Here is a 230,686-nt window from a genome sequence, read left to right on the forward strand (position 1 = left end):
ATCCAGACCAAAGCCAGCTCGGATATCGACCAGCAGCAGCGCGACTATTTCCTGCGCCAGCAAATCAAGGTTTTGCATGATGAACTGGGAATGGACAGCCCCGAACGCGACCTCGATGAAATTCGCCTGAAAGCCAGCCAGAAAAAATGGGCGGAGCCAGTGAAGGTACATTTTGAAAAAGAACTGACGAAGTTGCAGCGCATTAACCCGATGGCACCCGAATACCCGGTAACGATGAATTACCTGGAAACACTCGTGGATTTGCCGTGGGGACAATATACCAAAGACAATTTTGACCTGGTAAGGGCGCAAAAAATCCTCGATGCCGACCATTTCGGTCTCGAAAAGGTGAAAGAGCGCATTATCGAATATCTGGCGGTGCTGAAACTGAAAGGTAACCTGAAAGCGCCGATCCTTTGCCTCTACGGCCCTCCGGGGGTAGGTAAAACCTCGTTGGGTAAATCCATTGCAAAAGCATTGAACCGGGAATACATCCGTATGGCGCTCGGCGGCGTGCACGACGAAGCCGAAATCCGCGGACACCGCAAGACTTACATCGGAGCGATGCCGGGTAAGATCATCCAGAACATCAAAAAAGCAGGCTCTGCCAACCCGGTATTCATCCTCGACGAAATCGATAAGGTGAGCTCCGATTACCGCGGCGATCCTTCTTCCGCATTGCTGGAAGTCCTCGACCCGGAGCAGAACTCTTCATTTACAGATAATTACCTCGAAGTAGAATACGATCTTTCCAAGGTTCTCTTCGTAGCGACAGCCAACTCACTCGACACCATTCACCCCGCCTTACGCGACCGGATGGAAATCATCGAAATGACCGGTTATACGATCGAAGAGAAATTGCAGATCGCCAAACGTTACCTCGTTCCGAAACAACGCAAGGACCACGGTTTGAAAGCAACCGACGTAAAAGTCGACGATGCAGCTTTGCTCAAACTGATAGAAGGCTATACCCGCGAATCGGGCGTGCGTAACCTCGAACAGAAGGTGGGCACGGTAGTCCGCAAGATCGCGAAATCGGTGGCGATGGAGCAGGATTATCCCAAAACCGTCAAAGCCGAGCAGATCGAGAAATACCTTGGCGCAGAGATTTTTGATAAGGATTTGTATCAGGGCAACGACTTTGCAGGCGTTGTTACCGGTCTTGCTTGGACGTCGGTAGGTGGCGAAATCCTGTTTATCGAAACGAGCCTGAGCCGTGGAAAAGGCGGATTAACATTATCCGGCCAGCTGGGCGATGTGATGAAAGAATCAGCCGTGGCTGCATTATCCTACCTCAAAGCCAATGCGGAAAGGGTAGGCATCGATTACCGCATTTTCAATCACTACGACCTTCACGTACACGTACCAGCGGGCGCGGTGCCCAAGGACGGGCCTAGCGCGGGTGTGACGATGGCAACGTCGATGGCGTCGATATTTACGCAGCGCCGTGTGAAACCGTTTATCGCGATGACCGGCGAGATCACATTGCGCGGAAAAGTGCTTCCGGTGGGTGGTGTAAAGGAAAAAATCCTTGCTGCACGCCGTGCGGGCGTGAAAGAGATTATCCTCTGTGTAAAAAACCGCAAGGACGTGGAAGAAGTACCGGCCAACTACATTAAGGACCTTACATTCCATTATGTGGACCAGGTCGACGAGGTGCTGAATATCGCGCTCCTTCCCGAGAAAGTAAATAACCCGATGAACTTCGTTTTTCCCGATGAAAAGAAAGAAAAAGAAGAAAGCGGCTTTGCAACGATGACTGTTTAGGTTTAACCTAAAAAAATATACGAAAGAGGTGCCCCAAAAGGTACCTCTTTTTGTTTAGGGGTTATACTTTCCAAACGGCGTCATACTGTCAAACCTTTTATCTACTGAAAAATGTCGTTACCGCAGCTTTCCCCCCAACTGCTCGACCAGCAGCCCGGACTTCTTCCCGATCACGGGAAACTTCTTGCATTGCCTGAAAAAATCATCCAGTTCGGCACGGGTGTGCTGTTGCGCGGCCTGCCCGACTATTTTGTGAACAAAGCCAATACGCAGGGTATTTTCAATGGCCGGATCGTCGTTGTAAAATCGACCAGTACCGGGGGCACGGACGCATTTTCGGAGCAGAAAAACATTTTCTCGCACAGCATCCGGGGGATCGAAAACGGCAAGCAGATCGACGAAACGGTGATTAACACCAGCATCAGCCGCACATTGGCCGCCGCCAGCGACTGGGCCGATATCCTCGAATGCGCTCACAATTCGGAGCTTAACATTGTTATTTCAAATACGACTGAGGTGGGTATCCAGCTGGTCGACGACGATATTTTTGCCAACCCGCCTGTATCCTTTCCCGGCAAACTGACCGCCTATCTTTTCGAACGCTACAAGGCGTTCAACGGCGCGCCGGAAGCAGGTATGGTGATCGTTCCTACGGAGCTGATCGTCGGTAATGGCCCCAAACTGAAAGCCATCGTACTGGAACAGGCACAACGGCACGACCTGGACAGGGCATTTATATATTGGCTTGAAAAATATAATCACTTTTGCAGCTCGCTCGTAGACCGCATTGTTCCCGGCAAGCCGGATGCCGAAACGATCGAAGCACTTTCCGCAAAACAGGGTTTCCGCGACGATTTGCTCATTGTTTCCGAAGTATACAGCCTGTGGGCTATCGAAGGCGACCAGCAGGTGCGTGATGTACTGAGCTTTGCCCAGGCCGACAAAGGTGTGGTGATCGAACCTGATATCGACTTGTTCCGCGAGTTGAAATTGAGACTGCTGAACGGCACACATACGCTGGCGTCAGGACTTTCATACCTCCATGGCCTTGACACCGTTCGCGAGGCGATGGAAAATGCCGAAACAGCACAATTTATTGCCGATGTAATGCTGAAAGAACTCGCACCTGCAATTCCTTACAACGTCGATCCCGCACAAGCGCAGGAGTTTGGCAACCAGGTACTCGACCGTTTCCGCAACCCGTTCATCCGCCATCAGCTGATCGACATTACCGTGCAGTATACGGCCAAGATGAAAATGCGCAACATCCCGACGCTTCTGAACCATTACCAGAAATCCGACGAAGTACCCGCATTGTTTGCCAAAGGTTTTGCCGCGTTCCTGCGGTTTATGAAGCCTGTAATGCACAAGGACAATGCTTATTACGGCGAACGCGACGGCCAGCCCTATTCGATCCGTTGCGATTCCGCGGCATACTTTGATGAAAAATGGAAGAATGCCGCCTCTCCCATCGATCTGGCGCAGCAGGTTTTGAGCGACGTATCGCTTTGGGATACCGACCTTACATTGTTGCCGGGTTTTGCCGATGCTGTGAAAGGTTACATGACCGAGCTCGTCGTTACAGGGACTTCCACGCTTTGAGCTGATTGTAAAGCTCGGTAGCCGAGATTTCGTCGGAACTGAAATAGATCTCATCCCCCACTGTTTTGATCAGCAGGTAAGGATGAGATTTTTTATTGATATACAACCTGACAATGCGGCCATCATCGGTTTTGAAAGCACCTTTTTTATACTCGCCGCCTGCAAAGCCATCCGCCTTGCTCGAAATGTCAGGCAGGCTGTCGGTGACAGTGAAACCGGTCACATCATCACGCGCAATTTTTATCCCGGAAAGACCTTTGATCTCCAATGCGCGGGTAGTCAGGAATATCTCACTGTTTTTCATACCCGCAAACATCAGGAAGCCTACACCTATCACCACCACAATGATAATGGCCATAACGATGTAAGTACCTACCCGCTGGCCGCTAGTACCCGTGTAATACCGGTTTCCCACAGCGATCATATACACATAGGCCAAAAGCGGGTACATCACCATGAATACCGTGGCCCAGTTCGCATTGAAAGTATTCAGCAACAGCACGCCACCCAGCTCGCTGATACCAAGGAATATGTGAAAGCGATTGAAGAACTTCACGTAGGAAACAATATCCATCTTGGCGCGGTCGGCCTCGGACATCGTATTGTACCCCGACAAGAGGTACTTTGCATTACCCGGCGTTACAATAAACCCGAGCGAAAACAGGACCAGCGAAATGATAATGGCAACGGTAATCATAATTTTGTCACGGCTAACTGCCTTATAAGTTACAAAATTATGCGGGAGAAAGCCAATTAGCATTCATTCAGAAATGCTATATTTAGCAAAGAGCACACTATGTTTATTCAATTGAAAATACCTGCACATCCGTATTTCACCGACGAGGAGTTAGTAGCATTCTGCATGGCGAACCCCGACCTTAATGTAGAGCGCGATAAGCAAGGTCGACCCGACCTACATTTACGAACCGGGCAAGCCTCAGCTTGCAGTGCACTTTGATGAAACGCTGTCAGGCGGCGAAGTAATGATCGATTTCTCCACGCGCCTGAGCGATATTCTCGAATATTAATCAGCTATTCGCACGGAACTCCTTCACGAGCGCGATACTTTCCGCGACTTTCTGCTCGATCCAGGGATAATTTCCTTCTGCTACCACATCTTTCGGAAAGAGGTTTGAACCTAAACCAACCGCGTAAGCACCAGCCCCGAACCATTCGTTAATGCTTTCTTTGGTGGGCTGAACGCCGCCGGTTACCATGATTTTCACCTTCGGCATAGGCCCGCGGATCGCACGCACGAATGCGGAACCCACCACCTCGCCCGGGAATAGTTTTACTACTTCCGCGCCTGCTTGCTGCGCATTATATATTTCTGTCAATGTGGAAATGCCTGGAATCCAGGGAATACCGGCCTTCAAACATGCTGCGCCTACCGCCGGATTAAGGCAGGGCGTTACAATGAAATCGGTACCTGCATCGATGAATTTTTGCGCGGTTTCCGCGTCGTAAATGGTACCGATACCCAGCGAAAGGCCGGGCAGGCTTTCCTTTACATAAGCCAGAAGCTCCGTAAATACATTGTAAGCATTATCACCACGGTTGGTGAACTCGAATGCGCGCGCGCCGCCGCGGTATGCCGCATTGATCACCTCTTTGGCGATTTCAATATCTGCATGATAGAACAGCGGCAGTACGCCGACTTCGTTCAATAGTATCAGTGTTGTTTCTTTATCCATGATTGTTGGCCAGGTTGTTAACGTTTGATTCTTCCTGAGGTCTCTCCCTGACGGATGGCTTCCACTTCGGCGATCGTCGAGATCAATGCATCGCCTTCGATGGTGTGCTTCAATGCAGAAGCGGCCACCCCGAATTCGAGCGCCTTTTGCTGGTCATCGAAGGTAATGAGGCCGTGGATAAGGCCCGCGATGAATGCGTCGCCGCCGCCAACGCGGTCGATAATCGGGTTGATTTCGATGTCTTCCGTTTCGAGCAGCTCCTTGCCGTTCCACAAAAACGCCCTCAACAAGTTATGCGAAGCGCTGATCGACGTCCTTTTCGTATCCACCACCGTTTTCACTTGCGGGAAAGCCTTCTGTAAGTTGACGCAGGATTCGACAAAATCGTTTCCGTCGATGTCAAAAATCTCCTTGATATTGATGCTGTTGGCGATTACGACGTCTGTTCCGGCAGTCAGTTCTGGAAGAATGTCGGATGGCTTTTTGCCATATTTCCACAAATTGGCGCGATAAAAAATGTCTCCGGAGACGGTAATGCCCCGTTTACGGGCCGCTTTAATGCCGTCGAGCAACGCGTCCGCCGCTTCTTGCGACAATGCCGGGGTAATACCCGCCCAGTGAAACCATTTCGCATCTTTCAGGATATTGTCCCAATCCAACTCCTTCGGATCGATCGTCGCGAGCGATGAGTTCGCGCGGTCGTACACGATCTGGCTACCGCGCATGGCAGCACCGGTTTCGAGGAAATAAACGGCCATTCGCGGGCCTCCGAAAAGAATGTGCGATGTATCGACGCCATGAAAATGCAGGTACTGAGCCGCCGCACGTCCGATGGGCGAGTCAGGGAAACGGGTAACGTGCGCCGTGCTGTGTCCCCAATATGCCAATGCGGTCGAAACGTTCGCTTCGCCACCAGCATATGTTACATTCAATTGACGGGCTTGTTCAAAACGGGAAAAACCAGGAGTGGAAAGTCGCATAAGGACTTCCCCGAAGGATACTATCTGAGCCATATTTTAAACTATTGCCCGTTGGCCAAAGAATGAAGCTCCCTGACGGGCCATTGAAAAATGATTACGCGCCAAAATTACGTATTAACATTAAAATAGCCCACAACAAATGTCTGGGCTATTCCTTTTATTAGCGTATTTAAATTCGGATTTTACTCAAAAGCCAAAATATTTGTTGGCGTTGTTATACGAAATACCTTGCACCATCTTACCCAACCACTGGATATCGTTCGGCAATTCGCCATTTTCGACATCCTGGCCGATCAGGTTACACAGAATGCGACGGAAATACTCGTGACGCGGGTAAGAAAGGAAGCTACGCGAATCGGTAAGCATTCCCACGAAACGGCTTAACAAGCCCATATTCGAAAGCGCATTCATCTGCCGTTCCATACCATCCTTCTGATCGAGGAACCACCAACCGGAACCGAACTGCATTTTGCCGGCGACGGTACCGTCGTTGTAGTTGCCCGTCATCGTGGCCAATACTTCGTTATCGGCCGGATTGAGGTTATACAAAATCGTTTTCGCCAGTTGGTCCGTCGAATCAAGTTTGTTCAAAAATTTCGAAAGCGCCTGTGCCTGGCTGTAATCACCAATGGAATCCCAGCCGGTATCCGGGCCTAGCTCGCGGAGCATCCGCTCATTATTGTTACGTAATGCACCGAGGTGGAACTGCTGCGTCCAGCCTTTGGCATGATCCATTTTAGCCATTTCATACAATAGCACCGATTTGAATGCAAGTGTCTGGCTTGCAGAAGGTTTCTCGCCCCTCCATGCAGCTGCAAATGCCTCACGTGCCGCAGCCTCATCGAATTCCGCGTAAATATGCTCCAAACCGTGATCCGACAAGCGACCGCCCATGGAAGCGAAAAAGTCGTGGCGGTTCTGCAATGCGGCCAGCAATGCTTCGTAAGAAGTAATTTCCCCTACTTCCGCTGCCTGCGCCAGTTTGGCCAGATATTGTTTAAAATCCTCCGGCGACTCGATCAGCAGCATCGCCTTGTCCGGACGGAACGTCGGCAGCACGCGGATATCGAAACCGCTCTCGCTGATCGCGCTATGGTAATTGAGAGAGTCCGTTGGATCATCCGTCGTGCAGATTACCTTCACGTTCATGCGGTTCAGCAGGCTTTTCACCGAGTAATCCGGCTGGCGCAGCTTCGCAGAGCATTCTTCGTAAATCTCTCTTGCAGTACCTTTATTTAACAGGATATCGATGTCGAAATAACGGAGCAATTCGAGGTGCGTCCAGTGATAAAGCGGATTGCGCATCGTGTAGGGCACGGTAGCCGCCCATTGTTCGAACTTCTCCCAATCGCTCGCATCGCCGGTACAATACCGTTCGTTGATACCGTTCGCACGCATGGCCCGCCATTTGTAATGGTCGCCGTAGAGCCAGATCTGCGTCAGGTTATCAAACTGCTTGTCTTCCGCGATCTGGTCCGGCGGGAGATGGCAGTGGTAATCGATGATCGGCATTTCCTTCGCATAATCATGGTAAAGGATACGCGCAGTTTCCGAACGGAGGAGGAAATCTTCGGAAATGAAGGTCTTTTGTACAGCGGTGCTAATCGTTTCCATTCTCTTTCTTGTTACAATCACAAACTTCTTTCAATCCCATATTCGAGGCCGCGCAACTCTGCAAGCCCGCGCAGGCGCCCGATGGCCGTGTAACCCGGGTTGGTCCGCTTCGTTGCCGACAGGTCGTCGAGCATCCGGTGGCCGTGATCAGGACGGAAAGGCATTCTCAAATCGGTTCTACCTTCATTTTCGCGCCTTTTCTGCTCCAATACCAATGCCCGCATTACGCTGTACATATCCACGTCGCCATCGAGGTGATCAGCCTCGTAAAAACTGCCGTCGTGCTCGCGCTTGGTGGCGCGCAGGTGTATGAAATGAATGCGGTTGCCCAGCCTGTCGATTATTCCCGCCAGATCGTTGTCCGGCCTTACACCGTAGGACCCTGTACAGAAACAAATGCCGTTCGCCTGCTTATCATACGCTTTCAATAGCATCTCCGCGTCATTTTCGGTGCTTACCACACGTGGCAGGCCCAGGATCGGATAAGGTGGGTCGTCGGGGTGGATCGCTAACCGGACTCCCGCCTCTTCCGCCACCGGTCCGATGGCCTGGATGAACTGGTACAAATGCGTACGCAACTCAAAATCGCCGATATGCTCGTAAGTTTTCAAAACCTTCCGGAATTCTTCAACGGTAAAGCTTTCCTCCGAACCCGGCAGACCGGCGATGATATTACGGACGAGTTTTTCCTTCTCTTGCTCTGACGCCGTTTCAAGCCAAATTTTAGCAGCTCGCTTTTGCTCGTCCGTGTACAACTCCTCAGCCTCCGGCCTTTCTAAAAGATAAAGATCAAATGCGGCGAACTGCGTTGCATCGAAACGCAAACCGGTGGAGCCATCATGCATTGGCGCGTCCAGATCGGTGCGCGTCCAGTCGAGAATGGGCATAAAATTGTAACAAACAGTATCGATACCGCATTGCCCCAGGTTGCGGAGCGACTGCTGATAATGAAGGATATGTTTTTCAAAATCCCCGGAACGCGTCTTGATCGACTCGTGCACGGGCACGCTTTCCACGACCGACCACGTAAGGCCGGCGTCTTCGATCATTTTTTTACGCGCCTGAATTTCTGATACTTCCCAAATTTCTCCGTTGGGAATGTGATGTAATGCGGTTACGATTCCGGTTGCCCCGGCCTGACGGATATCCTGCAACGAAACAGGGTCGTTAGGCCCGAACCAACGCCAGGTTTGTTCTAATGCCATTGAGGTACTTCGGCTTCCGGTTTCCCATCGGCCAGGTTTAATTATTAACAAATTCTATTGACCACCGGCCATGGACCGCCGGAAGCCGTATCTTATGCTACCAGGCGATGCTCAGGTACGCGTTCCCGCAGGACTTTCAATGCACGGCTCATCTGCGTTTCTACCGTTTTAACCGAAATCTCCAGACGCTCCGCAATATCGCGGTAGCGGAGGCCTTCTTCCCGGCTGAGGCGGAAAATGAGCTGGCACTGCCGCGGCAACGCCTGGATGCAATCTTCTATATGCGAATAAAACTCGTTGTACGACAGTTCCTCGGCGGGCGAGAAATGGTCGGCGTGGCTCATATTCCATTGTACCGATTCCAGCGAATCCCGTTCATTCTGACGATGGATACGCAGTTTCAGGTAATCCAGCGCCTGGTTGCGTACAGCTCTGTAAATGTAAGCCTGAAAAGAAGTATGCACTTCAATCTGCTCACGATTTTTCCAAAGTTTCACAAATACATCGGATACCACTTCTTCCGCGATCTCCCGCGTAACCACCACGCGCATCGCATAATTGCAAAGCGAACGATAATGCCGTGTGAACAACTCGCGGAACGCATTATAATCACCGTTAGTCACCACTCTGCCAAACAGGGTTTCCAGTATACTTTTCTGAGAACAGGCTGATGGTAATGTACTGGCAAATGAGTTTGTCTCCATGTAAACTGAGCTAGGTTAATTATAGAAAATTTCCTGGAATTGTAGTGGTATTTAGCCCCTTGTCTTCGTCGATGATTTACCTAGTTTAAATACTCATTCGCTGATACACAAAAATAAATCTTGAAAAAAAGCAATAAATTTACGCAACCGTTCCCGGAACCGTTCCCATTCCCGCAATTTTTCCCGGAACTTTGTGCGGAAGCCAGTGACTTTGTGCAACATTGCCCGTTGGTGTATTTCTGAAGTTTTTTAGCAAGATTGTACTATTTCAATATGGCCCTATGAAAAAGGTTTCTATCACCATCAAAGAGATTGCAAGACAACTCGGCATTTCCAAATCGACCGTGTCGCGGGCGCTGCGCGACAGCAGTGAGATCAGTGAAGAAACCAAGCAAAAGGTGATCGACCTGGCCGAACAGCTCAACTATTACCCCAACCCTATTGCGATCAGTCTGCTCAAAAACCGCACGCAGACCATCGGTGTGATCGTGCCGGATATTGCCAACCGCTTTTACTCGTCGGCGATCGGGGGCGTGGAGGATATTGCTTACAGCCGCGGCTACCACACGATGATCTACCAAAGCCACGAATTGCTCGAAAGGGAGCGTTCGGCAACCCGGCATATTGCGTCGCGGAGGGTGGATGGCCTGGTGGTAGCGATTTCGAGCCAGTCGGAGAATATCGACCATTTCGCTTCCTTGCAGGAACAAGGCATCCCCGTCGTGTTCTTCGACCGCGTGAGCGACGCCATGCACACGCATAAGGTACGCGTGGACGACTACAAAGGCGCATTCGACGCGACGGAGCATTTGATCAAGAGAGGTTGCAGGCGCATTGCGCATATTGCGGGGCCAAAACCAGTGTCGATTACACGCTTCCGTCTGGAAGGATACAAAGATGCATTACGGAAATACGGGATCGAGTTCCAGGAGGAATGGGTGTTGCACAGCGAGATCACCCAGGCGGGCGGAACCGAGCGTACTTATCAATTAATGGCCCTCCGCGAGCGCCCCGACGCTATTTTCGGCGCGAGCGACCGCATTACGATGGGTATTCACTGGGCATTGCGGCAACTCGGCTACAAAATGCCCGACGACGTCGCGGTAGTGGGTTTTTGCGACATCGCCATGTCGTCGCTCCTCGATCCGCCGGTGAGCTCCGTCACACAGCCGTCGTTCGAAATGGGTCAGCAGGCGACTTCGCTGCTTTTGGACCTCATTGAAAGCAAAAATACCCCGGCCGAATTCGAGACCAGGGTATTGCAATCCAATTTGGTAATTAATAAGTCGTCCATGCGGCATTAGCCGCTAAGGATTAACCTGTTATAGCTTTCAATTTTCTTTCGAATTCAATGAGGATGCGCTCTTTCATCTGAACCTTGCGTTTCTGGATGTTGATGCGGCCTACGGCTTGCTTGTCCTGTTCAGGGTCGCCGGTAGCGGTACGGTCAAATTCCAGCTGTGCGAATTCCAGGTCGCTTTTCTCCCGTTTGGTAAGCCATTCGAGCTCACGGTATTTGGTACGGAGCTGCTCTTCGGGGCTTTTAAGATCGAAAGCGGGGTATTTCCGGCTGATCACACGTGCCAGATAGCTTAGCTCAAATATCTTGTCGCACACCATCCGGAATCTTTCGGCCAATTCCTTGTCTGCCAGCTTGAACGGGATCTTGATCTCCTTCCATTTGCTGAGCAATGCTTTGGCTTCCTGCGATGCCTCGATGATATCCGGCGATTTCAATAGCGTCTCCGCTTGCGCGAGCAACTTCTGCTGCTCTACGATACGCGGGTCGATGCGCACTTTCGGCTCGATGCCTTTGGCTGCATTATACTTGTCGTAGAACAGTTTAAGGAAGTGCCGGTACGCCTTATTGACTTTGAAAAAGCGTTTCGGCGGAACCTCTCCGATATTGTTCCACGCATTGCGTACATCTCTCGCTTTCTGATAGGCTTCGTCGAGATCTTTGGCGTAGCTAAGCGTTTTGGTGATTTTGATCAGCTTTTCGTATTCTTCTATACGGTGCTGGTTCAGCTTGTTCTGCTCGTCGAAATAATCACGACGGCGTTGGAAGAAATCATCAAGAATTTGCTGGAATGTGGTTTCAATTTCTTCCTGATACTCCTTGTCAACCGGCCCGGTACGGATCCATTTGGCTTTGATCTCCTGAATCTGGTCCGTAGCTGTGGCATAATCGGTGACAGCGGCGGCAACTTTCACATCTTCAATCAGCGCACGTTTGATTTCCAGGTTCTTGAGCTGGTTAACCTCGATCAGGCTTTTGAGATATTCTTCTTTTTCTTCGAGCCTTTTGAGCAATGGCACGAAATCGCCCAATGCATCAAAACTTTTCAACTTGCGCTGTAACTGGATCAGTTTGGTAAGATAGGAGCCCTTATTAAGTGCTTCATCTATTTCGCGTTCCAGCTGCTCTACTTTGTTCAGGACAATGTTAAAACGATTCTTGAAATAGTCAATCGCTTCCTGCTCAGTCCTTTTTACTTCTCCAATTTGCCGGTCGGGGAAATCCAGATACCCCTTTAAAAATACTTTGCTGTCTTTAACGTAGCCGTATTCATCATTCAATGTGGCATTTTCCATTCTTTCAATTTTTTTTATCTGCTAAGTGTAGGGATATATAACGATATTTGTTACGCACAAATTAAACAAAAAATGAGTAACGAAACCATTATTTTCTCAATGTCGGGAGTTAACAAAATCATTCCTCCCAACAGACATATTATTAAAAACATTTATTTATCCTTTTTCTATGGTGCCAAAATAGGCGTCCTCGGTCTGAACGGCTCCGGTAAATCGACGCTCCTCCGGGTCATCGCCGGCATCGACAAAGACATTCAGGGTGAGGTAGTTTTCTCCCCGGGCTACTCCGTCGGAATGCTCGAACAGGAACCGAAACTCGATCCCAACAAGACCGTTCGCGAAGTTGTAGAAGAAGGTGTACAAGAAATTGTAAATCTATTGAAAGAATTCGACGAGATCAATGAAGCGTTCGGTGCGGAAGACGCAGATTTCGACAAATTGCTGGAAAGACAAGGCGAAGTGCAGGAAAAACTCGACGCATCCGATGCATGGAACCTCGACAACCGCCTCGAAATCGCGATGGACGCACTACGTTGCCCGCCTTCGGACACCTTAATCTCGACACTTTCGGGTGGAGAAAAACGCCGGGTCGCGTTGTGCCGCCTCCTGCTGCGTCAGCCGGATGTACTTTTACTGGATGAACCTACCAACCACCTCGACGCCGAATCGGTACTCTGGCTCGAAGAACATTTGAGACAATATAAAGGAACCGTTATCGCCGTTACCCACGACCGCTATTTCCTCGACAACGTAGCCGGCTGGATCCTAGAACTCGACCGCGGCGAGGGTATTCCGTGGAAAGGCAACTATACATCCTGGCTGGAACAAAAGCAGGAGCGCCTGAAAAAAGAAGAAAAGACCGAGTCGAAACGCCAGAAAACATTGCAGCGGGAGTTGGAATGGGTTCGTTTGGCGCCAAAAGCACGCCAGGCCAAATCCAAGGCCAGGTTGGGGGCTTATGAACGATTACTCAGCGAGGAAGGTAAAGAGAAAGAAGAGAAATTGGAAATCTTCATTCCTTCGGGCCCAAGGCTTGGGAACAAGGTGATCGAAGCACATAATGTATCGATGGGCTTCGGCGACCGGCTGCTTTATGAAAACCTCAGCTTTGCATTGCCGCCAAATGGTATCGTAGGCATTATCGGGCCGAACGGCGCCGGTAAAACCACCCTGTTTAAACTCATTACCGGCCAGCTGAAACCGCTGACGGGCCATTTCGATGTAGGTGAGACTGTGCAGCTCGCCTATGTGGACCAGGAACACGACAACCTCGATCCTAACAAGACCGTATATCAAAGTGTTTCGGACGGCAACGACTGGATCATGCTCGGGGGCAAGCAGTCGAATGCGCGTGCGTACGTGAGCCGCTTCAACTTCGGCGGCGGCGACCAGGAGAAAAAGGTCGGAACGCTTTCCGGTGGTGAACGCAACCGCGTACACCTTGCGATGACGTTGAAGGAAGGTGGTAATCTCCTCCTACTCGATGAGCCAACCAACGACCTGGACGTGAATACGCTTCGGGCGTTGGAAGAAGGCCTCGAAAACTTCGCTGGCTGTGCGGTGATCATTTCCCACGACCGTTGGTTCCTCGACCGCGTCGCAACCCACATTCTGGCATTCGAAGGCGATTCGCAGGTTTACTGGTTTGAAGGAAACTTCTCCGAATACGAAGAAAACCGTCGTAAAAGGCTCGGTACCGACGCCACTCCGACCCGGATCAAATACAAAAAGCTGGCATAGTCTGTCCAACTTTACCATTTAAAAAGTGCTTGCCTACACGGGCAGGCATTTTTTAAATGCGCACAGCAAAAATATCACCTTCGCGAAAGAAGCCGGGAAATAAGGAAGGAAACAGGACTTGCCCGAAGGCCAATTCTTGCTAACTTTCGAACGGAATCAGTTTTTAGAATTGTCAATGAGTCAATCTTCATCTTTGCATAAAATACATTTCATTTCGATTGGCGGCAGCGTCATGCACAATCTGGCCATCGAACTACATTTAAAAGGATTCATTGTGACAGGATCGGATGATGAAATCTATGAGCCATCGTCCAGTCGCCTCGCACAATATGACCTGCTTCCGCCTGTTACGGGATGGTTTCCGGAAAAAATCACTTCCGACCTGGAAGCTGTGATTCTCGGCATGCACGCCAGGCAGGATAACCCCGAGCTCGCGAAAGCGAAAGAGTTGGGGATCAAAGTGTATTCGTACCCTGAATATATTTTTGAGCAAAGCCAGGACAAACAACGCGTGGTAATCGCCGGTAGCCATGGAAAAACGACCATTACTTCGATGGTACTCCATGTTTTGAAATACAATAAAAGGAATTTCAACTACCTGGTCGGCGCGCAGATCGAGGGCTTCGATAATATGGTGAAGCTTTCCGAGAATGCTCCGCTGATCGTGATCGAAGGCGATGAATACTTCACTTCTCCCATCGACCCGACACCGAAATTCATCCATTACCAGCCGCATATTGCGCTGATCAGCGGTATTGCATGGGACCATTTCAATGTATTCCCGACCTGGGAATCGTACGTGAAGCAGTTCGAACTGCTGGCAGATTCCCTGCCGAAAGCCGGTGCGATCATCTTTGACGAAACCGACGATATGCTGGATGTGATCGGACAAAAAGGCCGTCCGGATGTTACCAGCACTCCTTATAATGTACATCCTCACCGGATCGAGGATAACCGGACGATACTGATCACCGCAGAGCAGGGTGAAGTTCCGGTACTTGTTTTCGGAAGCCACAATATGAAAAATATCAGCGGCGCACGCGAGGTATGCGAGCGGCTGGGCATAACCGACGAGCAGTTTTACCAGGCTATCCGCACCTTCAAGGGCGCGTCGAAAAGGCTGGAATTGCTGGGAACAAATGAAACCGCGAACGTATACCGCGATTTCGCTCATGCGCCTTCGAAGGTGGAAGCGACGACCAATGCATTGAAAGAACAGTTCCCTAACCGTACGCTGGTGGCCTGCGCGGAGCTGCATACATTCAGCAGCCTCAATAAAGGGTTTTTATCCCAATACCGCCGCAAGCTGAAAGCCGCCGATGTGGCAGTGGTATATTTCAATCCGTTGACTTTGGAACACAAACGGCTCGAAAGCCTCTCGGAAGAAGATATCAGAACGGCATTCAAGCGCGACGACCTGAAAGTATTTACCAATTCGGCCGAACTCGAAACATTTTTGAGATCGCTGAACTGGAAAGATGCGAACCTGCTGCTGATGAGCTCCGGCACATTCGGCGACATTGACCTTAAAAAACTGGCTGCGGATATTCTGGCATAACCTGCCGGAATATGTTGCCTTCAAACCTATATCCGACCATCCGATGCAATCCATAGTTGTATACTGCGGTTCAAATCCGGGAAAGAAAGCGCTGTATGCCGAAGCCGCCTACGAATTGGGTGTGGCATTGGCAAAGCAAAACATCAAACTCATTTACGGCGGCGGCAATATGGGCCTCATGGGCCGCGTTGCCGATGGCGCGATAGACAATGCCGGTTTTGTGACGGGCATTATCCCTAATTTCCTGGCCAAGCTGGAAGTGGCGCACAAGACATTGTCGGAACTGCATTTCGTGGAAACGATGCACGAGCGCAAGGCCAAAATGGTATCCATGTCCGACGGCGTGATTGCATTACCCGGCGGCTACGGTACTTTCGACGAACTTTTCGAAATCCTGACCTGGGCGCAGCTTCGCATATTCCACGGGCCGGTCGGGCTTTTGAACGTCAACGGATTTTACGATCTTTTGCTTTTGCAACTCGATAAAATGGTGGAGGAAGGCTTTTTACGGGCTGATAACCGCTCACTTTTGGTGGTTGCAGGAGATCCCGCAACGCTCCTTGAAAAAATGGAAGCCTTCCGTTCGCAAAACGCGGAAAATAAGCCGTTGGACGGGTCGTTGTATGTAGATAAAAACTAGCCATCCTGTCAGAACAATGCGTGCTTTCTGCCTATTAGCCATTACGGTCGCCACCTCCATTTGCGCCTACGCGCAGCTGGAAAATCTCGGAAAATCGGTCAATACCGAATACAACGAAATCAGTCCGATCATTTCCCCCGACGGCAAAACGATCTATTTTTCCCGGGTAAGCCATCCGCAGAACACGCATGGGCCGAAAGGCAGCCAGGATATCTGGTTTTCGGAACTCAAAGCAGACAAATGGACGCCTGCACGAAGGCTTCCATCGCCGCTCAACAAAGAGGATTACAACAGCCTTTACAGCATTACCCCTGATGGTAACACCCTGTTGATAAAAGGAGCCTACAAAAACGGCGCCTACGAGACCCGGGGGTTTTCAACCAGTAAAAAAACAACAAGAGGCTGGTCCGCACCGGCCAAGCTGGATATTCCGGGTTATACCAAACTCAGCAAGGGCCAGTTCGACTGCGGATACCTTTCCAATGACGGTAAAACACTGGTCATGTCTTTCAGCGAGAAGAAAAACAGCAAAGTCGACGATTTGTATGTCAGTTTTAAACAAAAGGACGGAACCTGGTCGAAACCTTTGAACCTCGGTGCTGAAATCAACACGGAAGCTTTTACTGAAACCACCCCGTTCCTCGCGCCCGATGGTGTGACGCTCTATTTTTCCAGCGACCGGAAAGGTGGACAAGGCAGTAACGACATTTATTACAGCAAGCGCATCGACAAATCCTGGAAAAGATGGAGCAGGCCCGTCAACCTCGGCGCGGCCATCAATACCGACGGTTACGACGCCTACTACACCATTTCAGCATTGGGCGATTTCGCCTACATGGTTTCTTTCAAAGACACGGAAGGCAAAGGCGACATTGTCCGTTACAACCTGCAACCCAAACCTTCGGCGGACTCGACCGAGGCTCCGATAGCTGCCGTCGTACCTCCGTCTGACCCGGTGGTCATGATCAGTGGCAAAGTAATCGATTCCAAAACCGGCAAGCCTGTTGAGGCAACCATCATTTACGAAGACCTTACCACAGGCGAGGAAGTAGGAACAGCCACAACAAACCCTACCACTGGCGAATACAAGCTTGTGCTGCCGTACGGCAACAAATACAGCTGGCGGGCCGTCGCGCCCAATTTCATCGCGGAAGGGGAAAATATCGACCTGACCGACTCCACCAGCAATGGTAACAAAGGCTTCAAAGAAATCGCCAACAAATCGCTGAAACTGATCCCGATTGAAGAAGGCCAGATCGTGCGGCTTAACAATATCTTTTTTGCAACCGGAAAATCCACGCTCCGCGAGGAATCGTTCCCCGAGCTGAACCGCATTGCCATTTCCATGGACGAGAACAAGACGCTCGCCATCGAGCTGGGCGGGCACACCGATAATACCGGTAGTGCCGAATTCAACATCGATCTTTCCCAAAAACGGGCCGACGCCGTTCGCGAATACCTGATCGGCAAAGGCATCGAACCCGATCGCATTGCCAGCAAGGGCTACGGCGAAACCAAGCCTGTCGCTAAAAATGACACACCCGAAGGCCAGCAACAGAACCGCCGCGTGGAATTCAAGATATTGAAGAAATAGGCACCACCGGTTCGCTTTTCCGTCGCTTTACCACTTTCATTCCAAACAACACCCGCAGGACATTACTCCGTCGGATCAGGAAATGGTATGTCCCGAGGCAAATCACGAATGTGGCCACACATAGGTAAAGGAACTTCACAAACCAATGCACCGGTGCATTGATCAGCGGGTAAGCGAGGCAAATGATCACGGTCTGATGCAGGATGTAGAATGGGTACACCGCCTCGTTGGCATATTTCAGAAATGGATTGGTGAATTGAAGATAGGTATACCCATACCCGAATATCGACAGCAGGATGCACCATGCATTAGTCGTCTTGATGATGTCATAAACAAGCCATTGCGTGGCATCCATATCTCTTTCTACGGTCCAATAGAATGCATACAGCGCAATGGTAAGCGTAATCCAAATGCCTAACGTCAGGCGCCGGTACTTTTGAAGCGTATCCCAAAAGCGTGTTTGCGTACAGAGCACGAAGCCGGTCACGAAAAGCGTAAAATCGTGGAAATGCTCATTCCAGTCCCGCACCAGATTATGCGTGGTTGGAAAATGCTCGGCCAGCAGCACACTCCCACTAACATGCCAAAGGACCGGCAGGGCAATCAAAGCCCAGGGATTGGCGAAAAATGCGGCCAAACGCCGCGTAAAGCTGACATTACGCCGCACCAAAAGCAATAACGGAAGGCCCACCAGCGAATAGCAAAAGATATACACCAGGTACCACAAATGGTGCCAGCTGAAACTTCCCTGCGGATAGGGCACGAAATCGAATACGGTTTTGTAAAAATCCCCGTACCCGTAAGTCTGCCCTTGTGTAAGCCGTTCGAAAAAGATTTGCGGCGGCACGATCACGAACATCCCGAAAAGAAGCGGTATGAAAATACGTACGAAACGCTCTTTCAGGAAAGCAGCCGGCCCACGATTCCCCAATGCGAAATACACGCCCGCGCCTGAGATCATAAACAGCAGCGACATTCTCCATTGACTACTGAACCGCATCGGCCATTCGATGGCGTGTGTTACGACATTGTTTTTAATGTGCCAATCCCAATGATTGAAAAACATTCCGACGTGAAAGAATATCAGGATTCCGAATGCGATAACACGTAACCAGTCGAGATCGTACCGGCGGATATTGGTGGCTGCGGGATGAAATTGGTCGGGCTTTGTTTCCATGACAAATCGTTTTGAGTGATGCCCAAAACTAGGAACCGGGACAGGTATAAAACGACCGTTCTGATCCGTTCGAAGTTCTTCCCGATAAGTCAGAACTTCTGGCTAGCCTGCTTTTTGCGGTATTCGGAGGGTGTGGAGCCGGTTATTTTCCGGAAAGCCGTATTGAATGCAGATTTTGAATTATACCCGACCATCTGCCCGATCTCCTCGATTTTGATATATGCATTACCCTCGTCGGCCAGTAACCGCTGCGCTTCCTGAATGCGGTATGCGCCGAGAAAGTCGAAAAAGCTTTGCTTCAACTCCTCGTTGAGTATTTGAGACAAATGGTGGGTTGACACGCCAAGCCTTTTGGAAAGCAGCGGCAGGGAAAAACCGGGATCGAGAAATGGCTTTTCGGCCAGCATGACCGCTTGCAGCTTGCCCAGCGTCGCAGATTGTATTTCCTGGGTTAATGAAGATTTTTCGTATTTCCGGGCCGTCCGCTCGTTCGCCTCGTGGAAGAATAACGACCTTCTTAACACTGTAAAGCTGATAATATAGATGATCAGCGAGATGAATGCGGCGATGATATGGTCGCCCAGATCGTGCCGGAAGGAAATCCGCACGATAAAGAAAACCAGTATTAGGAATGTCAGTTGCAAAGACATATCCCTGAACCAGGTAAGCGAGCTTTTTTCACCCGTAAAAAACGGAATCCCACGTTCTTTGAATGCCCTGGCAAGAAACCAGAAACCTGCCACACTGTAAATGACCATACTTGCGAACGTGAGGTCGTTGATATGCCATTTCGGGTAAAACATCCAGTCGCTGCCATATGCTGTGGCCGTAAGGCTTTCCAGTTCAGGGTGGAAAGAGCCAATGTTCGCATTGTATTTGAATGCCAGGCTTTGGGGGTATATGAGCACGCACATGTATGCGAGGTACACGACCGAAGGGAGGAAATGCAGCCATGCGCGCCTGGAAATGCGTTGGTTTATGCCTGTTTTAGTATATAAAAATGCGGTCGGGGCCATCAGCAGATTCAGCGGCTCGCTGAAATCGACCAACCATAGCACACGGAACATGTAATTGGTATATCCTAACCAGACATCACTGATAATGACCGACATGGCCAGAATCAGTATTCCCAAAAACAGGTTGGCACGGTTGCTACCTTTTGCATGCGAAAGGAAAACATATGCCAGTATCAACCCCTGCACACAACCCAGCAGAATGAACAAGGAAAAAAGGTCGGTACGGATCGGAGGCGAAGCTGGGATCATGTTGTTACATCTCGGATTCCAAATATACGAATTCGGAAATGTAATTGCGGGAAGTTACAACCTGGGAGCGGGCGTTCAGTAAAGTACAATCAGGAAAATAAATACCACCAGCCAGAGTGCGCCGGTAAAATGCCAGTAGCGTGTGAAGAGCCTGATACGCAGCCGGTTCGGCGGATTAACGCTGTAAACGAACGAATCCACATAACTCTTGTTCTTGATTGCTTTTCTGAATAAGTAGCTCAAATACAACACACCACCCATCATATGAAGGAGGTGCAGGCCGGTCAACAGGTAAATAAATCCCTCGGAAGTATTGACACCGCTGAAAACCCCGGAATTAACCATTTCCATCCATCCGCCTGTCTGCAACATGATGAAAATGAACCCGAGCAGGAGTGTTGCCCCCAGAAATACCCGGTAATGCAGGAAACGTTCATTGGTAAAAGCGAGGTTTGCCTCGTGAAGTGTGATGCTACTGAACAGAATGACCAGTGTACTCAGCCAGAACATATCCGGCAATGCCACGAGATGGGCCGTTTCTTTGTGGGCACGCAAGAGGAAAATGACGAAGATCGAGGTAAAAAGCACTGAGCTACCTGCAACCCCTAACCAAAGCATAAAGCCAAGCGGCTCGCGACGTTTGGTGAAAGGATTTTCGGTTTGCTTAGTTGTGTGCTTCGGACTCATCTCCCAATCATTGATATCTTCGAAAAGCGCAATTCAAAGTGAATATAACGACTATTTTACACCTTAATACATAACCCGAAGGTTAAATTTACTTAAGAAAACCCTGCCACACGCGAAATTCAGGGAAATGCTGTTTCACATTTTGTTCCTGCCCGAAAATGCCGAACAGCGTTGATCCCGAACCGCTCATGGCTGCGTACTCCGCACCGAGGCCGTACAATTTTTCTTTTACTTCCCCCAAAAGAGGGTATTTTTCAAAGAGCGTTGCTTCAAAATCGTTCTGCACACGGCCTTTCCATTCTTTAATAGGCTCCCGAAGTATATTACGTAAATTTTCGGTGCTTCGTTTCGCGACGACGCCGGAATATGCTTCAACGGTAGAGATATGGATTCCCGGATTCACGAGCGCAATCCATTTCCCTGCAATGTTAATATCTATTGTCTCGAACCGGTCGCCTTTTTCGAAGCAGTACATCGGCTTGTTGCGGACAAAAAAGGCGCAATCACTGCCGATAAGTCTGGCATATTTCTCTTGATCATCCACGGAAATGTCCAGACCGAACAGCTGGTTCAGCGCTTTGATTGTAAAAGCAGCATCCGCCGACCCTCCGCCAAGCCCCGCGCCGATGGGAACTGTTTTCAATAAATGAATTTTGACCGGAGGCAGATTGTAATCCTTCCTGAGCAATTCATATGCTTTTGCACAAAGGTTGTCGCTTGCATTACCCGGGATAGCGATCCCGTCGGAATGAAACGAAAAAGTCTCCGCCAAAGTCACTTCCAAAGCATCCGACCAACCAACAGGGTAAAAACAGGACTCGATGTTATGAAACCCGTCCGGGCGCTTTTCGACGATATTTAAACCGATATTGATCTTGGCATTCGGAAATACTAGCATTCTATTTTCAATTGCGGCTCATGGCTACTGTTCCCAGCGCCACTCCTGGCCGATAATCAGTTCTTCTTTCAATCCCTGTGATATCAGGTAATCGCGGGTTTTCTGGTCCGACAGCTTCTTAACTGCGATATTCTCGGCATTGGACAATGCGTACAGGTACATCGAGGCAATACGCACGGTATTTTCCAGCTGATCTTTGTTCACCAAGCTGAAATCATCGCAATCTGCATGATAGCATTGCAAAACATTCGGATCGAGGTGCCCGGACAACCCGGCGATCGGAACGCCTTCCAGCATAAATGGCTGATGATCGCTGTGCAAACCTGCCCTGTTAGTGGTTTCATTCTTATAGTCGCTGTCAACGGAGCGGATCGCCTGGCCGATCATTGCAAAGAATTCTGTCATTTCATCGCGCCCGAATGTATTGGCCCCGTTCGGATCGTTGGTCATATCGAGGTTCATCATATACGACACTTTGTCGATCGTCCCGGACTTTTTAAGCTCGCTTACAAAATGCTTTGACCCCAGCAGCCCTTGTTCCTCTCCCATGAACAGCACGAACTGGATCGTCCGCTCGGGCTTCACTTTCAACGCCTTGAATGCCCTCGCCACATCGATCACGGCAAAAGACCCGATTCCATTGTCGATCGCTCCGGTAGCCAGGTCCCAGGAATCGAGGTGGCCACCGATAATGATTTTCTCATCCGATTTTCCTTTCAGCGTTGCAATCACGTTGCGGGCTTTAATCGGCTTCGATATGTTGTGCATATCGATATGCGCTTCCAGCGGGCCTTCATCCTGAATCCATTTCCGGATTTCGTGGCCACTTTCATTGGATATGCAAACAGCAGGAATAGAAATAATAGCCCCTGTAACCGATGCCGTTCCGGTAAGCAAAATCTTACCCGGCGCGCCATTGACCATGATCATTCCCTTCGCACCGTATTTAATAGCCAACGCCGTCTTTTCTGACCGGTGCAGGTTCTTTTTGCCGGTTACGCCTACCAGGTTGATGTTGGCCATCGCAATTTTGCCCTTAACCTTATCTTTCAGGGCCAGAAAGTCTTCTTCCAAACCATTGCCGACATCTACAATTTCACCTTGTAAGTTGGACTCGACAGGCGAATGCGCAAGGGAAACAACGGGAACATCACGAAAATTATCACTGCTGCCGGGTGCGATGGATAGTGTTACCGTGTCGCGCATCCAGGCTTCCACTTCGAAGGGTTGATAAACCACATCGGTGAAGCCGTAGCTTTTCAAAAGCTTGAACGCATATTCCTCAGCCTTTTCCCCATTCACGCTTCCGGTAAGCCGGTGACCGATGGTTTTGGTCGCATCCCCAAGCGTTGCGTAGGCTTTACTGTTCTCCCTGATTTCCCTGTCGAGGCGCGAGAACTGTTTCTCCCATTTTTTATCGACGGGGCGAAACTCGGAAAACAACAAAAACAAACCACCAATGAGAACGACTTGTACAACTTTCTTCATAATTCCCGATAAAGGATGTCAGCAACTCGAAATTTTCCCCAAATATCGCATAGATATTTGACCTCTTGCAAGATAAACACAAAGGAGACCCTAAAATCAACCCTTTAGTTTCATCGCGTCATTAATATACCCAATTTCCGACTATCTGGCATCACTTTCCCGTATGTGCCCAATACATTAATATTTAAGTGTAAAAATTACACTTAATATGTTTCTTTTCTTAAAGTTATTTGAACATTTTTGTACTTTTTAGCACTTATATTTAAACATCGAAGCACTTTAAATCAAAATAATCATATTTCGCAATGTATTTCCTTGGATTCGATTTAGGCAGTTCGTCCGTCAAAGCTTGTTTGATTCACGCAGATACCGGGGCAGTTGCCGCCTCCGCATTCTATCCTGAAAGGGAAATGACCATTGCAGCCCCCAAGCCGGGCTTCGCCGAACAGCAGCCTCAGATGTGGTGGGAAAACGCATGCCTGGCTTCTCAGGCCGTTATCAAAAAAGCCAATGTTTCCCCCGACGAAGTGGGCGCGATCGGCATATCCTACCAGATGCACGGGCTCGTGGTAGTGGATGAAAACCTGAACGTGCTCCGCCCATCCATCATCTGGTGCGACAGCCGCGCCGTGGAGGTCGGTAACCAGGCGATGGAAGCATTGGGTGAGGAATATGTACTGCCTCACTTGCTTAATTCGCCGGGCAACTTCACCGCTTCCAAGCTGGGCTGGGTGAAACAAAACGAACCTGAGGTTTATGCAAAGGTCCATAAGTTTATGCTTCCCGGCGATTACCTCGCCGCGCGCATGACAGGTGAGGTCGTAACGACACCATCCGGCCTTTCCGAAGGTATATTCTGGGATTTCGTCAACCAACGCCCGGCCGATTTTCTGTTCGACCATTTCGGGTTCAGCCATAATATTCTTCCCGATGTACTCCCAACCTTCGCAGAGCAGGGCAAAGTAACTGCTTCCGCCGCTGCCGAACTGGGCTTGCGCGCAGGCATTCCCGTCACATACCGTGCGGGCGACCAACCTAACAACGCCTTTTCACTTAACGTACTCGAACCAGGCGAAGTAGCTGCGACCGCCGGTACTTCCGGAGTTGTTTACGGCGTGAGCGACCAGATCAAATTCGATCCTAAATCCCGCGTGAACACATTCCTGCACGTAAACCCCATTACTTCGGCATCGCGTTACGGCGTGTTGCTGTGCGTGAACGGGACCGGAAGCCTGAATGGCTGGCTACGCAACGCGCTATTCCAGGGCAATATCTCTTACCCCGAAATGAACAATCTCGCCGCGCAAGCGCCGGTAGGATCGGACGGCCTGTTCTGTCTTCCATTTGGTAACGGAGCCGAGCGCATGCTTGAAAACCAGGACCCGGGGAGCACATTCAAAGGGCTGCAATTCAGCCGCCACGGACTCAGCCACTTCACGCGGGCGTCACAGGAAGGCATTGTTTTTGCACTCTATTACGGCATGGAAATCATGGAAACAGTAGGTGTATCCCTTAAAAACATCCGCGCCGGCGAAGCCAACATGTTCCTCAGCCCTGTTTTCAGGGAAACGTTTGCCAATGTTTCCGGCGCTACCGTCGAACTTTATAATACCGATGGCGCACAGGGAGCCGCCCGCGCTGCCGGCTTCGGGCTCGGGTATTACAAAAACCGTGAAGAGGCGTTCGTGGGTCTTACCGCATTACGGACCATCGAGCCAGATTCAAATCTCGTACAAGCTACGCGTGAGGCTTACGGCAACTGGAAAGCCACACTTGAAAAGAGCCTTTAATAGCATGAAGGCCTCATGTCAAACCACGCATGAGGCCTGCTGCTACCGACGCATTCGCATTGCCGCAAACGCTCATACCACCGCCTCCTGCTTTTTCTGGATTTCTTCTACCTTATGTGCCGTCACTTCCGCACGCCGCACTGTGTGGTTATCTTTGTCGACATACTGCCGGTAGGTTATTTTGCCTTCGATTGAAACCATTTTACCCGTCGTGAGGAATGTCTCACAGCGTTGTGCCAGTTCGCGCCACACGACTACCGTGTGCCAGACCGTATTCTTGACCTCTTCCTTATTCTTGTTCACATAACCTTCGTCGGTTGCCAGTGAAAAGCTGAGCATTTTACCGCCTTCAAATTCCTTCACGTTGATTTCGCGGCCTACATTTCCGATTAGTTTTACCGAGTTCATTTTTGCAAATGTTTAGATGATGAATACTGATGCCGGAATAGCTAATGTGAACCGGCAATGCAAAGGTGTAGTGAACGGAACAACGGAGTCGGTTTTTAAGCGCTTATAAAGGCAACTATATACCAGTTGGGACAAGACAGCCAGACACCACGCCTTTGCCTCACAAAGGTGGTTGACGGAATTTGAAGGAGTCGGCTGTTAGTCGTTTATAATCGGATATAAGCGTTTGCAAACGGATCGTGTCACCAACCGGATAATAAAATTATTTCTACATTATTTTGGACTTTGGAATATTTGGGTAGGTTGCGACTTTAACTAGCCTCCTCAATAGATGTCAAAAAAATTGAAAATTACCAACGAAGGGGAATTGAACCTAAACGGTATGATTATTCCTTGCTATGTTCTCGAAGATGGGACAAGAGTGCTATCTGGAAGAGGTATGCAACACGCCCTAAAGATGGTCGACGACCTTGACGATACGAAACAAATTTCGGGGGCCAGATTATCGCGATATTTGAACCAAAAATCACTTAAACCATTCATTTTCAACAACAAAGATGTGGGCCACTTTGAGCCTATTATTTGCTATAAGGGTGATTCCAAAATCAATGGTTATGAAGCAACTGTGCTAGCTGATATTTGTGATGGGTTCTTAGAAGCTAGAAAGCAAATCCATTTATCTCCTAGACAGCAAATTATCGCTGACCAATGCGAGATTCTTATTCGAGGCTTCGCTCGTGTCGGAATTATCGCCCTCGTGGACGAAGCTACCGGGTATCAATACGAACGGGAAAAGGATGAACTCCAAAAAATCTTACGAGCGTACATATCCGAAGAGATTTTAAATTGGCAGTTAACCTTTACAAATGCCTTTTATAAGGAGATTTTCAGACTTCGAGGGTGGGACTACACAGCCTCAAACATCAAGAAACGCCCTGGGGTTGTTGGCACTTATACAAATCAGTTCGTTTATCAAATGTTACCTGCCGGAGTTATCCAAAAATTAAAGCAAAACACTCCAAAGAGCAGTTCCGGAAACTATATGTATAGGTTTCACCAATCTTTGACGCCAGAAGTTGGCAGAGAGCATTTGAAGAATCAAATTTTGGTAGTGACTACTTTGATGAGCATTTCCCGTAGTTGGCAAGAATTTAAAGACTTGTTCGCAAGGAAGTTTGGACAGACGGCGATAGATTTCGAATCGCCAAAGAAGAAAGATCTTCCGAGTGGTAGTCAAACTGACAATGACAACGATGAAGACGATTTGGGATATGAAACTGGCTATGACGAGCCGACCGATCCAGTTCCGGTGCTGGTGTAAGCCCAAAAAATTGTGTGCGAGAGGCTTCATCCTCTTTTTATAGTTATAAAATATGGCTTAGCGCATACGAATGGGATGAATCTAAGACGGGTGTTCTTTTTATATCTAGGGGATGGATCGTGAGAGCCAGGTTAGGCTGATCTTGTGGATACATGCTTACCGTTTAATCAGTCCATAAGTATGGTTTTACCGGAATCGCCTTACTGCAATTATGATGATTGCGAAAAAATGAAAAGCTCAATTTTGCGTTATCACAAAAATGCTAAAATTAAATATTTGAAAAATTATACACTTTAGTGGTTTTATTGAATATTTTTCTTTATTTTACAAAAACATTTGCAAAAATTCGGTAACTACTAGTATTACAAGTACTTTTGCAGAATTTTTATAAGTAACCTTATTCTACCGTTCCGCCATCGTTATGAAACAACCTCATTTTTCAAAAGAAGTCTCAGAAGAGCGCATTAAGCTCTTCGGCAAGATAAAAAACAGCGAAGACGACCTTTCAAAATTGGCTTTTTTGAATAAGAAAAAGGCCGATGTCCTGATAAAAGGTGTACTAGGAAACCTATACGCCAAAGGAATTGCTGCTTATAATCTTGAAGACTAAGTCTCTATTTGAATGTACGATAGAGATAAACGCAGACAAGAGATCGAAGATACGATTGAGTCATTCAAAGAAATGGCAGCAGATCAGGGCCAAGAAATTGAAATTCCCGCGAATACTGCCGATGCAATTCTAGATACTTATGAAATTCTTCTTTCTGACATCTTACGGTCAACCCATGAGGAGGGTATTAAGATAAACATTTTCAAAGTGGCTGCCGGGATAGAGACGGCAATCAACTATAAGCAACCCATAAAGTGTAAGGGGATCAAGGAAAGAATCGTACAAAACGCGTTCTTTGGCTCTCATTTTGCCTTCACTTTTATTTTTGCGAAACACTGGGACGGAGATCCATTCGACTTGACTGAATCAGAAGAGGCAATAATATTAGAACATAATCACCTCATGGTGATGAGCCTGCATGACTCCCTCTACGATTACACAATTTTAGCTAACTCGATGTTCTGGAAGGCACTCCATTACGGGATTAGTCAGCGAACCTCTAACTAGCATCACAAGTACACTCAAAGAGCTAAAAAGGCCGGAAGTCGTTCCGGCCTTTTTTACGTATAATTAGCTTGTAACCTATTTTATATTTATTTATACTTAAAAGTATTTCTACCTACTCGGGTCATAGGAATACTCAACAAAAAAAAATTACGCGAAATGTTTGAGTGTTGCTTGAGATTAAAGAGTATACTCATTAAATTTGAGTATAAATTATACCGACTATGGAAATCTCAAATCTTGACAACAGGGACAGGAAGATTGCGATCAGTGCTTTTAAAGAGAGCGCCAGCAATGAGAGATCGGAATTTGAAGCCAAAATAAGCGCCTATAAATCAGCCAGAACGGCTTTTTTAGGCACTATTAAAGAATGTCTTATTCATAGCGAACGCTATAATTCACTGCATAATTTAATAAGGGCTTTTGGCGGAGAGGTGGAAGGTAAGGCAATCGAGTTTGAGATTGAGGAGATAACTAAGAGTAATATATACATGTTCCTAAACGAGCTAAACAACCTCGAGGAAGTAAATGAGGATGATAGAAGATCGGATGAACGAGGTGACAATACTCTTAATAGACAAATCTCTGAAAGCGTTAACGAAGATAGAGAAGATGATGAGGACGAGGAAGACCAGGACTTGAACAACTCGAGAGGTGAGCGAAAGATGGGAATAAAGCCGCTGGTGATAGAAATGTTTAAGAATTCTATCGGCCCTCTCTACATCGCAGACATCGTAAGAGAGATTAGGGCTCAACTAGGAGAAGATACGAGGTACACTAGCATTAGCAATTCTGTATTTAGACTAGCCGACAATAATAAGTTCTTGATAAAACTAGGAGAAGGCCAATATGATTTAGCTGATAGATATGACGAAAGTGGTAACAAGAGGCTAGACGCAAAAGCAGAATTTAGTGACGACTTTATCGACTATGAAGAAGTAGATAGCAGAAAGTCTACACTAGGATTGTTTGAATGAAAAAGAAATGCACCTGCGTCAACAGGTGCATTTCTCAAGATATTGATTTTAGGGGGCATTGAAGCTGTAAGTCCGTCCAACATGAGAAGCGTCCAAAACTTAACATGGGTACTTACGAATCGATGGAATAGTGTCCAAAACTATTCGCCTCTAAAATCAACCTACTAGTGGAGAGCTGTAACTCGTCACTAGCGTATAATCGGCGATAAATTTCCCACGTCGTTAAAAGGATGGGAATCTATCTATTCAAGTAAACAGGTATAGCAACATGATCCGCCGTACAACCCGTTTGACTGTCATTAAACGCACCGTAACTGTTCCGGTACGCGTCACTGTCAAGAGAACGATCACGATCAAAAGGTCGTAATCTGAAAAACTGAATGGTATGCCGTCGGGAGTGGCGGTAACCATTCTCAAACATTTAACTAGAATCGGCCTTAAGCCAAAAGAGGGGATCGCAGCCCCACTTGTTCTACTCAAATCCTGAGAATCGCGCAAATACATTCGGACTCTCTTGTATCAAATCGGTCGGCTGATTTCATTTTCAGTCGGCCTATTTGCATTACGATACGAAGTTAACGGATATCTCTGTAAGGGTCAAGACTCTCAGAGAATTTATTTATGAATTTGATAAAAATAATTCACAAATTTCTTGTCCCAATAAGTTATTAATTTGTATATTTGTACAGGTTAAACGGACAAGCAAAATGACTTCTCAATTCAACAGTTTACTTCAAGTGCTCGACTTCTTCAAGGATGAAGAAACTTGCAAAAACTATCTGGCTGAAAAACGTTGGGGCGTTGATAAGCAGCCCGTTTGCCCTCACTGTGGACACACTCACGTGTACACTACTACTCGCGGCTATAAATGCGCGAACAAAGAGTGCTACAAGAAATTCACTGTGATCAGCGGCACTATCTTTGAGAACACTAAGATTGGTCTCCGTACATGGTTCGCTGCAATGTATCTATGTACTGCACACAAGAAAGGTATCTCTTCTTTGCAATTGAGCCGTGACTTGAATCTAACCCAAAAAACAGCATGGTTTGTACTGCACCGTATTCGCGAAATGCTGACCGACAACGCGCCCGAACTTCTTGAAGGCACTGTTGAAGTTGATGAAACCTATGTAGGCGGTAAAAACAAAAACCGTCACGCAAACAAACGTAAAGACGAATCGCAAGGCGGTTCAGATAAGGTGCCCGTAGTTGGAGTACTGGAACGCGATGGTAACGTGACTACCTACGTGGTAGCCGATACAACAGGCGAAACACTTCAAGGCATTATGCGGTCAAAGGTGGCTTCATCGGCTACCTTGATCACCGACGCTTACGTTTCTTACAAAGGTCTGGCAAAAGACTACGTTCACTTCACTGTGAAGCACTCAGAAGGCAATTATGTGACCGACCGTGTTATTCACACCAATAACATCGAAAACTTCTGGAGCCTGTTAAAACGCGGCATTATCGGCATCTATCACAACGTTAGCCCGAAACACCTGCACAGATATTGCAATGAATTCGGATTTCGTTATAATAGCAGAAAGGTTAAGGATACCACACGCTTCGAACTTTCAGTTGAGCGTGCGCAAGGCAAACGCCTTCGGTATCTTGACCTTATAAAAATGTGATCTATGGGAGAGAAAAAAGAGCCAAAAAAGAGGGCAGAAAAATACGAAGCGAAGGTTGCCGTGAAGGGAACCTTCGAAGATATGATTACGGCCTCGTTGAAGCCTAAGAAGAAACAGGATAAAAAGGAGGACTAGCAATGTCAACGTATGGCTATACCTTCATCCGGGAAATTGAGAGCTTCCGCCTCGATAACTATGTGCCTCACATGGGATGGATTAGTAGTTTCCCCATGCCTATAAAGATATACACCAAAGAGGGCGAGATTAACCACTTTTTACATGACGAAGAACTAGATAGGCTATTCGAGTTTTCTTATGATCGCGATACGCACATCAAAGAATCATACGAATATCAAAACTTCGTTACCGCTTATTACTTGCAGTTTCCTCGAAATGCGGATAGATAGTACAAGAGGAACCGTATAAAACTCTCGCCGTGCCGTCAGTTTCTTTATTTTTAACGAATTTATTCCAGATTGAACGCAAATATGGTTAATGGGCACGTATAAGGATGCACACATTTTAGCGCCTTCTGCGCGATTTTTCGACTTGCCTATATTTAAAAGAATCCTCGGTATTGGCCGTACTCTGGGAGTCTCAAACTAGCTGCGAGAACTATCAGAAGGTTAAACCCGCTCTTTGACTTCAAAGGGTCTGTTCGGGCTATCAAACAGCCTAAGCGTGTTGACGCTGAACGAGCAGACCCTTTCTTTTAAAGCCTTCACTTTTAGAGGGGTGCCGCCTTCGCCCCGATTTGTCCCAACTCATATATAGTTGCCCTTATAAACGGATAAAAGCGTTTGTAGTCGTTTGCAAACGGATAAATGCAGGCCCATGAACGTCGCAAGCGAATTTTGCTATATTGCAACTCAGGAAAGTATATGCACACTGCCGGGCTTCATGCAGTCCGGCAAAACGGAAAAGACATGAAGAATTGCCAGGAATGCGGTGAACCTATCATCGGTAGGATGGACAAAAAGTTTTGTTCCGACTTGTGCCGGAACAGCTTCAATAACCGTCTCAATTCGAATTCTCACAACTTTGTGAGGAACATTAATAACCAGCTCAAGAAGAACCGCAGAATCCTGGAAGCGCTTTGCCCGGACGATAAATCCAAGGTAACCAAGAGCATTTTATTAAGCAAAGGCTTTGATTTTAACCATATTACCCACATCCGCCCGACCCTCAAAGGAAGTATTTACCATTTTGTGTACGACTACGGCTACCTTGAACTCGACCATGATTTTTATCTGATCGTTAAGGATAACCGATTGGAGAAATAGATATTTTTGCAGGAATTCAAACCACCACCGATGAAAAAAGTAAGCCTCAGCGATTCCGGCCCGAAGGTTTCGGAAGCAATTTATGGTTTTTGGAGATGGACCGACGAAGGTGCCATTACCACCACACAAATTGAAAAAACGGTCAATCTCTGCCTCGACCTGGGCATCAATACGTTCGACCATGCTGATGTTTACGGCGACCATACGATTGAAGAGCATTTCGGCAAGATCATCGCAAACAAATCCTTCAAGCGGGAAGACATCGTACTGTTTAGCAAATGCGGTATCAGAAAGTCGCAGGATAAATATCTAACGTACTACGATAATTCGCGTGAGCACATTATCAACAGTATCAACGGTTCTCTGAAAAGACTTAAAACAGATCACCTGGACATTTTCCTGCTGCACCAAAGCGACCTGCTGGCCGATCCGGAAGAAACAGCCATGGCATTGGCCGAAATCGTAACCTCGGGCAAAGCGAAACACATTGGAGTAGCCAATTTCACGGTTTTCCAGCACCAGCTGCTCGCTTCATACCTTCGCATTCCGATCGTGACGAACCATATCGAGCTGAACCTGATGAATACAACCGCGATCGAGGATGGCCGCATCGATTTCATCAAGCAGAGTTTCAGCAAGCCGCTCGCCTGGGCACCGCTCGCCGGCGGAAAAATCCTGAATGGCACCGATGAAAAAGCCGTGCGATTGCGGGCGAAACTGGAAGATGTCGGCAAGAAATACGATGCCAATATTGAGCAAACGGCCGTCGCCTGGCTTATGAAACTGGGCACATTGCCTATTATCGGCTCGCTTTCGGAAGCCCGCATCCGCAACGGAGCGAGCGCTTCGGATATTAAACTGAGCCACGAGGACTGGTACGATATTTACCAGGTTGTCGGGAAATAAAAAAAGGCGTATTGTTGTTACCGGCAATACGCCTTCGCTTTATCAATCCTTCAACTGCTTGGCATCCAGCTTCCTGATGATTTCTTTCTTGTTGAAAAGCAGTCGCCAGACGGCGAAAGTGGTGTCCTGCGTTGCCATGCATTTCTTGCAAATAATACTCTCCGCCAAAACAGGGGCGTTGTAGACGAGCAGGGTATCGTTCAGTTGCTGCAAGTTATCACCTGCCTGGGTGTTGCTTTTTGCACTGTACGCGTACGCATCAAGTATTTCGCGTTCTTTCGCGTGCAGATCGGTGCGTTTTACGTCGCTTGTACCGAACAATTCCACTTTAACCCCATATTCCTTTTCCAATGCGGCTATAACCGGAATACCGCTCAGGTCCCGGCAATGCGCCAACCCGGCGTCGGGGTTCTTTTCCAGTTCGCCTTTCAATGCTTTTTCGGCAATCTCTGCGATTTTCTTTCCCCATTCGTCTGCCGATGATATCAGCTGCACATTGGTGACCCGCTTGATCTGCGAGGCTTTTATTTCGCGGCTCAGTTCCTTTGTATTTTCAAGTCGTCCGCTTTTGAAATCGCAACCCACCAGCATGCCGACCAATATTGCGGTACCTAATATTCTTTTCATTGTCCCAAATGTTTGTTTAATCCAGCGAACGGTTTCGTCCACCACGCGCAGTCAGCCCTTGAAACCATTCATTTAGCTAAAATGCGTATCTTTGTGCCCCGAATGCGGGATGCCAAAGATATTCAATAAAGATGATCGATAAATTAGAAGCTATAAAAGAACGGTTTGAAGAGGTTTCTCAACAAATCATACAACCGGAAGTGGTCTCCGACTCGACACGTTATTCCAAGATCAGCAAGGAATACAAAGACCTTGGCAAGATCGTGGAGCAATATGCGATTTACCAAAAGTTGCAGAAGGACATCGCCGGGACCAAGGAACTTATAGCGACTGAAAAAGACGAAGATTTGCGCGAAATGGCCAAAGAGGAGCTCGATGAACTGGCGCCCAAACTGGAAGAGCTCGAACAGACCATTAAAGAATTGCTCATACCGAAAGATCCGAACGACAGTCGTAATATTATCCTTGAACTCCGGGGCGGTACCGGTGGCGACGAGGCCGCAATTTTTGCCGGCGACCTTTTCAGAATGTACCAACGCTTTTTCGAAAAAATGGGCTGGCGCTCGTCGGTAATGGACTATACCGAAGGTACCAACGGCGGTTATAAAGAGATTATCTGCAAAGTCGAAGGCGAGGATGTGTATGGCAAAATGAAGTTCGAATCGGGCGTGCACCGCGTGCAGCGTGTACCTCAAACAGAATCACAAGGCCGCATTCATACATCGGCTGCGTCGGTAGCAGTACTTCCGGAGGCAGAAGAGGTGGATGTGCAGATCAATATGAACGATGTCCGCGTTGATACTTTTCAATCGTCAGGAGCGGGTGGACAATCGGTTAACACTACGTATTCCGCGGTACGTCTTACCCACATTCCATCGGGATTGGTAGTAAGTTGCCAGGACGAACGTTCCCAACTCAAAAACAAAGATCGCGCATTGAGCGTACTCCGCTCGCGCCTGTACGAGATAGAGTTGAAGAAACACAACGACGCGATCAGCTCGCAGCGGAAATCGATGGTCGGCAGTGGCGACCGTTCCGACAAAATCCGGACTTACAACTACCCGCAAAGCCGCATTACCGATCACCGGATAGGTTATACGGTTTACAATCTTCCGGCTGTAATGGAAGGCGATATTGCGGAGCTGATCGAGAAACTGCGCATTGCTGAGAATGCAGAAAGAATGCAGGAAGGCGAAGCAGTTTAAAAACGCTGCCTTTTTCCTAACGAAGGGACGTTTCAGGCAACCGCGCTAAGACTTCCTTTTTTTAGGCTTTTCATCCCTTAACTTATGCCTATTTCGCAGGATACAAACTGCTATAAGTCTTCGCCTTATAGCTTTCAAAATCCTGCTTTTTGTGATAATCCTCTCCGAAAAAGGTGATGATCTGGTGAAACTCTTTGGCTTTCAGGTAGCCCGGGAGCGGCTGGATCATATTAAATTTATCATCCAGGAAAACGGTAGTGGGGTAGCTTGGCTGGTTGTTAGTTAATGCCAATGCGATCTCGTTGATGCCGCGGCCGCCTTGTTCGAGGTATTTGAACTGCTTGTCGCCAAGCTTGATCGTCCCCTTTTGTTCCGCATCGAGTTTTACCGCGTAATATTTTTTGTTGATATAATCGGTTACGGCCTTATCCTTGAAGGTTTCACGGTCCATAACCTTGCACCAGCCGCACCAGTCCGTGTAGACGTCGATCAGGACTTTCCGGGGTTCTTTCTGAATCCTGGCGTAGGCTTCCTCGATGGTTAGCCACTGGATGCCTTCTGCCGGCGGGGCTTCTACCTGCTTACTTACACCTTTTTCGGCAGCAGGCTTTTCACCGTTATCGGCTTTGAAGCCGGCAAGCACCACCAGCATTACCGGAAATATTATCAGCGAAGACAGGAATCGTTTCATGGTATTTTTTTAGATTTCTTCTCTTAAACAAATCTCAGTCACAAATCATTGCCCGAGACGCGTAGTCCGAGACGCGTAGTCCGAGGTGCGCAACCCGGGACGCGCAGTCCGCGGCGCGTAGCCGGGCTACGCGCCCCGCAGCCTGCCCCGTCTCATACTGAACCTCAAAACACAATCGATATGGAAGCCAGCAAAGTCATCCCAATTTTACGCATTTTTGACGAAACCAAAGCACGGGAATTTTACATCGGCTGGCTCGGGTTCCAGGTCGACTGGGAGCATCGCTTCTCTGACGACGCGCCGCTTTATATGCAGGTTTCGCGCGACGGCCTGGTCCTTCACCTCTCCGAACACCACGGCGACAGCACACCCGGCGGCAAAATCTTCATTGAATGCACGGGCGTGCGGGATTTTCACAAAGAACTCAGCGAAAAACAATACAAATACAACCACCCCGGCCTCGAACAGGAGCCGTGGAATGCTATTTCTGTGACAGTGATCGATCCGTTTCTGAACCGGCTGGCATTTAATGAACGGCTCTAAGCTTTTTTCGTTTTAGCCAACGACACCAGAATGCCGCCCGCGATGATCAGCAGCATGCCCGTCAGCATCGACAACGTTGGGATAGCTTCTCCCATCAGAAAGCCGATCAGTACCGAAAAAAGAATATTGGAATAACCCACTGCGGCGACGCGCCCGGCCTTGTCGTAGGTGAACGACTGTGTCAGCATTTTTTGTCCCAAAAGTGCGGTGAGCCCCAATGCGAGAAACCCGAGCCATTGCCATACATTATCAGGCCATTTGAATGTGCCTATCAGAAAATCCAGATGCTCCATTGGGTAATAGGTACCAACCAGCATCGATAAAATGGGCATGACAATGCCGCTCAGCATAAATGAAAGGATAATCGCGCGCGTATCGTACACGACGCCGAGCTGGCGAATCGACAGGTAGGAAATAGCCGTCAGTAGTGCATTACCTAATCCCAATGCATTATCCCGCAAGGAAGATGAAAGATCGGGCCGGAAAACGAACAGAATACCGGTGAAACCCACGAATATCGCCATCCATTCCTTCCCATTCAGCGTTTCGCCGATGAGCAGCCAGGAGAAAAGCGCCAGGAAAATCGGGTAGGTATATTGGTAGGTGGATGCTCGACCCAATCCGAGGGTCTGAATGGCATAAAAAAGCATGTAGAGCGACAATGTGCCTACTACGCCCCTGAAAATAAGCAATCCCAGCTTCCCCCCTTCCTGCCTCATCGGCCTTTGCCAAATGCTGCTGATAATAAAAACCACCCCGACAATATTCCTGAAAAAAACCAGCTGTACAATATGGAAATCCCTCCCAAGCCATTTCGAGATCGCGGAGGTGAGCGAGAAGAAAAATGCGGCCCCCAGCATGAGGTAAATGCCTTTCAGGGAAGATGCGGTCGAAAAATTTTCAGTAGAAGCGGCCAAATGCAATCAGAATTTGCGGCAAAGATAGGGGTTATCGCATAGAACGGAAAGTTGGAGTAAATGCCTAACTTTGCGCCCAAAAAACAGAAGATCGCCGCCAATCATTGCGGTTCAGCGTGTTTACCATCCTAAGATTTGTGAGCTATTGGATATTGTGGGCAAGTTTTGCACTCACAACGACTGCTTATGCACAAAAAGATTCCATTGCCCTCGATCCCGTTACCGTGAAAGGATTTGTCCCTCAAAAATTCATGAGCGGCCTCAAAATCCAACGCATCGATTCCGCATCGCTCGCGCTGGTACGGTTTCAAAACATCAGCGACGTTCTGTCGGCCTATACTCCGATCGCCTTTAAAAACTATGGCCCCGGCCAGCTCAGCACCGCGTCGTTCCGCGGCACCTCCGCGAACCATACCGCCGTTATATGGAACGGGCTCAATATCAATGCTCCTACCCTTGGACAAACAGACTTTTCGACCATTCCTGTGGCTGGTTTCGACCAGCTTTCGGTACAGTATGGTTCTGCCGCAAGCATTGTTGGTTCCGATGCTGTCGGTGGGAGCATTTTGCTGGGAAGTAATGCATCGGCAAACCCGTTACATGTGTCTGTGGGTAGACAACAGGAGAGTTTCCATAACCACCAGGCGCGGGTAGACATCGGATATGCATTGCCGTTGAACAGTCAATGGGCATTTTCCGGCAAAACGGCACTTTACCATGGCAGGATGAATAACGATTACCCGAAACCCACCCGGAACACCTACGCGCTGCTGCCTACCGAAACTTCCCAGAAAGGGATCGTACAGGATTTGTTTTTCCGTGCGAAGAACGACCAGGAAATCTCGGCGCACGTTTGGCTCACCGACAATAACCTCATACTAACCCCCGACGATTCCCAGGGCCGCGAAATGACCCGCACCTCCGCCTACCGCACGATGGTACGCTATCAGGTACGCACGCTCACGCTCCGCACGGCCTGGGTGCGCGATATCATCGATTATGCCAAGGGAGATATCTCTCGACCCGACCATTCGGTAACCGACAAGTTCGCTTCGAGAATTGAAAAGGACTTTACGCTAAATATTGGAAGCAATGTAAATCCTGTTTCCATCAAAACCGGAGGAGAATGGACGCACTACCGCTCACGCGTGCCCGGGTACGCGTACTCGCCCGTGAGCGAGAACCGTACCGATTTCTTTCTGCTGAGCCGCTGGCAGCCAACGTCGCGGATTACCGCTTCCATTAACCTCAGACAAGGCCTGGTTACCGGATTTATTCCGCCATTTACACCGTCGGTCGGTTTGGAATATAGTTTAATTCAAAAAACACTTTATAGCCTGCTCTTGAAAGGCTCCTATGGCCGAAGCTACCGCGTTCCGACTTTGAATGAACGATACTGGAAAGACCTGGGCAATCCCGGTATCCGTCCGGAGACGGGTTGGAACAAAGAGCTTGGCCTCGAACAGGCTTTCAAAGCGGCGCTCGGTGGCACATTACGGACCTCCGCGACATTTTACCATAACCGCATTAAAGACTGGACTTACTGGAACCCTGCCAGAAGCTACCGGGTCGAAAACCTGCAACAGGTATTAGCCCGTGGGATTGAGCTGCAACTTGGTTATCAGCGCCAGAACGGCCTTTGGCGTACAGGGCTGGACGCTGGTTACGCATTCAATAAGAGCACGCAGGAGAAAGCATACGATAATTATTCGCAGGAGATTGTGGGCAAGCAGCTGGTATTCGTGCCTGAGCACACGGCTAATGCGAATGCCTTCGGCCAATTCAGGTCTACGAAGCTTACCGGGCAGTTGCAGGCAGCCAGCAAACGTTATACAACTTTCGACAATTCACAGTTTCTGGATGGTTACGGCCTTGTGAACCTGCTGACCGAGACGACCTTTGCTTTCGACAATTTCAAGCTCGTATTACAAGGCCAGATACGCAATGTTACCGACACGTTTTATTTAAATGTCAGAAATAATGCGATGCCGGGAAGAAGTTTTGCATTAAGTTTAACCTTTAGTTATGATTCTCAATAAATCAATGAAAATGAAAAAACAGTTAGCCAGTTCATTAGCGATAGCGTTTTCTACCCTCGCAGTATGGTCGTGTAACCAAAGTGACCCGGCACCAAAGGGTGATTATGTGAGTGGCGTTTTTGTAATGAATGAGGGTAATTTTTTGCAAAATAATGGTGGTATCTCCCATTTCGCGCGGGAAAACAACACGGCTACCGCCGATGTTTTCGCGGCAGCAAACGGAACAGCATTGAAGGGCGGCGTGCAGGATTATGCGGCATCGGAAGAGCAGGGCATTATCCTCGTTGACAATTCGGCGGCTGGCCAGGACAAGGTGCAGTTCGTAGAACGCTACACTTTCAAGGACGAGGGTACCATCGGCGCACCGGATATCGAAAATCCCCGCGAAGTAGTGATCGTCGGCAGAAAAGCATACGTTTCTTGCTGGGGCAGTAATTCAGATTATCAGTACGGTACAGGCTATATCGCGGTAATTGATTTGACCACAAAAAAGGTGACGCAGAAAATCAATATTGCGAAGGGGCCTGAAAACCTCGTTTACAATGCCGGAAAGCTGTTTGTAGGTACGACCACATTTACCAACGGAAAAATTCTGACGGTTATCAATACCAATACCGACCAGGTTGCCCAATCGATTCCAATGGAAGGCGTGGTGACGCCGATCGGTGTTGATGTGAATGGTAAGGTTTGGATTAATGCAGGTATCAAAGCATTGCGTCTGAACCCTGAATCGCTGGTAACGGAGGCTACATTGGCCATCGGAACCGATGCTGCGAAAGTCCCTGGTTCGTTTACGATGAGCAACGACCTGAAAACAATCTTTTTTGTATTGACAGAGTTTGACGCCAACTTCAATGCATCCGGTAAAACTTACAAGTTCAACATTACAGATTCACAGGTTGATGTAAGCAAACCGTTTATCAGCCGTTATTTCACCGGTTTGACCATCGATCCTACCCAAGGATTGCTGTACGCTGCCGTAACGCCTTCCCAGACCCAGTCAGGCTACGCAGTGCGTTACCGTGGCGACGGAAATGTGGTCGATTCTATCAAGGTAGGCATCACACCGACAGGATTTTTCTTCCAATAAAATCAAAAGCCCGGAAATTTCCGGGCTTTTGATTTTTAAGCATTCTTCCACTTAATACCACACCCCACCGCTCTCGCCGATGGCGTGGTAACGGCTGCTTTACCAGCCAGCAGCTCATTCACTGCATTCTCCACATATTTCTGGCTTGCGGCCTGCGGATCGCCCTGGTTGTTGTCGATCGCGCCGATGTAGGCCACTTTGAATTTCTCACCGTCTTTTCTTACCACAAACATGTGGGGCGTATTGGTCGCGCCAAATGCTTTGGTAATGTTCTGAGTTTCGTCGGACAGGTACGGAAACGTGTAACCTTTCGATTTGGCACGCTGCTGCATGGCCTGGAACGAATCACCGGGCGAGGCATTCACGTCGTTCGGCTGAATGGCGATCACGGGGTAGCCCTTGGCCGCGTATTTTTCGTTCAATGCGATGATCCGCTCTTCATAAGCCCTCGCAACCGGGCAGGTGTTGCATGTAAATGCGATAATGTAGCCTTTGACGTCCTTCTGACCGCCGAGCGACACCATTTTACCATCAATCCCTTTCAAACTGAAATCCTGAACCTCGTCGCCCACTTTGTAGCCATCAGCCTTAAATGCGGTACTCTGAATGCAAAACGCCAGTAACAGCGCCAGAAATGATGCGGTTTTTACCTTTTTCATAAGCGTATGCGTTTATAATTGATTGATAATGGATTGCAACTCTCCTTCCTTCACCGGTTTACCAATAAATTTCCTCACCTGACTTTTCTCGTTCACGATCAGCGTCATAGGCAATGCGCCCGACCATTCGGGCACCAGCTTATCCACCCAGGTGTTGAGATCGGGCTCATTCAGTAAAACGACTTTCGATTTCAGCTTCCTTTGTTTTACAAAAGGCTTCACCTTGTTATCCAGCGTTTTGACATCGTCCATGCTCACGAGCAGTACCCTCACTTTTTTCGAAGAGCCGGTTTTATGTAATGCCTCAAACTGCGGCAGCTCCTTCACGCAAGGCCCGCACCACGTCGCCCAGAAATTGATCACATTCAAAGTATCGTCCTTCACCCGCACGAGCCGCTCCAAATCCTCGTATTTAATCACTTTCACCGATTGAGCACGGACCGGGCAGACCAGGCAAAAAAGCGGAATGAAGAAGAGCCAGATTCTTTGTTTCATAAGGTCACTCTGCACAAAAATTATACCACATTTAAGGTAAACAAATGATTATGAGCAATATAAATAAAACAAAAAAGTCTCCCAAGCGGGAGACTTTGAATTTCGGGACTATGCCACCTTACTTGAAAAACCCTTGCGGGTCGGGCATCTTGGCTTTAAGTAGTTCAACAAAGTCGAGGTTCAGCTGGCTGAAATCCAGGTTCCGGCCTTTGTGCAAATGTTCCCACGACTTGTCGAGCTCGCTGAGATTGTAATGTAGCAAAGCCAGATTATACTGTCCAAGCGCATAAGTCGAATCGATGGAAACTGCGTGTTTCAGTAAATCGCCCGCCTCGTCCAACTCCTCTTTCCGGCTGGTAATCGCATACAGTTTCAGTTCAACCGTCGATAAATCCACCAGCAATGGCACATTGTTTCCTTGCAGGCTCACGCCCTTACTCAGCATTCTTTTGGCATCCACCCAGTTTTCGCGCTGGTACGATACAACCCCGAGCCCCCAGTAAGCCTCCACATTCTTGTCGTTCAACAGGTGGGCGAGATTGAAGCGGTAACAGGCCGTGTCCAGAGAACCTTCCTGCAAATATTCCCACGCACGGGTCGCAAAAAAACTGCTGGCTTCCGCGCGGCTGGAAAATGATTTGTCACATTCACTCAGGAATTTGATCTCTTCATCAATCTGCTCCGATGTCTTACTCACTTCCCCGAAGAGCGGGATAATGCGTCTCTCTTTTAAATCAAGGGACTTTTTGGGGGCAACGTTCGTATCTGTGCTTGGACCCGCGCTTGCCAGATGCGTGTTTTGAGCAAAGCTCAGCACAGGTATCAAAAGGGCAAGCCAAATTACAACAGACTCTTTCATAATTGACTTTAATAGAAGACAGGTTTTCTATTGTCCAAGTTAAACGGTTTTATTGGAATTGTATTGCATTACCGGCGTTTACTTCTTCCGGCCCCTCCCCTGCGGCCCTTACTGGTATTCCCGGAGGGTTTTCTGGTCGTGGGGTAGTTGTGCTTCTTCTCGTGAAACGCCCCCTTGAACGTCGGATCTTCTTTCCGGCGCTGGTTATCGATCTCGCGCAACATATCCTGTCGCTCCTGGAAAGGCGTCTCGGCAATGTAGACATCATCGGGGAACTCCGCCCTCGGGATCTCTGTCCGGATCATCGCCTCGATCTTCCGGATATGGTACTCGTCGGCGATGGTCATGAAGGTAATCGCATTACCGACCGTATTCGCCCGGCCCGTCCGACCGATCCGGTGGACATAATCTTCATAGATCAACGGCACATCGAAATTGACCACATGGCTCACTTCGGTAATGTCGATACCGCGTGCTACCACGTCGGTCGCTACCATTACGCGGATATTCCCTTCCCGGAATGCTTCCATGGCATTGATTCGGGTATTTTGTCCTTTGTTTGCATGGATTACGCGCAATTCGGCCTCAGGTACTACCCGGTTGAGCAAATTCTGATGCACCAATCCGGCTACCTCACGGCTGCGCGTGAACACAAGTACGCGTGTGAGAACCTCCTTGTCTTCCAGTAAATAGGATAGTAAATTGATTTTGGTACGGAAGTTCGGCACCTCGTAGAGCACCTGAGTCACCATTTCGGCAGCAGTTGCTTGCGGGGTGACTTCGATTCGTGTAGGGAATTCGAGAAATTCGTGGGAAAGGTTTTCGACCTTACCTGAAAATGTGGCCGAGAAAAGCATATTCTGCCGTTTACGCGGGATAATTTCCAGCAGCTTGCGGATTTGGGGCATAAAACCCATATCCATCATTTTATCAGCCTCATCGAGCACCATCGCATTCAGGTGTTTTACGACGATTTCTTCCTGAAAATACAAATCCATAAACCGCCCCGGCGTAGCTACGATAATGTCGACGCCCTTACGCAATGCCTCGATCTGCGTTTTCGGGCCGACGCCGCCGTAGAGTACCACGGTACGGATGTCGGTGTATTTACCCAGCTGTGTGATGGCTTCGGAGATTTGCATCGCCAGCTCGCGCGTGGGGGCCATAATTAATGCCCGTGGATGCTGTCCCTGGGCATATTTGATGCGCATTAATAAAGGTAATGTATAAGCGGCGGTCTTGCCTGTACCGGTTTGCGCGATGCCCAGAATGTCCTGTCCGGCCAGCGCCACGGGTATTGCCTGCTCCTGAATGGGTGTCGGTTCGGTGTAACCTGCTTCTTCAATCGCATTGAGCAATTGACGGTTGAGCTTAAACTGCTCGAATGAGTTTTGCGTAGTCTGCATTCGGCAAAGTTACGAAAACTAAAACGGTAGCCGGTTATCAGCCCTTCACAACGTCATCGACAAGCCCGGCCGAGCCAATATAAAGCGGCGAACGCTGGTGGAACGACTGCGGCACGATATCGAGAATGCTTCCGAACCCGTCGCTCGCCTTACCGCCCGACTTTTCGGTGATAAACGCCAGCGGGTAGCATTCATAAAGGAGCCGCAATTTGCCTTTCGGGTCTTTTTTGGTGGATGGATAAAGGTAAATACCGCCTTTGAGCATATTCCTGTGAAAATCGCCCACAAGCGACCCAATGTACCGCGCGCTGAAATTTCTTGATTTGCATTGCGCCACATATTGCTGCACAAACGGTGGATAGCTGTGGTAATGCCCCTCGTTCACAGAGTAAATCTTCCCATCAACCGGTGTACCTATATTTTTATGGGATAAAATGAATTCCCCGAGCGACTGATCAAACGTAAAACCATTCACACCATCGCCCGTTGAATACACGAGCATGGTCGACGAACCATAAAGAATGTACCCGGCCGCGATTTGCTTCCGGCCGCCTTGCAGGAAATCCTCCATCGAAGCCGGGCCATTAATAGGGGTTACCCTTCTGTAAATGGAAAAGATCGAGCCGATCGAAACATTTACGTCGATATTGGAAGAACCGTCCAGCGGGTCCATGGCTACCACGTACTTGCCGTGGTCGTTACCTGTGTGTATAATGTCTTCTTCCTCTTCCGAAAGTATGGCGCACACTTCCCCACCGTTTTTCAACGCGCGTATGAAGCGGACATTGGCGACGATATCGAGCTTTTGCTGGTCTTCGCCTTGCACATTTTCGGTCCCGTTCCCGCCTACAATGTCGATCAGCCCAGCCCGGTTAATTTCCCGGTTGATGATCTTCCCCGCAAGCGCGATGTCTCGGAGCAGTTGCGACAACTCGCCCGTCGCGTACGGGAACGCGCTTTGGCTGTGCATGATAAACCGGTCGAGGGTGACACCCACCGGTACCACCAGATCCTGTACTGTTTTCGCCGCCATAGTCAATTGAGTTACATGAGATTGGCAGGAAATTTACACCCGGATTTTTCCTATTTCCAAACAGTTTGAGCTATTAAATTTTTTTAAAAATTAATATAATTTTATCTCCATAAATTCATTGATTAATCCTAAGGGTGAGCTATTTACGAGGTCGTCGTGTTGCACTTTTTAAATGTCCGATCGACATTAATCCGTATTCTTGCATAACAAAAAAGCACAAGGCGCTAATGCCCTGTGCTTTACATAAGAGTTGTATTTCTGACGCTTATTTAAGCCTCGCCAACGCTTCGGTCAATGTCGCGATCTTTGCCTCGGCGTCGGCTTGCTTGGCCTTTTCCTTTTCGACGATATCACCTTTCGCATTAGCCACGAAACGCTCGTTCGAGAGCTTTTTCATGACCGATTCGAGGAAGCCTTTCGTGTATTCCAATTCGCGCAAAAGATTCTCGCGCTCTGCTTCCACATCCAGCTCATCAGCCAGGTTCACAAAGAACTCATCCGACTTTACCCGGAACGACGTTCCTTCCGCTTCGCCAGTCACATAACTGATACCTTCCACATTCGCCAGCTTTTCGATCAGCGGGGTTAATGCAGTATAGCGCTCGCCCGCATCCGTGCGGATCGCGAGTGGCAATGCTGTTTTTGGACTAATACCTTTTGCATTGCGCAGGTTACGAATGGAAGAGACCAGTTCAAACAAGATATCAAAGTCATTCAGTAATGCCTGATCGAACTCAGCGGCCTGCGGGAAATGCGCGATACAAATCGAATCGTTTTCGCGTCTTTCAATAATATTCTGCCAAATCTCTTCCGAAATGAACGGCATGAACGGGTGCAACAAGCGCATTTGCCGATCGAAGAAATCGAGCGTGGAATCGTAAGTCGACAGGTCGATCGGTTGCTCGAAGCCTGGCTTGATCATTTCCAGGTATTGCGCGCAGAAATCATCCCAGATCAGCTTATATACCGAATTCAAGGCATCCGAAATACGGAATTTCGAGAAGTGGTCCTGAACCTCGGCCAGGGTCTGGTTCAATTTGCTTTCAAACCATTGTACTGCCAGTTTCGAACCTTCGGGAACCGGAAGCTCGCTGTCAACCGTCCAGCCTTTCACGAGGCGGAATGCATTCCATACTTTATTACCAAAATTCCGGCCCTGCTCGATCAGCTTCTCATCGTAGGGCAAATCGTTGCCCGCCTGCGAGCTGAAAAGCATTCCGGTACGGATGCTGTCCGCACCATATTTATCAATCAGGTCGATCGGATCGGGCGAGTTACCCAGCGATTTCGACATTTTACGGCCCTGCTTGTCGCGGACGATGCCGGTCAGGTACACATTCTTGAATGGATACTGACCGCGGTATTCATAACCTGCGATGATCATCCGCGCCACCCAGAAGAACAGGATTTCAGGAGCGGTGACGAGGTCGTTGGTCGGGTAATAGTAATTTACATCCGCATTATCCGGCTCTTTGATCCCATTGAAAACCGAGATCGGCCACAGCCACGACGAGAACCAGGTGTCCACCACGTCGGGGTCCTGGGTAAGGTCTTCTTCGGTCAATGCAAAAAGCTGGTATTCGTGCTGGGCCTTCCGCAATGCCTCCCGTTTCGACTTCGCGACGATAATCGTACCGTCGTTCAGGTAGTAAGCCGGAATGCGGTGGCCCCACCAGAGCTGGCGGCTGATGTTCCAGTCGCGGACATTCTCCATCCAGTGGCGGTAAGTATTCTTGAATTTCGCGGGAATCAGCTGAACGGTGTCGTTCATCACATTCTCGAACGCCGGCTTGCTGATCTTCTCCATTTTCAGAAACCACTGCTCCGAAAGCCGTGGCTCAATCACCGAATCCGTCCGCTCCGAATGCCCTACATTCGACCGGTATTCTTCCACTTTCACCAGGTTACCCGATTCTTCGAGCAACCTGACGATCTTCTTGCGGGCAATGAAGCGATCTTCGCCTACCAGGATCTGCGCCTTCTCATTTAAAGTACCATCTTCATTCAGAAGATCGATAATAGGCAGGTTATGACGCTTTCCAAGTTCATAGTCATTCGTATCATGTGCTGGCGTCACTTTCAGGCACCCCGTACCAAACTCCATTTCCACGTAATCATCCGCGATAATCGGAATCGCCCGGTTGATCAACGGAATCAACACTTTCTTACCAATCAAATGCTGATAACGCTCATCGGCAGGATTCACACAAATCGCCACATCGGCCATAATGGTCTCAGGCCGCGTAGTAGCGATCACAACGCCTCCCTCGGTCCCTCCTCCATTCTCCTCTTCCAAAGGATACCGCAGATAAACCAGCTTCTGATTCACCTCCTTCATGATCACCTCCTCGTCGGAAACGGTCGTGCGCGCCTGCGGGTCCCAGTTCACCATCCGGTGGCCTCGATAAATATCACCTTTATTGTAGAGGTCGATGAAAACGTCGATCACCGAATCGTACAAATCCGGCTCCATTGTGAAGCGCGTACGGTCCCAGTCGCAGGAAGCGCCGAGCTTGCGGAGTTGTTTCAGGATAATCCCGCCGTATTTGTGCGTCCATTCCCAGCAGTATTCGATGAATTCGTCGCGGGTAATGTCGCGCTTGCTGATGCCTCGCTCTTTGAGCATCGCCACCACTTTGGCTTCGGTAGCAATGGAAGCATGGTCGGTGCCGGGTACCCAGCACGCCTCTTTGCCTTCCATCCGCGCCTTGCGCACGAGAATATCCTGAATGGTATTATTGAGCATATGCCCCATGTGCAGCACGCCGGTGACGTTCGGCGGCGGGATCACGATGGTGTAGGGTTCTTTGTCAGGATTGGGTTTCGACTGAAAGAACTTGTTCTCTATCCAGTAGGAGTACCATTTATCCTCTATCTCCTGAGGGGCATAAGTTTTGGAAATCATTGCGTGTTCAGAAATTTACCGTAACTGTCGGTTAGTCATCTTAAAAAGACGGCAAGTTAGCGGTTACGGGCGATATTTCTAAACTATTTGCTCCTCTTTGCGGACCGGCAGCCAGATCGTAAATGTGCTTCCCTCACCCGGTTTGCTTAGCAGGCGAACGGTTCCATCGTGCGCTTCCACCATCTTTTTGACATAACTCAACCCGAGCCCGAAGCCTTTCACATCATGCACATTACCCGTGGGTACGCGGTAGAAAGTATCGAAAACGCGCTGCTGCTGTTCACGGCTCATGCCTATGCCCTTATCGGCGATCGATATGGCAATACCGCCGTTTTCATTTTTGGTATTGATCATTAAATGCAGCTTTTCCGGCGAATATTTGATCGCATTGTCGATGAGGTTGTTCAAAATATTGGAGATATGCACCTCGTCCGCCGCCACTACATCCTCTTCCGCATCGAAATTCAGATCTACCTCGCCTTCCTTCTGCTCGATCTGCACGCTCTGGCCATTCAAAGCCGCACCGATCAGGTCATGAATATTGGTTTCGGTGATTTTCAGTTTGACATGGCCTTTATCGAGCAATGCCATTTGCAAAACCTTCTCCACGTGCGTCCCGAGCCGCTTGTTCTCTTCGCGGATAATCCCGAGGTAGCGGTCAAGCCGCGCGCCTTTGGGATTATCCATCAGTGAAGCCGAATTCTCGTGTGCCATTTCCGCAGCCAATGCGATGGTCGAAATAGGCGTTTTGAACTCGTGGGTCATGTTATTAATGAAGTCGTTCTTGATATCGGAAAGCTTTTTCTGGCGAAGAATGGTCGTCACGGCCATATAGAAGCAGGCCATGATCACGATGATCAGAATACCCGAGCCGCCGAACATCACGCCCATATTGCTGAGAATGTACCGCTGCTGATCAGGGAAGAACACATATAATGCATTTTGCGCGCTCAATGTCTCGTTTGGAAAGAGCGACGCTTTATACGAGCGCTCCTCCCACTCCCCCGGACGCATACTCACGGTCGAGAAAATGAGGCTGTCCGGCGACCCGCCACGTACGGCGCCGCGTACCGCAAACTCATAGGGCAAGGTTACACCATTCTGAATGAGTTGCTTTTTCAATAAGGTATCCAGCAAAAAGCGGTTCACGCGCTGCTCGATCGGCCTTTTGGTATAAATAAAATCCTTCATGACCTCTTTGAGCAGCTCGGCGCGATCAGGTTCCCCCGTATTCAGGATAGTTTTTGATTTCTGTTTTGCCCATTTCGAGTTTTCCGGCAATGTTACTTTCCGGTTCGCTATGTTCCTGGCAACCGAATCCTTTTTTGTCAAATCACCTTTTCGCCGGATTTCGGAATCGCCCATATTGCGCATGGCATTGCCTAAACGACGCTCATCGTCGAGCCTGCGGCGCATAAATTCGTCGATACCAGCCATACCATATTGCTGCGCCTGGAAAAACTCTTCGATAATCCGCTGCTGATGGTCCACCATGACTCTGAAATTGGGGCTTAGCACGTCCGTAGGCACGGCTTCGGTGATGATCTGGTAATGGATTTCCTCACCATTAGGCCCGATGGCCACTTCCATGCGCGGTTGAATGCGGGTGAGTTGCTCTTGCATGGGTGCTTTGGGCGTAACCGGGGCGGTCCGCTTCACGGGCATCTCGCGCAGCTGCGCAATGCGGTCAAGCCTGCTTTTCTGCTGCTCGGCCTCGATGCGCCGTTGCAGGAGGTACATCATTTCCTGCTTTTCCAACCGGTGCACCACCTGCTGTACCGACTCGGAGACTTTCTGATTAAACTGGTCGTTCTTGATCGCGATCGCCTCCCTGATCCAGTACCATTGAAAGCCGATGAGGCCGATCAATGCGAGGCACATCAGCCCTACGATAATTTGTATTTTCCGCTTGGTCATAATTTTCGCTTCCCGTATGCAACGCGGGCCGTACTTTGCCCGACATTTTGCCAAGAACAAATTTAATGTTTCGCCCCCGGCCGAAGGTGTTTTTAACATTATTTAACAGCGCCTCAAGCAACATAGCCATGGTTTTGCAATTCATTCAGACTCAAAACAAAAACTGCTTTATGAAAACTGTTTCTATTCAAAAACTGACATGGTCGCTGCTGCTCGTGGCGGCACCGGCGCTGCTATCCGTTGCGCAGGCCCAATCCGACAAAAAACCTAAAAAGGATGACGACGATCAAAAGACCAGCATCCACATCCGGGTAACGGAGGATGATAACGGCAAGACACGCGACATTGAAAAAAGCTACAAGGTGGGCGCGCTGAGCGATGACGAAAGGCAGAAATTCGTCGATAAAGTACTGGACTCATTGAATGTCGACAAAAAGCGCAAGCAGACCATTTCCATCACCGTCGATGACGGTGCCGACGGTGTGATAGCAGCCAAAAAACGCAAAAAAGTGATCGTCGACCACCGCGATCCGCGCGAGCCGATGGTATTCCACTGGGACGGCGACTTCAAATACGACCTGGATTGGGATTCGGAGAAATTCAGCCACGATATGAAAAAGATCGAGAAGGATTTCAACAAAAACTTCCATCCCAAAGCCAAAATGATGATGCGCGATATGGAGGATTTCGGCAAGAATTTCGGCAAAAGCTTTGATTATGCCTGGGATAACAGCTCAAATGCCAAAGGAGCGAGCATCCGGTCATTGAACGCCTATACAAACAACCCGGCCGACGACGTGCTCAACCTCCGTTTCAGCGTTCCCAAAAAGGGGAATGTGACGGTAACAGTGACCGACACGAAAGGTAAGGAAGTAGGCAAAAAGGAGATTCACGAGTTCGAAGGCGAGTACGTAGGTCAGATCGAACTTAAGAAAAATACAAAAGGAACGCTGTTCGTAACGGTGGTTCAGGATGAAGATGGAGCGGTGAAAAGGGTGGTTATTCCCTGATTGGAGCCACTTTTACGATAGCGAATCCCCTTTGTCGGAAATGACGAAGGGGATTTTTATTGTAAAAATTATGCAACAATTTCGCACACATCATGGTAAGAGTTGTAAATTTGCCGCTTATTCACCAATCTACCGCGACATCAATTTTTGAAGCAACTATGCTGAATCTTATACTGTTTGGCCCTCCGGGCGCCGGGAAAGGTACCCAAAGTGAAAAAATAATTGCAAAGTACAATTTGATCCACCTTTCGACAGGAGATCTGTTACGCTCGGAAATTCAGGCTGGAACAGAGCTGGGACTGAAAGCCAAAACTTTGATGGACCAGGGTATTCTGGTACCGGACGAAGTGGTGATCGGGATGATCGACAACAAGTTGAAAGAAAACCGGAACGGTGCGGGTTTCATCTTCGACGGGTTCCCGAGAACGGTGAAACAAGCCGAAGCACTCGACAATTTGCTTACGAGCTACAACGAAAGCATTTCGGTGATGGTCGCATTATCGGTTGACGACGATGAGCTATTGGCCCGTCTTCTGAACCGCGGCAAAACTTCCGGTCGTCCCGACGACCAGAACGAAGAATTGATCGCAAAACGCATTCAGGAATATAACAGCAAAACAAAACCCGTTGCCGATTATTACCAGGAACAAGGTAAGTTTATCGCTATCAACGGAATAGGTGAAATCGATTTTATTTTCGGGGAAATCTCGAATGCGATCGAAGCAGCCTGATTTCTATTTTTTTTTCACTATACCCACATGGCCTCCTCTAACTTCATCGACTACGTAAAAATCAATGCGCGCTCCGGCAACGGCGGTGCCGGCTCCATGCATTTCAGACGTGAAAAACACGTCGAAAAAGGCGGGCCGGACGGCGGCGACGGCGGACGCGGAGGTCACGTGATATTGAAAGGCAATTCCCAACTCTGGACATTGCTGCATTTGAAATACACCAAACACGTAAAGGCATTCGACGGTAAAGGCGGAGAAGGCGGACGGCGGACAGGTGCGATCGGAAAGGACATTATCCTGGAAGTTCCGCTGGGCACGATCGCTAAAAATTCCGAAACCGGCGAGCAGCTATTCGAAATTACCGAAGACGGACAGGAAATGATCCTGCTGCGTGGCGGTCGCGGCGGAATGGGTAACGACCATTTCAAATCCGCTACCAACCAGACGCCCCAGTACGCCCAGCCCGGCGAACCCGGGAAAGAAGAATGGTTCATCCTCGAACTGAAAGTACTGGCGGACGTGGGTTTGGTAGGTTTCCCGAATGCCGGTAAATCCACATTACTTTCGGTAGTATCCGCCGCCAAGCCCGAAATCGCCGATTACCCCTTCACCACCCTGGTTCCTAACCTCGGCGTAGTGCCTTACCGCGACTACAAATCCTTCGTCATGGCCGACATCCCGGGTATTATCGAAGGGGCGTCACAAGGTAAGGGCCTCGGGTTACGCTTCCTGCGGCACATCGAACGCAACTCCATCCTGCTTTTCCTGGTACCGGCCGACAGTGAGGACATCGAAGCGGAGTACCAGACACTGGTGCAAGAACTTCGCTTATACAATCCTCAACTGCTGGACAAGAACCGCATTCTTGCCATTTCCAAAATGGATGTAATCTCTGACGACGAACGGGTTACATTACAGAAAAACCTACCGAACGGCGTTCCCACACTTTTAATTTCTGCAATAACCCAAGAAGGGATTGAACAATTAAAAGACAGGATATGGGAATTGATCAATTCGCCGTTCCCCGTACAATAATAATTTCTTGAAAGAGGCAACCTTTCGATGCAAATTGTGTGTCCAAGCAGTTATTTCAAAGAATTTATAGTCACCATGAGACACTATCTACCGTATTTCTATTGGGTAGTATTCAGTATTATTTCTTTCACCGCACACGGACAAATCAATATCGATTTCCCCTCCGACCGCGCCGTTTTCCAGCGTGACGCGAACAAGAAAGCCAATATTTACATTGCCGGCAGCTACACCAAAATAGCCGACAAGATTCAGGTGAAACTCTCCGTCCGTAACGGTGGCGCCGACAGGGACTGGACCAGCATTAACGACAACCCTCAGGGTGGCTTTTTCTCCGGTACGCTTTCCGATGTGCAAGGCGGCTGGTACAAACTCGAAATCCGTGCTTTGAAAGGCGGCCAGGTAATCGCGACGAATTCCATCGAACACGTGGGTGTGGGCGAGGTGTTTTTGATTGCAGGGCAGTCAAACGCGCAAGGCTATGTGGACAATCAACCAAATCCGAGTGACGTCTGGGACGCGCCGAACGTAGACGATGACCGGGTCAGTGTGGTAGATTACAAGAATGTGCCGGATGTGCCCGAGCTTCCCAGTGGGGACTCCAATTTTCCTTATCCATCATTCATACATCTGGAAAAGAGCACGAACATCGCACCCCGTGGCAAAACAGCCTGGTGCTGGGGAAGGTTAGGTAGCAGACTCGCTAGCAGACTGGGCGTACCAATATTATTTTATAATGTTGGATGGTGGGGTACCCATGTGGGCGCCTGGCGCGAGAGTATCAATGGCGGCCGACCAAAGTCGATTTACGCGGACAACACGTATTTTGATCCGGCAGGAATGCCCTATGGAAATATGCGGGATGCAATTCACCGCTATACTTCACTGACTGGCTTGAGAGGAGTCCTATGGCTTCAGGGAGAATCTGATAACGATATGGAGCCCCAAACGAACCGGGCCAACTATTTCAGCGACCTGAAAGCCGTGATTGAAGCGTCCAGAAACGACGCCGGGAAAGACATTTCATGGGTGGTGTCACAAACTTCTTACGATAACAAAAATAAGACTGACAACGAAGTAATTGAAGGCCAGGGAATGGTCATCAACCAGGTACCTAACGTGTTTCAGGGCCCACTAACCGATTTAATCCAGGTTCCCCGTATTGACGCTGGCGGCGGTATCAACGGTGTTCACTTTATGAAAGACGGCCTTGTGCAGCTAGCAGATGCATGGTACAATAGCCTCAACGACGATTTTTTCAACCGCTCGACCCCCTATCCGGGATTACAGCCATTGAACGTGGTTGCTTCCTGCGCAGGCAATGGCAATGTGACATTAACTGTAACTAACGGCGGATTGCGCGATTTCTCCTGGAGTGCGGGTGGTAATTCCAGCAGCGTTCAGGTTGGTAACGGAACCTACCGCGTAACGGCGCGGGACGACCGTAATAACCTGATCTGGTCACCTGAAATACGTGTAAACGAACAAATCCAGCCCAATCAGCCTACCATTACCATCGACGGAAGTAATCCGGTATGCGTGGGTAACACAGCCACATTGGTTTCAAGCATTGAAGATAATGCGATATGGAATACCGGCGCGACGGGCACACGCCTGCCTGTAACCGTAGGAGGTGATTATTTTGTGAAAGTTAAAAACATCTATGGTTGTGAATCTCAGTCGGACAAGGTGACTATGAGAGTGGTAACCTCTCCATTACCCGATAAGCCGAAGATCACCGCATCCGGCGTCCTCACATTCTGTCAGGGCGGCGAGGTAACACTTTCTTCCGATTCGAAGGTTAAAAGTGTCTGGTCAAATGGTGTTACTAATGCCAGCATTACGGCAGTATCATCTGGCGATTTTCGCGTCCGCGCGCTCAACGATGAAGGCTGTTATTCCCCGGAGTCGGATCAAGTTACTGTGAAGGTTAACCCTTTGCCTGAAAAGCCGCAAATATCGCTAAGCGGCGAAACGACATTCTGCGCCGGCGGTAATGTAACCATGACGTCCAACTACGACAGCGGCAACGTCTGGAGCACAACCGCTACCACCAAAGCGATTTCGGTAACTACAACCGGTATTTTCTCGCTCACGCAGCGCGACGGAAATGGTTGTGAGGCCAAATCCGACGAAGTGTCCGTGAAAGTAAACCCATTGCCTGAGACGCCCACGATTACCGCATTACGCCCTGTTATCTTCTGCGACCGCGATTATACCCGCCTGCGCAGCAGCGAGGCATATTCCTACCAATGGAGCAACGGCTCTACCGAACGCGAAATAGAAATCCGGACATCCGGCAATTTTACCATTTCGGCCAGAGATGGCAATGGTTGCGTGTCGGCGGTATCTCCGGTGGTGCAAGTGGTGTCGAACCCGCTTCCACCTACACCTGTCATCACCGCCGACGGTCCGACCACCTTCTGCGCCGACCTGAGCGTAAACCTCACTTCGACCCCGGCAGCAGGCTTCCTGTGGAGCAATGGAGCCGCGACGCAAACCTTGAAAGTAACCCTGGCCGGCACCTATTCGGTTCAGACAATCAACGAGTTTACCTGTTATTCCGATCCGAGCAACCAGATCAGCACGCAAACACTCTCGTTGCCGCCATCGCCCACGGTGACCGCCCGGCAGGCGACCACATTCTGTGATGGTGACACGATTTCCCTGGATGCCGCGAATGGTAATGCGTTTTTCTGGAATAACGGACTGGAAGGCAACAGCATCGAAGTATTTACAACAGGCAACTACGCGGCAAGGATTGTAGACGACCAGGGTTGTTATTCCCCTTACTCCGCCCCGGTTCCCGTGGATGTAAAACCCTCACCAGCCGCTCCGACTATCAGAAAGGTAGGCGTTTATACGCTTTTGGCAGAAAACAACCTGACAGCAGGCGATCACGTCTGGAAGTACAACGATGCGGAGCTACCCGAAAACAGCGCAACACTGAAAGCGGTACGGGCGGGTAACTATGTAGTCAACAACACCATTGTTTATAGCCCCACGCTCACCTGCGCATCCGAGTTCTCCGAACCGTTCCTGTTCTATCTCGACACGGAGAATCCAGGCTTTGTCGCTTACCCGAATCCTACCTCGGAAAGGGTCACCGTGGAAACGCTGACCAACATCGTCAGCGCCGAGGTACAGATCATCGACAGTCGCGGCATTATCCACAGGACATTCAGAGTGGCGAAATTCGATAGCCGGCAATACTTTAACCTCACCGGGCTTTCCAGCGGGATTTATTTTATCAGGATTGTCTCGTCGTCGCTAAATGCTTCGCAAAAGCTGGTGATTGTGCGGTAAAAAGGCGTCTTGGCAGACGCACAGGAGCGATCAAAGATTTCAGTGTTAATATAAATGAAGCGAGGCTGCCTCAATTAATATGAGACAGCCTCGCTTTTTATTTACGTCAATTTGGTAGTGCACCCGTACTTTTCGCCTCTCATGATATAGTTAATGTAACCGTAATGCAGGCCTGAGAACGTGGCAGCCCCAGTCATCAAAATCGCTTTGATTTCAAGTTCGTCTGCCGTAAATCAAAAAACCCGGAATAGTGATATTATAGCCAAAATAATCCCTTACCTTTGTGACCGTTTTGTAATGAACACGTTAACAAAATCAAATCCATCTCGTTATAGCTTGTAAGACTTTACCTGTATCAGAATTTACCAATGCGTTATAGAATTATTCTTCCGGTAGTGGCAAAAGCATTGCTATTGGTTTGCATCGTCTCCTCAGCAGCTTTTTCCCAGACCCTCAAAATCACTTCTCCCATATTTCAATCTGTCTATCAACGGGATGCCATAGGACAAAGAGAAATTACGGTATCTGGTACATTTACTGTCGAGATGGACAAGATCGAAGTCCGGGCAGTGCCTGTTGTTCAAGGACAAGGTCAGGAAACTCCCTGGCGGGATTTGCAGGTTGCTCCGAAAGGTGGCGTCTTTATGGGTAAAATCACCTTGCTCGGTGGCTGGTATACGCTAGAAGTACGCGGGATCGCCGACGGTAAAGTTGTTGGCCGGGATGTTCTGGCACGATTCGGTATCGGAGAAGTGTTTATCATCGCAGGCCAATCGAACGCGCAAGGCTTAAAGGAGTACCCATATGGGCCTTCTGCTCAGGACGACCGCGTTATATATGTAGATAATTATCAAAATGATGAGGAAGGCGAGTTTAATGACCTTCTGACCGACCCCATCCCTCCCACGTTTTCAAAGGTCACGCAGAACATGAAGTATATGTCTCCACGTGGTCAGACTGCCTGGTGCTGGGGAATGGTTGGAGATCAACTGGTTCAAAGCCTGAACCTGCCCGTTCTTTTTATCAATACGGCATGGGAAGGGACCTCGATCGAAAACTGGTCATACAGTGCACAGGGAATACCCACGCAAAATAAGTATGGAGGTTTCTTCTATAAGACCGGTATGCCTTACGCCAACCTGCGTATCGCGGCCAGGAATTATGCCAATCAATATGGTGTAAGGGCTGTTCTCTGGATGCAGGGCGAAGCAGATGCTCTTTTCAAGACTACCACGACATTCTATCGCGACAATCTACAATTGATTATTAACCGGCTTTCTACGGATACAGACAAACGTATTACCTGGGTAATAGCCCGGACAAGCCGAACTTCGCCACAAGACAGCAAAGTGTCCTTCGTCAATCCATCCATTGTTGCCGGACAAAATGCAGTTCTTGCCACCACGTTTAATCCTACATACCCCGGCCCTGAAACAGACAACCTGGTTCCGGATCGCGGAGATGGTACACACTTCGTGGGTAAAGATAAGGACGACGCCGACGGGACAGTCCGGGCGCTGACGATCCTTGCCAACGCGTGGGTGCAAACCCTGGATGCGAATTTCTTCTCGACAGTGTCGCCAATTACCTCGGCTGAAATTCCCGCTATCGCTGCGACCTGTGTAACACAAAATAATGCTGTTACCATTTCCCTGCCGGCGGGCTATGCTTCTTACGAATGGAGAAGCAGTAAAAGCAAGACGCCCATTGGCATAGGCAGTAGCATCACTGTTACCCAGGCAGCAACATACAGCGCCACCGTGCGCGATGCCAAAAGCAACTCCATCCTCACCTCGGTAGTCACCCTCGACCACGATGCAAAACCTACCCAGCCCAACATCCTGCAATCAGGCGAGCAACAGGCCTGTGCCGATTCGTCGTTCCGGTTCTCGGTAAATGATGAAGGGTACATCTATAACTGGTTCAAAGAAAGCGCGACGACGCCCGTGACTTCTGGCGCCATTGCCAGCATTGCGGAAAGCGGAAACTATACTGTAAGGGCGCAGAACATTTTTGGATGTGTTTCCGAAAACTCACAAGCGTCGAAACTGACGATCCGTGCCAAAATCCCCAAGCCGACCATTGAGCCATCGGGGCCTTTCAGCGTATCGGCGAGCATTCCGGAAGGTGGCGAAGCAAATGAGGCCTTCATCTGGAGTCGCCCTGGTTCCGAAACCGACACGACCGCTACGTTGATTAAGATCCTGAAATCTGGCGTTTATACAGCCAAGGCGAAAGTTACCTATACCATCGGCAGCAATAACCTGGTTTGTTACTCGGATACCGCTTCGAGAGAGTTCAAAACCAATGAACAAAACGAGGTCGTAATTTACCCCAACCCCAGCCAGGGCGCTTACATTTACATCGAGTCGAGGGATAATATCAAAGAAGCGGCATTCGAGCTTTTCGACATCCGCGGAAACCTCATCAAATCGACGTCTCCAAAGCTCCTCGACGGCCGGGCACAGATCGATGTGGGCCTTCTGCCGACCGGCAAATACATTCTCCGCGTGACCGGTCAGGGACAGAGCCTTACCAAGCAAATTGTGATTAGATAAACATTCCTTCTTGATAAAATACTAAATAAGCCCCGCCACAACGGGGCTTATTTAGTATGATACTAATTAGACAAAAGAAAAAGTAAAGAATTTGATTGATAAATTTGCAAAGCCTAATTTTGAGAGACGGGGAGGAATGTAACCCGCTGGCAACAGTTTTCTAGCCATTCCTGACCCTCTGTAACCGGATCATTATAATGAAAAACGAATATCTTCCTTCCGATTATTTGCCCATCATTGTGCAATTTCTGCTCGCCGCCGGCTTCATTGGTGGCACGATGATTGTCACTCACCTTATCGGTCCGAGCCGTAAAAGCAAAAAGAAAGACGACCCGTTCGAATGTGGTATTGAGTCGGTTGGTGACGCAAGGACGCCCATTTCGGTGAAGTACTTTTTGGTAGCGATCCTCTTCGTTTTGTTCGATGTAGAGGTTATCTTCATGTATCCCTGGGCGGTTAATTTCAAGGGGCTGGGAATGTTCGGGTTCGTAGAAATGTTATTGTTCATGGCCCTTTTATTGTCCGGCTTTTATTACGTGATCCGGAAGGGCGTACTGAACTGGGAGGAATAGGCTTCGAACATTGAAATACAAAGAATTATGAAAGAAGTAAAGATAGTGGAGGCTCCGCAAGGACATAGCGGATCCGGTTTTTTTGCAACTTCATTCGACGAAGCGATAGGTCTTGCGCGCAGTTACTCACTCTGGCCATTGCCATTTGCTACTTCATGCTGCGGGATCGAGTTCATGGCTACCATGGGTGCGCATTACGATATTTCGCGTTTCGGTTCCGAACGTCCGAGCTTTTCGCCACGTCAGGCCGATTTGCTGATGGTAATGGGGACCATTGCGAAGAAAATGGCTCCGGTCGTGAAGCAGGTTTACCTTCAGATGGCCGAGCCCCGCTGGGTAATGGCCGTTGGCGCGTGCGCGTCGAGCGGTGGTATCTTTGACACTTACAGCGTTTTGCAGGGTATCGACCGCATTATACCTGTGGATGTATACGTACCCGGCTGCCCGCCGCGTCCCGAGCAGATCATCGACGGCCTGATGCAGGTCCAGTATCTTGCACAGAACGAGAAGCTTCGCCGCCGGAATACCGACGAATACCAGGAACTATTGGCATCATATAATATTCAGTAACCCCCTATGCTTACGAACCAGGAGGTAGCCGAAGGGCTTTTGGAAAAATTCGGGGACCAGGTCTTCAACTTTGAAGAACCTTACGGGCTTTTGACACTCTCAACAACCCGCGAAGAGATTATCCCGGTAATGGAGTTCCTGAAAGACCATAAAAACTATCAGGTGATATTCCTGACCGATATCACAGGCATTCAGTATCCTGATAATGCTGGCCAGGAATTCGTGGTGGTTTATCACATGCACAGTTTCGTGCACAACTTCCGCATCCGTATTAAAGTAGCCATTCCCGAAGCGGATATCCACATTCCGACAGCGACGGGCCTGTTCGCCAGCGCTAACTGGATGGAGCGCGAAACCTACGATTTTTTTGGTATCTTGTTTGACGGGCACCCGAACCTGAAACGCATTCTGAACATCGAGGAAATGGATTACTTCCCGATGCGTAAGGAATATCCGATGGAGGACGCGACCCGTGAAGATAAAATTGACGCCCTTTTCGGCCGATGATCTATATTGAGTAAGAATATGGCAGATATTGAATTATTACCGCATAATGTCCCTTCTCATAACGAGTTGCCCGAACTCGTAGAAGAACTGACCACCCTCAACCTCGGCCCGACACACCCCGCTACCCACGGTATTTTCCAGAACATCCTCAAAATGGATGGTGAAAAAATCGTTTCGGGCGAGCAGACCATCGGTTATATCCACCGGGCGTTCGAGAAAATTGCCGAGAGAAGGCCATTTTACCAGATTACTACGCTCACCGACCGCATGAACTATTGTTCCTCCCCGATCAATAACCTGGGATGGCACATGACGGTCGAGAAGCTTTTGGGCGTCGAAGTTCCCAAGCGCGCGCAGTACATCCGTGTGCTCATGATGGAACTCGCACGCATTACCGACCATATTATATGTAACAGTATCCTCGGCGTGGACACCGGGGCATTCACCGGCTTTCTGTACGTAATGCAGAAGCGCGAGGAAGTTTATGAAATCTACGAAGAAGTCTGTGGGGCACGTCTTACAACCAATATGGGCCGCCTCGGCGGTATGGAGCGTGATCTTTCGAGCACGGCTATCCGTAAGATCAAAGAGTTCATCAAATCATTCCCGCCGGTATTGAGAGAGCTTGAAAAGCTGCTCAATCGTAACCGGATTTTCATGGACCGTACCATTAATGTAGGCCCTATTTCAGCCGAAAGAGCATTATCATACGGTTTCACCGGACCTAATTTGCGTGCCGCGGGTGTGGACTACGACGTGCGTGTGATGAACCCCTACTCTTCTTACGAGGATTTCGATTTCGAAGTGCCTATCGGAAAGAGCGGCGATACTTACGACCGCTATATGGTCCGTAACGAAGAAATGTGGCAAAGCCTCAAAATCGTCGAGCAAGCTATCAACAACCTCCCGGAAGGGCCCTATTACGCCGATGCTCCCGAATATTACCTGCCTCCTAAGGACGAGGTTTACCGGAATATGGAGGCGCTTATTTACCATTTCAAAATTGTAATGGGCGAAATCGACGCACCGGCTGGCGAAGTTTACCATGCTGTGGAAGGAGGAAACGGCGAGCTGGGCTTCTACCTCATCAGCGATGGCGGCAGGGCACCATACCGTCTGCATTTCCGCAGGCCAAGCTTTATTTATTATCAGGCATACCCTGAAATGTGCAAAGGTTCATCACTGTCGGATGCGATCCTGACGATGAGTAGCCTTAATGTAATTGCAGGTGAACTGGACGCTTAAAGTTTGTTAAAGACCTATTTAGAAATGACCGAATCACCTAATCTGGTTGCGTTCACACCAGAACGACTTGAAACAGTAAAAGAAATTATCGCACGTTATCCGGAGGGCCGCCAAAAATCGGCTCTTTTGCCTGTTTTGCACGTTGCCCAGGAGCAATGGGGCTGGCTGAGCAGCGAAGTAATGGATTATGTGGCCGGTATTCTGAAAATAGAACCCGTGGAGGTTTACGAGGTAGCTACCTTTTATACCATGTACCACCTCGACCCCGTGGGCAAACACGTGATCGAATATTGCCGTACAGGGCCTTGCTGCTTAATGGGCGGAGAAGATGTGTACGGCCATTTGAAGAAAAAACTGGGCATCGAAGCGGGTGAAACCACTACCGACGGAAAGTTTACATTGAAAGAAGTAGAATGTCTCGCAGCATGTGGCTGGGGACCGGTTTTCCAGATCCGCGAGCAGTTCTATATGAACCTGACCAACGAGAAGGTCGACCAAATCATAGAAGAGTTAAGTAAATAAGCTTTCAGAAGCTGAAAATATTATCCTCAAATGGCTAGAAAAATTTTAACGGAGCATATTAATGTCCCCGGTATCGAAACCTTCGATGTTTATCGCAAACAGGGAGGCTATACTGCCGTTGAAAAAGCTATCAAAACCATGACCCCGGAAGAGGTGGTGGAAGAAGCGAAAAAATCAGGCGTGCGTGGTCGTGGTGGTGCTGGTTTCCCGATGGGAATGAAATGGGGCTTCCTGGCCAAGCCCGAGGGCGTTCCCCGTTACCTGGTATGTAATGCCGATGAATCGGAACCGGGTACTTTCAAGGACCACCACTTGATGAAATGCATTCCTCACTTGTTGATCGAGGGCATGATCATTTCCAGCTTTGCATTGGGTGCCAACAAGTCGTTCATATATGTGCGCGGCGAGCTCATGTACGTGATCCGCATTCTGGAAAAAGCCATTGCGGAAGCGAAAGCGCAAGGGTTTTTAGGTAAAAATATCCTCGGCTCGGGCTATGACCTTGAACTGGTGGTACAGCCAGGCGGCGGCGCATACATTTGCGGTGAAGAAACTGCATTGCTGGAATCTCTGGAAGGAAAAAGAGGTAACCCGAGAAACAAGCCTCCATTCCCTGCGGTAAAAGGCCTTTACCAAAGCCCTACCGTGGTGAACAACGTGGAGTCGATCTCCAATATGCCTTGGATCATCAATAATGGCGGTGATGCTTATGCAACCATCGGAATCGGTAGAAGTACCGGTACCAAGCTGATTTCCGCATCGGGCCACATTCAAAAACCTGGTGTTTACGAAATAGAGCTGGGTGTGAGCGTGGAAGAGTTTTTGAACTCGGATGAATATTGCGGTGGTATCCGAAAAGGTCACCATTTGAAAGCATTGGTAGCGGGCGGTTCGTCAGTACCTATTCTTCCTGCAAACCTCATTATGAAAACCGCAGCCGGCGAGGACCGTCTGATGACGTACGAATCGCTTTCGGATGGTGGTTTTGCAACGGGTACCATGCTCGGATCGGGTGGATTTATCGTGTTTGATGAAACAGCCTGCATTGTTCGGAATACCTGGAACTTCTCGCGTTTTTACCACCACGAATCATGCGGACAATGCAGCCCGTGCCGCGAAGGAACAGGCTGGATGGAGAAAGTCCTCCACCGCATCGAGCACGGTCACGGCAGCATGCACGACATCGATTTGCTCGTAGATATTTCAAAGAAAATAGAAGGTAACACCATTTGTCCGCTCGGGGATGCAGCTGCCTGGCCGGTAGCCAGTGCGATCCGCCATTTCCGCGACGAATTTGTGTGGCATATCACCAACCCGCAGGAAGCTACGGCCCCGGGCGCGGTTTACATGGGTGAAATGGCCCTGGTGTAATAGATCTCAGAATATTGTACTTGACTGGACATGGAAGAAGTTAAACCCCAATTGTTGAAAATTACATTCGATGGCATCGAGGTCGAAGTAGAACCCGGGACTACCATCATGCAGGCGGCTCGCAAGATTGCCGAGGCAGATGACAGCCAGGGACACCTCGTTCCGCCTGCGATGTGTTACTATAAACCGCTTACGGCTTCCGGAGGTAAATGTCGTGCGTGTCTGGTAAAAGTATCGGCTGGTTCTGCCAAAGATCCCCGTCCGATGCCTAAACTGGTCCCATCCTGTATCACACAGGTTCAGGATGGAATGGTGGTGGAAAACACGACCAACCAGGCCGTACTCGATACCCGCAAGAGCATTGTAGAATTCCTGCTGATCAATCACCCGCTCGACTGCCCTATTTGTGACCAGGCCGGTGAATGCCATTTGCAGGATTTTGCATTTGAACACGGTTCGGCGAAAACACGCTACGAGGAAGAAAGAAGAACTTTCGACAAAATCGACATAGGTCCGTACGTGCAGCTGCACATGACGCGATGCATCCTTTGCTACCGCTGCGTGTACACCGCCGACCAGATTACCAACAAACGCGTTCACGGGGTTATGAACCGCGGGGATGCTTCGGAAATCAGTACTTACATCGAAAAAGCGATCGATAATGATTTCTCCGGAAACGTGATCGACGTCTGCCCGGTAGGCGCATTGACCGACAAGACATTCCGCTTCAAAAACCGTGTTTGGTTCTCGAAACCGGAAGACGCGCACCGCGACTGCGACAAATGCTGCGGCAAAACGACCGTTTGGTACCGTGGCGACGAAGTAATCCGCGTGACTGCCCGCAAGAATACCTGGGGCGAGGTAAACGACTTCATTTGCAATACCTGCCGTTTTGAGAAAAAACAAACCAGCGACTGGGTATTGGAAGGCCCTACCAAAGTGAAACGCAGCTCGGTAATTTCTGCTAATAAATACCGCAAAGACCTCGTCGCAAAACCTGACTTTGCATTGAAACTGGCAGCATCGCAGTTCAAAAATATCGACGACTCACGCCCGTATGTGACAGACGAGGATACGATCCGTCACCAGAGCATCGAGAATAACGATAAGGCCAACCACCGTTCATTGGCGGCCAATAATAATTAAGAGAATCAGTAGTCAAAGCAGCCGGATAAAATTGCTTTCAAATGGATTTAGTAGAATTTCTTGTTAAAACCGTAACCATTGTTGCCGTCTTCGGGCTTACCCTGGTGATCGCCATGTACTCTACATGGGCTGAGCGTAAGGTCGCAGGTTTCATCCAGGACCGCAGCGGACCTAACCGTGCCGGTTGGGGCGGACTTTTGCAGCCACTTGCGGATGCAGGTAAAATGTTCTTCAAAGAGGACTTTATCCCTGCATTAGCCAACAAATGGCTCTTTATCGCCGGGCCAAGTTTGGCGATGCTTACTGCATTGCTCGCGAGCGCAGTGATTCCATTCGGCAGCACATTCCGCATTGCAGGTCATGAAGTGCCATTGCAAGGCGTCGAATCCAACATCGGTATCCTTTACGTTTTCGGCGTTGTGGCGCTGGGTGTTTACGGTATTATGGTCGGAGGTTGGGCTTCTAACAACAAATTCTCGCTTCTCGGAGCGATCCGTGCGGCTTCGCAGAACATTAGTTACGAGGTAGCAATGGGCCTTTCACTCATCGCGATCCTGATGATGAGCAGCTCGCTTTCACTGGGGGAAATCGTGGCGCAGCAGCACGGTATGAACTGGAATATCTTCTACCAGCCGCTGGGTTTCATCATTTTCATTACCTGCTCCTTCGCGGAATGTAATCGCGTACCTTTCGATCTTCCCGAGTGTGAAACGGAGCTTGTCGGTGGTTACCACACGGAATACGGCAGTATGAAACTCGGTTTCTACCTCTTCGCGGAGTATATCAACATGTTCATTTCTTCGGCAATCATTTCTGTGCTGTATTTTGGCGGTTATAATTATCCGGGAATGGATTTCGTGTATGCGCAGCTCGTGAAGGCATTGGGTAGCGAAACAGGCCATAACATAGCAACATTGATCGGAACGGCTGTTTTCTTCGGAAAAGCATTGTTCTTTGTGTTCTTCTACATGTGGGTGCGCTGGACGATCCCGCGTTTCCGCTATGATCAATTGATGAACCTGGGCTGGAAAAAGCTGATCCCTCTTGCTATTTTTAACATTATTATCACCGGTGCAGCTGTGCTTTTCTTGAAGCCTGTGATCACCGCGTGGTTGAATTAATTCCAAAATCGTATTGCCATGCAATTGACAAATCGCTCAAAGCAAGTAAGCAATAAAGAAATGACGCTGGCCGAACGCGCCTACCTGCCTGCTATTGCAACAGGTCTGGCGATTACGATCAAGCACTTTTTCGCCAAGAAAGTAACGATCCAATACCCGGAAGTAAAACGGTACCTGGGACCGGTTTTCCGCGGAAGACATATCCTGAAAAGAGACGCTGACGGCCGCGAGCGCTGTACTGCCTGCGGTTTGTGCGCAGTAGCATGCCCTGCGGAAGCGATTTCAATGGTAGCTGCCGAGCGCGTGAAGGGCGAAGAAAACCTCTATCGTGAAGAAAAATACGCGGCAGTTTACGAAGTGAATATGTTGCGCTGCATTTTCTGCGGCCTTTGTGAGGAAGCCTGCCCGAAACAGGCCGTTTACCTGCGCCACGACGAGTTCGTACCGGTATTTACCGAACGCGACCAGGTGATCTGGGGCAAAGACCTCCTCGTGGAAGATATGAACAACCGCTATACCCGCGAAGCCTGGACGAAGGAAGAAGCGCGTGCGCTGGATGTCAAAAGAGCCAGTGGTGAAATCACCAACGTTGTTCCACGAGCTATTCCCTGATTGGTAAACCAAGACTGTCAGCAGTTACTAACATTATGAATTCAGCAGTATCTTTTTTTTACTTTCTATCCTTCCTGACCATCCTGAGTGCGGTAATGGTCGTGGTATCGCGTAACCCTATTCACAGCGTTCTGTACCTGATCCTGACGTTCTTTACGCTCTCAGGGCATTACATTTTGCTGAATGCACAGTTTCTGGCAGCCGTGAATATTATCGTGTACGCCGGGGCGATTATGGTACTTTTCCTCTTCGTGATCATGTTTTTGAATATGAAACAGGACCAGGAAGAATCCAAGACAAACCTGACTAAAATAGCCGCTACGATCGTCGGCGGGACGGTTTTCGTGATCCTTTTCGGCGCTTACCGCAAAACTGCTATTGAGCCATTTAACCCGCAGACTTACGATTCTCAGATCGGCATGATCGAGAGCCTGGGGCATATGCTTTTCCGGGATTATCTGTTGCCGTTTGAGCTGGCTTCTATCCTGTTGCTTGTAGCGATGGTGGGGGCTGTGTTGTTGGGCAAGAGGGAGATTGGGGAGCGTCACTTCTAGAGAGTATCGTATCGATATCGCAGCCCAAGCCTGAAGGTTTGGGTTATAACAAAAAGAGGCTCTTTCGAGCCTCTTTTTGTTGGTATCTATCACACTGTTATCAGGCTTCCTCTACTTCGGAGTATGCTTCCACAGGGATACATGAGCAGATCAGGTTGCGATCACCATACGCACTGTCTACACGGCTTACGCTTGGCCAGAACTTATTGAAGCGCAGATAAGGCAGCGGGAATGCCGCTTTTTCGCGACTGTAAGAACGAGTCCAGTTTTCGCTGAGCAAGACGCGGGAAGTATGCGGCGCATTCTTCAAAACGTTGTCGTTGCGATCGGCTGTTCCTTCTTCCACTTCGCGGATTTCGTTGCGAATCGCGATCATTGCGTCACAGAAACGGTCCAGTTCGGCTTTCGATTCCGATTCGGTCGGTTCGATCATCAATGTGCCTGCAACAGGGAATGAAAGGGTCGGCGCGTGGAAACCGTAGTCCATTAAGCGTTTTGCCAGATCCTCGGCTTCTACACCAGCCGCTTTGAAACCACGACAATCGACGATCATTTCGTGCGCGCAGCGCCCGTTTGTACCTGTGTAAAGTACTTCGTAATGCCCGTTCAGGCGCTCCTTGATATAGTTTGCATTCAGGATAGCGAATTTGGTGGCATTGGTAAGGCCTTCACCACCCATCATGGCAATGTATGCGTAAGAGATTGTCAGGATACTTGCGCTACCGTAAGGTGCCGCAGAAACCGCTCCCGCCTGCCCTGTCGGCAGATATTCCGGCTGTGTGCTGAAATTCACGTGGCCTGGCAGGAACGGCATCAGGTGCTCGGCAACGCCGATCGGTCCTACTCCCGGGCCTCCGCCGCCGTGAGGAATACAGAATGTTTTATGCAAATTGAGGTGGCAAACATCCGCGCCAATGCTGGCAGGGCTCGTGAGTCCAACCTGTGCATTCATATTCGCGCCGTCCATATAAACCTGCCCACCGAATGAATGGATCATCGAGCAGATTTCGATAATGCTCTCTTCATAAACACCGTGCGTCGATGGATAGGTTACCATCAAACACGACAGGTCATCGGCATGCTGCTCAGCTTTCGCACGCAAATCTTCCACATCGATATTTCCGCGTTCGTCACATTTCGTTACCACCACCTTCATCCCGGCCATTACGGCGGATGCAGGGTTGGTACCGTGTGCAGAAGAAGGGATCAATGCAACATTACGATGTGCTTCGCCGCGGCTCTCATGGTATGCACGAATGGCCATCAAACCGGCATATTCTCCTTGCGCGCCCGAGTTTGGCTGGAACGACATCGCCGCAAAACCGGTGATCTCGCAAAGCCAGGTATTCAACTCGCTTACGAGCTGAGCATAACCACCTACCTGGTTAGTAGGTGCAAACGGGTGAATACCACCGAATTCCGGCCAGGTAAGCGGGATCATCTCGGCAGTAGCATTCAATTTCATGGTACAGCTACCCAACGAAATCATGGAATGTACCAATGAAAGGTCCTTGTTTTCCAGCGATTTCAAATAGCGGAGCATTTCGTGCTCCGTGTGGTGGGTGTTGAAAACCGGGTGTGTCAGGTATTCCGACTTTCTCACCAGATTCTCAGGGAGTGAAAATTCGAGGTCCTCGTCGATCACGAGTTCGCCCTGGAAGCCTGAAACCTCTGCAAAAACATTGAGCAATGCAATCACATCATCGAATGTCTTAGCCTCGTCGAATGACACCGAAAGGCTCTCATCTCCGTGGTATTTGAGGTTAATGCCCCATTTCAATGCCTGCTCACGCAATTTCCGCGTCAGTGGCGTCCGGACTGTTACTGTATCGAAATAGTTTTCAGTAACAACCTCGTAATTGAATTTCTTCACAGTATCTACAAACAGGCGGGTAAGGCCATGCACGCGTGCTGCGATGCTCTTGATACCTTCTGGCCCGTGGTATACCGAATAGGCACCGGCAATAACGGCCAGCAATACCTGTGCGGTACAAATGTTGGAAGTCGCTTTTTCGCGGCGGATATGCTGCTCGCGCGTCTGCAAGGCCATGCGCAATGCACGATTGCCTTCGCCATCGACCGATACTCCGATAATACGGCCCGGAATCTGCCGCTTGAAGGCATCCTTGGTCGCGAAATAAGCGGCATGCGGGCCACCGTAACCCATTGGCACACCGAAGCGCTGCGAAGAACCGATCACTACATCAGCACCCATTTCGCCCGGCGATTTCAGGAGGGTCAATGCGAGCAAGTCTGCCGCAACGGCCACCGAAACGCCCAGCTCATGCGCCGAAGCAATAAAATCCGTGTAATCGATCACTGCGCCATCCGTAGCAGGGTACTGAACGAGCGCGGCGTAAATATTTTCGTCGGTGAGATCGACCGTTGTGTGATTACCTACTACCACATCGATACCGATAGGCTTCGCGCGGGTGTATATGAGGTCGATCGTCTGCGGATGGCAAAGCTCCGACACGAAGAATGTATTGGCTTTTTTTCTGGAAGCGCCTTTCAGAGCGTGCAGCATGGTCATCGCCTCCGCCGCCGCCGTTGCCTCATCAAGCAATGAGGCGTTTGCGATCTCCATTCCCGTCAGATCAGTCACGACCGTCTGGAAGTTCAGGAGCATTTCAAGCCGTCCCTGCGCGATTTCCGCCTGATAGGGTGTGTAAGCCGTATACCAGGCCGGATTTTCGAGGATGTTCCTCAGAATGACGTTCGGTGTGATGGTGTCGTAATAGCCTGTGCCGATGTATGATTTCAGCACCGCGTTTTTGGAAGCAATTCTTTTGATGTATTGTAAAAATTCCTGCTCCGATTTGGGCCTCGGCAAATTCAGTGGTTTTTGTAGACGAATCGCAGAAGGCAGAGTCTGGTCAATCAGTTCATCCACTGACCCGGCTCCGATGGTCTTCAACATTTCCTGCAATTCCTGTTCATCTTTACCGTGGTGACGGTTTTCAAACTTGTCCTGGTTTCGAAGATTAACTTTCATTCAAGTTAGGCTGAGAATGCCGCTATTAGGTGATTTTAAAATACAAAAGTAAGCAAATCCAACCAAATCTCTCAGAGATTGATGGCTATGCTTACTCTTGAATATGTACAAAATGTAACGGCAGGAAGTTCCTAGTGGTTAGGGCAGCCGCAATCTGTTTTTCGTTTAAATATCCCAAGGAATTTTTTCGACCTTGGCTTCTTGTAACCTTTGTATTTTTTCTTTTTACCAAACAATTCCACCTTGGCCGTTCCGGGAGCGGCGGAAACTGTCTGTACGCCTGAAATACCGCAAATCAGCGCTAGTACCAGAAGCCAGGGAGTGATTTTCTTGATCATGTTCGTTGCGATGGATCGTCAAAGGTTACTAATGCAACGCAATGCTTACCAATTTCGGTATGCATTGCGCCAACCCTTTCACAATTTTCCGAAAATTTTACGCCTTTACCAATTCCAGGATCGTGATTTCGGGGAGGATACCCACGCGGCCTGGGTAACCCAGGTAGCCGAATCCGCGGTTGACATACAAATACTGGTCGTTCTCCTCATAAAGCCCCGCCCATTGCTTGTAACGGTACTGCACCGGGCTCCACTTCACCTTGCCTATTTCCACACCGAATTGCATCCCGTGTGTATGGCCCGCGAGCGCGAGGTCGATGTCCTTATATTTAGGTAAAACCTGCGCCTCCCAATGGCTTGGGTCGTGCGAGAGCAATATTTTGACCGGATACTCATCCGTATGCTCGTAAGCTTTTTCCAGGTTTCCGTATTTGGCAAAATTACCGGCCCCCCAGTTTTGAATACCGATCAGTCCGATCGATTCTCCATCGACTTTAATTGCGCGGTTTTCATCCAGCATCAGTTTCCAGCCCAGCAATTCGTGCGCTTTCTTCAAATCGGCAAGATTACCGGTCTTTGACTGGGCGTCGGCCCAATGAAAATAGTCGCCGTAATCGTGGTTCCCGAGCACGGAATGTACGCCGAGCGGCGCTTTAACCTTGTCGAAAATGTTAATGTAGTCCTTTACTTCCAGGGCCCGGTCATTCACCAGGTCGCCGGTGAAGAATGCAATGTCGGGTTTCTCCTTCATCAACATTTCCACGCCGCCTTTCACGGCTGTTTTATTAAAAAAACTACCCGAGTGAATATCCGAAAGCTGGGCGATTTTCATGCCGTGAAACTGTCGGGGGAGGTTTTTCAAAGGCACTTTCACGCGCCGAATCCGGTAATCGTGTGCACCCGAGAGAATACCGTATGCGAATGTGCCCATTAGCCCGGCACTTGCCACCACGGCCGTCGTTGCGAGGAATTGTGAACGCGGGATAGTCGGCTCGCCGGTTTCGGGCGACGGCGTCGCCACCGATGGAGCAAAAAGGCTCACGATCCATTGAAAAAAGCGACGTACATCGTCGACAAGCAGGATCGCCACGGCCAATAATTTCGAGAGGTAGGGAATGGCAATGAATGCCACTACAAACGTCCGGGTAGTGCTTTTGAAGTAATCTGGCGGCAGCAATTGCATTCCTACGTAGGCACCGAGCGTAACCAGCGTCAATGCCCAGTAAGCGCCTCCGATCCAGCGTTGCGTTAATGGGTTCAGGCTGCGGATAGCCAATTTAAGACCTTGCCAGACGTACCAGTCGATGGCAAAGAGTACGAAAGTTAATATGATAAAAACGAAGGTTCTGTTCATTTTGAAATGATAGTTGTCATATCAACGACAAACATATGCAAAACCTTTCACGTTCAGCGCCCATCCGGGATTTTGGATGAATGTATGCAGTGGATGAATGAAGGTTGATTTCGGCAGCTAAGCGGTTTTCGGTATTTTTGTACCTTATCCTTTCTCAGTTATGTCTAAATACGATTTCAAACGGTTCCACATTCGTTCGATGAACGCGGGTTCCGACCAGGAAAGAGCGGCGATCAATCAGGAATTGAAAGATTTGTACGCGTCGCTGCCTGATGACGAAAAAAAGATTTTCAATGAAGAATTACAACATTTCCTCACCCACGAAGTGGCGCGGATCAAGTCGGATTACGAATCGGTGAAAGGTTTGAACCAGCCTAACTAAAACGAAGTGCTTAATTCAAACGCGGGTCGATGGGATAATGCGCGATGGAGCGGTATTCACCTCCCATAGTGCGCAGGATTTCACGCCAGAAATTAACCGGAGGCGTCGAAAACAGGAAATCGGAAGTCGTGCTGGAAATGATCCACGAGTCCTGCTTGATCTCGTCGTCGAGCTGCCCGCCGCTCCATCCCGAATAGCCGATGAAGAACATAACGTCCTCCTGTTTAAGGGTATTCAGGTTCAGGAGCGTTTTGACATTTTCGAAATCGCCGCCCCAGTAAACGTCCTTCATGATCTCCGTTCCGCCGGCAACGAGGTCGGGGCGGCGGTGTATGAAATGCAATGTGTTTTTTTCAACAGGGCCACCGAGGTGCAGCGTGATGTCCTGGTAAATGGTCTCGTCCAGCACGTCCCCCAGGAACAGGTCGGTTGTTTGGTTCAATACAAAACCGAAACTTCCCTGCTCATTATGCTCGCACATAAGGATAACCCCCCTTTCAAAATTGGGATCGCCCAAAAACGGCTTTGCGATGAGCAAGCTTCCTTTCGAAACTTTCGCGGCTGACGGCATGACCTGGCAAATTGTTAATTCAACAACGAAATATATTTATTTTTCGCACTGAAAAGCGGATATTGCCCAAAATATAATAAAAATAAGATCATGGCATTGATAAAATCTGTCCGAGGACATCACCCTACCTACGACGACAGTTGCTGGTTTGCAGAAAACGCTACCATTGTGGGCGATGTGGTGATGGGCGAAAATTGTACTGTGTGGTTCAACGCGGTGATCCGCGGCGACGTGAACAGTATCCGCATCGGGCACCATTCCAATGTCCAGGACGGCGCCGTGATCCATTGTACCTATCAGCGGTTTGCGACCACGATCGGGAATTATGTTTCCATCGCACACAACGCCATCGTACATGGCTGCACCATCGAAGACCACGTGCTGATCGGCATGGGTGCCATTGTAATGGACGGGGCGGTTGTCGGCGAAGGCGCCATTATCGCCGCGGGAGCCATTGTCACGCAGGGCACCAAAGTACCTCCGGGAACAATTTACGCCGGTAATCCAGCCAAATACCTGAAAGACGTTTCGCCGGAACTGAATGCAGCCATCGACCGGACCGCGAATAATTATCTGATCTATTCGGGCTGGTTTAAGGAGGAGGAAGGCCTATAAACCTTACTCCGCCATGCCCTTCCGCGCATTCAAATATCCCTTGATCACCGTGAACGTCGTGATCGCCAGGAAGAAGAGAATAATGTACTGTACATAATCCACGATCCAGGGGAATTTTTCGCCGAACAGATAACCTCCCCCCGTCAACGTGATGATCCAGATCGCCCCTCCTACTACATTATTGATCAGGAAGGAAGGAAACGACATTTTGACCAATCCCGCGAGTATAGGCGCGAACGTGCGCACGATAGGCAGGAACCGACTGATAATTAATGTCCTGCTGCCGTATTTTTCGAAGTAACTACGAGTGGTTTCAATGTGTTTTTTCTTGAAAAAGAAAGAATCCGGCCTGTTCTTGAACATATCGCCAAAATACTTCCCGAAAATATAGCCCACCAGCGAGCCCAATATCGCGGCCGTAAGCATGCTGATCAGCAAAATGAGGATCGGCACGTCGAGAATGCCGGTACCACAGAACACCCCCGCGAGAAATACGAGGTAGTCGCCAGGCAGAAAGAATGCGAAAAACAGGCCGTTTTCCGCGAATACGATGAAAGTAATAACCAAAAGCCCGCCAGTACGGATGATTTCCTCCGAATTAAGGATGTACTGGAAAAACTCGACAATTGAATCCATAATCTGTGATCTGAGGGTTAAGCCGGGCTACGTTAGCCGGGCTACGCTAGCCGGGCTACGCTAGCCGCGTGCAACCAGCCACATGCGACTACCGACGCGGGGCTACCGTGCTACGGCCAGCGATTTGTTGACCTTTAAAATTAAGCATTTTCCGATAGTTCCAGCCAGCGCATTTCCTTCTCGGCCTGACTGTCGTTGATTTCCTCGATCTCCTTCGACCATTTCGCCAGCTCTGCATGCGAGCCGCCTTTGTTCAGGTTTTCGACTAATTGCACCTTCTTTTGTTCCAGTTTGGCGATATCCCCTTCCAGCTGCTCCATTTCCTTTTGCTCCTTATAGCTCAACTTCTTTTTGGTAGCAGTTGCAACAGGCGCTGCTACCGGCTCTTTCGGCGCAACTGCTACCGGCGGAGCAGCTTTCTGGTTGCTGCTGGCGGCAGCGAGTTTTTTCTCAGCCTCTTGTTCATCCTGGTAATCCCGCAGCTCGGTGTAGTTACCCGGAAAGTCACTGATCTTACCTTCGCCGTCAAACACGAAAATATGTTGTACCAGCCTGTCGAGGAAGTAGCGGTCGTGGGAAACGATCATCAGACAGCCCGGGAAGTTCAGCAGAAACTCTTCGAGTACATTCAAACTGTCGATATCCAGGTCGTTGGTAGGCTCATCGAGAATCAGGAAGTTCGGCTGTTTGATCAGGATCAGAAGAAGCTGTAAACGACGCCTTTCTCCTCCACTCAGTTTCGATATAAAATCATATTGTTTGGAAGGCGAGAACAGGAATGCCTGCAACAGCACGCCGACCGTCACCGTTTCGCCCGTTCCCAGCTGCACTACCTCGGCCACATCTTTTACAATATCGATCACGCGCTGGTTTTCATTGAATACCAGGTCCGTTTGTTTGTAATAGCCAAACTGAACCGTTTCACCGGTACTGATCTTGCCCTTATCGGGTTGTAATTCGCCCGTAATCATGTTCAGCAGCGTCGATTTCCCCATTCCGTTCTTTCCAACAACGCCAATGCGATCGCCGCGACGGAAGGTATATTCGAAGTTTTTGATCAGCTCACGCTCCCCGAAACCTTTGCTGATATTTTCCAGCTCTATGATTTTGCTACCCAACCGCGAAGTCCGCACATTGAGCTCCATTTGCACATCAAATTTCTTCTGGCTGGCTTTTTCTTTCAGTTCTTCAAATGCATCGACCCGGTATTTCGCCTTCGTACCGCGTGCCTTTGGCTGTCTTCTGATCCAGTCCAGCTCCTTGCGCATGAGGTTACGCGCCTTATCGATCGTGGCAGCTTCCAGTTCTTCCCGCTCGGCTTTCTTTTCCAGGAAATAGGTATAGTTTCCTTTATAGGTATATGCCGAACCATGATCCAGTTCGAGCATCTGATTGCAGACGGTGTCGAGGAAGTAGCGGTCGTGGGTTACTACCAATAATGTAGTATTCGAAGTGTTCAGGTATTCTTCCAGCCATTCGACAGTATCGAGGTCGAGGTGGTTGGTAGGTTCATCCAGAATAAGCAGGTCGGGATCTTCGAGCAATACTTTGGCCAATGCAACGCGTTTGCGCTGACCTCCGGAGAGCGTTCCGTATGCATTGTCGGTATGGTGAATACCAAGGCGGCCGAGGACTTCCTTGGTTCTGTATTCAAAATCCCATGCATTGAGCTTATCCATATCCTCCATCACCTCCGAAAGCTCGTCATGAAGATCGTTCTCGATCGCGTGCTCGTAGCGCTTCACGACTTGCGCGACCGGGTTATTAGAAGAAAATATCACTTCCAGGATCGGTAGCGACTCATCAAATGAAGGGCTTTGGTCGAGGTAACCGACACGGATGTCTTTGCGGATACTTACCTCGCCTTCATCGGCGGGTATCTTGCCTGTGAGGATATTCAAAAATGTGGTTTTTCCGGTCCCGTTCGTTCCGATCAACGCTACCTTATCACCCTTACTGATCCCAAAACTGATATTCCTGAAAAGCCACCGGTCACCGAATGACTTGGCTATATTTTCCGCCGAAAGATAATTCATGATTAAATCTAAAATTCTGTAAATGCAAAGTTAGGACAGATATTAAACAACGAAGAAAAAATTCGCTTTCATAGGGTAAATAGGCTAATATTGCCACTTATATTCAGTTAGATGGTTCCATTGAACACATTCATTATCATGTCCAAAAAATCCCTTTACCTAATCTTAACCGTTTTTCTTTGTTTTAAAGCAGTAGCGCAGGACAGTAATTTTAAAAGCTATACCCAAAAAATCGGAGGCAGCCCTCAGGTGTACGACATGGTCGCGATTCCCGGTGGTGAATTCATGATGGGTAGCCCGGCAGGCGAAAAAGGCCGCAGAGCCGATGAAGGTCCCCAGCACAAGGTAAAAATCGAGCCCTTCTGGATGGGCAAAACCGAAGTGATCTGGGATATTTACGATTTGTACGCTTTCAAGAATATGGAAAAGGAAATGGGCGCACGCCACCCGGATCCCGACAAAAGCGTTCAGAAAACCGACGCAAGTACCCGTCCTTCCCCTCCTTATGTAGACATGTCCTTCGGAATGGGCCGTTCGGGTTATCCGGCGATCAATATGACACAATATGCGGCAATCTATTTCTGTAAATGGTTGTACGAAAAGACCGGCATTTTCTACCGTCTTCCAACCGAAGCGGAATGGGAATATGCCTGCCGCGCAGGTTCGAAAACGGCTTATTCATTTGATGAAGCAAAAATCGATGAATATGCGTGGTACCGCAAAAACAGCGATGCCGCCTATAAAAAAATAGGAACAAAAAAGCCGAATGCGTGGGGATTGCACGATATGCATGGCAATGTAATGGAATGGACACTCGACCAGTACATTCCAGATTATTATGCCAAACAACCCAAAGGCGAAGCATTCGCTCCGGTTACTGAACTTTACCCTACTTCCGTTCGCGGTGGCTCTTGGGACGACGAAGCGGCCGATCTCCGCAGCGCTGCCCGCGTAGCCTCGAAACCGGAATGGAAGATCCTCGACCCGCAATTGCCCAAATCGGAATGGTGGATGACCAGCGCGTCATTTGTGGGTTTCCGTGTTGTAAGACCGCTTAAAACGCCGTCGCAGGAAGAGATTAATGCCTATTACAGCCCTAAGTTGATTGAAGACTACTGATCATATTTAAACTCTTAATTCGAAATGGAACAGAACAGACGTAATTTTTTGAAAGCATCGGGCCTCATCGCGGGCAGTGCCATCCTGAGCCCGCTTACCGGGCACGGCTTCAACAGCGCAGTTGGTGATACGATCAAAGTGGCCCTCATCGGTTGTGGCGGCCGTGGAACCGGCGCGGCGGCACAGGCATTGAGCACCACGCAAAATGTGCAGATCGTGGCGATGGCTGATGCTTTCAAGGACCGTCTCGACGATGCCTACAAAAATCTGACAGCCAAAAAATACAAAAATGCTGCCGGACAGCCGGTTGACATCAAAACGAAAGTGGATGTTCCCGAGGACCGTAAGTTTGTAGGATTCGACGCATTTAAAAAGGCCATCGCATTGAAAGATGTGGATGTGGTAATCCTCGCAACACCTCCGGGCTTCCGTCCTTCACATTTCGAAGAGGCCGTGAAGAACAACAAGCACATTTTCATGGAAAAACCTGTTGCAACCGATGCACCAGGTATCCGCAAAGTGCTTGAACTGGCAGAAGAAGCCAAAAAGAAAAAACTGAACGTAGTAGTAGGTCTCCAACGTCACTATCAGGCTAACTACCGTGAGGCGATCAAACGCATTCACGACGGCGCACTGGGCGATATCGTAGGCGGCCAGGTTTACTGGGTAGGCAGCAGCCCCTGGATGAAGGAACGCCAGGCTAACCAGACTGAAATGGAATACCAAATGAGAAACTGGTATTACTTCAACTGGCTTTGCGGCGACCACATTTCGGAGCAGCACGTTCACAATATCGACGTAGCTAACTGGGTGAAAAACGGTTATCCCGTAAGTATCCAGGGTTCAGGCGGACGTCAGGTACGTACGGGCAAGGCGTACGGTGAGATTTACGACCACCACACGCTCGACCTCGTATACGCAGATGGAACCGTGATTTCCAGCCAATGCCGCCAGTTCGAAGGAACCTGGAACCGCGTTGACGAGGCTTTCGTAGGTACCAAAGGCCGTATCGACAGTTTCGATGACAAAAAGACCATCCTGAAAGACTACAAAGGTGGCGTGATTTATCACCACGATAATTCCAATTACAGAAACCCATACCAGGTAGAGCACGACGAACTTTTCGCAGCCATTGCAAAAGGAGAATACAAATTCGCAGATGCTGAAAACGGCGCGAAAAGTACTATGACCTCGATCATGGGCCGCATGGCCACCTACTCGGGCAAGCAAATCAAATGGGAAGAAGCGTTGAACTCAGATATCAACCTGTTCCCCGACAAACTTGCATGGGATGCGTCTCCGAAAATCCTGCCGGGTCCCGACGGGCTTTACCCTGTGGCAATCCCTGGTAAGACTCAGGTGATATAATTTAAGACCAAAAACGCAAAATGGCCCTCAGCGGGCCATTTTGCGTTTTAATAGCATTTCTCGGAGCGAATAACTATATTCGGTAAGAGAATTCTTGACGATACTTATTGTGGAACGAAATATATAGTCGGTGAAGCTTAGCCTGAGAAACGCTGTACTTATCCTCCTTGCCGGTATGATCGTACTGGCAACCGGTTCGTTTTTAAACTCTTCCAAAACGCAGTTCAGCGACCCGGTCATTCTAACCGGGCTTGCGATCGAATTCGTTGGAACAATCTGGCTGGTACTTTACCTCAACCAGCGCCGCAAACGTCACAAAGCCTGACTACAACTTCGCCGATCTGTTTCGCAGGTAAAAATCCGCCAGTACCAATGCCGTCATCGCTTCTACGATGGGCACTGCGCGCGGCACCACGCATGGGTCATGGCGGCCCTTTCCCTGGACAATCGCTACAGTACCGAACTGATCGACACTCTCCTGGTCCTGCATGATCGTAGCCACGGGTTTGAATGCCGTACGGAAGTAAATATCCTCGCCGTTTGAAATACCGCCCTGAATACCTCCCGAATGGTTCGTACGCGTATGTACCTGACCATTTTCATCGGTATAGAAGGCGTCGTTGTGCTGTGATCCAGGCAGCAGTACTCCATCAAAGCCACTACCATATTCGAAACCCTTTACTGCATTAATGCTCAGCATTGCTTTGCCGAGCTCGGCATGGAGTTTGTCGAAAACAGGCTCTCCCCAACCAGCCGGCGTACCTTTTACGACGCAGTTAACCACACCGCCGATCGAATCGCCTTGCTTGCGGACGCCGTCGATATAGTCGAACATTTGTTGCGCCATCTCAGGGTCAGGGCAACGTACTGCATTGTTTTCTGTTTCTGAAAGGTCGAGTTCCTGATAGCTTTTTTCCAGCTTCAAGGTACCAACCTGCGATACGTAAGCCTGAATACTCACGCCCAGTTCGGCCAACATGAGCTTCGCGAGTGCGCCTGCGGCTACACGTGCGGCCGTCTCGCGCGCGGAACTGCGCCCGCCCCCGCGATAGTCGCGGACACCATATTTAACCTGGTAGGTATAATCGGCATGGGATGGCCTGAATTGCGCCGCGATATGCGAGTAATCCTTACTGCGCTGGTCTTCATTCCGGATTACCATTGCGATGGGCGTACCGGTTGTTTTTCCTTCGAATACGCCTGATAATACTTCAAATTCGTCCGCTTCCTTGCGTTGCGTCGTAATTCTCGACTGACCTGGCTTTCTGCGGGTCAATTCGCTTTGTATGAAATCAGAGTCAAAATTCACACCAGCCGGGCATCCCTCGATCACTACTCCGATCCCTACCCCGTGCGATTCGCCGAAAGTGGCTATTTTAAATATCTTGCCGTATGTACTGCCCATTAAACTTACTTTCTAAATACCCAAATCATTAATACCAACAACAATGCAATGACGATGTTGGTTAAATCTTTCAAAATCTTTTTATAGTCGATCGTCTCACGGCCGCTGTCAAGGGCTTCCAGATTGTCGTACAACCCGGTAGAGCCCGAAAGCGACAAGTTAGTCAATTTGTAATCTTCTCCCCGCACTTCCAGCGATGCCGCGGACCTTAGCGTATCGTATTTCGCCTTTTCGACATTGAAATAGATCCAGTGAAAATAGCGTCCCAACGGGAATTCGCCGTCTTTCCGGGGAACCACGAAATAGTTAAAAGTCTTTTCCCCGACAACACTCTGGTAGCTGCGCTTGGTTATCTGGCTGATCTCCGGCGGATAAATGTCAAACGACGAACTGGCCTGGATCACAGGCGCCGGAATCGCAGTAATATTGCCTACTCCCTCCACTTTGAACATATACCTGACACTCTCGCCCGGATACACCAGATCGCTCGACAACCTTTCCTTCAAGCTATATTGCCCGACTGCTACCTGATCCCGCAGCGGGTGATCCGGAAGTTGTCTGACCACCACTGAAACAGGCCTCGAATAAAAGCCCCTTACCAGCTTTTTCTCCACATTTACGGCTCTTCCGCTCTCCGTTACGAGCATATCCAGCCTCACAGCGGGTAATTGGATATCCTCCGTAGTGATCGGAAACAAGCGGGCCTGGTACATGTTGTATTCCGCATACTTCCGGCCGCGGATCGTCACCTTTCGCTTAATAATTTCCTCGACTCCCACATTCTCTTCCCAACAATTCACAGGCCTTATCGACTTCAAAATTTCCTGTAACTGTTCGTTGAACCGATAAAACTCCATTTCGACAGGGGCATTTTCGGCGATATAGAGGGATATCCGGACCGCGAAGCCCTGACGGATGTAAACCTGCTTCTTATCCGTCTGAACCGACAAAAACACCGATTGAATATTGTCATCGACGTCTCCCACATCTATATTCTCAGCCGCAAGCGCATTCCCGGCTTCCTCCCCGGACTTAGCGAATACGACCATTGTCTCCTCCGAACGTAGTTTTACATTATTTACAGTCAACGTGAACTCCGGAATCAGATAGTTTCCCGCCTTCGTCGCGTAATATTCTTGCGTGATTGTCTGGATTACTACCTTCCTGCCATCCACCGTACTGACCGAACTCGTTGCCGATTTACTCCGCTTTTCCAGGTCCTTAATTTCAGGGAAAACCACCGATGGCCGTGTCTCTACATCCCGCAAAACCAACGATATCAGAAAGGGTTGATCCAGCGTCAGATTTTTCGATCCGTACTCGATTGTAGCTGCATTTTCAGGAGACTGCGCCCGGGCAATACTAAAAAAACACAAAAAAATATTTAATAACGCATATAATTTCATTTCAGTTTTTCGTTATCTTTATTGGAATTGCTGAAAACGAAGCGTTTTTAAGGGTTTCTCTTTGTTTTATTCGTTGTCCCTAAACCACAAAACTACATAATACTATGGCCTCGATGCTTGAATACATTAAAATTATTCTCCAAAAAGTCAGCTTCGACCGCAAATTATTTGAAAAAGAACTCAGAAAAGCGATACGCATGTTAATGCCCGCTGAGATCAAAAGACTTAGGCAATGGTGTTACGACCATTATGCTACTGTTCACCTTCCCGTGTTGAACATCTGTTTTGAAAGACTTTCCTCGTTGAATTAGCAACAGAAAACTACCATTTGATAATCGAGAGCTTAAAAAATAAGAAAGCCGCCCGAATTCGGGCGGCTTTCTTGCTTATAGCCTTTTTGTGACTTATTTCTTCTTAGGAGCAGGCTTTGTTGCCGTACCGGCCGCAGCAGGTTGTGCCGCAGGCTGAGCTACTGCCAATCCTAATGCTTCTTTTGCAGCAGCATTGTCCGGATCTACTTTAAGCAGTTTCTCCCAATATTCCTTCGCTTTCGCTTCGTCTTTCAACGTCGACTGTGCGTGGAATGCCAGATAACCGTAAGCCAGTTTCAAATAAGATTTGTATTTGCTTGGATCCGGATCTTTCTCAGCCAATTCCGTCAATTTCAGATAGTATGGCTGTGAAATACCTTTATCTACGTTCTCTTGTCTGTCGTACGCATTGTAAAGCGTACTTGCACGCCAGTAGTATCCATATGGCCAATCCGGCAATTTTTTGGTTACGGTCGCGAAGATCGAGTCTGCTCTCAGGTACAGGTTGCGCTTGTCATTTGCGATTTTTACGCTGTCCGCAAAGTTAGGATCTCCTGATTTTGGAACGATGTAAGTTTGTGCAGTCTGGAAGTTAGCAAGACCTTCGTAGTAGTAGTCGTTAGCGGTTGCTTTCGCGGTATCAAGGCCGTTACCTTTGGCATAAGCAGCGGCAGCCTTAGGGAAATCCTTCGCAGCGTAGTACAAGCCGGCTACTTCTTTGTAAGCAGCAGCAGCTTCGGCTTTGCTGGTATCCATGTCGGCACCTTTCTTCATATACTCCATACCTAATGAGTCGTAGCCTTTGCCATCTGTTGATTTAGCATTAAGCGCACGGCCAAGGTATTTGTAGTCGTCACCGATCACTTTGTCAGGCGAGCCTTTAATAAACTCGTCGAGATTTTGGATTGCTTCGTCAGGCTTATTGGTTTTGAAATAAGCCCATCCGTACATACGCTTGATGATAGGATTGTTGATCTTTCCTTTCGCTTCTTCCAGGAATTGGAGCGATTTTGTGTAATCATCAGCCGTAAATGCGAACTGTGCGCCACGAAGCTTCATCTCAGGATCAGTGCTACCGCTTTTTTGCAAATACAGATCGAAGTTTTCAGCAGCTTGCTTGTATTTCTGAGCAAAGAAGTACAGCTCGGCCAGATCTTTATAAGCGGGGGCGAAGTTCGCATCCGATTCGATCGCTTTCTTATAGTTTTCCAAAGCGAGGTTGTAGTTCTTACCACGCAGGTAAACCGAGCCGATCGCGTTGTGCGCAACCGCATAGTTCGGTTTCGCCGTCAAAGCATATTCGTAAGCGGTTACAGCGTTACCACCTTCGTTACGTAGCATCAAAGCGTCGCCTTTCGCAAGGTAAGCATCAGCGAGGTTCTTGTCGCGGGCGATCGCAAGGTCAAGTAATCTGATCGCCTCGGCAGGATCGTTATTTTTCTCAAAAAGTGTATAGGCTTCACCTATTCTGAAAAGAACTTCGGCATCCTTCTTATTTTTCTTTTCAGCTGCATCGAACAGTTCTTTCGCCTTTGCGCGATCGCCTTTCGACAGCGCAATCGTTCCGAGACCTACCTGATTTAGGTAAGACTTCTCATCCAGCGACAGCCCTTTTTCGAATGCTTTCTGCGCTTCGTCCAATTGATTGGTTTTGATATAGTAATAACCAAGGTAATATTGGTTATCAGCAGAAGGGGTTCCCTCGGCAAGCTTTTTTAACGCAGCTCCTGCTTCGTTATAACGTTCTCCATGAATTAATGCCAACCCATCCTGTACCGTCTGTGCGTGTAAGTTAACAAACGCTAGTAAACCAAATACCAATGCTACTAATTTCATTCTCATGTTTCTGTTCATTTTTTACCCGGTTAAAATAATGATAAAAAACTTGGTTTTTCAATAACAAGCCCCAAATCTACTAATTGTTTACATTCACTATAACTCTGTCTTTATTTCCAGTTCCCTCGGATAAACGACGGTTGGCAGCAAACCCATTTTCTGAATGATCAGGCCTCCCACGTCCCGGGCAATGTAAGTCATTAGCCCACCTCCGAGCCCCGAGTATCCCTCCCGGCTGATAATATATAAGTCTCTGTGCAATGGATAGCGCTTGAACTCCAATCCTTCCTGAAACGGCTGGATGTAGTCCGAAAGTGAATCAGGCCGGGCATCTTTTGCGACCCCCATTACCCGGATACCCTTTGAAAGCTCTTCCGAAGCCAGCGAATGTCCGTCACTGATCCAGTTTACCCCGATAAAACCGAGATGGGTCGGATTCTCCCTGACGTCCTTGATTACATTCTCGTTCGATCCCGCCGAAATAATTCTCAGCTTCTGGATGTCCTTAATGCCAAACTTGTTGAGGACGAAGTTCAGGTTGCTTGCATTGGCGTTGTCAAAAACCAGTGTAATCAACCCCTCTTGCCCACCTTTGATCTGAGACCAGTCGGTAAGCTTGCCCTCCATTACCGCTTTCAGCTCCGGAATAGTGATCAGACTATCCGTATTGCTCTTTCCAACCACAAGGGCCAGTCCGTCGGTTGCGATATGCTGAAACTTCTGACTGCCCTTCTGCTTCTTGATAATGTCCAGCTCTTTCTCATTCAGCTGGCGCGTTGCAAAAATGATCCTTGCACTATCGTTCAATAACTGGCGGATCGCTTCCTGCTCCGGTTTGTAGTCAACCTTGAAATGCGCATTGGGATAAATTCCCTCATAGGCACTTGTCAGCGAATTGATCAGCGGTTTGAATGATTCATCTGCTGCGATCGTGATCGAACCTTGCCGTGGGTTGTCCAAGTCGCTGTTGGACGAGGTACATCTGAGTAATCCTGCAATACCGAGCGTTAACAACAGCAGCAGTCCTGCCAATCTCTTTTTCATGACTCTTCGTCCTGGTTATTTCTCAACACTCTGTAACCCCGGTAGGCTCCATATAAAATAAGTGTGCCAGCAAAAGCATACCTCCAGACACTGCCGATCGGCAACAATCTAAATGAGAAGGAGGAGAGGATCAAAAAGACCCCTCCTCCTACGTATGCCAGAGCCATTACCGAAGAGGCCAGATCACCGAGCTTTTCGTGCAATGGTTTCTCCCTCATGCCTTACTCCAATTGGAAGTTGATCGGCAGGTTATATTTCACACGAACTGCACGTCCTGATTGCTTTCCTGGCTTCCATTTAGGCATAGCTTTCACTACGCGGATCGCCTCTTCGTCGCAACCAAAACCCAATCCTTTCAAAACCGATACATCCTGGATACTTCCGTCAATGTTAACAACGAAGGACATGAAAACCCTTCCGGAAACGTTAGCACGGGATGCAGCACTTGGGTATTTAATGTTTTTTGAAAGGTACTTGTACATTTCGGCGGTACCTCCCGGGAATTCCGGTTGTTGCTCAACCACTGTAAATACCTTTTCAGGCTCAGGGGCTGCTTCTACTACTGTTCCTTTGCTAGGCGCCGCAACAGCTTCGGGTGCAACAATGATTTCATTCGCGTTAGGGTCACCTTCTATGGTTTTATCCGCAACAACAGCTTCTTTAATTTCTTCTACTGTTGGTGGTGGTACCTCTTCCGGAACCTCTTCATCTTTCTTAACCTCAGGAGGCAAGAACTTCACCGTGTTTACCTTTGGTGCCTCCACTGGTGGTGGTGGCGGTGGTGGTGGTTCTGCCGGGTCAATTGGCGGCGGCGGGATTTTCATCAAATCCACTTCAACCATCGGTGCCTCTTCTTCCTTGCCTGCCGTCAAGCTGTTGATGATCGACGGTGCAAACATAGCAAGAACAAAAAGCGCAGCTCCGAGTAAAGTAGCCTTCGTCACATCTCTGCGATATCCTTGACGAAGTGAAAATGCACCGTACGCCTTATTACGATCCGCAAACACTATATCATCCAGTGTTGCATTCGGGCTGATCTCTGCCATGGCGCTGTGATTAATTTTGGTTTAAAACTAGTTTTTCGGAATTACTTTGTCGCCCAGCACTTTCTTCTCCGCGTCTGTCAACGCATCTACAAGTGCATAACGTTTCGTTTTGGTAATGGCCATTTCATCCAGTACGTCTACCATGTTTTTGTAAGTAGATACTGCTGTTGGCTTGATTACGACGACAAAAGCTTCATTACCGTCTTTATCCTTTGGATTAGCCGCGTTGATACGCTTTTGAGATGCGAAAATCACACTTCTCAGATCGAACCCGTAGCGGGTTGTTTTCAAATCAGTCTTTGCTTTATCGTCATCCGCAGCGATACCGTCCAGATAATACACGTCGTCGTTCGCTCCCATGAACAGGGTTAAAACTTTTGACGCTTTCAAAGGTTCTGTCGGCTTTTCCTGATCTTCGGTTTTGTCAGGCACAGCGAGCGACATGGATGTCGGTTTCGACATTGTTGTCGCCAGCATGAAAAAGGTGATAAGCAAAAATCCTAGGTCTACCATGGGAGTCATGTCCACACGGGTGGACATTTTCTTGGCCCTTACCTTACCATCACCTTTACCGTGCCCACCACCACCGGATTCTTCAATTGCTGCCATTTCTTCTAATTATTAAATGATAACATTATTCGTTTGTGTAACCGGCCGGTGCTTGTTCGCTACCTGTGATCAGGTTGAACTTGTTGATGTTCTGCGACTGCAGGTTTGCAAGCACGTCTTTGAACGCAGGGAATTTCGACAGGTTGTCGCCCTTCAATGCGATACGCAATTGGCTATCCGCTTTACGTGCAGCATAAACCCAGTCTGCCAATTCGCTGGCGCCTGTGGAGTCAACCGGGATCCCTGGTTGCTTCACCTGGCTCATTTGCTCTTTTGGCATATTCAACCAGGGTTTCAACTGATTCAGAGGAAAACCAAAGCTCGACTGCAGTGCAAACTTTGCCTTCTCAGTATCGGTGAATGTGATGCCTTTGGCTTGTCCGATGTTGTCCAGCATCGCAACGCGAGTAGGCTGGGCATCAACACCAAAGAACACTTTCCCTGATTTGTCAATGCTAATGACCATGATCTTATCATCTGGCACTTTGATTTGCGAAATCGATGTAGGTGTTGTAATCTCTGCATCGTTCGACTTAAAAGTCGCCGTCATAATGAAGAACGTCAAGAGCAAGAAGGCAACATCCGTCATGGCCGTCATATCAGTATGCGGCGCATGTTTCTTAGGCCTTACCTTTCCCATACAAATATATAAGTTTTTTTTATATTAACGAAACTTCACTATAAAATAGTTCAGCGAACTATCAATAATGTGCAGCAAAGTTCGACTGAAGGCTCATGCCAATTTCGTCGATGCTGTAAGTAAGATCGTCAACACGGCTGTTCAGGTAAGCGTAAGAGATTGTTGCGATAGCCGAAGTACCGATACCCAAAGCGGTATTGATAAGGGCCTCAGAGATACCAGTCGCAAGAGCAGCGGAGTCAGGAGAACCTGATGTACCCAAAGCCGCGAACGCCTTGATCATACCGATTACCGTTCCAAGAAGCGCCAAGAGGGTAGATGCACCCGCCAGTGTAGCGATAATGGTAAGGTTTTTCTGAAGCATTGGAAGTTCAAGTGTAGTAGCTTCTTCGATCTCTTTCTGAAGAGCTGCCAGTTTTTGCTCTTTGTCAAGCGCAGTTTCAGTAGTCAACTGCTTGTATTTCAACAGACCTGCTTTGATTACGTTACCAACAGATCCTTTTTGCTTATCACATTCTTTGATAGCCTCTTCGATTTGGTTTTTGTCAAGCAGGCTTCTCACTTTGCGTACGAAACCATCGATGCTTCCGGTTCCGCTAGCTTTGCTCAAAGTGATCAAACGCTCGATTGTAAAGGTCAATACAATAAGGAAACATGTCATCAAGATAGGTACGATAGGACCTCCCTTGTAAACGATTCCGTAGTAATCACCATCGATAGGCCCTTTTTCGTGATCGCCATCTTTAAAGTGTTCCGGAGCACCCAGAACGAAAATGTAAACACACAATGCAATCGCAAAAAGGAGAGGGATTACCAATGCCGGGTTCAAACCGCCTTTGCCTTTAGTTGCTGCCGCAGCAGGCTTTGGAGCTGGTGCCGGACTTGTAGCTTTCTTTTCCATCAGACTTACTTTTAAAGGTTAAATTGAGATTTTGGTTGTGAATTAAATAAAACTTTTGGTTTAAACTGGTTTTCGTAAAATAAAATTTTGAATGCTTTTCGGATAAACGACATCTACAAAAGTATGAGTTTTCCTTTTAAAAAAAAGCAAGCGTTTCGGCAGATTTTTTCTCAGATTTTTCTCCGAATCGTTTCCGAATTGCATAATTTAAAGAATACCCTCCCTTCTATTTTTAGTAAATTTTCTAGTTTTAATACTGACTTATAAGGATATAACGGCTACCGCCAAACCTCTATATAATTGTACTCTTTGCGTTCATATGTAGCAACATGTTTTTTAGTGAGGAGACTTGCGTTTCAAAATATTTCAAGATTACCCTAGAAAAGCAAATATTATTTTTCTCCTACTATGTGTCTTAACAACAATTTTAAATTTCACCGGCCCCGATTTTCGGCCGCGCCCTGAAATTTGACTAAATCAATCCTGCCCGCGTCCCGATTTTTTTCGCCTTTGCAACCGCTTGTCACTCATTTTCCCGCAACTTACCACTAGCGGAATGACAAAAATCCGGTAATTTTGGCTTTCCGCAGATAGTGTGTCTGTTAACTTAACAAATTCTTAAAATACATGAAGATCGATCAGGAGTCGCTCAAAAAGATCGCGCACCTCGCACGATTGGAGATCAGGCCCGGGGAAGAAGCGGCTCTCCTGCAAAGTATGGACTCCGTTCTTACCTGGATGGACCAGCTCAATGAAATCAATACGCAGGGAGTGGAACCTTTGACGCACGTGCTCGACGAAGAAAATAACTGGCGCGAAGATAAAGGCGCCAACACGCTCACGCGTGAAGAAGCGCTCTTCAATGCGCCGTCGAAAAATAGTACCTATATAATGGTACCGAAAGTGATTGAGTAAGTATAGGACACAATGTCCTATACGTCAACAATGGATTTCGAAATCGTCCGCATCGGACAATGCAGGGAAGCTCTGCCGGTAAGTGGTGAGTTCGGCCTTTGAAATGTGGACGATCTTTTCGGTCTCCTGGCTCGTGAGTATTGCAATTGGCTCGCCCAGGTAATCAAGCGCCACGGAATCCCCGCGGTATTCCAGCCCGTTCCCGTCGATCCCGACGCGGTTCACGCCCATCACGTAGCATTGGTTTTCGATCGCCCTCGCCTGCAAGAGCGTGCTCCAAGCATGCGCGCGGCGCGCGGGCCAGTTCGCTACATATAATAGGATGTCGTAAGGATCGCTTTGCAGGTTGCGGCTCCAAACCGGGAAGCGAAGGTCATAGCACACGAGCGGGCAGATCTTCCAGCCTTTCCATTCAAATGTAAGCCGCACACCGCCGGCGGTATAGTGATTGTTCTCCTCCCCCATCCGGAAAAGGTGGCGCTTGTCGTTTTGCGCGTACGTGCCGTCCGGGCGTACGCAAAGGAGGCGGTTAAAAAAACGGCCTCCTTCATTTACTGCGAAACTTCCCACCACCAATGCATTCGTCAGCTTCGCCATTTGCTTCATCCAGCGGGTGGTGGTCAGGTTCATCGGCTCGGCGAGTGCGGTATTCATCGTGAAACCGGTGTTTAACATTTCCGGAAGCACAATTACGTCCACCGGCTCCGGCAATGCGGCCAGCTTCTCTTCGAACGTCGCGAGATTGGCCGTCACATTTTCCCAATGCAAATCTGCCTGGACCAATGCAATGGAAAGAGACTCCTTATGTTCCTGCATGACCGAATGTAAATTGATTAAACCCTATCTGCGGCTTGGAAAACGCATGCGGTAGTCGGCATCCACGTTTCCTTTGGAAATATCCGTCAGTTTCTTCTTGATAAACTGCTTTTTGAGCGTCGGCAGGTAATCCACAAACAATTTACCCAGCAAATGGTCGTACTCGTGCTGGATAATGCGGGCCGCCATGCCTGAATAGGTTTCTTCGTGTTCGTTCCAGTCGAGGTCGCGGTAGCGGATACGGAGCGTTTCGGGACGGTACACATCGCCGCGAATACCGGGAATGCTCAGGCAACCCTCTTCGAATGCCCATTCTTCACCGGTTTCTTCCAGAATCTCGGGGTTAATGAAGGTTTTTTTGAAATCGACCAATGACAGGTCCGGCTCGTCGTCTTCGTCTTCCTCATCTCTCTCGGCAAACGGCGTACCGTCGACTACGAAAATACGGATATTCAGGCCGATCTGAGGAGCGGCAAGGCCCACACCGTTCGCGCCGTGCATGGTTTCGAACATATCCTCCGAAAGTTTCTTCAAGTCCACTTCATCTTTTTCGATAAAACGGGTTGGCTTTCTCAGGATCGGGTCACCGTATGCAACTATTGGATAAATCATGCTTATTAAAACTTTTGCTTCCTATATAATATGTACTACTTACAAATTCTACCTCCGGCTTTCCATGAAGGACTGGAGAATGATTGTCGCGCTTACTTTATCGATATTGCCTTTGTCGCGCCGGTCGCTTTTCTTCGATCCCGAAGCGATCATCGATTGCAGCGCCATCGACGACGTAAACCGCTCGTCGTGCAAATGCACGGGGATTTCCGGAAATGCTTTTTGCAATGTCCTGACAAATGCCGTAACCCTGGCGGCATTCTCGCTGTCGGTATTATCGAGCTTTTTGGGCATACCTACCACGAATGCTTCCACCTGCTCGCTCAATGTGTATTTCTTGAGAAAATCGGTGAGCTGATGCGTAGGCACCGTATCGAGCGCGGTTGCGATAATTTTCAACGGGTCGGTAACGGCGATTCCGCTGCGTTTGGCACCGTAATCGATCGCCAGGAGACGTGGCATGGGCTTAAAATATGTTAATAGTTTGCAAAGATAAGACCTTTCGGTTAGCTTTTCCCGATGGATCACCCGATTGCACATTTTGGCAGCAAGCATTCCGGAATCCGATTATCTTTGCCCTATGATTGAAAAGCGCTGGATACATTACCCTTCTTTTACCTCTGAACAAGAACAGGTTGCACAGAGTCTTGCCGAATCCTTGAAAGTAAGTCCCTCGCTGGCAACGCTTTTGGTTCAGCGCGGCATCCTCGATTTTGAGCAATCCCGCGATTTTTTCCGCCCCGATATCAGGCATTTGCACGATCCGTTCCTGATGGCCGACATGGAGAAGGCCGTGGAGCGCCTGGTCAAAGCGATCGATTCCAATGAGAAAATACTGGTTTACGGCGATTACGATGTGGACGGTACCACTTCCGTCGCGTTGTTCTATGGTTTTCTCAAAAGGATTTACCCAAATCTCGACTATTACATTCCCGATCGCTACGAGGAAGGCTACGGCGTTTCCTGGCAAGGCGTGGATTGGGCCGAAGCCAATGGCTATACATTAATAGTAACCCTCGACTGCGGGGTAAAGTCCGTCGACAAGGTAACTGTTGCCCTCGAAAAAGGCATCGACTTCATTATATGCGACCACCACCGCCCCGGCGACGAGCTTCCACCCGCTGCCGCAGTATTGGACCCAAAGCGGGAGGATTGTTTATATCCTTATAAAGAGCTCACCGGTTGCGGAGTAGGTTTCAAGCTTTTACAGGCATTTTGTATTAAACAGGGCCTAAATCTTGAAACGCTCTACGATTACCTCGATTTACTGGTCGTCAGCATTGCTTCCGATATTGTTCCTATAACCGGCGAAAACCGCATTCTGGCATTTTATGGATTGCAAAGACTGAATGCGCAGCCGAGAACGGGTATTAAAGCATTGATACAAATCTCCGGTATCAGCGGGGCACTCGATATTACCAATGTCGTTTTCGGGCTCGGGCCGCGCATTAACGCGGCCGGGCGCATCAAGCACGCGAAAGAAGCCGTGCGGTTGCTGCTTTCCGAAATCGAGGAAGAAGCCATGGAGTTCGCCGAAGAAATCAACCGGCACAACAGCGAACGCCGCAATTTCGATTCGAGCATTACGGAACAGGCGCTTTTCATGATCGAAAACGACGAATGGTTTTCGAATGCGAAAAGTACCGTATTATATAAGGAAGACTGGCACAAAGGTGTGATCGGGATTGTAGCCAGCCGGTGCATTGAAAAATACCACCGTCCGACCATCATCTTGACCCAATCGCACGGAAAAGCCGCAGGCTCCGCACGTTCGGTGCCGGGTTTCGACGTGTACGAGGCGATCGAAGAATGCGCGGACCTTTTGGAACAATATGGAGGGCATACATTTGCTGCGGGTCTCACATTACCGCTCGATAATGTAGAAGCATTCAGAATGCGGTTCAACGAGATCGTGAGCAGCCGCATTCAGCCGGATCAGCTTGTGCCGATGATCAATGTCGACATGCTGCTGGACCTGGAAGCGATTACACCGAAGTTTTACAATATCCTCCGCCAGATGGGACCGTTCGGGCCGGGTAATATGACGCCGATATTCGAATCAAGAAATATGACGCTGGTCGGTCGCCCGAGTTTGATGAAAGAAAAACATATCAAATTCGATGTAAAACAGAATAGCTCGGCAGCTTTCACGGCCGTCGGCTTCGGAATGGGCCATTTTTATCCTGATATTGTCAATGGAAGGCCTTTTTCGATCTGCTATTGCCTCGAAGAGAACAATTTCCGCGACAAGAAAACCTTACAGCTTTCGTTGAAAGACATTAAGCTGCATTGAGGAAGAACTTAAACGAACAATGATACTAAGAACCGAAAACCTCGTCAAGAAATACGGGGTTCGTCTTGTCAATAATAATGTAAGCTACCAGGTCGAGCAGGGCGAAATCGTAGGACTGCTGGGGCCTAACGGTGCGGGTAAAACCACGTCCTTTTATATGGCCGTTGGTTTGGTGAAACCTAACAGTGGAAAGGTATACCTCGACGATAAGGACATCACCAACCTTCCCATGTACAAGCGCGCACGGCTCGGGCTCGGGTATCTCGCGCAGGAAGCATCCGTTTTCCGGACATTGACTGTCGAAGAGAACATTAAGGCGGTGTTGGAAATGACCGACCTGTCCAAGGCCGATCAGAAGCATAAGGTAGAAGAGCTGATTGAAGAATTCCACCTCGGACATGTACGCAAGAGCAAGGGTATGGTTCTTTCGGGAGGCGAGCGCCGCCGTACGGAAATCGCCAGATCCCTGGCGGTTGATCCCAAATTCATTTTGCTCGATGAGCCTTTCGCCGGGGTAGACCCTATTGCGGTGGAAGATATTCAGAGCATTGTGGCCAGGTTGAAACACAAGAATATAGGCATCCTCATCACCGACCACAACGTAAACGAGACCTTATCGATTACCGACCGGGCATATCTGCTATTCGAAGGGAAGATATTGAAACAGGGAAGCGCCGAGGAGCTGGCGGAAGACGAAGTGGTACGCCGGGTCTATCTGGGACAAAATTTCGAGCTGAAAAGGAAGATCTGAAATGTCTCCAGCATAGAAAAGGGAACGCTCAGGCGGCACTCCCTCTCTTACAATTATTCACCATGAACTGTATTACTAGTCAAAAAGCGTAACAGCGATGTTACTTCTTAGGGCACTTTTTACAATGCTTGCCCTTCTTCTTGTATTTCTCGCAACACTTCTTAAACACGCATTCGGTGCTGTCTTCGAAGCTTTTCATCCAGAAACACCCCTGCTCCGACCCCACATTGTAATCACTTATTGTAAAAGCGCTCATCCACATTGCCGTTAAAACTGAGGCAAATATATTACCTATTTAGAATCATTCAAATGTTTGCCGGAAATTATTTTGAATAAATCTAAATAACTTAACGGGCACTATGAGTCACTTTAAATGTCCTTTGCGCTTTAAAACTGCCAATATCTGCTCGGGCGAAACCTTCTCTTTATGGTATGAAAGCGTTATTGCCTCTGATTCGAGGGCGATACTGCCCTTTCGGACCCCATCGATTTCCTGCAAGTCCGCCACCAGTTCCTGCACGTTATCCGGCTTGCTCAGATCAATGCGTAGTTGCCTTTGGGATCTAAACCGCTCGAAATGCTCCTCGGCCAGTACCTGTTCTTCACCTTTGAACGGCTCCCACCGGTTGATAATCAATCCTGATAATGCGATAAACCAGCCAAAGTAATAGGACAATAGTTCCGCGCGGCTGTGAAAGCTTTTATTCCAAAAGTAAAAGGCTGCTAGCCGGCCCGTCAGCCAGGTAAATAACGTCCATTGCAGCGCGGTGAGGAATAGCTGATGCCTGGCGAGAAAACCGGTCGCAAAAATCGGCAGCGAGGCCAGCGATAACAAGGGAAGTATGCAGCAACCGATATGTAAAAGAGTTATGATAGCACTGAATGTCAGGGAATAAAAGCTTCGCATAACTAAAGAAAATGGACGCAACTATTGCGTGTTACAAGTATTTGATTCATTTTTGCAACATTGTTGCATTTAATGAAGTTCCATCCGAAATGAATTTGTCCCGCCCGATTTCCATACTGACCCTTTTCTGATAGCTGCATCCTGCTCTCGGAAAAATGAAAAGAGCCCTCAGCTGGTTGAGGCTAACCGTTTGCATCTTGAAGCCATTGAAATTTCAAAAAATCTGGAAGTACAACTTGAAAGCTTGCCGTCGAGGGCAGAAGACGATATCGAAAAGTCGAAGATCGATAGTTTGAAAAACCTGATCGAGATCTGGAAAGAGAATGTAATTGAAGTACCGGGCTTCGCACATGAGCATGCGCACGGCGCACATTCACACAAGGCAGCCCCGCCAATGACGGACGAATCGATGCTGGATTATCAGCGGCAATCGAGGGAAGCTATTATTGAATTGAAAAGCGCCATCTCCAAAATTGACAGCCTGCGAAAATGAAACGAATCGCTATCTTCTGTATCCCGCTGCTGGCTTTTACGTTTCGGGCGGAGCCGTTGCAAATTACCTGGAAACGACTGACCGATGTGCGGTTTAGCCGAAAGCTGAACACTGAATTGAGCATGTATTTCCTCTACCCTACTTTCGGGCCATCGGTGAATGCATTACAGGGAAAGGAGGTCAGTATCCGGGGTTACATGATCCCGGTGGATGCCAACGACAATATTTACGTGATTTCCGCCAAACCCATGGCGGCCTGCTTCTTCTGCGGCGGCGCAGGCCCGGAATCCATCATCGAATTGCAGTTCCGGAAGAAAAAACAACGCTTCCGGACCGACGAAGTGCTGACAGTCCGGGGAAAACTGACACTTAATGCAAATGATGTCGATCACCTCAACTACATTCTGAAAGACGCCGAGGTGATCGAATAAGTATCAGGGGATTTTTTCCCAAATCTCATGGACCGGTTTGCCATCGCTACTTTTGCCACTATGGCCCCAGCGGCCATTGTCGAGCTTGTAATCGAACTTCAGTGACGAACCCACCCGGTTGTTGTCCTTGGAAAAGAACTGGATGTTTTCGGTGTACTTGCCGTCCTTGGCAGTGTAGGTACCACCACCCGTCGCATAAAATTTCTTAACGGCGGGATCGATAGCGAACCATTGAAAGCGGGTTTTTGAAAGTAGTTTAAGCGTTTTCCGCGTTCCTTCCTGATGTATCTGAACGAGTGCACCCTGCCCGTTGTCGCGTTCGGTAATATGCCAGGCACCAGCCATGGGCACATTATTCGTAGCGTCGTCGACACGCATCCACACCATCGCCTCTTCGTACCGTAATGTCAGAATATCGTCTTTCACAACGACAGTGAACTCGATCGGGATCCCGATTTTAGCCGTATCCGCCGAATTGAATTCCGGCGTGTAAGTCATTTTGTCGCCGTTCATCGTGAACGGGCCGCCTTCGGTCCTTTCAAAATATTTGTTACCAATGCTGTAAGAAGCGATAACAAGGTAATTATCAGCCACAATGAGTGTCGAAGCGCTACCCGTAGGCTCCTGCGATTTCCACGCGCCTTTGGGCAATTGGGCGAAGGAGAGAAAAGAAATGAGTAGAAAGGCGGTCGTCAGTATATGTTTCATTGCATTCGGTTTGATGGAGTTACCATATACGTTATCAAAATTATGCCAATTTCAGCGGGAAGCAATTTTCAACGCAAAACTTCCCGTAAAACATCCAGCGACCTGATCTCTCCAAGCGCGTCCATGTGGATTTTGTAAAAGAAAACCATCTTTTCGAGGATACTGATCCGCCTCGTCCTGTCCAGCGGAATGGACATACCGTAGCCATTTTCCAGCATTCGCACCGTGGCCGCGTGCTCCTGGGCGTCGGGGGTGTGCGGGAAATGGTTGTCTTTCAACTCACTTTCGAGATCTTCCGCCGTCTCCACTCCAAAGCCCAGGTAATGTGCCAGTTGCATGAGAAACTGAATGTGAAAATTCTCAAAACCGGTCTCCGCTTCATCCAGATACAGTACCGATTGTTCAATAAAATGAAACAATGGCTCGTTGTTTTCCTCCTCGCGCAAAGTTTTAGCGAGCATTTCGGTCATAAAGAGCGCCAGGCCCGATTTTATTACTTCGAAAGGTATGGAGAAGAACGGGGCATAGCATTTCATCTCGGAAATGCGGTGGATGGTATCCTCCTTGTTTTTATGATACACCACCAGATCAAGTAATGTGAGCGGCTGAAAGAAAGCGATCCGGTTGGTTTTGGACTTGCTGCTCCTTACGCCATTTACAATATAAGTCTGAATACCAAAGGCTTCCGTGTAAATCTTCGCGATAATGGAAGATTCCTTATATCGGATGTAGCTCAATGCAATGCCGCGGGTTTTATGGAGCATGGAAATTTTAATATCAAGTTGATCAAAAATAGTTATCTTTCTTGTAATGAGAATCTGCAATTATTCTTTGATCCGGCAGTTAAAACTGCCGGCAATGCATTGATGTCGGGAACAATTTTTACCGGCGGGTTGCAATTCCACTGCAGTCCGTTTCAACTGGCTGAGATGAATTGAAAAATTGAACAATTTTGGAGTTTTTTAAGCCAAAGGATTTGTACCTTTGTAAGAAATAACGAACTAAACGGGAATCGAAATTCGTTACGCTAATATTCAGGGAATACGCTTTGCATACCAGCAAACACCAATATCTCTAACAGCATTACTCTTCTTATGAGCGACGCCATTAAGCATGAGTGCGGCATAGCACTTATCCGTCTTAGAAAGCCTTATCAATACTACATCGACAAGTACGAAACGCCGCTGTACGCAGTTCATAAGCTTTCGGTCATGATGGAAAAACAGGTCAACCGGGGCCAGGATGGAGCCGGGGTAGCCAATATCAAGATCGATGTCCCGCCCGGGAAACGATACATCAGCCGATACAGATCCGTAGAACCTCAGCCACTTACGGATATTTTTTCCAAAATCCATAAAAAATTCCGGAAAGGTCTCAAAAACAACCGCGATCACGTCAACGACGCGAAATGGTTGCAGGAGAACCTGGCATTTACGGGAGAAGTATGGTTGGGACATCTTCGTTATGGCACGCATGGCACCAATGAAGTGGAAAACTGCCACCCGATGCTGCGCCAAAGTAACTGGCGGAGCCGCAATCTGGTAATGGCGGGGAACTTCAACATGACCAATGTGGATGAGCTTTTTGGCAAACTGGTTTCACTCGGCCAGCACCCGAAAGAGAAAGTCGACACCGTAACGGTAATGGAAAAAATTGGACATTTCCTGGATGAAGAAAACCAGCGGGTGTTCGAGCGCTTCAAAGGAATTTACGAAAACCCGACATTGTCCGACGTCATCGAAGACAATATCGACCTGCCCCGATTGCTGTACCGCTCCTGCCGCGACTTCGACGGTGGTTATGCGATGTGCGGTCTTACAGGTTATGGTGCGTCGTTCGTGATCCGCGACCCGGCAGGTATCCGTCCGGCATTCTATTATGCTGATGATGAGGTAGTTGTGGTAGCATCTGAAAAGCAGGCTATCAAGGCTGCATTCAATGTGGACTACAATCAGATCACGGAAATTACGCCGGGTTCTGCGTTGATCGTCGACAAAAATGGCGAATATAACGAGTTCCCGATCCTGCCTCGTTTGGAAAAACGCTCATGCAGTTTCGAGCGCATTTATTTCTCCCGTGGTACCGATCCGGGCATCTATAATGAGCGGAAACAGCTCGGTAAGCTGCTGATCCCGCAGATTCTTAAAGAAGTTAACTACGACCTCGAAAACACGATATTCTCGTACATCCCGAACACGGCCGAAACGGCGTTCCTGGGAATGATCGAAGGTCTGGAAGAATATCTGGCGAAAAAACGCAAGCAGGCTATCATGGAAGGCATCCTTTTCGAAGCCGACCTTGAAAAAGTGCTTTCGTTCCGCCCGAGGATTGAGAAACTGGTGACAAAGGATGTAAAATCCCGCACATTCATCACCGCCGACGCCCTGCGCGACGATATGGTTTCGAGTGTGTACGATACCACTTTCGAGGTGGTCCGCAAGAATGTCGATACTGTCGTAATCATCGACGACTCGATCGTTCGTGGTACCACGCTTGAAAAGAGCATTCTCACTATGCTCGACCGCCTCAAACCGAAGAAGATCGTGGTAGCGTCGTCCGCGCCACAAATCCGCTTCCCGGATTGCTACGGTATCGACATGTCGAGAATGAAGGACTTCGTCGCTTACCGCGCGGTATTGAAATTGCTGGAAGAACGTGATATGGAATACAAGCTGGAAGATGCTTATACACAAAGCGTTACTGCTTTGGCGACAAAGAATCCATACCATACCAACTATGTAAAAGCATTGTATGATCCTTTCACCGACGAAGAGATTTCGCAAAAAATCGCTGAAATCATCCGTCCGAAAGGTCTCAATGCGGAACTCGCAGTGGTATTCCAAACCGTCGAAAACCTGCATAAAGCCTGCCCCGATCACCTCGGCGACTGGTATTTCACAGGAAACTATCCGACGCAGGGTGGAAATAAAGTGGTAAACAAAGCCTTTACCAATTCCTACGAGGGTAAATTGGAAAGAGCTTATTGATAGTAGAAATTAACTGATGATAGCCGGCTTGGAAACGAGCCGGCTATTTTTTTATGCCACATTTCTGTTAATTTGCCACCTCAATTCTCAACCTAAATCTCAATGACCCAATTCAACACAATTAAGAAGGCTTGCCTCGCATTCTTCCTGGTATTGACGGCTACTTTCGCTCAGGCGCAAGGTACCCTGAACGACATTGCGTTCCTCGACGGTCGCTGGCTCGGGACTTATAACGGTGGGCCGATCGAAGCTTCCTGGACTGCACCCAAAGGCAATAACATCGTCGGGTTCATCCGGATGATCAAAGACGACAAACCTGCTCTTTACGAGATCTTTGCATTTGAACAGACCGATAATGGCCCGGTGGCAATGGTGAAACATTTCAAACCCGGGATGATTTCGCTGGAAGAAAAAGAGGTGGCCGATCGCTACAAGTTTATCGAGGCCAAAAAGAACCAGGCATTGTTTGAAAAAGACGACGCGTCGGTGCGGATCATTTATGAGAGACGCTCTCCTACTCAGCTCGTTATCCAACGCGGGAAGAAAGAAAACGACAAATGGAGCTTCGTGGACCTGTTTATTTTCAACAAAATTCCCTGAGGTATTCCGATTTTTCAGAACAGCAATCCAGAAACGGGTTGCTGTTTTTTTATACCTTAATTTTTAAGGATAAGATATACGCCTCCAACAAGCAGAATGGCTCCCAAAATGCGCGGTAAATTCAGTTGATGCACCGCAAATCCCTGTAAACCAAAATGATCAATGGTCATGACGGTTACCATCTGGCCTGCGATGATGAGGCACATCATATTGGATGGGCCGATATTGCGAACGATAATAATAACGGTGACCACATAGAAAGCACCAAGCACCCCGCCCATGAAACGCGTCCAGGAAACCTGTTTGATGTCGGCGAGCGAGGGGACAGGGTTTTGATTGAAACAGGCAAATGCAATGGAGAGAACCAGCAATCCCACAAAAAAAGAGGTCATCGCCGCAAGAATCGGGTTATTGATCGACTCCCGGAGCTGCGTATTCACGCCCGATTGCACCGCGTTGCTGATACCAATGAGGAAAGCGAAGATCAGGAAAATCCAGTTCATGCGGGAATTTTTAAGCTATTGCTTCAATTCATTTACCTTGTCAGGATCGACAGTTTTGAAACGGCCGTAGACACGCAGAATGATCGCCAGGGCCACAGTCACTTCGGCTGCCGCAACGACGATCACAAACAGCGCGAAAAGCTGCCCGCTCAAACGCTCGGGATCGTGCCGCCCGAATGCTACCAGATTGATATTGACCGCATTCAGCATGAGCTCAATTCCGAGGAGCATACCGATAAAATGCCGTTTGGTAATGGAAATAGCCAGTCCAATGCAAAACAATGCGGCTGCAACGACGAGATAATATTGTACGGGAATCACTGTCATGCGGTCGGATTTCGGTTTAATGCGAGGTAGGCCGCCCCGATGAGTGCAACCAGCAAAAGGATAGCGGCTATTTCAAAAGGTAACAAATGGCTCGTCATCAGCTCCACGCCAATCGTTTTGATAGTCGATTTGGTACTCATTTCCTCTCCCGCCATTCTGAAATCCGAAGACAGAATCACTTTGACCAACAGCCCAAAAAGTCCGGCGCCAGCCACGAAGCCCCAGATTTTGCGGGTAATCGGCACTTCGACGCGGTTATGGCGTGTAGAATCGTCGCTTTTCTCTTTCTGCTGCGTCAGCATGATTCCGAAAATCAGCAACACTAGGATGCCGCCAACATAGATCATGATCTGCGACACCGCCAGGAAATCTGCTCCCGCGAGCACGTACAACGCTGCTACGCCAAGGAATGCAACAAACAATGCGAATGCGCCGTAAATCAGGTTTTTTGAAAAAAGTATACAAAGGCCTGCCCCGAGCGTCAATGCAGAAAACATGTAAAATATAATTGCTTCCATTGAGCCTATTCCTTGGGTTTTGGTTTCATCGTCGGACGAAATGCTGGTTTGGCCGGTTTTTCCACCTCCGATTCGGATGGTTTAACATCCACTGGCGTTTCTGCCTGGGAAGCCGATACAGGCGCCGCCGGTTGCTCCTCCGTTGCAATTTTCGGCTTCATCGTAGGACGGAAAGCTGGTTTCGCAGCAGGCTTTTCGACGGATTCGGTAGCATCGACAACAGGCTTTTCAACTAGCTCTATCGGCGTCTCTGGAACTGGGGTTTCGGCAACAGGCTTCTCAACATTTTCTTCCGAAACCACCTTCGGCTTCATTGTAGGACGGAACGGAGCCTTAGCAACAGGTTTATCAGCAGGCTCAGCGGGCGTTTCGGCAACAGGTTTCTCTACATTTTCGTCCGAAACCACCTTTGGCTTCATTGAAGGGCGGAACGGAGCCTTAGCAACAGGTTTGTCAACAGGCTCAGCGGGCGTTTCGGCAACAGGTTTCTCTACATTTTCTTCCGAAACCACCTTTGGCTTTAATGTCGGACGGAAAACCGGTTTTGCCGCGACGGGCTTTTCAACTGCCTCGGAATCGGCTGTGGTCGGTTCTTCCTCCACTTTTTTCGGCTTCATCACCGGTTTAAATGCCGGCTTAGGAGCAGGTTTTACCGATTCGGTAGTTTCTGCTGACTCTTCTTTTGCCGCCGGTTCCTCGGCAGGTTTTGGCTTAATTGTCGGTTTGAACACAGGTCTAGCCGGTGCGCCGGTACTTGGAGCAGGAGCGGCCGCAGCGGTAGCCGGGGCCGCCTTTGCAGCTTTTAATGCTTCTTTTTCTTTCTGGAACTGATCCAGCAGCATGCGCTTTTCGTCGGCTTGTTCGGCGGTGAGGTTGGAATAGTTGTAAACCATATCCCGCACGTCGAGCTCGCTGTAATCGAAAGTCTTCGTCATCGTGAGACATTCCGTCGGACAGACCGTCGTACAAAGGCCGCAATAGCAGCATTTGGCCATGTCGATATCGAATTTGGCTGCATACAAGCGGATCGGCGAGCCATCCGAGGCTCGTCCTACGTCTTCCACAGCCTTGATCGGCTCGATGTCGATACAATCGACTGGACAGACCTTCGCGCATTTGTCGCAAACAATGCAATCGTCCATCTCATTATGCAGCCGATACCTGCCATTGTCCGGAATGGGAATGGTTTCCAGCGGATATTGGATCGTCACGATACCGTCCTGCTGATCATAAAAACCGGATGAGCGAATATCCGCAGGTTTACGGCTCTTCCGCGCATTCAAAAGGTGCCGTAACGTCAGCCGCATGCCCGTGAGGGTCGTACTGATGCCGTCGGATATATTTTTAAAGTATTCTGACAAAATCCCTGTTCGTTGGTATTGCGGTTACCCTATGACAAATATAGAGTAAACGGTTCAAAAACTCACTTTTCCACAGCCACTGCTTCTAAAAGCTCCTGCAATTCGTTTTGCAGCGACTCGGTTTTATCGGCGATGTACCACCGCTGAATATCTTCCGAAAACTCGCTGTAAGACTTAACCGGGTTGGCTTTATACTCCCTCAATAGCGCCTGTGCACCTGCCGGACGCGGTCCCCAGGTGAAAATTTCATTGAAATCCTCATCCACCGCGATCAGTTTCGGTATAGACCGCCCTCCATTGGTCAGGTAGGCATCCATCAGTTCGGGATTTTCATCGCGAAGCAAAAGTCTGATTGTAATCAAAGGGTTCGAAAGCGAAGCCGCTACGATAATCGGTAGGTTCTGGGCAGCATCCCCACACCAGGCTTCGGTAAGGATGTACCAGGTTTGCGGGGTGTCGACGTGGCCGATGGCTTCTTTTAAGGAATCATGGACTAATGCAGTTCTATTAAGCCGCTGCATCCGGGCCAGGTTTAGTTTGGTGTAATGGCTCAGCGACTCCGACTGTTTGGGACCGGTTGTCCTGTTTTCCGAGACCACCGTTTCCATTAAATGCATATATTCCGGATATGTATAAGCCCCGTTTCTGACCGATTCGGGGAACAGATGTGCTACGTTTTTCATTGGATTATCATTTATCAGAAAACCTTCTGACGGCACTTTCAGTTCACTTTTCTCTCATCAAAAATTGTACTTTTAGCAGTCACTTTCAGTTGATTTCCAATGTATTCCAAAAAGTCTTTTGCCAGCTTGTCCCTACCAAAATGCGTGCGGACAAAACGGTAACCATTTTCACCGTGTTTCCGCAAAAGCACCCGGTCGTTCATATAAATCCGGACCTTTTCTGCCAGGTCGGTAAAATTTTCAGGCTCAACAAATATCCCCGCCTCCGCCCGTTCCACCAAGTCGCGCGAGACACCGTCGATCGCCATTAACACCGGTTTTTTACAGGATAGGTAATCAAAAGTTTTGTTACTATAAACTGTTTTGAAAATAGCGACTTTTTTCAAAACGGACACGCCCGCGTCCGCCATTAAAATGTATTCGAATACCTGCTCCTTCGAAACGGGGCCAAGGAATGAAATGTTGGTCAGCCGTCTGGAATCGGCCTCTTGCATTAACATCTTCTTCTGCATTCCGTCGCCAATCAACAGAAAATGGGCGTCGGTGCCACGAAGTAATGTTGCGGTCTCCACAAGCTGCATTAAGTCGTTCGCCAAACCATGCGCCCCGACGTAAATGATCACGAACTTCCCTTCCAGGCCAAGCTTGCCACGCAACTCACCCGCGCGTACGTTACGCAATGCGCGCTCGCTCAAACGGAAATCGGCAGCATTGGGGATCATCACAATCTTGCGCGGATCAACGTTTTTGCCACGAATGAGTCGTTCACGAAAGGCCGGTGTCAGCACATTGATTAACTGTGCCTGGCGATATAGGTATTTTTCAAATCTGTAAGACAGCCTGATCAGCCACTTGTTCTTCAAAACACCCGTTTCAATCGCGGACTCCGGCCAAAGGTCACGTATTTCCAGCACCAGTGGAATACGTTTCCATTTGGAGAGCAGCAACCCCGGAATACCCACCAGAAGCGGTGGTGATGTCGCGATAATGCAGTCATACTTAGCATTTGCATAAAGTTTTCCCGCATAAACCGCCATCAATGCAAAGGAAATATAGCCCCAAAGCCGCCCCAGGAAACTACGGTGATCCCTCCCGGATAGTCTGCACCGGATCACCAGCACGCCATCCTCATTCTCGTACATCGAAAATCTCTTACCCGCATTACCTCCCGTTTTTTCTGACATATAATGCACGTCACCGGCAATTACTGTCACCGAATGCCCTTCCTTCACCCAAACACGCGCCATTTCATTCCAGCGCGAGCCTCCGCCTGCATTGTCTTCGAGGAAATATTGGTGGATGAGGAGAATGTGCATTGCTATTCGACAGGATTGACTTTCATTCTTGTACGACACAAACAGAATTGGTCACGCTCGACTTTCGATAACCGTCTGTATAAAATTCCCACCGCTTTCATACACCATAACATCGCATTCAGACTTTTCTCCGTAAACCTCAGAATACCACCCGTTTTCTAACACTACTGGAATTTCAAAACCTTGTTCATCGACAGCTCCAATACGAAAATCGTCCAAAAACCCTTCATCCGGATGCCATAACTGGCGGATTCGCATTCCTTTCGGCACATTCAGAACCCGATCTTCAACCAGCCAATGCAATTGATCCGCTTTCTTGACAACTCTTCGTCTGTGAACAATGCCCTTGCCTACATGCCGGAACCCTTCGAATTCGGTTTCAATCCAAAACCCGTCATCGGCAGTGCCCGATTTTCCCTTCGCATTCGTAATCCAATGCGTCCAGATAAACCGGTGTTGTTTTTGCATTTGATCGAAGTTTTCGATCATGATGGTGTTATGCGAGCGCGTGCCGGAGAAATAGCGGGTCGATTCATCGTCGGCGTTGTAAAGCCAGGTACCGGCGTCACGCAGGATGTTGCGGCCATTTATCCAGATATCGAGGTGGTTATGATCGGCTTGAAAGGGACGGCTGTAATAGTTTCCGCAGCGTAGAAAAGTAACAGTAGCAGCATCACGAACAACATAATAACCTTCTTCCCGAAAATTAAAAACTCCGTCCAGTATAGCTTCCATCTGTTCTTCCGTATCTATTGTCTGTCCGGCTCCGAGCCATTCCTTTTCTTCATTCAAAACTGCATCGGATTCTTTCAGGCGATATAGAACCGACTCCAATGCGATCAATTGAGGCCTGAAATCTCGGAAATCGCACTCGGAAAGCGGGAAGAACAACGCTCCATCGTTGTGTCCATAATGAGGTAATCTGCCGTTCGATTCATCCATACAAATGCGTAGAAACCTCAAAGACGCATCGGCTTGCTCATAAACCGTTTCAGAAAACCATTCGTTATTGAACTCTGCTAGTTGTATGGCCCAAGTCATCAGTTGAATAACTACCCTGTGATAATTCATCGAAAATTGAAGGTATGTACCCTCGGGAGTAATTTGCGAGCAGATTTCGCGCTCGAACAAACGCTTTCCATGGCTTCGCCATCGCTCACTTTCCGGAAAACACGGAAATTGCAATCCGGTGGTAAAAAGCCCCAACGCCTCAGTAAGCAAATGATTATTCCGAACCGCGATTTCTGAAAACCTGATATTGGTGGCAACATGACACATTTGATCGTAAATGCTGCTAAGAATCCTATCCAACAACAACTGATTCAATGTTTGTGAGAGGCGGTAATAATGCAGTGCAAAAGTCCAATTCAATACTCTTAGCGCAATTTCCTGGCTGCATTTCCAGTTTGGGCCACAATTGACAGGGTTTTTGTCGATCCAATCCGTGATCAACTCAAAAACTTTTACTGACTGGTCTTCGGAAAAATGAAAATCATAACGAATGAGATCGTACAAAAACGTGAACCGCGATTTCTCCCATACATACTTGATATCGCCCGTCTTCGGAGAAAGGTCATTAACTCCAGACCAATGCTGGTATTTCGGGTAAACAAAGCCGGTCAGTGGATTTGTATGCCAATCCGCTACTTCGAACCAATGATTGCTGAAATACCGAAACCTCCCCTTATTCATTTGGTCAACCCGCCATTTTAAGCCTATAATGCCTGCATTCCTTTCCACAGTCAGTTTTTCGGGGTCGAACAGAAATGCCGGCTTATGGTTCCGCCATTCCCGAATAGTCATCAGCGAACGTCTGGTAGCCCTTTTCGGAAAGCGCAATTTCAAAATGCCGGTTTTAGCTTGTAACCAATATCTGGCCCTGAACAGCACATAGCGCCAGCCCATTTGCCGGCCAATATGCCAAAGTAGCGTTAAATGTCGCAGCGCTTTCATGGTACTTTCACCCAGCTGCCCGTCCACATACTATCCCGTGCCGCCAATGTCGCCAGGCTTGAATTCCAGATGTCTTCCGGAGGCATTAACGGCCCTTTTCCAATTGAAATGCATTCAAAAAGCCTGTCGAATTGCTCGCGATGACCCTTCCCGGCATTTACTTTCATTTCTGAAAATCCTTCGAAACCGTAGCCGCGCAGTATTTTGTAATCATCCAGAATCATCGTCCGCCCGAGCGAATGTATCTCGATCCGCTCCTTTGGATAACTGCTATGGCCATTTGAAAAATAGTGGACAGCGCCCGTGGAGCCATTCGCCAGCTTCAACAGCACGCTTGCATTGTCGGAACTCATTTGGCCGTTGAAAGTCGGCGTGTTCGTACAAACTTCGGTAATACTGCTCCGTGCCAGCCAGGCGATCAGGTCTATGAAATGGCATGCCTCACCCACCAGCCTCCCTCCTCCCCGCGCATTGTCGTGTATCCACGCATTACGCGAGACATAGCCTGCATTGACGTTAATCACGACATTCATCGGGCTACCTTCCAGCAGTTCCCGCAACCTCGTGATATGCGGCGCATATCTCCGGTTAAAACCTACTGTGAGCGAAACCGGAAACAATGCATTTTGGAGTGCTGATTTGACCTGTGTAATCCCCCAGTCATCAATGCTAAGCGGCTTTTCCACAAAAACATGCTTCCCCGCGCGAATCGCGTCTGCCGTGATGGAAACGTGATGATCGTGCTGTGTCGCGATAATGACCAGATTGACTTCATTGTCCGCCAGAATTTCCCGGTAATCGGTAGCGACCAATGGAATTCCATACTTTGCCGCTAGCTCAGCCGCTTTTAAACCGCCTGAGCTGGCGATGTATTTGATGCATTTGCCACGAAGGCAAGGCAGTAATGTCATGCAAGCAAAATTTCCCGCACCAATCACCGCCGCGACTACCTTTTGTACCTCGAACGCATCGCCCGGATTTCGAATGACCGTTTCGCCAACTTCACATCGACCGCTGTAATCGATCACTATTCCGAGCGAACGATTATTTTTCTCATAAATACCGGAATAGTTTTCAAGCGGAACAATGTTCGAAATCAACGGTTTTACGCGGAGCGAGCCGTTGCCCAGCAACCGCAGAATTTCGTGGAAATTGCGGTTTTCCGTCCAACGGACGTATGGCAAAGGATAATCGATGCCTCGCCCCTCGTACGTGTGATCGTAGCGTCCGGGCCCGTACGAGCACGAGACCTGGAATGTCAATTCTTTAGAGTAAAAATCAGTGCGGTTCAGATGCAGAGGAACATCGCCTATGAGCACTATTTTGCCCCTTTTCCTGCAAATAGCGGAGGACATTGAAATGACATGACGAGATTTGGAAGAAGCGGTGATAATCACGCCATCCATTTCACCGATTTGCTCTCTTATTAATGCTTCGGTAGAATTTGCCAGATTAACGGCAACGATCCCTTTTTCGTTGGCGATCTGTCGCCGGCTTTCGTCAGGTTCGACGCCTATTACCTCGCACCCTAGCGCGCGCAGGATGTCGACGACCATCAAACCTATTAATCCCAATCCCACCACCGCCACACGCTCGCCTAATGCGGGCGCCAGCAAGCGTACACCGTGCAGACCTACCGTGCCCAGAACCGTGAATACCGCCTCTTCGTCGGGCACATTGTCGGGAACCCTGGCCACCAGGTTGACCGGCACGCAAACCATTTCGGCATGTGGCCCATTACTGATCACCCGATCGCCGATTGTGAAACCTTCTACACTTTCTCCAATTGCTACTACTTCGCCCATATTGCAATACCCCAACGGCAGGAGTTGATCCAGCCTGCGGAGCACCGAGCGGGTCGTTTTCCAAAAGCCATCGGTTCTGATTTTGTCGATTACCAGGCGGAGTTTGTCAGGTTGTTGTCTGGCTTTGAACAAAAAGCCGGCTTTGCTGAATGCGATCAGCATTCGTTCGGTGCCTGCGGAAACGAGGCTCTTGCGGCTTTTGATGAGCAAGCAGCCCTCCCGGGCAAGCGGAACGGGGACATCCAATAGCAACGTTTCTCCCGTCCGGAGGTTCTGGGCAAGTTGTTTCATGAAATAGTGTGTAGTTTGAGTAAATATCCGTAGTTGGAATTTACGAATTAAATCCAATCATCAAGATTTGATAATTTTGACAGATACAATCCTTAACCACACAAATTCGCTGATGAAAAAGCAGATCAATATCGGTATAGTAGGTTACAAGTTTATGGGCCGGGCGCATAGCAATGCCTGGAAAAAAGCGCCGCTATTTTTCGACACCCTCTCGACGCCCGTCCTGAAAGTGGCTTGCGGACGCCACCAGGAGTCTTTATCCGAATTCGCCGAAAACTGGGGTTGGGAAGAGACAGAAACCGACTGGCAAAAGCTTGTTGAAAGGCCCGATATCGACATTATCGACATCGCATTACCCCAAAACCTGCATTATGAAGTCGCACTGGCTGCGGCAAAGGCAGGCAAGCATATTTTCTGCGAAAAACCGCTTTCGATGGACAGCGAACAGGCCGCTGAAATGCTGAAAGTTTGCCAGGAAACCGGCGTGAAGCATTATCTCAACCACAATTACCGCAGAACACCGGCCGTAGCGCTTGCCAAAAAGATGATCGAAGAAGGTAAGATCGGCCGCATTTTCCACTGGCGTTGCGCTTACCAGCAAGACTGGATCGTCGACCCGTCGTTCCCGCTTACCTGGCAGCTTAAAAAGGAAACCGCCAAAGCCGGTCCGCAATGGGATCTCAATTCTCACGCCGTCGATCTCGCGCATTTCCTCGTGGGCGACATTGTTTCCGTTTCCTCTCTGACCGCAAATTTCATCAAAGAACGCCCTATCGCAGACGAAACCGCCACCGGAAGCCTCACAGGCGCATCCAAAGGCGACGAAATGGGCGAAGTAACCGTCGAAGACGCCGCATTGATGATGGTCAGGTTCCAAAATGGCGCCATAGGCTCATTCGAAGCGACGCGTTTCGCAACCGGTCGCAAAAACCGCCTCACATTCGAAATTTACGGTAGCAAAGGCAGCCTCGTTTTCGATCTCGAACGCATGAACGAGTTGCAATACTATTCCAACGACGACGCAAAAGGCGAGCACGGCTTCCGCACCATCCTCGCTACCGAATCTATTCACCCGTATGCCGGCCACTGGTGGCCCGCCGGGCACATTATCGGCTATGAGCACGCATTCGTGCACGCGGTAGTAGATTTCCTGGATGCCATTGACAACGATACTGAAATCAAGCCGGACTTCGCGGATGGTTTGAAGATTATCCAGGTGCTGGAAGCCGGGTTACGTTCAGCGGAGACGGGGAGCGAGGTAAGGCTTTAATTTATGAAGGAAAGGTAGGAAGGGGAAACTATTTTTTTCCCTTCCTACCTACTACTCTCACTTCAAAAGCGCCGCCACTTTTAAATCCAGCGCATTCTCTCCGGTATTGTAGCCGACGTGTTGGTCGATCACTTTACCATTTCCATCAAGAAGTACCCAAATCGGAATGGTTTGCAAATTATATTTCTTGTCCAGCTTCGCATAAGTTTCACCGAGAGGCAGCAGAAATTGTTTCCAGGGCATTTGCTCTTTTTGCATTGCTTTTTTCCAGGCATTCTGATCCTTATCCACCGAAATGCTAACCACATTCAGTTTCTCCCCTTGGTTTTTATGAAGCTTTTTGATCTGCGGGATTTCCATTCTGCAAGGTCCGCACCAGCTCGCCCAGAAAACAATCAGGTTATGCTTGGAGGAATCTACCAGCAATTCTTTCACAGATTTATCATCGGCGGTTTTTAATGCAACTTCCGTCGGGAAATCGCTTCCTGTTTTATTGTCGTAATCCAGATAGGCTTTTAAGGCAATATAACCCGGGTTTGAATGCAGTTCAGGGTCAAAAAGAGATAGTAAGAGTTTCGCTTCACCGGCGTCAATCGCTGATTTACTGAAATTCAAAGTACGCAGCAATTCAAGCGAGTAGGAGTTCTTTTTAACCAGGGAGCGGTTATAAGCGTGGTTATCGGCAGCATTCTTTAAGTCGCTCTTGAAATTGTAATGGTGAAATAACACGCTGGTTTGTCGGTTGACCTTATCCATGTTAAAAACCACTTCCTTATTTTTTGGAGTAAATACCCGAATCGTGTCGAGTTGTAGCTCCATCACACCTCTTTCGGCATAGAAGTTAACCTCACTCGTTTTCTTGAAATAGGGATTTTTATAGCCAACCAATTGATGCGGCCACTCGGGATTCCCGGTTTCAAAAACAATTGCTGCCCTAAACGGGACGAAATCCCTGCCGGTTTTGACCTTGAACTCAAACTTGCCGCCTTTCACAACCGCGGTATCCTCGAAATTGCGGGTTTCGGCATTGCCCAAATATATTGTCTTCCCTTCCAGGAATGTGCCAGCTCCCCGTAAATCTCCCCGTACCACTATCTCCCGACCATCTCCGCAAGCCAACAACGTAAAAATCATCAAAAGCACGCCCACCGTTCCGGAAAGGGCACGAGCAATCCGATTGTTTTCCATAGCGCATTAACAATTAGTTGATTAACAATTGTAACCACTTTATTATAGAAAACAAAATATAGAATAAAATTATATATTGTAGTGAGGGAAGTCTACTTCGAAAGTATTTTTGCTATTTCCACAAAGCCACGGCTTTTGGCATGTTGCAAAGGCGTAATACCGTCATGATCGGGAATTCCGAGATCCGCATCGCCGTCTTTCAGCAGCTGTACAAATTCCTGATACTTTTTGCTTCCATCACCTAAGACAATAGCCTCCATCAGGGCCGTCCATCCCAAACGATTTACGTGATTGATCGGAAATCCTTTGGTACCAGCCAATACTTTTACAGTTTCCACATGCCCGCGCTCACAGGCAGGAATCAATGCAGTGCCGTTGTATCGATTAAACACATCGAACCGGGCGCCGTGGGTAAGAAAGAGTTTAACCAATTCCGCTTGTCCGGTTGCGCCGGCATAAAGAAACGGGCTGTCGTGGATGTCGTCCTGCAAATTCACGTCTGCGCCTTTTTCGGTAAGTAGCCTTGCCATTTCTGCGTGTCTGTTGATGGTAGCGAGCAAGAGCAAAGACTGTCCTTTTGCATTCCTTGTATTTACACTAGCGCCTTTGTCAAGCGCTTTTTCTACGCCCTCGGTATCGTTTCGCGTAACCAGTTTAAGAATGTCCTCCTGTTGCATAATCATATCATTTGTTACCGGCTGATCTTTCGCGTTGCAGGACGCAAACCCGCCCATTAATGCCAGCAGCAATAATGCTTTCATAGCCTTAATTGATTAGTTGAAAATTATGGTAACAAGGTAACGCGAATTTCAGGCTGCTCCTTTGTGGAATAGATGCTGATACTTGGAAGATTTATAATTGGTTGAGTTGAGGGATTCGAACCGCGCGGCGGACCGCGGCGATGGCCGACCACCCCGACCCTCTGCTTGTAAGCGAACGTCGCGCAGGCAGATGCTATGGACAAAAACGAAAAAGCATCGATTGCTCGATGCTTTTTGTGGGAGTTGAGGGATTCGAACCCCCGACCCTCTGCTTGTAAGGCAGATGCTCTGAACCAACTGAGCTAAACTCCCTTTTTGTTTTCCTTTGTTTTCCCGTCGTTTGGGAGTGCAAATATGTGCGACTAAATTGAACTCTGCAAATATTCTTGAAAAAAAATTTAAAATATTTTTTAACCGCCTGAAAACCAGTATTCGCTATTCGAAATTCAAATAGAGCGTTACCGTGTGGGTGCGCATGCGGCTGATCCCATTGCCTACGGAATTTTTCCCGGGGACGAGCATATTGGTCAATCCGTGCGAAAAACGAAGCTCCGGCGCGAATTTGAAGAACTCGAAGAACTGTTCGTAGCCAATGCCGTAATCGATGGAGAAGTCGCTCGACTTCGTGTCGAGCGCATTCGCCCCACCACCCCGGTTGCGCTTGACGTTCGTCTCGATCCCGAGCGTCACGCCCGCGAGCATGTACATGCGCGAGTTGACCCTGCGTAACGATTTGTATTTTAGCAAGAGCGGCACTTCTATCCATGTCGACTCGCGCTTTTCCGTACGGTCGGTGCCGTTGGGATAACTGAATTTGACATGCCGTTCATAAAGCGAAACCGCAGGCGTTGTGCGCAGGTCGAAATGCTCGTTCAGGTAGGCATTAATGGTAAATCCCATGCGAAATGCCGCATTGGTGGGCGACTGGACCAAAAATGCCGAATCCTTGGCCACAAAGTCGTTGCTATGCTTGATATTGAACCGCGTGAACGGGACTGCGAAAAGAATACCGTAATGGATCGGCTTATCGTCGTAATATTCGAGGTGCTTCCGACGGTAACCGATGCCCTGAGATTGGGCCTCCTGCGCCGCCATGAGCAACGCAAGGATGCCGATGATTACTTGTGTCCGACGTAAATTGAACAGATCCCGAAGGTAAGTGATATGCATTTGGTATTTATGAAACCTGCTTTTTTATAAATATCAAGAAAAGCTTCCCCATCCGGAAAGGCCTGTACCGACTCGGGCAGATAGGTGTATGCCGCGCTGTCTTTCGAGACCGTTTTCCCTATTATTGGCAATATATATTTGAAATAAAAATTGTAAATCTGCTTGAACGGGAAGCTTTTAGGCTTCGAAAACTCCACCACCACACACGTTCCGCCCGGCTTCATCACGCGGTTCATCTCTGTCAGTCCGGCCAGCAAATTCTGAAAATTGCGTACTCCAAACGAAACGATAATCGCGTCAAAATAATTGTTTGCAAAAGCCAAACTTTCCGAGTCGCCGCTTTGGAGGGTAATCACGTCCTGCTTGCCCAGTTTCGCGATTTTCTCCCGGCCCACCGCCAGCATTCCTTCCGAAATATCGACGCCGATGATCTTCTCGGGCTTCAAGGCAAGCGCCTCGATCGCGAAGTCGCCGGTACCGGTCGCGATGTCGAGAATAACCTTCGGTTGTTGCTTTTTGAGCAGTTTGATGGCCCTTTTGCGCCAATATATATCTACACCGCCACTCAGGACGTGGTTCAGCAAGTCATATTTCGGCGAAATGTTGTCGAACATCTCGGCCACCTGCTCCCGCTTGGTCCCTTCTTTATCTTTATAGGGTACTACACTCATCTTTGTACTGTATTTTTCAACTACAAGCAAAACTAACAGATATTTACGGTTATCACACGGCGGGCCGGTATCTTATTGGTTCTACAAAAGGTGACCAAAATGAAAAGCGTACGTATCAATGGTTGAACAAACATTCCGTATCGATCATTTCCAGCCATGCGTTACATTTTGCTCCTTACCACCTGCGCCCTTGCCGGCATAACCTTCGCGCAGCCTGTCCGTTACCGCTCGCCGAACGGCATCAGTAACAAGAAAAATTACGATCGCCGCACGACCAACCCCTATTTTCTGAGCCTGCGGTGCGGCCTCACGCAGTTCTACGGCGAATTGAATGCCCAGGCGATGCACGGAATCGCCGGAATAGGCATTGGGAGGTCGCTTAACAAACAATTTGCCATTCGGTGCGATTACAATGCGGGAAGCATTGGCGGCGAGAAAAGGTCCTTTTTTAACTCCTGGTTTGCAAATGAATACAATAGTGTGGAATGCCTCGTAAAATGGGATCTTACGGAGCAGTTCAGCGAAAGAGAACCCGGCCCGGCGCACATTTCGGTCTTGGCGGGACTAGGCCAAATCTGGTTCAGCGCCAATGCTTTCGACCTGGACAACAATCAATTATTGCGCTTTACCAACAGCCAGCAAAGTGCCCGAAACCCGCTTTTTTTGCGTTGGGGACCGCCAAAAGGACCGAAAGGTATCAAAAAAACAAGGGAAGGAATATTGCCGCTCGGCACTTCCGTGGATTATGCTTTGTTAGAAAAATTGAAAATTGCATTTGAATACCGCTTCTATTTCGTGCGGACCGACAAGCTGGACGCTACCTCGGGAAGGCGGCTGATTAACCCCGAAGAAAGCGAATCTTACAGCGACACGCCGAACGATGCATTCAGTTTCATCGCGGTATCATTGCAATATCATTTCGGCAAAAAGAAAAATTGAATGCCTGTTAACATTGTTAAATAATGATTTCTACCACTGTTAAATACAAACTTTACCCTTCGCTGCTAAGCTGTTTCGACCGGTTTGAACGTGGCTACATTAGCGAGCAGGAACTCCTCGACCGCATTAACCGCGTACCCGTGCCGCAAACGGAAGCTCAGTTTCGCGGTGTATCGTTCGAAGATGCGGTGATTAAAGGCATTGGTGAAGAAACATTTGACCCGGAAATCCTCTCGAAAGTGCGCTCGTACCTGCCGCGTCCGATGCTGAAAACGCAGGTTTACTGCGAGTATCAGCTGAACGACAGCCTCATTTACGGGTACGTGGATGTGATTGGAAAGATGCTGGCCGTGGATATCAAAACCACCGGAAATTACCGCGAAGGCAGCTTCGCCAAAAGCCACCAAAACTTTTACCTACCCGCATTACGCACGAAGGGTATCCGAAGCCTGCGCTACGTGATCACCGATTTCAAGGATGTTTATATCGAAGAATATGACCAAATGGCTGACCTGAACTATCAGGAGGAACAGACCGCTCGCTTTTGTGAATTCCTTGAGACCTACCGCGACCGCATTACAGACCTACGCGTATTTGCCCGCATTTAACACTGATAACCAGTCTAAAAATCGAGCAATTGATATTTCACAGCAAAGATCGCCAGGCTTACCGAATTGCTGGCGCCGGTTTTTTCCAGCAGGTTTTTACGGTGTCCTTCCACCGTTCGGTAGCTGATAAACAGCTCCTCCGCGATTTTCGCAGTGTTGTATCCCTTGCAAATAAGCGCCAACACCTCCATTTCACGGTCGGTAAGGCCTACATTGAGCGAGGGAATGGCCACTTTGCTGCGGGCAGGCTTAATGTCCCCCGCCTGCAATCCCTGTCGCATTACCTGCGCAATGTCGTCGTTGATATAATATCCTTTCGTCACTACTTGCTCGATAGCTTCGCTCAGAATGCCCTGGTCGATGTCCTTGGGCAGATAGCCGTGCACGCCTACGCGCATGAGCTGCAATATGTGCTCGGGGGAGTAGTTCATGGAAAGAATGATGATCTTTAAGTTCGGGTACTGTTTTAGAAGGACACCGGCTACTTCTTTTCCATCCATACCTTTCATAAAAAGATCCAGCAGCACCACGTCTGGCGAGGCGCCTCCTATTTCTTCCAGCAATTCCTCGCCAGATGCGGCTTCCAGAACTACCAGGTAATCTTCATTCCGGGACAGAATCTGGCCTAATCCCTGACGGAACAGCTTGTGATCGTCCGCTATCGCTATTTTTACCGGTTTCAATTGGATCGTTGAGAAAATGTTAAACGGGCATTTCAATTTTAAATCGGGTGCCTTCACCCGGAGCGGAATTCAGTTCGAGTTTTGCACCCAACAAGTCGGTGCGGGTGCGGATCGTGCTCATTCCCATCCCGGCCCCCTTTCGACCGGAAAGCATATCGAACCCCTTGCCGTTATCGCTCATGAGGAGGCTCAGTTGTGAGCCGCTACGGTGGAGATCGAAGGTAATTTCACTCGCTTCGGCATGCTTGACCACGTTCCCGATCACCTCCTGGATAATGCGGTACAAAATCAGTTGTTGATACGACGAGAGCAACTCTGCCGGGTCCTCGATCGCGCAACGGATTTCCATTCCGGCATCTTCCATCCGGCGCAGCAATATTTTGACGGCGCCCGCGAAGCCGAAATTTTCGATAATCACCGGCGACAGGTTATGCGCGATCTGCCGTACGTCCTTCACCACATCCCCGATAATCTGTCCTGAACGCGCTGCCAGGCCCTTCATTTCCTCTGCTGACTTTTCGTATTGTATCTGGTTTACAAACAAACGGACGGCCGATAACGACGCCCCCACCTCATCGTGCAGGTCGCGCGCGATGCGCTCCCGCTCATTCTCCTGCGAGGCCACGATCGATTCGAGGATCTTCTTCTGATGCACCATCTCCATTTGGTGCAGCCGACTTTGCTGGAAATGCAGCTTCCGCTGATAAAGCAACACAAAAATGACGATCGAGAGCGCCATCATCACCATAATGCCGATCCCGCCGAACAGCAGCTGCGCAAACTCTATTTCCCCCGGCCTACCCATAATGCGATCGCGTAAGTAATGTACAGCATATAATTCATCAGCGCGTGGATCACCCAGATCTGGTCGTTCAGATTTTTGGAATACAGCAAAATGAAGTTCATAAATATGAAAATCAGGAAGTTCCCCGAAAAGAACAGCAGTAACCCTGCCGACACCCAGAAGAAAGGCTCAAGCAGCAGGTTTTGCACTTTCAATTCCTGAAAAACTTTATAGAAATACGACAGTGCGAAAAAGATCACGACCACACTTTCCATCGACCGTCCCGCATTATCGATCCACACCGACTGCCCCTGCTGCCCCAATTCACGCACCAGTACGATGGCCGTAAACGTTGCCAGCATCCAGCCACGAAAGATCGTCAACCACTTCTGATCGAGCACCAGACTGTACATCCAGGTCAGCAATACGAATTCGACCGTGATATAAATCGGCCAGAGAAATAGGTTGGATACTTTAAAAAACCAGAAAATGCGCGAAATACTCTCGATGAGCAATGCAAAGAAGATCAGCCAGCACAACAGTTTCACAGACCGATCGGCCCCGCGGTACCTCCTTAAAGCCATCCACGCCGCCACAAGCACGGGCAGGTACGTAAAAAGCACGATCAGTTGCTCCCTGGAATAATGCATGGTATTAGCCTGATGAAGTTTAGGAATGCGGATTGCCCGAACGACTCCCACTCGGAAAACTGCTCGGGAAATCAACTAACGGAAACGAATGCGGCACCAAATGGCCGGTGAATTTTCTGAGAGGGAGGCGCTGATCAGGCCGGAGGTAAATTAGTGGTTAACCTAAAAAGAAAAAAGCCGTCGTGGTTATAAATCAGAAGAGCTTATTTAGCGGTAATTTCCAGGCTGCGGCGCAGAAAAACAAAAAAGCCTTGACAGTTAAACTATCAAGGCGTAATGCATTTTGGGTGGTGATGGACGGAATCGAACCGCCGACACATAGATTTTCAGTCTATTGCTCTACCGACTGAGCTACATCACCGTTTCAGTTGGTACCTTTTGGGACTGCAAAAATAGATGTCTGTTTTGGCTTTGCAAATTTTTAGATCAAATATTTCTCAAATAGTTTTTTACAAATTTGTATTGTGCTGATTATCTTTTATTTAATTCCTGAACATATTAATTTATACCCGATCCATTTGCGCCGAAATGCATTTTTATCATACCTTGTTAGTATGCAAGCATACCAAAACAGCCCTATTTCGCTATGGCGATCATACAGCAAATCATCTTTATAGCCGCTCTCGGCGCGACGGCCTGGCTGATATTCCAGCGGGTCGGTATTATCGGTAAAACGATCCGGCTCGGGAAGGATGAGGACCGCACCGACCAGCCGGGCAAACGGTTGTCAATAATGCTGCGGGTCGCTTTCGGGCAGAAAAAGATGTTCGATCGCCCGCTGATCGGCTTCCTGCATTTCGCCGTTTATGCAGGGTTTATACTGATCAATATTGAAGTACTGGAAATCATACTGGACGGCATTTTGGGTACGCATCGGATATTTGCCGGCCCATTAGGCTCTTTTTACGGTGTTCTGATCGGCTTTTTTGAGCTGCTGGCATTAGGCGTACTCATTTCCTGCTCCATTTTCTTCATCCGGCGAAGCCTTCTGAAAGTGGAACGATTCCAGCCATCGCGCCACCGTGAAATGAACGGCTGGCCGCAGCTGGACGGCAAGCTGATCCTTGTTTTTGAAATCGTATTGATGCTGACGATCCTCAGCATGAACGCCGCCGACAGCGCACTACAAAACCTCGGCAGCGCGCATTACCCGCCCGCGGGCGATTTTCTGATCAGCCAGTGGATGAAACCACTCTTCGCAGGATGGAACGAGGGGGCATTAATCGCGTACGAGCGCATTGCGTGGTGGGTTCACATCATGGGTATTTTCGTTTTTGCCCTCTACCTCACTTATTCGAAGCATTTGCACATTGCCCTGGCGTTCCCGAATACCTATTTCTCCCGTCTGGAACCGAAGGGCGAAATGAAGAATATGCCCGAGATTACCCAGGAAGTAAAAATCATGCTGGGACTCGAAACACAAGCGGGCGATGCGGCAGTACCGGAGCGGTTCGGTGCGAAGGATGTGGCGGATCTGAGCTGGAAAAATCTGATGGACGCATATTCGTGCACCGAATGCGGGCGATGCACAGCCGCTTGTCCGGCTAATATTACCGGTAAAAAATTGTCGCCGAGGAAGATCATGATGGACACGCGCGACAGGCTGGAAGATGTGGGGCGCAATATGTCAGCTAATAAGGGCGAATTTGTACCGGATAGCAAAAGCCTGCTTGGCGACTACATTCTGGAAGAAGAAATCCTCGCGTGTACCACGTGCAATGCGTGCGTGCAGGAGTGCCCGGTGTTGATTAACCCGCTCGATATTATCCTGCAATTGCGCAGGCATAAGGTCATGGACGAAGCGCATGCGCCGGGTTCATGGAATATGATGTTCCAGAACCTCGATACTAACCAGGCACCATGGAAATTTTCTCCCGGCGATCGGTTCAACTGGGTCCAGGGCCTGGAAAAGAATTCAACAGAGTCATAAAAGCATTACAAATATGAGTGAGCTCGCATACCGGGTGCCTACCATGGCCGAAATGGCGGCGAATAACGAGACGCCCGAAGTTTTGTTCTGGGTAGGATGCGCCGGGTCGTTCGACGACCGGTACAAGAAGGTGACGGTCGCTTTTGTAAAAATACTCAACAGCGCCGGGGTGAAATTCGCGGTGCTTGGCACGGAGGAGAGCTGCACGGGCGATCCCGCGCGCCGGGCGGGCAACGAGTTTACATTCCAGATGCTCGCGATGTCGAATATCCAGGTTTTGGATATGTATAATGTCAGGAAAATCGTCACGGCCTGCCCCCATTGTTTTAATACACTTAAAAACGAATACCCTGCATTGGGCGGAAATTATGAAGTACTGCATCATTCGGAATACCTTCAACAGCTGATCGACGCGGGCCGCGTGCGTTTGCAGGGGGGCGAGGTATTTAAGGGAAAGAAAATCACTTTTCACGATTCGTGCTACCTTGGCCGGGCGAACGACGTGTACGAAGCGCCCAGGCATGTACTGGAAGCGCTGGATGCAGATCTGGTCGAGATGAAGCGCTGCCGCACCAAAGGCTTGTGTTGCGGCGCAGGCGGCGGACAAATGTTCAAAGAACCCGAGCCCGGCAAAAAAGACGTGAACATCGAGCGGATCGAAGAAGCCTTGCAGACGGGCGCCGATACGATTGCCGTGGCTTGCCCGTTTTGTATGGTAATGATGACCGACGGCGTTAAAAACAAAGAAAAAGAGCAGTCGGTGAAAGTGTACGACCTTGCCGAGCTGATCGCGCAGGCAAAAGGTTTGTAACCGGTTGTTGCGAGAACTAAGCCGCTAGCACGGTTGTTTTAAGGTACCAATACAGTAAACCGTTTCACCGGCAATTAACCCTTTTAAGTCATGTACATCCCTTTTAGTGATATCGATTTTCAAGCCCGCGTCTGGGTTTATCAGGCCAACAGGGAGCTGACGCCTTCAGAAACAGGCATTATCACCGAAACGCTCAAAGCCTCCCTCGACACCTGGGAAGCGCACGGCAAACCACTCACCGCCTCAGGAAAAATATTCGAACACCGTTTCATCGTGATCGCCGTGGACGAACGCGACGAGTTGCCGAGCGGCTGCTCTATCGACAAATCGGTGCATTGGTTGCAGGAAATCGGGCAGCGGATGAACATCGATTTTTTCGACCGCTCGTTGGCTTACCTTGATGACAATGGTCACGTGCAGACGATCCCGGTGCCGAAAATCAAGCAGGCGATCATTCAGGAAACGATTCAGCCTACGACTACGATTTTTGACAACCAGGTGGCCACGAAGGCCCAATGGATGAATGGATGGAAGACTTCCGCGTCCAATTCATGGCTGAACCGTTATTTTACGGAGCAAACCAGTTTATAAAATCGATAAACAGGTACTTTTGCATTTCAACATATCAGAGTCTTTCATGAAGTTCATCCGGCTGGCTGTCGTCGTATTTTTTGTATCCCTTTTATCAGGTTGTGATAAAAATGTCGTCTACAAAGCCCACGAGGACATTGATGACGGACTCTGGTATATTAAAAATAAGCCTTCGTTCAAGGTCGAGATCACGGACACCACGCAGGCTTACAATTTGTATTATGTTTTGAGAAATGCATTGCAATATCCTTACTACAACCTCTACATCACCCGCAACTTCGCCGGGCCGGACGGAAAAGTGATTTCCAATACACTGGAAGAAGTTTTTATTTCCAATGAAATCACAGGCAAACCATATGGCAACGGTCTGGGCGATTTATTCGACCATAAAATCCCTTTCCTGAAAAACTACCGCTTCCCACGGTCAGGGACTTACACATTTACGATTTCACAATCCATGCGCCAGAACCCGCTGCCGTTTATCATCAGCGTGGGTGTCAGTGTGGAAAAAGTGGTTGTGAAAAAATAACCAGGCGTTTTACACAGCCGGAGCGGGAGGAACGTCTCCTTCGGGCCTTTTCTTCGGCCTGTTGCGGTGCCGACGATAAGGTTTTTTCTTAAACTCCTTGACGGCAGCAGCCTGCTCTCTGGCCAGATCGGCCTTTTCTTCCGCTACTTCGTGTACAGGCTCGCCCAAGAGGAAACCGTAAGGTTCGAGGCTCGGGACACTGTCCATGATAACTTTCAGGATGGCGGTAACCGGCAGTGCGAGGATCAAACCGGAGAGGCCCCACAGCTGGCCGCCGAGGAACAATGCCACAATGGCCGCTAATGGATTGACACTCACCTTCGAGCCTACAATGTGCGGTGTGATAAAATTGCCTTCCAGAAACTGCACAAAGCTCATTACTCCTATCACCCCCAGCGCATACCAGGGCGAATCCATCGTGACAATGCTCAGCAAGGCGGGCAATATCGAGCCGATCAGGATGCCGATGTAGGGGATCAATATCAGGAAACCAGCCAGAAAACCGAAGAATATCGCATGCGGAACACCCAGGAACAGCAAACCAATGCTGTTGAGCACGCCTACGATCAGGATTACCAGGAACAGGCCGGAGAGGTAGCTCTGGATTACCTCATAGATTTTTTTCAACAACACATTCAAATCCTCGTTCGGTACGCTGCGGATGGCTTTGTGGACAAACATCCTGAAAAAATCGCGGTAGAGGAGAAAGAAGAATATGTAGAGCGGGATCAGTATAAATGTGGAAATAGCCCCGGTAGTGGTTACCAGCGTGTTGAGCAGCACCGCGCGGCCTTCGCTCAATGCATTGATCAGGTACTTTTTGGCTTCGCTTACCTGCTGCGTACGGCTGATATTCAGGTAACGTTCGCCCATGGTGAGCGTCTCGTCGAGGATTGCCTCAGCTTTTTCGGTAATGCGCGGAAGCTCTTCGGCGAAGCTGCCTATTTGCATTGAAACGACGTAAACCAGGATTACAATCACCGTAAATAATGCAAGAATGCTCAACAGAATGGCGCCTATCCGCGGTACTCTCCGCACTTCCAGCCATGCACATACGGGGTGCAGCAGGATTGCCAGCAATATCGAGAACGCCAGCGGGATGATCGTTTCGCGGAGGATGTAGAGAATATACACCGTCGCAATGAGCGCTACAAGCGAACTGGCTAGCTTTAAGTACACAGGGGTTTCCCTATCTTTGTCCGGAAGAGGACGCAACGTTGAATTCATGAACAAGTTGATATATCTGTGGTTAGCGGTCAAAACGGTGTTCTGTACCTGTCAGCCCGATCACAGAACCAATGATTTTAAGAAAGTTAAAGCACATTACAAAAATAGCAAAATTGGAAAGCTTCCGGCGGTGGCGTCGGAAAGTTCGGGACTGGCTAATGGAAAGCAGCCAGGTACGTTCTGGACGCACAACGACAGCGGGGGCAAACCGGAACTCTACCTGTTCGACCTTAGCGGCAAACTCCTCGATACAAAAGCCGTTCCCAACTCCAAAAATATCGATTGGGAAGACCTGACGCGGGACGATAAAGGCAATATTTACGTCGGCGATTTCGGGAATAACACTTCACACCGCAGTGCATTCGACATTTACCGTTTCGACCCGGAACGCAATGCCAGCGAACGCATTACCTTTCGCTACCAGCGCACTCCGCCCGATTGCGAGTCCTTTTTTTATCACCGGGGAAGTTTATATCTTTTTTCAAAAAACTGGGGCAAAGACAAATGGGTGAAAATGTACCGCCTGCCCGCGGAAACCGGCGACCATACCATCGCGGCTTCCGACAGCATCCGCATTAATGCACAGGTTACCTCGGCCGCCATCAGCCCGGACGGTAAAACATTCGCCCTGCTGACTTATGGGAAAGTACTGCTGTTCGAAACAGCCGGGGATAACATCGATTTCAGTAAACCAAAGGGCTGTTTCCGCTTTTCAAGGAAGCAAACAGAGGCCATTGCATTTTTGAACAATACCGATATGCTGATTACCAACGAGCAAGGTGGAGTCTATCGAACTACTTTTCGCTGATGTTATGTTTGTGTTAACAATAGATTTGTTCATATAATGTGAACATCACATCTGCTAATTTCGAATCGCGTTTTAACAAACAAAACAATGAGCACTGCTAAATCTGCAAATTCGGCTCCGAAAGTACTGGTAGTTGACGACGATTCCGATATAGTTGAATTGCTGGAATATAATTTAACCAAGGAAGGCTATTCGGTATTAACTGCTTCCAACGGTAAGAAAGCCATCGACATTGCCAAGGCATTCGTGCCCGATCTCATCCTCCTCGATATCATGATGCCCCAACTCGACGGCATCGAAACTGGCAGAATCTTACGCCAGAACCCCGACATCAAAAACACCTACATTCTCTTTCTGACGGCCCGTTCCGAGGAATATTCGGAAGTCGCCGCGTTTGAAGTGGGTGCCGACGACTATATTACCAAGCCTATCAAGCCGCGTGCATTGATGAGCCGTATCAACGCATTATTCCGCCGCGAAGCGCAAAAAGCGGAATCGGGTGATACGATCGAGATTCTTGACCTGTCGATCAACCGGAAGAACTATACGGTAACGCAAGGCGGTGAAAAATCGACTGTGTTGCCTAAGAAGGAATTTGAATTACTCTTCTTCCTGGCGCAAACGCCCAATAAGGTTTTCAGCCGCGACGAACTCTTGCAAAAGATCTGGGGAGCCGATATTTATGTACTCGAAAGAACCGTTGACGTACACATCCGCAAGTTGCGCGAGAAGCTGGGCGACAGCTATATCAAAACTTTGAAGGGCGTGGGCTATATGTTCAGCAACGAGCGGGAATAACCGTCACCGCTCGATATCTTCCAGCTTTTTGACCTCGGAATCCTCGTCTTTCGATTTATCCTTCTTTTTTCTCCGGAAGGCGAGCTTGATATTGACCTCTCCATTCTCATCGACAGCCCTCAGGAATATCTTCGAGCCCTCTTTCTTTTCGGGATTATTGGGATCCAGCACGTAAGTCGAGTCACGCTTTTTGAGGTTGCTGAGCGGGATTTGGATATTGATATCCGTTTTATTTCCAAAACTGTAAATACCGTCGAGATAGAGCGTCAGCACATTGGATTCGATTTCCATGGGCGCGATTTCCACCTCCTGTCCGGTCAGCTTGAAATCGTTACGGATCGGCGCGAATTTGACGCGTTCGAAGTTCCGCCTTTTGAAAATCAGCTTTTTCATTTTCATAAACGGCTCGAAATTAATGATATAGCCGTTCGTCAGATCAATCCTCAGCAAGCCTTTCATACTCGACGGCACCAGTTTCACATTGTTGTTCAGTGTTGATTCAAAATTAAAGTCGGTATTGAGAATGCCTTTCAGGTTCTGGTGAGTCAATGTTTTTTGGCCAAAATCGTCGAAAGAGTAAAAAACGGAATGCACATCGGCATTCGCGATTTTTCCGCGGACAGCCATATGGGGCAATTTTCCCGAACCTGCATTATCCATTTCGCCCGATATCCTGACATTTCCGGCGCCAAATGCTTTTAGCGTGAAGTATTCGATGCGCACCGCGTTGTTGCTGATCGTGAACCGGCCTTTCACATCCCTGCCCGTAAAATGCCGGTACCGTAGCCTTCTCGCATCCAGTTTCGCCACAATCTCCATCTTATCGATAGCATTATCGAGCAATTCGGAGAGCCTGAGCGAGTTTTTGGGCTTGGGCCTACCATTGCCCCTCGCTGCGAGTAATGTTTCGAGCCAGTTGAGTTGCCAGTCGGGAATGTTAATATCCACATTAGCACGCAACGGCTTGGGCGAACCAAAGAGGTAAGGAATGAGGTCCAACAGCGTCCCGCGCACATGCAGCATATTCTGCCCATCGTAAAACCGGAGGTTAGGAAGTACCATCACTTTTTCATTGAATGTAAGATCGCCGTTGATTTTGCTGACCCTTACCTTTTGCGGGAGGTAGTCCATGGCAATGTTTTTAAGCGAAATCCTGCCGGATACTTTGCCATCAAAATTGTCTTTGGCGGGATTATAGAACTTTCTGAGATTCCCGCTGAAATGAAAGTCGATGCGCGCCGAGCCGTTTTTGAACCGGTAACGTCCGGGATCGAGCAATGCGCCCATATTGGTGGAATCGGCTTCGATGCGCCCGTCGATATCCGCCCGCGGGTTACGGAAGTTGTTGACCACCAGCTTGAATGCGAATGGAATAGTCTCAAAAAAACCGGTGATTTTCGGCGCGATCAGCCTGGAATTGAATACGTCGGCCAGTTTGGTCGTGTCGGCGCGGTTGGTGAATGTGCCGGAAGCTTTCATTTTGCGCAAAACCCCTACCGGAAGGTTGTAGCGGAAAGTATCCGTTTCGAAATGCACGTCCACCTGCGGTTTGAGCCCTGGCCGGCCTAATATCCCAGCCACTTTGACCTGCGTATCCACATTCGTCTGGATGCCGATCGAATCGATCTGTTTTTGCAGCCGATCGTTCAGTAACGGTATTGCGTCTTTTACAGCAATACCTTTCGCTTCAAAATTGAGATGGAATACCTTAATAGTATCCGAAAAATCGAACACGCCGTTGATCCCTATTTTGTTATGGGTGGCACTTTCGAGAATGGAAGGATAAATTTTCAGCTTTTTTTCCTCATCGTCATAACCAAAAGCCAATGCAAGCGTTGTTTCCTGATTTTTCAGAAAACTCCCTTTATCTACTTTGAATGTCAATCCATTGAACAGTACCTCGCCGGTGAGGGTGGCATTCGTGCTGGAGTCGGTGCGCTCGATGATATTCGTAGCGTCGTGGAATAGCGCTCCATAATATTTCTCTTTCACCGAATCGGAATAGGCCATCGCGAAGTTTACGAAACGGACATTGCCGAGTTTCCCAATAATATCGTCGGGGCTCTTTTTTTGCGACTTGTCTTTTTTCTGATCGCCGGTTTTGAAAATCGATGCATTGGAATAACCATCCTTCTGGACGAACATTTTGAGGCCGCCATCTTCGAGAACCAGGTTTTTGACCTGCACATCCCCTGAAAATATGCGTTGGAGATCGAGCGCGACGTGGATTCTGTCCGCTTGAAGAAACGGTTTATGGTGAACGTTATAGAGGGTATCGGTCAGCTTTACGTTGTATAATGTAAAGTTCAGTCCAAATCCGCCGTAGAACGGCCTGAATTTAAAATCCCCTATTTCAAGATTGCCGTTAAGATTTTCATTGATCTGGTCCTGCGCCTTTCTGAATAACTTTTCCCTGTTTTTGTAAACCCAGAGTTCCACAGCCCCGAAGAGTACAGCGCCGACCAAAGCAACGATACCAATGATTTTTAAGGCTTTTTGAAACATGAAACGAAGAGGTTTAGCGCTGTTGATGAAAGAGGAACAGTTCGCTCCGATCTACAATATAAGGAAGACATTAATAGCGTGCCAGAAATAATGTCTCACCGGCCGTTACAGTATCTTACCGGCCATGTTACTCGCTATTCAGGACAAAATGTACTAGTTTTGCGCTCTCTTTTGGAATACCTGATTCCATTTACCAATCCATTGCTGTAAGATGCTACTGAGCGAACAGGAAATACTGCGCCGTCAAAAACGCGAGGAACTCATGCGAATGGGCATTGAGCCTTATCCTGCGGAAGAATTTGTCGTAAATGCCTATGCGGCCGACATTCTTAAAAACTACGAAAACAACAAGATCGACTATAAACACGTGACGATGGCCGGCCGGCTGATGGGCTTCCGCATTATGGGAAGTGCCGCATTTGCCGAGTTTCAGGATGCCACGGGGCGTATCCAGCTGTACTTCCGCCGCGACGATCTTTGCCCGGGCGAAGACAAGACGTTGTACAACACGGTTTTCAAAAAGCTACTTGATATTGGCGACATTATAGCCGTTACGGGTTTTGTTTTCACCACGCAAACCGGTGAAATCTCCGTGCACGTGCAGGAATTCAAGATACTGAACAAATCCCTCCGCCCGCTGCCGGTGGTGAAACGCGACGAGGACGGCAATGTACACGACGGTTTTACCGATCCCGAACTGCGTTACCGCCAGCGTTACGTGGACCTGATCGTGAACCCGGAAGTGCGCGATATATTCATCAAACGTGCCCGCATCATTACCACCATGCGTTCGTATTTCGATTCGAACAGCTGGCTGGAAGTAGAAACGCCCGTATTGCAATCTATTCACGGGGGCGCAGCCGCACGCCCGTTCACGACACACCACAATGCGCTCGACCTGGGCCTGTACCTGCGTATCGCGACGGAACTGCATTTGAAACGTCTCATTGTAGGTGGTTTTGAAGGGGTTTATGAATTTGGTAAACTATTCCGTAATGAAGGAATGGACCGTACCCACAACCCGGAGTTCACGACCGTAGAGCTTTACGTGGCTTACAAGGATTACCTCTGGATGATGAATATGACCGAGGAATTGCTCGAAAAAGTGGCGCTCGCCGTGAATGGCACTACCAAAGCGAAATTCGGGGATGTAGAGCTGGATTTTGCGGGGCCTTACCCAAGATTGAGCATTACCGACGCGATCAAACAATATACCGGCCTCGATGTGGAAACGCTCGACGAAGTAGCGATCCGCGAACAATGCCGTGCGTGGGGAATGGAAGTGAATGAGAGCATGGGCAAAGGCAAGCTGATCGACGAGATTTTCGGAGAGAAAGTGGAGTCTAATATCATCCAGCCCACTTTCATTATCGACCATCCGGTTGAAATGTCGCCTCTGACCAAGAAGCACCGTACCAAAAAAGGCATGGTGGAGCGTTTCGAGCTGTTTGTAAACGGTCGCGAAGTAGCGAATGCCTATTCCGAGTTGAATGACCCGATCGAACAAAAAGAGCGTTTCGAAGATCAGCTTCGCCTGAAAGAAAAGGGCGACGACGAGGCGATGGAGATGGACGACGACTTCATCCGCTCTTTGGAATACGGTATGCCGCCAACCGCGGGTATCGGTATCGGTATCGACCGCCTTACAATGCTGCTTACCGACAATGCGAGCATTCAGGAAGTGATTTTCTTCCCGCAAATGCGCCCGGAAAAGAAAGCGGAGATCGCGAAAGAGGCTGATTACATCACTGCGGGCGTGCCTGCGGTATGGGTACCGGCCTTGCAGAAGATGAATATCCTGACGATCGAACAGCTGAAAAGTGCAAATGCGAACAAAATTTTCAACGATCTGGGAGGAATGCGGAAGAAGCTCAAGATAGACGAAAAAATGCCGCTTCTGGACGATGTAAAGTCCTGGGTGGAATAAGGTTATAAATTAAAAATGCCGCTGATGAGCGGCATTTTTAATTTCTCTTGCAAAAAAAATACAGTTATATCTTTTTTACCTGCACAGCGTTAAGTCCTTTTTTTCCTTCAACGACTTCGTACTCTACTTGGTCATTTTCACGGATAGTAAGTCCTCCCAATCCTGTCACATGGACAAAAATGTCCTTTTTTGTGTCGTCTTCCACGATGAAGCCGTATCCCTTAGCTTCATTGAAAAATTTTACAGTACCTGTTGGCATAATAGTTGAAATAAAAAAATTGAAATAAGGTGAAAATACAGAAGATATGTAGGCGTTTCAGTTAAAAGTCGAAATGGCTCTACCAAATAATTGAGGGAGGCTCAACGCATTAGCAAAAGAAATTTTGGAAATTTTCCCGAAGACATCTTGATTATAATGAAGTACTTACAAAATCTTCAATCACAAAGAAACAAAAATTGTTTGTAAAACAATTTATTTGATTAAAGAATTTGAAAATTTAACGAGCAAGCGGTATTTTGCCTTTTTGGCTTATTTAAAGCAAATTTCACACGGCAGAATTGCGTTTTCGGGCGAAAATCGCTAATTATGAGGCAATTATCGAAAAACAGGTATGAACAAGTTTAGGTATTTCGTTGAGAACCAAATATTTGGCGTTTGTGCGGAACTGGGTGAAAAGCTCAATTTCCCGGCGAGCAGCATCCGGAAATACTTCATTTACGCCACTTTTATGACCTTCGGGTCGCCCATTATCCTGTACCTTGTACTGGCTTTCTGGATGGAGTTGCACCAGCATTGGCGCAAACATAACAGCCCTACAATCTGGGAGCTTTGATCGGTTCGATGCCGGTAAGTTTTTCGAATTTGTGCTTCCCAAGCACAAAATACTCCCAAACAACACTTCTGTAATAAAGCGGTGCCCGGTACCGGGTCCGCGGGATTTTGCGTGTTAATTCGGGGATCATGCCGTAAAACGCAAAATGCGCCCTTACGATGGCCAAAACGTCGGGCCAGGCGCCCGTAGCCATAAACCGCACACTCGAAATACCGTCGAGTACCAGCCTGATGAGCACCGTTTTCCACCTGCGGCCTTTGGGCAGGTTTTTATAGAGCATGATCAGGTTGTTGCGGTAATTCAGAAATGTCTTCTTCGGATTGGATTTGTGGAGCGTACCGCCGCCGACGTGGTAAACCGTCGACTTGCCGCAATAGGTAATGCGGTAGCGCATATTCAGCAGCCGCCAGCAAAGGTCGATCTCCTCCATATGCGCAAAAAACGATTCGTCGAAGCCCGACGCCGCGTGAAATGCCGACGATTTTACAAACAGGCAGGCGCCCGTGGCCCAGAATACATCTTTTTCATCATCGTACTGGCCGAGGTCTTCCTCCCGGGTGTCGAAAATACGCCCGCGGCAGAAGGGATAACCGAGGTAATCCATATACCCGCCGGCCGCGCCCGCGTACTCGAAGTGTGTAGGCAGGTCGTAAGCGCGAATTTTGGGTTGGCAGGCCGCAATGAGGGGGTCCGACTCCATGAATGCGATCACCGGGGCGATCCAGTTTTCGGTCACCTCGATGTCGGAATTAAGCAGAATGTAATAATCAGCCTGAATGCGGCGCAGCGCATCGTTATAGCCTCCCGCATAACCCTTGTTTTCATTGATAACGAGCGTATTAAGCTCCGGATAATGCGTATTCAGCCATTCGAGCGAATGGTCTGTTGAAGCGTTATCGGCAATCCAGATAGCATGGCTGCCGGAATACTCGATGACTTTTGGAAGGAATTTTTCGAGATAATGCTGACCGTTATAATTCAGGATTACAATCGCAACAGAGGGAGTCATTGGTATTCGGTTATTTCATAAAACCGCCCAAATCCAGCCCTGGAATATTGGGAAGCACCCCATCCGTTACCTTTTGCAGATGTTGTTGAATTTTGGATTCGATATTCTCATTGGCTTTATTCACAGCAGCGACAATGAGGTCTTGCAGCATTTCCCTATCGTCGGCATTGATGAGGTCCTTATCAATATCCAGGCTGAGCAGCTTTCTTTTTCCGTCGACGGTCGCCTTCACCATTCCACCACCCGATTCCGCGGTTTCGGTAATGTAAACAAGCTGGTCCTGTGCCTCTTTCATACGCGACTGAAGGTCCTTCATTTTGCCCATGAGGCCCATCATGTCCGCCATATTTCCAAACATAGCTGTACTTATTAAGTTTAAGACTTGTAAAAACTTATTTTACGGAAATAGTTCCTCACCGTAAAAGCATAAAAGTACCGCTTTTTTCAACAGTTTGATTGATGTCGTCGACGAAAGTCATCTTGTAATAGTAATAACCCACAGGCGCGCTGGTACCTTCGAACGTTCCGTCCCAACCCTTGGCAATATCATCGGAATGGAAAACAACCACTCCCCAACGGTTCATGACCGACATATTGAATGACTGCAACTGCTCCGATTTCGCTTCCAGCATGTCGTTGAAGCCATCTCCGTTCGGAGTAAATGCATCAGGCACGAAAACGCCCGCATTCCGGCGGTAGTTGATAATGTTCGACAAGCTCTCGAAGTTGCCGTCCAGCGAAACAGCCCTCACCAGAAAGTTATATTCGAGATCGCTCTGATTGTTCAGCTTCACAGTGTAGCTGGTATTTTTTTGCACGGGGATATCCTCGGAAGACCCCGCCGATCCCGTCTGAACGACGGTGTATTCCTCGACACCGCCGAGGATCGGACTATTGCCCGTCCAGTTGAGCGTTGTAAGGTTTTTACTTAGAAGTATCGTACAAATAGGTTCCGATACAGGCACTTTCTGGCCGCAGGAGTTTTCGTAACTCATCCGGTAGCAATAAGACAACTCGCTGGTTTTGGCAGAGTTATCGATGTATTCGCTCTCGTTATAAAGCGTAATAATCTTTTTAAACAGCGTCGCGCCCGCTTCGGCGCGTTCGATAGACAGCTCATAGGATGTATTCGGACCCGCTCCGGGCACATCAGCTTTGATTACAACGCTACTCGCATCCAACACTGAAACCGAACCTCCGTTTAGTGGTTTTGCTGTACCGGTTTCGACCTTGATACCCACCGCCGCAGAGGTGGAAGTGGCGGTTTTCAACCTGGCGACAATCTGATATTCGGAGAAAGTACCACATTCTACGTCTGTATCGGTATAAGTAGTTTCGCCGATGCCTGTGAAACTTTTGATTACAGTTCCGTCGCGCAGAAGGTCATAACCGTCAAATTGCGACGCTTCGGGATACTGGCTCCATTTCAGTGTGTTCGCACCGTCGGTCGTGTTGCCAGACAACGTCATCGTGCTGATAGGCAGGGTTTCAGTACTACCGGCGCAGAGATCCTCCGACGAAAGCCGAACTTTGTAAATCTGGCCTGTATTCATTCCCTTAATCTCATAAGGTTGCGTTCCTCCGCTCACACGCCGCCCCGATGTAACATAAGTTGAGCCGTCGGAACTGTACTGGATGTTGGTCGGGATACCGGCCACACCTTTATAAGTAAGTCTGATCGTCCCGTCATTGCGCATTTCAACGGCGCTCATCTGGATTTCGTTGAGTTGAGGACGTTCAAACTTGATCGGCACATTAATGGTAACACCTCTACTACAGGCCTTTCCGCCTGTGTAAACTCCCGTGATCGCTACCGTTGGACTTGTTGCGACATTTGCATAATTGTGCTCCAGTGTCAGGGAATTTCCTTTTTGCCAGGTAGTAGTTTCTCCGTCGCCCCATTTTATCTCAACCTCATCATAAGCTTTCATGATGACGTCTTCATTGAGTACCATAACAACCTTTCCGCCTCCGCAGGATGAATATTGAGAAGTAATAGTTCTGGACTCATATATTCTGATAAACTTGCAAGACGAAAACTCGGCCCCGCTGGTCGTCACACCGTACTGCAATATCGTTCCAGTCGCTGCGACCGGATAGGTATAGCTTACTCTGTTTCTTACAACGTTCGGCGTCAGACTCCCGTTATAGGCCACATCGTAACCCACAAAACTTGCATTCGAGACCGTGCTTTTAAATTCGACGTAAAGCGGCGCACAACCTTCAGTGGTGTTAATTGTAAATCCCCCGCCACCGATGCTACATAAACCCTGAGCACGTGAAATTATCGGCGAAAATAGCAGAAAGAAGAAAGAGAAGGATAGTAGTGTTATTCTCATAAGTGTGGCAATATTTAACCCTGACCTTTTTTCAAAGACGATAGATAAAACAATAAGTTTTGGGAATCATAACGAATTCAAAAACGCGATAGCAAAAGTAAGCTATTTAGGGGTGGCAATTACGCGTACCTATTAAACGGGCGTATTAAAAAAGTATTATCCGGGAGGGTGCAGTATTGAAAAAATCCTATCTTATTAGGAGAAAGCTCCCATTTTTGACGACAGTCTGGCCGGAAACATTGGTCGCTTCGATCTTGTAGAGGTAATATCCGCCCGGTGCTTTGCCCGTTTTGATATTGCCGTCCCAGCCTTCGGCGATGTCATCGGAATGGTAAACGACCTCGCCCCAGCGACTGAAAACAGACATTTTAAAATCCTTCACAAAATAGGCTTTCACCTCGAAGCGCTCGTTATAAGCGTCACCATTCGGGGTAAATGCATCGGGTACGAGCAAAATAGCTTCGCTTTTGAAATTCAGCAGATTGGACAGGCTCGTAAATTTACCGTCGGACGATTTCGCCTCGATCCGGTAACCGAAGTCGGATTGGGACGCGAGATCTAGCGTGTGGCTGGTCGAAAGGCCTTTCGGCGTTTCGGTAATCAGATTCCCACCCGCATCGACCTGTTGTAAATTGTAGTTCCCGATCGTACCGATGAATGGCGACTCCTGGGTCCAGCCGAGATCCGGCGCATTGCTCCTCAACAAAATGGAACAAACCGGCACGCTGAACGAAGGCGATTTCATTTTACATGCATTCTCATACTGGAAACGGTAGCAATAGGAGCTTTGCGACGTGCTCACATTCGTATCATCCCATTGCAAACTTTGGTTATTTGCAGGCGAAACTACCTCGAAATTCAAACTGCCCAACACTGTCCGCTCCACGATCAGATTATACTCGCTGGTAAGCCCTTCACCTGAAAGCTCAATTTGGGTACCGATGGTATTCTCGTCCTTTACGGTGACCAATGCAGTGGTAACGTCGTATGGTGTCGACGTTTTAGGTTCGAGGCTGATCGGTGCAGAATAAGAACGGACGTCGTTTTCGACCACAGCCACGATCTCGTATTGATACGTATTCCCACATTTGACATCCGTGTCCTGGTAGGAACGCTCATTTGGAGTATTAAAAATCACCGCGCCATTCCGTCTCAGCTGATACTCTACCAAACCTTTGGTATTGGGTTCGTTCTCCCATTCGAGGGCGATAATCTCATCGAGCGACAACCCTCCCTGCTTGATCGCAACGCTGCTCACGATCGGGCTTTCGATAATATTACCGCAGATGTCGGTCGACCTGAGCTGAAAACGGTAAACTTTCTTAGGATCCAGCAAAGGTACGGATGCCGACTGCGTGCCGCCGGTTTGTCCGCTTTGGTTGGTAAAAATGAAGTCCCCATTTCCCAGGGCGATGTAAACTTTGGTTTCGATACCCTCCATTCCGTCATAAATGATCTTGGCATTACCGTCTGCCGGCATTTCGATGCTTCTGATGCGGATACTGGCGAGCGATTGCGGCGTACCGGCCGTCAGGGTGGTGGTGTTGGCATCTGCATTGCACACGCTGTTGGTATAGGAACCTTTCAATGTAATGGTCGGAAGATGGCCGGCCGAAGCGTAGGTATGCTCAAAAAAAGCCGTGGTATTGGTTTTCAGATTGACATTCTGCGTCTTCCCGTCACCCCAGCTGATCGTTACCGCGTCATAGGCTTTGGTAATGGCGTCGTCGCTTAGCGTCACCCTCACCTTGCCGTTGGGGCAGGTTATCAGCTCCGCTTTCGGGCCGCGGGTTTCTTTTACGGTCACATCTTTGCACAAGGAGAATCCGCCGATATCCTTGACACTGCCGTATTGAAGAATCGTGTAGGTACCGGGTTCCTGATAGGTGAAGGTAGAATCCTGAGTTGTCTCGTTAATATTGGGAGCGGAATTCTGATTTCGGTCGAAACGGAAAGCATAGGTAAGAGTCTCAGGTTTTGGCACCTGGTTTTTGACATTGACCGTCATCGGTGCGCAACCGATTTCGGGTGTCACGGTAAACGCGCCCGTGGTCCCACAAAAGCTCTGTGTGCCCTGACCGGAAACTTTCTGATTAACAAGCGAAAATATGCCCAGAAGAAATACGATCAGTAGCTTATGTTTCATATTGAGTAAAGTAGGTTCCGCAAAGTGTGCCGGTGCGAATCTGCCCATTGAAACGGATCATGCAAATCCTTTGTTCAATTTGTAACGGACGTTCAAAAATAGAACTTTCGACATTATCAACGTACCTTTGCAGAGTAAAAACGAGTTTTAGTTTAAAACTATTTTTTCATTAACCCGATTAATGAGTAACAATTCGAACCCGATTGCGCTGGACTCTATCGAAGACGCCATCGAAGCAATCAAAAGAGGGGAGCTTATCATCGTTGTAGATGACGAGGACCGTGAGAATGAAGGTGATTTTATCTGCGCTGCCGAGCTGGTAACCCCGGAAATAGTCAATTTTATGGCAAGAGAAGGCCGCGGGCTCATCTGCGTGCCGATCACCGAGGAGCGCTGTGCGGAACTCGAACTCGAAATGATGGTGGGCAACAATACCGCTCTCCACGAAACCGCGTTCACCGTTTCTGTCGACTTGCTTGGACATGGTTGCACCACCGGTATCTCAGCCAGCGACCGTTCGAAAACCATCCAGGCGTTGGTCAGCAAAGATACCAAGCCGTCAGATCTCGGCCGCCCCGGACATATTTTCCCGTTGAAAGCCAAAAGAGGCGGTGTACTTCGCCGTACCGGCCATACCGAAGCCGCGATCGATTTCCCGCGTCTGGCAGGATTATCGCCGGCAGGCGTTTTGGTGGAGATTCTGAATGAAGATGGTTCGATGGCGCGCCTGCCTCAGCTGCGCGAAATCGCCAACCGCTTCAATCTGAAACTCGTCAGCATTAAGGACCTGATCGAATACCGTTTGCGTGAAGAATCGCTGATCAAACGGGAGATTGGGGTGGATATGCCCACCAAATTCGGCCATTTCGACCTGATCGCCTACCGTCAGATCAATACCGGCGACCTCCACCTTGCATTGGTGAAAGGGACCTGGGAAAAAGACGAGCCCGTGCTCGTGCGCGTACATTCGTCGTGCGTTACGGGCGACATTTTCGGCTCCTGCCGTTGCGATTGCGGTCCTCAATTGCACGCTGCCATGGAAATGGTCGACCAGGCTGGCAAAGGGGTGATCGTGTATATGAACCAGGAAGGCCGCGGAATCGGTCTTTTGAATAAACTAAGAGCCTATAAATTGCAGGAAATGGGCCGCGACACCGTAGAAGCGAACCTGGAACTGGGCTTCCCGATGGACGACCGCGACTATGGCGTAGGCGCACAAATCCTCCGCGACCTGGAACTGACCAAAATCAAGCTCATTACCAACAACCCGAAAAAACGCGCAGGACTGATCGGTTATGGTCTTGAAATCGTGGATTCGGTTGGCATCGAGATCCCTTCCAACCCGTACAATGAAAAATACCTGCTCACCAAGCGCGACAAAATGGGTCACAGCCTGAGCAATCTGACCATCGTAGGACATAATAAAGGACTATGACGATCGAAACCGTCAAAAACGACGCAGATATCCTCAAATGCCGCGGCGCCATCCAGGCGCTGCGGCCATTGCTGACCGACGATATTTACACCGAGGCGGTAAAGCAAACCCTCGCCGATAACCGGCAAATCATTTTCATCGAAGACGGCAGTCCCGATGCCGCCGCAGTAGCCGTTTTTGAAACCGGTTACAATCTTTTTCGTGGAAAATACATCTACATCGACGATCTTTCGACTTTGCCGACGCAGCGCGGGAAGGGTTATGCAGGAATACTGCTCGACTGGATCGCGGAATATGCCCGGAAGGAAGGGTTCAACGAAATCCACCTCGATTCGGGCGTAAATGCAGCCCGGACAGACGCGCACCGGCTTTATCTCAATAAAAGATTTCAGGTTACCAGCCTGCATTTTGTTGCCAGGGTCTGATTTTTACAGCAGACTGCCGCAATTTTAGCACATAATTACATGACAATCGATCAGGTTTTTGAAGCATTTGATACCCTTCGTGTACTGGTAATCGGCGATGTGATGCTCGATTCCTATGTTTGGGGAAAAGTTGAAAGAATATCTCCGGAAGCGCCCGTACCGGTGGTCAATGTTCAAAAAAGGGAATACCGGCTGGGCGGCGCAGGCAATGTGCTGCTGAATGTACAATCACTTGGTGCAGAAGCAATTATCTGCTCCGTAATTGGTACCGACGCCCCTGGTGACCTCCTCGAAAACAGCCTGAAAGAGAAAGAACTGAACTGCGAAGGCCTGATCCGCAGCGACGACCGCATTACGACCATTAAGGAACGCATTATCGCCGGCTCCCAGCAGGTTGTGCGCATCGACACTGAAACCGACAAACCGGTTTCCAAAGCAGAAACCGAAGCGCTCGTCGCGAAAGCCAAGGAACTGATCCCTTCCTGCCAGGTCATTATTTTTGAAGATTATGACAAAGGCGTGCTCACGCCCGAGTCCATCGCCGAAATCACCGCATTTGCCAACGCACATAACGTACCGACCGTTGTCGATCCCAAAAAGCGCAATTTTTTGGCCTATAACCACGTCACGCTTTTCAAACCCAACCTGAAAGAGCTCCGCGAAGGTTTAAAAGTGGATTTTAATGTGGATAACCTTGACGAACTGAAAGCGACGGTTCAGCATTTGAAAGATTCACTCCAAGCAAAAGGCGCATTGATCACTTTGTCGGAAAGGGGCGTTTTCATTGATTTTAATAATGAAACCCACAAGCTTCCGGCACACATCCGCCAGATCGCCGACGTTTCCGGCGCAGGTGATACCGTCATCAGCATTGCCGCCTGCTGTGTGGCATTGGGCCTTCCACCTAAAAGCGTGGCAGCCATTTCAAATCTCGGCGGCGGACTGGTTTGTGAGATGGTCGGTGTGGTGCCTATTGACAAGGCATTGTTGAAATCGGAAGCACAAAAACTGGTTTAGCATCCATTTGGTGAATGCGCATTACCAGTTAATACCCCCTTCACCAAGCCCCATTCTCCGTGTAAATCTGGAAGATAATCGCGACCGGCTCGTGATGTAGCGCACGCTCGCACCTATGTAAGGCGTGGTTGCGGGTGTGTACGAGGTAAGGTTTTCACGGGCGCTATTGAATGTGCGCAATTGCCGGAATGTAGTCACACCCGCTTCCACCGATACATTCAGCACCGAGAACAGGTGCGCATTGGCCGCAACACCCGTTTTGATCTGGCGGTAATTTTCGCGCCGCAATGCTTTCTCCTCCGGCGTCTGCACCTGGAACCCACCGCTGTATCCACTCAGTCCTGCCAGGAAATCCACATTGAACCATTTTGTAGCCTTATAGTTCGCATTCACCATGAATGGCAGCAATGCCGAAACGCGCCAGTGTTTACCTAATCCTTTATTTACCCCAAATACGGGGATGAACCGCAGCTTCTGGTTATAAGCCAGCACCGATCCATACATGAACTGGGTACGAAGCCCCAAAACGTGCATCCTCGCCGCCCCGCCCCAGAAAAATGGCTGCGGGCTGAAAAACGTCTCGTTACTCTCCGTCATCCCCAATCCACCGCCATAAACCCAAAGCCGGTCCTTAATGCTAGCCTGCAAACGGATCACACCGAGCGATAACGTCTTATAGCCGTTGGATGGATCATTCTTACCATCGAATGTGGGTTGAATCTGCGTGTATTGCGCAATGGCAACTGTGTGGACGGCCCGTAAATCAAACTTTTTCCGCAAACTGTAACCGAGCTGCACCTCGCTCTGCAAGGGGATTATCCCGAAAAATCCGGTCCTCGAAACGCCGTAATCCCGCGTACCATCCAGGTTCGAAGGCACAGTGTAATCAGCTTTGAGGGTCAGATTAGGGTAAAAAAGGCGGCTTAGGGAAAAGTGCTGGGCCTGTGCGGGGATAATCGTGCACATTAGCAGACAGGTTAACAGGTTGCGCGAGTTAGCCATGCGGGAAGTTAGGGGGATGCGTTAAATGTTGGCACATAACGCGGAAACGGGCTGGGCTATTGTCCGCGGACGCTGCGGCGGAATTTTTCATAGCTCATTTCCAGCGGAACGTCATGTGTCATACCATGCGGGCAAATCACCTTTTCGACCGGTAATGCTTCCCTGTCTACCATTTCACATAATTTTTTTGCCCAGGACGAGGCATTTTGCTCTCCCGGTTGCGCGCCGCCCAGGTAGCCGTTAACATAAATAACTTTTTGATTACTCAAATAATAACACACCTGCCATTGGTCGTATTCCGGATTTGGGTTAGCATTGAGGATAATTGCCCGGCAGCCGTCCTTTTCAAAACCTGTTTCGAAAGGATGCAGGGTTCCGTTTGAAAGCCGGGTACGCCATGTAGAGTCCTCTTTTGGATTATATCTACGCAATTTATCTTCCGACAAAAAACCCAACCCTTTCGGAAAATATAGCTTCGTCTCCGGATCAAATAGTCCGGAAAGCGCGGTGAGAGACGAAATCGCCTCTGCTCCGAAAATGTTCCGGATGCTCTTCCCGGGGAACTTCTCGGCAAATGCTCGCCTCATTTTATCAATAATTACTTCGTTATAAATGAATCCGGTGAAAAGATCGACGGCCTGATCATTTGTCCAAACCAGCGTGCGGTTGTTCCCGAAGTGCTGTCCTGTCAACTCCATGATAAATAAGCCATTACCGACATTCGTAAAATTAAATCCGGCTTTCTCTTCCGGTGTGGCCTCGCGGACAAAGATGGAATCGGGGAATGGCTCATTAATATTGCTCCAAGCCAAATTGTACCTGACTGTCATCCCGAAACTCGTACTTGTTTCTTCCCCAGCGGACGGCAGCAGCATGCGGGAAACCTTTTTGTAGTCTCTGAAAACATGAATGTCTTTGTAATGCACCGGTCCCTCCCCGATCAGCGGATCGGTATCAACGCGCGGGATGACGATCTGCGACAAGAGCTGGCTTTCTTTCCCGATCATTACGTCGATCCATTCTCCGGCTACCTTTACCTGTATAATATGCTGCTCCTCATTCTCCATAGCAGCCGATCCCGTATAATGGAGTTCGACTGTATCGGTCGCCATGTATTGAAGCATTACAACCGGGTTTTTGAGCAAAACTCCGGCCATTTTACTACCATCGAGCTCCGTCACGGTTCGGCTCGTATCCGAAGCACTCGCTATACCCGTTGTTATGCTAACAGCCCTTTTTAAACTCAAATCGGCGAGAGAAACTTCTACAACCCTTTCGTACATGGCTACCAATTCCTGATCGAAGGTTTCGTTCGCACGCTTCATTTCGGTGGCCATTTGCTCTTTAACCGAATCGGGAGCGGCACTAATGATCGATTCAATCAGGTCGGGCATCGGGCTGCGAAGCGTGTTCTTTAAAGCAATGGTGCCCGGCCGGTCGAAAGTGGTAATGAGTTTAAAACTATTAAGCTTTTTACCCCCGGTTGTCGTCAAAAGAGACTTCCTGACAATCTCCTTCGGCGACACATTTTGCCCAAACAAATGCCCGGAACAAAAAACAAGTAAAAACGCTAGTACATAGCTCTTCATGAGTGGTATAGCTTGTTGAATGATGCAATGGCAAACATAATCAAATAATGATATCATGAAGAAAGTGCTACTGGTACTAATGACAATGTTCTGCGGCAACGTTTTCGCCCAAACGGAGCCCACATATGCCGAAAAACTCGGTTATCCCAAAGGTAAAAAGGTGCTCATCATCCACGTCGACGATGTAGGAATGTCCTACGAATCCAACCAGGGTGCGATCAAAGCCATTCGCGAAGGCGTTGCGAATTCGCTGAGCGTGATGATGCCCTGCGGCTGGGTTCCCGGATTTGTGCATTACTGGAAGGAGAATAAGGACATCGACGCCGGCCTGCATTTGACGATGACCTCCGAATGGAAGGATTACCGCTGGGGACCACTGGCCGGCAAAACCAATGTGAAAGGCCTCACCGACACGGAAGGCGCATTGTGGCGGAGTGTAGCGGATGTGGTCAAAAACGCGTCGCCCGACGAGGTCGAAACTGAAATACGCGCGCAACTCGAACGCGCACGCACGATGGGCCTCGAACCCACGCACCTGGACTCTCATATGGGTACATTATTCGCGACGCCGGAATTTTTGGAGCGGTATTTAAAAGTAGGAATGCAGGAAAAGATCCCGGTAATGTTCCCCGGCGGGCACAATACAGCCATTCAGGGCGAGGAGAAAATGATTGCGGAAAGATTTGAAATGACCCAGAAAGTAGGCAAACAACTTTGGGCAGCAGGATTGCCCGTTCTCGACGACCTCGAAAACAGCAGCTACGGCTGGAAAGGCCCGGAAAACGGTGACAAGTCCGAAAAAGCATTACAGAAATACAAAACTGCCAAATACATCGAGGCTATCGGCAAGCTGAAACCCGGCCTCACGATGGTGATCATGCATTGCACCATCCATACCGAAGTTTTCCCACACATCTCCGACTCCTGGCCAACCCGCGAAGGCGATTTCCTGGCCATGATTGATCCTGAGTTGCGGAAGTATATCGAGAAGGAAGGGATTGTGCTGACGACCTGGCGGGAGGCAATGCAGCGGCGGCAGAAGGTGAAGTGACCGCTAAAACGAAACGACCATGGACCATGGTTGCCGATGGTATGGGGTTAATGGTCGTTTTGCTCCTCCCAAATACAGCTAATGTCCATCGAAAGCTTGCTTTTGTTTTTAGGATTCGAACGATAGAGCTTGCCTGCAACGTCGTTCAAGCGAATAAATGCTTCCACATTTTCAGAATATGAAGTGGTCAATGCGTTTGCAGACATAGGAAGTTGAGCAGTGTTTATGAATTAAATTTAACCCCAATATTCTTAAACCCCAAAACAAACAATGCCCGGAAAAACTCCCGGGCATTGCCATTATCAATATTCCGACAGCCGAAAGCAGACGCCGAAGTCTTAGGATCTTACAAATCAATCGCCTCACCGTAAGCCGCCTCGGTAGCACCTTTCAATGCTTCCGACATCGTTGGGTGCGGGTGGATCGCACGCATGATTTCGTGAGAAGTAGTTTCCAGCTTGCGCGCCACTACTACTTCTGCGATCATTTCGGTTACGTTCGCGCCGATCATGTGGGCTCCGAGGAATTCGCCGTATTTCGCATCGAAAATTACTTTTACGAAACCGTCGGTAACACCCGCTCCTACCGCCTTACCAGACGCTTTGAATGGGAATTTTCCTACTTTGATATCGTAACCTGCTTCTTTCGCCTTTTTCTCGGTGAAACCTACCGATGCGATCTCAGGCTGGCAGTATGTACATCCGGGGATGTTGCCGTAATCCAACGCTTCGGTTTTGTGACCTGCGATTTTCTCGGCACAGATAATACCTTCGGCAGTTGCCACGTGTGCCAATGCCTGGCCAGGCGTACAGTCACCGATCGCGTAGAAGCCGGGAACGTTGGTTTCATACCATTCGTTAACGACAATTTTACCTTTATCGGTTTTGATGCCCGTTTCTTCCAGACCGATGTTTTCGATATTCGCAACGATACCTGCTGCTGAAAGCACTACGTCAACCTCGAAAGTCTTCTCGCCCTCCGGTGTTTTAACGGTCACTTTGCAGCCTTTGCCGCTGGTATCCACTTTCTCAACCGAAGAGTTGACCAAAGTTTCAATACCGATTTTTTTGTATTGCTTCGCGATCTCTTTAGAAATCTCTTCGTCTTCAACCGGAACCAGGTTAGGGAGGAATTCCACGACGGTAACCTTGGTTCCCATTGAGTTATAGACATAAGCAAACTCCATTCCAATCGCGCCCGAGCCGATTACCAGCAGGGAAGCAGGCTGTTTTTCCAGGCTCATCGCCTTGCGGTATTCGATGATCTTCTGTCCGTCGAGCTTAATGTTCGGCAATTCGCGTGCGCGTGCACCGGTTGCGATGATTACGCCTTTTGAAGCGCTGTAATCGGTTTTTTTGCCATCCTTGTCAGTCACCTCAATCGTTTTCTGGCCCTTTACTTTAGCGGCACCCATGATGACGTCGATCTTGTTCTTTTTCATCAGGAACGACACCCCTTTGCTCATCGTATCGGCCACGCCGCGGCTGCGTTTAATCACTCCACCGAAATCCGCCGAATATTCAGTCGCATTAATACCGTAATCTTTTGCATGCTTGATATACTCGAAAACCTGAGCACTTTTCAGCAAAGCTTTTGTCGGGATACAACCCCAGTTAAGGCAAATGCCTCCTAAACTTTCTTTTTCAACAATAGCAACTTTAAGTCCTAATTGGGAAGCACGAATGGCTGCGGGATAACCCCCGGGGCCGCTACCAATTACAATCACATCATATGTTTGAGCCATTTTCCGGTATTTTTATTGTACGAAATGGGTTGACAAAATTTTGACGCAAAGTTAAGACGATTTGCCAGAATGCCTACATCTTAAATCCCGCCTATTTAAGTGAAACAGACCGTTATGGTTAATTGTTCTACCTTTGTGAAAGATGAGTTTCTATTATAATCGGAACGGTTTAAGCGCAATGTCACCCTGAGCGAAGTCGAAGGGTAAATGCAACATCGCACAAGCCCTTCGACTTCGCTCAGGGTGACAATACCGCAACTACCAGGGCGACAGGAACATAATCCACCCATTAACAGTAAAGTATTTTTCAACTTAAATTCAAAAAATTCAATGACTGCAGAGCAATTGAAAGACTTGAAAGCCCGTGTAGAGGCTTTGGGGAGGTATCTTTGACTACGCTAACCGAAAACAACAGCTAGGACAACTTGAACAGCAGACTGTTCAACCCGAATTCTGGAACGATTCGACACGTGCGGAAAAGGTGATGAGAGAAATCCGCGGTCTGAAATTCTGGACCAACGGATACGAAGAACTCGCCCGCCTGCGCGACGATCTGGACACGATATGGGAATTTTATGAAGCCGACGAGGCCACCGAAGAAGAGGTGGACGAAGAAGGCAAAAAGCTCGCCGACAAACTGGACGAAATCGAGTTCAGGAAAATGATGGGAGAAGAAGGCGACGAACTGCCTGCCGTGATCGAAATCAATGCAGGAGCGGGTGGTACCGAGTCGCAGGACTGGGCTTCGATGCTCATGCGGATGTACATCATGTGGGCTGAAAAGAATGGTTATAAGGTTCGCCAGGTGGATTTGCAGGATGGCGATGTGGCCGGGGTGAAATCCGTAACACTCGAAATCGATGGGGAATATGCCTATGGTAACCTGAAATCGGAGAACGGCGTACACCGCCTCGTCCGCATTTCTCCATTCGACTCGAATGCGCGCCGGCATACCTCGTTCACCTCCGTGTATGTGTACCCGCTCGCGGACGACAACATCGAGATCGAGGTCAACCTCGCCGACATTACCTGGGATACCTACCGCTCAGGCGGCGCCGGAGGACAGAACGTAAACAAAGTAGAAACCGCGGTACGTTTGCACCACAAACCTTCGGGTATCATCATCGCCTGCCAGCAGGAACGTTCGCAGCTGATGAACAAAGAAGTGGCGATCCGTTTGCTGAAATCGCGTCTCTACCAGATCGAGCTCGAAAAGCGCAACTCGGCCCGCGCCGAAGTGGAAGCCTCCAAACGCAAGATCGAATGGGGCTCACAGATCCGCAGCTACGTCCTCGACGACCGCCGCGTCAAAGACCACCGCACCGATTACCAGACTTCGAATACCGAAGCGGTATTGAACGGCGATATCAACGGGTTCATCAAGGCGTATTTGATGGAAGCGTAAAATTAATCAAAAGGACCTCTCAAACGGGCTGTTTCAATGAGCAGGGCGTTTGGAGGTCTTTTTGTTTTGTCGTAACTTACTCATATAAAGCAATGATTATGAGCGATACCGAACTATTAAAGAAGGTTTCTGAATTACCGGAAAACCTGAAAGAGGAAGTAGATAATTTCATAGATTTCCTGCTTCAAAAACATGGAGAAGCGGATTCTGAGAAAAAGCCACTACAATTCGGGATGATGAAAGGCACATTTGTAATGTCTGATGATTTCGACGAACCGTTGGACGACTTCAAAGAATATATGTAATGAAATACATTCTTGACACACACACCTTAATCTGGTTTTTGGAAGGCAACGAGAGCTTATCAAAGGGTGCCAAAATCATAATCGAAGAAACTGAAAGTAAGAAATATGTGAGCATCGCATCGATTTGGGAGATTGCGATTAAAGTGAGTTTAGGGAAACTCAAACTTGCTAAGCCACTTGAAACGTTCCTGTTCGAGCTATCACAGACCGACATTGCCATCTTACCCATCAAACTCACTCATACCATCCGGCTAAGCAAGCTCGACTTTTTCCACAAAGATCCTTTCGATCGGCTTATTATTGCCCAAAGCATAGAAGAGAATTTTGAAGTACTTACCCGAGACCCTAACTTTCCTTTCTATGATATCGCAACCCGCTGGTAAAATTTGATTTCCCCACTCCCATATACCAAACTCGGCTCCGGCCCGAACATTCTCCTCGCATTCCACGGAATAGGACAAGATGGCATCGCATGCTTTTCGGCCGTCGAAAATTCCCTGGATAAACATTACACCCTCTACACATTTGACCTGCCATTTCACGGCCAGCACCGCGATGCCCCATTCGAAGTCATTTTAAAAGCCGAATGGAAACAAAGCATTCAGCATTTCCTCAAAGAAAACAACATCACCCGCTTCGACATTACCGGTTTCAGTATCGGTGGCCGTTTCGCATTGGCGACGCTGGAAGCATTCCCTGAATTTATCGATAATGCCTTCCTAATTGCTCCCGACGGCGTTTCCGAACATCCCATGTATGCACTCGCGACGCGCATTCCGCCCGCGCGATGGATTTATGGGTGGCTAATGCGACATCCGGGCGTGTTTTTTCCTGGCGTTCGCATTGCGCAGACTTTGAAATTGGCCAGCAAAAGTCTGGTAAGGTTTACACAGCAGGTTTTGAATACGCCTGAGAAACGGCAGACGATTTACCGTTCATGGGTCGCATTTCGCGATTTGCGATTTGATATTCCCGCAATAGTCAAAGCCGCGAACGCCAATCAGGTAACGATTTATCTTTTTGCAGGAATTTATGATACCCTGCTCAAACCCGAAGCCGTACGAAAACTGGCCGAGCTACTTCCTGAAAAGCAATACATTGAATTAAAAAGCGGCCATACGCGTCTTGTCGAGCACGCGGCTGCATGGATTTGCACTTTATTTAAGTAAATTGGGAAGACCTAACCCCGATTTATGGAGCAAACTTTACAAAAAGACGACACTACCTGGCGCCTTAAAGCCATTATCGGCGGATCAGCCGGGAATCTCGTGGAGTGGTACGACTGGTACGCCTATTCGGCATTCTCCCTCTATTTTGCCAATACTTTTTTTCCCGATTCCAATCCGACGGTCCAGCTGATCAATACGGCAGGCATTTTCGCGGTAGGTTTTCTCATGCGTCCTATCGGTGGATATGTTTTTGGAAAACTGGCGGATAATCGTGGCCGGAAAGTGGCGATGACCGTGTCGGTGCTGTTGATGTCGCTCGGTTCGCTGCTGATCGCTTTCCTGCCGGGTTATAACAGTATAGGGATTGCCGCGCCATTGTTGCTCTTGATCGCCCGTTTGCTCCAGGGGCTCAGCGTCGGGGGCGAATATGGTACCTCCGCGACCTATCTCAGCGAAGTGGCGACGGAAGAAAAACGCGGCTTTTTTTCCAGTTTTCAATATGTAACACTCATCGGCGGGCAGCTCATTGCATTGGGTTTGCAATTGATTTTACAAAATATCTTCCTCTCCGACCAGCAAATGCACGATTGGGGCTGGCGCATTCCGTTCGTGATCGGGGCAATGCTGTCGCTGGTTGCATTATACCTGCGCGCTCACCTGAACGAAACGGAAGCTTTTCAATCCAAAGACTTGAAAGTAAAAAAAGAAGGCTCGCTGAAAGAGCTGATGAAGCATCCCAAGGCCGTTCTGGTGGTAATAGGCCTTACTTCGGGCGGTACGCTGGCATTTTACACGTACACGACTTACATGCAGAAGTTCCTGGTCAATACGGTCGGACTTACAAAATACCAATCGACAATACTGACTTTCTGTTCGCTATTCATTTTTGCCGCATTGCAGCCGGTTTTCGGTGCCCTCAGCGATCGCATCGGTCGCAGGCCATTATTAATTGGTTTCGGGGTTTTAGGAACGCTGTTCACTTTCCCGCTGCTTACCACATTGAGTCACACGACTGAAATGTGGCCGGCATTCGGGCTATTAATGGCTGCATTGATCATCGTAAGCGGCTATACCTCCATTAATGCGGTGGTGAAAGCCGAGCTGTTTCCCGTAGAGGTACGCGCATTGGGCGTGGGGCTACCCTATTCGATTGCCGTGGCGGTATTTGGCGGGACGGCCGAGTACCTGGCATTATGGGCCAAAAACCTGGGGCATGAGACCTGGTATTACTGGTATGTGACTATCTGCATTTTCATGTCACTGGTCGTCTATATCCGGATGAGGGATACCAAACACACTTCTCTGATCGAAAAACATTGATTTTAGCCCTCAAATGGCTTGGAAAAAAGCCATTTTCTCTTGACATAGTCCATTCAAAACTGTAACTTTCTTGAAACCAAAATTTGAGAAGTTATGAACATGATGGATCGAATCGAGCATTGGGGCGATACGCATCATCCGGCGTGGCTGGATATTGTTCGTATTGCTTTGGGAGTATTTTTGTTTGCGAAGGGTATCAGCTTCATCAGCGATACCACCAAGTTGTCTCACCTGATTACCGGCCTCGACTTTCATTTGTATTCCGTCACAGCCGTGCATTACGTAGCTTTTGCGCACATTTTTGGCGGATTCCTTATCGCAATGGGGTGCCTGACGAGAATTGCGTCCATCATTCAGATTCCGATCCTGCTTATTGCCGTGTTCTTCGTGAATATCCGGCTTGGATTTTCTTATCTCAATTCAGAGTTGTGGCTTTCGATGATCACGCTCATGCTGGTGGTAACGTTCGCCATCGTAGGCTCCGGACGTTTCTCGATGGACGAGTGGATGAAAAACCACGACAAATGATCAGACCATTTCGGGTGCGGCTTTATAGAGATATTTCCGCTTGTATTCCAAAGGAGTCATATCGGTAACCTTCTTGAAATGCCGGTAAAAGTTGGAAACATTGTTGAAACCGCACTCGAAACAAATCACTTCCGTTGCCATTTTATCCTCGATCAGGAACCGGCAAGCCTGGCTGATCCGGATTTCCACCAGAAAATCATTATAGGTTTTCTTGGTCATCAATTTAAAATACCTGCAAAAGGAAGTAATGCCGAGATTGGCGATCGACGCCACATCCTGCAATGAAATGTCGTTGCGGTAGTTGGAAAGTGTATAGGCGTATATTTTGTTCAAACGCAACGTTTCGGCGTCGTTGGACTTATAGAATGCGTGCGCCGAGGCGATCGTCTCATATTCACTGGCCTCCGCCAGGATTTTCAGGATCGAAAGCAATGCGATCAGCCGGTCGAGATTTTCCGCATCTACCGCAGAATGCATCAGACGGATAACTTTCTCCTTGGCTTCCCCTCGTATTAAAAGGCCTCTTTTGGCTCGCTCATACAGTTTCGGAATTTGGTAAGCCTCCGGCAGCAAAAGCAGCTCACTACCTAGGCAATTAGGTAAAAAGTGGATGATAACCACTTCCGCTGCGGTATTACTGGTACCCTCTTCTACCCGCCAGGTATGCGGCAAGTTCTCGCCCAGCAGGATAAGCTCGCCGTCGGAAAAGTTGCTGATATTATCTCCGATAAACCTTACCCCCTTTCCTTTGACCAGATAATGCAGTTCAAGCTCCGGATGGTAATGCCAAACGGTGCCAAAGCCAGAATCTTTGTCATGACGGATGCTGAACGAAGTCCTCGAGGGAATAGGGACTTTATGGAAATGAGGTTTCATTTAAATCAATGCCGGCAGGGTTTTAGGTTGGCTGCCATTGCTCAATTTAAAAGAAATTTTTTTAATAATCCATCCTGTACAATGAGTAAAATGCTAAAAAAATACTATTAAATAACGTAATACTAATATTACCCATCAATAGTTGAACCAGTTAGCTGGCGCGAAATGACTGTATACGATCCAGATACTGCTTGCGTGCAACGGGATCGCTGTATTTTTTCATCTCCCCAAAAATCTGATCTTTCAGGCTACTGAACAGGTACGACTGGAAATTACCTTCGGCCCGTAGGTCACGCCGCTCATTCCAGATTTTGTTGAAGACAGAGTTGATAACATTCTCCGCTTCCGCTTCGTCTTTCAGGAGTACGGAACAAAACTTAAATGCCGCCACATGGAAGTAAGAACGGAGTTGTGTAAATGCAGCTTCGTCGCCCTGGGTTACCCGATCCAAAATTTGCTGGTTAGGAAAAGTCATAGCTCAAAGATTAGGGTTTGGTCCGTTTGGGTTATTTCAATGGTGTTTCCAGTGCCTTTTTAAATACGCTCGGAATCCCGAGCTCGGCCTGTATGCGGTCTACCTCGTCCAGAAGCTGGTCGGCCTGTTCCTGCAACTCGTGCGTGAGCTCGCCCACGTCGCGGCGCGTGTAGGTGGAAATAGGGAAACCTCTTTTTTGCAGGCAATATTTAGCGATCGTCGGGTATGCCGAATGCACGATGTCCATCGAATCCACGAAGAACTGTTGCAGCGCCTTCACATCCTCCTGTCGTTCTGCATTGTTATAATTTTCACAGATCCAGACGATCAGTTCAGGATAAATATTCCCCTGAATGCACGACAACCCCGCTGCACCTGCATTGAGCGATGCCGCCGCATTCACCATATAGGCGTCGTACAGCCCAAAACGATAGTCGTCCGCAACCTTGATCCTGCGAACCACCTCTTCAATGTCCAGGGAGGTATCTTTATGGTAGATTACCCTGTTCGAAGGCAGTAGTTCAGCCAGCACTTCACTACTGATCAACCTTTTATAAGGCACAGGACATTCGTAAAAACCCAATGGAATATCGCCCGTGAGGCTGATCAGTTCCTTTGCCCGTTGGATAAATACTTCGTCCGTTTCGTGCTCATCTGCCAGCAATCCGGTAATTACAATCACCGCCTGCACACCGGTATCATATATACGTCTGACGAACTGCGCCTGCTCGGGAATCGGCCCGCCGAAGGTGCCTGTCGCAACCACGGGCACGCGGCCCGCCGTATGTTCTACCACTGTACGCGTTACTTTCAAGCGCTCTTCTACCGATAACTCGTACATTTCGCTTGATAGACAGTTGGCAAACAGCCCCGCAGCGCCCGCTTCGAGGTATAGGTCCGTCAATGCTTTTAACCCATCGTAATCGACCTCCCCCGTTTCGAGAAAAGGGGTAAGCATGACGGGAATGAAGCCTTGCGGCAACGACACGGTGGAAGACGTTACAGATGACATCGTGTATGATTTTATATATATGAGTAAGAAAAATCCTTCTAAATCCGACTCTCAGGCCGAACCCCGGTTACTTGCTGTGCAAAAGCACCTCTTTTTCAGCCGGTTGCTTGCGTCTCAGCCTGGTAAGCAGCACGCCGGTCAAAAAGATCGTCAGTGTTCCTACCACCATGATCATATTCTGGTGGAGCGGGTTTCGCAAATAGGAATAGGTGTCGGGCAGCTGGGTCGAGAACGTCATCCAGACGATGACCACGATCCCGATAATGGTCGCGGTAAGCGCCTCGGTGTTTTTTGTACTTTTTGAGATCATACCCAGCAGGAACAACCCGAGCATACCGCCCGCGAAAATCCCTGAAAGCATCCACCAAACGTCCAGCACGCTTTTTACCCCGATCATCGCTATACCTGTAACCATACCCAGCAAACCGAAAGCCGTAGTGGCGATGTAGAGCAGGCGCAGCGATTGCTGTGATGTAAGATCGGATTTGATATACTTTTGATAAATATCCACTGAGAAAACCGTCGCCGAAGCGTTCATTCCCGAACTGATGGTACTCATTGCAGCCGACATAATCGCGGCGATGATCAGCCCGAGCAGACCTACCGGTACTTTCGTAACCATGAAATGCGGCATTACCTTGTCGCCATAATCGGCCGGTGTGAGCGTCGCGGCGAGACTTGCGATAGCGTCCGAAGTTCCGCCAGGTAGTTTTTCAGCCGCTACCTGCATTTTAATGGTTTGCAGCAGCTCCGGATTGCCCTGGTAATAAGCAAAAAGGCACGTTCCGAGCAAGAAGAATATCAGCGACACAGGCACATACAGGTACACACAAAGCCATACCGAACCGGCGGCTTCCTTCGCAGAAGATGTGGTATGGTAGCGCTGTACGTAGTTCTGGTCCATCCCGAAATTGTTCAGGTTCATAAAAAACCCGTAAAGCAAAATCACCCAGAACGATGCCGTAGTAAAATCCGGCGCCAATGTACCCAGACTGAATTTATCACTCGCTTTTCCAACTTCGATAATGCTCGGCATCCCGCCCGATACCCCGGAAACCACCAGGTAAAGTATCACCAGCGCACCGATGGTCTTGATCACGCCCTGCACCACTTCCGTCCAGATCACCGCTTCCATTCCGCCCATGACCGTATACAAAACAATGCAAATGCCCACGACAATCATAATCGTCGACATCGGGTAACCTGTCAACGCCTGCAAGCTCAATGCAATCCCGAAGAATATCGATCCCATACGCGCGAGCTGCGTGAGCAGAAAGCAAATCACCGCATAAGTACGCGCCCACGGCCCGAAACGGTGTTCGAGGTGCGTATAGGCCGAAACTTCGCCGGTGCTTCTGTAAAAAGGAATGAAAAACTTCGTCGCTACCCAGGCCGCAAACGGCATCGACAAACTGAAAACAAAAGAACTCCAGTTGCTTCCGAATGCTTTGCCCGGCACGCCGAGGAAAGTATTGCTGCTCAAAAACGTCGCATAAATGGAAATGCCGATCGCCCAGCCGGGAATACGGCCCGAGGCTTTGGTAAACTGCTCGGCATTGGTATTCTTCCTTGAAAAGTAAACCCCTACCGCCACCATCCCTGCGAGGTAGGCAATCACAATGATCAGATCAATGAAAGGTAAGGATTTCATTCTACTTTTCGGGTATTTATAACTTTACCACAAAGAAACAGGATGAAGTTGATGCTTTTGTAGCGTTTTGTAGCCAGTTATTGTACGATATTATCAAAGCGTGTTATGAATTTGTAAATAACGTACTTAGGATTCTACCATACTCTTGTCTTTGAAGAAATAGCCGATGCCGACGGTCGAGATGACGATCAAGGCAATCAGCACGATTTTGGTCGCCAGCCCTTCATTCGGATGTTCGAGCAAATAGCGGATATCCTGCGCTTCCTTACCTGCCCAAACGGCCAGAACCGTCCGTGGGATCATGCCTAATGTCCCGCCGGTAAGCACTTGTTTAAAGCGGGCACCGGCCATGGCAAAAAACAGGTTGGTAATGGCGAACGGCAGAACGGGCGATAGTTTTGCAAAAAATATCAGCCTTAACTCATTTTTGTAAAACCGGCGCAACAAAGTCCCGACTTGTGGATAGACTTGAATAAGGTAACTTCTCACAGATGCTGCGTGCAGAAAATGCGCCGATACATATATAATGGCTATCGCGCCGATGTTCAATACAAAAAGCATGGGTAGCGACGCCCAGCCGAGAAAGTAGCCGTAAACCAATGCCAGAAATGTAGGAGGCGTGAGTGCGGCGGACGAAGCCAGGGTAAGTATCGCCGTTACCCCCAGCCACCATTCCACAGGCAGCTCACGGAGGATTTTTTCGTGGTTAATAGCCCAAGCCGTCATAATAGAGGTCGTCACCAATGGCACGATCGTCATCAATATGCTTACGACGACCGGAAGTGAGAATCTTTTTGGTGTAGACGTTTCCAAGGCTAATCGGCTTTACTTTTTCTATTCGGATAACCAGTTGTTTTGACAAAAGGTTTTTGTGAACTTGCTTTTCTACATTAATATTTTGTTGCCCCTAAAAAATGAAATTCGCAACCAAAGCCATACACGCCGGCATCGAGCCCGACCCAAGTACCGGCGCCATTATGACGCCTATTTACCAGACTTCCACCTACGTCCAGGAAAGTCCCGGCAAGCACAAAGGCTACGAATACGCCCGCAGCAGCAACCCCACCCGCACCGCATTGCAAACCGCATTGGCAGCGCTTGAAAACGGCAAACACGGCATTTGCTACGCCTCCGGCCTCGCCGCCACCGATGCAGTCCTGAAACTTTTCAAACCCGGCGACGAAATCATCGCGCCCAGCGACATTTACGGCGGTACCTATCGGCTCATGAAACGCATTTTCGAGCCGCTGGGATTGGTTTTCAAGTTTGTGGACATCGAAGAAGTGGGCCAAATCGATAGATTAATTTCAGAAAGGACACGAATGGTATGGCTGGAAACGCCTACCAACCCGTTACTGAAAATCATAGATATCGGGCAAATCACCCGCATTTGCCAGGAACGCAATGTCCTCACCTGCGTGGACAACACGTTTGCATCCCCTTACCTGCAAAACCCGCTCGATCTTGGCGCGGACATCGTCATGCATTCCGTCACAAAATACCTCGGCGGCCATTCCGACACCGTTATGGGCGCTTTGATCACCAGCAACGACGAGCTGGCCAGCCGATTAAAGTTTATTCAGAATGCCACCGGAGCGGTACCGGGGCCGCAGGACTGTTTTTTGGTATTGAGAGGCGTGAAAACGTTGCATATCAGAATGCAGCGCCATTGCGAGAATGCAGGTCAGGTGGCCATTTGGCTCGCAGCGCATCCGAAAGTCGGGAAGGTGTATTATCCCGGCTTACCCGATCATCCCGGGCACGACCTGGCCGCAAGGCAAATGCGCGGCTTCGGCGGTGTGGTATCTTTTGAATTGAAAGACGACAGTTATGAAAAGGCCGTCCGCACCATGGAAAACCTGGAAGTGTTCGCGTTAGGCGAATCGCTTGGCGGGGTAGAGTCACTTTGCACGCACCCCGCGAGCATGTCGCACGGGGGCATGCCGCGCGAAGAGCGATTGAAAATAGGTTTGAAGGACACATTGATACGTCTTAGCGTGGGCATCGAGGATGTCGAGGATCTCATCGCCGATCTTGACCAGGCCATCGGCACCGATTAGCATTCAGCATTGCAATCGACCGTCAAAAATCTTACTTTTGGAACCATTTTTGAAACGACACTAAAAAAACATAATTATCAATGGAAGTATCAGGAACAGTCATTTCTCTGTTGCCGGAAGTTACCGGCCAGGGAAAAAACGGAATGTGGCGCAAGCAGGAATTCATTCTTGAAATACCTTCTCAATACCCTAAAAAGGTGTGTATTTCACTTTGGGGTGACAAAATTGACCAGGCTAAGCTGCAAATAAACGACTCGGTAACGGCTTCTATCGACGTGGAGAGCCGCGAGTACAACTCCCGCTGGTACACTGAGGTACGCGCATGGAAAGTTGAGAAAGCAGGCGCGAGCGGTGGTAATGCCAGCTTCAATGCAGGCGGCGCACCACTTCCCCCGGTAACCACTTTCACCGAAGAATCGGACGATCTGCCGTTCTAACAACGATTAACCCACGGACCAGCCGCAATGAACAACCTGATCATCGTTTTTATAGGAGGCGGATTAGGCAGCTTGGCGCGTTACGGAATCGGAAGGGCTTTCGCGCAATGGCCGTCAATTTTCCCGTTCGGAACATTGACGGCCAATATTCTGGCCTGCCTCATCCTCGGCACATTTGGCGGATGGGCCACCTTCAAAACGCCCGATCTGGTAGCCGCTTCAAGGCTTTTTGTAGTAGTTGGTATCTGCGGCGGGTTCAGTACTTTTTCCAGTTTCAGCAACGAAACCATTCAGCTCTTCATCAACGACCGCTGGGTGGAAGCTTCCCTCAACATTATCATCAGCATGATAGCATGTTTCGCAGCTACATTTTTCGGAATGTGGTTGGGAAAATCCTTTCTGGCAATATAACTGCTGTTAATTCGACTGATAAGCCATCGACATCGTAAACTTGTCGATCATCTCGTGCGGATGCACTTCCAGTATCCGGGCCAGCACCATCACTACCAATGTATTGGAAGCAATTTTGCGGGGAATGCCGGCGACTGTTGCGAACAAATCCACCGTCACGGATTCCTTTTCGTCGAGCAGTTTCATCAGTTTTTCTTCCTTGTCGCCATACTGAAAACTAATGTCCCGCTCGCCACGGCCCCGGCGCATGATTTCTTTCATTTCGCGGCTGGCCTGGATGGATTTGTCCTCCACGCGGATGTACGCCTGGCGCGCACCCGTGTCGTCCACCACATAATGCGGCTTGTCGATGCTGCGCGGAATCGTGAGCACGAGCACATCACGGTCGGACGTGATCGCCACGCGCTCCTTTTTGAAACTGATTTTGGGGAAAATGTACTTGTCGATGGCGCGTGAGAGGGTGTATTCGTCCTCATCGGCATCTTTAAGGCCCTTGATAGTTTTGTCGTCACCCACTCCGACCAGCAGCTTACCGCCACCTGAATTTGCGAAAGCAACCACTTCGCGGACGATCTTCTCGGGGTGATTGGATTTCAGTTTGAATTCCAGATGTTCCCCCTCACCTTTCTTAACCAGCTCTTTCAACAATCGAAGCTCCATCGGGTTGGAATGGATAAATTATGAGTTATGACTAAATCACTTTCGGTAACTTACCTCGTCCTCCTCATTTGTTAACGCTAACAATTTACATTCCTTTTGTCAGATTTAAAAAATTTTGGGGACTGAGTTACGTAAAAAATGCGGACCATATATCATAAAAAAAACGGCACCGATAGAGTGCCGTTTTCGTCTAGTATTCGTCTTCGTTGAAAAAGAAATCGTCTTTGGTGGGATAGTCGGGCCAAATCTCCTCAATGCTTTCATAAGGCTGACCGTCATCTTCTAGCTCCTGAAGGTTTTCAACTACTTCTAACGGAGCGCCTGTTCTGATTGCAAAGTCAATTAGCTCGTCTTTGGTAGCTGGCCAGGGAGCATCTTCAAGGTACGATGCGAGTTCGAGAGTCCAGTACATAATATTTTCGCCTATTAATGGTTACTTTACTTTTCTGCAAAAGTAAAAAATTTGATATCTTTTAAAAGCTTAAAGCAAAAAAAAACAAAAATAATTGCGAGGTGACAAATTTAATTTCCTGATAATTAATAACCCATTGATAATCAAATGATAATGTCGCTATCACAAAGTTTGTAACCACGACATTTCCCCTCTCCCCGAAAAACCCTTAATTTCCCTCACCATTACAAATACCAAATTATGACTATTGAAATTTGCGCCTATTCGCTGGAATCCTGTATCAATGCGCAGGCCGGTGGAGCGGGCAGGATTGAACTATGCGGCGGACTTGGCGAAGGCGGTACCACGCCTAGCGCCGGACTTATAGAAATCGTAAGAAAAAACGTTGATATTCAGCTATATGTGATGATCCGGCCGAGGGGCGGGGATTTCGTCTATGATTTTTTCGAAGAGGAAATCATGCGAAAAGATATCGATCTGGCCAAAAAACTGGGGGCCAATGGCGTCGTACTCGGCATTCTCACACCGGATGGTAACGTGGATGTGACGCGTACCAAGGCCCTCGTCGATTATGCGGCCCCGCTAAAAGTCACTTTTCACCGTGCATTCGACCTCACGCCCGATCCGATGAAAGCGCTGAAAGACATTATCGCTACCGGTGCCGAGCGTATCCTCACATCCGGTCAGAAACCTTCGGCCGTTCAGGCAACGGAATTGCTCGCCAGGCTCTCCAAAGAAGCCGATGGAAAAATAGAGATCATGGCTGGCGGTGGAGTAAACCACCACAATGCGGCTGAATTGAAAGCTGCCGGCGTACATGCTTTGCATTTAACCGCCAAAAAATTCCGGCCGGCGCGTCAAAAGTTCTTCCAGGAGGGCATTTCAATGGCCGGGGAAATTCCGGATGAAAAGTCGGTCATGTACTCGGACCTGGAACTGGTCGAGGCCATGGTGCAAGCGGTTTCCGAGTAATGCCTGTTTCTTGTAAAAGCACATCAACATCCTCTCTATGAAGTTCGTAAAGGCAATTCTGTTTATCGCGATCACGGCCGGGCTCGTGTATGTGCTTGACAAGCCATGGGCACCGGCACCCGCACTGGGACCATTCCTGAGTCCTTTTTGCGGATTATGGCAAAACAGCGAGAAGGTCATCGACCCCAAAACGCGCGTAACCCTGCAACTCGACAGCCTGCGCGACGAGGTGACGATCCGCTTCGACGATTCCGGCGTGCCACACATTTTTGCCAAAAACGACTTCGACCTTTTTTATGCGCAGGGCTACATTACCGCCAAAGACCGGCTTTGGCAAATGGACCTGCAAACCCGCGCCGCTGCGGGCCGTCTTTCCGAAATACTCGGCACGGCCACGCTGGCTCTGGATCAACAAAGCCGCAGGCTTGGAATGGGCTATGGTGCAGAAGCCAACCTGAAAGTGGCCATGACCGATCCCCGCTCGCGGGAAGCTTTGCTCGGCTACACGGCCGGTGTGAATGCATTTATCCGGCAACTTGCGCCGAAGGATTACCCTATTGAGTTCAAACTACTGGGATACAAACCCGAGCCGTGGAAGCCGATCAACACGATGTACATGCTCGAACAGATGACGCTCACGCTCGCGGGGCGCTCCAACGAGCTCGCTATGACCAATGCATTGAAAAAATACGGCCGTGAAACCATCGCAAAGCTCTTCCCCGACTATCCGATGTTGCAGGAAAGCCCGATTATCCCGTCCGGCACATCATGGGACTTCCCCAAATTATCCATTCCGAAGGCCGTCCCGCCAATGCTACCGGCCGACAGTAGTGCCTTATCGGCCCAACCTTTGACAGCATTACCTCCGAGAGCACCGAAGGAAGAAGGTATCGGCAGTAACAACTGGGCGGTGAGCGCCGAAAAATCCATTACCGGCTACCCCATCCTCGCCAACGATCCGCACCTTGAACTTTCCCTGCCGTCGATCTGGTACCAGGTGCAGCTGCATTCACCGGATTTAAACGTGTACGGCGTGTCGCTGCCAGGTATCCCGAGTGTGATTATCGGCTTCAACGAAGGTGTTGCATGGGGCGTTACCAATGTGGATGCAGATGTTTTTGATTTGTATAAAATCAAATTCAAAAATGAATACAGGAATTTCTATTGGCATGATAATCAATGGAAGCCGACACATAAACGCGAGGAGATCATCCACGTCAAAGGCCAGTTGAAACCCTACCGCGAAACCATCCTTTATACCCATCATGGCCCTGTGACCGATTCGGACGGCACGTTCGGAGATTTCCCGAACCTGGCCATTAAATGGATCGGGCATGAGCCGGGGAACAGCTTCATTACCTTTTACGAGCTCAACAAAGCCAAAACTTACGACGACTATCGCAAGGCCTTGGCCCATTATGTAGGACCCGCACAAAACTTTGTATTTGCGGATAATGAGAAGAACATCGCCATTACCGTGAACGGGAAAATGCCTTTGAAATATAAGGAACAAGGCAAATTCGTGCTCGATGGCTCTTCGCCTGCCGACGACTGGCAGGGCTGGATTCCCGCAGAACAGAACCCGTTCGTCAAAAACCCGCCGAGGGGTTTCGTAAGCAGCGCCAACCAGTCGTCCGCGGATACTACTTATCCTTATTATATCAACTGGAGTTTCGCGCCTTCCGAGCGTGGTATCCGCATTAACGAGCGCCTTCAAGCTATGACGAATGCCAATGCCGACAGCCTCAGAATGCTGCAAAACGACAATTTCAGCGTATTGGCACGCACATTACTGCCCAGGCTGCTCGCTATTCTCAAAACCCGGTCCTTAACCCCGAAGCAAAAAGCAGCCCACATCCTGCTTTCGAACTGGAACTATCAAAATTCCCCGGAATCTATCGCGGCCTCGATTTTCGAAACCTGGTTTCCATTGCTGGGCCAGGCCATCTGGAACGACGATTTCGCGTCGCCGGAAGCCCCGATGGAATATCCCTCGCGTGACCGGACCTTGTACCTGATTTTAAAGCAACCGAATGAAAAATGGTTCGATAATGTGAATACGCCCGAAAAAGAGACCCTACCCGACGTGGTTTACCAAAGTTTCAACGCCTCGCTCGACACGCTCACGTCGCGTAAGGGCGCGATGAGCCCTGAATGGCAATGGTCGAAAGTAAAAGACGCCGAAATAAGGCATTTGAGCAGAAGTATCAAGCCATTCAATGCGCCGCCGCTTGTGACTGGCGGGGGAAGCAGCATTGTGAATGCGATGACGAAGCGGAAAGGGCCTTCGTGGAGGATGGTCGTCGAGCTTGGACCTACGCCACGTGCTTATGGTATTTATCCGGGAGGGCAATCCGGGAATCCGGGTAGCCCCTATTATCTCAACTTGCTGAAAAAGTGGGAGAAGGGCGAGCTTAATGAGCTGATCTTCCTTACGTCGCCGGATCAGAAAGTGCCGCATCTGGCGTCTAGTCTTGTATTGCAAAAACGTTAACCCGGAACATATGAACTTCTTCATCATAGCCATTCTGTCGGCAGTATTGCAAATATTCATTCCTTGGTGGGTAATCGCCATCGTTCCCTTCGTGATCCTTTTTTGGCGGCCTGCCAGGGCTTCGGGTGCATTCTGGACGGGCTTCGGTGGTATTGCCGTACCGTGGCTGCTGTATGGATATTACCAGCATTTCATTTCCGACGGCGCCCTGTCCGATCGCGTCGCGAAGATATTCATGCTGCCGAATGGCATTCTGCTTTTACTCGTAACTGCCCTCGTAGGAGGTCTGGTGGGCGGTTTTTCTGGTCTCGCCGGGTATTGGGTACGGCAAATCTTCCGTCGCAATCCCCTTCCGCTATCGGGACCTGCCTCGTGAAAGTTGTGGTCTGACCGCCGTGTCGGCACTTATTCATTGTACTTAAACACAAATCCTTATCTTTGCGGCTCGTTCAAAAAACAATAAACCTTAAAAACGTGAACAACAATACTTCATTGATCTGGAACGTCGTCCTTTCGCTTGCTGTGGCGGTGTTATTCTTCCTTCATTTTTCAAGCAAATCGTCAGACGCCGGTGCAGCCGCAGATGGTGCAGTAGTGGCAGGCCGCCGCACTGTTTACGTTCAGGTGGATTCACTTCTGAAAAACTACGATTTCTTCAAGGATACCCGGAAAGAGCTTGAAAATAAGAATTTCCAGCTTGAAAACGAGCTGACTACCAAAGGACGCTCACTGCAAAATGAAGTAGCTTTCTTCCAGCAACGCGCAGCAACCATGACACCCGAGCAAGCTCGTTCAACCGAAGCTCAACTCATGAAAAAGCAACAGGACCTGGTAGCTTACCGCGATCAGTCGGCGCAGGCATTGGGCCAGGAAGAGGCTAAAAAGAACGAAGAGCTTTACAAAAACATCCGTTCGTACATCGACAAATACAACAAGGAAAACGGCTACGAGTATGTTCTCGGCTACTCCCTGGGCGGCGGCATCCTGTTCGCTAACCCTTCTCTGGACGTAACCAAGAAGATCATCGATGGCTTGAACAGCGAATATAAAAACGCGGGCAAACCGGCTGCTGCCGATACTACCAAGAAGAAGTAGTATTTCCTGAGTTTGGTATAAAAACAGCGAAGCAGACGGTCGGTTGATCGTCTGCTTCGCTGTTTTGGTATAAATTGGCTTTATATTTTGAGTTTGCTCAAATCGAATTTAAAGCCGGGAAGTACGCCCTCGCCGGACAAAGACTGGTCGAATCCATTGAGAACTTCAACATCCGCATCAGCCCGATAAATGAAAGCGGTTTGTGTAAATGGATCAATGAGCCAGGCTAACTTGCAACCATTTTCAATCCACTCTTTCTGCATCTTATTCTGAATGGTTTTCAGATCATCGTTCGTTGAAAGTAGCTCGATTACAAAGTCTGGACAGACAGGCGGGAATTTCGTTTGTTCGGCATCGGTCAAGTACTCCCATTTCTCGTTAGAAACCCACGAGGCGTCAGGAGACCTTACAGAGGTATTTGGTAGGCGGAAGGCAGTCGATGAATCAAAAACGTGCCCCACGTTTCCTGCAACGTGCCAGTGCATCAACCAATATATGATGATTGCATTCAGTTTACCCGTTTTTCCGCCAGTATTCGACATAATATAGATCGTTCCTTCGCTATCCCTCTCAATTTTGAGTTGATCATTCTCCCTGCAAAATTCATAGAATTCATCGTCGTCAAGACGCAGGGGCTTATATCTCAATTCTATCGTATCCATGTTGTTGTTTCCTTGCCTAATGCAATATAAACATTTTGAAACAGTAACAGATTCAAGGTTTTCCCATCAAAAACAAAAACAGGGCAGTCGGTTGCCCGACTGCCCTGCAATTCCATTGAGTATATCCTTAAACCGCCGAAGAAGAGAACTTCGCGCCGATGTATTCGCGGTTCATGCGGGCGATGTTTTCGAGGCTGATTTCCTTCGGGCATTCTGCAGAGCAAGCGCCGGTGTTGGTGCAGGCTCCGAAACCTTCTGCGTCCATCTGAGCGACCATTTTCTCGGCACGGATGCTGCGTTCGGCCTGTCCTTGGGGCAACAATGCCAGCTGGGAGATTTTGGCAGATACGAAAAGCATTGCGGAAGCATTTTTACATGCCGCTACGCAAGCGCCGCAACCGATACATGCTGCCGCAGCAAATGCGTCGTCGGCAGCTTCTTTTGCGATGGGCAATGCGTTTGCATCCTGTGCATTACCGGTGTTAACGGAAACGAAACCACCCGCAGAGATCACGCGGTCGAATGCATCGCGGTCTACCACGAGGTCTTTAATTACCGGGAACGCCTGCGCTCTCCATGGTTCTACCACGATGGTATCGCCGTCTTTGAACGAACGCATGTGCAGCTGGCAGGTTGTTACGCCGCGCAAAGGACCGTGCGGACGGCCATTAATATACATCGAACACATCCCGCAAATACCTTCGCGGCAGTCGTGGTCGAATGCAACAGGTTCCTTTCCTTCTTCGATGAGTTGCTCGTTGAGTACATCGAACATTTCAAGAAATGACATATCAGGAGAAACGTGATCCAGCTTGTAGTCTTCAAAACCTCCTGCCGCTTCTTTATTGCTTTGTCTCCAAACTTTCAGCGACAAACTCATATTTCCTTCCATACCTATATTCTTTATTTCTGATATAACTTTTTATCGTGACATCATCCATGCCACCGGAGGTTATTATTTATAGCTTCTTTGAGCAATTTTGATGTTTTCATACACGAGCTCTTCTTTGTGAAGCTCCCAGTTCTCGGGGCCTTTATGCTCCCAGGCCGAGACATACATGTAATTCTCGTCGTCACGCAATGCTTCGCCCTCTTCGGTCTGGTATTCTTCCCGGAAGTGGCCGCCACATGATTCGTTACGATCCAATGCATCGATACACATCAGTTCGCCGAGCTCGATGAAGTCGGCAACACGGTTTGCTTTGTCGAGTTCAGGGTTGAAGTAATTGGCGGTACCCATTACTTTCACATCCGACCAGAAGTCTCTTCTCAATTGGCGGATTTCCTCGATCGCCTCTTTCAAGCCCTGTGCATTACGCGCCATACCGCATTTGTCCCACATGATTTTGCCCAGACGGCGGTGGAAAAGTTCAGGAGATGTTTTACCCTGAATGCGAAGTAATGTGTCGATGCGCTCTTTTACTTCCGCTTCCGCTTTCACGAATGCTTCATGGTCGGTAGAGATTTTTCCGGTACGGATCTCGCTCGCCAGGTAGTTACCAATGGTGTACGGAATTACAAAATAACCATCGGCCAGACCTTGCATTAGCGCCGAAGCACCGAGGCGGTTCGCGCCGTGGTCGGAGAAGTTGGCCTCTCCCAGCGAGTACAAGCCCGGAACGGTGGTCATCAGGTTATAGTCAACCCAAAGGCCGCCCATGGTGTAGTGTACCGCAGGATAGATACGCATAGGCACTTCATACGGGTCTTCGCCGGTGATTTGCTTATACATATCGAAGAGGTTACCATATTTTTCTTTCACAACTGCCTTACCCCACAGTGTAATATCGGCGTCGGAGGCATTGTGAATATTGTTCTTGTTGGCTTCCCCGCGTCCGTAACGCTCTACCGCCGCAGCGAAATCGAGGTAAACGGCCAGTTTGGAAGATCCTACACCGTAACCTGCGTCGCAACGCTCTTTCGCCGCACGCGACGCGATGTCACGCGGTACGAGGTTACCGAATGCTGGGTAACGGCGTTCGAGGTAGTAATCGCGCTCGTTTTCAGGTATCTCGTTACCCGGGCGGTTGTCGTTCTGTTTTTTAGGAACCCAGATACGCCCGTCGTTACGCAACGACTCCGACATCAGTGTCAGTTTCGACTGGTGCTCGCCGGAAACCGGGATACAGGTCGGGTGGATTTGGGTAAAACAAGGATTACCGAAGAATGCGCCGCGTTTGTGGGCTTTCCATGCTGCGGTCACGTTGCTACCCATTGCATTGGTCGAGAGGTAGAAAACGTTTCCGTAACCGCCCGTGCAAAGCAATACCGCGTGGCCTCCGTGTCTTTCAATCTCTCCAGTGATCAGGTTACGCGCGATGATACCGCGGCATTTGCCATCAATATTCACGACGTCGAGCATTTCGTGGCGGTTGTACATTTTAACAGTACCCATACCTACCTGGCGCTGCAAGCCGGAATATGCTCCGAGCAACAGCTGCTGGCCCGTCTGGCCCGCTGCGTAAAATGTACGCTGCACCTGCGTTCCACCGAATGAGCGGTTGGAAAGCAAACCGCCATACTCACGCGCGAAAGGCACACCCGCGGCTACGCATTGGTCGATAATGTTACCCGAAACTTCGGCAAGGCGGTGCACGTTCGCTTCACGCGCACGGTAGTCACCTCCCTTAATGGTATCATAAAAAAGACGGTAAACCGAGTCACCGTCATTCTGGTAGTTTTTTGCTGCATTGATCCCCCCTTGTGCGGCAATGGAGTGCGCACGGCGTGGGGAATCCTGAAAACAGAACGCTTTCACTTTATAACCGAGCTCCGCGAGCGTAGCAGCCGCAGAAGCGCCGGCAAGTCCGGTACCTACTACAATGATTTCGAGGTTACGTTTGTTCGCAGGGTTAACCAACGGAACGGACGAGCGGTATTTGCTCCATTTACTTTCGAGTTGTCCCTGTGGTATTTTGGCATCCAGACGAGATGAAGTTGCCATATATCAAATATTATTTAATCGAAAATTAGAAATAAGACGCTTTCAGGATTACTTCACCCAACCCAGATAGATTGCGATCGGCATTAACGCGAAGAGGATAGGCACGACGATCGAAAACGCGGTTCCCAGGAAGGAGATCATACCATTGTATTTCACGTGGTTGAGGCCAAGCGACTGGAATGCGCTTTTGAAACCGTGCAGCAAATGCCAGAAAAGGGAAATGCAACCCAGAATGTAAATCAATACCACAATCGGGTTCTGGAATGTAGTGAGCATCATTTGATAAAGATCCAGCTCCTCGCCCGTTGCAAACTGGTTCGTGCGGTTGGGAATCCAGAAATGCGAGGTGTGAACTACGAGGAAGATCAGCAGCAATGTCCCGAGCAAGCCCATGCTGCGCGAGTACCAGGTACTGTTTGCTGCCGCGTTGTTCACGGCATATTTCACCGGACGGGCGTCACGGTTACTTTTCCAAAGCATCAAACCATCAACGATATGGAGTATAAAGCCGGCAACCAGGACGATTTCGAGGGTACGTATAATCGGGTTGGTAGCCATGAAATGCCCCCAGTGAGTAAAAGTCTCTCCGCCGTCGTTGTAAAAAATCATGGCATTGATGGTGGCATGAACGACCAGGAAGCTAATCAAAAAAAGTCCGGTAAGAGCCATCAGAAGTTTTCTGCCGATAGAGCTCGTTAACGTTTGTGAAAACCACGACATAATCAAAAACGAATGGTTTTAGTGCAAAAAAAAGAGGTATATTTAGAACCTTTCAAAGGTATATCACAAACGTTAGCGAGACAAAGAATCCCTTTCATTTTTGCAAACCGGCCTGTTTATTTATAATCATTATTAAGAATTATTTAGACTGATTAGCCTTTGCAAAAGCAAGACGCTCAGCGCGAAGCGTTCAGCCCCGGCTTTCCAACTATTTTGTAACCGTTTAGCACACATTTTCAAACAGGTGCTTCGTTGAATTGTTACATACGCGGACGACTAACGAACCGACCCATGCTCAAACCTCTATCTTATCGGCTACTGCCTGTTATTCTGATGCTGACGTTGTCGTTCAGCCAGGTTTTCGCGACTCATTTCCGCGCCGGGGAAATCACGGCGAGAAGAATGTCGCTTACGTCGCATACCTACGAGATAACACTGACCGCCTATTTCGATATGATAAGCGGACCAGAAGCCGCCAGACTTCAAAATTCGGTCGTTTTCACCATCAACAATGTGAAAGGCACCGGAGATCCCGATTTCGTGGAAGCACCGAGGATTCTCCCCATTGTTGATATTGGCAACAATACCACCCAAAACGTTTACAAAGCCATTTACACGTTCAGATCGGCAGGGCAATACCGCATTTCCATTGAAGAAGATGCACGCAACGACAATGTGTTAAACATTGGCCCAAAACCGACCAGGAGCCTTAACTTCTACGTAAGCACCACCTTGGAAATCAATGCGGCTTTCGGTCTGAACCGGACGCCCGTGCTTCGCAATGCTCCTATCGACATCGCAGCCGTGGGCCAGCGCTATATTCACAACCCGGCTGCGTTCGATGCCGACGGCGACAGCATTTCCTATCGGATGTATGTCCCTCAGCAAAGGGGGGCAAATGGCATGGGTATGGACCTCGTATACCAGGACCCGAATACCGTTACACCTCCCGGCCAGACCGAATCCGGCGCTACCCCGGCTACATTCAGCCTTAACCCCGTAACAGGTGACATCATATGGGATGCACCCGTCACCAAAGGATATTATAACGTCGCATTCATTGTGGAGGAATGGCGCGACGGCGTACCGATAGGCCAGATCGTCCGCGATATGCAGATCATCGTCGAGGACGCCCGTAACGACCGGCCTGTTTTGACTCCCATACAGGATATTTGTGTCGAAGCCGGGACGTTGATTAACCAGAAAGTAGTCGCGACGGATAAAAACGGCGACAAACTCACCCTCACTTCCGCCAGCGGCGTCTATGATGCCACGCTGATCAAACCTCCGCTCGCGACCTTCACCGTTGCCAACCAGGGTGCCCAGGGTAGTGTGACCGGCACGTTCATCTGGCAAACATCCTGCGACCACATTCGAATGGGTCCATATGGAGTGCTGTTTAAAGTCGAAGACGGGCCGACGCCGACTTTTCCTAATCCCTCACTTTTCAAGAAGCTAGCGGATATGACGTCGTTCAATATCCGCGTCTACGGCCCCAAAGCGACGGGATTGCGAGGTACCGCCGTCACCGATCCTACGGGCACCGCCTATCGCCTCAACTGGGATGCTTACAAATGCCAGATAGCAGGGGCTAAAATTGCTATTTACAGAGCGGAAAAATGTACGGACATCTCCGAAGACGTGTGTAGTCCCGGTATCCCGGCCGGTTCGGGTTACGAGGAAATCGGAAGGGTGGAAGTGAACCAAACTACATTCCTGGATAACAATGGTGGCGAAGGCCTCCGTCCCGGCGTTTCCTATTCCTACCGCATTGTGGTCATATTCCCGCGGCCCGGTGCGAGCCCGAGCGACCCAGGTTACCTGATCGGCGGTGGCGTAAGCGTTGCTTCGGCCGAGTTCTGCCTTAACCTGCCGCTGGTAATGCCGGTCATCACCAATGTTACCGTCGATTCTACCAGCACTACCAGAGGCCAGATCACGGTAAAATGGATCAGACCTGCGGCCGCAGCCGGTTTGCCTGCTCAATACCGTCTTTTAAGGGCTACCGGGCAGGCAGGCACCTCGTTCACACAGGTCGCAGCCATTAATACAAACCTTACACCGGGAGCAGCCGACACCCTGTTTGTAGACAAAGGTTTGAACACAGAAGCCAATGCCTACAACTACAAACTTGAATATTATACCACAGTAAACGGCCAGCTGACCAAATTCGACGAAACTGAAACGGCCAGCTCGGTAAGGCTCGAACAGATCGCCGCCCCGACCAATGCAGTCGGGTTGAAATGGACCGCGCTTGTGCCGTGGGACAATAGCAACCGCGTGCACCGCGTGTACCGCGAGGATAAAGCCAAGCCAGGCACGTTCAACCGCATTGCGGAAGTTCCCGTAAAAGGACAACAGTCATTCAACTATGTCGACGACGGTACAGATCAATATGCCGCTGACGGTACTGTGAATGTGACTATCGTGAAGGATTCTACCTATTGTTATAAAGTTGAAACGGTAGGTTCGTACAATAACAGCCAGATCAAACCTTCTGTTCTGTACAACTTCTCGCAGATACTTTGCGTGTCCTCGTCGGATACCACCAAGCCTTGCCCGCCGGTGCTCACCCTTGATCCGCTCAACTGCGATTCGCTCAGAGCGCATCCTGAGGCATTTTGTAACCCATCCGGCTTTACCAACCATCTTTCATGGGAATACCCCGCCGAGCTGGATGGCCGTGATTGCGACCCGTTGGTGACCGCTTACAGGGTATATTATGCAAGATATGAGGGTGATGCACCAACTTTGATCACCACGGTTACCACTCCGCCATCGCCGCTGCAAACGTTCTTTGACCATAGAGGCCTCACCTCATTTGCCGGATGCTACTATGTGACGGCCGTCAACCGCTTCGGAAGCGAAAGCGCCCCGAGCAACACCGTGTGCCGGGACAACTGCCCGATGTATGTTTTGCCAAACGTGTTTACACCAAATGGCGACAACAAAAACGACACCTTCCAGCCGCTCGAATGCCCCGCATTCGTACAATCGCTGGAATTCAAGGTATTCAACCGCTGGGGAGCGCAGGTATACTCTACGAAAGACGTGAACATCAACTGGGACGGCAAAACCAACGGCGGAAAAGAGCTCGCCGCAGGCCAGTATTATTATGAAGTAACCATCTATTTCGAATCATTTAAAAAACAAGGTGCGGAGACAACTATGAAAGGCTGGGTGCAATTGCTGAGATAGCAATGCAAAATCACATCAGGGCGCTATTTGTGCGGCTTTGGGACTTTGTGACAATTCATATATGATTTATAAAGTTGTTTTGTATGTTTACAAACTGACTCATTATATTCATTCCCGAAGCACACATTTTTATCTGAATTTTCGTTGATTTAAGGTACCTGACAGGAGATATGGCGCCTGCCATTGCCTCCCTATCATTATTAGCTCGACATAGATTTATGCGCTCTGTTTTACGAATCCCATTATACTTGTTCTTCCTGGCTCTGCTGTGTAATGGCTTTCAGGCCATGGCTACGCATATACGCGCGGGCGAGATCACGGCTAGACGGCTTACTTCCGCCAGTTCTCCAATCCATACCTACGAAATAAAACTTACTGCCTATTTCGATATGCAGAATGGCGAAGGTGCCGCCAATGCCCAGAATACGGTGTTCTTCACGATCGGCCCGCCTAATGCCATACAATCTACCCAAGTCGACGTTATAGAGGCTCCCCGTATTCAACCGATCCCAAACATCGGTAACAACACTACGCAGAACACCTACATTATCAACTACACTTTCCGCTCTGCCGGTCAGTATCGCATTTCCTTTGAAGAGGATAACCGGAACAACAATGTATTGAATATCGGTCCGCCACCTACACAGAACCTGAACTTCTATGTGAGTACGATCCTGGAAATCAATGCCAATTTCGGAAAGAACCAGACACCCGTGCTGCTCAATGCGCCGATCGATGTGGCTGCGGTAGGGCAACGTTACATTCACAACCCAGGCGCATTCGATGCCGATGGCGACAGCCTTGCCTATCGGATGTTTGTTCCCCAAAGAAGCGGCGTGAAGGGCACGGGTATCAATTTGCAATACAAAGACCCTAATATGGTAACGCCTCCCGGATCCACGGAGGCTGGCGCATCACCCGCCACTTTCAGTATGAACCGGATTACCGGCGACCTCATCTGGGATGCACCCGTCACCAAAGGATATTATAACGTCGCATTTATCGTCGAAGAATGGCGCGACGGAACGCTCATTGGGCAGATCGTCCGGGATATGCAGATTATCGTCGAGGACGCGCGTAACGACCGGCCTGTGATTCAGCCCCTGGACGATATTTGCGTCGAAGCCGGGACGTTAATCAATCAGCAGGTGAAGGCTACGGATAAGAATGGCGACAAACTTACGCTCACATCATCGGGCGGTGTTTACGATGCTTTGCTGATCCCGCCGGCGGTGGCGAAGTTCACCGTTGCCAACCAGGGCGCACAAGCCAGTATTACCGGCCTTTTCACATGGCAAACCTCCTGTGCCCATGTTCGTCTGGAACCTTACGACGTCCTGTTTAAAGTGGAAGATGCCCCCGGGCCGGGTGTTCCCAACCCGTCACTATTCCGGAAACTGGTCGATATGACGACGGTGAACATCAAAGTTTACGGGCCGAAACCCACGGGCCTGAAGGCTACCGCGGTTACCGATCCTACCGGAACAGCCTATCGCCTCAACTGGGATGCTTACAAATGCCAGATAGCAGGGGGTAAAATCGCCATTTACAGGGCAGAAAAATGTACTGATATTTCCGAAGACGTGTGTAGTCCGGGTATTCCAGCCGGTTCCGGTTACGAGGAAATCGGAAGGGTAGATATTAACCAGACCACCTTCCTGGACAACAATGGTGGTGAAGGCCTCCGTCCTGGCGTTTCCTACTCCTACCGCATTGTGGCCATGTTCCCAAGACCCGGTGCCAGCCCGAGCGACCCAGGTTACCTGATCGGCGGCGGCGTAAGCGTTGCTTCGGCGGAATTCTGCCTTAACCTGCCATTGGTAATGCCGGTCATCACCAATGTTACCGTCGATTCTACCAGCACTACCAGAGGCCAGATCACCGTAAAATGGATCAGACCTGCGGCCGCCGCCGGTTTGCCTGCACAATATCGTCTGTTCCGCGCTACCGGACAGAACGGTTCTTCGTTCACACAGATCGCGGCCATCAATACCAACCTTATTCCGGGAGCAGCCGACACGTTGTTTATTGACAAAGGCCTGAATACCGAGGTCAACGCCTACAACTACAAACTCGAATATTATACCACTGTAAACGGCCAGCTGACCAAATTCGACGAGACAGAAACGGCCAGTTCCGTAAGGCTCGAACAAGCTGCTGCCACGTCCAATGCGGTAGGATTGAAATGGACAGCGTTAGTGCCCTGGGACAATAGCAACCGCGTACACCGCGTGTACCGCGAGGATAAAACCAAACCAGGCACGTTCAACCGCATCGCGGAGGTTTCGGTGCAGGGGCCGCAGACATTTACTTATGTCGACGACGGTACAGATAAATATGCTGCTGACGGTACTGTGAATGTGTCCATCGTGAAGGATTCCACCTATTGTTATAAAGTGGAAACAGTGGGTTCGTATAATAACAGCCAGATCAAGCCTTCTGTTCTGTACAACTTCTCGCAGATACTTTGCGTGTCCTCGTCGGATACCACCAAGCCTTGCCCGCCGGTGCTCACCCTCGATCCGCTCAACTGCGATTCGCTCAGAGCGCATCCTGAGGCATTCTGTACGCCATCAGGTTTTACCAACCACCTCTCATGGGAATATCCCGCAGAGCTGGATGGCCGCGAATGCGACCCGCTGGTGACCGCTTACCGGGTATATTATGCAAGATATCAGGGTGACGCGCCAACGTTGATCGCTACGGTAACCACACCACCATCTCCGCTGCAAACATTCTTCGACCATACCGGTCTTACCTCGTTTGCCGGATGCTACTATGTGACGGCCGTCAACCGCTTCGGAAGCGAGAGTGCCCCGAGCAACACGGTATGCCGGGATAACTGCCCGATGTTTGTGCTTCCAAACGTATTTACGCCTAATGGCGACAACAAAAACGACACCTTCCAGCCACTCGAATGCCCTGCATTTGTACAATCGCTGGAATTCAAAGCCTACAACCGCTGGGGCGCGCAGGTGTACTCTACCAAGGATGTCAACATCAACTGGGACGGCAAAACCAATGGCGGAAAAGAGCTCGCGGCGGGCCAGTACTATTATGAAGCAAAAATATATTTTGAGTCGTTCCAGAAACAGAGCACTCCGGTTACCATGAAAGGCTGGGTGCAGATTCTCCGATAACATCGATTCCGATTTGAAAAAAGGCGACACCCGTTGCCTTTTTTCTTTCACATTCAAGTATTTCCTTTGTAGCCCGGTTTTTGTACCGGGTTTTTTATTTCATCGTGAATAACCTTAAATCATCCATATGAAAACGGCATATGTTTTCCCTGGTCAGGGGTCGCAGTTCAAAGGAATGGGCCTGGATCTTTACCAGAGCTCCGATTCCGCCAGGGCATTGTTTGAAAAAGCGAACGAGATCCTCGGTTTCGAGATCACCAAAATCATGTTTGAAGGCACCGACGAGGAGCTGAAACAAACCAATGTGACCCAACCGGCGATATTTATTCACTCCGTGATCCTGGCGAAGATCGCCCCCGATTTCGCACCGAACATGGTAGCGGGGCACTCGCTCGGCGAATTCTCGGCTTTGGTAGCAGCAGGGGCCCTTTCCTTCGAAGACGGCCTCTCGCTTGTGGCAAAACGCGCCGCTGCGATGCAGAAAGCCTGCGAAATCCGCCCGTCTACGATGGCGGCGATCCTTGGCCTTGCCGATAGCGTGATCGAAGAAATTTGCGCCGGCATTACCGACGAGATCGTCGTTCCCGCAAACTACAACTGCCCGGGACAAGTGGTGATCTCCGGAACGATCGAAGGCGTCGAGCGCGCCAACGAGCTCCTGAAAGCTGCCGGAGCGAAACGCGCATTGGTACTTCCCGTAGGCGGTGCATTCCACTCGCCATTGATGGAACCGGCCCGTGAAGAACTCGCAGCGGCGATCAATGCGGCGCAGTTCGAGCAGCCTATTTGCCCGGTTTATCAGAATGTGAATGCCAAACCGGCCACTGAGGTTGCCGTTATCAAGGAAAATCTGATCTCGCAGCTCACTGCTCCGGTAAGATGGACGCAGTCGGTGGAGCAAATGGTAGCCGACGGTGCAGAAATTTTTATTGAGTCGGGACCAGGCAAAGTTTTGCAAGGCCTTGTAAAAAAGATCGCTAGCAATGTTGAGCTAAAAAGTATTTAATTTTTTTCCTGAAAAACTTGACACGTTACCCTGCTAACATTACTTTTGCACCACTGTTTACGGTTTTGGCCGATGGTGTAATGGTAACACAGGACATTTTGGTTGTCTTATTCAGGGTTCGAGTCCTTGTCGGCCAACAGTAATCGAAGAGCTCATTGAAAAATGAGCTCTTTTTTATTTTCATACCTACCCTGCATCTGATCTTAGAAAACTTCCAAATTCAAATGGTTACATAGCCATTTGATAACATTTCCAACTTTTTGCGACTTTACGGTGACATTAAGGAAACCAATTTAAAAATTTGGTTACTTAATGTAACTTTTCTGCTATAAAATTTGGATATGAAATGTTACATTTACTATGTTTTAACCTAAACAGCACCCATATGAAAGTAGACAAAGTTAAAAAGCGTGATCGCGAGCGCACGAAGAGTAAAATACTCAAAGCGGTTGGCGAAGTAATTGAACAACATGGCACCGAAAAGGTAGGCGTCAATCTGATCGCCCGCACCGCCGGAGTCAACAAAGTACTGATTTACAGATACTTTGAAAGCGTAGACGGTCTGATGGAACAATACGTCAGGTCGGGTGAGTACACGTCAACCCTCAGTACCGATTACATTGACAACATCCCCGAGCTAACCCCCGAAGAACGGAACAAGGCTCTCACGTCCCTCATGCACACTTTCACGAACGATCTGCGCCAGCGTAAAGCCACGCGCGACCTGCTCCGCTGGGAAATCGGAACCGGAAAGTCGATGCTTTCAGACGCCCGCAACCAGATTGCGACGCGTATCCTCAGCAAAATAGGCGACCTGCCCTATTACAATGACACCAGCGCGTTGATCGCATTCATTTCAGCAGGCATTTATTTTTTGACCATCTCCTCTGATTATCGTGAAAAAATGCTTGATGTAGATCTTCAAACTGATGAAGGCTGGAAGCGTATCGAGCGCGTAGTTGACAGTATTATCTCCGACGTCCGGGGTTGACGATAAAAAACCAAAGGCCCTTCCCACGAAACGGGAAGGGCCTTTCCTTTTATTGGCGGTTACTCACCTATATTTGCGGTGGAAAATCCCGCATTGAATGAGCGTACTGAAGAAACTGGCCAGTGAAACCGCCACCTACGGCATCAGCACCATGCTGGGCCGCTTTTTAAACTACCTGCTGGTGGCCCTGCATACCAAGCTTTTTGAACCTCAGCAAATCGCCGCACAGGGGCAGCTTTTCGCCTACGCCGGGCTCGCGCTCGTGCTGTACACGTTCGGCATGGAAACGGCATTCTTCCGCTTTGCGCGGGAGGAAAAGGACCGAAAACAATACTATGACCTGATATTAAGTGCCGTGATCGTCGTGAGCCTTGTCTGCTCCACATTTATGTTCGTGCTCTCGGGGCCCATAGCCGAGCTCATCAAATATCCCGATTCCGCCTCCATTGTGCGGATGTTCGCGATCATTATGGCTACGGACGGCATTGTCTCAATCCCGTTTGCAAGGCTGCGGCTCGAAGGGCAGGGCAAGAAATTCGTGATCATCCGGGTTGCCAACATTCTCATTAACATTTTCCTGAACTTGTTCTTCCTGCTTGTCTGCCGCGATATTCACGCAGGAGAATACCTCACATTCCTGCAACCGGCCGTCGACCTGTTTTATAACCCGCTGCACGCACCGGACTACATTGTACTCGCCAACCTCGTCGCCAACCTGGCCTTCTTCTGGATGCTTCGGAAGGAGTTCGCCGACTTCCGGTTCGTGTTCAGCCGCGATCTTTTCAAGCCCGTATGGGTTTATGCATTTCCCGTGATGGTGATGAACGTCGGCGGTGTGCTGAATATGCTTTTCGACCGTGCATTCATCCAGTTCCTTCTGCCGGAAGGCTTCTACCCCGGCCGCAGCAACGAAACGGCCATCGGTATTTACGTGCAGTGCTACAAGCTCTCGATCTTCATGAACCTGGCCATTCAGGCATTCAAATATGCCGCGGAGCCGTTTTTCTTTTCCAAAGGCGAAGACAAGAATGCGCCGCCGGTTTTCGCGAAGGTTACCAAATATTTCATCATCATATGCGTGCTCATATGGGTGGGCATATGCCTGAACCTTGACCTATTCGCGGAATTGTTCCTGAAAAAGAAGATTTATCACGAAGGCTTGGCCGTGGTACCCTGGCTGCTGGCGGGATATTTGTTCCTGGGGGTGTACTACAACCTGGCTACCTGGTTTAAGCTGACCGACAAAACGCAATACGGAACCTGGCTCACGCTCACGGGCGCAGGCATTACCATCGCGACGAGCTTCGCATTGGTTCCACAGATAGGTTACATGGGGTTTGCGATCGCATTCGCATTGTCCGGCTTTATCATGCTCGCACTATGCTACTATTTCGGTCAAAAGTTTTACCCCGTGCCGTATGACATCGCCTCCGCAATAGGCTACATTGGCGGTGGAGCCTTGCTGATTTACGCTTCGTCGCTCCTTAAAATAACCGATTTATGGATCTCCGTGCCCGTGCATATGGGCGTGCTCGCGATCTTCGCGGTGGTAGTTTTTTTGCTCGAAAGGAAAAATATCCCGGCGCTGCGACGGCCGGCAACCCGAAAATGACAATGCAGGTTATTCCTGCATTTCGCGCAGCAGCTTGTTGGAAAAAAGGAATTCTTTCAGCTCAGGCACCGTCGTCTTGGTGATCTCTGAATTCACGCCTTCCCACAGCTTGTCGCCCTGGTAGAGGAACATAATGTTCTGCCCGATCTCCATTACAGAATTCATGTCGTGGGTAATGATGATAGTGGTGACTTGATACTCTTCCGTAATCTCTTTGATCAGTTCGTCGATCTTCACCGATGTCAGTGGATCGAGGCCGGAGTTGGGTTCGTCGCAAAAAAGGTAAGCCGGGTTCATCACGATAGCCCGCGCAATACCGACACGCTTTTTCATCCCGCCGCTGATCTCGGATGGCATCCGTTTTGCGGCCTGTTCGAGCCCTACCCTTTGCAAACAGAATGCCACCCGCTCCCGCTTCTCTTCCGGAGATTGCGAGGTAAGCATATCCAATGGGAAACGTACATTTTCTTCTACCGTCTTAGAATCGAACAATGCCCCGCCCTGGAAGAGCACACCCATTTCGCGGCGGATCGACTGCTGCATTTCTTTGTCGCAATTATAAAAATCGCGGCCGTTGTAGAGTACACTGCCCTGGTCGGGTTTCACGAGGCCGATCATGCATTTCAGCAATACACTTTTACCGGTACCACTGCCGCCGATGATCAGGTTTGTCTCCCCTTTCTGAAACTGGGCCGAAATTCCTTTTAAAACTGCCTTACCGTTGAATGCCTTTGAGATATTATTGATTTCAATCATTTTGTGTCCGGTTGAGAACGCTTACAAAAGCAGCTGTGCCAGCAGGTAATCTGCGATGAGGATGGAAATACAGCTATTGGTCACCGCCTGTGTGCTGGCCTTACCTACCTCCAACGCTCCACCCGAGGTAAAAAATCCCTTGAAAGAGGAAATCGAAGCGATGAGAAAGCCGAAAACAAAAGGTTTTACACACATGAAAAATATATTGTAGGGCACGAAGGAATCGCGGATACCATATAAATAATCGCGTTCGGTGATCACGCCGGTTAATGTTCCCGCGAGATAACCGCCCATAATGCCCAGAAATGCGGAGAAAATAACCAGCATCGGAAATGTGAACATCGCCGCGATGACTTTCGGAAGCACCAGGTACGACGATGAATTGATCCCCATTACCTCTAATGCATCAATTTGCTCCGTAATGCGCATGGTACCAAGCTCACTCGCGATATTGGACCCCACTTTTCCAGCCAGAACGATACAGGTGATGGTGGGCGCGAGTTCGAGGATTTCCATGTCGCGAACGATGAGCGCCACGGTAGAGATAGGTATAATGGGACTAACGAGGTTATAGGCCGTCTGAATACAAGACACCGCGCCGATGAACGTGGAAACGATCGCGACGATGAAGATCGAGCTCACGCCGATGCCCACGCATTCCTCCATCAGCCTCCGCCAGTAAACCGATAATTTCTCGCCCTTCCCGAACAACGTCCCTAAAAAAATGAAGTATTTACCGATTACAGACATGATATCTTAATTGTATTCAATATTTTCGGGAAAATTAGGCAAAAAAAGAAGTAATCAGAAAAATGAATCCATTAGCGGTTGTAACCGGTGGAACAAAAGGGATCGGAAAGGCAGCGATAGAAAAATTTTTGGCACAAGGCTTTGATGTAATTACCTGCGCGAGAAACGAGAGCGACCTGCTCGCACTGCAACAAACATTCAGCGAAAGTTTTCCCCAGTCGAAATTCACTTATTTAACGGCCGACCTCTCGGTAAGGGCCGATGTGGATGCGTTCATCGCATTTATCCACAAACATGCTACGCCCGTAGAGGTACTTATCAACAATACCGGCGTATTCATTCCCGGGCAAATCCATAACGAGACCGAGGGCACGCTGGAAAAGACGATGGAGACCAACCTGTACAGCGCTTACCATCTCACACGCGGCCTTTTGCCGGGCATGATCGAGCACAAAAAGGGCCATATCTTCACCATTTGCTCCACGGCCAGCATTATCGCTTACCCGAATGGCGGCTCGTATTGCATTTCAAAATTCGCTTTGTACGGAATGACGAAGGTATTGCGGGAAGAAATGAAGCGGCACCATATACGTGTAACGGCTATCCTGCCCGGCGCAACCTACACCGACAGCTGGAAAGGCACCGACCTGCCCGAGGACCGTTTTATGGACTCCGGCGACGTGGCCGAGTCGATCTGGGCTGCCTATGCATTGTCTCCCAGGGCAGTTGTGGAAGAAATTCTGATCCGCCCGCAGTTGGGAGATTTGGATTAATGAGTGAACAATAGCGCAATTTTGCTAAATTGCCGCATTTTTAAAATTATTTATTAAACCCATATTTTCATTTCATGGAACAATACCTCGGTATAGACGTGGGCGGTACTAACGTAAAAATGGGGATCGTTGACGCTACGGACGGAAGAATCTCAAATTTTTACAGTCACGATACCGCCAGCTGGCGCAGCTCCGGGCATTTTATAGACAGATTAGGTGATGCAATTGCGCTCCAGCTGGTAGAATATCCAGAAGTTAAAAAAGTAGGGATCGGTGTTCCGGGGCTCATTTCCCGCGACAGGACCACGCTGATCGAAATCACGGCAATCCCCGAAATCGACGGGATCACCATTGTTCCGGATTTAAAAGCACGCTTTCCTCAGCATGATTTTTACCTGGAAAACGACGCGAATGCGGCTGCTTTGGGTGAATATTACTTCGGCGAAGACAAACTTCCGGAAGATTATATCTTCGTAACCCTCGGCACCGGCATCGGCGGCGCGGCGATTATCGATAAAAAGGTATTCAAAGGCGGCGGCGGTAATGCAATGGAGCCGGGCCACGTGCCTTCCAAAAACGGAAAAGTCCTCGAACGCAACATCGGTAAAAAAGAACTGCTCGACATGGCGAATGCCATGCGCGCGGCTTACACCGGTACTACCCAACTTCCTGCTGACGGCACCATCTCGACCACCGGCCTGGTAGCAGCTGCTTCGGCAGGCGATGAGCTCGCAAAGGCTGTTTTCCAAGAAATGGGTTACCTGTTGGGTGAAGGTCTGGTTTCGATGATCCGTATACTGGATATTACAACAATTTTGATCGGCGGTGGTATTTCTGCCTCATTTGAGTTTATTTTGCCGGCAATTAACGATCGTTTCAAGTACTGGCTGACACCTTATTATTTGAAAACCGTCACGATCAAACGTGCAACGCTTGCTAACGACGCCGGGCTGCTTGGAGCAGCTTCATTGTGTTTTGAATAACGAATAACCCCGAAACAATAAAGATTCACTCTTAAACAGTCTCACTATATCTTTCCCTGATGAAATTATCGGTTATCGTTCCTGCCTACAATGAAGAAAAAACAATCCGAAATGTGCTGGATAAACTCAAATCCGTTGAACTGATAGGCCATTTTCAAAAGGAGATCGTAATTGTGAACGACTGTTCCGCCGACAATACGGAGGCGGTTGCTAAAAAATTTATAGAAGAGAATCCAGAGCTGGAAGTGGCTTACTTCCGGCATGAATACAACCAGGGGAAAGGGGCGGCATTGCACACAGGCATCCGCCGCGCGACAGGCGATTACATTATCGTCCAGGACGCTGACCTTGAATACGATCCCCAGGAATTCAATATATTGCTAAAACCGGTTATCGAAGGATATGCGGATGTGGTGTACGGCTCCCGCTTCATGGGCGGAAGACCGCACCGCATCCTTTTTTTCTGGCATACGATCGGGAACAAGTTCCTGACGTTCCTGAGCAACATGTTTACCAACCTCAACCTGACGGATATGGAAACATGCTACAAACTCTTCCGCGCCGATATTCTTAAAAGCCTCAAGCTGGTCGAAAACCGCTTCGGTTTCGAACCTGAGGTAACCGCCAAAATCTCCAAAGTGCCTAAAATCCGCATCTACGAAGTTGGCGTGTCGTATTACGGCCGCACGTATGAGGAAGGCAAGAAGATCAACTGGAAAGACGGCTTCCGCGCATTGTACTGCATTGTGCGCTACGGGCTGGGAAGCTAAGTCTTCTGAAACACGACTTCACCATTAAATATCCAGCAGCACGACGTGGATACCGCTTCCACATACCGTACCTGTGTAGCTTTTGGCCGGATTGGTTGGATGTTTGATCTCGATAGCGTGTTTGAGGTTATCCGCATACATATTAAAGTAATACAAAACCATCTTGCTCCCTGAAATACGGCACCTCGCAATGCCTCTTTTCGTGAAGTACGCGCTCACAATGTCGCTGCCTGTCACCTTCCGGTCGATCCACGCGTTACCGTCGAGGCGGTAGGAACAATAATACGGCGTTCCGTTCGCTACCACTCCGCCCGTTTGCATCCACAATAAATTGCCGAAATAGCTGTAATCGCTGCTGACAGCCAACGGCGAATAAAAATCCTGCGGCGGCAAACCCACGCCCAACTGGTAGTAGTAGGGAAATGTTGCCGGCCCTCCCGCATTGGGCCGCCAGTAATCCATACTTTGATGTACCGGCTGATAGTAGCCAATGGGTTTCTTGCTGGCCGGTTGTTTCAGAAATGTGCCCCAATCGACGAATATATTGCCGTACTCGTGCGCCAGAAAGCCCATCAAAATCTGAAATGCAGGGTCATGAACCGGCTTGTCGGAGCGAAAAAATGTTCCTTCCGGGAATGTAACCTTGTCCGGGAACGATTCCGGTGCCCACTCGTGATGATTGAAGAAAAACATACCCGTGTATTTCCCGAGCTTTTGCCAGAGTTCCATGCAGAAAAGCGTATTCATCGCCTGTCCCGGATTGAGATCGAACGCCCCGAAGTAAATCCCTTCCATCACGGTATTGGTACGCGACAACGTCGCACCCGGGTGAAACCAGCTTTTCATCGCCCATTGCGACGGGTCTTGCGTGTACATGACCTCCCAATCGGCCTGGGTTTTGGATGTGTTTCCGAGGTAATAGGGGCTTGTCGTGAAGTAATTATGGCAAAGGAAAAACGGCTTCTGGTCCTGGGCTTTCTTTGCTTCGTACAGTCCGGCGAGCTCGTCATAGAACGAATGCCACATGGGCTTGTCGGCAGGCATGAAGGGGAAGTTCTCCATCGTCTCCCCGATCCAGAGGTTGGATGCATTACCGCTGTTCCATACCTCATGGGCCTTCGCACGGGCCTCCGCGTCTGAGAACGGGCCGTTGGGCCAACATTTTTTGTTATAACCATCTACCCATTGTTCCGGCCCGGCACAGGGCAGGCCGAAAATCAACGGGATGGTCGGGACGCCATTATATTCTTTGTCGGGATAAGTGGTCCGGAATGTCGCCAGCGAGCCTTCATTACCGAGCTCGTTCCGGTTGTAATGCGTGCCGCCCTTCGCAAACGTCTGCGCCCATGTGTACGACTGCTTGGTGGGCGGCTTCACGAGCGCGTGGCCCGCGGGCATGGTGATATTCGGGCTCACCTCCATAAAACCGGGCGCTTGCGACGTCGGGTCGTAGCCGGTGGGAATGGTGTTCTTGAAAGTGACCGGTATGGTTTGGGCATGAAGGGTCAGGGTGCCCAGGAGCACCCATAGCAGGATCAGTTTTTTCATGGTCAGTTAAAGATAAAAGTGGTGAGTCCTCCCCGCGCGCCCGGCACCAGCTGTGCGACGGCATCGTTTTGATAATAGTAACTGCAACCTTCCTGTGGGCATGGCCAGCGGTTGAGCGTATCGAGCCCGATCTTCGTCGCCATTTTCACAACCCTTCCCGGAACGCTCGACTGCCAGGGCTCATTGGTAAGATTGGCACTCGTCCTCATCCATTTACTACCAATAAAATAGGACCATTCATATCCCGCAGGCAAGCTCACCGTTCCGACATCGCTCAGCAACCAGCCTCCGGGATTGGCCGGATCGGGGGCGATCGACAAGGTGAGGACTTCGGGAAAACCGCTGGAAGAAATTTTGGGTACCAACGACGATGGCGTGCAATTGGCTGCCTGCGCCACGGCGAAGGTCTTGGCCTGCCCGCTCGTACAAGTACCATTGCTGCTCGAAGCGGTGTAAGTACCGGCATTGACCGTGGTTATCGATGTGCCGCTCCCCGCAGATGAGCCATTGAGCACCCAGCTCACATTGCCCGAATAACCCGAGGCTGTCAGCGTAACCTGCTGGTTAGTTGCCGGGCAAACATTCGTTCCAGCCGTTTGCACAATCGTAGGTGTAATGCAAGTCACAGCGCAGCCGGTAATGGATAAGCCCACAAAGTTGCTTGGCCCCGCATGCGCGCCTATGCCCGTGTATTGCCCGTGCCACGAAATGTTCACGGCCCCATCCATAGCATATTGCCAGCCCATTCCGGCCACATTCGGGTCCGAACCGAACGCAGTTCCCGAAAGTTTGGTAGCACCGGCGAAAAACTCGATTTCCCGCAACTCGCCATACCCTATCGGGCTCGCCGCATAGCGTACGTGCTGGTAGGGTGTCGCGTTGGGGAACGTAAATTCCTGCCAGCTGCCCGTCGCATTCACACCGATCGTGTAGATATCCGTCCAGGTGTTACCGTCGTTCGAACCCTGAATTTTAGCTCCGTTGAGCCGGTTAAAGTCGGCGGCGCGCCATTGCAGCCTTACTTTGTTCATTACCGTGCAGCTTTGCGGATCGCCCGTGACGCAGATTTTATCCTGGCGGCAACTTCCTCCGCCTGTGCCCGCTATTTTTAGTGTAGAGGCACCGGCATTCAGGTTCACGGCAAAGGTGTAATCGGTATAGGCAATGTTCCAGGAGCCGGAATTAGGCAGGGAAACGCTCTGTGCATTACCCCCGTTGACCGTCACATTTACGACCGGCGCCACCGAGGAATAATAGCGCAATGTCACCTGATAAAGCCCCGCCGCAGGTACATTCACGGTATAATCGACGAAATGGTTGTACTGGTTCTCCGCACCGCGCGTCTGCCCGTTCGAAGCATTCGGATCGCTGGTGACCGGACCGTTGGCACCGGACATCGATTCTGCTTCCAGGCATTGGCTGAATGCATTGGCGGCCATCTGCCGCAACGATTTTTCTGTTGCCTCAGGATCATCCACCGCGATGGCCAGTTCTCCGCGGTAAAGATACCGCCCGGTTTCAGCGGAATGCTTTGTCCCTCGCAGCAGCATAAATTTTCCCGAAGGCGGTCGTGATACAAACTTGCCCGTCAGCCGGTACACCGCCTTATCACCCGGTCGAAGCAGTTTCACAGGCACGGCGTGATCATAATTGCCAGCCGTTTGCACAAAACCTTCGGGAAAAACGACTTTCAAAACAAACTCGCCATCGAGTGAGACAGGAAACAACCGGAGGCCCGAAAAGTCGCGCAGCGTGCAATGAACATCGATCGAGAACTCCTCGCCCACCTTCACAACGGACCTATCCGCAGACATTGAAAACAAAACCGGATCGAGATCCGCCTCATTTTCATTTTTTAAGCCATTTGCAAATAAATGATTTGCATTTAGGAAAAGAAAACAGGCCAGAATACATCTGGCAAAATTAATATTAGTGTGCATAACGATATAGATAAAGTAGTTTCCGTAAAACTATATCTACTATTCTACTTCACCTATTTCATTAACCCCTCAAAATTTTAGATCAAACACCTCAATTTTTGAGGGGTTTTTATTTTTAATAAAACAAATAACTTTGCTTTTATCTCAGGTTGTATTTCACAATTGCAGCCAGAAAACCCTTTTCGAAATATCACTTTCATCACGCTCTCCATGACCCCGGTATCAAAAAAATCCTCCATACTACTGGCCGATGGTTGCCAGTCCATCAACCAGAAATTACTTCGACTGACCGATCGCGAATGGGACGTGCTGTCTTTCATGACCGATGGCCTTACCACCGCCGAAATAGCGACATGCCTCGTTATTGAGCCTAAAAGCATTGAAAACTACAAGCGCAGGATCAGCAAAAAGCTGAACATAGGCGGCCGAAGCAACCTTATCCGATTTTGCATTGTAAACCGGGATTACCTGCGAAAGCTTTACATCCTGGTTCATAAATAGAATTTGAATTAATATTCCACAAGCGCTATTGCCGGAAAATAATTCAAATAGGTCATACGCACATTATTTTATTTAAATGCAAAATAAAACGCTTTATACGGTTTCGAATATATATTTATTAACTCCCAATATTATATACTATTTATATTGGACTAAACCGGAATTTGCAATCGCCGGAATCAGCTTGCTTTTTTATATACTATCTAAAATCATTTGGCAGGAAAATGAATTATGCAAAGTATTTATTCATTTAAAAGACGCCTGCTTCGCGTTCATTGCAGCAGTGGTACTGACGATGGCATCGGGGATTACCGGTTTTGCTTTTCAAACCATGGACCATTGGTGCCACAATGCGAAATTTCAGGAGCTGCTGCAAAACGACTGGCCGCTTCGCTTTCCTGTCGGCCGCCCGGTAATGGCCTATTATTTTGGCTATTACCTGGTTCCCGCAGCGTTTTTCAAGCTGACCGGCAGTATTTCAGCGGCCATAATCCTGATCTGGACCAGCCTGGGCATTACGCTCGGATTACTCTGGATTTACATCTCGTTGAACCGGAAATGGTGGGCCGTGTTCCTCGTGCTATGTGTAGGCGACTTTCCGAGGGTTTTTAAAGGCATCGCGGCACATTGGTCCGTTCAGCTGTACAGATACGAGGAGATTGGCGTCGAACATTGGTCGAACCTTGAAAACCTGTTTTGGGCACCGAACCAGTTTATTCCTTCGCTTATCCTGGGTGGAATGCTCTTCCATGTAATCCGCTTCCGGCTGGATTATGCATGGCTTTGCTTTCCAACGGTGCTGGCGCTCTGGTGGGCCGTTTTTCCCGCATTCGTAATGGGTTTGATTACAGCCCTGTTGCTGGGTTTTCGGTGGATGCGGCGGCGTATTTCGTTTTGTGAATTTTTTGAAAGGGTTTTGCTACCGGTCATCGCGGCGGTCCCGGTGCTACTATTGTTTCAATCGCATCCACACCCGCCGGAGCATGGGCCGATCTGGGAGTTCCGGAGCGATGCGGGCAATTTACTGCGCGAATACCTCGCCAATACGGTTACGGATGTGCTGCTGTTTGTGATTGTATTTTTGGCTGCCCGGCGGGCGGGACTCCCGGGAATTGCAACGGTGCCGTTTTTGCTGCTGATCTGCATTACACTGCTTTTTCCACTCATCAGGGTCGGTAAGGTGAACGATATGCTGCTGCGTGGCATGATGCCGGTGCTGATCGTGATCGGCTGCTGTCTGCTGTACCCCTTTACGAGTCAGCCGCTACCCAAGGTATTTGCGGCTTTGCGGGCCAATATGACTTGTATGGCCATTGTGCTGGCGCTGGCACTTCCCGCAGTGGTAGGGCTGGGGCGGTTATCAAGGGCCGCGCGATTCAACCGCATTACTGCGCTGTGGGATACGGCAGATTTGAAGTTCGTTCCTATGCCTTATGACGCCTACCCAAGCCTGTACGAAACATTGCGAAAGCGGTGGTCGCAGCAGGAGGCGGAACAGTATCTCGGAAAACCTGACTCGTTTTACGAAAAATACATTGCCCCGCCTCCCGCGAAAAAACCTTGATAGCTAGCGTTTGATAAACTGTTGTGCGGTCCGGACGCCGTCCTGGTTTTGGAAGTTCAAAAGATATGTGCCAGTAGGCCAGGTAGCTACATTTATCTCCTCGCCTTTGGATGCTTTTAATGCTTTCCGGTGCAGGATCTGTCCTTTCGCATTCAAAATCGCCATGGTACCGGTAGCCGCATTCTTGAACTCCACGCGCAACACGCGGTCGGTCGGGTTCGGGAACAGTTGCCAGAGCATGTTTTTGGCGCCGATCTCGTTGCCCAGGATCGGGCTCAGGTCAACAGTCACGGTCGAGTAGTTCGATTGCGAGATTTCGCTGAATGCCTGAATGCGGTAAGTATAAGTCGCATTGAGCTCGATGTCGCGGTCTTCGAAGGAGAGCGTCTGGCCGTCGAGCGTTTTCAATACCTCGTAAGGTGCAGAATCGGATATTTTGCGTTGCAATACGTAGCTGGTAGCGGTTTCCACGGCAGGCCAGGTCAGTATCACCGAGTTGTAGGTACGGTTGGCCGAGAGCGCAACATTTGGCAACAGCATACCAATGGCCACTTTATCGAACGAAAACGCGCCCAGACCACGCTTGTTCCGCAAATACGGACCGGTGTAAATGGCTATATTGAACGAAAAAGGTTCTGTCAAAGGCAGGTTCTCCGGGTAAAATGAAGGCAGGTAGCTAAGCTTTGTTGCCGTGGAAGCTTCTTTAAGCGTCAGCGTTACCTGGTTGCCCTGTGCTTTTCCAGCTGAGAATGCTGCCTTCTGTTCGTCGCCGTCGAGGTAAAAGAAATTTTTAAGGCTCAAAACGAGCGGCTTACCGTCCTGCCCCGTCACGGTCGAGTCGGCGGGCCATTTCAACTCCTGGCCCTCGTCGAAAATCAGCGCGATTTCCTTTTTCTCGGCATTGGTATAAAATGCTTTTTTAATGTCCGGGCTCCTCACATTGTCCGAGTCCTTAGAGCCGTAAATGCGGGGCGCCAAAAAGTGGTACATCCGGCGACCAAACTCCTCATAGCCAGGCCGATGATAATGCACACCATCATATTCGGGCGTTCCGATGGCCGCAAAGTGATCTGTTTTAGGATAAATGTATTTTGTCCTCCTCAGAAAATCGCGTATCGAGCCCCCCACCGGGTTGGGTATGTTATTTCTTAATATAATGAGGTTCGCCTGGACAACCACATACTGCTCGACTTCGGGAAAATCATGGACCCAATTCTTATAGAGCTTGTCATACTCCTCGGCGTAGTTACCGATATTTTCAAATGCTTCCTGTTCGCCATGCATCCACACAAACGCCCTGATACGGGCTGGATTTGCTACGCGTACCCGTTTGACCAACCCACCGTAAATGGAAAAGCTCGTAGAATCCCTGGGGTCCCTGTTTAGAAAGTCACTCAATTTTGCTCCCGGGAGCGAACCGTTGATCACGCAGGTCGGAATGCTGTCGCGCTCCAAAATCTCCTTTTGCATTTCAAGGCCCCACGCGCCCACGTACGTCCACGACCACGCGGCGACGGTCCAGAGCGTGTCCCCGGGCGTTGTTGCGGGTATGTTATCGGGTGTGCGGGCAATGGTGCGCGCATATTTGCTCGACCAGGCCCCGAAAACGGTAGCAGCCGCATTGGACTGGCCGCTGATCACGTAGAAGTCCCCCGCCACTATCTGGTTACGGCGCACGATCAGTACGGAGTCGGTCTCGTGGCAGGCATACACTTCAAATGAGTAATCGGCCATTTCCGCCTTGATTTTGGGCGTCATCGAGAATTTACCGGTCGTGCTACTGCCGTAATTGATGGCCGATTTCTGGTAAGCGGTCCGCACATTGTTCCGGAACGTCACTACGGACATATGGTCCCAGCCAGCCAGCTCTATCATGCCGGAAATAGGCACATCTGCCAGATTATCATCGGCCCGCGCATACAGCTGCATTTCACGTGGCAGCTTGTCGAAAACCACCGAGAAAAACCGCTGGGCACTGGCAGCGCCTGTGATGCAGCAAAAAAGGAAGGAAAGCAGGAAAAGTTTTGAGTGTGTAAAGTTCATTTCATTAAAATGCTGTTTTTGATGGCTATTGAATGCCCGTCGGACTGGCCGCTGGCGGACAAATGGGAGATCGACGCCCGGTTATAAATATATCTTTAATATTTTACATTTAATGCCTCCGGCTTGTTTGCGGTGCGCGTTTCGGACGGCAGCCAATGCTCGTCGTACATGGCCAGGAACCACAAAACCATGATCATCGGCAGAGAGTATTTATCCCACGACAACTGCGCCTTACCGAGCAACAGGATATTCAGCAAAAAAACCCAGGTAGCGAGATTGAAACGGGGAGATACGAAACGGGTGAGCGTGACGAGCATCAAAACCCCGAAAACCAGTTGTTTCAGCAATCCGCTGACACCGATTTTCATCAATAATTCATCCACATAACCCAGGTATGGCCAGGTGAAATAAGGATTATAGGCCTGCCTGGCAGGAAAAAAGGCGATAATCGCCGCGATGACCACCAGGAAACCGGCGAACATGACCGGATGCTTGCGCGGATATCCAAGAAAATGCGAAAAACGGCGGGTTACCAGCGTCTCGGGAACGATATAATAGACAGCTACCACCGCCGAGGCGTACATTAAATAGCCGAAGTTATAATTCACCAGCTTGTCCGAATCATAATGCTGATCGGCCATAACCGATGCCGGGGCGGGCCCGTGCCAGATTACCACCCACGGAACGATAACCAGCACCGCCAGTGCGTACCAGATCCAAGCGGGATCAGAGAATACGCTTTTTACCAAAGTCACCGGATTAGCGCTCCATTGTATGTTTTTAAACACTTCATAAGCCAGGATCGCCGCAGGGAATGCGAGCATATATTGTCGACAGCAGACCGCCGCAGCCAGCGACAGGAAGCCCACCCAATGCCATTTCCGTAAATAGGCGATCACACCGCCGAGCGTAAACACCATCGCGAAAATGTCGGTGTAATAGTAGACGCTGACGAGGTAATAATTGGGGAAAATCAGTAACCCGCCGAGGCAAAGCCAGAAACGCTTTGTGCGTTCGGGACTGTACCAAACGAAAAGCATCAGCAATGCGAAACTTGTAAATGCGGTAAGGAGGCGAAGGTTCTGAATATCTTCTCCGAAAACCCGCAACACCCACCCCCCGAGAATGAACGGGATCGGCGTATTAAGCTCATTATAGGTTTGGAGCAAATGCAAAGAGGGAATCGGTTCGGTGCTGAAAAGGACCGCCGTAGGCAGGTAATGGTGCTCGTCCTGATAGGGCTCGACGGTAAACCGATCTTTCAGGAAGAAAACAATGATAAATATTGCGAGCAGGGCAAATGTGGTATATAACTTTTTGCGGTGCATAGGATACTATATAAAATTAACTTCTGCGTTGAGCCGGATACCGAACTTCGCCGCCACCGATTCCTGGATTTTTTCTGATAATGCCTTGATCTCAGCCCCTGTACCACCCCCATAATTGACCAATACCAACGCCTGGCGCGCGTGGACCCCTATTTCGCCTTCGCGGTAACCCTTCCATCCGGCCCGTTCGATCAGCCATCCGGCCGGTACTTTCACCGTTCCAGCGTCCACAGGATAACCGGGCACTTCCGGAAAGGTTTCCCGTAGCTGCGTAAACTGAGCAACCGGTATTTCAGGGTTTTTGAAAAAACTTCCCGCATTACCGATTTCCGCAGGGTCGGGCAACTTGCTGCGGCGGATCTGCATAATGGCCTGGCTAATGTCGCGGATGGTCGGGTTTTCGGCGCCCATTTCCTGCAATGTTTTCTGCACATCGCCGTAGGCTGCATTCAAAACAGGTTTTTTGCTGAGCCTGAAAGTGGCACCTGTGATCACATATTTGTGCTTCAATGCTTTCTTGAATACACTTTCACGATAGCCAAATTCACATTCCGCATTGCTGAAAACACGTTTCTCACCCTTTTCAATATCAACACCCGCCACCGATTCGATCACACTTTTGATCTCGACGCCGTAAGCCCCGATATTCTGCATGGGCGCTGCGCCTACCGTGCCGGGAATGAGCGATAGGTTTTCCACACCACCATAGCCATTATCCACACAATACATGACGAAATCGTGCCAAACCTCGCCCGCGCCCACTTCGAGCACGACCGTTTCCTCATTTTCTTCTATGATTGTAATGCCCTTGATCCCGGGGTGAATCACGAGGGCGTCGATGTTCTTCGTGAGCAAAATATTGCTTCCCCCGCCAAGGATGAATTTCGGCGTTTCCTTCCACTCAGGATCACGTAAAACGGCCGTTAGCTCATCGACAGAGCGCACATTTATAAAATATCTGGCATCGGCATCGAGCCCGAATGTATTGAGATGACGAAGCGAAACGTTGGACTGTACTAGCATTGAAATCGGGAATAAACCGGGTAAAGTTAGGTATTACATTCAAAATTAAGTGGTATGGTGATTCATCCAATTTTGATTAAGTTTGTGGGCTCAGTTACAATGGTTCAGGATATGACGCTAAAAAAGAAATTTTTATGGGCTCTGCATCTTGGTATCATTCTGATTTCGGGTTGTGCCAAAAAGTCGGTCGTGAGCTCCGGTTCCGAGTACAGGGAAGATCTCTCGGCGGTCCGGCCGCGCTACGAATATGTGGAACCCGCCCTCGTAACCCGTCCGGAGCCGACGACACCCGCAAAGAACAGCAATGTTCCGAAAGCCGATGTGGATAAGCCGTTGTACGTCAACAGGAAACTGGAATCGGTGCTGGATACGCTGGCGAAGCAGAACAAATCTATCCGCTACATCAACGGTTTCAGGATCCAGATTTATGTAGGAAATGTGAGGCAGGAAGCGGATGGTGCGAAGTCCTATGTTTACCAGGCCTTTCCGGATTTGAACCCTTACGTTTCGTACACCCAGCCGACCTACCGCGTGAAGGTGGGCGATTTTATGTACCGAAGCGACGCAGAGCAATACCTTGATCTGATCCGTGAACAATATGCTTCCGCCGTGATCCTCGCGGACAGGGTGGATATCAAGCGGAGCCTGTTGGTCAGCCCGGCTTCCGACCACAATTAATGTAATCACTTATTAACCGGATAATTTTATCCACATATACATACTACCAACAGAATGAAGAAAGCGCTTATTACAGGAATCACCGGCCAGGATGGTGCCTATTTGGCCGAGCTCCTTTTGAGCAAGGGATATGAAGTGCATGGTATCAAACGCCGCAGTTCGTTGTTCAATACCCAGCGGATCGACCATATTTACGAAGACCCGCACGAGAAAAACGTGCGCTTTCACCTTCATTACGGCGACCTGAGCGATTCTACGAATATTATCCGCATCATCCAGGAAGTTCAGCCGGATGAAATATACAACCTGGGGGCGATGTCGCACGTGCAGGTGAGTTTCGAAGAACCTGAATACACGGCCAACGTCGACGGTATCGGAACACTCCGTATCCTTGAAGCGGTGCGTTTGCTGGGATTAACCCAAAAAACGAAGATTTACCAGGCATCTACTTCGGAATTGTACGGTTTGGTACAGGAAGTACCGCAGTCGGAGCGCACGCCGTTCTACCCGCGTTCACCTTATGCGGTCGCGAAACTTTACGGTTACTGGATCACAGTCAACTACCGCGAAGCATATAATATGTTCGCAGTGAATGGTATTCTTTTCAACCACGAGTCGCCATTGCGTGGCGAAACTTTCGTAACGCGCAAGATCACCCGCGCGGTAGCACGTATCGCATTGGGCTTGCAGGATAAAGTGTACCTCGGTAACCTCGACGCGCAACGCGACTGGGGCCATGCCAAAGACTTCGTAGAAGCGATGTGGCTCATCCTGCAACAGGAAACGCCCGAGGATTTCGTGATCGCGACCGGTGTTACCACGCGCATCCGCGAATTTGTGAGAATGGCATTTGCGGAAGTAGGCATTGAAGTCGAATTCAGTGGAGAAGGAGCAGAAGAGATCGCGAAAGTGGTAAAATGCAATAATCCGGAATTCCAGATCGAGATCGGCAAGGAAGTTGTAGCGGTTGACCCACGTTATTTCCGTCCGACCGAGGTGGAATTGCTGATCGGCGATCCTACGAAATCTATGGAGAAATTGGGCTGGAAACCGAAATACGACCTGAAAGCGCTGGTAAACGACATGGTTGCCGCCGACGTTCAGTTGTTCCGCAAGGACCGTTTGCTGGAAAGCAGCGGCCACCGCGTTCCCAACTATTACGAATAAGATTAGTGCAAAAAAGAAAACCCCGCAGAGCCATTCTACGGGGTTTTCTTTTTTATACTAATAATTTAGATAGCAGGTCCTTTTTGCACGGATTTGGCTGCTTTGATGAGATCCTGAGGTTGCTGGTAACCCAGCAATTGCTTCACCACCTTGCCTTTTCCATTGATGAAAAACAATGTCGGATACCCTTCGATAGGATACTTTTTCACGAGTGAGGGGCCTTCTCCACTTTCCATATCGATCTTCACATTGATAAAATTCCCGTTGAAAGTCGCGGCTACGTCCTCACGCGTAAAGACATTCTTTTGCAGCAGCTTGCATGGCCCGCACCAGGTGGTGTAAGCGTCGAGAAAGATCAGTTTGTTCTCTTTTTTGGCTTTTTTAAGGAGTGAAGCCCATGAGCCTTCAATGAACTGGATGCCCTTCTCGGCCGCTTTTTTATCTCCTTCCCCGGCTACTGCCACGGACATGGCCAGCATCAATGCCACGATCGCGAACCCGAGATTTTTAAGATTTTTCATTTGATTAAATATGATTTTTGATTTGAGTATTCCATAACGAAAATACGCCTTTGTTTTATTTTACACAATGATGGACAGCCGCGCTATCTCGCACCTTTTGCGGATAAGAAGCTCAAAAAGGGTAACTTCGCAACTTCATTAACACCAGAATACCATGAAAGTTCAGGAAGCTAAATATGTGATGAGCAATACGGACTACGAAAAATGTCCGGAGCCCATCCTTCCCGAATATGCATTTATCGGACGTTCCAATGTGGGTAAATCGTCATTGATCAACATGCTGACGAACAAAAAGGCATTGGCCAAAACCTCGCAGCAACCGGGAAAAACACAGATGATCAACCATTTTATCATCGACGATGTCTGGTACCTCGTCGATTTGCCCGGTTATGGTTATGCCAAAGTGAGCAAGGTGGAGCGCGACAAGTGGGAAAAAATGATCCACGATTATCTGCATTACCGCGAAAATCTGATTTGTACATTTGTGCTGGTGGACGTCCGCCACAGCGCCATGGCCGTAGACCTCGAATTTATGGCCGCATTAGGCGAAGCAGGCATTCCTTTTGAAATTATATTCACCAAAGCAGATAAACTCAAACCCGGCCAGGTAGCCGCCCAGGTGGAAGCTTACAAACGTAAAATGGGAGAAATGTGGGAAGAAGTGCCTGAAATGTACGTTACATCGGCCGAGAAAAACGAGGGTCGCGAGCCTGTATTGGCCGCAATAGAAACTTATAATCAGTCGTTTGTGAAGACAAAATAGCATATCGGTTGTTTCCCGGACAATCTTTCCGTTATTTTGCGCAAAAATTCAATTGCCGCATCCAACATTAAAATCAAGATATAACCATAGTAAGAAAGGATGAGTGAAAAAGTAGAGTCAACAGGAATGGATTTGTTGAAAGAAGTAGCCAATGTATCCGGCAAGCCAGGTTTGTTCCGCATTCTGAAACCCAGCCGTGCGGGCGTGATCGTGGAAAGCCTGGACGAAAAACGTGAAAAAACGCTGATCGGCCCGACTGCGCGCGTATCGGTATTGAAAGACGTTTCGATCTTTACAGACGGTGCAGAAGAATCTGTTGCCCTGTCGGACGTGTTCCTGAAAATCCGTGAAATCCACGGTGAAGAGGTTACATTGTCTGCCAAAACTTCATCGGACAAAGAACTCATCGAGTTTCTTGCTGAGGTACTTCCGGAGTTCGACCGCACGAAAGTGTATGTTTCGGATATCAAAAAAGTCATTTCCTGGTACAACCTGCTTTCGAAATACACGCCCGAAGCATTTGTGGTAACCGAAGGCGAAGTAGAAACCGCTGCCGAGCCGGCTGCGGAAGCTGCATCTGAGGTATCCGAAGAAGCAAAAGAAGCGCCTGCGAAAAAGGCTGCCAAAAAAGAAAAAAGCAAAGCTTAAATAGTGCCTGATATTATGTGAGACCCTGCCTTTCCGGCGGGGTTTTTCCTTTTTTATGGACAATCTCTCTTCCTACATCGACCACACGCTGCTTTCCGCAACGGCGAGCGAAACCAATATCCGGAAAATCTGCGAAGAAGCCTGGATACACCAGTTCAAAGCGGTATGTATAGCGCCGGTTTACGTGCCATATGTCGTCGAAATGCTGGAATTTTGTCCAATAAAAATTGAAATCGCGACGGTAATCGGTTTTCCGATGGGCTATTCGACGACCACCACAAAGGTTGCCGAAGCCACGGAAGCATTGCAGAACGGCGCCACCGAGCTTGATGTGGTGATGAACCTGTCGCAATTCAAATCGATGGCTTACCTGAGCATTCGCGAGGAATTGAAACAACTCGCCGACCTCGCGCACGGGCAGAATGCATTGCTGAAAGTGATCATTGAAACGGTATCCCTCGATTCGTTCGACCTTTACACGGCTTGCGAAATCTGCGCCGAGGCGAAAGCTGATTTTGTCAAAACGTCCACAGGGTTCGGTCCGGGCGGTGCGGAAGTGGAAACGGTTCGCAAAATGCGGTCGATTCTGCCTGCGGAGGTGAAAATCAAGGCTTCGGGCGGCATTAAGACTTACGAACAGGCAATTGCGATGATCGAAGCCGGTGCCGCACGCATCGGTACTTCCTCGGGCGTGGCGATCGTCACCGGCGCATGAAACGCGTGCTGCTGCTCAGCACGGTGCATCCTGCGACAGACTCGCGGATTATGTACAAGATCGCGCCCTCGCTCCAAGGGCATTACGAGGTATTTTGCGCATTGCCGGGAGTTCGAGGCGGTTTGAAGGAAAAGCTCCATTTGATTGGCCTGCCGAAATTCGAACGGCTACTGCCCAGAATTCTGCTTACACATCCTGTTGCATTGTTCAAATGCCTGTGGCTGAGGGCCCACATCGTCCACATTTTTGTGCCAGAGTTGATTCCCATCGCATTCCTTTTCCAATGGGCCGGAGCAAAAGTGATCTACGAAGTGCAGGAAAACCTGTTCAAGAAATTTGCGATCAAACGATATAATAATAGCCTGATATTCAAAAGACTATTCCATTATTTTGATAAACTGGCACGCCGGAATTTCTACTGCATTTTTACGGACGATGCCTATCTTGAAGCGTATCACGATCTGGCAAAACCGTACTCGGTTGTCCACAATTACGTATCGCTGCCGGTTATCGACTCCCACACACACGAGTGCATACGTGCGCGCGGGCACTTACGCATACCAGCGCCTGAGATTTTCTACCTGGGTGTGGTATCCATGGAGCGTTGCCTTGATACGATGATCAACGCATTGGCACTATTGAAAAACAGCTATCCCGAATGCCATTTACACTTGTTTGGGCCCGTAAGAGTGAAGAAAGCCGAGCTGGAAGCGATAGCCGGTTATCAAACAGCAAAAAATAATGTCACATTTCACGGCTATACCGATCAGAAAGCAGCATTGCGGTATGCGCGGCAGTCGGTGGCCGGCATTGCCTTGCTGAAACCCGTAGCCGATTACCCTGAATCGTTCCCGACGAAGCTGTTTGAATACATGGCACTAAAATTGCCAGTCATTACTTCCGATTTCCCGGTTTACCGGCAGATTGTGGAGCCCTCCGGGTGCGGATTCTGTATTTCTCCTTACGACGCGGAAGCACTGTGTAATGCATTGGAAAGCTGCATTACCAATGATGCAATGCGGTCGCAAATGGGAGGAAATGGCCGGAAAGCCGCGGAGACAATGTATAACTGGACGTGCGAGGGAGAAAAACTCTTGTCGTTTTATAACGACATTTTAGATTCATAATCCTCTAATTTTCAAGAGACATTAGTATAATTATATAAATTTATTATTGAATTGTTCAAATATCAAGTGCTACGATTTCTACGAAATATTTAACTTTCGGAATCGAAAAGAATTGTAGCTTGCGAAGTCAACTTCTCAATCATGTATATTAATACGGTTAGTCATTATCTGCCAAGCGAAGTTATTGGTAATGAATATTTTACAAATCTCAACAACCTATCTAACGAGTGGATAACGGAAAGAACGGGAATCTCAGAAAGACGTAAAGCATCCGCAGACGAAAATACCTCGACCATGGCCATGAAGGCGGTCGATACATTGCTCGAAAATATCCCATACAGTAAAAACGAGATAGATCTGATCGTAGGGGCCACTTATACGCCTTACGACACGATCGTTACGCTGGCCCACGCGGTACAGCACCAGCTTCAAATCCCCGACATTCCGGTCGTGAGCATTTCCTCCGCCTGCTCGTCGCTGCTCAATGCGATCGAGATCGTCGAAGGCTATTTCGCCATGGGCAAAGCGTCGAAGGCATTGGTAGTGGTTTCCGATCATAATACGGCCTATTACAATGAAATGGACACCGTTTCCGGCCATTTGTGGGGCGATGGTGCTTCTGCAATGCTCATTTCCAAAGAGCGGCAGACGGAAGGCGATATGCAAATTAAAAAGCTTATAACGGGCGGCGCGGCCACCAGCGGAAAGGCTATTGAAGCGGTAGTACTACGACCCAACGACCGGGGCGTAGTGATGCCTTTCGGCCGCGATGTGTTCCAGAATGCGTGTGTATATATGCCCAAGGTAAGCCAGCGGGTATTGCAGGAATGCGGCCTGACTATCAACGACCTTGATTACCTGATCCCGCACCAGGCCAACCACCGCATCAGCCTGAACGTGATCAATACGCTGGGTATCCCTGCCGAAAAACTGATTTCGAACATCCAATACCTCGGTAACACGGGTTGCGCCGGCTGCGCGATCGCGCTTTCGGAGAATAAGGAGAAATTTAAAAAGGGCGAAAATATCGTGATCACTGTATTTGGCGGCGGCTATTCGTACGGCGCCATGTTACTTACCATTTGATCATCAGCATTAACCCATAAAAAAGCCTTCCAATTGTTACAGTTGGAAGGCTTTTCTGTTGTTATGAATGCTTAGTTCACATCCGGCTCGGCATTGTAAGAAGCCGGTTTCCATACATTGTTCTCTGGATTGATATCCGGGAAACTGTGCTCCGGATCGATCGTTACCGCGCGGATAGGTCCCTGCGTAGCCGCTTTGAAGGTCCACGCGCCGCCGCGTTGCCAGATTTCCACCGGCAATTCAACGCGCGTTTTCTTACCGCTTACTTCTTCGATATCCACTTTCACCGGCATGGCCATCTGATCGAGGTTTTCGATGGTAATGTAAGAGCCCTTTTGCGGGTTTTGCTCCACATAAGCTACTTCCTTCACCGACTGGTCGAGCTTATAATTCTCGAAGAACCAACCTTTCCAAAACCAGCCCAGGTCTTCACCAGCCGCGTCCTCGATGGTACGGAAGAAATCGTAAGGCGTCGGATGCTTGAATGCCCAGCGCTGCACGTAAATTTTGAACGCATAGTCGAAACGGTCCTTTCCGAGGATTTGCTCGCGTAGCATTTTAAGGCCCAATGCAGGCTTGTAATAGGCTTCCCAGCCCAGGTTTACGGCTTGTACCACATCAGGGATTGTCATGATCGGGTCTGCTTTCGGGCGGAAGATCATCGGCGCCAGGCGGTGCATATCGTTCATCTGGGTCGTTTTATACTCGCCATTGTTGAAGTTATCGCCCGACAGGAAGTTGATGAACGTGTTAAAACCTTCATCCATCCACGCATATTTGCGCTCGTTGTTACCCACTATCATCGGGAACCAGTTATGGCCGAACTCATGGTCGGTTACGCCCCACAAGTCGTCCTTGCGGCTTTTGCTGCTGCAAAAAACGATCCCCGGATATTCCATACCACCCACGATACCGGCCACATTGGTCGCCACAGCGTAGGTATATTCATGTACATAATTGGAATAGAACTCGATACAGCCTTTCACATACTCCGTCGAGCGGCCCCAGCCTTCGAGCCCGCCATCCTCAGCCGGGTATACCGACTGCGCCAATGCGGTTTTGCCCTTCGGCAGGTTCATACGCGCCGCATCCCACACAAATGCTTTGGAAGTAGCCCACGCGATATCGCGCGCCTGCACGCAACGGAAGCGCCAAGTTAACGTACCCGATTGTTTCGGACGCGTATTCGGGTTGGTAACTTCTTCCGCGCTGCGGATCACGACGGTCTGGTCGCTTTTGGCGGCGTCAGCCAGTCTTTTACGTTGTTCGGCGGTGAGGACTTCATTCGGATTGAGCAATTCGCCCGATCCTACTACGATATGGTCCCAGGGAACAGTCACATTGTATTCAAAATCACCATACTCGAGGTAAAACTCGCCTGCGCCCAGGTAGGGAAGCAGGTTCCAGCCTTCGATATCGTCGAAAACCGCTACGCGAGGGTACCATTGGGCCATTTCGTACACGATACCATTTTTGGTTTCGAGCGTTCCCATGCGGTCGGAGCCGTATTCAGGGACTTTGAATGAATAAGCCAGCTTGATTTTGATCGCATCGCCATTGGCTTTCACCGGCGTTTTGAGCCTGATTTGCATCCGCGTGTCGACAACTTTGTACTCCGCATCCACGAATGCGCCCTTACCTTGCTGAACAGTTACGGATCTGATGGAATCACCTCCATCGAAGCCCATATTGCCGAAACGGCCACCGGTAACCGGCGTGGTTTGAGCGCCTCTGGAATGGCTGCCGAATGCATTCTGATCGAGTTGCAGCCAGATAAATTCCAGGTTTTCAGGACTGTTGTTTTTATAGGTAAGCTCTACTTCCCCGCTCACGGTCCCTTTCTCCTCTTCGAGCGCTACGTTGATCTTGTAATCGGCGCGGTTCTGCCAGTATTTGGGGCCAGGGGCTCCACTTCCCGTCCGGTATTCGTTGCCGGGCTGGAAGTTGAAAAGCGGGTGAAAGAGCACGTGCGCATCATATTTCACCTTCTCCGCCTCCTGTGCGATAGCGTTGTTGAAGAAGCCCAGGCTGCTCATTGCAATGACGCCCAGACGAAATACTGAAATTTTCATTATAATGGTTAAAAATTGGAAATATTGGGTTGTAAACGAGCAATATACACCTTTTCACCTGTTTTAGGAGAAAAAGTTTCCATTTTAGCGACAGACAACGCCGTTTGTCTGCCGAGGTAAAAATATTCACCCAATGCGCCAGCGACTGTCTGTTGAAACATATGCCAGGGGCGTCCTCGCGGGCGACCGCACTACGCTTAGCCGCGCGATCACGATCATCGAAAGCAGCCTGGCCGACGACCGGAAACTGGCTTCGCAAATCCTGCAAAATATCCTGCCGCATGCCGGCAAATCGATCCGCATTGGCATTACCGGCGTGCCCGGCGTAGGGAAAAGCACATTCATCGAAGCATTTGGCACTTACCTTACTGCGCTGGGCAAGCGGGTAGCCGTGCTGGCAGTCGACCCGAGCAGCAAACAATCGGGCGGAAGCATATTAGGTGATAAAACACGGATGGAGAAGCTCGCGCGCGACCCGCGTGCGTACATCCGCCCCTCGCCTACGAACCTCTCGCTCGGGGGCGTCGCGCGGCATACGCGCGAGGCAATCCTGCTGTGCGAGGCGGCGGGTTATGATATTATATTGGTTGAAACGGTTGGTGTAGGCCAGTCGGAAACGCTTGTGAAGGGTATGACCGATTTTTTCCTGCTCCTCATGCTCGCAGGCGCGGGCGATGAATTGCAGGGTATTAAAAAGGGCATTATGGAAATGGTCGATGCCGTGGCTGTCAACAAGGCCGATAGCGGCAATGAAGGCGCGGTTGCGAAAGCCGTTTCGGAATATCGCCAGGCCTTGCACCTTTTTCCTGAAACCGCTTCCCGGGTACCGGTCCAGGTTGTCGCCTGTTCGGCGTTGGAAGGTGTTGGAATGGAGCCGATCTGGAAACTGATCTCAGATTTCCATGCGCGAACTTCTGAAAGCGGATTTTTACAACAAAACAGACAGTTTCAAAGAACAGAATGGCTCCACGAACAGATCCGGCAATCATTGGAAGATCAGTTTTATGAAAATGATCTGGTAAGGCAGCACATTGCCTCCGCCGACGAAGCGGTACGAACCGGCGAAAAGCTGCCCGAAGAAGCGGCAGCCGATTTGATCGGGCTTTTTCTCCGGAGTACCATTCAAACCCCAAAAAATTCCGCTAAGTCATAAAACTTCCCGGCAAAAGGCATTTTTCACTAAGTTTGATCGTTAAAACTAACGCGAATCAAACTCTATTGATCTTAACTATCTAAGTTCTCAACTATGAAAAAAGCCTACACCCTCAGCAAGACCTCCTTGCTAGCCATGCTGATGATTCTTTCAGTTGTTTTTGCTTGTAAGGACGACAAAGATGAACCTACTCCGCCGACAAGCACCGATCCCATCGTAGCGACATGGCAACTTACTGCCGTTGCAGCAGCTCCCGGATCTACGCTGCCTCTTGACCCTGTGACCGCCGTCCCGTGTTTATACAGCTTAAAATTGACTTTTAAGGCTGACTATAACATTACAACTGCAGATTGCCCAACTGCTGTGACGCTCATCAATTCAGTTATCCCCATTAGTGGAGCTAAATGGGAGGTTAAGGATGGCAATTTGATATTGAAGGACAGTTCGAATAATACTAAGTCTTTCAAATACACACTGAATGGATCAGATTTGGAAGTTGCGGTTGACGACGCTGCGGTTATTCCAGGATCACCGGCCATTGACGTCGTATTGAAATTCAAAAAAGTATAATATCCTCAAAATACATAATGAAAGAGCCGGGCTTCTCAGTCCGGCTCTTTCATTATCCGCTGGTGTGGTCGCAAACGATCAGCCATTTGCCTTTGATCTTTTTGAACAAAAGCGTATAATGCCCTTCGAGATCGCCTTTTTCAGGTCGTGTCAAATGAAATTTCCCGACTACAAAAGCAACGTCACGACCGGGAAATGAGAAATTGAGAAAGCTGAATTTCAATGTACCCATCGTCGCACGGTCGGGATAGCGTTTGAGATAACCCTCGTAAGTAGGCTTGTAACCGTAAGTAATGCCCGCTTTGCCGACAAACATCAGTGAATCGGATTCCCAGTAACCATTCATGAACGACTGAATATCCCCTTTGTTCCAATCCGCCTCCTGCCGTTTCAGGATGCCCAGTATCTCGTCCTTGTCGCTCGCCGACTGCGCCTTTGCCATGAAAGCACCGCCGATCAGAATGAGGGTAAAAAGCCAGTTTCTCATATTTTTTATGGATTTTTGTAATGCAATTGACGATTCTAAATATAACGGAAAGATCGGCGCCGGGAAAAGGCGCATTGCCGAATTATCATTGATCCAGCAGGTATGGCCAAGTTCGAAAGCATTTTCAAGAAAATCGACCGTCAGAAATATCCTTTTGTGGATGGTTTGTATTACCTGTTCATCATTGTTTTTCTTCTCATTCTGTTCCTATTTTTTGCCTGACCAGTGACCCATCCTTATTTATTTATACTGAATCCCAATTCGGGCACCTCGATCGGCAAGAACAGTGCGGCGGTACGCGAGCGAATCCATTCCGTGGCAAACAAAAATGCCGGTCATGCCCAAATCCTCTTCACGGAGGAGCGCGCACACGCGACCGAGCTCGTGCGCGAGCACATGCACGCGGAGAAATGGAAGGCCATCGTGGCTGTCGGCGGCGATGGTACAGTGAACGAGATCGCCAAGCCACTTGTAGGTACCAATATCCCGATCGGTATCCTGCCGCTTGGTTCCGGTAATGGACTCGCGAGGCACCTGGGTCTTCCGCTGACATTGGACGCGGCCCTGAAACGGCTCTTCGAAGGGCAACCTATGACGATCGACAGCGCCGAATTGAATGGTATACCTTTCTTCTGCACGGCCGGAATGGGCTTTGACGCTTACGTGGGGCATTTGTTCAGCCAGCAAAAAGCGCGGGGGTTGCTTACTTATGTGAATGTATCGTTCAGGGCATATTGGTCCTATAAACCGCAGTCGTTCCGGCTCAACGGAGTGGAAAAGCAGGCATTCTCGCTTTCATTTGCCAATGCAGGGCAGTTTGGTAATAATGCATGGGTAGCCCCGAAAGCCGATTTGCAGGATGGCCAGCTCGATGTGTGTACAATTAGCCCCTTCCCACAATGGTATGGCACCGCGCTGGCGTACGGATTGTTTACCAAGCAATTGAAACAATCTACCTACATCGATTACCAACGCGCTACGCAGGCAATAGTAGAAACCGACACGCCGCCCATGATCCATTACGACGGCGAACCGCTGCAACTGGATACGACGCGAATCGAAGTGAAAATAAAGCCGGGAAGCCTGAATGTGATTGTCTGATTTCCCATAACATTTGAAAATATGTCAAAGAAAAACCGCTCTGGCATTGTGTATTCCACCAATCCGGAGTTTGAATACAACGACCAGGAAGATGAGGCCGAAACCCTGGCCCCGCAGCAGCAGGACCTCCGCATCTGGCTCGATCGCAAAGGCGGCGGCAAGGTGATTACCGTCGTGAAAGGGTTTATCGGAACCGTTGCGGACCTGGAAACGCTCGGTAAGCAGCTGAAAGGCCTCTGCGGCAGCGGCGGTACGGTAAAGGACGGCGAAGTCCAGATCCAGGGCGATCACCGCGACAAGGTCATTGCCTGGCTGACCAGCAAAAGCTATAAAGCCAAAAAAGCCGGAGGGTAGCTCCGGCTTTTGGTTATAAAGTCTTGGTCGTATCAATTTCCGTCGGTGCGGGTACTGTGGATGGCGGAGGAGTTACCGCTTTCGTCGGCCCGAGCACTTCCACGTCGGTGACGAAAAACTTGGTATCGCCGTTCCAGGGTAATTTGAAAAACTTCTCCTCGTAAGTTAATGAAACCCGGTGGCCGTTTTTGATCGCCTCTTCGAGTTTTGAAATAGCGTCTTTGTTCTTGCCACTTACCGAAAACACCCATTGTGAGGAATTCATCGTTCCGTCGCCTTCGAACAGGCCACCCATTCGCAGCTCGCCTTCATAGGTTTTGAACAAATAGCCCCTGTTACTGAGCCTCGTCACATATCCTCCCCGCTTTCCTTCACTGTAATATCCAAAAGTGATATAATATAGAATCCCGAATACGATAGCCAGAAATACGGCGAAAATGACCCATTTACGCATAACAGTCGATCAGTGTGATGGTGATAGAAGCGAACTTCGCAAAACGGTTTGATTTTTCCTAGTTATTATTTTGCACGAATGGCGATCACCGGGTCCATTCGCGCCGCGAGCATCGCGGGCACAATGCCGGAAAGTACGCCGATAATACTCGACACGCCGAGCCCTAAAAGCACATTGCGCGGCAGCAGCAGGATTTCCATCGAACCGAGTTTCAGGAATGTGAGCAGATAAACCAGGAATATCCCAACAAGCCCTCCTACCAGGCTCAGCATCACCGCTTCGAAAAGGAATTGGAACAATATCGAATAGTTTTTGGCCCCCAGCGATTTCTGGATGCCGATCAGGTTTGTCCTTTCTTTTACCGAAACGAACATGATATTGGCAATCCCAAAACCTCCGACAAGGATCGAAAAGCTGCCGATTACCCAGCCCGCAATCGTCAGTACCGCGAACAATCCGGAAATTGCTACGGCCGCCGCTTCGGGCCTGTTGAGGGAGAAATTATTGCCGTCGCGCGGCTTGATACCCCGCTTGGTGCGCATTAACCCAACTATCTCCGCCTCCACTTCCCTCATGCCCTCGTCCTCCGGGAAGCCTTTCACGACAATATCAGCATTACGCCGGCCCGATTGGAACAGTTTGGAAAACGATGCGAACGGGATGAGACATATTTTATCCGGACTGCCACCAAAATCGACCAGGCTTTCACCCTTTTTCTCCCGAACGCCGATGATGGTAAACTTGTGGCCGGATAGTTTGAACGGTTTTCCGACCGGATCCTGGCCCGGGAAAAGTGATTCGGCAATGTCCGCGCCGACAATGGCTACATTCCGCGCATTGTTGGTTTCCAGCGGGATAAAATAGCGGCCGTTCTGTACAGGAATGTCGGAAATGAGGTTGTATTCAAAAGACACGCCCTGAATGAGCGCATTAATACTGTTTGAACCGTTTTTAAGGACGGTGTTGCCCCTGAAATCCATGACCGCCACGGCACTGGCGCTTTCCATATTATCGTAAAGGTATTTGTATTCCGAATAGTTGGGCTCCGGCCACTGGAAGTATTTCCACCACTGGTATTCGCCACCGAAGCCCCAGGGCCATTTTTGTACATAAATCACTTTGTCGCCGATGAAGCTCAGGCTGTCGCGGATACTCTTTTCCAGCGAATCCACGACGGTGAACACGGCAACGATGGCGAATATGCCGACCGTAACGCCGAGTAGCGATAGGATGGTGCGGGTAACATTGGTTTTGAGGGCTCCCCAGGCAAAACGGAAACTCTCCCAGACCTGTCGTAAAAACTTCATCATGACGTTACGGACAATTTGAATTCAAAAGTTAGCGCATCGCCCCAATGCATCGAAATAAATTGGTACAAAAGGTAAGAAAAAGGGTTCGATTTAATAAATTACAACATTAACCTGACACTCCTATATGAAATTACGTTTTACGCTAATGCTGCTTGCCGGCTCGTTGTCCGGCATTTCCTATGCCCAGAAACCTGTTCAGGAATCTACCGGCTTCTACCAGTTTCTTTCCGACGATCCCAATCAGAAACCGTTTTTCAGCGACCGCAAAGGCGTCATCGCGCAAAACGGTATGGTCGCCTCCGCGCATCCGGTGGCATCGCAAGTAGGCGTGGATATTCTGAAAGCGGGAGGTAATGCGGTGGACGCCGCAGTGGCCGTACAATTTGCACTGGCGGTGGTGCATCCTTCGGCAGGTAATATCGGCGGCGGCGGATTCCTTGTTTTGCGGGATAAGGATGGCAAAAGTTACAGTATCGATTTCCGGGAAAAGGCGCCCGGCAAAGGTCACGCCGATATGTACCTCGACAAGGACGGCAATATCATTCCCAAATCCAGCACATTGGGCCGGTTGGCATCGGGCGTGCCGGGGTCTGTGGACGGTATGGCTCAGGCGCACGCGAAATATGGTAAACTGGCCTGGAAACAGGTGCTGCAACCCGCGATCGATATCGCCAAAAATGGCGTGGTATTGACCGAACGCGAGGCACGTAGCCTCAATTCGATCAAAAGCGATTTGTTGGCTGTAAATCCCGGTTCATCGTATTTCCTGAACCCGACCGGTAAAGACTGGGCCGCGGGCGACCTGCTTGTTCAGAAAGACCTTTCAAAAGTGTTGAAACGGGTTCAAAAGAAGGGACGGGACGGCTTTTATGCCGGAAAGGTAGCCAAGCAACTCGTAAAGGATATTAACAAAAACGACGAAGGCATTATCAGCAAGCAGGACCTCGCCGATTACCACGCACAATGGCGTGAAACCATTACCGAGGGCTACAAAGGCTATAAAGTGATCACCATGGCACCGCCGTCCAGCGGGGGTGTCGCATTACTGCAACTCATGCGCCTCACCGAGCAACACCCGCTTCGCAAATGGGGCTGGCACAGCGATTCGACGATTCAGGTGATGATTGAGGCGGAGCGCCGCGTGTACGCCGACCGGGCCAAATTTCTCGGCGACCCCGATTTCGTGAAAGTGCCGGTAAACGATCTGATCAGCAAAGATTACCTGCAAAAACGTTGGAGCGATTTCTCCTGGGACAAGGCTACCGACAGCAAAAATATCCAGGGCGGCACGCTGCCAGGTTACGAAAGCCTCGAAACCACACACTTTTCGGTAGTCGATAAGGAAGGTAATGCCGTTTCCGTCACGACTACATTGAATGGCGGCTACGGCAGCCGCGTCGTGGTGAAGGGCGGGGGCTTTTTCATGAACAATGAAATGGATGACTTCAGTATCAAAGCCGGCGCACCGAACATGTACGGCCTCATCGGCAACAAAGCCAATGCGATCGCGCCGGGCAAGCGAATGCTCTCATCCATGACGCCCACGATCATCGAAAAGGATGGAAAGCTGCTGATGGTGGTCGGTACGCCCGGTGGATCTACGATCATTACATCGGTTTACCAAACCATCCTGAACGTACTGGAACACGGCATGACCATGCAGCAGGCCGTGAATGCATTGAAATTCCATCACCAATGGCTGCCCGACAAAACGACGTTCGAGGCCAATGCATTTTCGGCCGAAGCCATTAAAAAGTTGCAGGACAAAGGCTATATCCTCGAACAGCAGCGCAATTCCATCGGCCGGATGGATTGCATTCTTATCCTGCCCGACGGCTCACTTGAAGGCGGCTCCGACCCGCGCGGGGACGATACGAGCATTGGCTATTAGTTTTGAAAATACGGGCCTCCGCATCAGCATAGGCGCGGAAAATGCTTCATCAGCAATAGGTTAGCTCGGCAATCAGCTCCGAATGTTGCGGATAAAGCTGTGACAATGACTCCCGCTGAGCCATTTCAAAATCGGAGAAATCGAACCCGGGCGCTACCGTGCAACCCACGAGCGCGTACGTGCTTCCACTCGCGGGGCGCGAACCAAACCATGCGCCGGCCGGTACCACGGCCTGGAATGTTTCGCCGTTGTCGGGATTATTGCCCAGTCTGATAATGTTCAACGCTCCCGTTTTTTCGTCTAATACAAATACTTCCAATGCATCCCCGGCGTAGAAATGCCACATTTCATCGGCCTGAATGCGGTGGAATGCGGAGAAATTGTGCGATTCAAGCAGAAAGTAAATGCCGGTCGAAAATGCCCTGTCGCCTCCGAAACGAACAGGTAATGCGTTTTGCGGAATGCTTTCGGAAGCCCGGTAGGTTTCGACATAATATCCGCCTTCCGGGTGCGGCAGCAGATGGTACTTTTCAATCCAGTAAGATGCAGGTTTCATGGAACGTCGGTTGAGATACAACCGCAAAGTAACCCGGATCGCCAAATATTCACCATTGGCTCATTCTTTTTTGCCAGCAGAAAAGTTTTGATTAATTTTGATCATTATTAATCATAAATAATCAATTTTAGTCAAATGGCCAATCCGCGTGTTAATATCCTGTCCGAGGAAGTGCTTTCCAGCAACTGGTACACCCTCCGCAAGTACACATTCGATTATCAGCGAGCCGATGGCTCGTGGGGGCGTCAGGCACGTGAGGCGTACGACCGCGGGAATGGCGCGGTGATTTTACTTTACAATAAGGAGAAGGAGACCGTGGTGCTTACCAAGCAATTCCGCCTCCCTACCTACACAAATGGCAATGAGACAGGCATGATGGTCGAAGCATGCGCCGGGCTGCTCGATAAAGACAATCCGGAAGAATGCATTAAACGCGAAACCGAGGAGGAAACCGGCTACAAAGTGAGCGCTGTGAAGAAAATATTTCAGGCATACATGTCGCCCGGCTCCGTCACCGAAATTCTCTATTTCTTCGTCGCCGAATATTCCGATGACATGAAGGTAAGTGACGGCGGAGGCTGTGCGACGGAGCAGGAGAACATCGAGGTAATGGAAATTCCCTTTAAAGAGGCTGTTCAAATGGTTGCCAGCGGCGCAATTAACGATGCCAAAACGATCATGCTCATTCAGTATGCGCAGATTAACGGTTTGGTAGGCCAATAAAAATGCCGGAGAAACTTCGTCAAAAGCATTCTCCGGCATCGATTGTCTGTTGGCGTCAGGAAATAGGGTCCGGCGTAGGCGTTACGTCCGTTTCGGTGGAAGCCGTGCCTTTGGTACCCTTGAATTTTTCAAACAAATCCTTGAAAAAGGCCTCTGCGTCCGGGAAATTGCCTTTCAATGTCTCGGCGCCTTTGGATTTAAGTTCCTCGAAATACTCAGGAGCTTTATCGATGGCCCCTTCCGCTTCGGCTTTCAGGTTGTTAGCCTTTGTTTTGAGGTCTTCCAGAAGCTTCTCTCCCTCCTCGGTCTGAAGGTATTTGTGTGCAGCTACTCCCGCAGCGGCGCCCAAAATGAATGTGGCCAGGTGTTTTGCGTTAATGCTCATGATTTCCAGTTACTTAGTTTGAGATTGAATATTCAATTTAAAGAAACTAATACTCCCAACAAAAGGTCGGACTGACAAATCCGAATGCATCACACCGAAAAAATTGTGCCCGGCAAACTATTTACCGGGCACCTGAAAGAGAAGTTTATACGCAAAATGGCCTATTTGATTTCAAATGCAGCCTGCATACGGTAGCTGATCTTGATTTTCTGGTACTGCACATCGCTATCCTGAACGGTATCCGCAGCCTCCGCTGCAAATGCGCGTACATTAGCTTTGGCAAACACCGGTTGAGGGAAATACAGGTTTTCATCCAACTCTTTGATTTCGATGACCTTACCCAGTTTTTCATCCAGCGATGCCACCAGGTATTCCGCTTTCACTTTCGCAGCTTTCAATGCATCGATTTTTACCTGCTTCTTGAATTCTTCGCGCTTCGAGTGGTCGACGCGGGCAACGTTCGCGTACTGCACACCGCGGCTTTCCACTTTCGACATAATTACGTCCAGCTTTTCCGCACTCGCTACTTTCAACTCATATTGCTTCGCTTCGAGGAATGTTGCAGGCTTTTTCTTCTTGTCCACATAATTCTGATAACCTCCCACCCCGCTGATCGACAATGCTTCCTTCGGCAAACCGGCATCCGCCACTGCCTTGATCAATTGCTTTTCGAGTGTCGAGATATTGACCTTATCCTTCTGGTTTTTCTCGTCCTCAAAATATTCCCGGAGCGAAATGTTGAAATAAATTTCATCGGGCACTACCTCCATTTCGGCGAAACCCGCCACCTCTATTTTGGGAACAGGTATTTGCTGTTCGTATTTGAATTGTGAAAATGCAGGGGTAGCGAGTGATGAAGTGAGCAGCGCGCCGAACAAAAAGAATTTTTTCATGGCCTTAAACTGGATAAAAATGAAACTGATATTAACCGGAACAGCCCTTTCAAACCGGTTGGTTGTGGAACCGTTCTATGGTTTAGATACAAAAAGGTACCGAAAGGTTTAACCGGAAGCTCGCCCAAACGCACCGATAAGCCCGCAATTCTGCACAAAAAAAGTGGAAGAACGACGTAAAAAGCTGTCATTCTTCCACTTAATGGCGTGGCAAAAATTTTGTCAAATCAGGTAAAATTTTGGTAAATGGAATCCATAATCCGCACAAAATGCTGGTAGTCGGAGTCGCTGAGACTTCCCCATCCCTTGCGGCGGATATCGGCGACAATCGGGAATGCCTGGTTATAGATCGCCTCCCCGCTTTTGGTCAGGAAAAGGTTGAATTTCCGACGGTCGCCCGCGGCAGGGCCACGCTCGACCAGCCCCTTTTTTTCCAGCAAATCAATAATCCTCGTCACCGTCGGAGGATCTTTGAAAGTCATTTCCGCCAGCTCATTCTGGCTGATGCCCTGCTTTCTGAAAATATGGTCGATAAGCACCCACTGGTCGACCGTCAGGTCAAAACCCGCCTCAGTCAGCTGCTTTTGCAAGGCATTACGAATCTTTTTGATAGTCGTATCTATCTTAAAAAAATAGGCACGATGATCCGACTGATGTGTCATGATGTGGAAGTAAATAGAGATTGGAAGATTGAGTATTATTAAATATAAGCCTGTGCAACAATTCGTCTACTAATAATTGCGGGGAAAAGTTTAGCAAACCCGGCGAGGCAAGAAAAAGGGTTGGACATAACCAGATGCCCAACCCTGTTATTTGAATGAATAAGTACTACGCAGAATTCCGCGCCGCATTGATAATCCCGAACATCGCCCGGATAATCAGCTGGTTATAAGTCTCCACATCAACCGGCAAACTCTTCGGATCGCCGGCGAGCATTTGCAATGCATATTGCTGAATGGTGATCAGCGGCAATACGATCCGCTCGCGGGTTTTGATGGAAACTTTGGTGACATTATTGCTATCGAGTAGTTCCTTCTGGCTCGATACTTCGAGCAGCAGCTCGCGTGTGAGCAGGAACTCTTCGTACATTTTGTCCCAGAACTCCCGGTACTCTTCTTCCTCGCGAAGGTATTTCGTGGCAGGGAAAAATGCCTTGGAAAGCGATTGCATCGAGTTTTCGATCAGCGTCCGGAAGAAAAGCGACTTCTGGTAAAGCTTTTTGATCTCCTCCACTTTGTTCTCGTCTGCCAAATGCCGGATAGCCGTTCCGAAACCGTAGAAGCCCGGCACATTCTGCTTCATCTGCGCCCACGAGCCTACGAACGGAATCGCGCGCAGGTCTTCGAATTTCAGGCCTTCGTCGTCATTACCACGTTTGGTCGGGCGGCTTCCGATGTTGGTTTGCCCGTAAAAACGCAGCGGCGTCTTTTTATCGAGGTATTTGACGAACATCGGATGGTTTTTCAGGTCCAGATAGGAATTATAGGCGATTTCAGCCATTTCCTCGATCAATTCCTTGTCGGCGTCGGTCAGTTCGTCTTCGCGATGACCTTTGAAAAGGTGGTTTTCAAGGCCGGCGGTAAATAGCCTTTCCAGGTTATACATGGCCGTCGTAACGGTACCATAGTTGGAACTGATGGTCTGTCCCTGAACGGTCAGCTGGATTTCCTTATCCTCGATATCCTTGCCCAGCGATGAATAGAAGTTATGGTTATTGCCACCGCCACGTGCAGGAGGTCCTCCGCGTCCGTCGAAGAATGTGACTTTGATGCCGAATTCACGCGAAACCTTAGTCAATTCCTCCTTGGCGCGGTAAATGGACCAGTTGGCGCGCAAATAGCCGCCATCTTTGGTACCATCCGAGAAGCCCACCATGATTGTCTGGTGATTCTCGCGGTTGGCCAAGTGGTTGCGATAGAATTCGTTTTCATACAGCGAACGCATAATATCCGGTGCATTGGCCAGGTCGTCCACAGTTTCAAAAAGTGGTACGACGTCGAGCGCGAGCTTGCCTTCCTCGTCTGCAATCAGGTTTTTGGCCAGCGCAACCACTTGCATCACATTCAATGCGGAAGTGTTGTTACTGATCACGTACCGGTGCGCACCTTTTTCGCCATTTTTTTCCTGGATCGTTTTAATGGCCCGAATCGAACCGAGGATGTCTTTCGTGAGTTCATCCTCATAATCCTCATCGCGAAGCGGGATATTCAGCGAAAGCAGCAAATCGATCTTTTTCGCCTCGTCCCAGCTTTGGTAATCGCTGTATTTCAGCAGCGGGATTTTCTTTTCCAGTCTTTTCAGAATATCCTCCCAGGCTTTGCCGTGCTTACGGCTGTCCTGACGGACGTCGAGGCTGGCGAAGAAGAAACCGAAGAGATTGAGTTTCAATATAAAATTATCCAGCAGCTCCACGAAAAGGCCCTGATGTTTGTTCACCAGCACTTCGCGTGCTTTGAGCAACTCGTCGATCAGCTCCTGCGCACTTTCATACCCTTCTTCGAACGGCCCGAAAATGGTGCTGTTCATCTTTTTCTCCGCCAGCGAAACCGCGTCGTCGACACCTTTGAATGTGAGGCGGCGCTTCAATTGGCGAATGTCGCGATAGTAGCCGCGTAAAAGTGTCTCGCGCAGGCGATCAGCTACTTTCAACGTAATTTCGGGGTTCACAAACGGGTTACCGTCGCGGTCACCGCCCGGCCAGAAGCCCAGGCGGAACACATTCGGGTAAGGCCAGTCGTGCACGCTCATTCCCAGGCCATTGATCAATTTTTCGAGAATGGACGGGATGGCGTCGTAATATACATTTTCAAGGAACCAGCACAGGCTCACCGCTTCATCGAACGGCGTAGGTTTTTCATGGTTAATGAAGGCCGTTTTCCCAAGTTGCAACAACAACTGGTTTACTTCTGTAAAATCGTTCGCCTTGATCGCATCTTCCAGATCGTTGATAATGCCCAGTACCTTGCCGGAATAGAACTGCGTCGGATGGGCCGTCAGTACGATGCGCACGCTGAAATCTTCCAGCTTGGCGAGTAGTTTCTTTTTGAGATCGTCATTTTCCAGGCGTTCGGTCAGGTAAGTTACCGAACCTTTACCGGTCAGGTCGTGCGTCTCGTCAAAAGCCGCATCCTCAACCGAGTCGAAGAGTACTACCTGGCGTTCGATGTATTGGATAAATGCAAAAAGCAAATCCGCACGTTCCTTGGGAGTAGCCGTTTCCAGGAGCTCTGAAAAAAAATGCTCGATGATTTCTTTGGGAGATTTGCCTTCCTGAAAGCCAATCTCACTTTGCTGAGTCAGTATCGGAAGTAAGGAACCTGTTTGGAATATACCTCGGTAGGGTAAACTCAGAAACAGGCTATTAAAAATATTATACTTCGTTACAACTGCGTCCTGGAAACTATTATTCATAATGGAGTGACGAAATTATATTTTGAAATTTGCACTGAAGGCAAATATAACCTTAAAAAATGGGTTTCAGGCTTTGGGGTGCGCTTGTTGATGTGATTTTTTAAGCTTTTCGATGGAGTTATGCGTGTAAATCTGGGTAGCGGCCAGGTTGGCGTGGCCCAGCAATTCCTTGATCGCATTCAGGTCCGCGCCTCGGTTGAGCAGGTGCGTCGCATACGTGTGCCTGAGCACGTGCGGACTCTTTTGCGCAAGCGTAGTGACGGCCGACAGGTATTGCTTTACCTTTCGCTGTACAAATACCGGGTAAATAGCTTTATTTGAATCAGTTAATAGCAAAATATCGGTATTTTCCTCCGGTGCACGCTGCTCTGTATATTTTTGAAGCAATTGTATCAATGAGGTTGAGACTGGCACGATCCGCTCCTTCGACCGCTTTCCGAAAACGCGAATGGTGCGTGCCGGCAGGTTCAGGTCTTTCAATTCCAGTTCGACCAGCTCCGAAAGCCGGATACCGCTGCCGTAAAGCAACTCCATAATCACCCTGTCGCGTAGACCTTCGAAGTCATCGGTAAATGTGCCTTCTTCAAAAAGCATTTCCATGGATTTCTCTTCCACAAATGCCGGCAGCTTCTTGCGCGTTTTCAGGGCCGACAGGATTTTTGTCGGGTCGCTGTCGATGTGTTTTTTCTTCCTTAAATAACCATAGAATGTCCGGAGCGCGGCAATTTTCCGGTTAATCGACGACGGGTTGAGCCCTTCTTCCATCAAACTCACCACCCACGACCGGAGCATAGGCGCTTTGGCCGTTTCGGGCTCGGCGCATTCGTATTGGAAAAGGAGGTATTTCTGAAACTGTTCGAGATCAGTCTGGTACGATTTGATCGTATGCGCACTGGAGCGCTTTTCGAATTGGAGGAATTCCAGAAACGGCGTTATCATAGTCCGAACATACAAAAAGGAGCCGTCTTATTCAAGACAGCTCCTCTCGTATGATATGGATACAATAATCCTATAGAAGTCTTTCAGAGAACCATTCCGTTAAGAACTAGTCTTCCAAATGACCGTAAGTCTTCTCTTTGTAAACGGCACGCAAAACTTCGAAACGACGCTTAACAGATGGTTTTTCGAAAGCCGTACGCGCACGAAGCTGACGCATTGTACCTGTTCTTTCAAATTTCTTCTTGTAACGCTTAAGAGCGCGGTCGATCGATTCGTTGTCTTTGATGTTAATAATAAGCATGCTTATAATTTCTAATGTTCTTTGAATTGGTTTCTGAAATCGGACTGCAAAGAAAAACTATATCCGACAGAAAATCAAGAAATAAGTCGTTAAAATTCGTTTATTTTTGTATCCATTGCATTGAAACGAAAGTCATTAACAGATTAAACAGCCCGATATGAGTTCCAGACTGGGAATAATTGATTTAGGCACCAACACATTTCACCTGCTGATCGCGGAGCCAAACGGCCCTCATTTCAAGACCGTTTTCCACGAAAGCAGGCCTGCCAGGATCGGTCTGGGCGGCATCAATAAGCGCATTATCACACCCGAAGCGCAGGACCGCGCACTCGCCGTCCTCTCGTATTTCCGCGAAAAGCTCGATTCGTTTGAAGTAATGCCCGAAAAGACGTTCGCTTTCGGCACCAGCGCGGTGCGTAACGCAGAAAACCGGCACGCATTCTGCTCCGAAATTTTGGAAAAAACCAACATCGAAGTAACTGTCATCGACGGCAACCGCGAAGCGGAGTACATATATAAAGGCGTCCGCCACGGCGCCGACATTGGCGACGGCCCTTCGCTGATTATGGATATTGGCGGCGGGAGCGTGGAATTCATCATCGGCAACCGCTCGCAGATCTTCTGGAAACAGAGCTTCGAGATCGGCGGGCAGCGATTAATGGAGAAATTCATGCGGAACGATCCGCTTTCACAAGCCGATCGCCGTGGCCTCTACAATCATTTCGACGAAAACCTGATCCCGCTCGCGAATGCGGTGCATCAATATGCCCCTGAAAAGCTGGTAGGCTCGTCGGGAACGTTCGATACCCTCGTCGATATCGACTTCCATTACCGCACCGGAAACTGGCCGCCGGCTTCGGAAACCGATTTCAATATTACCCTGGAAGAATTTTACCGCGCATATGCCCTCATTCTCTCCGGCAACCACGATAACCGTATGGCGATCCCCGGTATGATCGAGTTGCGTGTGGACATGATCGTCGTGGCCGTTTGCCTGATCGACTATGTGCTCAAAACGCACGGCATCCGGCAAATCCAGGTTTCGAAATACGCCCTCAAAGAAGGCGTCCTGGCCGAATTGATGGCCAAATAATCCCTAACCTCTCATTTAAATACACCTTAATACTTTATCCAAAAACCAAACTCTATGAGATTAATGCGTTACCTTCTCCTCGCGGCGCTGGCATTCGTGTATATGCACGACGCGCACGCGCAACGAAAGAAAAAGAAAGACAAGCAGGAAGACGTCAAGATCGACAAGGCTGTCGATGCGGTGGCATCGGCCGTGAAAGACAAGCTGAAAGACGACAAAAAGAAAGGCCCGAAGGCGTTCAAAGACGTCATCGACAGTACCAATGCGATCAGCCAGAAAGGTATGATCTCCGTTCACAAGGTGGACGACAAATGGTATTTCGAAATCGCCGATTCACTCCTGAACCGCGATATTATGGCGGTAACACGCTATTCCAAAACTGCGGCAGGCGGTGGGATCTTCGGCGGCGAGGAAGTGAACCGCCAGATGATCCGCTGGGAAAGAGGCATGGATAACAACCTCCTGCTCCGGTCGGTGACGATGGTCGTAACCAGTCCCGACAGTACCAAACCCATTTTCCAGGCTGTCAAAAACTCCAATTCCGACCCAATTATTGGTGTTTTCGATATTAAGGCGGTGAAAAAAGAACCTGCAAAAACTTCGGTGATCGACGTTACCGAGTTCTTCAATGCCGATAACCAGGTGTTTTCATTGAGTTCTGTAAGCAAACAGTTGTTGAAACTTGCCGCATTCAAGAAAGAGGCTTCATTCATTTCCAAAATCAGTACTTACCCGATCAATACCGAAATCCGGACGATCAAGACATTCAATGTGACGCCTCAATTGCTGACACCCATGCCGGTGCCATCGGTCGGCCAGTATCTGCCTTCCGGTCTGGATGCGGGAGTAGTGACATTTGAAATGAACTCCTCACTGATCCTGCTGCCAAAAACGCCGATGAAAAAACGCATTTTCGACAGCCGGGTGGGTTATTTCGCCAATCAGTATGCCACTTTCGGGGAAGAATCGCAGCGTTCCGATACCGAAGTCTTCGCCGTCAGATGGCGCCTCGAACCGAAGAACGCCGAAGACGCCCGTAAACAGCAAAACGGCGAGCTGATCGAGCCTAAAAAGCCGATCATTTATTACATCGACCCGGCAACGCCGGAAAAGTGGCGCAAATACCTCAAAGCCGGCGTCGACGACTGGCAGGTTGCATTTGAAAAAGCAGGCTGGAAAAACGCCATCCGGGGTGAATACTGGCCGGATGGCGACACAACCATGAGTCTGGAAGATGCGCGCTACTCGGTGATCCGCTATTTCGCCGCCGACATTCAGAATGCTTACGGTCCTAACGTACACGACCCGCGCAGTGGCGAAATCCTTGAAAGCCACATCGGTTGGTACCATAACGTGATGCGCCTGCTCCGCAACTGGTACATTATTCAAGCCGCGGCGGTGGACCCGAAAGCACGTACCAAGAAGTTTGACGATGAATTGATGGGCCAACTCGTTCGCTTTGTGTCTTCCCACGAGATCGGTCATACGCTCGGCCTGCGCCACAACATGGGCGCCAGCTCGGCCACGCCGGTGGAAAAGCTGCGCGATAAGGTATGGGTTGCGGAACACGGACATACTTCGTCTATTATGGATTATGCGCGTTTCAATTACGTGGCACAGCCCGAGGACGGCATTACCGACCTCTTCCCGCGCATTGGTGATTACGACAAATGGGCCATTCAATGGGGTTACAGCAATTTCCCGGACGCGAAAGATGCCCAATCGGAAAAATTAACCCTCAATACCCTCACCAAAGAGGCTTACAAAGACAACCGCCTGCATTTCGGTACGGAAATCAGTCCTTACGACCCGCGGTACCAGACCGAAGATTTGAGCGATAATGCCATGAAAGCTTCGGAATACGGCATCAAAAACCTGAAACGCATTCTCCCCAACCTGATCGAATGGAGCAAGGAAGACGGCGAGAGCTACAAGGAACTGGATGAAATTTACGGCAATGTGGTAACGCAATACCGCCGCTACCTGGGCCATGTGATCAAAAACGTGGGCGGCATTTACGACACGCCTACTACCTATGACATGGAAGGGCCGACTTTCACAACGGTTCCGAAAGCGACCCAGAAAGAAGCCGTCGACTTTTTGAATGCGCAGCTTTTCAAAACCCCGACCTGGCTTTTGGACCAGAATATCCTCAGCAAAGTGAAACCCGAAACCGGCATGGAGGCCGTGAAAGCATTGCAGGATTTTGCATTGACGTCCCTTTTCGCCGGCGACCGTGCTGTACGGCTCATGGAAACCGGTATTTCAGTGAAAAACTACACGCTTGACGATCTTTTCACGGATCTCGAAGCAGGAATCTGGTCGGAGGCGAAAGCAGGCAAGCCGATAGACTTGTACCGCAGGAATTTGCAAAAAGTTTATGCTGAAAAACTGATTTCACTACTGAAACCCGGCCGGGCAAATGTCCAGTCGATCCCGGTGGGCATTACCTATGGCTTCTCAACCCGCTCGGTGGAACTGGAAAAGACCGATTTACCGTCGATCGCCCGCGCGCATTTGGAAAGCCTGAAAACAACAGTGAATGCCGCCATTGCGAAAAGCACCGATAAAAACACGCGGTACCATTTGCAGGATGTCTCGCAGAGAATCAAGCAGGCACTTGATCCGAAATGATGTATATTGAATCAGGCAAGTCGTGATGGCTTGCCTGATTTGCTTTTAACCTTTGAAGAATGTCAGAACTTACCGAACTGCTTCGTCGCCACCCGGCATTCTGCGCGATCGTGCAGAATGGCAAACCTTACCGCAAGCTGGATTTTACCGCTGGAAATAGTGATTTGCTGACGCGCGATCTTTCCGAAACCGACGTTTTCGGTGAATACGTTTTCGGTGAAATGCTTTCTGAAAACACGTTCAACGGCATTGGCGGCTACGGCGAAGACCGGGTCATTTACCGGCACCGGAAACATTTCACCGCTGATATTGCAAAGCCCCGGAGCATTCACCTCGGCGTCGATATCTGGGCGGAAGCCGGTACGCAGATTCATGCTCCGTTAGAGGCCACCGTGCACAGTTTCGCATTCAATGACCATTATGGAGATTATGGGCCCACCATTATCCTCTCTCACGAGATAAGCGGAATCACTTTCTTCACACTTTACGGACATCTGTCGCTAAGCTCCCTGGAAGGTTTGCAAGTAGGCAAAACGATCTCGGCTAACGAGCCTTTCGCTTCGATTGGCCCTTACCCCGAAAACGGCGACTGGCCTCCGCATTTGCATTTTCAGATTATCCGGGAAATAGGAAACTATAAAGGAGATTTTCCAGGCGTTTACAATGCTGCGGACAGCGATTATTATTTGGACTTATGCCCCGATCCGCAGCTGATTTTGAGAATAAATGCCTGAAAAATATGCGCATATTCAAAATTTATGCGCATATTCATCGTATGAAAACTCGCTTAAATATAACGATTGACGACACGGTCCTGACCTATATCAAGAGTTACGCGGCAGCGCGGCAGATCAGTATATCTCAAATTATTGAAGGACATTTTAGGAACATTGTCACGTCGGAAGGGCAAAAGGAAAATATTCTGGAAGTGATGGATCGCATGGAAACGCCTTCCGGCATTGGCAGCGACGATGACTTCAAGAAAGGATATTACGAAGCCCGTAACGAGAAATATGGCCGCTAAGGTTCTTCTGGACGCTAACATCGTACTAGACTTTCTTTTGAAGAGAAAGGATTATGAAGACGTCCGAAAAGTCATGATTTTGGTAGTGGAAAAGAAAATTACAGCTTTCATTTCTGCCTCCATCCTGCATATAGTAAGCTACTGGCTAACAAAATCCTACGGAAGCGCAAAATCCAAAGATTTGCTCTTGCTATTTCTCTCCGATGTCAAGATTATAGACGCAAACCATGAGATTGTAAATGTTGCGCTCAACTCTCAAATAGACGACATTGAAGATGCGCTGCAATATTATACCGCGATTCATTATAGAATGGATTTTTTCATCAGCAGGGACAGGAAGTTTCAGGAGCAGGCACTAACCGTTTTACCGGTGCGTAATGTCTCCGAATTCCTGAAACTTTTTAGCTGACGCCGGAACTTCTCAATTCCGCTTCTCCAAATTCGGCAAAAACCCTGTCAGCAACCCAATCAGCGGCAGGAATGAGCAGATCCAGAAGACGTATTCAATGCTCGTTTTATCTGCCAGCGACCCGAGGATAGCCGAGCCGATACCGGCAATCCCGAATGCGAAACCGAAGAACAACCCTGCGATCATTCCTACTTTGCCGGGAATAAGCTCCTGTGCATACACGAGAATGGCCGAGAATGCGGACGACAGGATCAGACCGATAATGCAGCTCAGCACGCCCGTCCAGAACAAGTCGACATAAGGTAGCAGCAATGCAAATGGCGCCGCGCCAAGGATAGATATCCAGATCACATATTTACGGCCGATGCGGTCTCCTACCGGCCCACCGATGAATGTACCCGCCGCTACCGCAAAAAGGAATGCAAACAGGTAAATCTGTGAGCTCTGAATGGAAACGCCGAATTTATCGATCAGGTAAAAGGTGAAATAGCTCGAAATGCTGGCCATGTAAATGTATTTGGAGAAAATCAGCAGGAGCAAAATGCCGATTGAAAATACCACTTTGGACTTTGACAAAGTAGATTCCTGTTTCACCGCGCCCGTCGCTCTTTTAACAACGGTTGTCAGATTTTGCTTATACCAGCCGCCTACCCATGAAAGAATAACAATGGCCAACAACGCCACCAGCGAGAACCAGATCACCTGGAAGCGGCCGTAAGGCAACAATATCAACGCCGCCAGCAGTGGCCCGAGTGAACTACCCGCATTACCACCCACCTGGAAAAGCGACTGCGCCATCCCGTGCTTGCCCCCGGACGCCATCCGCGCCACACGCGAGGCTTCCGGATGGAACACCGCCGAACCAATACCGATAAGGCCAACGGAAAGCAGTACGATGTGAAAACTGTTCGCCATCGAGAGCGATATGAGCCCAAGTAATGTAAAACACATTCCGACCGCCAGCGCATAAGGTTGCGGCCTCTTGTCTGTAAATGAGCCTACAAGCGGCTGAAATACAGACGCACTCACCTGAAATGTAAATGTGATGAGACCTATCTGCGAAAAACTCAGATGAAACGACTCCTTCACCATCGGGTAAATCGACGGAATGAGGGATTGCATCGTGTCGTTCAGCAAGTGGGAGAAACTCAGCGCCAGAAGGATTGGAAATACGGTCTGAGAGGCGGAAACTGAGGTCGCGGCGGAAGAATTCTGGTCGAAACTTTTCATAGGCATTCAAAATGCTCCCGACTTCCTGTTTATGGAAGTCGGGGGCTTAAAAAGAATGGCAAAGATATCGATTCCCAACCGGATTATGGCCGGTAACCAAATAAAATTCTATTTACGATGGATAGTAGTCGCGGCGGACTGCGCTCCGGCCAAAATGGTAATATCGGCAATCGTAACACGGTCAGGTGCATTGACCGCGTACAGGATGGCGTCTGCAATGTCGCCGGCCTGCAACGGATCGAAGCCTTGATACACCTTTTCGGCCCGGTCCTCATCGCCTTTGAAACGGACGAGCGAAAATTCCGTCTCCACCGCACCGGGCGCGACATTGGTAGTTTTGATCCCGTGCTGCGTCAGTTCGAGGCGCATGCCTTCACTAATCACCTCCACGGCAGCTTTGGAAGCACAATAAACTGCGCCGTTCGCGTAGGTCTGTTTGCCGGCAATGGAACTGATATTGACGATATGGCCCTTACCACGTTCGAGGAGTAAAGGGATAATGGCTTTCGAAACATAGAGAAGCCCCTTCACATTCCCGTCGATCATCGCGTCCCAGTCGTCGGTATCGCCTTCATCGAGCGTGCCAAGGCCGTGTGCGTTGCCTGCATTGTTGACGAGAATATCGATGTTTTTCCACTCATCCGGCAATGAACCGACAGCGGCCAGCACCGCACCCTTATCGCGAACGTCGAATACGAGGGTGGTTACCTTTACTTTTGAAGACAATTCGGCAGCCACTTCATCGAGGCGTTCCTGGCGGCGGCCGCACAAAATAAGATCTATTCCGACCCCGGCGAACGCTTCCGCCGTGGCCTTACCGATACCGGACGTGGCTCCGGTAATAAATGCAATACGGGACATTGAGTGAATGGTGTGGAGTGGAATTACTTTTTGTTTTTAGGAATATTCAGGCTGCTGAACTCCCCTTTTTCCAACTGTGCCGCCTGCGTGAAAAGCTGTACGGCCTGCTGGTAAACATTGTCGCTCGGGTTCAGGACCTGGAATACTTCGTTGTTAAGGCCGTTTTTCTGCTTTCTTCCCCAAACATAGCGGCCTATGATCGCTTTGGTTTGCGAGGTAATGAGCGATTTGGAAAGGTTCAGTTCTTTTTCATTCGGTTTGATACCCGCTTTCGAAGCATCTTTCACGAGCTCGGCAATCATGGCATCCGACACCTGGAATGATTTCAGATATTCCTTGAACGGCTGCTTTTCCAGTTTTTTCTGGTTTTCGTTGGCATAGCGCAGCGCATATTCGCGGATGATGTTTTTAGAATACAATTCGAACAGGTATTTGCTGTTCATCAATGTATCTTTTGAGACAAAAATATCCGGGGTAATGCCGCCGCCGCCGTACACAACGCGACCGCCATCGGTTTTATAAACTTTACTTTTATCAAATTTGATACTGTCGACATTGAAAAGCTCCCCGCTTTCGTACCGGTGTGCCAGGTCCTGGCTGTAATCTTCACCCTTGCCGAGCTCGTATGGTTTCTGAATGCTGCGGCCGCTCGGTGTGTAATAGCGTGAGATAGTCAGGCGCAGTTCTGAGCCGTCGGAGAGTTTGATCGGCATTTGTACCAGCCCTTTTCCATAGGATCTCCTTCCGACCACCAACGCGCGGTCGTGGTCCTGCAATGCGCCCGCGAGAATCTCGGAGGCCGATGCGCTGCCTTCGTCAACGAGTACAATCAACGGGCCCTGTTCAAAAAGGCCGTCGACATGCGAGCGGGTTTTGCGGTCGAAGCGGCTGTCTTTTCCTTCGGTGTATACCAATAGCTTGTCTCCCGCGATAAATTCGTCGGCCATGCTCGTCGCACGTTCCATGTAGCCGCCCGGATTACCGCGAAGGTCGAGGATCAGGTTTTTCAAACCACCGGCCTTCAATGTTTTCAATGCAGATTTAAACTCGTCGAAAGTAGTTTCCGAGAACCGGCTCACTTTGATATAACCAATCTCCTGGTCCACCATATAGGAAGCGTCCACCGAATAGGTAGGAATGCGATCGCGTACAACCGCGAAATTCATTTTGTCCTTCAATCCTACCCTTTCAATGGACAGATCCACTTTGCTGCCGCGCTTGCCACGCAATAGCTTATAAACCTGCGCATTGGTAACACCGGGACCGGAAAGGTTTTCTTTATTAACTGAAATAATACGGTCGCCGCTCTGAATACCGGCCGCTTCCGACGGCCCGCCGCTCAACGGGGTTACCACGTAAACCGTATCATTATAAATATTGAACTCCACACCTATGCCGTCAAAACCCGATTCCAGCTGTGACCGTGCCGCGGTAGCTTCCTCCGCATTGAAATAAGCCGTGTGCGGATCGAGCTTTTCGAGCATTTTGGAGATTGAAAAATCGACAAGTTCCTCGGTATTGACCGAATCGACGTAGTTATTCTCCACAAGCATCAACACCTCCCTGAACTTGCCGTAACCTTTCGCCACGTCGGACAGTTTTTTCCCACCGCTGAAAAACGTACTACCCAGCAGCACTCCCGCCGCCAGCGTGATCGCGATGATGATAGGCAAACGAACTACGGATTTCGAGTTCTGGATCGGCGGCTGAGGTCTTTCTGAGTTCATACCTGTAAATATTTGTAGTATGGGCTGGCGTCACGGGAATTGGATATTTCCCCAACGTGAATTAAACGATTTTGGTTGCCTAATGCAAATGAATGCAGGGTGTTGACATACCAATAGCACGGATTTCTAGATGAAAGCCTTTAATGACTCCGGATTGCGCATTGTATCGATATTAATGCACTTGGCCGGGTCCTGCCCCATCAGTATCCGCTTCATGGGCGCCTCCATTTTTTTGCCATTGATCGTGTAAGGGATATCGCTTACCTGCTCGATCGTGTCGGGCACGTGCCGCGGACTGTACTGGGTCCGTAATGTGTCCCGGATCTGCTTTTTCAAATCCTCGCTAAGCTCCTTATTTTTTGCCAGGACGACAAACAGCGAAATAGTCCCCTCGCCATTCGATTTTTCCAGGTAAACGGCCAGGCTATCTTTGACTTCCGGAATGCTTTCCACGGCCCGGTAAATCTCGGCGGTACCAATGCGAACGCCGCCGCGGTTCAAAGTAGCGTCGGAGCGGCCATAGATGATCACCGATTTCCGGTCCGTGATCTTGATCCAGTCGCCATGGCGCCACACGTGCGGGTACATTTCGAAATAGCTGGAAATGTATTTTTCGTCATACTCGTCGTTCCAGAAATAAATGGGCATCGACGGCATGGGCTGCGTAATCACCATTTCGCCCAGCTCATTCAGAACCGGCTTTCCATGCTCGTCGAATGCTTCGATCCGGGCCCCGAGCATTCGGCATTGGATCTCGCCCGCGTATACGGGCAGGATCGGGCAGCCGCCTACGAACGCGCTGCACACATCCGTGCCTCCGCTCAGGGAGATCAGCCAGACATCTTTTTTGACATGCTTATAAATCCATTCAAATGCCTCCGGCGGCAGCGGCGAGCCGGTAGAACCGATCGTTTCCAGATGGTTTAACCGCTCGGATGTGATGCTCACCCCACTTTTCATGGAAGCAATGAAGAATGCCGCCCCGCTGCCGAAATGCGTGATTTTAGCCCTTTCGGCCAAAGTCCAGAGTACCTGCGACGACGGGTAGGCCGGAGCGCCGTCGTACATCACCAGTGTTCCCCCGCAAAGCAGCGAGCTCAATGCGTAGTTCCACATCATCCATCCGGTGGTGGAGTACCAGAAGTAGCGGTCGCCCGGTTTCACGTTCTGATGCAACGCTAGCGCTTTCAAATGTTCGATCAGGCAACCACCGACGCTGTGGGTAATGGCTTTCGGTTTGGCGGTTGTTCCGGATGAATAAAGGATCCAGATCGGATGATCGAACGGTACAGGTTCGAAATCGATCCCGAAGTTTTCGAAATGCAGAATGTCGTCCCAGGCCGTGAAACGATCGGGCCGGGATTCCGAAAATATATTGTTGATAAGCACCGTGTCTTTCACACTGGGCAGCGCTGCCGACAGCTCGCTGGCAAAAGAAGTAATGTCGTAGGTTTTGCCATTATAAACATAGCCGTCCACCGTAAACAATACCTTTGGCTCGATCTGTGAAAACCGTTCGGTAATGGCAGGTTTACCAAAATCGGGCGAGCACGACGACCATACCGCGCCTACCGCGTTCGCAGCCAGGAACGCTACCACGGCCTCCGGGATATTAGGTAAAACTGCCGCCACACGGTCGCCGGGTTTCACGCCGCGCTGTTTCAGCCAGGTAGAGACGGCCGCTACCTGCATTTCGAGCGTTTCCCAGGATATTTCCACGAGTTCCGATTTTTCGGACTGGAAAATAATCGCCGGACGTTCTTTGGTTTTATTCCTGAAAATGTGTTCCGTATAATTCAGCTTGGAACGGGTAAACCAGCGCGTGCCTATTAAGCCGTTCAATGGCTTTTGCAGCACTTCGAGGTACAAATCGTGTGATTTGATATTGAAGTAATTCCAAAGACTTTCCCAGAAATCTTCCAGGTCGGTCACCGACCATTCCCAGAGGTCATGATAGGAGCGGAAATAGAGGCCCTTTTTGACAAACAGCCAGTCCATATACTTTTTCAGATTGGACTGTTCCAAAAGAGTCCTTCCCGGTTTCCACAACGGTTGCGCCTCAGCTGACATAATTCACCTGTTAATGAAGGTTTAGTTAGGTAAAAATGGCCATTTCCGGCCGCATTTCTCCGATAGAACTTATAAACGTTTCGATGTCATTTTTGACATAAACACATTCAAATATTTTTACCCGGAAAAATTCCTGTATCTTTGCAGGCTAATTTTTTATAACACTAGTACTCTGACCATCAGATACGTTGGCTAACCAGTTTTAGTGGCAATTCAAACCATTTTGTGCGAATTAAAGCACTAATCGGTTACAAGGTAAATTTGTAAGAGGAAATAAATCCAGTAGTGATACTGCATTCCTGATGAGAAACAGAAACAATTCCAAAGGCGGAAACAGCTCCCGCCCGTCAGCCGGCGGCTCCCAAGGTGGAGGTGGCTTTTTCAAACGCCCAAAGCCTGAGACCGAAAGCCGGTTCAGCAAACCCAGCGTAAAAAAATCCAGTCTGAAATTTTCAGCTTCTACCGAAAACAAAGGCCAGAAAGCACGGCCTAGTTTCGATCACGAGCGTCCACGCGAAGATCGTCCGGGTTTTGATAAACCACGTTTCGGTAAGCCTGGTTTCGATAAGCCGCGCTTCGATAAGCCCGATTTCAAAAAATACGGTTCCGACAGAGGTGGAGACAATCAACGTCCATTCCGTCGCGAAGGCGATTCCGCCGAGCGTGGCTTTAAAAAGGATTTTGGTAAAAAAGATTTCCGTTCCACCGGCGGCGACCTGCGCGGTGGCGACCTGCGCGGCAGCGACAGAAAGCCATTTGGTGATCGCCCTGAAAGAACAGGATCGGGCAGCGGAGACCGCAACCGCGAGTTCAAACCACGGTTCGATCGGGATAATGACGAACGCGAGTTCAGACCACGTCCGGAAAGAGATACACGTGAATTCAAGCCGGGCTTCGACAAGCCGAGATCTGACCGGGATGGTGGCAATCGTGATTTCAAACCCGGCTTCGACAAGCCAAGATCCGACAGAAATAACGGCGAGCGTGAATTCAAGCCCGGCTTCGATAAGCCGCGTTTTGAAAGAGACAACGGTGATCGCGAGTTCAAACCAAGATCAGACAGAGACGATAACCAACGCGAGTTCAAACCACGCGGGGAGCGTTCAGGCCCATCCAGGCCGGGCCGTTCATTCGACAGAAACGAAGGTTCGTTTAAAAAAAAAGAAGATAGCGACGACAAACCCTTCCGCTCACGGTTCCAGGAGGACGAACAGCCGCAGGACCGCAGCGGGTTGGAGAGACGAGTAGGACGGTACGAAACCGCACCGCGTTATAATCTTGATAGCTACGAGCACAAAAAGAAGCCTTCGGCGAGGCATAAGGACAAGGAAGAAACCGACGAGATCCGTCTGAACCGTTACATCGCGAATGCGGGCATTTGCTCACGTCGCGAGGCTGATGATCTGATATCCTCAGGTCAGATTTCGGTTAACGGAAAGATCGTCAATGAAATGGGTTACAAAGTGCGCCCTACCGACGTCGTGAAATACGGCAAGAAGGCATTGAACCCGGAGAAAATGGTGTACATCCTGATCAACAAACCGAAGGATTACATTACGACCACCGACGATCCCGAAGAGCGCAAAACCGTACTGGACCTGATCGCCGGCGCGTGCTCCGAGCGCGTGTACCCGGTAGGCCGCCTCGACCGTAATACAACCGGTCTTTTGTTGCTTACGAATGATGGTGAATTGGCCGAAAAGCTGACGCACCCGTCCAGCGGTATCAAGAAGATTTACCAGGCGGAACTCGACAAGCCCATTACTACCGAGGATTTCGAGCAACTGCAAGCTGGTGTTGAACTGGAAGACGGTTTCATTCGTCCTGATGAAGTAGGTCTGGTAACGCCGGATGCGCAGGTTGTGGGCCTTGAAATCCACAGCGGCCGTAACCGCATTGTTCGCCGCATGTTCGAGCATTTGGGTTACGAAGTTCAGAAGCTGGATCGCACTGTTTTCGCAGGCCTGAACAAGAAGGATCTACCACGCGGCAAATGGCGTTTTTTGACTGAGAAAGAAGTGATTAAACTGAAATTCCTGCTTTAATAGGGAGGTATTAAAATATGAAGGGCTGCGATGGTGATCATCGCAGCCCTTTCTTTATGCACTCAATTTGAATTACAATCTGAATCCGAACGAGTAAACATCGTAAGGCGCATCAGGATAAAGCCCTTCAAATTGCACCATCGATTCTTCTTTGCCGGCAATCGCCGCTTCGAATTCTTTCACCGTTTTCACCGCCTTACCATTTACTTTGGTGATAATGAAGCCTTCTTCCACCTGCGAGCGGGCGAATTTCCCGCCATCGATGGAAAGTACTTTCACACCGCCGTCGATTTTGTAGCGCGACAGTCTCTGTTTTTCCTGATCGCTCAGGTTACCGAACTGTGCACCCAACGAGCTCATTACCGCAGCCGATTCATCGCGTTTAATGATCTCGGAACCGCCTGTACGGTTACGTAATGTAATGCTCAGGTCTTTTTCCTTGCCATCGCGGTTCACGGTCACATTCACTTTATCGCCAGGCTTGTGCAGGCCGATCGACTGCTGCAATTCGGGGATCGAATGGATATTCATACCATCTACCTTCACAATCACGTCGCCTTTCGCTACACCACCGGCTTTGGCAGCGCTGTTTTCCGTGAAGTCACGCACGTACACGCCGTCACTCACTTTCACACCGTACTCTTCGGCTTTTCTGCTGTCGAGGTCGTCGAGGGAGATACCCAGGTAACCGCGTTGTACATTACCGAATTTGATCAGATCGCTCGACACTTTTTTCACAATGCTGGAAGGCACGGCGAATGCGTAACCTGCAAAACTACCGGTAGGACTGGCAATGGCGGTATTAATACCGATCAGCTCGCCTTTCAGGTTCACCAATGCACCACCACTGTTTCCAGGGTTCACGACGGCATCGGTCTGGATGAAAGATTCCAGTGGAGAATCACCGGCTGCGGCTGCGGTAGGCTGCATTTGATTACGACGCGATTGGCCGATAATGCCCAATCCACGACCTTTTGCACTCACGATACCGGCTGTTACAGTAGATTCCAGGTTGAAAGGGTTTCCAACTGCAACTACCCACTCTCCTACTTTCACGGCGTCCGAGTTTCCAATGGTCACCGCAGGGAGGTCTTTACCTTCAATTTTAATGACCGCGATATCCGTAGAAGGGTCGGTACCGATCACTTTCGCGCGGAACTTGCTTTTGTTGTGCAATGTCACTTCCAATTCCTGCGCACCTTCCACCACGTGGTTGTTGGTAACAATATATCCATCATTTGAAATGATTACGCCCGAACCTGTTGCTTCCGATTGCTGCGGGCCACGTTGGCCGCCTCCGAAATCATCGCCGAAGAAATCCCTGAAAATATCGGGAATTTGCTGTCCGCGATATGCCTGGCGGGTAACGGTCGATTTAATGTGTACGACCGTCGGTGTAGTGGCCTCGGCTGCGTAAACAAAATCACCCGGAGCGCCAGCCGGAGCTCCTGCCGATGTAAAACGTGCTATATTTTCAGAAGCCGCTTCTTTAAAAATTACATCTCTATCACTATCAGGACCAAGGAGTTTGAGGCCAGCTATGGTTGACGCACTCGAAATCAACCCAACCAACACCAAACCTTTCCAATTTGTTTTCATAGACATATGTTGGGGTTATATTTTTATGGACAAATAACGCAAATCGATTAACAAATTATTCCCGTCGCAGATTCGTTTAACATCTTTTAACAAAGATATTCCATTTGGGAATTTACTAAAATCCTGCCAGACGATTATCAACCGTCTCTCACGAAAATGGGCGTCATCCTTTCGAATAACGCCCATTATATAAGTCCATCCGATTACGCGATATCGATCAGGCGGGCTGGTTTTTCTTTCGCTTCCTCACGTTTCGGCAATGCGATGCTCAGGATGCCGTCGGCATAGTTCGCCTCGATCCTGTCGCCGTCAACCGTGTTGGGTAAAGTGAAGGTCCTTTGGAAAGAAATGTATTTGAATTCCTTCCTCGTGTACTTCTCGTTGTTGTTTTCTTCTTTCTGCTCTTTTTCAGCCGAGATAGTCAGCTGATTTTTTTCGAGGTTCAGTTTGAAGTCAGATTTTTGAAGGCCGGGAGCCGCTACTTCGATGCGGAATCCTTCCTGATTTTCAACCACGTTCACAGCTGGTACGGTGCCTGCGAATGCAGGAGTGTTGTATTCATTAAAAAGATCCTTACCAAAAAATCCGTTCAAATAAGATGGACCTGCGAAATGTTTGACTAATGTGCTCATTGTTATAAGGTTTTTGTTTTTAGTTTTCTGTTTCTTCTAACCTTGCGGTTATGCCCTTCATTTGACAACTTCTGTTCCGGGCCTGGAAAAACTAGAAAATAGCGACAAAATGGCCGATTTAAGCAAAATCGCACTTTCTCATACAGACAAAATGACCGATTGTCGTTTTCAAAAATGACAAAAACACCAAAAGCCCATTGGTAAGCCAATGAGCGGAAACTTTAAGACAAGTGGAATTATTTCAATTCAAGGATCGCGCAGGCCTGCTCGGACGCAGATTGCTCGGCTTTTTTCTTGGTAAAGCCATTACCTGTTGCAAAAGGCGCCTCGTCCACCAGAATCTGGGAAATGAATTCACGATGATGGCGGGTACCTCGTTCTTCGAGTATTTCGAAACGGATCTCCTTGCCTTCGCGTTGCGCCCATTCGATGATGAGGCTTTTGAAGTTCACATTGTTCTGGATGATGCTGTCCAGATCATAATGCGTGATCAGCTTGCTGATAATGAAGGTCCGTGTGAAACGGAAACCCTTATCGAGGTAAATCGCGCCTACGAATGCTTCGAGCGCGTCCCCGTACATGGATGAGCGAGGTGACATACCGCGGCGGTTGCCGTCGTATTCGATCAGCCGATCGAGGCCCAGCTTGCGCGAAATCTGGTTCAGCGACTCGCGGTTCACGATCCGTGAACGGATTTCGGTGAGGAAGCCCTCGTCTTTGTAGGGATATTTGGTAAAAAGAAATTCCGCTACCACCATGCCCAATACCGCGTCGCCGAGGTATTCCAAACGCTCGTTCGATTCCCTGAAACCCTTGATAGCGGTTTCGCGGGAAGCCGAGGTGTGCCTGAAAGCCAGTTGATAAACGCCCAGATTGGAAGGCTTGTCGCCTATAACATGCGCAATCGACTCCTTAAATTTTTTGTCCTCGGCACTTCCGGTCCGGAAAAGGGAAAGTATCGGTATAAGAATTCGCTTTGCCAATGGTAGAGAATTATCAGTCTTCGTATTTTTTGAAAACGACTGACGCATTATGACCTCCGAAACCGAAAGTATTGCTCAAAGCGATATTTACGCGACGTTTTTCAGCTTTGTTGAATGTAAGCTTCAACCGCGGGTTGATTTCCGGGTCGTCGGTAAAGTGGTTAATGGTAGGCGGCACGACCTGGTCTTTGATCGCCATGATACAGGCGGCAGCTTCAATCGCTCCTGCTCCTCCCAATAAATGCCCTGTCATCGATTTCGTAGAGCTGATACTCAGATCATATGCATGCTCGCCGAAGAATTTTTCTATGGCTTTGATCTCCTGCGGATCACCGATCGGGGTAGATGTACCGTGGGTATTGATGTAGTCGATATCCTCGGGTTTGATACCTGCATTTTCGACCGCATTTTTCATTACGATGAAAGCGCCGAGCCCTTCCGGGTGCGGAGCAGTGATGTGATAGGCGTCGGACGACATACCGGCACCGATCATTTCGGCATATATTTTGGCTCCCCGTGCTTTCGCATGTTCGAGTTCTTCCAAAATAATCGCCGCCCCGCCTTCTCCAAGCACGAAACCGTCACGGTCCTTGTCATAAGGGCGCGAGGCAGTTTCTGGCGAATCGTTTCTTTCGGACAATGCCTTTAATGCATTGAAACCGCCCACCCCGGCAATCGTCACCGCCGCTTCCGAACCGCCGGAGATACACACATTCATCAAACCGAGTTTGATATAGTTGAATGCGTCGATCAATGCATTGGTCGCCGAAGCACAGGCAGATACCGTGATAAAATTGGGCCCCCGGAAACCATACCGGATCGACAGTACGCCCGAAGCGCTGTCGACGATCATTTTCGGGATAAAGAAAGGATTGAAGCGAGGTGTTCTGCCGTTCTCGGAATAGTTCATCACTTCTTCCTCGAAAGTTTTGAGGCCACCGATACCGGAGCCCCAAATTACACCGGCTTTGTCGAGATCAAGCGTATCTGCGTCAAAGCCGGCGTCCTTCATCGCTTCATCAGCCGCGATGACGGCGTACTGTGTAAAGGGGTCCATTTTACGGGCTTCCTGGCGAGGGATGTAATTCGTAACGTCCAGGCCTTTTACCTCACACGCAAAACGGGTACGAAACTTCTCAGCATCGAACCGCGTAATGGGGGCTGCGCCGCTTACGCCTGCAACCAGATTTGACCAAAAGGTAGGAACATCATTGCCAACGGGCGTCAATGCGCCCATTCCTGTAATTACAACTCGCTTAAAACTCATAAAATTGGGACAGAATAGAAGATTGTACTGGTAAAAACCGAGATTACTTCACGTTTTCTTCCAGATATGCAACAGCCTGACCAACTGTACCGATGTTCTCTGCCTGATCGTCAGGGATAGAAAGATTGAATTCCTTTTCGAATTCCATAATCAACTCAACGGTGTCTAGAGAGTCCGCTCCCAAGTCGTTCTGGAAGTTTGCTTCCGGTGTAACCTCCGACTCTTCTACGCCGAGTTTTTCGACGATAATTTGCTTAACTCTTTCTGCAATTGCTGACATTTTATAATCACTTTTTGGTTAAAATCGCCACAAAGAAAGATATTTCAGTTCACTTTTTCAAAAATTTTTTAAACGGACCTTTTTATTGCACAATCCGTGTTTAAAATAAAAAAAAGCAGGAAATCAGCATTTTAGAACCATTTGATTTCAAGAAATATCTTCACTACAAAGAGAACAATACGGATAGCCGTACATTCGCAAAATATTTATCAATATCTATACCAACACCAGAATGATCTCGATACCGAAGCTGAAAAATACCGACTCGCCCAACTTTTTCCTCATGGCCGGCCCCTGTGCCATCGAAGGACGGGACATGGCCCTGCGGATCGCCGAACATATCGTCACGCTTACCGACCGCCTGCGTATTCCTTACATTTTCAAGGGTTCTTATCGCAAGGCCAACCGCACCAAAATCGATTCGTTTACCGGGATCGGTGATGAAAAAGCGCTGAAAATCTTGCAGGAAGTAAGTCAGACGTTCGGCATTCCTACTGTAACCGACATCCACGAATCCCACGAGGCCGCATTCGCTGCCGAATATGTGGATGTCCTGCAAATCCCCGCGTTTCTCTGCCGCCAGACCGAATTGCTCGCGGCCGCTGCGCGCACGGGCAAGGCTGTGAATGTTAAAAAAGGCCAGTTCCTCTCAGGGGCGTCGATGAAATTTGCCGCTGAAAAAATCAATGAGGTAAATCCCGCCGCACAGGTAATCCTGACCGACCGTGGCAACAGCTTCGGCTACGGCGACCTGGTGGTAGATTACCGTAACCTCCCCGAAATGGCCGCATTCGGCGTGCCGGTGGTGATGGACTGCACACATTCATTGCAACAACCCAACCAGACATCCGGCGTAACCGGTGGAAAGCCCAAACTGATCGAAACCATCGCCAAAGCCGCCATTGCCGTAGGTGCTGACGGTCTTTTTATCGAAACCCATTTCAACCCCGCCGAAGCCAAGTCCGATGGCGCCAATATGCTTCCGCTGGATCAGCTGGAAGGACTGCTGGAAAGACTCGTACGTGTGAGAGAAGCTATTTTATGATACCAAAATTTACAAAGGCATATTTGATATGCCTTTTTCTTTGTATTCAAATCCTCCCGCAGACAGCATTTGCACAGCGGGATTCCACACTATGGAAAGTTACAGCCGGGGATGTTATTCCCCCGGTTTCGCTCGGGCTCGCGGGCCTGATCGTGCAGGGCAAAATCAGCCGGCATTTGCAGGAGCGTGTGATTTCCGACTATCCCCATTACCGCACCAATGTCGACGAATACCTGCCTTATGCGCCTGGCGTAGTAAGCCTTGGCCTCGCGTCCGCAGGCGTGAGGGGAAAGCATAAGTTGGGCGACCAGGTAATTCTGGCAATACTTTCCAACGTTATTGCTCAGGGCGTTACGCAAAGTTTGAAACGCATTGTGCGCTACCCGCGGCCGAATGGCGAGGATTACCATTCGTTTCCTTCCGGGCATACCACTACGGCATTCACCAATGCCACGATCCTGCACGAAGAGTATGGGCAACGCAGCATATTATATAGTATAGGTGGCTATGGTACAGCGACCACAGTCGGCGCCATGCGCGTGCTGGGTAACCACCACTGGCTCGCGGACGTGCTCATGGGCGCGGGCATTGGCATAGGCGCGACGAAAATCGTGTACATCAGCTATCCCTGGATGCAGCAGCAGGTGCGAAGAATGAAGGCGCGGCGGCATTCAGAAAAAAATTGAAATGCTGCTGACATAGGGTTGTCACTTGCAGGTTGGTCTTTTGCACAAACATCTGTTAGCCATGCAAACTAAAACCATTCAGCCCATCCACGTTCTTTACTTTGAAACGCGTACTTCGTTCAAGGAAATTTTTCAGTATGTGCGTGTAGAAGCCCGGAAACTGTATCAGGATGCAATCCGTAACGACCTGGAAATCACAGGGCCCGTTTACTGGGTATACGATGGCGCGGACGGCAATCCCGACACCGTTTTTTCGCTGACCATTGCCCTGCCCGTCACAGCACCCGCACACGCTATCGACTCAAACTACCGGTTGAAAACGCTCGACGCATTCGAATGCATTAGCGAGGACCTGTATGGCAACTGGGATGGGCTGATTAACACCTATGGTTCGCTGTTTGGGCAAATAATGGCCCAAAATCTGCGGTCGTCCGGCCAAAACCGGGAAATCTATTTGAATATGGATTTCGAAAACCCCGAAAGGAATATCACCGAAGTACAGATCGGTATTTTGAAATAAGCTTACTTACACACGTTCCTTAATATCACTGCGATGTCATATTGCACTTACGTCAACAACAACCCCTCGGAGCAGGCCGACTACCTGCTCCACAAACATTACCACGATAACCAGTACGGCTTCCGGATCGAGGACGACGACGAGCTTTTCGGGCGGCTTTTGCTGGAAATCAATCAGGCCGGCCTTAGCTGGACATTGATGCTCCGCAAGCAAGACAGCTTCCGGGCGGCTTACGACAATTTCTCCATTGAAAAAGTGGCTGCCTACGAAGAATCCGATCGCGAGCGACTACTTGCCAACCCGGGCATTGTCCGCAATCGATTGAAAGTGAATGCGGCCATCGTGAATGCGCAGAAAATTCTTGAATTGAAAAACGAGTACGGCTCGTTCAAAGGATGGATCGACGCGCATCATCCATTGACCAAAGAACAATGGGTCAAGCTGTTTAAGAAGACTTTTAAATTTACAGGCGGGGAGATTGTGAATGAGTTTTTGATGAGTACGGGGTATTTGCCGGGCGCGCATGATGCGGATTGTCC

216 protein-coding genes and 3 tRNA genes (2 of these 219 running past the window's edge) are annotated in these 230,686 nt (G+C 49.2%); 110 read left to right on the forward strand and 109 right to left on the reverse strand.

All coding sequences use genetic code 11. The annotated features are described in order from the left end of the window. Positions 1-1,767, forward strand: partial view of an endopeptidase La gene (gene lon / locus BMW93_RS11260; RefSeq protein ID WP_177194067.1) — the 3' portion only. It extends 711 nt beyond the left edge of the window; 1,767 of the gene's 2,478 nt are visible here — the last part of the coding sequence; the start codon falls outside the window, past its left edge; its stop codon occupies positions 1,765-1,767. Between the two features lie 111 nt (positions 1,768-1,878). After that, complete coding sequence (locus BMW93_RS11265) at positions 1,879-3,369, forward strand: tagaturonate reductase (protein ID WP_090375439.1); 1,491 nt, start codon at positions 1,879-1,881, stop codon at positions 3,367-3,369. On the opposite strand, the gene BMW93_RS11270 is transcribed toward BMW93_RS11265, so the two are convergent. The 6 genes from BMW93_RS11270 to BMW93_RS11295 form a co-directional block, all read right to left on the reverse strand. Further along, on the reverse strand, positions 3,347-4,066 hold the full coding sequence (locus tag BMW93_RS11270; RefSeq protein ID WP_090375441.1) for a DUF3784 domain-containing protein: 720 nt from the start codon (positions 4,064-4,066) through the stop codon (positions 3,347-3,349). The two genes, BMW93_RS11265 and BMW93_RS11270, sit on opposite strands and share 23 nt — an antisense overlap. Before the next feature lie 331 nt (positions 4,067-4,397). Next, on the reverse strand, positions 4,398-5,063 hold the full coding sequence (locus BMW93_RS11275; RefSeq protein WP_090375442.1) for a bifunctional 4-hydroxy-2-oxoglutarate aldolase/2-dehydro-3-deoxy-phosphogluconate aldolase: 666 nt from the start codon (positions 5,061-5,063) through the stop codon (positions 4,398-4,400). A 17-nt stretch (positions 5,064-5,080) separates the two neighbouring features. Then, positions 5,081-6,076 (reverse strand): sugar kinase, encoded by a 996-nt coding sequence (locus BMW93_RS11280; protein WP_090375444.1) that lies wholly within the window; start codon positions 6,074-6,076, stop codon positions 5,081-5,083. 153 nt (positions 6,077-6,229) lie between these two features. After that, a complete protein-coding gene (uxaC, locus tag BMW93_RS11285; protein ID WP_090375446.1) occupies positions 6,230-7,657 on the reverse strand; it encodes a glucuronate isomerase in 1,428 nt (475 codons plus the stop codon). Positions 7,658-7,674: 17 nt separating this feature from the next. Then, on the reverse strand, positions 7,675-8,862 hold the full coding sequence (gene uxuA / locus BMW93_RS11290; RefSeq protein ID WP_090375448.1) for a mannonate dehydratase: 1,188 nt from the start codon (positions 8,860-8,862) through the stop codon (positions 7,675-7,677). A 92-nt stretch (positions 8,863-8,954) separates the two neighbouring features. Further along, positions 8,955-9,566 (reverse strand): RNA polymerase sigma-70 factor, encoded by a 612-nt coding sequence (locus BMW93_RS11295; protein ID WP_090375449.1) that lies wholly within the window; start codon positions 9,564-9,566, stop codon positions 8,955-8,957. A 281-nt stretch (positions 9,567-9,847) separates the two neighbouring features. Here BMW93_RS11295 and BMW93_RS11300 point away from each other — a divergent pair, with 281 nt between their 5' ends. Further along, positions 9,848-10,870 (forward strand): LacI family DNA-binding transcriptional regulator, encoded by a 1,023-nt coding sequence (locus BMW93_RS11300; protein WP_090375451.1) that lies wholly within the window; start codon positions 9,848-9,850, stop codon positions 10,868-10,870. A 10-nt stretch (positions 10,871-10,880) separates the two neighbouring features. Here the strand turns inward: BMW93_RS11300 and BMW93_RS11305 are convergent, their stop codons facing one another. Further along, positions 10,881-12,161, reverse strand: coding sequence for a DUF349 domain-containing protein (locus BMW93_RS11305; RefSeq protein WP_090375453.1), 1,281 nt, complete (start codon positions 12,159-12,161; stop codon positions 10,881-10,883). Positions 12,162-12,233: 72 nt separating this feature from the next. Here BMW93_RS11305 and ettA point away from each other — a divergent pair, with 72 nt between their 5' ends. The 4 genes from ettA (at position 12,234) to BMW93_RS11325 (ending at position 17,693) form a co-directional block, all read left to right on the forward strand. Further along, the gene (gene ettA / locus BMW93_RS11310) at positions 12,234-13,901 is read left to right on the forward strand and encodes an energy-dependent translational throttle protein EttA (protein ID WP_090375455.1); all 1,668 of its coding nucleotides are present in this window, start codon (positions 12,234-12,236) and stop codon (positions 13,899-13,901) included. Between the two features lie 175 nt (positions 13,902-14,076). Then, positions 14,077-15,459 carry a UDP-N-acetylmuramate--L-alanine ligase gene (murC, locus tag BMW93_RS11315; protein WP_090375457.1) on the forward strand — a complete coding sequence of 461 codons (1,383 nt, stop codon included), beginning with the start codon at positions 14,077-14,079 and terminating at the stop codon, positions 15,457-15,459. Between the two features lie 43 nt (positions 15,460-15,502). Further along, the gene (locus BMW93_RS11320) at positions 15,503-16,099 is read left to right on the forward strand and encodes a TIGR00730 family Rossman fold protein (protein WP_090375459.1); all 597 of its coding nucleotides are present in this window, start codon (positions 15,503-15,505) and stop codon (positions 16,097-16,099) included. Between the two features lie 16 nt (positions 16,100-16,115). Next, positions 16,116-17,693 carry an OmpA family protein gene (locus BMW93_RS11325; protein ID WP_090375461.1) on the forward strand — a complete coding sequence of 526 codons (1,578 nt, stop codon included), beginning with the start codon at positions 16,116-16,118 and terminating at the stop codon, positions 17,691-17,693. Here BMW93_RS11325 and BMW93_RS11330 read toward each other — a convergent pair. The 5 genes from BMW93_RS11330 to BMW93_RS11350 all read right to left on the reverse strand — a co-directional run bounded on the left by BMW93_RS11330 (position 17,674) and on the right by BMW93_RS11350 (position 23,208). Next, positions 17,674-18,870 carry an acyltransferase family protein gene (locus tag BMW93_RS11330; protein WP_090375463.1) on the reverse strand — a complete coding sequence of 399 codons (1,197 nt, stop codon included), beginning with the start codon at positions 18,868-18,870 and terminating at the stop codon, positions 17,674-17,676. The genes BMW93_RS11325 and BMW93_RS11330 overlap by 20 nt on opposite strands. Before the next feature lie 89 nt (positions 18,871-18,959). After that, complete coding sequence (locus BMW93_RS11335; RefSeq protein WP_229240352.1) at positions 18,960-20,135, reverse strand: AraC family transcriptional regulator; 1,176 nt, start codon at positions 20,133-20,135, stop codon at positions 18,960-18,962. A gap of 75 nt (positions 20,136-20,210) precedes the next feature. After that, entirely contained in the window at positions 20,211-20,822 is a 612-nt protein-coding gene (locus BMW93_RS11340) for a cytochrome oxidase subunit III (protein WP_090375466.1), read from the reverse strand. Between the two features lie 88 nt (positions 20,823-20,910). Continuing rightward, positions 20,911-21,720: a 4-(cytidine 5'-diphospho)-2-C-methyl-D-erythritol kinase gene (gene ispE, locus BMW93_RS11345; RefSeq protein WP_090375467.1), complete on the reverse strand. Its 810-nt coding sequence runs from the start codon at positions 21,718-21,720 to the stop codon at positions 20,911-20,913. A gap of 24 nt (positions 21,721-21,744) precedes the next feature. Next, positions 21,745-23,208, reverse strand: coding sequence for a M20/M25/M40 family metallo-hydrolase (locus BMW93_RS11350; protein ID WP_090375469.1), 1,464 nt, complete (start codon positions 23,206-23,208; stop codon positions 21,745-21,747). A gap of 305 nt (positions 23,209-23,513) precedes the next feature. Between BMW93_RS11350 and BMW93_RS11355 the strand changes: the two genes are divergently transcribed. After that, the gene (locus BMW93_RS11355) at positions 23,514-24,998 is read left to right on the forward strand and encodes a xylulokinase (RefSeq protein WP_090375471.1); all 1,485 of its coding nucleotides are present in this window, start codon (positions 23,514-23,516) and stop codon (positions 24,996-24,998) included. Positions 24,999-25,070: 72 nt separating this feature from the next. Here BMW93_RS11355 and BMW93_RS11360 read toward each other — a convergent pair whose 3' ends face one another. Further along, on the reverse strand, positions 25,071-25,406 hold the full coding sequence (locus BMW93_RS11360) for a single-stranded DNA-binding protein (protein WP_090375473.1): 336 nt from the start codon (positions 25,404-25,406) through the stop codon (positions 25,071-25,073). Positions 25,407-25,737: 331 nt separating this feature from the next. On the opposite strand from BMW93_RS11360, the gene BMW93_RS11365 reads away from it, so the two are divergent. From BMW93_RS11365 to BMW93_RS11400, 8 genes are all read left to right on the forward strand, one after another. Then, positions 25,738-26,727 (forward strand): P63C domain-containing protein, encoded by a 990-nt coding sequence (locus tag BMW93_RS11365; RefSeq protein ID WP_090375475.1) that lies wholly within the window; start codon positions 25,738-25,740, stop codon positions 26,725-26,727. A 421-nt stretch (positions 26,728-27,148) separates the two neighbouring features. Further along, on the forward strand, positions 27,149-27,337 hold the full coding sequence (locus BMW93_RS11370) for a hypothetical protein (protein WP_090375477.1): 189 nt from the start codon (positions 27,149-27,151) through the stop codon (positions 27,335-27,337). Positions 27,338-27,349: 12 nt separating this feature from the next. After that, positions 27,350-27,844, forward strand: a complete 495-nt coding sequence (locus tag BMW93_RS11375) for a hypothetical protein (protein ID WP_090375478.1) — start codon at positions 27,350-27,352, stop codon at positions 27,842-27,844. Positions 27,845-28,065: 221 nt separating this feature from the next. Continuing rightward, a complete protein-coding gene (locus tag BMW93_RS11380; RefSeq protein ID WP_090375480.1) occupies positions 28,066-28,818 on the forward strand; it encodes a hypothetical protein in 753 nt (250 codons plus the stop codon). A 707-nt stretch (positions 28,819-29,525) separates the two neighbouring features. Beyond that, complete coding sequence (locus BMW93_RS11385) at positions 29,526-30,449, forward strand: IS1595 family transposase (RefSeq protein ID WP_090375482.1); 924 nt, start codon at positions 29,526-29,528, stop codon at positions 30,447-30,449. Between the two features lie 3 nt (positions 30,450-30,452). Beyond that, positions 30,453-30,584 (forward strand): hypothetical protein, encoded by a 132-nt coding sequence (locus BMW93_RS36060; protein ID WP_255372346.1) that lies wholly within the window; start codon positions 30,453-30,455, stop codon positions 30,582-30,584. Between the two features lie 908 nt (positions 30,585-31,492). After that, on the forward strand, positions 31,493-31,732 hold the full coding sequence (locus tag BMW93_RS11395; RefSeq protein WP_229240360.1) for a hypothetical protein: 240 nt from the start codon (positions 31,493-31,495) through the stop codon (positions 31,730-31,732). A gap of 30 nt (positions 31,733-31,762) precedes the next feature. Then, positions 31,763-32,638 carry an aldo/keto reductase family oxidoreductase gene (locus BMW93_RS11400; protein ID WP_090375487.1) on the forward strand — a complete coding sequence of 292 codons (876 nt, stop codon included), beginning with the start codon at positions 31,763-31,765 and terminating at the stop codon, positions 32,636-32,638. A gap of 42 nt (positions 32,639-32,680) precedes the next feature. Here the strand turns inward: BMW93_RS11400 and BMW93_RS11405 are convergent, their stop codons facing one another. Further along, entirely contained in the window at positions 32,681-33,265 is a 585-nt protein-coding gene (locus tag BMW93_RS11405; protein ID WP_090375488.1) for a hypothetical protein, read from the reverse strand. A 131-nt stretch (positions 33,266-33,396) separates the two neighbouring features. On the opposite strand from BMW93_RS11405, the gene prfA reads away from it, so the two are divergent. Next, entirely contained in the window at positions 33,397-34,470 is a 1,074-nt protein-coding gene (prfA, locus tag BMW93_RS11410) for a peptide chain release factor 1 (RefSeq protein ID WP_090375490.1), read from the forward strand. Positions 34,471-34,558: 88 nt separating this feature from the next. Here the strand turns inward: prfA and BMW93_RS11415 are convergent, their stop codons facing one another. Next, the gene (locus BMW93_RS11415) at positions 34,559-35,161 is read right to left on the reverse strand and encodes a DUF255 domain-containing protein (RefSeq protein WP_090375491.1); all 603 of its coding nucleotides are present in this window, start codon (positions 35,159-35,161) and stop codon (positions 34,559-34,561) included. Positions 35,162-35,209: 48 nt separating this feature from the next. Between BMW93_RS11415 and BMW93_RS11420 the strand changes: the two genes are divergently transcribed. Next, on the forward strand, positions 35,210-35,704 hold the full coding sequence (locus BMW93_RS11420) for a glyoxalase superfamily protein (protein WP_255372347.1): 495 nt from the start codon (positions 35,210-35,212) through the stop codon (positions 35,702-35,704). Here the strand turns inward: BMW93_RS11420 and BMW93_RS11425 are convergent. Beyond that, positions 35,701-36,621, reverse strand: a complete 921-nt coding sequence (locus BMW93_RS11425) for a DMT family transporter (protein WP_229240362.1) — start codon at positions 36,619-36,621, stop codon at positions 35,701-35,703. The two genes, BMW93_RS11420 and BMW93_RS11425, sit on opposite strands and share 4 nt — an antisense overlap. A 116-nt stretch (positions 36,622-36,737) precedes the next feature. Here BMW93_RS11425 and BMW93_RS11430 point away from each other — a divergent pair, with 116 nt between their 5' ends. Both BMW93_RS11430 and BMW93_RS11435 read left to right on the forward strand, forming a co-directional pair. Further along, entirely contained in the window at positions 36,738-38,660 is a 1,923-nt protein-coding gene (locus BMW93_RS11430; RefSeq protein ID WP_229240364.1) for a TonB-dependent siderophore receptor, read from the forward strand. A 10-nt stretch (positions 38,661-38,670) separates the two neighbouring features. Next, positions 38,671-39,750 carry a YncE family protein gene (locus BMW93_RS11435; RefSeq protein ID WP_229240365.1) on the forward strand — a complete coding sequence of 360 codons (1,080 nt, stop codon included), beginning with the start codon at positions 38,671-38,673 and terminating at the stop codon, positions 39,748-39,750. A 35-nt stretch (positions 39,751-39,785) separates the two neighbouring features. Here the strand turns inward: BMW93_RS11435 and BMW93_RS11440 are convergent, their stop codons facing one another. From BMW93_RS11440 to BMW93_RS11470, 7 genes are all read right to left on the reverse strand, one after another. Then, on the reverse strand, positions 39,786-40,409 hold the full coding sequence (locus BMW93_RS11440; protein ID WP_090375495.1) for a thioredoxin family protein: 624 nt from the start codon (positions 40,407-40,409) through the stop codon (positions 39,786-39,788). 12 nt (positions 40,410-40,421) lie between these two features. After that, positions 40,422-40,904, reverse strand: a complete 483-nt coding sequence (locus BMW93_RS11445) for a TlpA disulfide reductase family protein (protein ID WP_090375497.1) — start codon at positions 40,902-40,904, stop codon at positions 40,422-40,424. A 118-nt stretch (positions 40,905-41,022) separates the two neighbouring features. Continuing rightward, positions 41,023-41,763 carry a M48 family metallopeptidase gene (locus tag BMW93_RS11450; RefSeq protein WP_229240366.1) on the reverse strand — a complete coding sequence of 247 codons (741 nt, stop codon included), beginning with the start codon at positions 41,761-41,763 and terminating at the stop codon, positions 41,023-41,025. 68 nt (positions 41,764-41,831) lie between these two features. Next, positions 41,832-43,169: a DEAD/DEAH box helicase gene (locus BMW93_RS11455; RefSeq protein ID WP_090375499.1), complete on the reverse strand. Its 1,338-nt coding sequence runs from the start codon at positions 43,167-43,169 to the stop codon at positions 41,832-41,834. A gap of 37 nt (positions 43,170-43,206) precedes the next feature. After that, a complete protein-coding gene (fbp, locus tag BMW93_RS11460) occupies positions 43,207-44,202 on the reverse strand; it encodes a class 1 fructose-bisphosphatase (protein WP_090375501.1) in 996 nt (331 codons plus the stop codon). A gap of 265 nt (positions 44,203-44,467) precedes the next feature. Then, a complete protein-coding gene (locus BMW93_RS11465) occupies positions 44,468-47,107 on the reverse strand; it encodes a valine--tRNA ligase (protein WP_090375503.1) in 2,640 nt (879 codons plus the stop codon). A 78-nt stretch (positions 47,108-47,185) separates the two neighbouring features. Beyond that, complete coding sequence (locus BMW93_RS11470; protein WP_090375505.1) at positions 47,186-49,024, reverse strand: sensor histidine kinase KdpD; 1,839 nt, start codon at positions 49,022-49,024, stop codon at positions 47,186-47,188. Between the two features lie 170 nt (positions 49,025-49,194). On the opposite strand from BMW93_RS11470, the gene BMW93_RS11475 reads away from it, so the two are divergent. From BMW93_RS11475 to BMW93_RS11545, 15 genes are all read left to right on the forward strand, one after another. After that, complete coding sequence (locus BMW93_RS11475) at positions 49,195-50,034, forward strand: T9SS type A sorting domain-containing protein (protein WP_229240367.1); 840 nt, start codon at positions 49,195-49,197, stop codon at positions 50,032-50,034. Positions 50,035-50,192: 158 nt separating this feature from the next. After that, positions 50,193-50,765, forward strand: a complete 573-nt coding sequence (locus tag BMW93_RS11480) for an adenylate kinase (RefSeq protein WP_090375509.1) — start codon at positions 50,193-50,195, stop codon at positions 50,763-50,765. 27 nt (positions 50,766-50,792) lie between these two features. Then, positions 50,793-51,800, forward strand: coding sequence for a GTPase ObgE (gene obgE, locus BMW93_RS11485; protein WP_090375511.1), 1,008 nt, complete (start codon positions 50,793-50,795; stop codon positions 51,798-51,800). Between the two features lie 75 nt (positions 51,801-51,875). Next, entirely contained in the window at positions 51,876-55,103 is a 3,228-nt protein-coding gene (locus BMW93_RS11490) for a T9SS type A sorting domain-containing protein (RefSeq protein ID WP_090375513.1), read from the forward strand. 545 nt (positions 55,104-55,648) lie between these two features. Further along, positions 55,649-57,661 (forward strand): sialate O-acetylesterase, encoded by a 2,013-nt coding sequence (locus BMW93_RS11495; protein WP_229240368.1) that lies wholly within the window; start codon positions 55,649-55,651, stop codon positions 57,659-57,661. A 197-nt stretch (positions 57,662-57,858) separates the two neighbouring features. Further along, the gene (locus BMW93_RS11500) at positions 57,859-58,233 is read left to right on the forward strand and encodes an NADH-quinone oxidoreductase subunit A (RefSeq protein WP_090375516.1); all 375 of its coding nucleotides are present in this window, start codon (positions 57,859-57,861) and stop codon (positions 58,231-58,233) included. 27 nt (positions 58,234-58,260) lie between these two features. Then, positions 58,261-58,803, forward strand: a complete 543-nt coding sequence (locus BMW93_RS11505; RefSeq protein ID WP_090375519.1) for an NADH-quinone oxidoreductase subunit B — start codon at positions 58,261-58,263, stop codon at positions 58,801-58,803. 6 nt (positions 58,804-58,809) lie between these two features. Continuing rightward, a complete protein-coding gene (locus BMW93_RS11510; protein WP_090375522.1) occupies positions 58,810-59,310 on the forward strand; it encodes an NADH-quinone oxidoreductase subunit C in 501 nt (166 codons plus the stop codon). An 18-nt stretch (positions 59,311-59,328) separates the two neighbouring features. After that, positions 59,329-60,555 (forward strand): NADH dehydrogenase (quinone) subunit D, encoded by a 1,227-nt coding sequence (nuoD, locus tag BMW93_RS11515; protein ID WP_090376246.1) that lies wholly within the window; start codon positions 59,329-59,331, stop codon positions 60,553-60,555. A gap of 24 nt (positions 60,556-60,579) precedes the next feature. After that, positions 60,580-61,077: an NADH-quinone oxidoreductase subunit NuoE gene (gene nuoE / locus BMW93_RS11520; protein WP_090375525.1), complete on the forward strand. Its 498-nt coding sequence runs from the start codon at positions 60,580-60,582 to the stop codon at positions 61,075-61,077. Positions 61,078-61,107: 30 nt separating this feature from the next. Then, positions 61,108-62,448 carry an NADH-quinone oxidoreductase subunit NuoF gene (gene nuoF, locus BMW93_RS11525; protein WP_090375527.1) on the forward strand — a complete coding sequence of 447 codons (1,341 nt, stop codon included), beginning with the start codon at positions 61,108-61,110 and terminating at the stop codon, positions 62,446-62,448. 30 nt (positions 62,449-62,478) lie between these two features. Continuing rightward, positions 62,479-63,594 (forward strand): 2Fe-2S iron-sulfur cluster-binding protein, encoded by a 1,116-nt coding sequence (locus BMW93_RS11530; protein ID WP_090375530.1) that lies wholly within the window; start codon positions 62,479-62,481, stop codon positions 63,592-63,594. A 41-nt stretch (positions 63,595-63,635) separates the two neighbouring features. Continuing rightward, positions 63,636-64,715 (forward strand): NADH-quinone oxidoreductase subunit NuoH, encoded by a 1,080-nt coding sequence (gene nuoH, locus BMW93_RS11535; protein ID WP_090375533.1) that lies wholly within the window; start codon positions 63,636-63,638, stop codon positions 64,713-64,715. Between the two features lie 18 nt (positions 64,716-64,733). Further along, complete coding sequence (locus tag BMW93_RS11540; protein ID WP_090375536.1) at positions 64,734-65,327, forward strand: NADH-quinone oxidoreductase subunit I; 594 nt, start codon at positions 64,734-64,736, stop codon at positions 65,325-65,327. 35 nt (positions 65,328-65,362) lie between these two features. Beyond that, entirely contained in the window at positions 65,363-65,881 is a 519-nt protein-coding gene (locus tag BMW93_RS11545; RefSeq protein ID WP_015813525.1) for an NADH-quinone oxidoreductase subunit J, read from the forward strand. Between the two features lie 100 nt (positions 65,882-65,981). Here the strand turns inward: BMW93_RS11545 and gcvP are convergent, their stop codons facing one another. Then, on the reverse strand, positions 65,982-68,876 hold the full coding sequence (gene gcvP, locus BMW93_RS11550; RefSeq protein ID WP_090375539.1) for an aminomethyl-transferring glycine dehydrogenase: 2,895 nt from the start codon (positions 68,874-68,876) through the stop codon (positions 65,982-65,984). A 435-nt stretch (positions 68,877-69,311) separates the two neighbouring features. After that, positions 69,312-70,568, reverse strand: coding sequence for a metallophosphoesterase (locus tag BMW93_RS11560; protein WP_090375543.1), 1,257 nt, complete (start codon positions 70,566-70,568; stop codon positions 69,312-69,314). Positions 70,569-70,728: 160 nt separating this feature from the next. Between BMW93_RS11560 and BMW93_RS11565 the strand changes: the two genes are divergently transcribed. Next, complete coding sequence (locus tag BMW93_RS11565) at positions 70,729-70,950, forward strand: hypothetical protein (RefSeq protein WP_176885122.1); 222 nt, start codon at positions 70,729-70,731, stop codon at positions 70,948-70,950. Positions 70,951-70,960: 10 nt separating this feature from the next. Here BMW93_RS11565 and BMW93_RS11570 read toward each other — a convergent pair whose 3' ends face one another. After that, complete coding sequence (locus BMW93_RS11570; RefSeq protein WP_090375545.1) at positions 70,961-71,521, reverse strand: YqgE/AlgH family protein; 561 nt, start codon at positions 71,519-71,521, stop codon at positions 70,961-70,963. 90 nt (positions 71,522-71,611) lie between these two features. On the opposite strand from BMW93_RS11570, the gene BMW93_RS11575 reads away from it, so the two are divergent. Continuing rightward, positions 71,612-72,136 (forward strand): gamma carbonic anhydrase family protein, encoded by a 525-nt coding sequence (locus BMW93_RS11575; RefSeq protein ID WP_090375548.1) that lies wholly within the window; start codon positions 71,612-71,614, stop codon positions 72,134-72,136. Between the two features lie 3 nt (positions 72,137-72,139). Here BMW93_RS11575 and BMW93_RS11580 read toward each other — a convergent pair whose 3' ends face one another. Further along, a complete protein-coding gene (locus BMW93_RS11580) occupies positions 72,140-72,772 on the reverse strand; it encodes a DedA family protein (RefSeq protein ID WP_090375551.1) in 633 nt (210 codons plus the stop codon). A gap of 140 nt (positions 72,773-72,912) precedes the next feature. Beyond that, entirely contained in the window at positions 72,913-74,808 is a 1,896-nt protein-coding gene (locus BMW93_RS11585) for an ABC-F family ATP-binding cassette domain-containing protein (protein WP_090375556.1), read from the reverse strand. 111 nt (positions 74,809-74,919) lie between these two features. Here BMW93_RS11585 and BMW93_RS11590 point away from each other — a divergent pair, with 111 nt between their 5' ends. The 3 genes from BMW93_RS11590 (at position 74,920) to BMW93_RS35415 (ending at position 77,620) form a co-directional block, all read left to right on the forward strand. Next, positions 74,920-75,927, forward strand: coding sequence for a formylglycine-generating enzyme family protein (locus BMW93_RS11590; protein ID WP_090375559.1), 1,008 nt, complete (start codon positions 74,920-74,922; stop codon positions 75,925-75,927). A gap of 24 nt (positions 75,928-75,951) precedes the next feature. Then, entirely contained in the window at positions 75,952-77,295 is a 1,344-nt protein-coding gene (locus tag BMW93_RS11595) for a Gfo/Idh/MocA family protein (protein ID WP_090375562.1), read from the forward strand. A 175-nt stretch (positions 77,296-77,470) separates the two neighbouring features. Then, on the forward strand, positions 77,471-77,620 hold the full coding sequence (locus BMW93_RS35415) for a hypothetical protein (RefSeq protein ID WP_177194068.1): 150 nt from the start codon (positions 77,471-77,473) through the stop codon (positions 77,618-77,620). On the opposite strand, the gene aroC is transcribed toward BMW93_RS35415, so the two are convergent. Further along, the gene (gene aroC, locus BMW93_RS11605) at positions 77,621-78,700 is read right to left on the reverse strand and encodes a chorismate synthase (RefSeq protein ID WP_090375567.1); all 1,080 of its coding nucleotides are present in this window, start codon (positions 78,698-78,700) and stop codon (positions 77,621-77,623) included. 5 nt (positions 78,701-78,705) lie between these two features. Continuing rightward, on the reverse strand, positions 78,706-80,076 hold the full coding sequence (locus BMW93_RS11610; protein WP_229240371.1) for a BatD family protein: 1,371 nt from the start codon (positions 80,074-80,076) through the stop codon (positions 78,706-78,708). A 134-nt stretch (positions 80,077-80,210) separates the two neighbouring features. On the opposite strand from BMW93_RS11610, the gene BMW93_RS35820 reads away from it, so the two are divergent. Beyond that, complete coding sequence (locus tag BMW93_RS35820) at positions 80,211-80,417, forward strand: hypothetical protein (RefSeq protein WP_090375574.1); 207 nt, start codon at positions 80,211-80,213, stop codon at positions 80,415-80,417. Between the two features lie 93 nt (positions 80,418-80,510). Here BMW93_RS35820 and BMW93_RS11620 read toward each other — a convergent pair whose 3' ends face one another. From BMW93_RS11620 to BMW93_RS11650, 6 genes are all read right to left on the reverse strand, one after another. Next, a complete protein-coding gene (locus tag BMW93_RS11620) occupies positions 80,511-82,259 on the reverse strand; it encodes a tetratricopeptide repeat protein (RefSeq protein ID WP_229240373.1) in 1,749 nt (582 codons plus the stop codon). Between the two features lie 90 nt (positions 82,260-82,349). Continuing rightward, complete coding sequence (locus BMW93_RS11625; RefSeq protein ID WP_090375579.1) at positions 82,350-83,297, reverse strand: substrate-binding domain-containing protein; 948 nt, start codon at positions 83,295-83,297, stop codon at positions 82,350-82,352. Positions 83,298-83,518: 221 nt separating this feature from the next. Continuing rightward, positions 83,519-84,343, reverse strand: a complete 825-nt coding sequence (locus tag BMW93_RS11635) for an energy transducer TonB (RefSeq protein ID WP_090375585.1) — start codon at positions 84,341-84,343, stop codon at positions 83,519-83,521. Positions 84,344-84,370: 27 nt separating this feature from the next. After that, positions 84,371-84,952, reverse strand: coding sequence for a biopolymer transporter ExbD (locus BMW93_RS11640; protein ID WP_090375588.1), 582 nt, complete (start codon positions 84,950-84,952; stop codon positions 84,371-84,373). Between the two features lie 25 nt (positions 84,953-84,977). Next, complete coding sequence (locus BMW93_RS11645; protein WP_090375591.1) at positions 84,978-85,592, reverse strand: biopolymer transporter ExbD; 615 nt, start codon at positions 85,590-85,592, stop codon at positions 84,978-84,980. Between the two features lie 61 nt (positions 85,593-85,653). Beyond that, positions 85,654-86,493, reverse strand: coding sequence for a MotA/TolQ/ExbB proton channel family protein (locus BMW93_RS11650; protein ID WP_090375594.1), 840 nt, complete (start codon positions 86,491-86,493; stop codon positions 85,654-85,656). Between the two features lie 627 nt (positions 86,494-87,120). Between BMW93_RS11650 and gatC the strand changes: the two genes are divergently transcribed. After that, on the forward strand, positions 87,121-87,408 hold the full coding sequence (gene gatC / locus BMW93_RS11655; protein WP_090156047.1) for an Asp-tRNA(Asn)/Glu-tRNA(Gln) amidotransferase subunit GatC: 288 nt from the start codon (positions 87,121-87,123) through the stop codon (positions 87,406-87,408). Positions 87,409-87,432: 24 nt separating this feature from the next. Here gatC and BMW93_RS11660 read toward each other — a convergent pair whose 3' ends face one another. Genes BMW93_RS11660 through ruvX form a run of 3 tightly spaced genes read right to left on the reverse strand, consistent with a single transcriptional unit; the run spans position 87,433 to position 89,298 of the window. Further along, positions 87,433-88,224 (reverse strand): amidohydrolase, encoded by a 792-nt coding sequence (locus tag BMW93_RS11660; protein WP_090375597.1) that lies wholly within the window; start codon positions 88,222-88,224, stop codon positions 87,433-87,435. A 24-nt stretch (positions 88,225-88,248) separates the two neighbouring features. Further along, a complete protein-coding gene (def, locus tag BMW93_RS11665; RefSeq protein WP_090156045.1) occupies positions 88,249-88,836 on the reverse strand; it encodes a peptide deformylase in 588 nt (195 codons plus the stop codon). A gap of 48 nt (positions 88,837-88,884) precedes the next feature. Further along, on the reverse strand, positions 88,885-89,298 hold the full coding sequence (ruvX, locus tag BMW93_RS11670; protein ID WP_090375600.1) for a Holliday junction resolvase RuvX: 414 nt from the start codon (positions 89,296-89,298) through the stop codon (positions 88,885-88,887). Between the two features lie 118 nt (positions 89,299-89,416). Here ruvX and recJ point away from each other — a divergent pair, with 118 nt between their 5' ends. Together recJ and lptB are read left to right on the forward strand one after the other, a co-directional pair. Then, a complete protein-coding gene (gene recJ, locus BMW93_RS11675) occupies positions 89,417-91,129 on the forward strand; it encodes a single-stranded-DNA-specific exonuclease RecJ (RefSeq protein ID WP_090375603.1) in 1,713 nt (570 codons plus the stop codon). A 19-nt stretch (positions 91,130-91,148) separates the two neighbouring features. Next, positions 91,149-91,880 carry an LPS export ABC transporter ATP-binding protein gene (gene lptB / locus BMW93_RS11680; RefSeq protein ID WP_090375606.1) on the forward strand — a complete coding sequence of 244 codons (732 nt, stop codon included), beginning with the start codon at positions 91,149-91,151 and terminating at the stop codon, positions 91,878-91,880. A gap of 364 nt (positions 91,881-92,244) precedes the next feature. Here the strand turns inward: lptB and BMW93_RS11685 are convergent, their stop codons facing one another. Next, a complete protein-coding gene (locus tag BMW93_RS11685) occupies positions 92,245-92,787 on the reverse strand; it encodes a heavy-metal-associated domain-containing protein (protein ID WP_090375607.1) in 543 nt (180 codons plus the stop codon). A gap of 190 nt (positions 92,788-92,977) precedes the next feature. Here BMW93_RS11685 and BMW93_RS11690 point away from each other — a divergent pair, with 190 nt between their 5' ends. Together BMW93_RS11690 and BMW93_RS11695 are read left to right on the forward strand one after the other, a co-directional pair. Continuing rightward, positions 92,978-93,280 (forward strand): hypothetical protein, encoded by a 303-nt coding sequence (locus BMW93_RS11690; protein ID WP_229240376.1) that lies wholly within the window; start codon positions 92,978-92,980, stop codon positions 93,278-93,280. Then, positions 93,277-93,711, forward strand: a complete 435-nt coding sequence (locus tag BMW93_RS11695; RefSeq protein ID WP_090375613.1) for a DUF3299 domain-containing protein — start codon at positions 93,277-93,279, stop codon at positions 93,709-93,711. The genes BMW93_RS11690 and BMW93_RS11695 overlap by 4 nt, the downstream gene beginning before the upstream one ends. Before the next feature lie 3 nt (positions 93,712-93,714). Here the strand turns inward: BMW93_RS11695 and BMW93_RS11700 are convergent, their stop codons facing one another. Both BMW93_RS11700 and recO read right to left on the reverse strand, forming a co-directional pair. Then, on the reverse strand, positions 93,715-94,419 hold the full coding sequence (locus BMW93_RS11700; protein WP_090375616.1) for a hypothetical protein: 705 nt from the start codon (positions 94,417-94,419) through the stop codon (positions 93,715-93,717). A gap of 68 nt (positions 94,420-94,487) precedes the next feature. Beyond that, positions 94,488-95,183, reverse strand: a complete 696-nt coding sequence (gene recO, locus BMW93_RS11705) for a DNA repair protein RecO (protein WP_090375619.1) — start codon at positions 95,181-95,183, stop codon at positions 94,488-94,490. Between the two features lie 330 nt (positions 95,184-95,513). Between recO and BMW93_RS11715 the strand changes: the two genes are divergently transcribed. Together BMW93_RS11715 and BMW93_RS11720 are read left to right on the forward strand one after the other, a co-directional pair. Next, entirely contained in the window at positions 95,514-97,406 is a 1,893-nt protein-coding gene (locus tag BMW93_RS11715; RefSeq protein WP_090375625.1) for an amidophosphoribosyltransferase, read from the forward strand. Between the two features lie 102 nt (positions 97,407-97,508). Continuing rightward, on the forward strand, positions 97,509-98,006 hold the full coding sequence (locus tag BMW93_RS11720; RefSeq protein WP_090375628.1) for a DUF6265 family protein: 498 nt from the start codon (positions 97,509-97,511) through the stop codon (positions 98,004-98,006). Positions 98,007-98,062: 56 nt separating this feature from the next. On the opposite strand, the gene BMW93_RS11725 is transcribed toward BMW93_RS11720, so the two are convergent. The 8 genes from BMW93_RS11725 to BMW93_RS11760 form a co-directional block, all read right to left on the reverse strand. Then, positions 98,063-98,509 carry a DMT family transporter gene (locus tag BMW93_RS11725; protein ID WP_090375630.1) on the reverse strand — a complete coding sequence of 149 codons (447 nt, stop codon included), beginning with the start codon at positions 98,507-98,509 and terminating at the stop codon, positions 98,063-98,065. 15 nt (positions 98,510-98,524) lie between these two features. Continuing rightward, positions 98,525-98,836, reverse strand: coding sequence for an NADH-quinone oxidoreductase subunit NuoK (nuoK, locus tag BMW93_RS11730; protein WP_090375633.1), 312 nt, complete (start codon positions 98,834-98,836; stop codon positions 98,525-98,527). Then, positions 98,833-99,354, reverse strand: a complete 522-nt coding sequence (locus tag BMW93_RS11735; RefSeq protein ID WP_090375636.1) for an NADH-quinone oxidoreductase subunit J — start codon at positions 99,352-99,354, stop codon at positions 98,833-98,835. The genes nuoK and BMW93_RS11735 overlap by 4 nt, the downstream gene beginning before the upstream one ends. Positions 99,355-99,359: 5 nt before the next feature. Further along, positions 99,360-100,715: a 4Fe-4S binding protein gene (locus BMW93_RS11740; RefSeq protein WP_229240378.1), complete on the reverse strand. Its 1,356-nt coding sequence runs from the start codon at positions 100,713-100,715 to the stop codon at positions 99,360-99,362. A gap of 62 nt (positions 100,716-100,777) precedes the next feature. After that, positions 100,778-101,398: a thioredoxin family protein gene (locus BMW93_RS11745; protein WP_090375639.1), complete on the reverse strand. Its 621-nt coding sequence runs from the start codon at positions 101,396-101,398 to the stop codon at positions 100,778-100,780. A gap of 38 nt (positions 101,399-101,436) precedes the next feature. Next, positions 101,437-102,714 (reverse strand): glycosyltransferase family 4 protein, encoded by a 1,278-nt coding sequence (locus BMW93_RS11750; protein ID WP_090375642.1) that lies wholly within the window; start codon positions 102,712-102,714, stop codon positions 101,437-101,439. Between the two features lie 51 nt (positions 102,715-102,765). Then, on the reverse strand, positions 102,766-104,667 hold the full coding sequence (locus tag BMW93_RS11755; RefSeq protein ID WP_090375644.1) for an alginate lyase family protein: 1,902 nt from the start codon (positions 104,665-104,667) through the stop codon (positions 102,766-102,768). Then, complete coding sequence (locus BMW93_RS11760; protein WP_090375649.1) at positions 104,664-106,763, reverse strand: bi-domain-containing oxidoreductase; 2,100 nt, start codon at positions 106,761-106,763, stop codon at positions 104,664-104,666. Before BMW93_RS11760 ends, BMW93_RS11755 begins: the two co-directional genes overlap by 4 nt. Before the next feature lie 112 nt (positions 106,764-106,875). Between BMW93_RS11760 and BMW93_RS11765 the strand changes: the two genes are divergently transcribed. Further along, complete coding sequence (locus BMW93_RS11765; RefSeq protein ID WP_090376252.1) at positions 106,876-108,033, forward strand: Gfo/Idh/MocA family protein; 1,158 nt, start codon at positions 106,876-106,878, stop codon at positions 108,031-108,033. Positions 108,034-108,090: 57 nt separating this feature from the next. On the opposite strand, the gene BMW93_RS11770 is transcribed toward BMW93_RS11765, so the two are convergent. The 5 genes from BMW93_RS11770 to ubiE all read right to left on the reverse strand — a co-directional run bounded on the left by BMW93_RS11770 (position 108,091) and on the right by ubiE (position 111,823). Continuing rightward, positions 108,091-109,221 carry a TlpA disulfide reductase family protein gene (locus tag BMW93_RS11770; RefSeq protein WP_090375652.1) on the reverse strand — a complete coding sequence of 377 codons (1,131 nt, stop codon included), beginning with the start codon at positions 109,219-109,221 and terminating at the stop codon, positions 108,091-108,093. Between the two features lie 92 nt (positions 109,222-109,313). Then, the gene (locus BMW93_RS11775; protein ID WP_090375656.1) at positions 109,314-109,982 is read right to left on the reverse strand and encodes an ankyrin repeat domain-containing protein; all 669 of its coding nucleotides are present in this window, start codon (positions 109,980-109,982) and stop codon (positions 109,314-109,316) included. 237 nt (positions 109,983-110,219) lie between these two features. After that, positions 110,220-110,294 (reverse strand) — tRNA-Val (locus BMW93_RS11780). 123 nt (positions 110,295-110,417) lie between these two features. After that, positions 110,418-111,077 (reverse strand): porin family protein, encoded by a 660-nt coding sequence (locus BMW93_RS11785; RefSeq protein WP_090375659.1) that lies wholly within the window; start codon positions 111,075-111,077, stop codon positions 110,418-110,420. 23 nt (positions 111,078-111,100) lie between these two features. After that, positions 111,101-111,823: a bifunctional demethylmenaquinone methyltransferase/2-methoxy-6-polyprenyl-1,4-benzoquinol methylase UbiE gene (gene ubiE / locus BMW93_RS11790; protein ID WP_090156021.1), complete on the reverse strand. Its 723-nt coding sequence runs from the start codon at positions 111,821-111,823 to the stop codon at positions 111,101-111,103. A 156-nt stretch (positions 111,824-111,979) separates the two neighbouring features. Between ubiE and BMW93_RS11795 the strand changes: the two genes are divergently transcribed. Beyond that, positions 111,980-112,762, forward strand: coding sequence for a hypothetical protein (locus BMW93_RS11795; protein ID WP_090375662.1), 783 nt, complete (start codon positions 111,980-111,982; stop codon positions 112,760-112,762). Between the two features lie 23 nt (positions 112,763-112,785). Then, positions 112,786-113,370, forward strand: a complete 585-nt coding sequence (locus BMW93_RS11800; protein ID WP_090375664.1) for a hypothetical protein — start codon at positions 112,786-112,788, stop codon at positions 113,368-113,370. A 14-nt stretch (positions 113,371-113,384) separates the two neighbouring features. Here the strand turns inward: BMW93_RS11800 and BMW93_RS11805 are convergent, their stop codons facing one another. From BMW93_RS11805 to BMW93_RS11820, 4 genes are all read right to left on the reverse strand, one after another. Then, positions 113,385-114,053 (reverse strand): response regulator transcription factor, encoded by a 669-nt coding sequence (locus BMW93_RS11805; RefSeq protein ID WP_143061640.1) that lies wholly within the window; start codon positions 114,051-114,053, stop codon positions 113,385-113,387. 19 nt (positions 114,054-114,072) lie between these two features. Beyond that, the gene (locus BMW93_RS11810) at positions 114,073-114,858 is read right to left on the reverse strand and encodes a sensor histidine kinase (RefSeq protein ID WP_090375672.1); all 786 of its coding nucleotides are present in this window, start codon (positions 114,856-114,858) and stop codon (positions 114,073-114,075) included. Next, complete coding sequence (locus BMW93_RS11815) at positions 114,837-115,487, reverse strand: hypothetical protein (protein WP_090375675.1); 651 nt, start codon at positions 115,485-115,487, stop codon at positions 114,837-114,839. Before BMW93_RS11815 ends, BMW93_RS11810 begins: the two co-directional genes overlap by 22 nt. Before the next feature lie 288 nt (positions 115,488-115,775). Next, positions 115,776-115,848, reverse strand: a tRNA-Phe gene (locus tag BMW93_RS11820). Between the two features lie 225 nt (positions 115,849-116,073). Here BMW93_RS11820 and BMW93_RS11825 point away from each other — a divergent pair. The 4 genes from BMW93_RS11825 to BMW93_RS11840 all read left to right on the forward strand — a co-directional run bounded on the left by BMW93_RS11825 (position 116,074) and on the right by BMW93_RS11840 (position 119,348). After that, positions 116,074-117,417, forward strand: coding sequence for a (Fe-S)-binding protein (locus BMW93_RS11825; RefSeq protein WP_090375678.1), 1,344 nt, complete (start codon positions 116,074-116,076; stop codon positions 117,415-117,417). A gap of 13 nt (positions 117,418-117,430) precedes the next feature. After that, entirely contained in the window at positions 117,431-118,228 is a 798-nt protein-coding gene (locus BMW93_RS11830) for a (Fe-S)-binding protein (protein ID WP_090375680.1), read from the forward strand. A gap of 90 nt (positions 118,229-118,318) precedes the next feature. Then, on the forward strand, positions 118,319-118,819 hold the full coding sequence (locus BMW93_RS11835) for a hypothetical protein (RefSeq protein ID WP_090375682.1): 501 nt from the start codon (positions 118,319-118,321) through the stop codon (positions 118,817-118,819). A gap of 46 nt (positions 118,820-118,865) precedes the next feature. Beyond that, on the forward strand, positions 118,866-119,348 hold the full coding sequence (locus BMW93_RS11840; RefSeq protein WP_090375684.1) for a gliding motility lipoprotein GldH: 483 nt from the start codon (positions 118,866-118,868) through the stop codon (positions 119,346-119,348). Between the two features lie 9 nt (positions 119,349-119,357). On the opposite strand, the gene BMW93_RS11845 is transcribed toward BMW93_RS11840, so the two are convergent. Beyond that, the gene (locus BMW93_RS11845; protein WP_229240380.1) at positions 119,358-120,575 is read right to left on the reverse strand and encodes an AI-2E family transporter; all 1,218 of its coding nucleotides are present in this window, start codon (positions 120,573-120,575) and stop codon (positions 119,358-119,360) included. Between BMW93_RS11845 and BMW93_RS11850 the strand changes: the two genes are divergently transcribed. Both BMW93_RS11850 and BMW93_RS11855 read left to right on the forward strand, forming a co-directional pair. After that, complete coding sequence (locus BMW93_RS11850) at positions 120,574-121,383, forward strand: hypothetical protein (protein ID WP_090375688.1); 810 nt, start codon at positions 120,574-120,576, stop codon at positions 121,381-121,383. The two genes, BMW93_RS11845 and BMW93_RS11850, sit on opposite strands and share 2 nt — an antisense overlap. Positions 121,384-121,470: 87 nt before the next feature. Continuing rightward, positions 121,471-122,181, forward strand: a complete 711-nt coding sequence (locus tag BMW93_RS11855; RefSeq protein ID WP_090375691.1) for a response regulator transcription factor — start codon at positions 121,471-121,473, stop codon at positions 122,179-122,181. 3 nt (positions 122,182-122,184) lie between these two features. Here BMW93_RS11855 and BMW93_RS11860 read toward each other — a convergent pair whose 3' ends face one another. Beyond that, entirely contained in the window at positions 122,185-124,686 is a 2,502-nt protein-coding gene (locus BMW93_RS11860; RefSeq protein WP_090375694.1) for an AsmA-like C-terminal region-containing protein, read from the reverse strand. A 211-nt stretch (positions 124,687-124,897) separates the two neighbouring features. On the opposite strand from BMW93_RS11860, the gene lysS reads away from it, so the two are divergent. After that, entirely contained in the window at positions 124,898-126,613 is a 1,716-nt protein-coding gene (gene lysS, locus BMW93_RS11865; protein ID WP_090375697.1) for a lysine--tRNA ligase, read from the forward strand. A 64-nt stretch (positions 126,614-126,677) separates the two neighbouring features. On the opposite strand, the gene BMW93_RS11870 is transcribed toward lysS, so the two are convergent. Next, positions 126,678-126,872, reverse strand: coding sequence for a cold-shock protein (locus BMW93_RS11870; RefSeq protein WP_015813455.1), 195 nt, complete (start codon positions 126,870-126,872; stop codon positions 126,678-126,680). A gap of 352 nt (positions 126,873-127,224) precedes the next feature. On the opposite strand from BMW93_RS11870, the gene BMW93_RS11875 reads away from it, so the two are divergent. Then, entirely contained in the window at positions 127,225-127,446 is a 222-nt protein-coding gene (locus tag BMW93_RS11875; RefSeq protein ID WP_090154774.1) for a PspC domain-containing protein, read from the forward strand. Here BMW93_RS11875 and BMW93_RS11880 read toward each other — a convergent pair. The 4 genes from BMW93_RS11880 to BMW93_RS11895 form a co-directional block, all read right to left on the reverse strand. Then, positions 127,427-128,455, reverse strand: a complete 1,029-nt coding sequence (locus BMW93_RS11880) for a glycosyltransferase family 2 protein (protein WP_090375700.1) — start codon at positions 128,453-128,455, stop codon at positions 127,427-127,429. The genes BMW93_RS11875 and BMW93_RS11880 overlap by 20 nt on opposite strands. A 10-nt stretch (positions 128,456-128,465) precedes the next feature. Next, entirely contained in the window at positions 128,466-128,813 is a 348-nt protein-coding gene (locus BMW93_RS11885; RefSeq protein WP_177194070.1) for a YbaB/EbfC family nucleoid-associated protein, read from the reverse strand. Between the two features lie 55 nt (positions 128,814-128,868). Continuing rightward, positions 128,869-130,794, reverse strand: a complete 1,926-nt coding sequence (locus BMW93_RS11890) for a gliding motility-associated C-terminal domain-containing protein (protein ID WP_090375703.1) — start codon at positions 130,792-130,794, stop codon at positions 128,869-128,871. 187 nt (positions 130,795-130,981) lie between these two features. Then, positions 130,982-132,940: a gliding motility-associated C-terminal domain-containing protein gene (locus BMW93_RS11895; RefSeq protein ID WP_090376262.1), complete on the reverse strand. Its 1,959-nt coding sequence runs from the start codon at positions 132,938-132,940 to the stop codon at positions 130,982-130,984. 181 nt (positions 132,941-133,121) lie between these two features. Here BMW93_RS11895 and BMW93_RS11900 point away from each other — a divergent pair, with 181 nt between their 5' ends. From BMW93_RS11900 to BMW93_RS11910, 3 genes are read left to right on the forward strand one after another with little or no spacing between them, the layout of a single operon-like run. Then, positions 133,122-134,375 carry a bifunctional 3,4-dihydroxy-2-butanone-4-phosphate synthase/GTP cyclohydrolase II gene (locus BMW93_RS11900; protein ID WP_090375705.1) on the forward strand — a complete coding sequence of 418 codons (1,254 nt, stop codon included), beginning with the start codon at positions 133,122-133,124 and terminating at the stop codon, positions 134,373-134,375. Continuing rightward, positions 134,372-134,800: an N-acetyltransferase gene (locus tag BMW93_RS11905; RefSeq protein ID WP_090375708.1), complete on the forward strand. Its 429-nt coding sequence runs from the start codon at positions 134,372-134,374 to the stop codon at positions 134,798-134,800. Before BMW93_RS11900 ends, BMW93_RS11905 begins: the two co-directional genes overlap by 4 nt. A 39-nt stretch (positions 134,801-134,839) precedes the next feature. Next, a complete protein-coding gene (locus BMW93_RS11910; protein ID WP_090375712.1) occupies positions 134,840-135,817 on the forward strand; it encodes a bifunctional heptose 7-phosphate kinase/heptose 1-phosphate adenyltransferase in 978 nt (325 codons plus the stop codon). Positions 135,818-135,838: 21 nt separating this feature from the next. On the opposite strand, the gene BMW93_RS11915 is transcribed toward BMW93_RS11910, so the two are convergent. Together BMW93_RS11915 and BMW93_RS11920 are read right to left on the reverse strand one after the other, a co-directional pair. Beyond that, positions 135,839-136,783, reverse strand: coding sequence for a hypothetical protein (locus tag BMW93_RS11915; RefSeq protein ID WP_229240382.1), 945 nt, complete (start codon positions 136,781-136,783; stop codon positions 135,839-135,841). Between the two features lie 92 nt (positions 136,784-136,875). Beyond that, positions 136,876-138,408 carry a hypothetical protein gene (locus BMW93_RS11920; RefSeq protein WP_090375719.1) on the reverse strand — a complete coding sequence of 511 codons (1,533 nt, stop codon included), beginning with the start codon at positions 138,406-138,408 and terminating at the stop codon, positions 136,876-136,878. 55 nt (positions 138,409-138,463) lie between these two features. Between BMW93_RS11920 and BMW93_RS11925 the strand changes: the two genes are divergently transcribed. Then, positions 138,464-139,459, forward strand: a complete 996-nt coding sequence (locus BMW93_RS11925; protein WP_090375722.1) for a polysaccharide deacetylase family protein — start codon at positions 138,464-138,466, stop codon at positions 139,457-139,459. 47 nt (positions 139,460-139,506) lie between these two features. Here BMW93_RS11925 and BMW93_RS35420 read toward each other — a convergent pair whose 3' ends face one another. Both BMW93_RS35420 and lpdA read right to left on the reverse strand, forming a co-directional pair. Next, the gene (locus BMW93_RS35420; protein WP_177194071.1) at positions 139,507-139,665 is read right to left on the reverse strand and encodes a hypothetical protein; all 159 of its coding nucleotides are present in this window, start codon (positions 139,663-139,665) and stop codon (positions 139,507-139,509) included. Positions 139,666-139,805: 140 nt separating this feature from the next. Continuing rightward, on the reverse strand, positions 139,806-141,203 hold the full coding sequence (gene lpdA, locus BMW93_RS11930; RefSeq protein WP_090375725.1) for a dihydrolipoyl dehydrogenase: 1,398 nt from the start codon (positions 141,201-141,203) through the stop codon (positions 139,806-139,808). A 330-nt stretch (positions 141,204-141,533) separates the two neighbouring features. Here lpdA and prfB point away from each other — a divergent pair. The 6 genes from prfB to BMW93_RS11960 all read left to right on the forward strand — a co-directional run bounded on the left by prfB (position 141,534) and on the right by BMW93_RS11960 (position 145,930). Beyond that, positions 141,534-142,608 (forward strand): peptide chain release factor 2 gene (prfB, locus tag BMW93_RS11935; RefSeq protein ID WP_143061641.1). Its coding sequence is split into 2 segments (ribosomal slippage): positions 141,534-141,593 and positions 141,595-142,608, totalling 1,074 coding nucleotides; the frame shifts between segments, so codons are not numbered across the junction. Between the two features lie 98 nt (positions 142,609-142,706). Further along, positions 142,707-142,913 carry a DUF2281 domain-containing protein gene (locus tag BMW93_RS11940; protein WP_090376265.1) on the forward strand — a complete coding sequence of 69 codons (207 nt, stop codon included), beginning with the start codon at positions 142,707-142,709 and terminating at the stop codon, positions 142,911-142,913. Beyond that, the gene (locus tag BMW93_RS11945; RefSeq protein ID WP_090375728.1) at positions 142,913-143,296 is read left to right on the forward strand and encodes a type II toxin-antitoxin system VapC family toxin; all 384 of its coding nucleotides are present in this window, start codon (positions 142,913-142,915) and stop codon (positions 143,294-143,296) included. Before BMW93_RS11940 ends, BMW93_RS11945 begins: the two co-directional genes overlap by 1 nt. A gap of 3 nt (positions 143,297-143,299) precedes the next feature. Continuing rightward, entirely contained in the window at positions 143,300-144,082 is a 783-nt protein-coding gene (locus BMW93_RS11950) for an alpha/beta fold hydrolase (protein WP_090375731.1), read from the forward strand. 24 nt (positions 144,083-144,106) lie between these two features. Then, the gene (locus tag BMW93_RS11955; RefSeq protein WP_090375734.1) at positions 144,107-145,402 is read left to right on the forward strand and encodes an MFS transporter; all 1,296 of its coding nucleotides are present in this window, start codon (positions 144,107-144,109) and stop codon (positions 145,400-145,402) included. Positions 145,403-145,495: 93 nt separating this feature from the next. Continuing rightward, positions 145,496-145,930: a DoxX family protein gene (locus BMW93_RS11960; RefSeq protein ID WP_090375737.1), complete on the forward strand. Its 435-nt coding sequence runs from the start codon at positions 145,496-145,498 to the stop codon at positions 145,928-145,930. Here BMW93_RS11960 and BMW93_RS11965 read toward each other — a convergent pair whose 3' ends face one another. The 5 genes from BMW93_RS11965 to BMW93_RS11985 all read right to left on the reverse strand — a co-directional run bounded on the left by BMW93_RS11965 (position 145,931) and on the right by BMW93_RS11985 (position 150,757). Beyond that, a complete protein-coding gene (locus BMW93_RS11965; RefSeq protein ID WP_090375740.1) occupies positions 145,931-146,806 on the reverse strand; it encodes an AraC family transcriptional regulator in 876 nt (291 codons plus the stop codon). It lies immediately after the preceding gene. A 151-nt stretch (positions 146,807-146,957) separates the two neighbouring features. Then, positions 146,958-147,281, reverse strand: a complete 324-nt coding sequence (locus BMW93_RS11970; protein WP_090375743.1) for an RNA polymerase sigma factor — start codon at positions 147,279-147,281, stop codon at positions 146,958-146,960. A gap of 31 nt (positions 147,282-147,312) precedes the next feature. Continuing rightward, on the reverse strand, positions 147,313-148,293 hold the full coding sequence (locus BMW93_RS11975) for a dihydrodipicolinate synthase family protein (RefSeq protein ID WP_090375746.1): 981 nt from the start codon (positions 148,291-148,293) through the stop codon (positions 147,313-147,315). Positions 148,294-148,360: 67 nt separating this feature from the next. Continuing rightward, entirely contained in the window at positions 148,361-149,944 is a 1,584-nt protein-coding gene (locus tag BMW93_RS11980) for a sodium:solute symporter (protein ID WP_090375749.1), read from the reverse strand. 126 nt (positions 149,945-150,070) lie between these two features. Continuing rightward, positions 150,071-150,757, reverse strand: a complete 687-nt coding sequence (locus BMW93_RS11985; RefSeq protein ID WP_229240383.1) for a VTT domain-containing protein — start codon at positions 150,755-150,757, stop codon at positions 150,071-150,073. Between the two features lie 101 nt (positions 150,758-150,858). On the opposite strand from BMW93_RS11985, the gene BMW93_RS11990 reads away from it, so the two are divergent. From BMW93_RS11990 to crcB, 3 genes are all read left to right on the forward strand, one after another. Continuing rightward, a complete protein-coding gene (locus BMW93_RS11990) occupies positions 150,859-152,004 on the forward strand; it encodes a cystathionine gamma-synthase (protein WP_090375755.1) in 1,146 nt (381 codons plus the stop codon). A gap of 80 nt (positions 152,005-152,084) precedes the next feature. Next, positions 152,085-152,441 carry a DUF3127 domain-containing protein gene (locus BMW93_RS11995; protein WP_090375760.1) on the forward strand — a complete coding sequence of 119 codons (357 nt, stop codon included), beginning with the start codon at positions 152,085-152,087 and terminating at the stop codon, positions 152,439-152,441. A gap of 27 nt (positions 152,442-152,468) precedes the next feature. Continuing rightward, on the forward strand, positions 152,469-152,852 hold the full coding sequence (gene crcB / locus BMW93_RS12000; protein WP_090375764.1) for a fluoride efflux transporter CrcB: 384 nt from the start codon (positions 152,469-152,471) through the stop codon (positions 152,850-152,852). A 6-nt stretch (positions 152,853-152,858) separates the two neighbouring features. Here crcB and BMW93_RS12005 read toward each other — a convergent pair whose 3' ends face one another. Beyond that, on the reverse strand, positions 152,859-153,512 hold the full coding sequence (locus tag BMW93_RS12005) for a helix-turn-helix domain-containing protein (protein WP_090375767.1): 654 nt from the start codon (positions 153,510-153,512) through the stop codon (positions 152,859-152,861). Positions 153,513-153,702: 190 nt separating this feature from the next. Continuing rightward, positions 153,703-153,924 (reverse strand): DUF2795 domain-containing protein, encoded by a 222-nt coding sequence (locus BMW93_RS12010; RefSeq protein WP_013927448.1) that lies wholly within the window; start codon positions 153,922-153,924, stop codon positions 153,703-153,705. A 240-nt stretch (positions 153,925-154,164) separates the two neighbouring features. Between BMW93_RS12010 and BMW93_RS12015 the strand changes: the two genes are divergently transcribed. From BMW93_RS12015 to BMW93_RS12030, 4 genes are all read left to right on the forward strand, one after another. After that, positions 154,165-154,896 carry a copper homeostasis protein CutC gene (locus BMW93_RS12015; protein WP_090375771.1) on the forward strand — a complete coding sequence of 244 codons (732 nt, stop codon included), beginning with the start codon at positions 154,165-154,167 and terminating at the stop codon, positions 154,894-154,896. A 37-nt stretch (positions 154,897-154,933) separates the two neighbouring features. After that, positions 154,934-157,390 (forward strand): penicillin acylase family protein, encoded by a 2,457-nt coding sequence (locus BMW93_RS12020; RefSeq protein WP_090375774.1) that lies wholly within the window; start codon positions 154,934-154,936, stop codon positions 157,388-157,390. A gap of 10 nt (positions 157,391-157,400) precedes the next feature. Next, the gene (locus BMW93_RS12025; RefSeq protein ID WP_090375777.1) at positions 157,401-157,766 is read left to right on the forward strand and encodes a hypothetical protein; all 366 of its coding nucleotides are present in this window, start codon (positions 157,401-157,403) and stop codon (positions 157,764-157,766) included. Positions 157,767-157,864: 98 nt separating this feature from the next. Then, complete coding sequence (locus tag BMW93_RS12030; protein ID WP_090376267.1) at positions 157,865-158,485, forward strand: OmpH family outer membrane protein; 621 nt, start codon at positions 157,865-157,867, stop codon at positions 158,483-158,485. Between the two features lie 80 nt (positions 158,486-158,565). Here BMW93_RS12030 and BMW93_RS12035 read toward each other — a convergent pair whose 3' ends face one another. From BMW93_RS12035 to BMW93_RS12050, 4 genes are all read right to left on the reverse strand, one after another. Further along, positions 158,566-159,147 carry a Uma2 family endonuclease gene (locus BMW93_RS12035; protein ID WP_090375780.1) on the reverse strand — a complete coding sequence of 194 codons (582 nt, stop codon included), beginning with the start codon at positions 159,145-159,147 and terminating at the stop codon, positions 158,566-158,568. Positions 159,148-159,274: 127 nt separating this feature from the next. Continuing rightward, a complete protein-coding gene (locus BMW93_RS12040) occupies positions 159,275-160,027 on the reverse strand; it encodes a succinate dehydrogenase/fumarate reductase iron-sulfur subunit (RefSeq protein ID WP_218147687.1) in 753 nt (250 codons plus the stop codon). A 75-nt stretch (positions 160,028-160,102) separates the two neighbouring features. Beyond that, entirely contained in the window at positions 160,103-162,091 is a 1,989-nt protein-coding gene (locus BMW93_RS12045; protein ID WP_090375785.1) for a fumarate reductase/succinate dehydrogenase flavoprotein subunit, read from the reverse strand. 48 nt (positions 162,092-162,139) lie between these two features. Continuing rightward, a complete protein-coding gene (locus tag BMW93_RS12050) occupies positions 162,140-162,811 on the reverse strand; it encodes a succinate dehydrogenase cytochrome b subunit (RefSeq protein WP_090375788.1) in 672 nt (223 codons plus the stop codon). Positions 162,812-163,102: 291 nt separating this feature from the next. On the opposite strand from BMW93_RS12050, the gene BMW93_RS12055 reads away from it, so the two are divergent. The 6 genes from BMW93_RS12055 to BMW93_RS12080 all read left to right on the forward strand — a co-directional run bounded on the left by BMW93_RS12055 (position 163,103) and on the right by BMW93_RS12080 (position 172,758). Then, complete coding sequence (locus tag BMW93_RS12055) at positions 163,103-166,009, forward strand: gliding motility-associated C-terminal domain-containing protein (RefSeq protein ID WP_090375790.1); 2,907 nt, start codon at positions 163,103-163,105, stop codon at positions 166,007-166,009. A gap of 287 nt (positions 166,010-166,296) precedes the next feature. Beyond that, on the forward strand, positions 166,297-169,149 hold the full coding sequence (locus BMW93_RS12060) for a gliding motility-associated C-terminal domain-containing protein (protein WP_090375792.1): 2,853 nt from the start codon (positions 166,297-166,299) through the stop codon (positions 169,147-169,149). 127 nt (positions 169,150-169,276) lie between these two features. Continuing rightward, positions 169,277-170,155, forward strand: a complete 879-nt coding sequence (gene fabD, locus BMW93_RS12065) for an ACP S-malonyltransferase (protein WP_090375795.1) — start codon at positions 169,277-169,279, stop codon at positions 170,153-170,155. 66 nt (positions 170,156-170,221) lie between these two features. Beyond that, a tRNA-Gln gene (locus BMW93_RS12070) sits at positions 170,222-170,292 on the forward strand. Between the two features lie 248 nt (positions 170,293-170,540). Further along, positions 170,541-171,146 (forward strand): TetR/AcrR family transcriptional regulator, encoded by a 606-nt coding sequence (locus tag BMW93_RS12075; protein WP_090375797.1) that lies wholly within the window; start codon positions 170,541-170,543, stop codon positions 171,144-171,146. A gap of 97 nt (positions 171,147-171,243) precedes the next feature. Then, positions 171,244-172,758 (forward strand): lipopolysaccharide biosynthesis protein, encoded by a 1,515-nt coding sequence (locus BMW93_RS12080; protein WP_090375799.1) that lies wholly within the window; start codon positions 171,244-171,246, stop codon positions 172,756-172,758. Positions 172,759-172,767: 9 nt separating this feature from the next. Here BMW93_RS12080 and BMW93_RS12085 read toward each other — a convergent pair whose 3' ends face one another. Both BMW93_RS12085 and BMW93_RS12090 read right to left on the reverse strand, forming a co-directional pair. Beyond that, complete coding sequence (locus BMW93_RS12085; RefSeq protein ID WP_090375801.1) at positions 172,768-173,514, reverse strand: ABC transporter ATP-binding protein; 747 nt, start codon at positions 173,512-173,514, stop codon at positions 172,768-172,770. Positions 173,515-173,535: 21 nt separating this feature from the next. Then, on the reverse strand, positions 173,536-174,264 hold the full coding sequence (locus BMW93_RS12090; RefSeq protein WP_090375803.1) for an ABC transporter permease: 729 nt from the start codon (positions 174,262-174,264) through the stop codon (positions 173,536-173,538). A 62-nt stretch (positions 174,265-174,326) separates the two neighbouring features. On the opposite strand from BMW93_RS12090, the gene BMW93_RS12095 reads away from it, so the two are divergent. From BMW93_RS12095 to BMW93_RS12105, 3 genes are all read left to right on the forward strand, one after another. After that, a complete protein-coding gene (locus BMW93_RS12095; protein WP_090375805.1) occupies positions 174,327-175,037 on the forward strand; it encodes an SDR family oxidoreductase in 711 nt (236 codons plus the stop codon). A 74-nt stretch (positions 175,038-175,111) separates the two neighbouring features. Beyond that, positions 175,112-176,020, forward strand: a complete 909-nt coding sequence (locus BMW93_RS12100; protein ID WP_090375807.1) for an ROK family protein — start codon at positions 175,112-175,114, stop codon at positions 176,018-176,020. Between the two features lie 59 nt (positions 176,021-176,079). Then, positions 176,080-176,790 (forward strand): glycosyltransferase family 2 protein, encoded by a 711-nt coding sequence (locus tag BMW93_RS12105; protein ID WP_090375809.1) that lies wholly within the window; start codon positions 176,080-176,082, stop codon positions 176,788-176,790. A 24-nt stretch (positions 176,791-176,814) separates the two neighbouring features. Here the strand turns inward: BMW93_RS12105 and BMW93_RS12110 are convergent, their stop codons facing one another. Both BMW93_RS12110 and BMW93_RS12115 read right to left on the reverse strand, forming a co-directional pair. After that, on the reverse strand, positions 176,815-178,338 hold the full coding sequence (locus tag BMW93_RS12110; RefSeq protein ID WP_090375812.1) for a hypothetical protein: 1,524 nt from the start codon (positions 178,336-178,338) through the stop codon (positions 176,815-176,817). Positions 178,339-178,340: 2 nt separating this feature from the next. Continuing rightward, positions 178,341-180,152, reverse strand: a complete 1,812-nt coding sequence (locus tag BMW93_RS12115; protein ID WP_177194072.1) for a discoidin domain-containing protein — start codon at positions 180,150-180,152, stop codon at positions 178,341-178,343. A gap of 444 nt (positions 180,153-180,596) precedes the next feature. On the opposite strand from BMW93_RS12115, the gene BMW93_RS36255 reads away from it, so the two are divergent. Further along, the gene (locus BMW93_RS36255) at positions 180,597-180,779 is read left to right on the forward strand and encodes a helix-turn-helix transcriptional regulator (protein WP_409013093.1); all 183 of its coding nucleotides are present in this window, start codon (positions 180,597-180,599) and stop codon (positions 180,777-180,779) included. 331 nt (positions 180,780-181,110) lie between these two features. Next, positions 181,111-182,343 (forward strand): hypothetical protein, encoded by a 1,233-nt coding sequence (locus BMW93_RS12125; RefSeq protein WP_143061642.1) that lies wholly within the window; start codon positions 181,111-181,113, stop codon positions 182,341-182,343. A 3-nt stretch (positions 182,344-182,346) separates the two neighbouring features. Here BMW93_RS12125 and BMW93_RS12130 read toward each other — a convergent pair whose 3' ends face one another. The 3 genes from BMW93_RS12130 to murB all read right to left on the reverse strand — a co-directional run bounded on the left by BMW93_RS12130 (position 182,347) and on the right by murB (position 186,737). Then, positions 182,347-184,386, reverse strand: coding sequence for a T9SS type A sorting domain-containing protein (locus BMW93_RS12130; protein ID WP_229240386.1), 2,040 nt, complete (start codon positions 184,384-184,386; stop codon positions 182,347-182,349). A 95-nt stretch (positions 184,387-184,481) separates the two neighbouring features. After that, positions 184,482-185,714: a hypothetical protein gene (locus tag BMW93_RS12135; RefSeq protein WP_090375823.1), complete on the reverse strand. Its 1,233-nt coding sequence runs from the start codon at positions 185,712-185,714 to the stop codon at positions 184,482-184,484. 6 nt (positions 185,715-185,720) lie between these two features. Continuing rightward, the gene (gene murB / locus BMW93_RS12140; RefSeq protein ID WP_090375826.1) at positions 185,721-186,737 is read right to left on the reverse strand and encodes a UDP-N-acetylmuramate dehydrogenase; all 1,017 of its coding nucleotides are present in this window, start codon (positions 186,735-186,737) and stop codon (positions 185,721-185,723) included. A gap of 111 nt (positions 186,738-186,848) precedes the next feature. On the opposite strand from murB, the gene BMW93_RS12145 reads away from it, so the two are divergent. Both BMW93_RS12145 and gmd read left to right on the forward strand, forming a co-directional pair. After that, the gene (locus BMW93_RS12145) at positions 186,849-187,415 is read left to right on the forward strand and encodes an SPOR domain-containing protein (RefSeq protein WP_229240388.1); all 567 of its coding nucleotides are present in this window, start codon (positions 186,849-186,851) and stop codon (positions 187,413-187,415) included. Positions 187,416-187,469: 54 nt separating this feature from the next. After that, positions 187,470-188,582, forward strand: a complete 1,113-nt coding sequence (gmd, locus tag BMW93_RS12150; protein ID WP_090375832.1) for a GDP-mannose 4,6-dehydratase — start codon at positions 187,470-187,472, stop codon at positions 188,580-188,582. 65 nt (positions 188,583-188,647) lie between these two features. On the opposite strand, the gene BMW93_RS12155 is transcribed toward gmd, so the two are convergent. Further along, on the reverse strand, positions 188,648-189,103 hold the full coding sequence (locus BMW93_RS12155) for a thioredoxin fold domain-containing protein (RefSeq protein WP_090375835.1): 456 nt from the start codon (positions 189,101-189,103) through the stop codon (positions 188,648-188,650). A gap of 154 nt (positions 189,104-189,257) precedes the next feature. Between BMW93_RS12155 and yihA the strand changes: the two genes are divergently transcribed. The 5 genes from yihA (at position 189,258) to BMW93_RS12180 (ending at position 193,442) form a co-directional block, all read left to right on the forward strand. After that, on the forward strand, positions 189,258-189,866 hold the full coding sequence (gene yihA, locus BMW93_RS12160) for a ribosome biogenesis GTP-binding protein YihA/YsxC (RefSeq protein WP_090375837.1): 609 nt from the start codon (positions 189,258-189,260) through the stop codon (positions 189,864-189,866). Positions 189,867-189,965: 99 nt separating this feature from the next. After that, entirely contained in the window at positions 189,966-190,514 is a 549-nt protein-coding gene (locus BMW93_RS12165) for a DUF5606 domain-containing protein (RefSeq protein ID WP_090375840.1), read from the forward strand. Between the two features lie 55 nt (positions 190,515-190,569). Then, entirely contained in the window at positions 190,570-191,229 is a 660-nt protein-coding gene (deoC, locus tag BMW93_RS12170) for a deoxyribose-phosphate aldolase (protein ID WP_090375843.1), read from the forward strand. Further along, the gene (locus BMW93_RS12175) at positions 191,226-192,356 is read left to right on the forward strand and encodes a glycosyltransferase (protein ID WP_090375845.1); all 1,131 of its coding nucleotides are present in this window, start codon (positions 191,226-191,228) and stop codon (positions 192,354-192,356) included. The genes deoC and BMW93_RS12175 overlap by 4 nt, the downstream gene beginning before the upstream one ends. Positions 192,357-192,497: 141 nt before the next feature. Beyond that, positions 192,498-193,442 carry a 3-oxoacyl-ACP synthase III family protein gene (locus BMW93_RS12180; protein ID WP_090375848.1) on the forward strand — a complete coding sequence of 315 codons (945 nt, stop codon included), beginning with the start codon at positions 192,498-192,500 and terminating at the stop codon, positions 193,440-193,442. 71 nt (positions 193,443-193,513) lie between these two features. Here the strand turns inward: BMW93_RS12180 and BMW93_RS12185 are convergent, their stop codons facing one another. Continuing rightward, complete coding sequence (locus BMW93_RS12185; protein WP_090375851.1) at positions 193,514-195,514, reverse strand: M1 family metallopeptidase; 2,001 nt, start codon at positions 195,512-195,514, stop codon at positions 193,514-193,516. 133 nt (positions 195,515-195,647) lie between these two features. Here BMW93_RS12185 and meaB point away from each other — a divergent pair, with 133 nt between their 5' ends. Both meaB and BMW93_RS12195 read left to right on the forward strand, forming a co-directional pair. Then, positions 195,648-196,667: a methylmalonyl Co-A mutase-associated GTPase MeaB gene (gene meaB / locus BMW93_RS12190; RefSeq protein WP_090375854.1), complete on the forward strand. Its 1,020-nt coding sequence runs from the start codon at positions 195,648-195,650 to the stop codon at positions 196,665-196,667. Positions 196,668-196,760: 93 nt separating this feature from the next. Then, positions 196,761-197,237, forward strand: a complete 477-nt coding sequence (locus BMW93_RS12195) for a lipocalin family protein (RefSeq protein WP_090375857.1) — start codon at positions 196,761-196,763, stop codon at positions 197,235-197,237. Between the two features lie 52 nt (positions 197,238-197,289). Here the strand turns inward: BMW93_RS12195 and BMW93_RS12200 are convergent, their stop codons facing one another. Further along, complete coding sequence (locus BMW93_RS12200; protein ID WP_090375859.1) at positions 197,290-197,724, reverse strand: DUF4440 domain-containing protein; 435 nt, start codon at positions 197,722-197,724, stop codon at positions 197,290-197,292. A gap of 225 nt (positions 197,725-197,949) precedes the next feature. Here BMW93_RS12200 and BMW93_RS12205 point away from each other — a divergent pair, with 225 nt between their 5' ends. Together BMW93_RS12205 and BMW93_RS12210 are read left to right on the forward strand one after the other, a co-directional pair. Further along, positions 197,950-198,825 (forward strand): diacylglycerol kinase family protein, encoded by an 876-nt coding sequence (locus BMW93_RS12205; protein ID WP_090375862.1) that lies wholly within the window; start codon positions 197,950-197,952, stop codon positions 198,823-198,825. A gap of 21 nt (positions 198,826-198,846) precedes the next feature. Then, positions 198,847-199,179, forward strand: coding sequence for a translation initiation factor (locus tag BMW93_RS12210; RefSeq protein WP_090375865.1), 333 nt, complete (start codon positions 198,847-198,849; stop codon positions 199,177-199,179). A gap of 13 nt (positions 199,180-199,192) precedes the next feature. Here BMW93_RS12210 and BMW93_RS12215 read toward each other — a convergent pair whose 3' ends face one another. Together BMW93_RS12215 and BMW93_RS12220 are read right to left on the reverse strand one after the other, a co-directional pair. Further along, positions 199,193-199,633, reverse strand: coding sequence for a hypothetical protein (locus BMW93_RS12215; protein ID WP_090375866.1), 441 nt, complete (start codon positions 199,631-199,633; stop codon positions 199,193-199,195). A gap of 65 nt (positions 199,634-199,698) precedes the next feature. Continuing rightward, entirely contained in the window at positions 199,699-200,943 is a 1,245-nt protein-coding gene (locus BMW93_RS12220) for an ABC transporter permease (RefSeq protein WP_090375869.1), read from the reverse strand. Between the two features lie 124 nt (positions 200,944-201,067). Here BMW93_RS12220 and ggt point away from each other — a divergent pair, with 124 nt between their 5' ends. Next, positions 201,068-202,834 (forward strand): gamma-glutamyltransferase, encoded by a 1,767-nt coding sequence (gene ggt, locus BMW93_RS12225; protein ID WP_090375872.1) that lies wholly within the window; start codon positions 201,068-201,070, stop codon positions 202,832-202,834. A gap of 49 nt (positions 202,835-202,883) precedes the next feature. On the opposite strand, the gene BMW93_RS12230 is transcribed toward ggt, so the two are convergent. Further along, positions 202,884-203,390, reverse strand: coding sequence for a cupin domain-containing protein (locus BMW93_RS12230; protein ID WP_090375875.1), 507 nt, complete (start codon positions 203,388-203,390; stop codon positions 202,884-202,886). A gap of 135 nt (positions 203,391-203,525) precedes the next feature. Between BMW93_RS12230 and nudK the strand changes: the two genes are divergently transcribed. Next, on the forward strand, positions 203,526-204,113 hold the full coding sequence (nudK, locus tag BMW93_RS12235) for a GDP-mannose pyrophosphatase NudK (protein ID WP_090375877.1): 588 nt from the start codon (positions 203,526-203,528) through the stop codon (positions 204,111-204,113). Positions 204,114-204,168: 55 nt separating this feature from the next. Here the strand turns inward: nudK and BMW93_RS12240 are convergent, their stop codons facing one another. The 6 genes from BMW93_RS12240 to rpsU all read right to left on the reverse strand — a co-directional run bounded on the left by BMW93_RS12240 (position 204,169) and on the right by rpsU (position 210,042). Next, entirely contained in the window at positions 204,169-204,498 is a 330-nt protein-coding gene (locus BMW93_RS12240) for a YtxH domain-containing protein (RefSeq protein WP_090375880.1), read from the reverse strand. 161 nt (positions 204,499-204,659) lie between these two features. Further along, positions 204,660-205,391: an SIMPL domain-containing protein gene (locus tag BMW93_RS12245; protein ID WP_090375882.1), complete on the reverse strand. Its 732-nt coding sequence runs from the start codon at positions 205,389-205,391 to the stop codon at positions 204,660-204,662. Positions 205,392-205,618: 227 nt separating this feature from the next. Next, positions 205,619-206,053 (reverse strand): MarR family winged helix-turn-helix transcriptional regulator, encoded by a 435-nt coding sequence (locus BMW93_RS12250; protein WP_090375885.1) that lies wholly within the window; start codon positions 206,051-206,053, stop codon positions 205,619-205,621. A 166-nt stretch (positions 206,054-206,219) separates the two neighbouring features. Further along, a complete protein-coding gene (locus BMW93_RS12255; RefSeq protein ID WP_090375888.1) occupies positions 206,220-208,802 on the reverse strand; it encodes a phosphoenolpyruvate carboxylase in 2,583 nt (860 codons plus the stop codon). A gap of 66 nt (positions 208,803-208,868) precedes the next feature. Beyond that, positions 208,869-209,741 carry a tyrosine-type recombinase/integrase gene (locus tag BMW93_RS12260; RefSeq protein WP_090375890.1) on the reverse strand — a complete coding sequence of 291 codons (873 nt, stop codon included), beginning with the start codon at positions 209,739-209,741 and terminating at the stop codon, positions 208,869-208,871. 106 nt (positions 209,742-209,847) lie between these two features. After that, on the reverse strand, positions 209,848-210,042 hold the full coding sequence (gene rpsU, locus BMW93_RS12265; RefSeq protein WP_090154901.1) for a 30S ribosomal protein S21: 195 nt from the start codon (positions 210,040-210,042) through the stop codon (positions 209,848-209,850). 157 nt (positions 210,043-210,199) lie between these two features. Between rpsU and BMW93_RS12270 the strand changes: the two genes are divergently transcribed. The 5 genes from BMW93_RS12270 (at position 210,200) to BMW93_RS12290 (ending at position 215,202) form a co-directional block, all read left to right on the forward strand. Further along, a complete protein-coding gene (locus BMW93_RS12270) occupies positions 210,200-211,135 on the forward strand; it encodes a phosphatase (protein ID WP_090375893.1) in 936 nt (311 codons plus the stop codon). 63 nt (positions 211,136-211,198) lie between these two features. Further along, positions 211,199-213,769: a zinc-dependent metalloprotease gene (locus BMW93_RS12275; protein WP_229240390.1), complete on the forward strand. Its 2,571-nt coding sequence runs from the start codon at positions 211,199-211,201 to the stop codon at positions 213,767-213,769. 59 nt (positions 213,770-213,828) lie between these two features. Continuing rightward, positions 213,829-214,503 (forward strand): peptidoglycan DD-metalloendopeptidase family protein, encoded by a 675-nt coding sequence (locus BMW93_RS12280; protein WP_090375899.1) that lies wholly within the window; start codon positions 213,829-213,831, stop codon positions 214,501-214,503. Between the two features lie 41 nt (positions 214,504-214,544). Then, positions 214,545-214,793 (forward strand): DUF6364 family protein, encoded by a 249-nt coding sequence (locus tag BMW93_RS12285; RefSeq protein ID WP_143061643.1) that lies wholly within the window; start codon positions 214,545-214,547, stop codon positions 214,791-214,793. Beyond that, positions 214,783-215,202: a PIN domain-containing protein gene (locus BMW93_RS12290; RefSeq protein ID WP_177194073.1), complete on the forward strand. Its 420-nt coding sequence runs from the start codon at positions 214,783-214,785 to the stop codon at positions 215,200-215,202. Before BMW93_RS12285 ends, BMW93_RS12290 begins: the two co-directional genes overlap by 11 nt. A 12-nt stretch (positions 215,203-215,214) precedes the next feature. Here BMW93_RS12290 and BMW93_RS12295 read toward each other — a convergent pair whose 3' ends face one another. The 4 genes from BMW93_RS12295 to BMW93_RS12310 all read right to left on the reverse strand — a co-directional run bounded on the left by BMW93_RS12295 (position 215,215) and on the right by BMW93_RS12310 (position 221,090). After that, on the reverse strand, positions 215,215-216,432 hold the full coding sequence (locus BMW93_RS12295; RefSeq protein WP_090375908.1) for an MFS transporter: 1,218 nt from the start codon (positions 216,430-216,432) through the stop codon (positions 215,215-215,217). A gap of 108 nt (positions 216,433-216,540) precedes the next feature. Then, positions 216,541-217,293, reverse strand: a complete 753-nt coding sequence (locus BMW93_RS12300; protein WP_090375912.1) for an SDR family NAD(P)-dependent oxidoreductase — start codon at positions 217,291-217,293, stop codon at positions 216,541-216,543. 23 nt (positions 217,294-217,316) lie between these two features. Beyond that, the gene (locus BMW93_RS12305; RefSeq protein ID WP_090375917.1) at positions 217,317-219,020 is read right to left on the reverse strand and encodes a S41 family peptidase; all 1,704 of its coding nucleotides are present in this window, start codon (positions 219,018-219,020) and stop codon (positions 217,317-217,319) included. Positions 219,021-219,146: 126 nt separating this feature from the next. Then, positions 219,147-221,090 (reverse strand): acetoacetate--CoA ligase, encoded by a 1,944-nt coding sequence (locus tag BMW93_RS12310; RefSeq protein WP_090375920.1) that lies wholly within the window; start codon positions 221,088-221,090, stop codon positions 219,147-219,149. Between the two features lie 302 nt (positions 221,091-221,392). Between BMW93_RS12310 and BMW93_RS12315 the strand changes: the two genes are divergently transcribed. Beyond that, on the forward strand, positions 221,393-223,135 hold the full coding sequence (locus tag BMW93_RS12315) for a pseudouridine synthase (protein WP_090375923.1): 1,743 nt from the start codon (positions 221,393-221,395) through the stop codon (positions 223,133-223,135). Between the two features lie 72 nt (positions 223,136-223,207). Here the strand turns inward: BMW93_RS12315 and BMW93_RS12320 are convergent, their stop codons facing one another. The 5 genes from BMW93_RS12320 to BMW93_RS12340 form a co-directional block, all read right to left on the reverse strand. After that, on the reverse strand, positions 223,208-224,734 hold the full coding sequence (locus BMW93_RS12320; RefSeq protein ID WP_090375926.1) for a Do family serine endopeptidase: 1,527 nt from the start codon (positions 224,732-224,734) through the stop codon (positions 223,208-223,210). A gap of 203 nt (positions 224,735-224,937) precedes the next feature. Continuing rightward, on the reverse strand, positions 224,938-225,366 hold the full coding sequence (locus tag BMW93_RS12325; protein ID WP_090375929.1) for an Hsp20/alpha crystallin family protein: 429 nt from the start codon (positions 225,364-225,366) through the stop codon (positions 224,938-224,940). 236 nt (positions 225,367-225,602) lie between these two features. Further along, complete coding sequence (rnc, locus tag BMW93_RS12330; protein ID WP_090375932.1) at positions 225,603-226,349, reverse strand: ribonuclease III; 747 nt, start codon at positions 226,347-226,349, stop codon at positions 225,603-225,605. 13 nt (positions 226,350-226,362) lie between these two features. Then, on the reverse strand, positions 226,363-227,616 hold the full coding sequence (fabF, locus tag BMW93_RS12335; RefSeq protein ID WP_090375935.1) for a beta-ketoacyl-ACP synthase II: 1,254 nt from the start codon (positions 227,614-227,616) through the stop codon (positions 226,363-226,365). Between the two features lie 43 nt (positions 227,617-227,659). Continuing rightward, complete coding sequence (locus BMW93_RS12340) at positions 227,660-227,896, reverse strand: acyl carrier protein (protein WP_015813362.1); 237 nt, start codon at positions 227,894-227,896, stop codon at positions 227,660-227,662. Positions 227,897-228,128: 232 nt separating this feature from the next. Between BMW93_RS12340 and kdsA the strand changes: the two genes are divergently transcribed. The 4 genes from kdsA to BMW93_RS12360 form a co-directional block, all read left to right on the forward strand. Then, positions 228,129-228,941, forward strand: coding sequence for a 3-deoxy-8-phosphooctulonate synthase (gene kdsA / locus BMW93_RS12345; protein WP_090375938.1), 813 nt, complete (start codon positions 228,129-228,131; stop codon positions 228,939-228,941). Positions 228,942-228,964: 23 nt separating this feature from the next. After that, complete coding sequence (locus BMW93_RS12350) at positions 228,965-229,627, forward strand: phosphatase PAP2 family protein (protein ID WP_229240392.1); 663 nt, start codon at positions 228,965-228,967, stop codon at positions 229,625-229,627. Positions 229,628-229,688: 61 nt separating this feature from the next. Continuing rightward, positions 229,689-230,147, forward strand: coding sequence for a GyrI-like domain-containing protein (locus BMW93_RS12355; protein WP_090375943.1), 459 nt, complete (start codon positions 229,689-229,691; stop codon positions 230,145-230,147). 33 nt (positions 230,148-230,180) lie between these two features. Further along, on the forward strand, positions 230,181-230,686 hold the 5' portion of the coding sequence (locus tag BMW93_RS12360) for a DNA-3-methyladenine glycosylase I (protein ID WP_090375947.1). The gene runs 34 nt beyond the window's last position; the window shows 506 of its 540 coding nt (coding positions 1-506); the start codon lies at positions 230,181-230,183; the stop codon falls past the right edge of the window.

The sequence above is a fragment of the Dyadobacter sp. SG02 genome, from assembly GCF_900109045.1.
Taxonomy (GTDB): domain Bacteria; phylum Bacteroidota; class Bacteroidia; order Cytophagales; family Spirosomataceae; genus Dyadobacter.

Excerpts from the sequence above, each read along its gene's own strand:
- BMW93_RS11265 (WP_090375439.1), top strand. The coding sequence starts at position 1,879 with ATGTCGTTACCGCAGCTTTCCCCCCAACTGCTCGACCAGCAGCCCGGA.
- BMW93_RS11270 (WP_090375441.1), bottom strand. The coding sequence starts at position 4,066 with ATGATTACCGTTGCCATTATCATTTCGCTGGTCCTGTTTTCGCTCGGG.
- BMW93_RS11275 (WP_090375442.1), bottom strand. The coding sequence starts at position 5,063 with ATGGATAAAGAAACAACACTGATACTATTGAACGAAGTCGGCGTACTG.
- BMW93_RS11280 (WP_090375444.1), bottom strand. The coding sequence starts at position 6,076 with ATGGCTCAGATAGTATCCTTCGGGGAAGTCCTTATGCGACTTTCCACT.
- uxaC (WP_090375446.1), bottom strand. The coding sequence starts at position 7,657 with ATGGAAACGATTAGCACCGCTGTACAAAAGACCTTCATTTCCGAAGAT.
- uxuA (WP_090375448.1), bottom strand. The coding sequence starts at position 8,862 with ATGGCATTAGAACAAACCTGGCGTTGGTTCGGGCCTAACGACCCTGTT.
- BMW93_RS11295 (WP_090375449.1), bottom strand. The coding sequence starts at position 9,566 with ATGGAGACAAACTCATTTGCCAGTACATTACCATCAGCCTGTTCTCAG.
- BMW93_RS11300 (WP_090375451.1), top strand. The coding sequence starts at position 9,848 with ATGAAAAAGGTTTCTATCACCATCAAAGAGATTGCAAGACAACTCGGC.
- BMW93_RS11305 (WP_090375453.1), bottom strand. The coding sequence starts at position 12,161 with ATGGAAAATGCCACATTGAATGATGAATACGGCTACGTTAAAGACAGC.
- ettA (WP_090375455.1), top strand. The coding sequence starts at position 12,234 with ATGAGTAACGAAACCATTATTTTCTCAATGTCGGGAGTTAACAAAATC.
- murC (WP_090375457.1), top strand. The coding sequence starts at position 14,077 with ATGAGTCAATCTTCATCTTTGCATAAAATACATTTCATTTCGATTGGC.
- BMW93_RS11320 (WP_090375459.1), top strand. The coding sequence starts at position 15,503 with ATGCAATCCATAGTTGTATACTGCGGTTCAAATCCGGGAAAGAAAGCG.
- BMW93_RS11325 (WP_090375461.1), top strand. The coding sequence starts at position 16,116 with ATGCGTGCTTTCTGCCTATTAGCCATTACGGTCGCCACCTCCATTTGC.
- BMW93_RS11330 (WP_090375463.1), bottom strand. The coding sequence starts at position 18,870 with ATGGAAACAAAGCCCGACCAATTTCATCCCGCAGCCACCAATATCCGC.
- BMW93_RS11335 (WP_229240352.1), bottom strand. The coding sequence starts at position 20,135 with ATGATCCCAGCTTCGCCTCCGATCCGTACCGACCTTTTTTCCTTGTTC.
- BMW93_RS11340 (WP_090375466.1), bottom strand. The coding sequence starts at position 20,822 with ATGAGTCCGAAGCACACAACTAAGCAAACCGAAAATCCTTTCACCAAA.
- ispE (WP_090375467.1), bottom strand. The coding sequence starts at position 21,720 with ATGCTAGTATTTCCGAATGCCAAGATCAATATCGGTTTAAATATCGTC.
- BMW93_RS11350 (WP_090375469.1), bottom strand. The coding sequence starts at position 23,208 with ATGAAGAAAGTTGTACAAGTCGTTCTCATTGGTGGTTTGTTTTTGTTG.
- BMW93_RS11355 (WP_090375471.1), top strand. The coding sequence starts at position 23,514 with ATGTATTTCCTTGGATTCGATTTAGGCAGTTCGTCCGTCAAAGCTTGT.
- BMW93_RS11360 (WP_090375473.1), bottom strand. The coding sequence starts at position 25,406 with ATGAACTCGGTAAAACTAATCGGAAATGTAGGCCGCGAAATCAACGTG.
- BMW93_RS11365 (WP_090375475.1), top strand. The coding sequence starts at position 25,738 with ATGTCAAAAAAATTGAAAATTACCAACGAAGGGGAATTGAACCTAAAC.
- BMW93_RS11370 (WP_090375477.1), top strand. The coding sequence starts at position 27,149 with ATGAAACAACCTCATTTTTCAAAAGAAGTCTCAGAAGAGCGCATTAAG.
- BMW93_RS11375 (WP_090375478.1), top strand. The coding sequence starts at position 27,350 with ATGTACGATAGAGATAAACGCAGACAAGAGATCGAAGATACGATTGAG.
- BMW93_RS11380 (WP_090375480.1), top strand. The coding sequence starts at position 28,066 with ATGGAAATCTCAAATCTTGACAACAGGGACAGGAAGATTGCGATCAGT.
- BMW93_RS11385 (WP_090375482.1), top strand. The coding sequence starts at position 29,526 with ATGACTTCTCAATTCAACAGTTTACTTCAAGTGCTCGACTTCTTCAAG.
- BMW93_RS36060 (WP_255372346.1), top strand. The coding sequence starts at position 30,453 with ATGGGAGAGAAAAAAGAGCCAAAAAAGAGGGCAGAAAAATACGAAGCG.
- BMW93_RS11400 (WP_090375487.1), top strand. The coding sequence starts at position 31,763 with ATGAAAAAAGTAAGCCTCAGCGATTCCGGCCCGAAGGTTTCGGAAGCA.
- BMW93_RS11405 (WP_090375488.1), bottom strand. The coding sequence starts at position 33,265 with ATGAAAAGAATATTAGGTACCGCAATATTGGTCGGCATGCTGGTGGGT.
- prfA (WP_090375490.1), top strand. The coding sequence starts at position 33,397 with ATGATCGATAAATTAGAAGCTATAAAAGAACGGTTTGAAGAGGTTTCT.
- BMW93_RS11415 (WP_090375491.1), bottom strand. The coding sequence starts at position 35,161 with ATGAAACGATTCCTGTCTTCGCTGATAATATTTCCGGTAATGCTGGTG.
- BMW93_RS11435 (WP_229240365.1), top strand. The coding sequence starts at position 38,671 with ATGAAAAAACAGTTAGCCAGTTCATTAGCGATAGCGTTTTCTACCCTC.
- BMW93_RS11440 (WP_090375495.1), bottom strand. The coding sequence starts at position 40,409 with ATGAAAAAGGTAAAAACCGCATCATTTCTGGCGCTGTTACTGGCGTTT.
- BMW93_RS11445 (WP_090375497.1), bottom strand. The coding sequence starts at position 40,904 with ATGAAACAAAGAATCTGGCTCTTCTTCATTCCGCTTTTTTGCCTGGTC.
- BMW93_RS11450 (WP_229240366.1), bottom strand. The coding sequence starts at position 41,763 with ATGAAAGAGTCTGTTGTAATTTGGCTTGCCCTTTTGATACCTGTGCTG.
- BMW93_RS11455 (WP_090375499.1), bottom strand. The coding sequence starts at position 43,169 with ATGCAGACTACGCAAAACTCATTCGAGCAGTTTAAGCTCAACCGTCAA.
- fbp (WP_090375501.1), bottom strand. The coding sequence starts at position 44,202 with ATGGCGGCGAAAACAGTACAGGATCTGGTGGTACCGGTGGGTGTCACC.
- BMW93_RS11465 (WP_090375503.1), bottom strand. The coding sequence starts at position 47,107 with ATGATTTCCAAAACTTATGCCCCTCAGGAGATAGAGGATAAATGGTAC.
- BMW93_RS11470 (WP_090375505.1), bottom strand. The coding sequence starts at position 49,024 with ATGACCAAGCGGAAAATACAAATTATCGTAGGGCTGATGTGCCTCGCA.
- BMW93_RS11475 (WP_229240367.1), top strand. The coding sequence starts at position 49,195 with ATGAAAACTGTTTCTATTCAAAAACTGACATGGTCGCTGCTGCTCGTG.
- BMW93_RS11480 (WP_090375509.1), top strand. The coding sequence starts at position 50,193 with ATGCTGAATCTTATACTGTTTGGCCCTCCGGGCGCCGGGAAAGGTACC.
- obgE (WP_090375511.1), top strand. The coding sequence starts at position 50,793 with ATGGCCTCCTCTAACTTCATCGACTACGTAAAAATCAATGCGCGCTCC.
- BMW93_RS11490 (WP_090375513.1), top strand. The coding sequence starts at position 51,876 with ATGAGACACTATCTACCGTATTTCTATTGGGTAGTATTCAGTATTATT.
- BMW93_RS11495 (WP_229240368.1), top strand. The coding sequence starts at position 55,649 with ATGGACAAGATCGAAGTCCGGGCAGTGCCTGTTGTTCAAGGACAAGGT.
- BMW93_RS11500 (WP_090375516.1), top strand. The coding sequence starts at position 57,859 with ATGAAAAACGAATATCTTCCTTCCGATTATTTGCCCATCATTGTGCAA.
- BMW93_RS11505 (WP_090375519.1), top strand. The coding sequence starts at position 58,261 with ATGAAAGAAGTAAAGATAGTGGAGGCTCCGCAAGGACATAGCGGATCC.
- BMW93_RS11510 (WP_090375522.1), top strand. The coding sequence starts at position 58,810 with ATGCTTACGAACCAGGAGGTAGCCGAAGGGCTTTTGGAAAAATTCGGG.
- nuoD (WP_090376246.1), top strand. The coding sequence starts at position 59,329 with ATGGCAGATATTGAATTATTACCGCATAATGTCCCTTCTCATAACGAG.
- nuoE (WP_090375525.1), top strand. The coding sequence starts at position 60,580 with ATGACCGAATCACCTAATCTGGTTGCGTTCACACCAGAACGACTTGAA.
- nuoF (WP_090375527.1), top strand. The coding sequence starts at position 61,108 with ATGGCTAGAAAAATTTTAACGGAGCATATTAATGTCCCCGGTATCGAA.
- BMW93_RS11530 (WP_090375530.1), top strand. The coding sequence starts at position 62,479 with ATGGAAGAAGTTAAACCCCAATTGTTGAAAATTACATTCGATGGCATC.
- nuoH (WP_090375533.1), top strand. The coding sequence starts at position 63,636 with ATGGATTTAGTAGAATTTCTTGTTAAAACCGTAACCATTGTTGCCGTC.
- BMW93_RS11540 (WP_090375536.1), top strand. The coding sequence starts at position 64,734 with ATGCAATTGACAAATCGCTCAAAGCAAGTAAGCAATAAAGAAATGACG.
- BMW93_RS11545 (WP_015813525.1), top strand. The coding sequence starts at position 65,363 with ATGAATTCAGCAGTATCTTTTTTTTACTTTCTATCCTTCCTGACCATC.
- gcvP (WP_090375539.1), bottom strand. The coding sequence starts at position 68,876 with ATGAAAGTTAATCTTCGAAACCAGGACAAGTTTGAAAACCGTCACCAC.
- BMW93_RS11560 (WP_090375543.1), bottom strand. The coding sequence starts at position 70,568 with ATGAACAGAACCTTCGTTTTTATCATATTAACTTTCGTACTCTTTGCC.
- BMW93_RS11565 (WP_176885122.1), top strand. The coding sequence starts at position 70,729 with ATGTCTAAATACGATTTCAAACGGTTCCACATTCGTTCGATGAACGCG.
- BMW93_RS11570 (WP_090375545.1), bottom strand. The coding sequence starts at position 71,521 with ATGCCGTCAGCCGCGAAAGTTTCGAAAGGAAGCTTGCTCATCGCAAAG.
- BMW93_RS11575 (WP_090375548.1), top strand. The coding sequence starts at position 71,612 with ATGGCATTGATAAAATCTGTCCGAGGACATCACCCTACCTACGACGAC.
- BMW93_RS11580 (WP_090375551.1), bottom strand. The coding sequence starts at position 72,772 with ATGGATTCAATTGTCGAGTTTTTCCAGTACATCCTTAATTCGGAGGAA.
- BMW93_RS11585 (WP_090375556.1), bottom strand. The coding sequence starts at position 74,808 with ATGAATTATCTTTCGGCGGAAAATATAGCCAAGTCATTCGGTGACCGG.
- BMW93_RS11590 (WP_090375559.1), top strand. The coding sequence starts at position 74,920 with ATGGTTCCATTGAACACATTCATTATCATGTCCAAAAAATCCCTTTAC.
- BMW93_RS11595 (WP_090375562.1), top strand. The coding sequence starts at position 75,952 with ATGGAACAGAACAGACGTAATTTTTTGAAAGCATCGGGCCTCATCGCG.
- BMW93_RS35415 (WP_177194068.1), top strand. The coding sequence starts at position 77,471 with ATGATCGTACTGGCAACCGGTTCGTTTTTAAACTCTTCCAAAACGCAG.
- aroC (WP_090375567.1), bottom strand. The coding sequence starts at position 78,700 with ATGGGCAGTACATACGGCAAGATATTTAAAATAGCCACTTTCGGCGAA.
- BMW93_RS35820 (WP_090375574.1), top strand. The coding sequence starts at position 80,211 with ATGGCCTCGATGCTTGAATACATTAAAATTATTCTCCAAAAAGTCAGC.
- BMW93_RS11620 (WP_229240373.1), bottom strand. The coding sequence starts at position 82,259 with ATGAGAATGAAATTAGTAGCATTGGTATTTGGTTTACTAGCGTTTGTT.
- BMW93_RS11625 (WP_090375579.1), bottom strand. The coding sequence starts at position 83,297 with ATGAAAAAGAGATTGGCAGGACTGCTGCTGTTGTTAACGCTCGGTATT.
- BMW93_RS11635 (WP_090375585.1), bottom strand. The coding sequence starts at position 84,343 with ATGGCAGAGATCAGCCCGAATGCAACACTGGATGATATAGTGTTTGCG.
- BMW93_RS11640 (WP_090375588.1), bottom strand. The coding sequence starts at position 84,952 with ATGGCAGCAATTGAAGAATCCGGTGGTGGTGGGCACGGTAAAGGTGAT.
- BMW93_RS11645 (WP_090375591.1), bottom strand. The coding sequence starts at position 85,592 with ATGGGAAAGGTAAGGCCTAAGAAACATGCGCCGCATACTGATATGACG.
- BMW93_RS11650 (WP_090375594.1), bottom strand. The coding sequence starts at position 86,493 with ATGGAAAAGAAAGCTACAAGTCCGGCACCAGCTCCAAAGCCTGCTGCG.
- gatC (WP_090156047.1), top strand. The coding sequence starts at position 87,121 with ATGAAGATCGATCAGGAGTCGCTCAAAAAGATCGCGCACCTCGCACGA.
- BMW93_RS11660 (WP_090375597.1), bottom strand. The coding sequence starts at position 88,224 with ATGCAGGAACATAAGGAGTCTCTTTCCATTGCATTGGTCCAGGCAGAT.
- def (WP_090156045.1), bottom strand. The coding sequence starts at position 88,836 with ATGATTTATCCAATAGTTGCATACGGTGACCCGATCCTGAGAAAGCCA.
- ruvX (WP_090375600.1), bottom strand. The coding sequence starts at position 89,298 with ATGCCACGTCTCCTGGCGATCGATTACGGTGCCAAACGCAGCGGAATC.
- recJ (WP_090375603.1), top strand. The coding sequence starts at position 89,417 with ATGATTGAAAAGCGCTGGATACATTACCCTTCTTTTACCTCTGAACAA.
- lptB (WP_090375606.1), top strand. The coding sequence starts at position 91,149 with ATGATACTAAGAACCGAAAACCTCGTCAAGAAATACGGGGTTCGTCTT.
- BMW93_RS11685 (WP_090375607.1), bottom strand. The coding sequence starts at position 92,787 with ATGCGAAGCTTTTATTCCCTGACATTCAGTGCTATCATAACTCTTTTA.
- BMW93_RS11695 (WP_090375613.1), top strand. The coding sequence starts at position 93,277 with ATGAAACGAATCGCTATCTTCTGTATCCCGCTGCTGGCTTTTACGTTT.
- BMW93_RS11700 (WP_090375616.1), bottom strand. The coding sequence starts at position 94,419 with ATGAAACATATACTGACGACCGCCTTTCTACTCATTTCTTTTCTCTCC.
- recO (WP_090375619.1), bottom strand. The coding sequence starts at position 95,183 with ATGCTCCATAAAACCCGCGGCATTGCATTGAGCTACATCCGATATAAG.
- BMW93_RS11715 (WP_090375625.1), top strand. The coding sequence starts at position 95,514 with ATGAGCGACGCCATTAAGCATGAGTGCGGCATAGCACTTATCCGTCTT.
- BMW93_RS11720 (WP_090375628.1), top strand. The coding sequence starts at position 97,509 with ATGACCCAATTCAACACAATTAAGAAGGCTTGCCTCGCATTCTTCCTG.
- BMW93_RS11725 (WP_090375630.1), bottom strand. The coding sequence starts at position 98,509 with ATGAACTGGATTTTCCTGATCTTCGCTTTCCTCATTGGTATCAGCAAC.
- nuoK (WP_090375633.1), bottom strand. The coding sequence starts at position 98,836 with ATGACAGTGATTCCCGTACAATATTATCTCGTCGTTGCAGCCGCATTG.
- BMW93_RS11735 (WP_090375636.1), bottom strand. The coding sequence starts at position 99,354 with ATGGAAGCAATTATATTTTACATGTTTTCTGCATTGACGCTCGGGGCA.
- BMW93_RS11745 (WP_090375639.1), bottom strand. The coding sequence starts at position 101,398 with ATGAAAAACGTAGCACATCTGTTCCCCGAATCGGTCAGAAACGGGGCT.
- BMW93_RS11750 (WP_090375642.1), bottom strand. The coding sequence starts at position 102,714 with ATGCACATTCTCCTCATCCACCAATATTTCCTCGAAGACAATGCAGGC.
- BMW93_RS11755 (WP_090375644.1), bottom strand. The coding sequence starts at position 104,667 with ATGAAAGCGCTGCGACATTTAACGCTACTTTGGCATATTGGCCGGCAA.
- BMW93_RS11760 (WP_090375649.1), bottom strand. The coding sequence starts at position 106,763 with ATGAAACAACTTGCCCAGAACCTCCGGACGGGAGAAACGTTGCTATTG.
- BMW93_RS11765 (WP_090376252.1), top strand. The coding sequence starts at position 106,876 with ATGAAAAAGCAGATCAATATCGGTATAGTAGGTTACAAGTTTATGGGC.
- BMW93_RS11770 (WP_090375652.1), bottom strand. The coding sequence starts at position 109,221 with ATGGAAAACAATCGGATTGCTCGTGCCCTTTCCGGAACGGTGGGCGTG.
- BMW93_RS11775 (WP_090375656.1), bottom strand. The coding sequence starts at position 109,982 with ATGAAAGCATTATTGCTGCTGGCATTAATGGGCGGGTTTGCGTCCTGC.
- BMW93_RS11785 (WP_090375659.1), bottom strand. The coding sequence starts at position 111,077 with ATGGCGGCGCAGGAGGCCCAATCTCAGGGCATCGGTTACCGTCGGAAG.
- ubiE (WP_090156021.1), bottom strand. The coding sequence starts at position 111,823 with ATGAGTGTAGTACCCTATAAAGATAAAGAAGGGACCAAGCGGGAGCAG.
- BMW93_RS11795 (WP_090375662.1), top strand. The coding sequence starts at position 111,980 with ATGCGTTACATTTTGCTCCTTACCACCTGCGCCCTTGCCGGCATAACC.
- BMW93_RS11800 (WP_090375664.1), top strand. The coding sequence starts at position 112,786 with ATGATTTCTACCACTGTTAAATACAAACTTTACCCTTCGCTGCTAAGC.
- BMW93_RS11810 (WP_090375672.1), bottom strand. The coding sequence starts at position 114,858 with ATGGGTAGGCCGGGGGAAATAGAGTTTGCGCAGCTGCTGTTCGGCGGG.
- BMW93_RS11815 (WP_090375675.1), bottom strand. The coding sequence starts at position 115,487 with ATGCATTATTCCAGGGAGCAACTGATCGTGCTTTTTACGTACCTGCCC.
- BMW93_RS11825 (WP_090375678.1), top strand. The coding sequence starts at position 116,074 with ATGGCGATCATACAGCAAATCATCTTTATAGCCGCTCTCGGCGCGACG.
- BMW93_RS11830 (WP_090375680.1), top strand. The coding sequence starts at position 117,431 with ATGAGTGAGCTCGCATACCGGGTGCCTACCATGGCCGAAATGGCGGCG.
- BMW93_RS11835 (WP_090375682.1), top strand. The coding sequence starts at position 118,319 with ATGTACATCCCTTTTAGTGATATCGATTTTCAAGCCCGCGTCTGGGTT.
- BMW93_RS11840 (WP_090375684.1), top strand. The coding sequence starts at position 118,866 with ATGAAGTTCATCCGGCTGGCTGTCGTCGTATTTTTTGTATCCCTTTTA.
- BMW93_RS11850 (WP_090375688.1), top strand. The coding sequence starts at position 120,574 with ATGAACAAGTTGATATATCTGTGGTTAGCGGTCAAAACGGTGTTCTGT.
- BMW93_RS11845 (WP_229240380.1), bottom strand. The coding sequence starts at position 120,575 with ATGAATTCAACGTTGCGTCCTCTTCCGGACAAAGATAGGGAAACCCCT.
- BMW93_RS11855 (WP_090375691.1), top strand. The coding sequence starts at position 121,471 with ATGAGCACTGCTAAATCTGCAAATTCGGCTCCGAAAGTACTGGTAGTT.
- BMW93_RS11860 (WP_090375694.1), bottom strand. The coding sequence starts at position 124,686 with ATGTTTCAAAAAGCCTTAAAAATCATTGGTATCGTTGCTTTGGTCGGC.
- lysS (WP_090375697.1), top strand. The coding sequence starts at position 124,898 with ATGCTACTGAGCGAACAGGAAATACTGCGCCGTCAAAAACGCGAGGAA.
- BMW93_RS11870 (WP_015813455.1), bottom strand. The coding sequence starts at position 126,872 with ATGCCAACAGGTACTGTAAAATTTTTCAATGAAGCTAAGGGATACGGC.
- BMW93_RS11875 (WP_090154774.1), top strand. The coding sequence starts at position 127,225 with ATGAACAAGTTTAGGTATTTCGTTGAGAACCAAATATTTGGCGTTTGT.
- BMW93_RS11880 (WP_090375700.1), bottom strand. The coding sequence starts at position 128,455 with ATGACTCCCTCTGTTGCGATTGTAATCCTGAATTATAACGGTCAGCAT.
- BMW93_RS11885 (WP_177194070.1), bottom strand. The coding sequence starts at position 128,813 with ATGTTTGGAAATATGGCGGACATGATGGGCCTCATGGGCAAAATGAAG.
- BMW93_RS11890 (WP_090375703.1), bottom strand. The coding sequence starts at position 130,794 with ATGAGAATAACACTACTATCCTTCTCTTTCTTCTTTCTGCTATTTTCG.
- BMW93_RS11895 (WP_090376262.1), bottom strand. The coding sequence starts at position 132,940 with ATGAAACATAAGCTACTGATCGTATTTCTTCTGGGCATATTTTCGCTT.
- BMW93_RS11900 (WP_090375705.1), top strand. The coding sequence starts at position 133,122 with ATGAGTAACAATTCGAACCCGATTGCGCTGGACTCTATCGAAGACGCC.
- BMW93_RS11905 (WP_090375708.1), top strand. The coding sequence starts at position 134,372 with ATGACGATCGAAACCGTCAAAAACGACGCAGATATCCTCAAATGCCGC.
- BMW93_RS11910 (WP_090375712.1), top strand. The coding sequence starts at position 134,840 with ATGACAATCGATCAGGTTTTTGAAGCATTTGATACCCTTCGTGTACTG.
- BMW93_RS11915 (WP_229240382.1), bottom strand. The coding sequence starts at position 136,783 with ATGTGCACGATTATCCCCGCACAGGCCCAGCACTTTTCCCTAAGCCGC.
- BMW93_RS11920 (WP_090375719.1), bottom strand. The coding sequence starts at position 138,408 with ATGAAGAGCTATGTACTAGCGTTTTTACTTGTTTTTTGTTCCGGGCAT.
- BMW93_RS11925 (WP_090375722.1), top strand. The coding sequence starts at position 138,464 with ATGAAGAAAGTGCTACTGGTACTAATGACAATGTTCTGCGGCAACGTT.
- BMW93_RS35420 (WP_177194071.1), bottom strand. The coding sequence starts at position 139,665 with ATGTCTGCAAACGCATTGACCACTTCATATTCTGAAAATGTGGAAGCA.
- lpdA (WP_090375725.1), bottom strand. The coding sequence starts at position 141,203 with ATGGCTCAAACATATGATGTGATTGTAATTGGTAGCGGCCCCGGGGGT.
- BMW93_RS11940 (WP_090376265.1), top strand. The coding sequence starts at position 142,707 with ATGAGCGATACCGAACTATTAAAGAAGGTTTCTGAATTACCGGAAAAC.
- BMW93_RS11945 (WP_090375728.1), top strand. The coding sequence starts at position 142,913 with ATGAAATACATTCTTGACACACACACCTTAATCTGGTTTTTGGAAGGC.
- BMW93_RS11955 (WP_090375734.1), top strand. The coding sequence starts at position 144,107 with ATGGAGCAAACTTTACAAAAAGACGACACTACCTGGCGCCTTAAAGCC.
- BMW93_RS11960 (WP_090375737.1), top strand. The coding sequence starts at position 145,496 with ATGAACATGATGGATCGAATCGAGCATTGGGGCGATACGCATCATCCG.
- BMW93_RS11965 (WP_090375740.1), bottom strand. The coding sequence starts at position 146,806 with ATGAAACCTCATTTCCATAAAGTCCCTATTCCCTCGAGGACTTCGTTC.
- BMW93_RS11970 (WP_090375743.1), bottom strand. The coding sequence starts at position 147,281 with ATGACTTTTCCTAACCAGCAAATTTTGGATCGGGTAACCCAGGGCGAC.
- BMW93_RS11975 (WP_090375746.1), bottom strand. The coding sequence starts at position 148,293 with ATGTCATCTGTAACGTCTTCCACCGTGTCGTTGCCGCAAGGCTTCATT.
- BMW93_RS11980 (WP_090375749.1), bottom strand. The coding sequence starts at position 149,944 with ATGAAATCCTTACCTTTCATTGATCTGATCATTGTGATTGCCTACCTC.
- BMW93_RS11990 (WP_090375755.1), top strand. The coding sequence starts at position 150,859 with ATGAAATTCGCAACCAAAGCCATACACGCCGGCATCGAGCCCGACCCA.
- BMW93_RS11995 (WP_090375760.1), top strand. The coding sequence starts at position 152,085 with ATGGAAGTATCAGGAACAGTCATTTCTCTGTTGCCGGAAGTTACCGGC.
- crcB (WP_090375764.1), top strand. The coding sequence starts at position 152,469 with ATGAACAACCTGATCATCGTTTTTATAGGAGGCGGATTAGGCAGCTTG.
- BMW93_RS12005 (WP_090375767.1), bottom strand. The coding sequence starts at position 153,512 with ATGGAGCTTCGATTGTTGAAAGAGCTGGTTAAGAAAGGTGAGGGGGAA.
- BMW93_RS12010 (WP_013927448.1), bottom strand. The coding sequence starts at position 153,924 with ATGTACTGGACTCTCGAACTCGCATCGTACCTTGAAGATGCTCCCTGG.
- BMW93_RS12015 (WP_090375771.1), top strand. The coding sequence starts at position 154,165 with ATGACTATTGAAATTTGCGCCTATTCGCTGGAATCCTGTATCAATGCG.
- BMW93_RS12020 (WP_090375774.1), top strand. The coding sequence starts at position 154,934 with ATGAAGTTCGTAAAGGCAATTCTGTTTATCGCGATCACGGCCGGGCTC.
- BMW93_RS12025 (WP_090375777.1), top strand. The coding sequence starts at position 157,401 with ATGAACTTCTTCATCATAGCCATTCTGTCGGCAGTATTGCAAATATTC.
- BMW93_RS12035 (WP_090375780.1), bottom strand. The coding sequence starts at position 159,147 with ATGGATACGATAGAATTGAGATATAAGCCCCTGCGTCTTGACGACGAT.
- BMW93_RS12040 (WP_218147687.1), bottom strand. The coding sequence starts at position 160,027 with ATGAGTTTGTCGCTGAAAGTTTGGAGACAAAGCAATAAAGAAGCGGCA.
- BMW93_RS12045 (WP_090375785.1), bottom strand. The coding sequence starts at position 162,091 with ATGGCAACTTCATCTCGTCTGGATGCCAAAATACCACAGGGACAACTC.
- BMW93_RS12050 (WP_090375788.1), bottom strand. The coding sequence starts at position 162,811 with ATGTCGTGGTTTTCACAAACGTTAACGAGCTCTATCGGCAGAAAACTT.
- BMW93_RS12055 (WP_090375790.1), top strand. The coding sequence starts at position 163,103 with ATGCTCAAACCTCTATCTTATCGGCTACTGCCTGTTATTCTGATGCTG.
- BMW93_RS12060 (WP_090375792.1), top strand. The coding sequence starts at position 166,297 with ATGGCTACGCATATACGCGCGGGCGAGATCACGGCTAGACGGCTTACT.
- fabD (WP_090375795.1), top strand. The coding sequence starts at position 169,277 with ATGAAAACGGCATATGTTTTCCCTGGTCAGGGGTCGCAGTTCAAAGGA.
- BMW93_RS12075 (WP_090375797.1), top strand. The coding sequence starts at position 170,541 with ATGAAAGTAGACAAAGTTAAAAAGCGTGATCGCGAGCGCACGAAGAGT.
- BMW93_RS12080 (WP_090375799.1), top strand. The coding sequence starts at position 171,244 with ATGAGCGTACTGAAGAAACTGGCCAGTGAAACCGCCACCTACGGCATC.
- BMW93_RS12085 (WP_090375801.1), bottom strand. The coding sequence starts at position 173,514 with ATGATTGAAATCAATAATATCTCAAAGGCATTCAACGGTAAGGCAGTT.
- BMW93_RS12090 (WP_090375803.1), bottom strand. The coding sequence starts at position 174,264 with ATGTCTGTAATCGGTAAATACTTCATTTTTTTAGGGACGTTGTTCGGG.
- BMW93_RS12095 (WP_090375805.1), top strand. The coding sequence starts at position 174,327 with ATGAATCCATTAGCGGTTGTAACCGGTGGAACAAAAGGGATCGGAAAG.
- BMW93_RS12100 (WP_090375807.1), top strand. The coding sequence starts at position 175,112 with ATGGAACAATACCTCGGTATAGACGTGGGCGGTACTAACGTAAAAATG.
- BMW93_RS12105 (WP_090375809.1), top strand. The coding sequence starts at position 176,080 with ATGAAATTATCGGTTATCGTTCCTGCCTACAATGAAGAAAAAACAATC.
- BMW93_RS12110 (WP_090375812.1), bottom strand. The coding sequence starts at position 178,338 with ATGAAAAAACTGATCCTGCTATGGGTGCTCCTGGGCACCCTGACCCTT.
- BMW93_RS12115 (WP_177194072.1), bottom strand. The coding sequence starts at position 180,152 with ATGTCTGCGGATAGGTCCGTTGTGAAGGTGGGCGAGGAGTTCTCGATC.
- BMW93_RS36255 (WP_409013093.1), top strand. The coding sequence starts at position 180,597 with ATGACCGATGGCCTTACCACCGCCGAAATAGCGACATGCCTCGTTATT.
- BMW93_RS12125 (WP_143061642.1), top strand. The coding sequence starts at position 181,111 with ATGGACCATTGGTGCCACAATGCGAAATTTCAGGAGCTGCTGCAAAAC.
- BMW93_RS12130 (WP_229240386.1), bottom strand. The coding sequence starts at position 184,386 with ATGAACTTTACACACTCAAAACTTTTCCTGCTTTCCTTCCTTTTTTGC.
- BMW93_RS12135 (WP_090375823.1), bottom strand. The coding sequence starts at position 185,714 with ATGCACCGCAAAAAGTTATATACCACATTTGCCCTGCTCGCAATATTT.
- murB (WP_090375826.1), bottom strand. The coding sequence starts at position 186,737 with ATGCTAGTACAGTCCAACGTTTCGCTTCGTCATCTCAATACATTCGGG.
- BMW93_RS12145 (WP_229240388.1), top strand. The coding sequence starts at position 186,849 with ATGACGCTAAAAAAGAAATTTTTATGGGCTCTGCATCTTGGTATCATT.
- gmd (WP_090375832.1), top strand. The coding sequence starts at position 187,470 with ATGAAGAAAGCGCTTATTACAGGAATCACCGGCCAGGATGGTGCCTAT.
- BMW93_RS12155 (WP_090375835.1), bottom strand. The coding sequence starts at position 189,103 with ATGAAAAATCTTAAAAATCTCGGGTTCGCGATCGTGGCATTGATGCTG.
- yihA (WP_090375837.1), top strand. The coding sequence starts at position 189,258 with ATGAAAGTTCAGGAAGCTAAATATGTGATGAGCAATACGGACTACGAA.
- BMW93_RS12165 (WP_090375840.1), top strand. The coding sequence starts at position 189,966 with ATGAGTGAAAAAGTAGAGTCAACAGGAATGGATTTGTTGAAAGAAGTA.
- deoC (WP_090375843.1), top strand. The coding sequence starts at position 190,570 with ATGGACAATCTCTCTTCCTACATCGACCACACGCTGCTTTCCGCAACG.
- BMW93_RS12175 (WP_090375845.1), top strand. The coding sequence starts at position 191,226 with ATGAAACGCGTGCTGCTGCTCAGCACGGTGCATCCTGCGACAGACTCG.
- BMW93_RS12180 (WP_090375848.1), top strand. The coding sequence starts at position 192,498 with ATGTATATTAATACGGTTAGTCATTATCTGCCAAGCGAAGTTATTGGT.
- BMW93_RS12185 (WP_090375851.1), bottom strand. The coding sequence starts at position 195,514 with ATGAAAATTTCAGTATTTCGTCTGGGCGTCATTGCAATGAGCAGCCTG.
- meaB (WP_090375854.1), top strand. The coding sequence starts at position 195,648 with ATGCGCCAGCGACTGTCTGTTGAAACATATGCCAGGGGCGTCCTCGCG.
- BMW93_RS12195 (WP_090375857.1), top strand. The coding sequence starts at position 196,761 with ATGAAAAAAGCCTACACCCTCAGCAAGACCTCCTTGCTAGCCATGCTG.
- BMW93_RS12200 (WP_090375859.1), bottom strand. The coding sequence starts at position 197,724 with ATGAGAAACTGGCTTTTTACCCTCATTCTGATCGGCGGTGCTTTCATG.
- BMW93_RS12210 (WP_090375865.1), top strand. The coding sequence starts at position 198,847 with ATGTCAAAGAAAAACCGCTCTGGCATTGTGTATTCCACCAATCCGGAG.
- BMW93_RS12215 (WP_090375866.1), bottom strand. The coding sequence starts at position 199,633 with ATGCGTAAATGGGTCATTTTCGCCGTATTTCTGGCTATCGTATTCGGG.
- BMW93_RS12220 (WP_090375869.1), bottom strand. The coding sequence starts at position 200,943 with ATGATGAAGTTTTTACGACAGGTCTGGGAGAGTTTCCGTTTTGCCTGG.
- ggt (WP_090375872.1), top strand. The coding sequence starts at position 201,068 with ATGAAATTACGTTTTACGCTAATGCTGCTTGCCGGCTCGTTGTCCGGC.
- BMW93_RS12230 (WP_090375875.1), bottom strand. The coding sequence starts at position 203,390 with ATGAAACCTGCATCTTACTGGATTGAAAAGTACCATCTGCTGCCGCAC.
- nudK (WP_090375877.1), top strand. The coding sequence starts at position 203,526 with ATGGCCAATCCGCGTGTTAATATCCTGTCCGAGGAAGTGCTTTCCAGC.
- BMW93_RS12240 (WP_090375880.1), bottom strand. The coding sequence starts at position 204,498 with ATGAGCATTAACGCAAAACACCTGGCCACATTCATTTTGGGCGCCGCT.
- BMW93_RS12245 (WP_090375882.1), bottom strand. The coding sequence starts at position 205,391 with ATGAAAAAATTCTTTTTGTTCGGCGCGCTGCTCACTTCATCACTCGCT.
- BMW93_RS12250 (WP_090375885.1), bottom strand. The coding sequence starts at position 206,053 with ATGACACATCAGTCGGATCATCGTGCCTATTTTTTTAAGATAGATACG.
- BMW93_RS12255 (WP_090375888.1), bottom strand. The coding sequence starts at position 208,802 with ATGAATAATAGTTTCCAGGACGCAGTTGTAACGAAGTATAATATTTTT.
- BMW93_RS12260 (WP_090375890.1), bottom strand. The coding sequence starts at position 209,741 with ATGATAACGCCGTTTCTGGAATTCCTCCAATTCGAAAAGCGCTCCAGT.
- rpsU (WP_090154901.1), bottom strand. The coding sequence starts at position 210,042 with ATGCTTATTATTAACATCAAAGACAACGAATCGATCGACCGCGCTCTT.
- BMW93_RS12270 (WP_090375893.1), top strand. The coding sequence starts at position 210,200 with ATGAGTTCCAGACTGGGAATAATTGATTTAGGCACCAACACATTTCAC.
- BMW93_RS12275 (WP_229240390.1), top strand. The coding sequence starts at position 211,199 with ATGCGTTACCTTCTCCTCGCGGCGCTGGCATTCGTGTATATGCACGAC.
- BMW93_RS12280 (WP_090375899.1), top strand. The coding sequence starts at position 213,829 with ATGTCAGAACTTACCGAACTGCTTCGTCGCCACCCGGCATTCTGCGCG.
- BMW93_RS12285 (WP_143061643.1), top strand. The coding sequence starts at position 214,545 with ATGAAAACTCGCTTAAATATAACGATTGACGACACGGTCCTGACCTAT.
- BMW93_RS12290 (WP_177194073.1), top strand. The coding sequence starts at position 214,783 with ATGGCCGCTAAGGTTCTTCTGGACGCTAACATCGTACTAGACTTTCTT.
- BMW93_RS12295 (WP_090375908.1), bottom strand. The coding sequence starts at position 216,432 with ATGAAAAGTTTCGACCAGAATTCTTCCGCCGCGACCTCAGTTTCCGCC.
- BMW93_RS12300 (WP_090375912.1), bottom strand. The coding sequence starts at position 217,293 with ATGTCCCGTATTGCATTTATTACCGGAGCCACGTCCGGTATCGGTAAG.
- BMW93_RS12305 (WP_090375917.1), bottom strand. The coding sequence starts at position 219,020 with ATGAACTCAGAAAGACCTCAGCCGCCGATCCAGAACTCGAAATCCGTA.
- BMW93_RS12310 (WP_090375920.1), bottom strand. The coding sequence starts at position 221,090 with ATGTCAGCTGAGGCGCAACCGTTGTGGAAACCGGGAAGGACTCTTTTG.
- BMW93_RS12315 (WP_090375923.1), top strand. The coding sequence starts at position 221,393 with ATGAGAAACAGAAACAATTCCAAAGGCGGAAACAGCTCCCGCCCGTCA.
- BMW93_RS12320 (WP_090375926.1), bottom strand. The coding sequence starts at position 224,734 with ATGAAAACAAATTGGAAAGGTTTGGTGTTGGTTGGGTTGATTTCGAGT.
- BMW93_RS12325 (WP_090375929.1), bottom strand. The coding sequence starts at position 225,366 with ATGAGCACATTAGTCAAACATTTCGCAGGTCCATCTTATTTGAACGGA.
- fabF (WP_090375935.1), bottom strand. The coding sequence starts at position 227,616 with ATGAGTTTTAAGCGAGTTGTAATTACAGGAATGGGCGCATTGACGCCC.
- BMW93_RS12340 (WP_015813362.1), bottom strand. The coding sequence starts at position 227,896 with ATGTCAGCAATTGCAGAAAGAGTTAAGCAAATTATCGTCGAAAAACTC.
- kdsA (WP_090375938.1), top strand. The coding sequence starts at position 228,129 with ATGATCTCGATACCGAAGCTGAAAAATACCGACTCGCCCAACTTTTTC.
- BMW93_RS12355 (WP_090375943.1), top strand. The coding sequence starts at position 229,689 with ATGCAAACTAAAACCATTCAGCCCATCCACGTTCTTTACTTTGAAACG.